Annotated in this window: 200 protein-coding genes, 7 tRNA genes, 1 other RNA gene, 1 pseudogene and 1 riboswitch (2 of these 210 running past the window's edge); of the genes and pseudogenes, 75 read left to right on the top strand and 134 right to left on the bottom strand. The window is 61.3% G+C overall.

Features of this window, described 5'->3' with window-relative positions; all coding sequences use genetic code 11:
- Positions 1 to 924, top strand: partial view of a PrsW family intramembrane metalloprotease gene (locus ACSSVG_RS20410; RefSeq protein ID WP_231340025.1) — the 3' portion only. It extends 369 nt beyond the left edge of the window; only the last 924 of its 1,293 coding nucleotides appear in the window; its start codon lies beyond the left edge, outside the window; the stop codon is at positions 922 to 924.
- 70 nt (positions 925 to 994) lie between these two features.
- Here ACSSVG_RS20410 and nusB read toward each other — a convergent pair whose 3' ends face one another.
- From nusB to ACSSVG_RS20340, 14 genes are all read right to left on the bottom strand, one after another.
- Complete coding sequence (nusB, locus tag ACSSVG_RS20405) at positions 995 to 1,405, bottom strand: transcription antitermination factor NusB (protein WP_011774956.1); 411 nt, start codon at positions 1,403 to 1,405, stop codon at positions 995 to 997.
- The gene (gene efp / locus ACSSVG_RS20400; RefSeq protein ID WP_159699223.1) at positions 1,405 to 1,968 is read right to left on the bottom strand and encodes an elongation factor P; all 564 of its coding nucleotides are present in this window, start codon (positions 1,966 to 1,968) and stop codon (positions 1,405 to 1,407) included. The genes nusB and efp overlap by 1 nt, the downstream gene beginning before the upstream one ends.
- Positions 1,969 to 2,124: 156 nt before the next feature.
- Entirely contained in the window at positions 2,125 to 2,646 is a 522-nt protein-coding gene (locus ACSSVG_RS20395; protein WP_253468297.1) for a tetratricopeptide repeat protein, read from the bottom strand.
- On the bottom strand, positions 2,643 to 3,734 hold the full coding sequence (gene aroB, locus ACSSVG_RS20390) for a 3-dehydroquinate synthase (protein ID WP_231340027.1): 1,092 nt from the start codon (positions 3,732 to 3,734) through the stop codon (positions 2,643 to 2,645). The genes ACSSVG_RS20395 and aroB overlap by 4 nt, the downstream gene beginning before the upstream one ends.
- Complete coding sequence (locus ACSSVG_RS20385) at positions 3,731 to 4,240, bottom strand: shikimate kinase (protein WP_492416008.1); 510 nt, start codon at positions 4,238 to 4,240, stop codon at positions 3,731 to 3,733. The genes aroB and ACSSVG_RS20385 overlap by 4 nt, the downstream gene beginning before the upstream one ends.
- A 56-nt stretch (positions 4,241 to 4,296) precedes the next feature.
- Positions 4,297 to 5,496, bottom strand: a complete 1,200-nt coding sequence (gene aroC / locus ACSSVG_RS20380) for a chorismate synthase (RefSeq protein WP_231340029.1) — start codon at positions 5,494 to 5,496, stop codon at positions 4,297 to 4,299.
- Between the two features lie 26 nt (positions 5,497 to 5,522).
- Positions 5,523 to 6,377, bottom strand: a complete 855-nt coding sequence (locus ACSSVG_RS20375; RefSeq protein WP_492416006.1) for a shikimate dehydrogenase — start codon at positions 6,375 to 6,377, stop codon at positions 5,523 to 5,525.
- Positions 6,374 to 8,062 carry an endolytic transglycosylase MltG gene (mltG, locus tag ACSSVG_RS20370; protein WP_492416005.1) on the bottom strand — a complete coding sequence of 563 codons (1,689 nt, stop codon included), beginning with the start codon at positions 8,060 to 8,062 and terminating at the stop codon, positions 6,374 to 6,376. Before mltG ends, ACSSVG_RS20375 begins: the two co-directional genes overlap by 4 nt.
- Positions 8,059 to 8,649: a Holliday junction resolvase RuvX gene (gene ruvX / locus ACSSVG_RS20365; RefSeq protein ID WP_231340032.1), complete on the bottom strand. Its 591-nt coding sequence runs from the start codon at positions 8,647 to 8,649 to the stop codon at positions 8,059 to 8,061. Before ruvX ends, mltG begins: the two co-directional genes overlap by 4 nt.
- Before the next feature lie 2 nt (positions 8,650 to 8,651).
- On the bottom strand, positions 8,652 to 11,330 hold the full coding sequence (gene alaS, locus ACSSVG_RS20360; protein WP_231340033.1) for an alanine--tRNA ligase: 2,679 nt from the start codon (positions 11,328 to 11,330) through the stop codon (positions 8,652 to 8,654).
- Between the two features lie 115 nt (positions 11,331 to 11,445).
- A complete protein-coding gene (locus tag ACSSVG_RS20355) occupies positions 11,446 to 11,676 on the bottom strand; it encodes a hypothetical protein (RefSeq protein WP_492416003.1) in 231 nt (76 codons plus the stop codon).
- 39 nt (positions 11,677 to 11,715) lie between these two features.
- Positions 11,716 to 12,090: a DUF948 domain-containing protein gene (locus ACSSVG_RS20350; RefSeq protein WP_231340035.1), complete on the bottom strand. Its 375-nt coding sequence runs from the start codon at positions 12,088 to 12,090 to the stop codon at positions 11,716 to 11,718.
- Positions 12,091 to 12,247: 157 nt separating this feature from the next.
- The gene (rpsD, locus tag ACSSVG_RS20345; RefSeq protein ID WP_011774968.1) at positions 12,248 to 12,868 is read right to left on the bottom strand and encodes a 30S ribosomal protein S4; all 621 of its coding nucleotides are present in this window, start codon (positions 12,866 to 12,868) and stop codon (positions 12,248 to 12,250) included.
- Between the two features lie 214 nt (positions 12,869 to 13,082).
- Complete coding sequence (locus tag ACSSVG_RS20340) at positions 13,083 to 14,588, bottom strand: replication-associated recombination protein A (protein ID WP_492416000.1); 1,506 nt, start codon at positions 14,586 to 14,588, stop codon at positions 13,083 to 13,085.
- Between the two features lie 41 nt (positions 14,589 to 14,629).
- On the opposite strand from ACSSVG_RS20340, the gene ACSSVG_RS20335 reads away from it, so the two are divergent.
- Positions 14,630 to 15,238 carry a Vms1/Ankzf1 family peptidyl-tRNA hydrolase gene (locus tag ACSSVG_RS20335; protein WP_492415998.1) on the top strand — a complete coding sequence of 203 codons (609 nt, stop codon included), beginning with the start codon at positions 14,630 to 14,632 and terminating at the stop codon, positions 15,236 to 15,238.
- On the opposite strand, the gene ACSSVG_RS20330 is transcribed toward ACSSVG_RS20335, so the two are convergent.
- The 3 genes from ACSSVG_RS20330 to hisS all read right to left on the bottom strand — a co-directional run bounded on the left by ACSSVG_RS20330 (position 15,235) and on the right by hisS (position 19,359).
- Entirely contained in the window at positions 15,235 to 16,038 is an 804-nt protein-coding gene (locus ACSSVG_RS20330) for a GNAT family N-acetyltransferase (RefSeq protein ID WP_492415997.1), read from the bottom strand. The two genes, ACSSVG_RS20335 and ACSSVG_RS20330, sit on opposite strands and share 4 nt — an antisense overlap.
- 70 nt (positions 16,039 to 16,108) lie before the next feature.
- Positions 16,109 to 17,902, bottom strand: coding sequence for an aspartate--tRNA ligase (gene aspS / locus ACSSVG_RS20325; RefSeq protein WP_492415995.1), 1,794 nt, complete (start codon positions 17,900 to 17,902; stop codon positions 16,109 to 16,111).
- Positions 17,903 to 18,012: 110 nt separating this feature from the next.
- Complete coding sequence (gene hisS, locus ACSSVG_RS20320; RefSeq protein WP_492415993.1) at positions 18,013 to 19,359, bottom strand: histidine--tRNA ligase; 1,347 nt, start codon at positions 19,357 to 19,359, stop codon at positions 18,013 to 18,015.
- Between the two features lie 208 nt (positions 19,360 to 19,567).
- Between hisS and ACSSVG_RS20315 the strand changes: the two genes are divergently transcribed.
- The 3 genes from ACSSVG_RS20315 to ACSSVG_RS20305 all read left to right on the top strand — a co-directional run bounded on the left by ACSSVG_RS20315 (position 19,568) and on the right by ACSSVG_RS20305 (position 22,713).
- The gene (locus ACSSVG_RS20315; protein WP_231340041.1) at positions 19,568 to 20,368 is read left to right on the top strand and encodes a peptidylprolyl isomerase; all 801 of its coding nucleotides are present in this window, start codon (positions 19,568 to 19,570) and stop codon (positions 20,366 to 20,368) included.
- 66 nt (positions 20,369 to 20,434) lie between these two features.
- Positions 20,435 to 22,012, top strand: a complete 1,578-nt coding sequence (locus ACSSVG_RS20310; protein ID WP_492415991.1) for a DUF349 domain-containing protein — start codon at positions 20,435 to 20,437, stop codon at positions 22,010 to 22,012.
- Between the two features lie 101 nt (positions 22,013 to 22,113).
- Entirely contained in the window at positions 22,114 to 22,713 is a 600-nt protein-coding gene (locus tag ACSSVG_RS20305) for a hypothetical protein (RefSeq protein ID WP_231340043.1), read from the top strand.
- Position 22,714: 1 nt separating this feature from the next.
- On the opposite strand, the gene ACSSVG_RS20300 is transcribed toward ACSSVG_RS20305, so the two are convergent.
- The 9 genes from ACSSVG_RS20300 to pdxT form a co-directional block, all read right to left on the bottom strand.
- A complete protein-coding gene (locus ACSSVG_RS20300) occupies positions 22,715 to 25,108 on the bottom strand; it encodes a RelA/SpoT family protein (RefSeq protein ID WP_308102710.1) in 2,394 nt (797 codons plus the stop codon).
- A gap of 151 nt (positions 25,109 to 25,259) precedes the next feature.
- A complete protein-coding gene (gene secF, locus ACSSVG_RS20295) occupies positions 25,260 to 26,249 on the bottom strand; it encodes a protein translocase subunit SecF (RefSeq protein ID WP_492415988.1) in 990 nt (329 codons plus the stop codon).
- Positions 26,249 to 28,000 carry a protein translocase subunit SecD gene (secD, locus tag ACSSVG_RS20290; RefSeq protein ID WP_231340045.1) on the bottom strand — a complete coding sequence of 584 codons (1,752 nt, stop codon included), beginning with the start codon at positions 27,998 to 28,000 and terminating at the stop codon, positions 26,249 to 26,251. Before secD ends, secF begins: the two co-directional genes overlap by 1 nt.
- A gap of 114 nt (positions 28,001 to 28,114) precedes the next feature.
- Positions 28,115 to 28,498 (bottom strand): preprotein translocase subunit YajC, encoded by a 384-nt coding sequence (gene yajC, locus ACSSVG_RS20285; RefSeq protein ID WP_231338576.1) that lies wholly within the window; start codon positions 28,496 to 28,498, stop codon positions 28,115 to 28,117.
- 145 nt (positions 28,499 to 28,643) lie between these two features.
- A complete protein-coding gene (gene ruvB, locus ACSSVG_RS20280) occupies positions 28,644 to 29,720 on the bottom strand; it encodes a Holliday junction branch migration DNA helicase RuvB (RefSeq protein WP_231338577.1) in 1,077 nt (358 codons plus the stop codon).
- Positions 29,713 to 30,357: a Holliday junction branch migration protein RuvA gene (ruvA, locus tag ACSSVG_RS20275; RefSeq protein ID WP_231338578.1), complete on the bottom strand. Its 645-nt coding sequence runs from the start codon at positions 30,355 to 30,357 to the stop codon at positions 29,713 to 29,715. The genes ruvB and ruvA overlap by 8 nt, the downstream gene beginning before the upstream one ends.
- A 96-nt stretch (positions 30,358 to 30,453) precedes the next feature.
- Positions 30,454 to 31,032, bottom strand: a complete 579-nt coding sequence (ruvC, locus tag ACSSVG_RS20270; RefSeq protein WP_231338579.1) for a crossover junction endodeoxyribonuclease RuvC — start codon at positions 31,030 to 31,032, stop codon at positions 30,454 to 30,456.
- A gap of 45 nt (positions 31,033 to 31,077) precedes the next feature.
- Entirely contained in the window at positions 31,078 to 31,833 is a 756-nt protein-coding gene (locus tag ACSSVG_RS20265) for a YebC/PmpR family DNA-binding transcriptional regulator (protein ID WP_159699151.1), read from the bottom strand.
- A gap of 3 nt (positions 31,834 to 31,836) precedes the next feature.
- The gene (gene pdxT / locus ACSSVG_RS20260) at positions 31,837 to 32,538 is read right to left on the bottom strand and encodes a pyridoxal 5'-phosphate synthase glutaminase subunit PdxT (RefSeq protein ID WP_231338580.1); all 702 of its coding nucleotides are present in this window, start codon (positions 32,536 to 32,538) and stop codon (positions 31,837 to 31,839) included.
- A gap of 102 nt (positions 32,539 to 32,640) precedes the next feature.
- Here pdxT and ACSSVG_RS20255 point away from each other — a divergent pair, with 102 nt between their 5' ends.
- Both ACSSVG_RS20255 and ACSSVG_RS20250 read left to right on the top strand, forming a co-directional pair.
- On the top strand, positions 32,641 to 33,972 hold the full coding sequence (locus ACSSVG_RS20255) for a Mur ligase family protein (RefSeq protein WP_231338581.1): 1,332 nt from the start codon (positions 32,641 to 32,643) through the stop codon (positions 33,970 to 33,972).
- Positions 33,969 to 34,727: a type 1 glutamine amidotransferase gene (locus ACSSVG_RS20250; protein ID WP_231338582.1), complete on the top strand. Its 759-nt coding sequence runs from the start codon at positions 33,969 to 33,971 to the stop codon at positions 34,725 to 34,727. Before ACSSVG_RS20255 ends, ACSSVG_RS20250 begins: the two co-directional genes overlap by 4 nt.
- A 3-nt stretch (positions 34,728 to 34,730) precedes the next feature.
- Here the strand turns inward: ACSSVG_RS20250 and ACSSVG_RS20245 are convergent, their stop codons facing one another.
- Complete coding sequence (locus ACSSVG_RS20245; RefSeq protein WP_231338583.1) at positions 34,731 to 35,996, bottom strand: CapA family protein; 1,266 nt, start codon at positions 35,994 to 35,996, stop codon at positions 34,731 to 34,733.
- 73 nt (positions 35,997 to 36,069) lie between these two features.
- Here ACSSVG_RS20245 and ACSSVG_RS20240 point away from each other — a divergent pair, with 73 nt between their 5' ends.
- Positions 36,070 to 38,082, top strand: a complete 2,013-nt coding sequence (locus ACSSVG_RS20240; protein WP_492415983.1) for a M3 family metallopeptidase — start codon at positions 36,070 to 36,072, stop codon at positions 38,080 to 38,082.
- Between the two features lie 59 nt (positions 38,083 to 38,141).
- Here the strand turns inward: ACSSVG_RS20240 and pdxS are convergent, their stop codons facing one another.
- The 7 genes from pdxS to ACSSVG_RS20205 all read right to left on the bottom strand — a co-directional run bounded on the left by pdxS (position 38,142) and on the right by ACSSVG_RS20205 (position 47,695).
- Complete coding sequence (gene pdxS / locus ACSSVG_RS20235; protein WP_017197521.1) at positions 38,142 to 39,068, bottom strand: pyridoxal 5'-phosphate synthase lyase subunit PdxS; 927 nt, start codon at positions 39,066 to 39,068, stop codon at positions 38,142 to 38,144.
- A gap of 255 nt (positions 39,069 to 39,323) precedes the next feature.
- Positions 39,324 to 39,953 (bottom strand): phosphatidylinositol phosphate synthase, encoded by a 630-nt coding sequence (gene pgsA / locus ACSSVG_RS20230; RefSeq protein ID WP_231338585.1) that lies wholly within the window; start codon positions 39,951 to 39,953, stop codon positions 39,324 to 39,326.
- Positions 39,943 to 40,536 (bottom strand): HIT family protein, encoded by a 594-nt coding sequence (locus tag ACSSVG_RS20225; protein WP_159703044.1) that lies wholly within the window; start codon positions 40,534 to 40,536, stop codon positions 39,943 to 39,945. The genes pgsA and ACSSVG_RS20225 overlap by 11 nt, the downstream gene beginning before the upstream one ends.
- A gap of 19 nt (positions 40,537 to 40,555) precedes the next feature.
- On the bottom strand, positions 40,556 to 42,565 hold the full coding sequence (thrS, locus tag ACSSVG_RS20220) for a threonine--tRNA ligase (RefSeq protein ID WP_253468305.1): 2,010 nt from the start codon (positions 42,563 to 42,565) through the stop codon (positions 40,556 to 40,558).
- Between the two features lie 131 nt (positions 42,566 to 42,696).
- The gene (locus tag ACSSVG_RS20215; protein WP_492415981.1) at positions 42,697 to 46,197 is read right to left on the bottom strand and encodes a DNA polymerase III subunit alpha; all 3,501 of its coding nucleotides are present in this window, start codon (positions 46,195 to 46,197) and stop codon (positions 42,697 to 42,699) included.
- Between the two features lie 3 nt (positions 46,198 to 46,200).
- On the bottom strand, positions 46,201 to 46,551 hold the full coding sequence (locus tag ACSSVG_RS20210) for a DUF6504 family protein (protein WP_492415979.1): 351 nt from the start codon (positions 46,549 to 46,551) through the stop codon (positions 46,201 to 46,203).
- 82 nt (positions 46,552 to 46,633) lie between these two features.
- Positions 46,634 to 47,695 carry an FAD-dependent monooxygenase gene (locus ACSSVG_RS20205; RefSeq protein WP_492415978.1) on the bottom strand — a complete coding sequence of 354 codons (1,062 nt, stop codon included), beginning with the start codon at positions 47,693 to 47,695 and terminating at the stop codon, positions 46,634 to 46,636.
- Between the two features lie 53 nt (positions 47,696 to 47,748).
- On the opposite strand from ACSSVG_RS20205, the gene ACSSVG_RS20200 reads away from it, so the two are divergent.
- Positions 47,749 to 48,285, top strand: a complete 537-nt coding sequence (locus ACSSVG_RS20200) for a TetR/AcrR family transcriptional regulator (RefSeq protein WP_253468308.1) — start codon at positions 47,749 to 47,751, stop codon at positions 48,283 to 48,285.
- 45 nt (positions 48,286 to 48,330) lie between these two features.
- Positions 48,331 to 48,720, top strand: a complete 390-nt coding sequence (locus ACSSVG_RS20195; protein ID WP_014921999.1) for a hypothetical protein — start codon at positions 48,331 to 48,333, stop codon at positions 48,718 to 48,720.
- Positions 48,721 to 48,723: 3 nt separating this feature from the next.
- On the opposite strand, the gene ACSSVG_RS20190 is transcribed toward ACSSVG_RS20195, so the two are convergent.
- Positions 48,724 to 49,470, bottom strand: coding sequence for an SOS response-associated peptidase (locus ACSSVG_RS20190; protein WP_253469246.1), 747 nt, complete (start codon positions 49,468 to 49,470; stop codon positions 48,724 to 48,726).
- Positions 49,471 to 49,639: 169 nt separating this feature from the next.
- Here ACSSVG_RS20190 and ACSSVG_RS20185 point away from each other — a divergent pair, with 169 nt between their 5' ends.
- The 3 genes from ACSSVG_RS20185 (at position 49,640) to ACSSVG_RS20175 (ending at position 51,753) form a co-directional block, all read left to right on the top strand.
- Positions 49,640 to 49,897 carry a mycoredoxin gene (locus ACSSVG_RS20185; protein WP_492415976.1) on the top strand — a complete coding sequence of 86 codons (258 nt, stop codon included), beginning with the start codon at positions 49,640 to 49,642 and terminating at the stop codon, positions 49,895 to 49,897.
- A 141-nt stretch (positions 49,898 to 50,038) separates the two neighbouring features.
- On the top strand, positions 50,039 to 51,124 hold the full coding sequence (locus tag ACSSVG_RS20180; RefSeq protein ID WP_159703023.1) for an S-(hydroxymethyl)mycothiol dehydrogenase: 1,086 nt from the start codon (positions 50,039 to 50,041) through the stop codon (positions 51,122 to 51,124).
- Positions 51,121 to 51,753 (top strand): MBL fold metallo-hydrolase, encoded by a 633-nt coding sequence (locus ACSSVG_RS20175; protein ID WP_231338591.1) that lies wholly within the window; start codon positions 51,121 to 51,123, stop codon positions 51,751 to 51,753. The genes ACSSVG_RS20180 and ACSSVG_RS20175 overlap by 4 nt, the downstream gene beginning before the upstream one ends.
- A gap of 162 nt (positions 51,754 to 51,915) precedes the next feature.
- Here ACSSVG_RS20175 and ACSSVG_RS20170 read toward each other — a convergent pair whose 3' ends face one another.
- Genes ACSSVG_RS20170 through ACSSVG_RS20160 form a run of 3 tightly spaced genes read right to left on the bottom strand, consistent with a single transcriptional unit; the run spans position 51,916 to position 53,983 of the window.
- The gene (locus ACSSVG_RS20170; RefSeq protein WP_231338592.1) at positions 51,916 to 52,659 is read right to left on the bottom strand and encodes a lipoate--protein ligase family protein; all 744 of its coding nucleotides are present in this window, start codon (positions 52,657 to 52,659) and stop codon (positions 51,916 to 51,918) included.
- Positions 52,659 to 53,462 carry a thioesterase family protein gene (locus tag ACSSVG_RS20165; RefSeq protein ID WP_231338593.1) on the bottom strand — a complete coding sequence of 268 codons (804 nt, stop codon included), beginning with the start codon at positions 53,460 to 53,462 and terminating at the stop codon, positions 52,659 to 52,661. Before ACSSVG_RS20165 ends, ACSSVG_RS20170 begins: the two co-directional genes overlap by 1 nt.
- Before the next feature lie 32 nt (positions 53,463 to 53,494).
- Positions 53,495 to 53,983 carry a DedA family protein gene (locus ACSSVG_RS20160; RefSeq protein ID WP_231338594.1) on the bottom strand — a complete coding sequence of 163 codons (489 nt, stop codon included), beginning with the start codon at positions 53,981 to 53,983 and terminating at the stop codon, positions 53,495 to 53,497.
- A gap of 79 nt (positions 53,984 to 54,062) precedes the next feature.
- On the opposite strand from ACSSVG_RS20160, the gene ACSSVG_RS20155 reads away from it, so the two are divergent.
- Positions 54,063 to 55,040: a hypothetical protein gene (locus tag ACSSVG_RS20155; RefSeq protein ID WP_231338595.1), complete on the top strand. Its 978-nt coding sequence runs from the start codon at positions 54,063 to 54,065 to the stop codon at positions 55,038 to 55,040.
- Here the strand turns inward: ACSSVG_RS20155 and ACSSVG_RS20150 are convergent.
- Complete coding sequence (locus tag ACSSVG_RS20150; protein WP_231338596.1) at positions 55,037 to 56,554, bottom strand: FAD-dependent oxidoreductase; 1,518 nt, start codon at positions 56,552 to 56,554, stop codon at positions 55,037 to 55,039. The genes ACSSVG_RS20155 and ACSSVG_RS20150 overlap by 4 nt on opposite strands.
- A gap of 67 nt (positions 56,555 to 56,621) precedes the next feature.
- Positions 56,622 to 57,113: a DNA alkylation repair protein gene (locus tag ACSSVG_RS20145; RefSeq protein ID WP_231338597.1), complete on the bottom strand. Its 492-nt coding sequence runs from the start codon at positions 57,111 to 57,113 to the stop codon at positions 56,622 to 56,624.
- Positions 57,114 to 57,173: 60 nt separating this feature from the next.
- On the opposite strand from ACSSVG_RS20145, the gene ACSSVG_RS20140 reads away from it, so the two are divergent.
- Positions 57,174 to 58,262, top strand: coding sequence for a PDDEXK nuclease domain-containing protein (locus ACSSVG_RS20140; protein WP_231338598.1), 1,089 nt, complete (start codon positions 57,174 to 57,176; stop codon positions 58,260 to 58,262).
- Positions 58,263 to 58,273: 11 nt separating this feature from the next.
- Here the strand turns inward: ACSSVG_RS20140 and ACSSVG_RS20135 are convergent, their stop codons facing one another.
- Positions 58,274 to 59,248 (bottom strand): dienelactone hydrolase family protein, encoded by a 975-nt coding sequence (locus ACSSVG_RS20135; RefSeq protein WP_492415971.1) that lies wholly within the window; start codon positions 59,246 to 59,248, stop codon positions 58,274 to 58,276.
- Positions 59,249 to 59,393: 145 nt separating this feature from the next.
- Here ACSSVG_RS20135 and ACSSVG_RS20130 point away from each other — a divergent pair, with 145 nt between their 5' ends.
- Both ACSSVG_RS20130 and ACSSVG_RS20125 read left to right on the top strand, forming a co-directional pair.
- Positions 59,394 to 60,761 (top strand): HNH endonuclease, encoded by a 1,368-nt coding sequence (locus tag ACSSVG_RS20130; protein ID WP_231338600.1) that lies wholly within the window; start codon positions 59,394 to 59,396, stop codon positions 60,759 to 60,761.
- 322 nt (positions 60,762 to 61,083) lie between these two features.
- Entirely contained in the window at positions 61,084 to 61,923 is an 840-nt protein-coding gene (locus ACSSVG_RS20125) for a DUF2971 domain-containing protein (RefSeq protein ID WP_231338601.1), read from the top strand.
- 42 nt (positions 61,924 to 61,965) lie between these two features.
- Here the strand turns inward: ACSSVG_RS20125 and ACSSVG_RS20120 are convergent, their stop codons facing one another.
- The gene (locus ACSSVG_RS20120; RefSeq protein WP_231338602.1) at positions 61,966 to 62,952 is read right to left on the bottom strand and encodes a hypothetical protein; all 987 of its coding nucleotides are present in this window, start codon (positions 62,950 to 62,952) and stop codon (positions 61,966 to 61,968) included.
- Between the two features lie 931 nt (positions 62,953 to 63,883).
- The gene (locus tag ACSSVG_RS20115; RefSeq protein ID WP_269215551.1) at positions 63,884 to 64,018 is read right to left on the bottom strand and encodes a hypothetical protein; all 135 of its coding nucleotides are present in this window, start codon (positions 64,016 to 64,018) and stop codon (positions 63,884 to 63,886) included.
- Between the two features lie 245 nt (positions 64,019 to 64,263).
- Here ACSSVG_RS20115 and ACSSVG_RS20110 point away from each other — a divergent pair, with 245 nt between their 5' ends.
- Both ACSSVG_RS20110 and ACSSVG_RS20105 read left to right on the top strand, forming a co-directional pair.
- Positions 64,264 to 67,089 carry an NACHT domain-containing protein gene (locus ACSSVG_RS20110; RefSeq protein WP_231338603.1) on the top strand — a complete coding sequence of 942 codons (2,826 nt, stop codon included), beginning with the start codon at positions 64,264 to 64,266 and terminating at the stop codon, positions 67,087 to 67,089.
- An 893-nt stretch (positions 67,090 to 67,982) separates the two neighbouring features.
- Positions 67,983 to 69,038: a hypothetical protein gene (locus ACSSVG_RS20105; RefSeq protein WP_231338604.1), complete on the top strand. Its 1,056-nt coding sequence runs from the start codon at positions 67,983 to 67,985 to the stop codon at positions 69,036 to 69,038.
- Between the two features lie 504 nt (positions 69,039 to 69,542).
- Here ACSSVG_RS20105 and ACSSVG_RS20100 read toward each other — a convergent pair.
- Both ACSSVG_RS20100 and ACSSVG_RS20095 read right to left on the bottom strand, forming a co-directional pair.
- Positions 69,543 to 69,911 carry a putative endonuclease domain-containing protein gene (locus ACSSVG_RS20100; protein WP_492419287.1) on the bottom strand — a complete coding sequence of 123 codons (369 nt, stop codon included), beginning with the start codon at positions 69,909 to 69,911 and terminating at the stop codon, positions 69,543 to 69,545.
- Positions 69,912 to 69,995: 84 nt separating this feature from the next.
- A pseudogene (locus ACSSVG_RS20095) lies at positions 69,996 to 71,096 on the bottom strand (zinc-ribbon domain-containing protein); the annotation flags it as partial.
- Positions 71,097 to 71,852: 756 nt separating this feature from the next.
- Here ACSSVG_RS20095 and ACSSVG_RS20090 point away from each other — a divergent pair.
- A complete protein-coding gene (locus ACSSVG_RS20090; RefSeq protein WP_231338606.1) occupies positions 71,853 to 72,632 on the top strand; it encodes a metallophosphoesterase in 780 nt (259 codons plus the stop codon).
- A 340-nt stretch (positions 72,633 to 72,972) separates the two neighbouring features.
- Here ACSSVG_RS20090 and ACSSVG_RS20085 read toward each other — a convergent pair whose 3' ends face one another.
- Positions 72,973 to 75,333 carry a hypothetical protein gene (locus ACSSVG_RS20085; RefSeq protein WP_492415968.1) on the bottom strand — a complete coding sequence of 787 codons (2,361 nt, stop codon included), beginning with the start codon at positions 75,331 to 75,333 and terminating at the stop codon, positions 72,973 to 72,975.
- Positions 75,334 to 76,063: 730 nt separating this feature from the next.
- Between ACSSVG_RS20085 and ACSSVG_RS20080 the strand changes: the two genes are divergently transcribed.
- Positions 76,064 to 77,065, top strand: coding sequence for a ScbA/BarX family gamma-butyrolactone biosynthesis protein (locus ACSSVG_RS20080; protein ID WP_374202206.1), 1,002 nt, complete (start codon positions 76,064 to 76,066; stop codon positions 77,063 to 77,065).
- On the opposite strand, the gene ACSSVG_RS20075 is transcribed toward ACSSVG_RS20080, so the two are convergent.
- On the bottom strand, positions 76,968 to 77,639 hold the full coding sequence (locus ACSSVG_RS20075) for a ScbR family autoregulator-binding transcription factor (protein ID WP_231338608.1): 672 nt from the start codon (positions 77,637 to 77,639) through the stop codon (positions 76,968 to 76,970). The two genes, ACSSVG_RS20080 and ACSSVG_RS20075, sit on opposite strands and share 98 nt — an antisense overlap.
- Before the next feature lie 2 nt (positions 77,640 to 77,641).
- Here ACSSVG_RS20075 and ACSSVG_RS20070 point away from each other — a divergent pair, with 2 nt between their 5' ends.
- The 5 genes from ACSSVG_RS20070 to ACSSVG_RS20050 all read left to right on the top strand — a co-directional run bounded on the left by ACSSVG_RS20070 (position 77,642) and on the right by ACSSVG_RS20050 (position 83,385).
- A complete protein-coding gene (locus ACSSVG_RS20070) occupies positions 77,642 to 78,625 on the top strand; it encodes an NAD-dependent epimerase/dehydratase family protein (RefSeq protein WP_231338609.1) in 984 nt (327 codons plus the stop codon).
- 190 nt (positions 78,626 to 78,815) lie between these two features.
- On the top strand, positions 78,816 to 79,118 hold the full coding sequence (locus tag ACSSVG_RS20065; protein WP_231338610.1) for a lactococcin 972 family bacteriocin: 303 nt from the start codon (positions 78,816 to 78,818) through the stop codon (positions 79,116 to 79,118).
- A 159-nt stretch (positions 79,119 to 79,277) separates the two neighbouring features.
- Complete coding sequence (locus ACSSVG_RS20060) at positions 79,278 to 81,551, top strand: bacteriocin-associated integral membrane family protein (RefSeq protein ID WP_231338611.1); 2,274 nt, start codon at positions 79,278 to 79,280, stop codon at positions 81,549 to 81,551.
- The gene (locus ACSSVG_RS20055; RefSeq protein WP_231338612.1) at positions 81,551 to 82,246 is read left to right on the top strand and encodes an ABC transporter ATP-binding protein; all 696 of its coding nucleotides are present in this window, start codon (positions 81,551 to 81,553) and stop codon (positions 82,244 to 82,246) included. The genes ACSSVG_RS20060 and ACSSVG_RS20055 overlap by 1 nt, the downstream gene beginning before the upstream one ends.
- Positions 82,247 to 82,278: 32 nt before the next feature.
- Positions 82,279 to 83,385, top strand: a complete 1,107-nt coding sequence (locus ACSSVG_RS20050; protein ID WP_231338613.1) for a beta family protein — start codon at positions 82,279 to 82,281, stop codon at positions 83,383 to 83,385.
- A 369-nt stretch (positions 83,386 to 83,754) separates the two neighbouring features.
- Here the strand turns inward: ACSSVG_RS20050 and ACSSVG_RS20045 are convergent, their stop codons facing one another.
- The 3 genes from ACSSVG_RS20045 to ACSSVG_RS20035 form a co-directional block, all read right to left on the bottom strand.
- Positions 83,755 to 84,978: a DUF8462 domain-containing protein gene (locus ACSSVG_RS20045; protein WP_231338614.1), complete on the bottom strand. Its 1,224-nt coding sequence runs from the start codon at positions 84,976 to 84,978 to the stop codon at positions 83,755 to 83,757.
- Positions 84,979 to 85,620: 642 nt separating this feature from the next.
- Positions 85,621 to 86,175, bottom strand: coding sequence for a sce7726 family protein (locus ACSSVG_RS20040; RefSeq protein WP_231338615.1), 555 nt, complete (start codon positions 86,173 to 86,175; stop codon positions 85,621 to 85,623).
- A 1,768-nt stretch (positions 86,176 to 87,943) separates the two neighbouring features.
- Entirely contained in the window at positions 87,944 to 89,209 is a 1,266-nt protein-coding gene (locus ACSSVG_RS20035) for a hypothetical protein (RefSeq protein ID WP_231338616.1), read from the bottom strand.
- A gap of 272 nt (positions 89,210 to 89,481) precedes the next feature.
- On the opposite strand from ACSSVG_RS20035, the gene ACSSVG_RS20030 reads away from it, so the two are divergent.
- On the top strand, positions 89,482 to 90,258 hold the full coding sequence (locus tag ACSSVG_RS20030; protein ID WP_231338617.1) for an HIRAN domain-containing protein: 777 nt from the start codon (positions 89,482 to 89,484) through the stop codon (positions 90,256 to 90,258).
- 28 nt (positions 90,259 to 90,286) lie between these two features.
- A complete protein-coding gene (locus ACSSVG_RS20025) occupies positions 90,287 to 91,402 on the top strand; it encodes a DUF4238 domain-containing protein (protein WP_492415964.1) in 1,116 nt (371 codons plus the stop codon).
- Between the two features lie 108 nt (positions 91,403 to 91,510).
- On the opposite strand, the gene ACSSVG_RS20020 is transcribed toward ACSSVG_RS20025, so the two are convergent.
- The 4 genes from ACSSVG_RS20020 to ACSSVG_RS20005 all read right to left on the bottom strand — a co-directional run bounded on the left by ACSSVG_RS20020 (position 91,511) and on the right by ACSSVG_RS20005 (position 94,508).
- Positions 91,511 to 92,209, bottom strand: coding sequence for a hypothetical protein (locus tag ACSSVG_RS20020; protein ID WP_231338619.1), 699 nt, complete (start codon positions 92,207 to 92,209; stop codon positions 91,511 to 91,513).
- Positions 92,209 to 93,318, bottom strand: coding sequence for a hypothetical protein (locus ACSSVG_RS20015; RefSeq protein ID WP_492415962.1), 1,110 nt, complete (start codon positions 93,316 to 93,318; stop codon positions 92,209 to 92,211). The genes ACSSVG_RS20020 and ACSSVG_RS20015 overlap by 1 nt, the downstream gene beginning before the upstream one ends.
- A gap of 50 nt (positions 93,319 to 93,368) precedes the next feature.
- On the bottom strand, positions 93,369 to 93,599 hold the full coding sequence (locus ACSSVG_RS20010; RefSeq protein WP_231338621.1) for a helix-turn-helix domain-containing protein: 231 nt from the start codon (positions 93,597 to 93,599) through the stop codon (positions 93,369 to 93,371).
- A gap of 138 nt (positions 93,600 to 93,737) precedes the next feature.
- Positions 93,738 to 94,508, bottom strand: a complete 771-nt coding sequence (locus tag ACSSVG_RS20005; RefSeq protein WP_231338622.1) for an IclR family transcriptional regulator — start codon at positions 94,506 to 94,508, stop codon at positions 93,738 to 93,740.
- Between the two features lie 164 nt (positions 94,509 to 94,672).
- Between ACSSVG_RS20005 and ACSSVG_RS20000 the strand changes: the two genes are divergently transcribed.
- Genes ACSSVG_RS20000 through ACSSVG_RS19965 form a run of 8 tightly spaced genes read left to right on the top strand, consistent with a single transcriptional unit; the run spans position 94,673 to position 101,468 of the window.
- A complete protein-coding gene (locus ACSSVG_RS20000; protein WP_231338623.1) occupies positions 94,673 to 95,428 on the top strand; it encodes an MIP/aquaporin family protein in 756 nt (251 codons plus the stop codon).
- Entirely contained in the window at positions 95,425 to 96,417 is a 993-nt protein-coding gene (gene dhaK, locus ACSSVG_RS19995; protein ID WP_231338624.1) for a dihydroxyacetone kinase subunit DhaK, read from the top strand. Before ACSSVG_RS20000 ends, dhaK begins: the two co-directional genes overlap by 4 nt.
- A 1-nt stretch (position 96,418) precedes the next feature.
- Positions 96,419 to 97,069, top strand: coding sequence for a dihydroxyacetone kinase subunit DhaL (dhaL, locus tag ACSSVG_RS19990; RefSeq protein WP_231338625.1), 651 nt, complete (start codon positions 96,419 to 96,421; stop codon positions 97,067 to 97,069).
- Positions 97,066 to 97,779 (top strand): HPr family phosphocarrier protein, encoded by a 714-nt coding sequence (locus ACSSVG_RS19985; protein WP_231338626.1) that lies wholly within the window; start codon positions 97,066 to 97,068, stop codon positions 97,777 to 97,779. The genes dhaL (ACSSVG_RS19990) and ACSSVG_RS19985 overlap by 4 nt, the downstream gene beginning before the upstream one ends.
- Positions 97,780 to 97,829: 50 nt before the next feature.
- Positions 97,830 to 98,837, top strand: a complete 1,008-nt coding sequence (locus tag ACSSVG_RS19980) for a dihydroxyacetone kinase subunit DhaK (protein WP_231338627.1) — start codon at positions 97,830 to 97,832, stop codon at positions 98,835 to 98,837.
- Between the two features lie 26 nt (positions 98,838 to 98,863).
- Positions 98,864 to 99,529, top strand: coding sequence for a dihydroxyacetone kinase subunit DhaL (gene dhaL / locus ACSSVG_RS19975; RefSeq protein ID WP_231338628.1), 666 nt, complete (start codon positions 98,864 to 98,866; stop codon positions 99,527 to 99,529).
- A 35-nt stretch (positions 99,530 to 99,564) separates the two neighbouring features.
- Entirely contained in the window at positions 99,565 to 100,533 is a 969-nt protein-coding gene (gene glpX, locus ACSSVG_RS19970; RefSeq protein WP_231338665.1) for a class II fructose-bisphosphatase, read from the top strand.
- Positions 100,530 to 101,468: an aldo/keto reductase gene (locus ACSSVG_RS19965; protein ID WP_231338629.1), complete on the top strand. Its 939-nt coding sequence runs from the start codon at positions 100,530 to 100,532 to the stop codon at positions 101,466 to 101,468. The genes glpX and ACSSVG_RS19965 overlap by 4 nt, the downstream gene beginning before the upstream one ends.
- Positions 101,469 to 101,961: 493 nt before the next feature.
- On the opposite strand, the gene ACSSVG_RS19960 is transcribed toward ACSSVG_RS19965, so the two are convergent.
- From ACSSVG_RS19960 to ACSSVG_RS19945, 4 genes are all read right to left on the bottom strand, one after another.
- A complete protein-coding gene (locus tag ACSSVG_RS19960) occupies positions 101,962 to 103,614 on the bottom strand; it encodes a hypothetical protein (protein WP_231338630.1) in 1,653 nt (550 codons plus the stop codon).
- 243 nt (positions 103,615 to 103,857) lie between these two features.
- Positions 103,858 to 105,384: a deoxyguanosinetriphosphate triphosphohydrolase family protein gene (locus ACSSVG_RS19955; protein ID WP_231338631.1), complete on the bottom strand. Its 1,527-nt coding sequence runs from the start codon at positions 105,382 to 105,384 to the stop codon at positions 103,858 to 103,860.
- 11 nt (positions 105,385 to 105,395) lie between these two features.
- The gene (locus ACSSVG_RS19950) at positions 105,396 to 105,641 is read right to left on the bottom strand and encodes a hypothetical protein (protein WP_231338632.1); all 246 of its coding nucleotides are present in this window, start codon (positions 105,639 to 105,641) and stop codon (positions 105,396 to 105,398) included.
- A gap of 223 nt (positions 105,642 to 105,864) precedes the next feature.
- The gene (locus ACSSVG_RS19945) at positions 105,865 to 107,088 is read right to left on the bottom strand and encodes an ATP-binding protein (RefSeq protein WP_492415956.1); all 1,224 of its coding nucleotides are present in this window, start codon (positions 107,086 to 107,088) and stop codon (positions 105,865 to 105,867) included.
- Between the two features lie 269 nt (positions 107,089 to 107,357).
- Between ACSSVG_RS19945 and ACSSVG_RS19940 the strand changes: the two genes are divergently transcribed.
- Together ACSSVG_RS19940 and ACSSVG_RS19935 are read left to right on the top strand one after the other, a co-directional pair.
- Positions 107,358 to 110,963, top strand: a complete 3,606-nt coding sequence (locus ACSSVG_RS19940) for an NACHT domain-containing protein (protein ID WP_492415954.1) — start codon at positions 107,358 to 107,360, stop codon at positions 110,961 to 110,963.
- 464 nt (positions 110,964 to 111,427) lie between these two features.
- Complete coding sequence (locus tag ACSSVG_RS19935; protein ID WP_231338635.1) at positions 111,428 to 112,081, top strand: hypothetical protein; 654 nt, start codon at positions 111,428 to 111,430, stop codon at positions 112,079 to 112,081.
- Between the two features lie 962 nt (positions 112,082 to 113,043).
- On the opposite strand, the gene ACSSVG_RS19930 is transcribed toward ACSSVG_RS19935, so the two are convergent.
- The 5 genes from ACSSVG_RS19930 to ACSSVG_RS19910 all read right to left on the bottom strand — a co-directional run bounded on the left by ACSSVG_RS19930 (position 113,044) and on the right by ACSSVG_RS19910 (position 122,055).
- Positions 113,044 to 114,864, bottom strand: a complete 1,821-nt coding sequence (locus tag ACSSVG_RS19930; protein ID WP_492415952.1) for a zinc-ribbon domain-containing protein — start codon at positions 114,862 to 114,864, stop codon at positions 113,044 to 113,046.
- Positions 114,865 to 115,036: 172 nt separating this feature from the next.
- The gene (locus ACSSVG_RS19925) at positions 115,037 to 116,122 is read right to left on the bottom strand and encodes an ATP-binding protein (RefSeq protein WP_231338637.1); all 1,086 of its coding nucleotides are present in this window, start codon (positions 116,120 to 116,122) and stop codon (positions 115,037 to 115,039) included.
- Positions 116,123 to 118,138: a transposase gene (locus tag ACSSVG_RS19920; RefSeq protein WP_492415950.1), complete on the bottom strand. Its 2,016-nt coding sequence runs from the start codon at positions 118,136 to 118,138 to the stop codon at positions 116,123 to 116,125.
- Entirely contained in the window at positions 118,131 to 118,895 is a 765-nt protein-coding gene (locus ACSSVG_RS19915) for a TnsA-like heteromeric transposase endonuclease subunit (protein ID WP_492415948.1), read from the bottom strand. Before ACSSVG_RS19915 ends, ACSSVG_RS19920 begins: the two co-directional genes overlap by 8 nt.
- Before the next feature lie 910 nt (positions 118,896 to 119,805).
- Positions 119,806 to 122,055 (bottom strand): hypothetical protein, encoded by a 2,250-nt coding sequence (locus ACSSVG_RS19910; protein WP_231338641.1) that lies wholly within the window; start codon positions 122,053 to 122,055, stop codon positions 119,806 to 119,808.
- Between the two features lie 146 nt (positions 122,056 to 122,201).
- Between ACSSVG_RS19910 and ACSSVG_RS19905 the strand changes: the two genes are divergently transcribed.
- On the top strand, positions 122,202 to 122,525 hold the full coding sequence (locus tag ACSSVG_RS19905; protein ID WP_231338642.1) for a hypothetical protein: 324 nt from the start codon (positions 122,202 to 122,204) through the stop codon (positions 122,523 to 122,525).
- A gap of 121 nt (positions 122,526 to 122,646) precedes the next feature.
- Here the strand turns inward: ACSSVG_RS19905 and ACSSVG_RS19900 are convergent, their stop codons facing one another.
- The 8 genes from ACSSVG_RS19900 to nrdH all read right to left on the bottom strand — a co-directional run bounded on the left by ACSSVG_RS19900 (position 122,647) and on the right by nrdH (position 133,894).
- Positions 122,647 to 123,240: a hypothetical protein gene (locus ACSSVG_RS19900; protein ID WP_231338643.1), complete on the bottom strand. Its 594-nt coding sequence runs from the start codon at positions 123,238 to 123,240 to the stop codon at positions 122,647 to 122,649.
- Positions 123,237 to 124,736, bottom strand: coding sequence for a hypothetical protein (locus tag ACSSVG_RS19895; protein WP_231338644.1), 1,500 nt, complete (start codon positions 124,734 to 124,736; stop codon positions 123,237 to 123,239). Before ACSSVG_RS19895 ends, ACSSVG_RS19900 begins: the two co-directional genes overlap by 4 nt.
- Positions 124,736 to 126,205, bottom strand: coding sequence for a hypothetical protein (locus ACSSVG_RS19890; protein ID WP_231338645.1), 1,470 nt, complete (start codon positions 126,203 to 126,205; stop codon positions 124,736 to 124,738). Before ACSSVG_RS19890 ends, ACSSVG_RS19895 begins: the two co-directional genes overlap by 1 nt.
- A gap of 317 nt (positions 126,206 to 126,522) precedes the next feature.
- Positions 126,523 to 129,294 (bottom strand): DEAD/DEAH box helicase, encoded by a 2,772-nt coding sequence (locus ACSSVG_RS19885; protein ID WP_231338646.1) that lies wholly within the window; start codon positions 129,292 to 129,294, stop codon positions 126,523 to 126,525.
- 575 nt (positions 129,295 to 129,869) lie between these two features.
- Entirely contained in the window at positions 129,870 to 130,844 is a 975-nt protein-coding gene (nrdF, locus tag ACSSVG_RS19880; protein ID WP_011775019.1) for a class 1b ribonucleoside-diphosphate reductase subunit beta, read from the bottom strand.
- A 121-nt stretch (positions 130,845 to 130,965) separates the two neighbouring features.
- Positions 130,966 to 133,086, bottom strand: coding sequence for a class 1b ribonucleoside-diphosphate reductase subunit alpha (nrdE, locus tag ACSSVG_RS19875; RefSeq protein WP_231338666.1), 2,121 nt, complete (start codon positions 133,084 to 133,086; stop codon positions 130,966 to 130,968).
- Positions 133,087 to 133,118: 32 nt separating this feature from the next.
- A complete protein-coding gene (gene nrdI / locus ACSSVG_RS19870) occupies positions 133,119 to 133,589 on the bottom strand; it encodes a class Ib ribonucleoside-diphosphate reductase assembly flavoprotein NrdI (protein ID WP_231338647.1) in 471 nt (156 codons plus the stop codon).
- Between the two features lie 62 nt (positions 133,590 to 133,651).
- A complete protein-coding gene (gene nrdH / locus ACSSVG_RS19865) occupies positions 133,652 to 133,894 on the bottom strand; it encodes a glutaredoxin-like protein NrdH (protein ID WP_011775022.1) in 243 nt (80 codons plus the stop codon).
- A 396-nt stretch (positions 133,895 to 134,290) separates the two neighbouring features.
- Here nrdH and ACSSVG_RS19860 point away from each other — a divergent pair, with 396 nt between their 5' ends.
- Together ACSSVG_RS19860 and ACSSVG_RS19855 are read left to right on the top strand one after the other, a co-directional pair.
- Positions 134,291 to 135,256, top strand: coding sequence for a LysR family transcriptional regulator (locus ACSSVG_RS19860; RefSeq protein ID WP_231338648.1), 966 nt, complete (start codon positions 134,291 to 134,293; stop codon positions 135,254 to 135,256).
- Positions 135,257 to 135,306: 50 nt separating this feature from the next.
- Positions 135,307 to 135,813, top strand: a complete 507-nt coding sequence (locus ACSSVG_RS19855; RefSeq protein WP_159702905.1) for a DUF2004 domain-containing protein — start codon at positions 135,307 to 135,309, stop codon at positions 135,811 to 135,813.
- 32 nt (positions 135,814 to 135,845) lie between these two features.
- Here ACSSVG_RS19855 and ACSSVG_RS19850 read toward each other — a convergent pair whose 3' ends face one another.
- Genes ACSSVG_RS19850 through ACSSVG_RS19825 form a run of 6 tightly spaced genes read right to left on the bottom strand, consistent with a single transcriptional unit; the run spans position 135,846 to position 140,928 of the window.
- A complete protein-coding gene (locus ACSSVG_RS19850) occupies positions 135,846 to 136,553 on the bottom strand; it encodes a tetratricopeptide repeat protein (protein ID WP_492415943.1) in 708 nt (235 codons plus the stop codon).
- Positions 136,550 to 137,566: a vWA domain-containing protein gene (locus ACSSVG_RS19845; RefSeq protein ID WP_492415941.1), complete on the bottom strand. Its 1,017-nt coding sequence runs from the start codon at positions 137,564 to 137,566 to the stop codon at positions 136,550 to 136,552. Before ACSSVG_RS19845 ends, ACSSVG_RS19850 begins: the two co-directional genes overlap by 4 nt.
- Complete coding sequence (locus tag ACSSVG_RS19840; RefSeq protein ID WP_492415939.1) at positions 137,563 to 138,537, bottom strand: vWA domain-containing protein; 975 nt, start codon at positions 138,535 to 138,537, stop codon at positions 137,563 to 137,565. The genes ACSSVG_RS19845 and ACSSVG_RS19840 overlap by 4 nt, the downstream gene beginning before the upstream one ends.
- On the bottom strand, positions 138,528 to 138,989 hold the full coding sequence (locus ACSSVG_RS19835; protein WP_231338652.1) for a hypothetical protein: 462 nt from the start codon (positions 138,987 to 138,989) through the stop codon (positions 138,528 to 138,530). The genes ACSSVG_RS19840 and ACSSVG_RS19835 overlap by 10 nt, the downstream gene beginning before the upstream one ends.
- Complete coding sequence (locus ACSSVG_RS19830) at positions 138,979 to 139,908, bottom strand: DUF58 domain-containing protein (protein WP_492415937.1); 930 nt, start codon at positions 139,906 to 139,908, stop codon at positions 138,979 to 138,981. The genes ACSSVG_RS19835 and ACSSVG_RS19830 overlap by 11 nt, the downstream gene beginning before the upstream one ends.
- 12 nt (positions 139,909 to 139,920) lie before the next feature.
- Complete coding sequence (locus tag ACSSVG_RS19825; protein WP_492415935.1) at positions 139,921 to 140,928, bottom strand: AAA family ATPase; 1,008 nt, start codon at positions 140,926 to 140,928, stop codon at positions 139,921 to 139,923.
- 134 nt (positions 140,929 to 141,062) lie between these two features.
- Here ACSSVG_RS19825 and ACSSVG_RS19820 point away from each other — a divergent pair, with 134 nt between their 5' ends.
- Positions 141,063 to 141,296 (top strand): hypothetical protein, encoded by a 234-nt coding sequence (locus ACSSVG_RS19820; protein WP_231338655.1) that lies wholly within the window; start codon positions 141,063 to 141,065, stop codon positions 141,294 to 141,296.
- A gap of 27 nt (positions 141,297 to 141,323) precedes the next feature.
- Here ACSSVG_RS19820 and ACSSVG_RS19815 read toward each other — a convergent pair whose 3' ends face one another.
- The 6 genes from ACSSVG_RS19815 to ACSSVG_RS19790 form a co-directional block, all read right to left on the bottom strand.
- On the bottom strand, positions 141,324 to 142,169 hold the full coding sequence (locus ACSSVG_RS19815) for a carbohydrate ABC transporter permease (RefSeq protein ID WP_231338667.1): 846 nt from the start codon (positions 142,167 to 142,169) through the stop codon (positions 141,324 to 141,326).
- Between the two features lie 29 nt (positions 142,170 to 142,198).
- A complete protein-coding gene (locus tag ACSSVG_RS19810; protein ID WP_492415933.1) occupies positions 142,199 to 143,059 on the bottom strand; it encodes a carbohydrate ABC transporter permease in 861 nt (286 codons plus the stop codon).
- Positions 143,056 to 144,456, bottom strand: coding sequence for an extracellular solute-binding protein (locus tag ACSSVG_RS19805; protein ID WP_492415931.1), 1,401 nt, complete (start codon positions 144,454 to 144,456; stop codon positions 143,056 to 143,058). Before ACSSVG_RS19805 ends, ACSSVG_RS19810 begins: the two co-directional genes overlap by 4 nt.
- Before the next feature lie 47 nt (positions 144,457 to 144,503).
- Positions 144,504 to 145,703: an ROK family protein gene (locus ACSSVG_RS19800; RefSeq protein ID WP_231338657.1), complete on the bottom strand. Its 1,200-nt coding sequence runs from the start codon at positions 145,701 to 145,703 to the stop codon at positions 144,504 to 144,506.
- A gap of 223 nt (positions 145,704 to 145,926) precedes the next feature.
- Positions 145,927 to 147,078 (bottom strand): class I SAM-dependent methyltransferase, encoded by a 1,152-nt coding sequence (locus ACSSVG_RS19795; protein ID WP_492415928.1) that lies wholly within the window; start codon positions 147,076 to 147,078, stop codon positions 145,927 to 145,929.
- 428 nt (positions 147,079 to 147,506) lie between these two features.
- Positions 147,507 to 147,579: transfer RNA gene (locus ACSSVG_RS19790), tRNA-Ala, on the bottom strand.
- A gap of 339 nt (positions 147,580 to 147,918) precedes the next feature.
- On the opposite strand from ACSSVG_RS19790, the gene ACSSVG_RS19785 reads away from it, so the two are divergent.
- Positions 147,919 to 148,509, top strand: a complete 591-nt coding sequence (locus ACSSVG_RS19785; RefSeq protein WP_253468325.1) for a ScbR family autoregulator-binding transcription factor — start codon at positions 147,919 to 147,921, stop codon at positions 148,507 to 148,509.
- Positions 148,510 to 148,580: 71 nt separating this feature from the next.
- Here the strand turns inward: ACSSVG_RS19785 and ACSSVG_RS19780 are convergent.
- The 12 genes from ACSSVG_RS19780 to ACSSVG_RS19725 form a co-directional block, all read right to left on the bottom strand.
- Positions 148,581 to 148,656, bottom strand: a tRNA-Ala gene (locus ACSSVG_RS19780).
- A 116-nt stretch (positions 148,657 to 148,772) separates the two neighbouring features.
- Complete coding sequence (gene rsfS, locus ACSSVG_RS19775; RefSeq protein ID WP_091553904.1) at positions 148,773 to 149,177, bottom strand: ribosome silencing factor; 405 nt, start codon at positions 149,175 to 149,177, stop codon at positions 148,773 to 148,775.
- Positions 149,178 to 149,236: 59 nt separating this feature from the next.
- Complete coding sequence (locus tag ACSSVG_RS19770; protein WP_492415926.1) at positions 149,237 to 150,472, bottom strand: hypothetical protein; 1,236 nt, start codon at positions 150,470 to 150,472, stop codon at positions 149,237 to 149,239.
- Positions 150,473 to 150,479: 7 nt separating this feature from the next.
- Positions 150,480 to 151,103: a nicotinate-nucleotide adenylyltransferase gene (gene nadD / locus ACSSVG_RS19765; protein ID WP_231338661.1), complete on the bottom strand. Its 624-nt coding sequence runs from the start codon at positions 151,101 to 151,103 to the stop codon at positions 150,480 to 150,482.
- Positions 151,104 to 151,158: 55 nt separating this feature from the next.
- Positions 151,159 to 151,398, bottom strand: coding sequence for a hypothetical protein (locus ACSSVG_RS19760; protein WP_144651516.1), 240 nt, complete (start codon positions 151,396 to 151,398; stop codon positions 151,159 to 151,161).
- A gap of 82 nt (positions 151,399 to 151,480) precedes the next feature.
- Positions 151,481 to 152,845 carry a glutamate-5-semialdehyde dehydrogenase gene (locus tag ACSSVG_RS19755; protein ID WP_231338662.1) on the bottom strand — a complete coding sequence of 455 codons (1,365 nt, stop codon included), beginning with the start codon at positions 152,843 to 152,845 and terminating at the stop codon, positions 151,481 to 151,483.
- Positions 152,842 to 154,023, bottom strand: a complete 1,182-nt coding sequence (proB, locus tag ACSSVG_RS19750) for a glutamate 5-kinase (protein ID WP_231338663.1) — start codon at positions 154,021 to 154,023, stop codon at positions 152,842 to 152,844. Before proB ends, ACSSVG_RS19755 begins: the two co-directional genes overlap by 4 nt.
- Entirely contained in the window at positions 154,013 to 155,599 is a 1,587-nt protein-coding gene (gene obgE, locus ACSSVG_RS19745; RefSeq protein WP_159702855.1) for a GTPase ObgE, read from the bottom strand. Before obgE ends, proB begins: the two co-directional genes overlap by 11 nt.
- A 155-nt stretch (positions 155,600 to 155,754) precedes the next feature.
- Entirely contained in the window at positions 155,755 to 156,018 is a 264-nt protein-coding gene (gene rpmA / locus ACSSVG_RS19740) for a 50S ribosomal protein L27 (protein WP_003803426.1), read from the bottom strand.
- A 62-nt stretch (positions 156,019 to 156,080) separates the two neighbouring features.
- Entirely contained in the window at positions 156,081 to 156,389 is a 309-nt protein-coding gene (gene rplU, locus ACSSVG_RS19735) for a 50S ribosomal protein L21 (protein WP_018777818.1), read from the bottom strand.
- Positions 156,390 to 156,765: 376 nt separating this feature from the next.
- Complete coding sequence (gene thiD / locus ACSSVG_RS19730; RefSeq protein ID WP_492415923.1) at positions 156,766 to 158,283, bottom strand: bifunctional hydroxymethylpyrimidine kinase/phosphomethylpyrimidine kinase; 1,518 nt, start codon at positions 158,281 to 158,283, stop codon at positions 156,766 to 156,768.
- Positions 158,274 to 158,372: riboswitch (TPP riboswitch) on the bottom strand. It overlaps the preceding gene by 10 nt.
- 190 nt (positions 158,373 to 158,562) lie before the next feature.
- The gene (locus ACSSVG_RS19725; RefSeq protein ID WP_492415922.1) at positions 158,563 to 161,661 is read right to left on the bottom strand and encodes an Rne/Rng family ribonuclease; all 3,099 of its coding nucleotides are present in this window, start codon (positions 161,659 to 161,661) and stop codon (positions 158,563 to 158,565) included.
- Between the two features lie 488 nt (positions 161,662 to 162,149).
- Between ACSSVG_RS19725 and ACSSVG_RS19720 the strand changes: the two genes are divergently transcribed.
- Positions 162,150 to 162,830, top strand: a complete 681-nt coding sequence (locus ACSSVG_RS19720) for a vitamin K epoxide reductase family protein (protein WP_492415921.1) — start codon at positions 162,150 to 162,152, stop codon at positions 162,828 to 162,830.
- An 81-nt stretch (positions 162,831 to 162,911) separates the two neighbouring features.
- Here the strand turns inward: ACSSVG_RS19720 and ndk are convergent, their stop codons facing one another.
- Genes ndk through ileS form a run of 4 tightly spaced genes read right to left on the bottom strand, consistent with a single transcriptional unit; the run spans position 162,912 to position 168,491 of the window.
- Positions 162,912 to 163,331 carry a nucleoside-diphosphate kinase gene (gene ndk, locus ACSSVG_RS19715; protein WP_231343106.1) on the bottom strand — a complete coding sequence of 140 codons (420 nt, stop codon included), beginning with the start codon at positions 163,329 to 163,331 and terminating at the stop codon, positions 162,912 to 162,914.
- Between the two features lie 41 nt (positions 163,332 to 163,372).
- Positions 163,373 to 163,825 carry a DUF4233 domain-containing protein gene (locus ACSSVG_RS19710; protein WP_231343108.1) on the bottom strand — a complete coding sequence of 151 codons (453 nt, stop codon included), beginning with the start codon at positions 163,823 to 163,825 and terminating at the stop codon, positions 163,373 to 163,375.
- A 1-nt stretch (position 163,826) separates the two neighbouring features.
- Positions 163,827 to 165,188 (bottom strand): bifunctional folylpolyglutamate synthase/dihydrofolate synthase, encoded by a 1,362-nt coding sequence (locus tag ACSSVG_RS19705; protein ID WP_231343110.1) that lies wholly within the window; start codon positions 165,186 to 165,188, stop codon positions 163,827 to 163,829.
- Between the two features lie 3 nt (positions 165,189 to 165,191).
- A complete protein-coding gene (ileS, locus tag ACSSVG_RS19700; RefSeq protein ID WP_492415920.1) occupies positions 165,192 to 168,491 on the bottom strand; it encodes an isoleucine--tRNA ligase in 3,300 nt (1,099 codons plus the stop codon).
- 388 nt (positions 168,492 to 168,879) lie between these two features.
- Between ileS and ACSSVG_RS19695 the strand changes: the two genes are divergently transcribed.
- Together ACSSVG_RS19695 and ACSSVG_RS19690 are read left to right on the top strand one after the other, a co-directional pair.
- Complete coding sequence (locus ACSSVG_RS19695; RefSeq protein WP_492415919.1) at positions 168,880 to 170,115, top strand: integrase catalytic domain-containing protein; 1,236 nt, start codon at positions 168,880 to 168,882, stop codon at positions 170,113 to 170,115.
- 74 nt (positions 170,116 to 170,189) lie between these two features.
- Entirely contained in the window at positions 170,190 to 171,239 is a 1,050-nt protein-coding gene (locus ACSSVG_RS19690) for an endonuclease/exonuclease/phosphatase family protein (protein ID WP_492415918.1), read from the top strand.
- A gap of 9 nt (positions 171,240 to 171,248) precedes the next feature.
- Here the strand turns inward: ACSSVG_RS19690 and ACSSVG_RS19685 are convergent, their stop codons facing one another.
- Positions 171,249 to 172,028, bottom strand: coding sequence for an SDR family oxidoreductase (locus ACSSVG_RS19685; protein WP_492415917.1), 780 nt, complete (start codon positions 172,026 to 172,028; stop codon positions 171,249 to 171,251).
- Positions 172,029 to 172,100: 72 nt separating this feature from the next.
- On the opposite strand from ACSSVG_RS19685, the gene valS reads away from it, so the two are divergent.
- Both valS and ACSSVG_RS19675 read left to right on the top strand, forming a co-directional pair.
- Positions 172,101 to 174,722, top strand: coding sequence for a valine--tRNA ligase (gene valS / locus ACSSVG_RS19680; protein ID WP_492415916.1), 2,622 nt, complete (start codon positions 172,101 to 172,103; stop codon positions 174,720 to 174,722).
- 355 nt (positions 174,723 to 175,077) lie between these two features.
- Positions 175,078 to 175,953 (top strand): Fpg/Nei family DNA glycosylase, encoded by an 876-nt coding sequence (locus ACSSVG_RS19675; RefSeq protein ID WP_231343318.1) that lies wholly within the window; start codon positions 175,078 to 175,080, stop codon positions 175,951 to 175,953.
- 8 nt (positions 175,954 to 175,961) lie between these two features.
- Here the strand turns inward: ACSSVG_RS19675 and ACSSVG_RS19670 are convergent, their stop codons facing one another.
- The 6 genes from ACSSVG_RS19670 to ACSSVG_RS19645 all read right to left on the bottom strand — a co-directional run bounded on the left by ACSSVG_RS19670 (position 175,962) and on the right by ACSSVG_RS19645 (position 181,214).
- On the bottom strand, positions 175,962 to 176,591 hold the full coding sequence (locus tag ACSSVG_RS19670) for a mycothiol-dependent nitroreductase Rv2466c family protein (protein ID WP_308102754.1): 630 nt from the start codon (positions 176,589 to 176,591) through the stop codon (positions 175,962 to 175,964).
- Between the two features lie 80 nt (positions 176,592 to 176,671).
- Entirely contained in the window at positions 176,672 to 177,961 is a 1,290-nt protein-coding gene (gene clpX / locus ACSSVG_RS19665) for an ATP-dependent Clp protease ATP-binding subunit ClpX (protein WP_144651484.1), read from the bottom strand.
- Positions 177,962 to 178,143: 182 nt separating this feature from the next.
- Entirely contained in the window at positions 178,144 to 178,803 is a 660-nt protein-coding gene (locus ACSSVG_RS19660) for an ATP-dependent Clp protease proteolytic subunit (RefSeq protein ID WP_026542391.1), read from the bottom strand.
- Between the two features lie 39 nt (positions 178,804 to 178,842).
- Positions 178,843 to 179,466, bottom strand: coding sequence for an ATP-dependent Clp protease proteolytic subunit (locus tag ACSSVG_RS19655; protein ID WP_305884648.1), 624 nt, complete (start codon positions 179,464 to 179,466; stop codon positions 178,843 to 178,845).
- A gap of 221 nt (positions 179,467 to 179,687) precedes the next feature.
- The gene (gene tig / locus ACSSVG_RS19650) at positions 179,688 to 181,070 is read right to left on the bottom strand and encodes a trigger factor (protein ID WP_231343276.1); all 1,383 of its coding nucleotides are present in this window, start codon (positions 181,068 to 181,070) and stop codon (positions 179,688 to 179,690) included.
- A 69-nt stretch (positions 181,071 to 181,139) separates the two neighbouring features.
- Positions 181,140 to 181,214 (bottom strand) — tRNA-Pro (locus ACSSVG_RS19645).
- A gap of 128 nt (positions 181,215 to 181,342) precedes the next feature.
- Here ACSSVG_RS19645 and ACSSVG_RS19640 point away from each other — a divergent pair.
- Positions 181,343 to 181,416, top strand: a tRNA-Gly gene (locus tag ACSSVG_RS19640).
- Between the two features lie 66 nt (positions 181,417 to 181,482).
- On the opposite strand, the gene ACSSVG_RS19635 is transcribed toward ACSSVG_RS19640, so the two are convergent.
- From ACSSVG_RS19635 to ACSSVG_RS19625, 3 genes are all read right to left on the bottom strand, one after another.
- Positions 181,483 to 182,370 (bottom strand): Fpg/Nei family DNA glycosylase, encoded by an 888-nt coding sequence (locus ACSSVG_RS19635; RefSeq protein WP_492415915.1) that lies wholly within the window; start codon positions 182,368 to 182,370, stop codon positions 181,483 to 181,485.
- Positions 182,370 to 182,810 carry a ribose-5-phosphate isomerase gene (locus ACSSVG_RS19630; protein ID WP_231343286.1) on the bottom strand — a complete coding sequence of 147 codons (441 nt, stop codon included), beginning with the start codon at positions 182,808 to 182,810 and terminating at the stop codon, positions 182,370 to 182,372. The genes ACSSVG_RS19635 and ACSSVG_RS19630 overlap by 1 nt, the downstream gene beginning before the upstream one ends.
- Positions 182,811 to 182,940: 130 nt before the next feature.
- Positions 182,941 to 183,936: a hypothetical protein gene (locus ACSSVG_RS19625; protein ID WP_231343278.1), complete on the bottom strand. Its 996-nt coding sequence runs from the start codon at positions 183,934 to 183,936 to the stop codon at positions 182,941 to 182,943.
- 133 nt (positions 183,937 to 184,069) lie between these two features.
- On the opposite strand from ACSSVG_RS19625, the gene pepN reads away from it, so the two are divergent.
- Positions 184,070 to 186,631, top strand: coding sequence for an aminopeptidase N (gene pepN / locus ACSSVG_RS19620; protein WP_492415914.1), 2,562 nt, complete (start codon positions 184,070 to 184,072; stop codon positions 186,629 to 186,631).
- Between the two features lie 58 nt (positions 186,632 to 186,689).
- Positions 186,690 to 187,169: an OsmC family protein gene (locus ACSSVG_RS19615; protein WP_231343280.1), complete on the top strand. Its 480-nt coding sequence runs from the start codon at positions 186,690 to 186,692 to the stop codon at positions 187,167 to 187,169.
- Here ACSSVG_RS19615 and ACSSVG_RS19610 read toward each other — a convergent pair.
- Positions 187,166 to 188,164 (bottom strand): NAD-dependent epimerase/dehydratase family protein, encoded by a 999-nt coding sequence (locus ACSSVG_RS19610; protein WP_492415913.1) that lies wholly within the window; start codon positions 188,162 to 188,164, stop codon positions 187,166 to 187,168. The genes ACSSVG_RS19615 and ACSSVG_RS19610 overlap by 4 nt on opposite strands.
- A gap of 87 nt (positions 188,165 to 188,251) precedes the next feature.
- On the opposite strand from ACSSVG_RS19610, the gene ACSSVG_RS19605 reads away from it, so the two are divergent.
- Together ACSSVG_RS19605 and ACSSVG_RS19600 are read left to right on the top strand one after the other, a co-directional pair.
- Entirely contained in the window at positions 188,252 to 188,947 is a 696-nt protein-coding gene (locus ACSSVG_RS19605; protein ID WP_231343282.1) for a mechanosensitive ion channel family protein, read from the top strand.
- The gene (locus ACSSVG_RS19600) at positions 188,940 to 189,416 is read left to right on the top strand and encodes a globin (protein ID WP_269215891.1); all 477 of its coding nucleotides are present in this window, start codon (positions 188,940 to 188,942) and stop codon (positions 189,414 to 189,416) included. Before ACSSVG_RS19605 ends, ACSSVG_RS19600 begins: the two co-directional genes overlap by 8 nt.
- Positions 189,417 to 189,419: 3 nt before the next feature.
- Here ACSSVG_RS19600 and ACSSVG_RS19595 read toward each other — a convergent pair whose 3' ends face one another.
- Positions 189,420 to 190,091 carry a DUF8185 domain-containing protein gene (locus tag ACSSVG_RS19595; protein WP_492415912.1) on the bottom strand — a complete coding sequence of 224 codons (672 nt, stop codon included), beginning with the start codon at positions 190,089 to 190,091 and terminating at the stop codon, positions 189,420 to 189,422.
- A gap of 63 nt (positions 190,092 to 190,154) precedes the next feature.
- Between ACSSVG_RS19595 and ACSSVG_RS19590 the strand changes: the two genes are divergently transcribed.
- Positions 190,155 to 191,060, top strand: a complete 906-nt coding sequence (locus ACSSVG_RS19590) for an acyl-CoA thioesterase (RefSeq protein ID WP_231343284.1) — start codon at positions 190,155 to 190,157, stop codon at positions 191,058 to 191,060.
- A gap of 79 nt (positions 191,061 to 191,139) precedes the next feature.
- On the opposite strand, the gene ettA is transcribed toward ACSSVG_RS19590, so the two are convergent.
- On the bottom strand, positions 191,140 to 192,822 hold the full coding sequence (ettA, locus tag ACSSVG_RS19585) for an energy-dependent translational throttle protein EttA (RefSeq protein WP_492415911.1): 1,683 nt from the start codon (positions 192,820 to 192,822) through the stop codon (positions 191,140 to 191,142).
- A 56-nt stretch (positions 192,823 to 192,878) separates the two neighbouring features.
- A complete protein-coding gene (locus ACSSVG_RS19580) occupies positions 192,879 to 193,367 on the bottom strand; it encodes a DUF6993 domain-containing protein (RefSeq protein ID WP_492415910.1) in 489 nt (162 codons plus the stop codon).
- Between the two features lie 96 nt (positions 193,368 to 193,463).
- Here ACSSVG_RS19580 and ACSSVG_RS19575 point away from each other — a divergent pair, with 96 nt between their 5' ends.
- The gene (locus ACSSVG_RS19575) at positions 193,464 to 193,901 is read left to right on the top strand and encodes an SRPBCC family protein (protein ID WP_492415909.1); all 438 of its coding nucleotides are present in this window, start codon (positions 193,464 to 193,466) and stop codon (positions 193,899 to 193,901) included.
- 44 nt (positions 193,902 to 193,945) lie between these two features.
- Here the strand turns inward: ACSSVG_RS19575 and ACSSVG_RS19570 are convergent.
- A tRNA-Arg gene (locus ACSSVG_RS19570) sits at positions 193,946 to 194,018 on the bottom strand.
- A 220-nt stretch (positions 194,019 to 194,238) separates the two neighbouring features.
- Here ACSSVG_RS19570 and ssb point away from each other — a divergent pair.
- Positions 194,239 to 194,808: a single-stranded DNA-binding protein gene (ssb, locus tag ACSSVG_RS19565; protein ID WP_492415908.1), complete on the top strand. Its 570-nt coding sequence runs from the start codon at positions 194,239 to 194,241 to the stop codon at positions 194,806 to 194,808.
- A 63-nt stretch (positions 194,809 to 194,871) separates the two neighbouring features.
- The gene (locus tag ACSSVG_RS19560) at positions 194,872 to 195,477 is read left to right on the top strand and encodes a GNAT family N-acetyltransferase (protein ID WP_492415907.1); all 606 of its coding nucleotides are present in this window, start codon (positions 194,872 to 194,874) and stop codon (positions 195,475 to 195,477) included.
- Here ACSSVG_RS19560 and map read toward each other — a convergent pair.
- Complete coding sequence (gene map / locus ACSSVG_RS19555) at positions 195,474 to 196,241, bottom strand: type I methionyl aminopeptidase (RefSeq protein WP_492415906.1); 768 nt, start codon at positions 196,239 to 196,241, stop codon at positions 195,474 to 195,476. The genes ACSSVG_RS19560 and map overlap by 4 nt on opposite strands.
- 158 nt (positions 196,242 to 196,399) lie before the next feature.
- Between map and ACSSVG_RS19550 the strand changes: the two genes are divergently transcribed.
- The gene (locus tag ACSSVG_RS19550; RefSeq protein WP_492415905.1) at positions 196,400 to 197,083 is read left to right on the top strand and encodes a DNA alkylation repair protein; all 684 of its coding nucleotides are present in this window, start codon (positions 196,400 to 196,402) and stop codon (positions 197,081 to 197,083) included.
- 6 nt (positions 197,084 to 197,089) lie between these two features.
- On the opposite strand, the gene mptB is transcribed toward ACSSVG_RS19550, so the two are convergent.
- Positions 197,090 to 198,646, bottom strand: coding sequence for a polyprenol phosphomannose-dependent alpha 1,6 mannosyltransferase MptB (gene mptB / locus ACSSVG_RS19545; RefSeq protein ID WP_492415904.1), 1,557 nt, complete (start codon positions 198,644 to 198,646; stop codon positions 197,090 to 197,092).
- Positions 198,647 to 198,835: 189 nt separating this feature from the next.
- Here mptB and orn point away from each other — a divergent pair, with 189 nt between their 5' ends.
- The 4 genes from orn (at position 198,836) to ACSSVG_RS19525 (ending at position 201,177) form a co-directional block, all read left to right on the top strand.
- The gene (gene orn, locus ACSSVG_RS19540; RefSeq protein WP_492419260.1) at positions 198,836 to 199,429 is read left to right on the top strand and encodes an oligoribonuclease; all 594 of its coding nucleotides are present in this window, start codon (positions 198,836 to 198,838) and stop codon (positions 199,427 to 199,429) included.
- 131 nt (positions 199,430 to 199,560) lie between these two features.
- Positions 199,561 to 199,636: transfer RNA gene (locus ACSSVG_RS19535), tRNA-His, on the top strand.
- Positions 199,637 to 199,762: 126 nt separating this feature from the next.
- The gene (def, locus tag ACSSVG_RS19530; RefSeq protein WP_492415903.1) at positions 199,763 to 200,335 is read left to right on the top strand and encodes a peptide deformylase; all 573 of its coding nucleotides are present in this window, start codon (positions 199,763 to 199,765) and stop codon (positions 200,333 to 200,335) included.
- 2 nt (positions 200,336 to 200,337) lie between these two features.
- The gene (locus tag ACSSVG_RS19525; RefSeq protein WP_492415902.1) at positions 200,338 to 201,177 is read left to right on the top strand and encodes an acyltransferase domain-containing protein; all 840 of its coding nucleotides are present in this window, start codon (positions 200,338 to 200,340) and stop codon (positions 201,175 to 201,177) included.
- Here ACSSVG_RS19525 and ACSSVG_RS19520 read toward each other — a convergent pair.
- From ACSSVG_RS19520 to rnpB, 4 genes are all read right to left on the bottom strand, one after another.
- Positions 201,162 to 201,962, bottom strand: coding sequence for an HNH endonuclease family protein (locus ACSSVG_RS19520; protein ID WP_253468415.1), 801 nt, complete (start codon positions 201,960 to 201,962; stop codon positions 201,162 to 201,164). The two genes, ACSSVG_RS19525 and ACSSVG_RS19520, sit on opposite strands and share 16 nt — an antisense overlap.
- A 120-nt stretch (positions 201,963 to 202,082) precedes the next feature.
- On the bottom strand, positions 202,083 to 202,292 hold the full coding sequence (locus ACSSVG_RS19515) for a hypothetical protein (protein ID WP_159708846.1): 210 nt from the start codon (positions 202,290 to 202,292) through the stop codon (positions 202,083 to 202,085).
- 73 nt (positions 202,293 to 202,365) lie between these two features.
- Complete coding sequence (locus ACSSVG_RS19510; RefSeq protein WP_492419258.1) at positions 202,366 to 203,817, bottom strand: glyceraldehyde-3-phosphate dehydrogenase; 1,452 nt, start codon at positions 203,815 to 203,817, stop codon at positions 202,366 to 202,368.
- A gap of 300 nt (positions 203,818 to 204,117) precedes the next feature.
- Positions 204,118 to 204,509, bottom strand: an RNA gene (rnpB, locus tag ACSSVG_RS19505) — RNase P RNA component class A.
- A 57-nt stretch (positions 204,510 to 204,566) separates the two neighbouring features.
- On the opposite strand from rnpB, the gene ACSSVG_RS19500 reads away from it, so the two are divergent.
- Positions 204,567 to 205,331, top strand: a complete 765-nt coding sequence (locus tag ACSSVG_RS19500) for a YaaA family protein (protein ID WP_492415901.1) — start codon at positions 204,567 to 204,569, stop codon at positions 205,329 to 205,331.
- A gap of 12 nt (positions 205,332 to 205,343) precedes the next feature.
- Here ACSSVG_RS19500 and ACSSVG_RS19495 read toward each other — a convergent pair whose 3' ends face one another.
- Together ACSSVG_RS19495 and ACSSVG_RS19490 are read right to left on the bottom strand one after the other, a co-directional pair.
- A complete protein-coding gene (locus ACSSVG_RS19495; protein ID WP_253468417.1) occupies positions 205,344 to 206,081 on the bottom strand; it encodes a zinc ribbon domain-containing protein in 738 nt (245 codons plus the stop codon).
- 89 nt (positions 206,082 to 206,170) lie between these two features.
- Positions 206,171 to 207,082, bottom strand: coding sequence for a Nif3-like dinuclear metal center hexameric protein (locus ACSSVG_RS19490; protein ID WP_231342751.1), 912 nt, complete (start codon positions 207,080 to 207,082; stop codon positions 206,171 to 206,173).
- Positions 207,083 to 207,197: 115 nt separating this feature from the next.
- Between ACSSVG_RS19490 and msrA the strand changes: the two genes are divergently transcribed.
- From msrA to epsC, 3 genes are all read left to right on the top strand, one after another.
- Entirely contained in the window at positions 207,198 to 207,722 is a 525-nt protein-coding gene (msrA, locus tag ACSSVG_RS19485; RefSeq protein ID WP_492415900.1) for a peptide-methionine (S)-S-oxide reductase MsrA, read from the top strand.
- Positions 207,723 to 207,788: 66 nt separating this feature from the next.
- Entirely contained in the window at positions 207,789 to 208,724 is a 936-nt protein-coding gene (gene cysK / locus ACSSVG_RS19480) for a cysteine synthase A (protein ID WP_231342759.1), read from the top strand.
- 40 nt (positions 208,725 to 208,764) lie between these two features.
- Positions 208,765 to 209,349, top strand: a complete 585-nt coding sequence (epsC, locus tag ACSSVG_RS19475) for a serine O-acetyltransferase EpsC (RefSeq protein WP_231342761.1) — start codon at positions 208,765 to 208,767, stop codon at positions 209,347 to 209,349.
- Here epsC and ACSSVG_RS19470 read toward each other — a convergent pair.
- Together ACSSVG_RS19470 and gnd are read right to left on the bottom strand one after the other, a co-directional pair.
- Entirely contained in the window at positions 209,346 to 210,185 is an 840-nt protein-coding gene (locus ACSSVG_RS19470) for an oxidoreductase (RefSeq protein ID WP_492415899.1), read from the bottom strand. The two genes, epsC and ACSSVG_RS19470, sit on opposite strands and share 4 nt — an antisense overlap.
- Before the next feature lie 106 nt (positions 210,186 to 210,291).
- A complete protein-coding gene (gene gnd / locus ACSSVG_RS19465) occupies positions 210,292 to 211,728 on the bottom strand; it encodes an NADP-dependent phosphogluconate dehydrogenase (protein WP_492415898.1) in 1,437 nt (478 codons plus the stop codon).
- Between the two features lie 253 nt (positions 211,729 to 211,981).
- Here gnd and ACSSVG_RS19460 point away from each other — a divergent pair, with 253 nt between their 5' ends.
- Entirely contained in the window at positions 211,982 to 212,710 is a 729-nt protein-coding gene (locus ACSSVG_RS19460) for a FadR/GntR family transcriptional regulator (protein ID WP_231342765.1), read from the top strand.
- Positions 212,711 to 212,713: 3 nt separating this feature from the next.
- Here the strand turns inward: ACSSVG_RS19460 and ACSSVG_RS19455 are convergent, their stop codons facing one another.
- The 3 genes from ACSSVG_RS19455 to ACSSVG_RS19445 are packed head-to-tail and all read right to left on the bottom strand — an operon-like array spanning position 212,714 to position 215,477.
- Positions 212,714 to 213,760: an L-idonate 5-dehydrogenase gene (locus tag ACSSVG_RS19455; RefSeq protein ID WP_253468421.1), complete on the bottom strand. Its 1,047-nt coding sequence runs from the start codon at positions 213,758 to 213,760 to the stop codon at positions 212,714 to 212,716.
- Positions 213,760 to 214,530 (bottom strand): SDR family oxidoreductase, encoded by a 771-nt coding sequence (locus ACSSVG_RS19450; RefSeq protein WP_231342768.1) that lies wholly within the window; start codon positions 214,528 to 214,530, stop codon positions 213,760 to 213,762. The genes ACSSVG_RS19455 and ACSSVG_RS19450 overlap by 1 nt, the downstream gene beginning before the upstream one ends.
- A gap of 35 nt (positions 214,531 to 214,565) precedes the next feature.
- A complete protein-coding gene (locus ACSSVG_RS19445; RefSeq protein WP_492415897.1) occupies positions 214,566 to 215,477 on the bottom strand; it encodes an NAD(P)-dependent oxidoreductase in 912 nt (303 codons plus the stop codon).
- A gap of 70 nt (positions 215,478 to 215,547) precedes the next feature.
- Between ACSSVG_RS19445 and ACSSVG_RS19440 the strand changes: the two genes are divergently transcribed.
- Together ACSSVG_RS19440 and ACSSVG_RS19435 are read left to right on the top strand one after the other, a co-directional pair.
- Positions 215,548 to 216,615 (top strand): D-2-hydroxyacid dehydrogenase, encoded by a 1,068-nt coding sequence (locus ACSSVG_RS19440; protein ID WP_492415896.1) that lies wholly within the window; start codon positions 215,548 to 215,550, stop codon positions 216,613 to 216,615.
- Positions 216,616 to 216,709: 94 nt separating this feature from the next.
- On the top strand, positions 216,710 to 217,213 hold the full coding sequence (locus ACSSVG_RS19435) for an immunity protein CdiI family protein (protein WP_253468425.1): 504 nt from the start codon (positions 216,710 to 216,712) through the stop codon (positions 217,211 to 217,213).
- Positions 217,214 to 217,312: 99 nt separating this feature from the next.
- Here the strand turns inward: ACSSVG_RS19435 and ACSSVG_RS19430 are convergent, their stop codons facing one another.
- The 7 genes from ACSSVG_RS19430 to ACSSVG_RS19400 form a co-directional block, all read right to left on the bottom strand.
- Positions 217,313 to 218,671 (bottom strand): MFS transporter, encoded by a 1,359-nt coding sequence (locus ACSSVG_RS19430; RefSeq protein ID WP_492415895.1) that lies wholly within the window; start codon positions 218,669 to 218,671, stop codon positions 217,313 to 217,315.
- Positions 218,672 to 218,829: 158 nt separating this feature from the next.
- A complete protein-coding gene (locus ACSSVG_RS19425) occupies positions 218,830 to 219,624 on the bottom strand; it encodes an IclR family transcriptional regulator (RefSeq protein WP_231343456.1) in 795 nt (264 codons plus the stop codon).
- Between the two features lie 232 nt (positions 219,625 to 219,856).
- Complete coding sequence (locus tag ACSSVG_RS19420; protein WP_231343457.1) at positions 219,857 to 220,147, bottom strand: hypothetical protein; 291 nt, start codon at positions 220,145 to 220,147, stop codon at positions 219,857 to 219,859.
- Positions 220,148 to 220,264: 117 nt separating this feature from the next.
- Positions 220,265 to 220,340, bottom strand: a tRNA-Val gene (locus tag ACSSVG_RS19415).
- Positions 220,341 to 220,392: 52 nt separating this feature from the next.
- Positions 220,393 to 221,352 carry a Sir2 family NAD-dependent protein deacetylase gene (locus tag ACSSVG_RS19410; RefSeq protein WP_492415894.1) on the bottom strand — a complete coding sequence of 320 codons (960 nt, stop codon included), beginning with the start codon at positions 221,350 to 221,352 and terminating at the stop codon, positions 220,393 to 220,395.
- 2 nt (positions 221,353 to 221,354) lie between these two features.
- Entirely contained in the window at positions 221,355 to 221,852 is a 498-nt protein-coding gene (locus ACSSVG_RS19405) for a peroxiredoxin (protein WP_253468430.1), read from the bottom strand.
- On the bottom strand, positions 221,849 to 222,268 hold the full coding sequence (locus ACSSVG_RS19400) for a DUF3052 domain-containing protein (RefSeq protein WP_026542347.1): 420 nt from the start codon (positions 222,266 to 222,268) through the stop codon (positions 221,849 to 221,851). The genes ACSSVG_RS19405 and ACSSVG_RS19400 overlap by 4 nt, the downstream gene beginning before the upstream one ends.
- Before the next feature lie 381 nt (positions 222,269 to 222,649).
- Here ACSSVG_RS19400 and aceE point away from each other — a divergent pair, with 381 nt between their 5' ends.
- The 6 genes from aceE to ACSSVG_RS19370 form a co-directional block, all read left to right on the top strand.
- Positions 222,650 to 225,451 carry a pyruvate dehydrogenase (acetyl-transferring), homodimeric type gene (aceE, locus tag ACSSVG_RS19395; protein ID WP_492415893.1) on the top strand — a complete coding sequence of 934 codons (2,802 nt, stop codon included), beginning with the start codon at positions 222,650 to 222,652 and terminating at the stop codon, positions 225,449 to 225,451.
- Positions 225,452 to 225,647: 196 nt separating this feature from the next.
- Positions 225,648 to 226,892, top strand: coding sequence for a PucR family transcriptional regulator (locus tag ACSSVG_RS19390; RefSeq protein ID WP_231343251.1), 1,245 nt, complete (start codon positions 225,648 to 225,650; stop codon positions 226,890 to 226,892).
- Between the two features lie 88 nt (positions 226,893 to 226,980).
- Positions 226,981 to 227,910 carry an ACP S-malonyltransferase gene (locus tag ACSSVG_RS19385; RefSeq protein ID WP_492415892.1) on the top strand — a complete coding sequence of 310 codons (930 nt, stop codon included), beginning with the start codon at positions 226,981 to 226,983 and terminating at the stop codon, positions 227,908 to 227,910.
- The gene (locus tag ACSSVG_RS19380; protein ID WP_231343255.1) at positions 227,907 to 228,968 is read left to right on the top strand and encodes a beta-ketoacyl-ACP synthase III; all 1,062 of its coding nucleotides are present in this window, start codon (positions 227,907 to 227,909) and stop codon (positions 228,966 to 228,968) included. The genes ACSSVG_RS19385 and ACSSVG_RS19380 overlap by 4 nt, the downstream gene beginning before the upstream one ends.
- Before the next feature lie 115 nt (positions 228,969 to 229,083).
- Positions 229,084 to 229,329 carry an acyl carrier protein gene (locus ACSSVG_RS19375; RefSeq protein ID WP_011692310.1) on the top strand — a complete coding sequence of 82 codons (246 nt, stop codon included), beginning with the start codon at positions 229,084 to 229,086 and terminating at the stop codon, positions 229,327 to 229,329.
- Positions 229,330 to 229,463: 134 nt separating this feature from the next.
- A protein-coding gene (locus ACSSVG_RS19370) for a beta-ketoacyl-[acyl-carrier-protein] synthase family protein (protein ID WP_231343257.1) crosses the window boundary here: on the top strand, positions 229,464 to 230,686 show its 5' portion. Its footprint extends 13 nt past the window's final position; 1,223 of the gene's 1,236 nt are visible here — the first part of the coding sequence; it begins with the start codon at positions 229,464 to 229,466; the stop codon falls past the right edge of the window.

The following is a 230,686-nucleotide window of genomic DNA, read 5'->3' as shown; positions in this document are numbered from 1 at the left end:
GTTCTGCTGACAGTCCGCCTCATTGACCGTTGGGAGCCTGAACCGAAAAGGCTCCTGTGGTTCGCTTTCACGTGGGGTGCCGCTGTTTCCATCGCCGGGACGCTGCTCATCCAACCGCTCTTCGCCCTGGCCGCGCCAACCAGCAGCGAAGAAGCGTTCACCTACTTCATGGCAACCGTCCAAGCGCCCATCGTGGAGGAATTCACCAAGTCTCTGGGGTTGCTGGTCTTGATCCTGGCCGCACGGAAGTACTTCGACGGTCCGGTTGACGGTGTGGTGTTCGCGTTCACGATTGCCGCCGGTTTCGCCTTCACAGAGAACATCCTCTACTTCGGACGCGAAATTGCCTCGTCAACGGATCCTGGCACTGACCTGGTACGTATCTTCATCCTCCGCGGCGTCATGTCGCCCTTTGCTCATGCGGTCTTCACGGGAACAACCGGCTTGATCATGGGCTTCGCAGCCCGGAAATGGCACCCGGGTTATGCCGTTTTGGCGTTCTTCATCGGCTTGCTGCCCGCAATGTTCCTGCACAACCGCTGGAACAGCATGGGCCAGGACTTCCTGGTGGAGTACTTCGTAGTCCAGGTGCCGATTTTCCTGGTTGCCGCTGTGGGCATCATCCTTCTCCGTGTCGCCGAAGGAAAACTCACACGGCAACGGCTCATGGAGTATGCCCGGGCAGGGTGGTTCACCCCGGCCGAAGTGGAAATGCTGGCCACCGCGAAGGGTCGCAAACATGCCGTTCGCTGGGCATCCTCCCGCGGACGTGGGCCTCAGATGAAAGCCTTCATCAAAGGAGCCACCGCGTTGGCGTTCACCCGCCAACGGATACTTAGCGGCCGTGACGTCCATCTTCACCAGCACGATGAGCTTGAACATCTGCGCAGCATCCCTGGCCTCAGGGCCGCAGTTCTCCAGTAACGCAAAAAAGGACCCGCTTCCACAGTTTCCTGTGAAGCGGGTCCTTGTGCGTTCAAACCAGGCGATGTACCTACGCGAGAAGTGACGGCTTGAGCTTCTGCAGTCGGCCAAGGAGGCCATTGATGAACGCCGGGGACTCGTCCGTGGACATCGTCTTGGCGAGGGCAACGGCTTCGCTGACCGCCACGCCATCCGGAACCTCATCGTTGTAGAGGAGCTCCCAAGCGCCGATCCGAAGAATGATGCGGTCCACTGACGGCATGCGCTCCAACGTCCATCCCTGGGCGTACGTCTGCAGGAACTCATCGATGGTTGCCTGCATGGAAACAACGCCCTCAACGATTTCCACCGTGTAGGGGTTGATGACCAAGTCGGTTTTCTCCCGGCGCGCGGTCATGGCGTCGAAAGCCGAAACGGAGCGCTGCTCCGCCTCGAAGAGTACTTCAAGAGCCCTGCTACGGGCTTTACCGCGTGCGCTCACTAGTCGTTGACCCGACCCAGGTAGCTGCCATCGCGGGTGTCGACCTTGACCTTGGTGCCCTGCTCAACGAACAGCGGAACCTGGATCTCGTAGCCGGTTTCAACAGTGGCCGGCTTGGTGCCTGCCGAGGAGCGGTCGCCCTGAAGGCCCGGCTCCGTGTAGGTAATTTCGAGGACGACGCTCGGGGGCAGTTCGATGTACAGCGGGTTGCCCTCGTGGATGGCAATGTTGACCATCTGGTTTTCGAGCATGAAGTTGGTGGCGTCGCCGACAGTTGCACCGGTGACGGTGATCTGGTCGAAGTCCTGGGTGTCCATGAAGACGAAGTCTTCGCCATCCTGGTACAGGTACTGGTAGTCACGGCGGTCAACCGTTGCGGTTTCGATCTTCAGGCCGGCGTTGAAGGTCTTGTCGACCACCTTGCCGGACATGACGTTGCGCATCTTGGTACGGACGAACGCGCCGCCCTTGCCCGGCTTGACGTGCTGGAACTCGATGATGTTCCAGAGCTGGCCCTCGAGCTTCAGTACGGTCCCGTTCTTGATGTCGTTTGTGGTTGCCACTCGTATCCTCAGGTTTCTCTCACTGGTTCAAGCTGCCAGTTCGTCTATGCCAGGCAGGCATGCCAAACGGCCCGCCAGCGCGTATTTATCAAAAATCCAAGAACCATTCTACCGGCAAATGGGCCGTAGGCCTGCGAACGGGGATTTGACCAGCTTTCAGCAGGCAACTTCGAGTACGTTGCGGGCCCGCTGCAGGGCCACGGCTGATGAATAGATCAGCGCCGCATCGGCAGCCATGGATACCCTCAGGTCCAGCGCCCTGGAGAACTCCTCGGACGCTGCAAGGGCGTTGCCACTCACGAAATAAGCACGGCCCAGATACTGATGGACGATCGCTTCCTTGGAACTGCCCTGGACTTCGTGAAGCAACTGACGGAACAACTGCACAGCCCGGTCAAGGCGGTTGGTGGCCCGGTGGACCTCGGCCTCGAAGATCCTTAGGCGGAATGACTCAGGATCCTTGTAGCGGGCCTCAGCCAGCAGCTCGGCGGCTTCCTTCGGCTGGTTTTCAAGCAGCAAGGCCATGATGCGGTCAGCGGGATCTTCTGAAGCCGCAAGCGCAGACTCCATGACTTCCTCGTTGACGATCACGGGCAGCAGCGTATCCGGGTTCATTCGGACGCCCGGGAAGCCGGCGGTCGGCCAATCGCTGACGCCCTCACGGACTGCAGCGCTCATGATGCGATCTCCTGGTAGGCCGCAAACAGGAGTGAGGTGTCGGGAACCTCCAGGATGCCCGGCTTGGCCACGCCGTCGAGGACAACGAAGCGGAGAAGGTCGCCACGGGATTTCTTGTCCCGGCGCATGCCGTCCAGCAGGCCCTGCCAACGGTCCCGACGGTAGGTAGTAGGCAGCCCCAGGCTTTCCAGGATGGTGCGGTGACGATCTGCGTCGGTATCGGACAACCGGCCCACGCTGCGCGACAATTCCGCAGCGAACATCATGCCCACCGATACAGCGGCACCATGGCGCCATGAGTAGCGTTCCACCAACTCAATGGCGTGTCCCAAGGTGTGACCATAGTTCAGGATTTCCCGGAGGCCGGATTCCTTGAGGTCCTGGGAGACCACCTCCGCCTTCACCGAGATGGCACGTTCAATAAGTTCGCGGACGACATCCGAGCCGGCGTCCAGCACGGCGTCGGTGTTCTTTTCGACCAAGTCAAGGATCGCGGGATCGGCGATGAAGCCACACTTGATGACTTCCGCCATGCCCGAAATGAGCTCGTTCTTAGGCAATGTCTGGAGGGTGTCCAGATCCGCCAGGACGGCTGCGGGAGGGTGGAAGGAGCCGACCAGGTTCTTGCCCTCTGCAGTGTTGATGCCGGTCTTTCCGCCAACCGAAGCATCCACCATACCGAGCAGGCTGGTGGGCATGTGGATGACCTTGACGCCGCGAAGCCACGTAGCGGCCACGAAGCCGGCGAGGTCGGTGACAGCGCCACCACCGACAGCCACGATGGCATCGGAGCGCGTGAAATCATTCTGGCCGAGTACTTGCCAGCAGAAGGCAGCAACCTGAATGTGCTTGCCTTCCTCCGCATCCGGGATTTCGGCCGTGAGCGCGGTAAACCCGGCTGCTTCGAGCTCGTCGCGAACAGTATCCCCCGTCAGGCGAAGGGCGCGTGGGTGGATGACAAGAACCCGCCGGACCCGCTCACCAAGTTTCCCCGGCAGGGTCGCCAGGAGGCCGCGTCCCACCACGACATCGTAGTTTTCATTGACGGACTGGCCAGTCACCTTGATGACAGTTGCTTCGTTGCTCAATTTTCAACTTCCTCTTTCAAGGCTGCATGCTGGCGCAGCCGCTCCTCCACATGGAGGCCGATTTCCGCCACGGATCCGGAACGGACGTCCATGACGATGTCCGCGAGACGCTCGTAGACAGGACGCCTCGTGGCAAACAAGGCCTCCCACCGTGTCATCGCATCACCCTGCAGCAAAGGCCTGCCCGTGTTCCGCGCGATCCGGTCAGCAACTGTTTCCGCGTCACACTCCAGGTAGACCACTGTGCACTCCCCCAGTAATTGCTGGGTGCCGGAGTCAAGGACTGCACCCCCGCCCAGGGAAATGATGGCTGGTTGAACTTTGGCATTCTCAATGGACTTCGCCACCGCTCGCGCTTCTATCTCGCGGAAGGCGTGTTCACCGCGTCCAGCGAAAATATCGGCGATGCTGCCGTGGGCGGCAACCACCACCGCGTCAGTGTCCACAAACGGGAGGCCGAGCTGCTGGGCCAGCTGCTGGCCGATGGCCGACTTGCCGACAGCCATGGGCCCTACCAGGACAACGGGACGGCCGGGACAGCCATCCAGAACAGGGCGGACCACTACCGGCCGACCGAGTCCAGGGTGGCCGGGATGCTGTCGAGGTAGCTCTGCAGGTTTCGCTGTGTCTCGGCAACGGAGTCGCCACCGAATTTCTCGGCGACAGCCTCAGCCAGGACCAAGGCCACCATAGCCTCTGCGACGACGCCGGCCGCGGGCACCGCACAAACGTCCGAACGCTGGTGGTGGGCCTTGGCGGGCTCTCCCGTGCTGACATCAATGGTGCGCAGAGCGCGCGGAACGGTTGCGATCGGCTTCATGGCAGCGCGGACCCTCAGGACCTCACCGATGCTCATGCCGCCTTCAATACCACCAGCCCGGTTTGTCTGGCGGACGATCCTGCCGTTCTCGTCCTTAAGGATTTCATCGTGTGCGGCGGAACCACGGCGGGCAGCGGTAAGGAAACCGTCGCCGACCTCCACGCCCTTGATGGCCTGGATGCCCATCAGTGCTGCGGCAAGGCGCGAATCAAGGCGGCGGTCCCAGTGCACGTAGCTGCCCAGTCCCGGCGGCAGGCCGTAGGCGAGAACCTCAACCACTCCACCGAGGGTTTCGCCCTCTTTGTGAGCGGCATCCACCTCGGCTACCATCGCGTCCGAGGTTTCGCGGTCGAAGCAGCGCAGGGGATCTGCGTCAAGCGCCAGAACGTCCTGCGGCAACGGCAGCGGACGGCCTTCGGGCACGGCTACGCTGGCAATCGAAACAGTGTGGCTGACCAGCCCGATGCCCAGCTGCTTCAGGAATTGGGCGGCAACGGTACCCAGAGCCACGCGGGTGGCCGTTTCACGGGCGCTGGCGCGCTCAAGGACCGGACGGGCTTCGTCGAAGCCGTACTTCTGCATCCCCGTGAAGTCGGCGTGGCCCGGGCGCGGCCGGGTCAGTGGTGCATTGCGGGCTTGGTCGGCAAGGATTTCGGGGTCCACGGGATCCGCAGACATGATCTGCTCCCACTTGGGCCATTCGGTGTTGCCAACCTGGATGGCTACAGGACCACCCTGGGTCAGGCCATGACGGACGCCGCCCATGATGGTGACCTCGTCCTGCTCAAACTTCATGCGGGCACCACGTCCATACCCCAGGCGGCGACGCGCCAGGGCGTCACGAATCTGCGCGCTGGTGAGTTCAACACCGGCGGGCACGCCTTCAACAATTCCGATCAGAGCCGGACCATGGGATTCACCGGCAGTCAACCAACGCAACATATAACCAATCCTGCCATGTAAGGCCTCTAGAACACTCGCCGGGGAAGCCCGACTGAGTCGCACATCACATCTATGACGGCGGCATCCACGTCACAGCCGCTGAAGCGACTGATCTGTTCTGCCGCCTGATACAACAGCATCTCCAAACCCGGAACCACGGCTCCCCCATGGCCGTGCCATACCTGCGCAAGCTTGCTGGGCCAGGGATCATAAGCGACGTCCAGCAGAACACCGGCGCCCGTTCCCGGCAACGCTGCGAGCTCCTGCGCCAAAGAGTCTGCGGCTCGCGGTGGGAAGGTCGAAATCACCAGATCCGCGCCCGCAACGGCAGTGGCCGCTTCAGTCAAAGGCCGGATACTGACGGAGATTCCGACGGCGGCGGCCGCGGCTTCCGCGTCGCCGGCACGTCCTGGGTCGCGGACAAAAACGTCGACGTGGCTGCCACCCAGTTCCTTGACGGCGGCAACTGCGGCAGCCGAAGTGCCACCACCACCAAGGATTGCGGCTTGGGGAGTCGAAGCAACCCCCGCATACCGGACCGCTTCAACGATTCCGGCAACATCGGTGTTGTAGCCCACTCGACGTACCAACCCGCCGTCGTATTCGAAAACCACCGTGTTGATGACACCCAAGTGGGCGCCGGCACCGCGGACCTCGTCCACCTCTCCGACCATTGCTGACTTCAACGGCATGGTGACCGACAGGCCGCACCATGAGTCGTCACCACGGAGCGAGTCCATGAAGGACGGGAGGGCATCGACGGTGACGTCAATCGCCGAGTAGCCGATGTCCGCGCCGAGCTTGGCGTAGGCAGCCGTGTGCAATGCCGGGGATTTCGAATGCGAGATCGGATGCCCCAGGACGGCGGCCCGACGACTCACACACACCGTCCAGCGTTGGCCTGGCACCAGGCGTTGTACTGCTCAACGTAGGTGTTGTGCTCAGCCAAGGTCTTGGAGAACTTGGTCTCCTTGGTGTCCAGGTTGATGGTCACCCAGTAGAGGTAGTCATTCTGCGTGGGCTTGGCCGCAGCATCGATGGCGGTCTTGCCCGGCGAGCCGATCGGTCCAGCCGGAAGGCCGACGTTGGCATACGTGTTGTACGTATTGGACTTATCGGCCTTCTCTTCCTCAGTGAGGTGGAAGGACTTCTTGCCCAGGCCGTAGGTCACCGTGGCATCGGACTGGATCAGGCCGCTGGTTTCCACGTTGTTTGGCTTCAGCCGGTTATAGATGGCGCCGGCCACATTTCCGTAGTCGGCCTGCCCGCCCTCAGCCTGCACGATGCTGGCGATGGTCACGGCGTCATACTGCTTCGCTGGATCCGTGATTCCTTGGGACTTAAGTTCATCCAACGTAGTGGTGACCAGCTTCTGGATGATGTCCTTGGCCGGTGTGCCTAGCTCAAAGCGATACTCACCAGGGGCGAGGAAGCCTTCCAGGTTCTTGGCCTTGGAGGGGACGCCGAACTGTGCCGGCGCCTGGTTGAACCCGCTGAGTTCCTGCATTGAAATACCCGAGCCCTTGGAAATGGCTTCGAGGGACTCATTGATGCGGAGGCCGGCACTCAAGGCAAAATACATCACCTTCGAAGCGTCCTTGTTGACCAGGACGTCCACTGCATCTGAATTCTTCATCTCAGTACGGAAAGTGAACTCGCCCGGGGACAGCTCACCGCCGTCGTTAAGGAATTCCTTGACGAAAGCATCGGCGTCTGCCACCACTTTCTTCTCGACAAGTTCAACGCCCACTGCTTTCGGTCCGGAGCCCTCCGGAACCGTAATGGTGACCGATCCCGTTCCCGGACCCGGGTAGTCAGTGACCTTGTCCATGCCCAGCAAAGGCTTGAGGAACTGGGCGCCAATGGCAATTGCGGCTACGAAGACACCGAGCGTGATCAGGAGTGCGACGACTCGACGACGACGCCGGGCCTTCTTCGCGGCTGCTTTGGATGATGCAGTTTGCTCGACGGGCGCAATGAGGTCATGGTGATGCTCGTCGTGAAGGTGATCATCGGCATGGTGGTCGCCATGGTAATCGTCATGGGCTTCGAAGCCGTGGTGGGCATCGTGCTCAGCGAAGCCATGCAGGTGACCAGCGTCAACGGGGACCGGCTCGAGGTGTTCTGGATCTACGTGTTCTGGATCTACATGTTCAGTTTCTACATGTTCAGGGTCATGATGCCCGGCGATATCCTGTGAAGCTTCGCTTTCCTGGTGGACAACGTCCTGCGCCGGTTCAACATCCTGCACCGGTTCAACGTCATGTTCCGGTTCAGTGGGGTTCGACTCGACAGGCGCTGGAGCAGCAGGCTTGGCCACGGGTACTGGTGGAGCCACGGGCACCGGTGGAGCAACCGGTGCGGGAGGCACTGCGGGAACAGGACGGGGCAGCTCAGGCTCAACGTCCGATGGCGCGGAGGTCTCCCCCGGCGTCGCTTCGGGAACGGGTACGACGTTGTGGTTCTGCGTGGCGAGGAATCGTTCCCGCGCCCGCAGCTCTTTGCGGGTCAGCGGCATACCGCCGCCGGCGGTACCGCTGGAGGGGTCGTTGTTGACCGGGCTCACAGTTGCAGTCCCCTCGTAGAAGAATCGGGTTCATTGCCGGAGGCAGCCCGCAGCGTTGGGGCACTGCTGGGTTTTTCGGATTGCGCCGGTGCCTGCACTCGGCGGCCAACATCCGATCCTCTGGCTTTTTGCATGTCGATTGCGTGCTGAAGTATTCCAGCAGCGGCAACCTGATCAACCACTTTACGGTGGTTCTTGCTGCTCATGCCAGCTTGGTGGAGGTTGCGGTGTGCCGTCACAGTTGAAAGCCGCTCGTCCACGAGGTTCACGGGGATGTCCAAACCGGCCCGCACAAGCTCGTTTGCGAGGAGTTCGGCGTAGCCGCTGGCCATCTCAGCCGACGCTCGTTCCTCACCCTTCATGGTGCGTGGAAGGCCCACAAAGATCTGCACGGCGGGCAATTCCGCGGCAAGCCTGGCCACGACACGGACGTCGGAGTTCTTCTTGGCGTCCCGCGCGAGGGTTTTGAATGGTGTGGCTAATATTCCGTCGGGATCGCACTGGGACAGGCCCACCCGGACGGTACCGACGTCTACCCCCAGCTTGATGCCTTGGGGGTAGACGTCCTCGTGAGTACTTGCAGCCACCGTCAGCGCTTGGCTATCGCATCCACCACCGCTGTGAGGGCCTCAGAGACCTTCCCAGCGTCGGCGCCGCCGCCCTGGGCGACGTCATCCTTGCCGCCACCGCCGCCGCCAAGGATGCCTGCGGCCAGTCGGACCAGCGCTCCGGCCTTCACGCCGGCTTCGCGGGCCGCCTCATTGGTGGCGATGAGGATCACGGGACGGTCATTGCTGATGCCGGCCACGGCCACGGTGGCAGCTTCGGAGCCCAACCGGCTGCGAAGGTCCAAAGCGAGGTTCCGGAGATCGTCCGCTCCGCCAACCTGACCGGCGTCGTGGGCTACGACCCGTACGCCTGCGGCATCCTTGGCGGTGCCCACCAAAGTGGCCGCCGCAGCGGTCAACTGCTCCTTGCGAAGTCGGTCGAGTTCCTTCTCCGTGGCCTTCAACTTGCTCAGGGTGCTGGAGATGCGGTCCGCAAGCTGACCGGAAGGGACTTTCAAGAGCTCCGTGAGCTCTGTGACCAGTGCCCGCTCAGCGGCGAGGTGACGGAAGGCATCCAGGCCAACGAAGGCCTCAACGCGCCGGTTTCCCGAGCCAACAGACTGCTCGCCCAGCAGCGAAAGGCTACCGATCAGGGAGGTGTTGGAAACGTGCGTGCCACCACACAACTCACGGGACCAGGCGCCGTCGATCTCCACGACACGAACTTCGCTGCCGTAGTTTTCACCGAACAGCGCCATGGCACCCAGTGCCTTGGCTTCAGCGAGCCCCATCACCTTGGTGTCCACCCGGAAGTTATTCCGAATGGCAATGTTGGAGACCTCTTCGATTTCGGAGCGCGTGGCAGTGCTGAGGCCCTCCCCCCAGGCGAAGTCGAAGCGAAGGTATCCGGCCTTGTTGTAGGAACCGCGCTGGGTGGCTTCCGGGCCGAGGATCTGGTGCAGGGCGGCGTGCACGATGTGCGTTCCTGTGTGAGCCTGCTCGGCCGCATGCCGGCGTTCACGGTCGACGGCGGCGCGCACCAGCGCGTCAGAGGCAATCTCACCTTCCCGGACAATCGCCTTATGGACGCTGAGGCCCTTGATGGGACGCTGGACGTCCAAAACTTCCACCACGAAACCGTCGCCGGTGATGAGGCCGGTGTCAGCGGACTGGCCACCGGCTTCGGCGTAGAACGGGGTTTCGTTGAGGACCAGCTCAATCTCGTCGCCCGTGGAGGCATGCGCTACCGGCCGGCCACCGCTGACGATTCCACGGACCTTGGACTCGCCCTCAAGTTCTTCATAGCCCGTAAAGACGGTCTCGCCCTTGCCGAGGAGCTCCTGGTAGGCGCTGAGGTCGGCATGGCCACCCTTCTTGCCCTTGGCGTCGGCCTGCGCACGCTGGCGCTGCTCGAGCATGAGCGCGCGGAAGCCTGCCTCATCGACCTTGAGCCCGGCTTCTTCCGCCATTTCGAGGGTCAGGTCAATGGGGAAACCATAAGTGTCGTGAAGCGCGAAGGCGTCGGCACCGGACAACGGAACCCCGGCGGCCTTCGATTCGGCAACGGCATCCTCCAGGCGGGCCGTACCGGAAGCAATGGTGCGCAGGAACGCCTTTTCTTCGGCATAGGCGATGCGGCTGATGCGGGCGAAATCGGTCTCCACCACCGGGTACACGCCCTTCATTGCGTCACGTGAGGCGGGAAGAAGGTCCGGCAGGCAGGCTTTTTCGACGCCGAGCAGGCGCATGGCACGTACGGCACGGCGGATCAGGCGGCGCAACACATAGCCGCGGCCTTCGTTGGACGGTGAAACTCCATCAGCGATCAGCATCAGGGCAGATCGGATATGGTCACCCACGACGCGCATGCGGACATCGTCCGTGTGGTGCGGGTCTTCCGGGGACTCAGCCGAGGTGTACTCGCGGCCGGACAGTTCAGCGGCCTTGTCGATGACCGGACGAACCTGGTCGGTCTCATACATGTTCTCGACGCCCTGGAGGATCATCGCGAGGCGTTCCATGCCCAGGCCGGTGTCGATATTCTTCTGAGGCAGTTCCCCGACGATGTCGAAGTCAACCTTGGAGCGGACGTTCTCGATCTGGTACTGCATGAACACGAGGTTCCAGATCTCGATGTACCGGGTTTCGTCGGCCAAAGGGCCGCCTTCGATTCCGTAGGCTGGGCCACGGTCGTAGTAGATCTCGGAGCAGGGGCCCGCCGGGCCAGGCTGGCCGGTGGACCAGTAATTGTCTGCTTTGCCCATGCGCTGGATTCGCTCAGCAGGGATCCCGGTGTTCTTGAGCCACAGTTCTTTGGCTTCGTCGTCTTCTTCGTAGACGGTCACCCAAAGGCGCTCGGCGGGCAGGCCATAGCCGCCGTCGTCAACGCTCGTGGTGAGCAGCTCGAAGGCGAACTTGATGGCGTCTTCCTTGAAGTAGTCGCCAAAGGAGAAGTTTCCGCACATCTGGAAGAAAGTGCCGTGGCGGGCCGTCTTTCCCACTTCCTCGATGTCGCCGGTGCGGATGCACTTCTGGACGCTCGTGGCACGGCTGTAGGGGGGCTCTTCGCGCGCAGTCAGGTACGGAATGAACGGCACCATTCCGGCCACAGTGAAGAGAAGGGACGGGTCGCTGGAAACGAGCGACGCGGAGGGAACGGCGGTGTGACCCTTGCTGACAAAAAAGTCCACCCAGCGTTTGGTGATCTCCTGCGACTTCATTAGCTGATTTCTTACCCTTCTCAATTCACTGCACATAATGTGCGCGGTACCGGCTGGTGCCGTTCCGCAGTTTTCCATTCTGCCCTGTTGAGGGCGCGGGAGCGAACCGCTCCCGCTAGCGGCGGCCTGTTCCGGCGTCGTCAATACCCAACGCCGCACGCAGGTCCTCTTCGCGCTGGTGCATGCCCGTCCGCACGGCGTCGGCAAAATCGAACAAACCATCAGCCATCCGGCCCACGGCACGATTCAGGCCATCGGGACCGATGTTGGCCTGGGCTTCGGTGATCTTCCGGAAGGCTATGACGCCAATGACGACGCCTATGCCCATCCACGCAATTCTTTTCATGGGTTTCTGCTCTCCCGTATAGTTCAGCGGCTACTGAGTTCAGCGGCTGCGGCGGCCGGAGGTAGGTGATCGGCGCCCAGCAAATGCCGAGCGTACGCCGTAGCTGAACGCGGCCACCTTGATTAAGGGAGAACCAACCGTGGCAGCCACGAGCGAGGACAACGCGGAGATATTGGCCGAGGCGTCCGAGACGTTGGAGGCGATGCCGTCAACCTTCTTCAGCTGCTGGTTGGTGGTGGAGACCGTAGCGGTCACTTCATCCATCAGGGGCGTCGCGCCATCGCTGATGGACCGGATCGAAGTGCGGACCTCGTCAAAAACGCCGCCCAGCTTCAAGATTGGCACAGCCAACAACAACACAAGGAGCGCGAAGACTCCTGCTGCGATGAGGCCGGCGATGTCGCCACCAGACATAGAACTCTTCTCCTAGGGTCGTTGCGCTGCCCTGCACCAGCCGTATATCGGCTTTGGACAAGGCCTCCCCAGTACCTTACCTACTTTGGACCGGTACCTTACATACAAAGAAGCCCGCGGCATGTGCCACGGGCTTCTTTGTATGCGCTGCTGGAATTTAGCGAGCGTAGAATTCGACGACGAGCTGCTCTTCGCAGATCACGGGGACCTCGGAGCGCTTCGGGCGACGAACCAGGCGTGCCTGCAGGGCGTCGATCTTGACGTCCAGGTATGCCGGCACGTTGTTCAGAACGTGTGCGCCTGCAGCTGCCACCTGGAACGGGGGCATGACCTCGGAGCGGCTGTGAACGTGGATGAGCTGGCCTTCGCCAACGCGGAAGGACGGGCGGTCCACGCGGATGCCGTCAACCATGATGTGGCGGTGCACAACCAGCTGGCGGGCCTGTGCGATGGTGCGGGCGAAGCCTGCACGGAGCACGAGGGCGTCCAGACGCATTTCGAGCAGTTCAACCAGGTTTTCACCGGTCAGGCCCTTGGTGCGGCGTGCTTCTTCGAAGGCACGGGTCATCTGGGCTTCGCGGATGCCGTACTGGGCGCGCAGACGCTGCTTTTCGCGCAGACGTACGGCGTAGTCGGAGTCCTGCTTCTTGCGGGCACGGCCATGCTCACCGGGGCCGTACGGGCGGCGCTCCATGTACTTGGCGGCCTTGGGGGTCAGAGCAATACCGAGGGCACGCGAAAGGCGTGCGGTACGGCGAGCACGAGTGTTGTTAGCCACTTGTGTCCTTCCAATTACTGCGGTGTGTCAGTGTTACTGGCCTCCATCAGGGAGAGCATCGGCCAACCGCTGCCTCTTGCTACTAGCCCGGGCGCACAGCACTGTTGAAGGAATCTTCAGTGGGATTGTGCGTCAGGCCATGCCAGACAAGGATCAATCTTACCATGGGCAAGTCCGCTGCCCTGCGGCCCAGCCTTGAGGCACGGGTCCGCGGCTACTCCCCACGCACGATCTTGCGGAGCCGCTCCAACCTGGCCGCAATATCCCTTTCGGCTCCGTTATTGGTGGGCTCGTAATAGTCTTTGCCCACCAAATCGTCCGGCGGATACTGCTGCGTGGCCACACCGTGGGGTTCGTCGTGCGCGTACTTGTAGCTCTTGCCATGTCCCAGTTGCTTGGCTCCCGGGTAGTGCGCATCCCGCAAATGCATGGGAATGCCGCCGCCGAAACCTGCACGGACATCGGCCACCGCTTTGTTCAAACCCATGTACGCGGCATTGGACTTGGGCGCGGTAGCCAGATGGACCACGGCTTCAGCGAGAACGATCCGCCCCTCCGGCATGCCGATCAGCTGCACTGCCTGAGCCGCCGCTACCGCCGTCTGCAGTGCTGTCGGGTCAGCCATTCCGATGTCTTCGGCCGCGGAAATCACGATGCGCCTCGCAACGAACCGCGGGTCCTCCCCGGCCTCGAGCATCCGCGCCAGGTAGTGCAGAGCGGCATCCACATCAGAGCCACGGATGGACTTGATGAATGCACTGGCCACGTCATAGTGCTGGTCCCCTGCCCGGTCGTAACGAACTGCTGCCGCATCCAAGGCCCTCTCGGTGTGGCGTAGTTCCACCAGTACCGGGGCGTCAGGTGCGCCGTCGTTGGCGAGCCCCGGTTCGCCGTCGTCAGTCTCCCCATCCGGCCCGGGCCCGCCTCCATCCGCCCCGGCAGCGTCGGAAGTCCCGACGGCGGTGGTGTCACCGAACGCGACACCGGCGGCGGCCTCCAGGGCTGTCAGTGCCCTGCGGGCATCGCCTCCGGAGAGACGAACGAGGTGGTCCAAGGCTTCGGGACTGAGTTCCACGCGTCCGGCAAGGCCGCGGGCATCTGCGACGGCCCGCTGAAGCAGTCCTGAAATGTCGTCATCGGTGAGCGGCTTCAGCGTCAGCAGGAGCGACCTCGACAACAGCGGCGACACCACCGAGAACGACGGATTCTCCGTCGTGGCCGCCACCAGCACCACCCAGCGGTTCTCCACGCCCGGCAGCAGGGCATCCTGTTGTGCCTTATTGAAGCGGTGGATCTCGTCGAGGAAAAGGACGGTGGTCTTCTTATTAAGATCGCGCGCAGTCAGTGCTTCGTCCATGACACGGCGGACATCCTTGACTCCCGCGGTGATGGCGGATAATTCAACGAACTTCCTGCCGGGGCCCCGTGCGATCACATGGGCAAGCGTGGTCTTACCGGTTCCAGGCGGCCCCCACAAGATCACGGAGCTCGGGCCGGCGGGGCCGGCAGCCTCGGCACCGGCCGCCAGCTGCCGAAGCGGGGAACCTTGCCCCAGCAAATGCTGCTGCCCCACAACGTCATCCAACGTACGGGGGCGCATCCGGACTGCCAACGGACTGCGCTGGGAGGCCATCCAATTGGCGTCGGAAGGTCCCCCGGCGGCAGGCAGGTCCTCCGACTCGTCGTCGTTGACTGCACCGGCACCAAAGAGATCTTCCACATGGATAGGCTACTCATAGTTCCAGCAAAGGAGACATCGACGTGGACCGCCCCCCATCCACCCCACCGCCGAAGCAACCAAATACCGTCTCACGCACCGCACTGGTACCGCCTCAGCGGATCCATGGGTGGGTGGACAGGTTCACCGCCGGCCATGGGCCCCTGGTTGAAGACTTCGACGACGCCGGACTGCTCCTGCATGCCGCTGACGGTGCCACCGCTCTGCTGAGGCCGCCTTGGCCCGCAGATGGAAGACCAGGCCGCGGAACCACTGGGCTTGAGCGCCTTGCATCACTCGCCGCCCAGGAACGCGCCCTCGGCCTGCTGCTGGTTCGCCGCGGCGGCTACGCCCTGGCCTCGGCCAGCGGAACCACCGTCCTTGCTTCAAAGAGCGGCAACCGCTTCATCGACGCCAAGACCACAGCGGAGCACGCGGCAAAAGTCTTTGCCGGACAACACATCGAATACATCGTTCCCGGCGGTGACAGGGCCCTGGTGGAACAGGTCCTTGCGCAACCCGCCCTTAAAGCCTTGGGGGGACGCACACGCCTGGCCTTCCTTGATGTTCAGGCGGCCAAATCCGCGACCCTTCCCAAAGCGGCCGCCGACGCTTGCTCTATCCGGATCACCGTGACGGATCCCCCTGGTTAGCAGCCGCTGACCGAACGTTTCAGGGGAGCCTGCCGGTACAAGTAGCTGCCATGCTCCGTGAAACCTGCTTGGGCGTACATGGCCTGGGCGCCATGATTGGCGGCTGTGACCAGGAGCCAAAAACCCTCAAGGCCCCGCTGTGCACCGGCCTCCAGCAACCCGTTCAGCACGCGCGTGCCGTAGCCCTTCCTCCGGTGTTCCACAGATGTCGCCATGCTGTAAATGCCACCCCAGCCATCCACCAAAGCGAGGCGTCCGACGGCGGCTGGAACGCCGTCGTCGTCCCTCACCAACGCGTACGCGGCCGGGCAACCGGAGAGAATCTTTTGCGCGACCGAAAGTTCGGGGTCGCCGCCACGACCGTCGACAGACCACCACACACTGAGCCATTCCGCCGAGGGAACATCGCTGAGTTCCACGTCCGGCCCTGGAAGGTTGGCCGGCACACCGTCGCGGCCGCGGACCATGATCTTCGTTTCGGACTGCCGGGTGAAGCGCTGCTGGTCCAGGACGCCGTTGAGGGCAGCGCTTCGGGAGTCATCGAACACCTGAAAGATCAGGGGAAGCCGGCGACGCCTGTACCACTCCGAGGCGGTGCGGACGGATCGCATAAGGCGAACGTCCGAGTCAGCGGCAGCAGTGAATGCCGGCGCCATCGGCCACACAGAATTGGCGCGCTGCGTTACGCCCTCCGAGGCCCGCAGCACCCACTTCACCGTGCTTTCGCACTCAAGGTCTTCCCGCTCGATGGCAGGCCACGCCTTGTCCATGAGTGTTTCGATGGTCGCTTGGTCAACCACAGTCCCGTCTCCTTTGCTGGCAGAAACACCAAAGGCTCCCCACCGCAGTGGGGAGCCTATGGGCGTTGTTCTATTCGGACGTCGATTCTGCCTTGGCGGCAGGCTTGGCCTCGGGCTTGAAGTCGACGCCGGCCTCTTTGCGCTGCTGCGGCGTGATCGGCGCAGGTGCCGCCGTCAGTGGGTCGTAGCCGTTACCCGACTTCGGGAACGCAATGACGTCGCGTATGGACTCCACGCCGGCAAGCAAGGCAACAACACGGTCCCAGCCAAGGGCCATGCCGCCGTGCGGAGGAGCGCCGTACTTGAAACCCTCCAGCAGGAAGCCGAACTTGGTCTCGGCGTCTTCCTTGTCCAGCCCCATGAGCTGGAAGACGCGTTCCTGCACTTCGCGCTCGTGGATACGGATGGAGCCGCCACCGATCTCGTTGCCGTTGCAAACGATGTCGTAGGCGTACGAGAGTGCGGACTCCGGATCCTTATCGAAGGTGTCCAGGAACTCAGGCTTGGGCGAAGTGAACGCATGGTGCACTGCCGTCCACTGGCCTCCTCCGACAGCTACGTCACCGGAAGCCACGGCCGCGGCGGCGGGCTCGAACATGGGAGCGTCCACGATCCAGACGAACGCCCAGTCCTTGGGATCGATCAAACCGGTGCGGTGACCGATTTCAACCCGGGCAGCACCGAGGAGGGCGCGCGCTGCGGACTTCTCACCTGCGGCGAAGAAGATGCAGTCACCGGGCTTGGCACCTACGGCATCGGCCAAGCCGGCGCGCTCTTCGTCCGTGAGGTTCTTGGCGACGGGACCGGCGAGCTCGCCGTCTTCCTTGAAGAGGACATAGGCCAGGCCCTTGTGTCCGCGCTGCTTGGCGAATTCCTGCCAACCGTCCAGGGTTCGGCGGGGCTGCGAAGCGCCACCGGGCATGACCACGGCGCCGACGTACGGTGCCTTGAAGACGCCGAAATTGGTGTCCTTGAAGAACTCCGTGAGTTCCGTCAGTTCCACGCCGAAACGCAGGTCCGGCTTGTCCGAGCCGTACTTGGCCATGGCGTCCAGGTACGTCATGCGGCGGATAGGAGTGGGGATTTCAACGTCAATCAGCTGCCACAGGGCCTTGACGATCGCCTCCCCAAGCTCGATGACATCGTCCTGGTCCACGAAGCTGGCTTCGATGTCCAACTGCGTGAATTCGGGCTGGCGGTCAGCGCGGAAGTCCTCATCACGGTAGCAACGGGCAATCTGGTAGTACTTCTCAAAGCCGCCTACTTGGAGGAGCTGCTTGAAAAGCTGGGGCGACTGCGGAAGGGCGTACCAGGAACCCGGGGCCAAGCGGGCCGGAACGACGAAGTCGCGGGCGCCTTCCGGCGTCGAACGCGTCAGCGTGGGGGTCTCGATTTCGATGTAGCCGCGCTGGTGCAGCAGTTCACGTGCTACCCGGTTGGCTTCAGAACGAAGGCGCATGTTGCGGGCAGGGCCGGGACGGCGAAGGTCCAGGTAGCGGTGCTTGAGCCGGGCTTCCTCGCCAACTTCCACGTGCTCGTCTATCTGGAACGGGAGTGGCTCGGACGTGTTGAGGATAACAACCTGATCGGCGATAACCTCGATTTCGCCTGTCGCCAGTGCCGGGTTCTCGTTGCCTTCAGGACGCTTGTTGACGGTGCCCGTCACCTGCAGCACGTACTCGTTTCGCAGGCCGTGGAAGACTTCTTCCTCACGGACTACCACCTGGGCGACACCGGAGGCGTCACGCAGGTCAACGAATGCAACGCCACCGTGATCACGGCGGCGGCCCACCCAGCCGGCCAGGGTAACGGTTTGTCCAATGTGCTCGGAGCGAAGTGATCCGAGGTCATGTGTGCGCAGCACAGCATTCCTTTCAGCATGAAATTTAGAGGGACCACTGCGAAGCGGTCCCGTCCGAGTTTACCCGCCCCGGCCACGGCTCCTGCCATAAGGCAGGACAAGCATTGTGTGTCTCAGGCAGTGGTGACGCGGACGTGCAGGTCCTCTTCTGCAGGCGTCCATTCCGCGGGGTCGGCGTCTACCTGCTCACCGGTGCGGATGTCCTTGACCTGGTGCTTGCCGTCGTCGTCGGTGAACCACACGAAGGGGATACCGCGTCGATCAGCGAACTTAATCTGCTTGCCGAACTTCTCAGCCTTCGCCGCGACTTCGGTAGAGATGCCCCGGCCACGCAATTGCGCGGCAATGTCCTGGGCCGCAGACCAGCTGTCGTCAGTATTCAGGGCGACCAGTACCGCAGTGGGCACGGCCCTTGAGGCCGTTGCCAGTTCCTGGCTGAGGATGCGCGAAACGAGCCGCGTGACACCGATGGAAAGGCCGACGCCGGGGAACTTGCGGTTGCCCTTGCTCGCCAGGGCGTCGTAGCGGCCGCCGGAGCAAATGGAACCCAGCTGCTCGTGCCCCACCAGTACGGTTTCAACGACGGTCCCTGTGTAGTAGTCCAGGCCGCGGGCGATGCTCAAGTCAGCAACAACCTTGCCGGGGGCGCGCAGGACGGCCGCCTGGATGACCTGTTCCAGTTCGTTGAGACCTTCTTCGAGAAGCTCGTCAGTGACACCCAGGGCGCGCACCTGCTGGACGAACGAAGTATCTTCCGTGCGGATACCCGCCAGTTGCAAGGCAAGGCCTGCTTGCTCATCCGTCGCGCCGAGCTCACTCTTCAAGAGCTCAGCGACCTTGGCCGCACCGATCTTCTCCAGTTTGTCGATACTGCGCAGGACACCTGCAGTGTCCGTCAGGCCGATGCCGCGGTAGAAGCCTTCGGCCAACTTCCGGTTGTTGATCCGGAGCCGGAAATCCGGAATCGGCAGGGCGCTCAAGGCCTCGGCAATGACCAAGGCGATCTCGACGTCGTAGCGGAATGGGAGCTCTCCGTCGCCCACGACGTCGATGTCTGCCTGCGTAAACTCGCGGGCGCGGCCTTCCTGGGGGCGCTCACCACGCCAGACCTTCTGGATCTGGTAGCGGCGGAACGGAAACGCCAAATAGCCGGCGTTCTCCACCACGTAACGGGCGAAGGGAACTGTCAGATCGAAGTGCAGTGCCAGGGCATTGGGGTCAGCCTTATCCGACTTGGCCGCCTCACCTTCATCGTCCTGAAGCCGGCTCAGGCCGTAAACCTCTTTGTCGATCTCGCCTTTACGGAGCAACTGCCCGACCGTTTCAACCGCCCGGGTCTCGATGGAGGAGAATCCATGCAGCTCGAACGTCTTCCGGAGCGTGTCCAGCACATGCAGCTCCACCAACCGCTCCTGGGGAAGCCACTCGGGGAATCCGGACAGGGAGGCGGTACGAGCCATGGTGGAAAAGTCTCCTCGAAGAAAGTTGACGCCGACGCCGGCCCGGCAGCTTTAAACGCCCGTTCGGCGTTTACAGGGCGGGCGTCCAGCCGGTCATGCATAAACTATGTGCGGCAGCCAGTTTATGCTTTCCGCGCGTGCACATCTAATGCAGCATGCCCGGGTTCCTGTCGGCAGCCTCGGAAAGTGGACACAATCAGGAGGACTCTTGGCAACAAGGTCGCGGGATGACCGCGAAGCGAAACGTCGCATTCGGCAGATGGAAGCCAAGCGTGCCCTGCGGCAGGAACAGGGCAAGCGGCGCAAACGCGACAACACCATCGCCGTCGGCGCGGGTGCAGCGGCCGTGGTCCTCGCCGTCGTGCTTCAACTGACGGCCTTCAGCTCCAACCCCACCGAGGCCGAGTTTGCCGCGGCCGAGGCCGGCCTCAGTTCCCCCTCAGCATCGCCGTCGGCTTCTGCGTCGAACAGCCCCGACGTTCCCAGCCCTGACACGGCAGCGGGAAAGACCTTTACCGGTGAGCTCGCATTGAACGGCGGAGTTGTCGGAATCGAGTTGAACGGCACAGCGGCACCACAGGCAGCCGCGGTCTTCAAGTCCCTGAGCGACGCTGGCTACTACAACGGGAAGTTCTGCCACCGCCTGACAACGTCCGAAACATTCGGGCTCCTGCAGTGCGGCGCCACCGACGAAAACGGGGCAGACGACCCCAACTACCGATGGGGTCCACTGGAAAACGCGCCCGCAGACAACAAGTACCCTGCGGGGACCATTGCCGTGGCGCGCACCGGGAACGACGCATACGGCAACGGCCACCAGTTCTTCGTCGTCTATAAAGACACCACCATCCCGGCAGACGCCGCGGGCGGGTACACCATCGTGGGCAAGGTAACCAGCGGGTTGGACGTGGTCACCAACATCGCCGCCGCAGGCCTGAAAACCGGCGAAAACGCCAGCGACGGCGCCCCTGTGGCACCTGTCACGATAGACTCGTTTTCTCTGAAGTAACCAGCTCCAGGCCCCGGCCCGGGGTGCATTACCTTAGCAGTCCCTCCAAGCGAAAGACTTTTAGCGGTGACAGACAGTCAGAAATCCGACGAAACAGCAGTAGTGGCCAACGAAGAAGCAGTCGAGGCAAACGGCACCAACAGTTCTGAGACCCCCGACGCAACGGCACCAGCTGCGGAGCCAACCCAGGCTGAGTCCGCAGCATCCGAGGCCGGGGAACCAGCTACCGATGCCGAGGCTGCAACCGAACCGGCCGCAGCCGCCCCGGCCGCAGCCGCCCCGGCCGCACCGCGCCCGGTCCCGTCCGCAGCTCCTTCCCCAGCGGCATTTGCAGCACGTCCCAAGGCTCCCGCCGCCGTCGTTCCTGCCGCCCCGGCTGTGTCCGCTGCCTCACTCGCCGAGGCCGCCAAGTGGGGTCGGGCTGAAGGTGACGGCCACGTCTTCCTGACGCTCGACGGCGAAGAAATCGCCGTTGGCCAATACCCCGGCGTCAGCCCTGACGAAGCTTTGGGTTACTTCGCCCGGAAGTTCGACGACATCATCGCCCAAGTGGTCCTTTTGGAACACCGCGTGGAGTCCAAGGCACCCGCAACGGACATGCAGAAGACCGTCACCCATCTTCGAGAGCAGCTGGGTGAGCGCAACATGGTGGGCGACATCCGTTCCGCCGAGGCTCGCCTGGACGCCCTTTCCACCCAGGTCGTGGAACTGGAAAAGTCCGAGAAAGCTGCCCATGACGCCGTGCGCGCCACTGAACTTGCAGCCCGGGAAGCGATCGTGGCCGAAGCAGAATCCATCGCCGGCCAGGACCCCGCGCAGATCCAGTGGAAGACCTCCAGCGCCCGCATGAACGAGTTGTTCGAGACCTGGAAGGCCGCGCAGAAGAGCGGCGTCCGGCTTGGTCGGAGCAACGAAGATGCCCTCTGGAAGCGGTTCCGTTCTGCTCGAACAGTGTTCGACCGTCACCGCCGTGCCTACTTCTCGCAACTGGACAGCAACAATTCCGCTGCAAAGTCCGCCAAGGAAGCTTTGATCGCCGAGGCCGAGGCCCTCTCGTCGTCCACCGACTGGGGATTCGCTGCCGGCGAGTACCGCAGGCTGATGGACCAGTGGAAGGCAACTCCACGTGCCAGCCGCAAGGACGATGACGCACTGTGGGGCCGCTTCCGCGCCGCCCAGGATGTCTTCTTCAGCAACCGCCAGGCCGCGAATGACCAGATCGACCAGGAATACACGGCCAACCTGGTGGTCAAGGAGCAATTGGTAGCCGAAGCGCAGGCGCTGCTGCCCATCAACGACCTCAACGCTGCCAAGAAGGCCCTTCAGTCCATCCGTGACCGTTGGGAAGACGCAGGTAAGGTTCCCCGGGGGGATATGGGCCGAATTGAGGCAGGACTGCGGAAGGTTGAAGACGCAGTCCGGGAGGCCGAGGAAGAGAAATGGCGCCGGAGCAACCCCGAGACAAAGGCCCGCACCAACAGTGCGCTCTCACAGCTCGAAGCCGCCATTGCCGGCCTCACAGACGACCTTGAAAAGGCGGAGAAGGCCGGCGACCAGCGACGCATCAAGGCTGCACGCGAGGCATTGGAAGCCCGTCAGGCATGGCTGGACCAGATCCAGCGTTCGGCGAGCGACCTCGCCTAGCTTCTCCTGACGATTCGGTATTCTGCAGGCTCTGTTCCGGTTATCCACATAACCGGGGCGGAGCCTGTACTCGTAGGTCGCGGGCACGGAATGATCGGTGGATGGTCCCCGCTGCTGCCCCGTCCCTCTTGGAGCCTGTCATCCCCGAGCTCTACTCCCCCAGTCTCATCTTTTCGTGGAACGAGCTCCAGAGCATGGCCTTTGACGGCATTCTCCTGCCCCTCTACGGCAAAAGTTATGCCTCCCCGGGCATCGCTGTCACGCATCGTCTCAGGGCCCGCGCAGCAGCCCTCACGGTTCCGGAACGGATCCGGACAAAGGTAGTTGCCGGCCGACTCACCGCAGCCTGGATCTACGGGTGCGCAAAGCCGCCCGAACACCTGTCCCTGTTGGTTGACGCGAAGCACCGCATCTCAAGCCTGCGGGGAAGCACTGCGTGCAGTCTCCATGAGGTGAGGCTGGGCCAGATGGACGTGGTGAGCCTCGGTGGAATGCTGGTGAGCAGCCCTCTTCGTACCGCGGCAGACATCGCCTTGCACGTCGAAAGCGATCGCGCCTTGCCTGCTCTTCGACGCCTCCTGGACAAGGAAGATCTGGGTGTCCGGCTGCGGCTGCTCACCTTGGCCGTCGAAGCAGTCCCACGGGTACCCCACAAGCGGCGTGCCCTGGAAACCTTGTCACAGCTGGCTTCCCAGTCCTGAACTAGCTGCGGCGCCTGTTGCCAGTAGTGCGGTAGACGTCAAAGACACCGTCGATGCGCCGCACTGCGTTCAGTACGTGGTGCAGGTACTTTGGATCGCCCATCTCGAAAGCGAACTTCGAGATCGCCACCCTGTCACTCGAGGTGTGAACCGAGGCGGCGAGGATGTTGACGTGGTTCTCGGACAGGATGCGGGTCACATCGGACAGCAAGGACTTACGGTCCAGTGCCTCCACTTGGATTTCCACGAGGAAGACACTTGACTGTGTCGGAGCCCATTCCACTTCGACGATTCTGTCCGGCTGGTCCCGGAGCCCGGAGACGTTGGTGCAGTCTGTCCTGTGGACGGATACTCCTGAGCCGCGCGTAACGAAGCCGAGGATGGGGTCCGGTGGCACCGGGGTACAGCAACGGGCCAGCTTGACCCAGACATCGCCCACGCCGCGGACTATGACGCCGGAGTCCGAGAACTTGGACTTGGCAACCTGCGTGGGAATGCTGACTTCGTCGAGGTCTTCGTCCGGGGTTTCATGGCCGCCCAAGTGCTCGACGAGCTTTTCCATGACGGACTGGGCGGACGTATGCCCGTCGCCGACGCCCGCGTAGAGCCCGGAGATGTCGACGTAGTGGAAGTCTTCGGCGACAGTTGACAGTGCGTCATGGGTCATGAGGCGTTGCAATGGGAGGTTCTGCTTACGCATTGCCCGTGTCAGCATGTCCTTGCCCCGGTCGATCGCTTCTTCGCGACGTTCCTTCGTGAACCACTGCCGGATCTTGTTGCGTGCACGCGCAGACTTGACGAAGTGTTGCCAGTCCTGGCTGGGGCCGGCTCCTTCGGCCTTGGAAGTGAAGATCTCCACCCAATCGCCGTGGTTGAGCTCACTGTTCAGCGGGACCAGCTTGCCGTTGACACGGGCACCGATGGTCCTGTGACCCACCTCGGTATGGACGGCATAGGCGAAGTCCACAGGAGTGGAACCCGCCGGAAGGGCCATGACCTCGCCTTTGGGTGTGAAGACGAAAACTTCCCGTGCGTTGATTTCGTATCGCAGGGAGTCCAGGAACTCGCCGGGATCAGACGTTTCCTGCTGCCAGTCGACCAGCGACCTCAGCCAGCCCATGTCGCCATCACGAGGACTGCCAGGGCCTTGCGCGGTCCGGTTGGGTTGGTCCTTGTACTTCCAGTGCGCTGCCACACCGTATTCTGCCCGGCGGTGCATCTCATGGGTACGGATCTGGATCTCAACAGGCTTGCCGCCCGGGCCAATCACTGTGGTGTGCAGAGATTGGTACATGTTGAATTTGGGCATGGCGATGTAATCCTTGAAACGCCCCGGCAGGGGGTTCCAGCGCGAATGCAAGGTACCCAGGGCTGCGTAACAGTCCCGGACGGAGTCCACTAGGACGCGCACGCCCATGAGGTCGTTGATGTCGTCGAAGTCCTTATCCCTGACGATCATCTTTTGGTAAATGGAGTAGTAGTGCTTGGGCCGGCCAGTGATGGTCGCCTTGATCCGCGCGGTCCGAAGATCATCCGCTATCTGGTTGCGGATGACGCTGAGGCTCTTTTCGCGCTCCGGCGTACGGTCGCCCACCATGCGCACGATTTCTTCGTACACCTTGGGGTACAGGGCGGCGAAGGACAGGTCTTCGAGCTCCCATTTGATGGTGTTCATGCCTAGGCGGTGGGCCAGGGGCGCGAAGATTTCCAAGGTTTCGCGGGCCTTGCGCGAGGAGGACTCAGCAGAGACGAAGCGCCATGTGCGTGCGTTGTGAAGACGGTCGGCCAACTTGATCATCAGGACGCGGATGTCTTTGGCCATGGCCACGACCATCTTGCGGACGGTTTCCGATTGAGCGGCCTCGCCAAAGCTGACCTTGTCCAGTTTGGTCACACCGTCCACCAGCATGGCAACCTCGGGACCGAAATCCCGTGTCAGGTCAGCGAGGGTGTAGGGGGTGTCCTCCACGGTGTCGTGAAGCAACGCCGCCGCCAACGTGGTACCCGTCATGCCGAGCTCAGCCAGGATGGTGGCCACCGCCACAGGATGGGTGATGTAGGGATCACCGCTCTTGCGCTTCTGGCCCTGGTGGCTTCGCTCCGCAACGGCGAAGGCCCGCTGGATCAGGTCAAAATCTTCTTTGGGGTTGTTGGCCCGCACCGTCCGCAGCAAGGGTTCCAGGATCGGAGAGTACGGAGCGACACCGCGGCCAGTCAGCCGGGCAAGCCGGGAACGTGTGCGCTCCCGCCGCCCGGGGAAGGTGGGACGCACGCCAGGGGTATCGACCGGAACCGCGCCTGCAGTCCGTCCAGCCACGCTTGTTGCCGGAACCGCCACAGCATTGTGGCCGTCTTCCCCGCCCGCCGGTGGTGCCGACGTCGCACGTTCTTCCACAGAAGTACCCCTCACAACCGATTTAATTCTCCCAGTCTATTCCCGCATGTGAATGCTTCTGCAACTGGGCAGCACATGACGAACGGACGGGCAAGTCAAAGAGCCGGCCCCCGCATAGGCGCGGGGACCGGCTCACAATCAAACTACAGCCTTAAACAGTGGCTTCAGCCCTTCGGTGGCTGACCTTCTTGGCCTGCTTCACAAGGTCAGGCTCACCTTGTCGCAACCATGCATACAGGGGTGCCGCAATGAAGATCGTCGCCGCCGTACCGATCAGGATGCCGACGAACAATGCCAGCGAAAGGTCGCGCAGCGTTCCCGCACCGAGAAGCCCGGCACCGATGAAGAGGATCGCTGCCACCGGGAGTACAGCCACCATCATGGTGTTGATGGAGCGGACCAGCGTTTGGTTGACGGCCAGGTTGACCTCTTCGCCAAAGGTGCGGCGCGTTGAGGTGGAAATGTCGGCAGTGTTTTCGCGAATCTTGTCGAAGACCACCACAGTGTCGTAAAGCGAGTAGCTGAGGACGGTCAGGAAGCCAATGATGGCCGACGGCGTGACTTCAAAGTCACTCAGGGCGTACACGCCCGCTGTGGTGAACATCGTGACGAGCATGCCAACAAGGGCCGACAACGACATCTTCCAGGTCCTGAAGTACAGCGCCATGAGGACAGCCGCCAAACCAACAAACACCACCAGGCCGATGAGGGCCTGCCTGGTGACATCCTGTCCCCAGGTCGGGCCCACGAAGTTGGATGTCACTTCGTTCTCAGTGACGCCGTAAGCGCTGGTGAGGGCATCCTTGATGCGGTTCGTCTCGTCGTCGGTCAACTGGTCCGTCTGGATCCGCATGGTGTTGCCCGCCACGTTTGCGACACGGGGGATGGCGCCCGGTACGACGTCGTGCACGGCCTTTTCGCCGAGGCTCGCATCGGTGGTGCTCACGTTGGAGACGGTGAACTCCGAGCCGCCGCGGAACTCGATGCCAAGGTTGAAGCCGCCCTTGGCCACCGGGATAAGGATGGAGAGGGCCACGGCAACAGCCGCGATAATGAACCAGACCTTCTTCGAATTGACGAAGTTGTAGGAGCGCTTGCCCGTGTACAGCTCATGGCCGAAGGTTGCGAAGCTCGTAGTCATTACTTCTCCTCCTTGGTTGCCTTGGAGGAACCAGTCAGCTGGCCCTTCTCGGCAAGACGCCGTTCGGCGATGGTCATGCGACGTTCGGCTTCGGCAACAGCACCGGTATTGCGCGCACGCACGGGTGTGGGCTTCTCATCGGGCGTACGGAGCCGCCCCGCGCCACGGTACAGCGGAATTGCACCAAGACGGTCCGGGGAAAGGCCCGAGAAACGGTGTCCTTCTCCGAAGAACTTGGTACGGGCCAAGACCTGCAGCATGGGGTGCGTGAACATGAACACGACCAGGAGGTCGGCAAGGGCCGTCAGGCCCAACGTGAAGGCGAAGCCGCGCACGTTGCCAACCGCGACGAAGTAGAGGACAAGTGCGGCCAGGAGGTTGACAGCCTTGGATGCCAGCACCGTCCGCTTTGCCCGCTTCCAGCCGTTTTCGACGGCAGATACCAGTCCACGGCCTTCGCGGAGCTCATCGCGGATGCGCTCGAAGTAAACGATGAATGAGTCCGCGGTCTGTCCGATAGCCACGATCAAACCGGCCACACCGGCAAGGGAGAGTCGATAATTCTCGGTCCACCCGAGGATCGCAATGGCCAAATAGGTCAGGACACCGGCCACCACGAGGGAGGCGATGGTTACCAGGCCAAGGGCCCGGTATTGGAAGAGGGAGTAAACCACCACCAGGAACAAGCCGATCATGCCAGCCAGCAACCCGAGGCGAAGCTGGTCGCCACCAAGAGTGGCCGAGATCTGCTCCTGCGACTGGATCTCAAAGCTGATCGGAAGCGCGCCGTAGCGAAGCTGGTCGGAAAGCGCTTTGGCACTCGCCTGGGTGAAGTTGCCAGTGATCTGCGGGCGTCCGTCAGTAATCACTGCCAGGGAACGGGGCGCGGAAATGACCTTGTCGTCCAGGACAATGGCGAACTGCGACTTGGGATCGTCGGTTCCTTGGGCCTGCGCCGCTACGTAGTACTGGTTGAGCCGCTCGGTGACGGCCTTGAACTTCTCTGTGGCATCGGCGTTAAAGACAATGTTCACGCCCCAGGAGTTGGTGACCGAACCCTGCGCGCCCTGCACCTGGGAGAAGGTGGAGTCGCTGATGTCCTGGCCCCGGACTTCTACCGGCCCAAGGATGTACTTGATGGCGGGCGTCGTGGACGTGGCAGCTTCGCAGGTCACAAGGGGCTTGGCCGGATCGGAGCGTTCACGCCTTTCAGTCGAAGGATTGACGCAGTCGAGAGCTTCGAATTCCTTCTGGACTTCGGGGGTAATCCAGTTGACATCACTCGCGTTGGCCGGCTCGGCCGTCGGCTTGTTCAACTGGTCATCCGGTGTGCGCGATTCCACGGGAACGGCGGCGGGATCGCCATAGGTGATCACCGGGCGGAAGTTCATGTCGGCCGAAGCCTGTATCAAGTCGCGGGTTTCCTTGGACGGAGTTCCCGGAAGGCTGACCACAACATTGCGGCCGGACTGGGTGCTGATTTCGGCTTCAGCAACGCCGGAGCCATCCACACGCTGCCGGATGATGGCAACAGCCTGGTTGAGCTGCTCCTCATTAATCTCGCTGGATCCCTCAACCCTGGGCGCCAGGATCATCTGGGTTCCGCCTTCGAGGTCCAAAGCCAGCTTGGGAGCCCAACTGGCGTTGCCAGTTACCACTCCGCCAGCCAGGACAGCGGTGAGTACAACGAATATTGCTCCAAGCCAGGTCAGCACCCTGCGGGCTGAATTTTTGGGGCCGGTCCGTGCCATTATCGATCTTCCTGTTATCGCCGGACAGCCGCCGGCTGACGCTGGTGAGCGTCTGCCGGCGGCTTTCCGATGCCGTAGAAGTTGCCTTGCGCGGTGTTGCCGCGACTGACGATCCTAGTTGTCCTTCTTGTCCTCTTTGTTGAGGCGCGCAATGGTTTCTTCCGGGGTCTCAACTGCGGCAGAAGCTTCAGCCTCTGCGGCGGTCAGGGAGGAAGCATCGTCCGGGACAACCGGGGCTTCCTCGGCAGGCGTTTCCACTACCTTGGTGACGGCCTGGCGGTGAACCGTTGCTTCGTTACCCGGGGAAAGTTCGATGACGACCTTGTTCTCGGCCTCGTCGATGGAGACGATGCGGCCAAAAAGACCGAAGCTGGTCATGACGTTGACGCCCGGAGCGAACTTGGACTGCATCTCAGCCTGTTGCTGCTGGGTCTTCTTGTTGCGGCGGAACATCATGAAGACAAAGAGTCCAAGCATGACGAACAGCAATATGGTCATTGGATCCACAGGGAAGTTCCGTTCTGTACTTACGTTTTGGTCCACGGCAACGTCCCTGGCGGATCCGCGAGGCGGACGCATGGATCAAGGACTCGAACGTGCCGAGCGTCATACCAGTCTAGAGGGAAAAGCTGAACACGGCGTGTTAACCGATGGTATCTACGCTTTCGGCGTGGTTTTCATCGTCGCCGAAGAGAGCCAGGGCCTCCTGTCCGAACACCCCGGCCGGCACAGCATAACCAAGATGCGTCCAGGCCGATGCCATGGCGATGCGGCCCCGCGGCGTGCGCCCCAGCAGTCCCTCGCGCACCAGGAACGGCTCGGCCACCGTTTCCACCGTTTCCGGCTCCTCACCTACAGCAATGGCCAAAGTGGACAGGCCAACAGGACCACCATTGAACTTGGTGATCAAGGCTTCAAGCACGGAGCGGTCCAACCGGTCCAATCCCCGGGCATCCACTTCATACATATCCAAAGCCGCCGACGCCGACCTGGCGTCAATTTGTTCGATGCCGTGAACCAGGGCCCAGTCGCGGACGCGGCGAAGGAGGCGGTTCGCGATACGGGGAGTGCCACGGGACCGGCCGGCGATCTCCGTAAACCCTGCAGAGTTCACCTTCAAATCCAGAAGACCGGCCGAACGGCGAAGGACCAGTTCCAGCTCCGCAACCGAGTAGAACTCGAGGTGCCCGGTAAAGCCGAACCGGTCGCGCAAGGGACCTGGCAGGAGGCCGGCGCGGGTAGTTGCCCCTACCAACGTGAAGGGCGGAAGTTCAAGGGGTATGGCGGTAGCGCCTGCTCCCTTGCCCACCACGATGTCCACACGGAAGTCCTCCATGGCCATGTAGAGCATTTCCTCGGCCGGACGGGACATCCTGTGGATTTCGTCGAGGAACAGGACCTCCCCTTCGGACAAAGAAGAGAGGATGGCGGCGAGGTCTCCGGCGTGTTGGATGGCCGGACCGCTGCTGATGCGCAGCGGCGCGTTCATTTCCGCGGCGATGATCATGGCCAGCGTGGTCTTGCCGAGTCCGGGCGGACCGGACATCAAGACATGGTCGGCGCTGCGTCCCCGCATTTTTGACGCTTCAAGGACGAGCGCCAGTTGTTTACGGACGCGGTGCTGCCCAACGAAATCGTGCAGGTTCTTAGGGCGGAGGGCGGCTTCAATAACCCGCTCTTCCGGCTCCTCTCCCCCGCTGACGAGAGACTGCTCAGCCACGGCTGCCTACGCGGTTGCCGGCGCGGGCGCCGTCCTGGCCCAGCCAACGCAGCGTAGCGCGGAGGATTTGAGCCACGTTTCCTGCATCCACCAGCTCCGGCGAATCGGCCATGGCTTTGTCGATGCTTCCTGTGGCATCTTTTTCGGACCAGCCCAGGCTGGTCATCGCAGCGACTACCTGCGGCTTCCATTCGGCCTTGATGGCGGCCTCAGGGGCCGAGGTTGTGCCTGTCCCGTGCGGGACCAACTTACCCGCCAGTTCCAGGACAATCCGGCCGGCGACTTTGGGGCCAATTCCCGGTACCTTGGTGAATGCCTTGCCGTCGCCGGTGTGCGCTGCCACCCGGATTGCTTCGGGCTCGTGCACAGCCAGGACGGCCAGCGCCAACCTCGGTCCCACTCCGCTGACGCTGAGCAGGACATCGAACACTTCGCGTTCGTCGTCGTCCGAGAACCCGAACAACGTCAGTGAATCTTCCCGGACGATCATGGAAGTGAAGAGTTTGGCTTCGGTTCCAACTTTGAGGTGGCTCAGGGTCTGCGGCGTGGCGTAGACGCTCATACCCGCACCGTTGAGGTCAATGACGGCAGTGGACAACCCCACGTGGGCTACGGTTCCACGGAGAAAACTAATCAAGACCCGGCTCCTGAATTAATACGGCCCAAAGCTGTTAGGGCCCGATGCGGACTATCCGAACATATCTACGAATACCCTAGCAAGGACGGCGCACAATCACCGTCCACGGCGCGCTTTTGCTTCGGCTTCGGCCCATGCCTTTTGCGCCGGAGTCAGCGAACCGGCACCCACAGCGCCACCCGCCGCCCCCATTCCGCTGCCAGCACGCCACGCGTGAGTGAGGGCGAGGGCCAGGGCGTCAGCGGCATCTGCAGGCTTGGGTGGAGCATCCAAGCGCAGGATCTTGGTCACCAACTTGGTCACGGCGTCCTTGTTGGCCGTCCCGCTACCGGTCACCGCGGCCTTGACTTCGGACGGTGTGTGCAACGCGACCGGGATGCCCCGGCGGGCGGCCGCCGCAATCACTACGCCGGAGGCCTGGGCGACACCCATCACGGTACTGACGTTCATCTGGGAGAAAACACGTTCGACGGCGACGACATCGGGCTCGTGCCGGTCGAGCCATTCATCGATGGCTTCGGCGATCACCAGCAAGCGCTTGTCCAAGGTCAAGTCCGCCGAGGTTCCAACAACCCCCACGGCCACCATGGTGGCGCGGCGGTTCCGTTCGATGTCCACCACGCCAATGCCGCAACGGGTAAGGCCCGGATCGACTCCCAATACGCGAAGAGTCAAGTCCGGGCCTTCCTGTTTGATATCAAAATTGTGTGCTGCCCCGGCCTACTCGGCGTCGAGGGCAGCCTGCACTTCCTCGCTGAAGTCCGCATTGCTGTAGACGTTCTGGACATCGTCCAGGTCTTCCAGTGCATCGACGAGCTTCATGAACTTCTTGGCACCGTCAACATCGAGTTCAACCTGCATGGACGGTACGAACTCGGCCTCATCGGTTTCGTAGTCGATGCCGGCATCCTTGAGGGCGTCACGGATGGCTTGAAGGTCGGAAGGCTCGGAATGGATCTCCCAGTTCTCGCCACTGTCCTTGACTTCTTCGGCTCCGGCTTCCAGGACGGCCATCAGGATGTCATCCTCGCTGAGGCCGTTCTTCGGCAGAACCACGACGCCCTTGCGGGCAAACAGGTAGCTGACCGAACCGGGATCGGCGATGGTGCCGCCGTTGCGTGAAATGGCGAGGCGCACCTCTGAAGCTGCCCGGTTCTTATTATCGGTCAGACATTCGATCAGCAGGGCCGAACCCTGCGGACCGCGGGCTTCGTACATGATTTCGGTGTAGTCGACTACCTCGCCGGTGAGGCCCGCTCCACGCTTGATGGCGCGGTCGATGTTGTCATTGGGAACCGAGGTCTTCTTTGCCTTGGTGACAGCGAGTTCCAAGCCCGGGTTACCGGCAAGATCCGGGCCACCCATGCGGGCAGCAACTTCGATGTTCTTGATCAGTTTTGCGAACGACTTTGCACGCCGGCTATCGATGATGGCTTTCTTGTGCTTGGTGGTCGCCCATTTGGAGTGGCCTGACATGCTTTACGCTTCTCCTCTGATCATTCGAATAAAGAGTTCATGCACGCGCTTCTCCCCAGTCACTTCCGGATGGAAGGAGGTGGCCAACAGGTGGCCGGAGCGCACTGCAACAATTCTAGCCACTCCGTGCAAAGTAGCCGTGTGGCTGGCATGGTCCGGATCAACCTGCGCCAGGATTTCAACGTCCGGTCCTACCCGTTCAACCCACGGTCCACGGATAAATACAGCGTGGACGGGATCCACGCCGGACTCCCCGGCGCTGAAGTCCAGGCCCTTGAAATCAAGATCCGTTTCGAAGGATTCGCGCTGGCGTCCAAAAGCGTTCCGGCGAACCGTGATGTCCAGGCCGCCGAAGGTCTGCTGCGGATTACCGTCAAGATCCTTTGCGGGGTCGGCAATTTCTTCGGCGAGCAGGATCATTCCAGCGCAGGAGCCGTAGACCGGAAGGCCGTCCCCTATCCGCTTTCGGATCGGATCGCGAAGTTCGAAAATCCGGGACAGTTTGTCGATGGTGGTGGATTCGCCGCCGGGGATAATCAGGCCGTCAATGTCTTCCAGCTCGGACGGCCGGCGGATGCCCACGCCGGTGGCTCCAGCGGCCTCCACTGCGTGGATGTGCTCGCGGAAGTCGCCTTGGAGTGCCAGAACGCCGATCCTGAGTCCTGAACCCACGCGCGATGAAGCGTCGGAAAGGGGGTTGGTCATTGATCCATCATAGTGCGGCATAGCTGCCGCCACGTCTTCTGCGACCTCCGTGGACGGCCCGCGGGCCGGGTTCCATGCCCTGACTGGGATATATTACAGAGCATGCTTTCCTTCAGCGTCCCCCTCGGCAAGCTGGTCCGCACACTGTCCCGGCTTCGGGGTGGAGGATCAGCTTTTCCCGGCCTCGTGGTCGAGAAAATCGACCCCGGCTTCATGCAGCGAACGCTGGCCTCCCTTCCCCACGGCGTTGCCGTAGTCAGTGGCACCAACGGCAAAACCACCACCACCAAGATGGTGGTGGAGCTCCTCGAAAGCCAGGGCCTGAGGGTCTTCACCAACCGCACCGGCAGCAACTTCACCCGCGGCGTGGCCGCTTCACTCCTCGGTGAGGTGGATTGGCGCGGAAGGCTTGACGCCGACATCGCCATTCTTGAACTCGATGAAGCCCATGCGGTGCACTTCGTCAACAAGGTCCAGCCCCGCTTCAGCCTCCTGCTGAATGTCCTCCGCGACCAGTTGGACCGCTTTGGCGAAATCGACAAAACCGCCCGGTTGCTGGAGCACATCGCGTCCAAAACAACGGACACCGTGGTCCTGAACCGCGAGGATCCACGTGTTGCGCGCATCGCCAACATCCTCCAGGCCGCTGACGCGCTGCACCACCCCAATGTCAGGTATTTCGGTCTCGATGAATCATTGCGGAGCACCTTTCCCAACGACGACGACATGCGCACTTCCGGCTCGGGCCCGTCGCCATCGGGCACTTCGGTTGCCGCGGCGGTTGGTGAGGTGGTCGATTTACCGGCGGCCGACGTCGTACTCCGCCGGGTTGGGGCGCAAGACGCTGACTTTGAGTTCGACGGCCGGACAGTCAGCACGGAAATGAAGCTGCGTGGCGTCTACAACATCTTCAATGCAGCTGCCGCCCTGTCACTGGCGCGCGCCGTCCTTGGCACCGGCCCTGTTGACACTCCCAAGCTCGTCAAGGCCCTGGCCGATGTAGCTCCCGCGTTCGGTCGTGGCGAAAGCCTTACCGTGGATGGACAGCCCCTGGAACTTGTCCTCGTGAAGAACCCCAGCGGGTTCAGACTCGGGCTCAAGTCCTTCCCCGCCGGTGGTTACGCAACGATGATCGCCATCAACGACAACTACGCGGACGGCAGGGACATGTCCTGGCTCTGGGACGTCGAATTCGAGTCTCTGCGGGCAGATGGCGTGGAAGTCCTCACCGGTGTCCGCGCCTATGACATGGCGCTGCGGCTGCAGTACGACGACGTCCCCTTCGGCGCCGTGGAACCGGATATCACCGCCGCCTTGCGCCTCTTCATCAACGGCTCCCGCGGCAAGCCCAAGCGGATCTTCTGTACCTACACCTCCATGCTCGCCATTCGCCGCGAACTCGCCAAAATCACCATAGTTGAGGTGGTCTCATGACCTCGGAAGCACAATCCACCCCAGAGGCGGAGCAAAGCAAAGGAAGACTTCGTATCCTCCAGCTCTACCCGCGGGAAATGAACATTTACGGTGACTGGGGCAATGCACTTGTCCTGAAGCAGCGCATCAAATGGCACGGCTACACTCCGGAGCTGCTGGAATACAACGTGGGTGACGAATTTCCCGACGACGTCGACATCGTGGTCGGTGGAGGCGGACAGGACAGCGGACAGGTGGTCATTCAGGATGACCTCCAGTCGCGGGCCGATCACCTCCGGGAACTTGCCGATGCCGGGGCACCCATGTTGGTGATCTGCGGTCTCTATCAGCTTTTTGGCAAGTTCTTCAAGACCAGCGCCGGACCCGTCATTCCCGGCATCGGCATCCTGGACGTCGAAACCCACGGGACCGATGAGCGGCTCATCGGAAACGTGATCATGAAGTCAACCGAGTTCGGAGACATCATGGGCTACGAAAACCACAGCGGGCAGACCACCCTGGGTCCCGGCGTCGAGCCTCTCGGAACCGTCACCAAGGGTGCAGGGAACAACAGCAAAGATGGACACGAGGGCGCACGCTACAACAATGTCGTAGCCAGCTACCTGCACGGCTCCTTGCTGCCGAAGAACCCGGCGATTGCCGATTTCCTCATCCGGACAGCGGCCGAGCGTAAGTACGGCACCTTCGTCCCGGGAGCGCCCGACGACGACTACGCCCGCCTCGCGCGCGAACACGCTGCCCGGCGGCCGCGCTAGGGCCTACTTTTCCTTGGTGATCAACAGTTCGTGGGCGCCGGCAGTTGCTGCGCCCATGGACTCGACCACCGCTTTGGTTCGCTGGTGGGTCGCAGCGTCCGCGGCGGGCGTTGCGCAGACTCCCTGTGGAGCATCGCTGGCCACCGAGCACCACCGGTAGGGATCCCGGACGATCACGGAAGGCGCCCATGCAAGGTCCGATGCGGTCCAGGCACCTGCGGCGTTCTGGCTGAACTGTGCCCTGACCAGCAGTCCTTCGTTATTGACCACATACCAAGGCGACAATTCCGTGATGCCGTTTCCCAATCCGTACACAATCCACGTTCCCTTGTAATTCTCGATCGGCAGCACAGAGTGGGTGTGGTGACCGTAGATCATGGTGAACTGGCCGCTGTCCACCAACGCGTGCGCAACATCCTGCTGCTGGGTATTTGCTTCGCTTGCGTACTCGTCACCGGCATGCATGACTCCCAGCACGATGTCCGCCCCCAGCGCCTTGGCCTGCGTTGCTTTTGCGATCATTGCTGCGGGATCAAGCTCATCGACCAACCACGGGTACTCGGGAATTTGTCCGTTGTGGCCGTAGGTCCCGATGATGACTGCCACCTTTGCGGCGTCCGTTTCAAGCATGAGTATTTCCTTGGACGCGGCCTCCGTCCGGTAGGAACCCGTGTGCTTGAGTCCGGCCGCGTCGAGTGCATCGAGTGTCCGCAGAAGCCCATCGGTCCCACGGTCAATGGTGTGGTTGCTCGCCGTGGTGCACGCCTGGTAGCCAACATCCTTGGAGGCTGTGATGATCTGCGGTGGAACGTTGAACGAAGGGTAGGCCGAGAAAGGCCCCTCCGGCGTGGCCACCGGTGTCTCCTGATGGCAGATTGCGAGGTCGCTGTTGCGGATATAGCGCCGTTGACCTTCGAGGAGGGGGACAAAGGTGTAGCCGGGCAACCCCGCCGCAGCGGCGTCGGCCTTCGCTTGTTGCCAGAGCTGGGTATGGACCAGCATGTCGCCCGTCACCGTAATGGAGGTGCAACGCAGTTCCGGGCACGCAGGGCCTTTGCCGGGGGTTGGGTTCGGAGCGGGAGTGCGCGTCGGCGCCGGCGTCTGCGGGGCTGGAGCCGATGCGGCATTACTGCGGTTCTGGTCCTCGTTTTCGGCAATGACACCGCAGGCACCCAGAGACAGGGCAAGAGCCGCAGTCATCAGCACGATTGCCGGCTTTGGAGGACGGATCCACGCCACTGTAGATGTGATTTTGCCCATGGTTTTCATCCTAGGGCGGAAGGCCGGTGGAACCGGGCGCGCCGCTCTTGAGGACACGATTCTTACGTGAAAGAGTCACTTCATGACCAATCCCCTCTTGACTCCCAGCACCCTGCCGTACGGCCTGCCGCCCTTCGCCGGCATCACCCCCGGGCATTATGCCGAGGCTGTCGACGCCGGGCTGGCCGGGCACCTGCAGGAAATCCAGCTGATCACCGGCAACCCCGAACCCGCGACCTTCGAGAACACGGCCGTGGCCATGGAACGGTCGGGACTTCTCCTGAACAGGGCGGCAGCAGCGTTCTTCACGCTGGTCGCAGCAGACGCCTCCGATGCCATCCGAGAGCTTGAGACGAAGCTATCACCCAGGTTCTCGGCGCATCAGGATGCCGTGTACATGAACCGGGAACTCTACGAACGGTTCGCCGCCATCGACACCGGAGATCTCGACGCCGAGTCTGCGCGTTTGGTCGAGGAGTACCTCAAGGAGTTCCGGCAGTCCGGCATCCAGCTTGACGATGCGGGCCAGTCACGGCTGCGCGAAGTCAACGCGGAACTCTCACGGTTGGGCACCGAATTCGGCCAGCGTGTCAAGGAGGCCATGAAGTCCGCGGCGCTGGTGCTCGATGACGCTGGAGACCTCGCTGGCCTGCCGGCCGAGGACATCGCCGGCGCAGCCGAAGCCGCGAAGGCCGCCGGACATGACGGGAAGTACTTGCTGACGCTGATTCAACCCAGCAACCAGCCAGCCCTGGCATCGTTGGAGAACCGGTCCATCCGCCGTCGTCTGCATGAAGCGTCCCTGGCGCGCGGAATCGATGGCGGGGACTTGGATGTGCGGGACCTCGTTACAGCAACGGTCCAGCTGCGCGCGGAGAAGGCTTCGCTCCTGGGATTTACGAACTTTGCCGAACTGGTGGTGGACCAGCAGACAGCACCTGGCTTCGGCGACGTCCAGGCGATGCTGCACCGGATGTCAGCTGCGGCCATCCGCAACGCCCAGGCAGAGGCCGACGCCCTGGCGGAATCAGCGGGGCATGATCTGGAACCGTGGGATTGGGCCTACTATTCGGCCCGGGTCCGCAAAGACAAGTTCGAGGTGGACGAGCAGGCGCTGCGCCCCTACTTCAGCCTCGAGACCGTTCTCACCGACGGCATATTCCATGCGGCCACGGAGCTTTACGGCATCACGTTCCACGAACGAGCCGACCTTGTGGGCTACCACCCTGACGTACGCGTGTGGGAGATCCGCGACCGGGACGGCAGCGGACTTGGCCTGTTCCTCGGCGACTACTACACGCGGGAGTCCAAGCGCGGAGGAGCCTGGATGAACTCCCTCGTGGAGCAATCCCGGCTGCTGGGCACAAAGTCCGTGGTGATCAATAACCTCAACATCACCAAACCTGCCCCCGGCGAGCCGGCGCTGCTGTCCCTGGATGAGGTCCGGACCGTCTTCCACGAATTTGGGCACGCACTGCATGGCCTGTTCTCGGATGTCACGTACCCGCGCTTCTCTGGAACATCCGTTCCCCGGGACTTTGTGGAGTATCCGTCGCAGATCAACGAGATGTGGATCATGTGGCCCGAGGTCCTGGCCAAGTATGCCCGCCACTACTCCACGGGCGAAGTCCTCCCCCAGTCCACCGTGGACAAGCTCAATGACTCACTGCTGTGGGGCGAAGGATTCGCGACCACCGAGTACCTTGGAGCTGCGCTCCTGGACCTCGCGTGGCATGTCCTCCCGGAAGCAGGCGTCCCGGACGATGTCCTCGCCTTCGAGGCCAAAGCCCTTGCCGACGCCGGCATCGCACACCCCCTGATTCCACCCCGGTACAGAACCGGCTACTTCCAGCACATCTTTGCCGGCGCAGGCTACGCAGCGGGCTATTACTCTTACATCTGGAGCGAGGTACTGGATGCAGACACCGTGGAATGGTTTAAGGAAAACGGCGGCCTGACAAGGGCGAACGGCGATCACTTTCGCTCAGAGTTGCTATCACGGGGTAACAGCCGGGACCCGCTGGTTTCATTCCGGGCATTCCGTGGCCGCGACGCAGAGCTGGAACCCCTCCTGAAACGCCGCGGACTGGAATAAAAACGACGGCGGCCGGTCACCTCGGAAGGTGACCGGCCGCCGTCGTACTGCTTTGCTTGCTACCAGCCGCGCTCTGCGAGGCGGTGGGGCTGCGGGATGTCGTCGACGTTGATGCCCACCATGGCTTCCCCGAGGCCGCGGGAGACCTTGGCAATGACATCGGGGTCGTCGTGGAAGGTGGTGGCCTTGACGACGGCGGCGGCACGCTCGGCCGGGTTGCCGGACTTGAAGATACCGGAGCCAACGAACACACCATCGGCGCCGAGCTGCATCATCATCGCAGCATCAGCCGGGGTCGCGATGCCACCGGCGGTGAACAACACCACGGGAAGCTTGCCGGTCGCGGCAACTTCCTTGACCAGCTCGTACGGGGCCTGCAACTCCTTGGCCGCAACGTAGAGCTCGTCCTCGGGAAGTGCTGCGAGCTTGGCGATCTCCGAACGGATCTTGCGCATGTGCCCGGTCGCGTTGGAAACATCACCAGTACCGGCTTCGCCCTTGGACCGGATCATCGCCGCACCCTCGTTGATGCGGCGCAAAGCCTCACCAAGGTTGGTGGCACCACAGACGAACGGAACGGTGAAGTTCCACTTGTCGATGTGGTTGATGTAATCCGCCGGGGTCAGGACCTCGGACTCGTCGATGTAGTCAACACCGAGGGACTGCAGGACCTGGGCTTCGACGAAGTGGCCGATGCGGGCCTTGGCCATGACCGGGATGGACACGGCGGCGATGATCGCATCGATCATGTCCGGATCCGACATGCGGGACACGCCACCCTGGGCGCGGATATCGGCCGGGACACGCTCGAGCGCCATGACAGCGACGGCACCGGCGTCTTCGGCGATGCGGGCCTGCTCGACGTTAACGACGTCCATGATGACGCCGCCCTTGAGCATCTCCGCCATGCCCCGCTTAACGCGGCTGCTGCCCGTGACGCTGTTCGCGGACGAACCGGCTTCGTTGCTTACATCTGGTGTAGACACAAAAACCCCTATGGGTAGATAAACGACCTTCTTGCCGGAGGCACGCGCAGCCACACGACCGCAATCAGCGCACACCGGGTTTCAGGTCAAGGTGACCAAGTACTAGTAATAGTAGTCGCACGTTGCATGGTGGCAGTACATTCATTACTGCCTTCACGGGCAACAAAGGGGGCTGTGATAGGACAGCTGCACAACCGCCGGGGACAGAATCTGGTCGGATGCCAGTTCCCATGGGAAGGGTGGCGGCGTAGGCCTTCAGCCAGCTGGCGGTCCATCAGCCTCGGCCATGGCCTGCCGGCGCACAGTAGCCATCCGCTGAATGATGGTCACGACGCTGGCCAGTGCCAGCAGGATCAAGGTCCCGAACAACACAACGGGCGGAAGCCCCAACCCCGTCAGCCCTGCTATGAGCAGCACCGATGCCAAACGCTCGGCACGCTCGGCGATCCCTACGCTCGCTTGGTACCCCAGGGACTCTGCTTTGGCCCTGGCATAGGAGACAACCATTCCAAGGACAAGGCAGACGACGGCGGCAGTACCGATCGCTGAATCCCCGCCGTGGGTGAAGAACCAGATGGCGAGGCCGGCAAAGATTGCCCCATCTGCCAAACGGTCCAGGGTGGAATCCAGGAAATTGCCCCAGCCACCGCTTCTGCCCTGGAGACGCGCCATGATGCCGTCCACCACATCCGAGAACGCGAAGAAAGCCACGACGACCGAACCCCACCACAGCTGGCCCAGCGGATAGAGCACAAGGCCGCCGAGGATAACGCCGGCCGTACCTGCCATGGTCACAGCGTCAGGAGACACGCCGATCTTGAGGAGCCAGCGCGCAAGGGGGGTGAATAGTGAAGTGAAGAAGCCGCGCGCATGCCTATTGAGCATTCGACTCCCCCGGCCAGGCTTCGGCCACTAGCTTGCGCACCTCGTCAAGTGTTTGGGTGATGGCCTTGGTCTGGGCGATGATCGGGAAGAAGTTTCCATCCCCGCCCCAGCGCGGAACCACATGTTGATGAAGATGCGCAGCAATGCCCGCGCCGCCGGTGACACCCTGGTTCATGCCCAGGTTGAAGCCACTGGGATTCGAAACCTTCCGGAGCACCCGCATGGCGGTCTGCGTTAATTCGGCGAACTCGGCCGTCTCCTCCACCGTGATGTCCGTGTAGTCAGGCACATGGCGATAGGGACAGATCAACAAGTGCCCCGGGTTGTATGGGAAAAGGTTGAGGACCACGTAGCAGGTCCTCCCCCGGTAGACGATCAAGGATTCCTCGTCGGAGCGCGTGGGCCCTACACAGAACGGGCAGTCATCCTTGTTCTTGAATTGATCCTGCCCGCCCTTGATGTAGGCCATGCGGTGCGGAGTCCACAGGCGCTGAAACGCGTCCGGTACGCCCGCCAATCCGAAGTCATCGGTTACGTCGGCGTCACCTGGTAGGTCAGCTGCCGCGCCTGTGTTCTCCTGCACCGTCTTTGTGTCCGTTCCGTCAGCTCTCGCGGTTCTTGACGGCGTCCACGATCCTGCGGACGGCCTCGGCCACCGGCACGCCGTTGTCCTGGCTGCCATCGCGGAAGCGGAACGAGACCGCGCCGGCCTCAGCATCCTCACCGCCGGCAATCAGAACGAAGGGGATTTTGTCCTTGCTTGCAGTGCGGATCTTCTTGGGGAAGCGGTCCGACGAGATGTCCACTTCGGCACGGATGCCCGCCGCCTTGAGCTGGCCCACGACGTCGAACATGTAGTCGTTGAATGTCTCGGCCACAGGGATGCCAACTACCTGCACTGGTGAGAGCCATGCGGGGAACGCCCCGGCGTAGTGCTCGGTCAGGACACCCATGAAGCGTTCAACGGATCCGAAGAGGGCCCGGTGGATCATTACCGGGCGCTGGCGCGTGCCATCCGCTGCCTGATACTCCAGTTCGAATCGTTCCGGAAGGTTGAAGTCCAACTGGATGGTGGACATCTGCCAGGTCCTGCCCAGGGCGTCTTTCGCCTGGACCGAGATCTTGGGACCGTAGAAGGCAGCTCCACCCGGATCCGGCACCAGCTCCAGGCCCGAAGCAGCGGCAACCTCGGACAAAGTGCGGGTAGCTTCCTCCCAGGCGGCGTCGTCGCCAACGAATTTTTCTTCGTTCTTCGTGGAGAGCTCCAGGTAGAAGTCATCCAGGCCGTAGTCCTTGAGGAGGCCCAGGACGAAGTTCAGCGTGGTGGTGAGCTCTTCCTTCATCTGCTCGCGGGTGCAGTAGATGTGGGCATCGTCCTGTGTCATGCCACGGACGCGTGTCAGGCCGTGCACAACGCCGGACTTCTCATAGCGGTACACCGAACCGAATTCGAAGAGGCGCAGCGGAAGTTCGCGGTATGACCGGCCGCGGGAGCGGAAGATCAGGTTATGCATGGGGCAGTTCATCGGCTTCAGGTAGTAGTCCTGGGCCGGCTTGCGTACGGTGCCGTCGTCGTTGTACTCGGCATCCACCTGCATCGCCGGGAACATGCCGTCCTTGTACCAGTCCAGGTGCCCCGAAACCTCGTAGAGGTGTCCCTTGGTGATGTGGGGGGTGTACACGAACTCGTAGCCGGCATCCACGTGGCGTTGGCGGGAGTAGTCCTCCATGGCCTTGCGGATGATGCCGCCCTTGGGGTGGAACACCGGGAGGCCGGAGCCCAGCTCGTCCGGGAAGGAGAAGAGGTCAAGTTCGACGCCGAGCTTGCGGTGGTCGCGGCGCTCGGCTTCAGCGATGCGTTCCTGGTAGGCCTTGAGGGCTTCCTTGGTAGGCCAGGCTGTGCCGTAGATACGCTGCAGCTGCTGGTTGTTCTGGTTACCCAGCCAGTAGGCGGCGGACGAGCGAGTCAACGCGAACGCATTGGAAATGATCTTGGTGTTGGGCAGGTGCGGGCCGCGGCAAAGATCGCACCAGACACTCTCGCCGCTCTTCCTGTCCACGTTGTCGTAGATCGTGATGTCGCCGGCGCCGACCTCGACGTTGACGCCCTCAGCGGCGTCGCTTGCGTCATTCTTCTTGCCCAGCAGTTCCAGCTTGTAAGGTTCGTGGGCCATAGCCTCGCGGGCTTCATCCTCGTTGACCACACGGCGCACGAACTTCTGGTTCTGGTTGATGATCTTTTGCATCATCTTTTCCAGCGTGCGCAGGTCTTCCGGGGTGAAGGGTTCAGCGACATCGAAATCGAAGTAGAAGCCGTCAGTGATGTAAGGGCCAATGCCGAGCTTTGCATCGGGGCGCAACTGCTGAACTGCCTGGGCCATGACGTGGGCAGTGGAGTGGCGGAGCACATTGAGTCCGTCGGGTGATTCGATGGTGACGCCCTCGACGTTAGTGCCTTCGGCGAGAACCTGGTCAAGGTCCGTCAGCACACCATTGACTCGGGCTACAACGACGTCGCGGCGCTCGAAGAAGAGTTCCGCGCCGGTAGTCCCTTCCGTCACCTTGGTCTCTTCGCCATCGACGATGAGGGTGATCTGTTGGGCATCTGACACGGGTGTCTCCTATTCATAGTTAAGGCTTCATAGCTTGTGGCGTACGGGGACCACAGCCAGCCACCGTCAATCGTATCTGCTTCGGCTGGGGCGGCCAAAGCAGCGCGCCGACGCCGGATTCAGAGGCCGGATCAGCTTCCAAGGCCAGTGATGGCAAGGTTCCTGGAGATGCCGTGCAGGGGCCCTCTGTGCGTGTATTCATCAGGCAGGCCACCTCCGGCAGGGCGAAGCTCTGGGTATGGCAACGTTTCAGGCTGGCCGAGGTCCCAGGCTTTGGTGGCGCTCAGGCTGATTCCCTTGGGACCGGTGCGCCTTGTGGTTCCACGGATCAACAGAAGGCGCGTACCAAACAGCAAGGGTCCGGATTCTTCCTGGGCTTCATGGAAAAAGACCGAATCCACGCAACCAGTGCCGTCATCGATGCTGATGAAGACCACGCGCCTTCCACCACGCATAGGCGGAGTTTGCGTTGCTACCCGCACCCCTGCCACCAGCACTTCTGTCCCATTCCGAAGCCCGAGGAGTTTATCGGCAGTGGTGACTCCCAGCTTGTCCAGGAGGGGCCGGTGACTGTCCATAAGGTGCTCACTGACATCGACGGCCATCAGGTCCAGCTCCGCCCTGACGTTGTCCACCATGGACGGCTCGGGAAGCTTTGCAGCCAGGTTCCTCAACTCAACATCGCCAAGAGCAAAGGACAGCTGTCCATCGATAACGTCAGTGGTCTTTTTGCTGGGGCTGCTTTGGAGGGCCTGCAGGTGCTGCACAAGATCCGCCCGGTTCGCCTTGCCACCTGAGTCCTTGTGAAGGGCATCAAAAGCCCCAAGTTGGGCAAGCCTCTTAATGTTCGGCTTGCTGACTCTTGCGCGTGCCCTCAGGTCTGCGAGGGAATCGTAGGGCTGTCCTGCCACGATCCTCTTCAATTCAGCGCCCGATAACCCATAGATTCCAGTGAAGCTCAAACGAATACCAAGCTTGCCCTGATCATTGCCCTGCTGGATTTTCTCCACCCGGTATTCGGCATGGCTCCGGTTGATGTCCAGGGGAAGGATGGGTATGCCCAGCCGACGCGCTTCGGCGACCAGAAGGCGTTTGGGGTACATTCCAGGATCGTGCTCCCACAATCCTGCCAGGAACGCCTCCGGATGATGGGTTTTCAGCCAGGCAGATTGGTAGGTGGGCACGGCAAAAGCGGCTCCGTGGGCTTTGCAGAATCCGAAGCTGCCAAAGGCCTTCAAGGTTCCCCAGACTTTGTCCACTACCTCCGGGGAGTACTTCTTGATCGCTTCCCGCCGGAAGAATGCCTCAACCCCCGGTTCATGGATTTCATCGCCCAAAGCCCGCCGGAATTCATCCGCCCTTGCCAGTCCACAGCCGGTCATGACCTGGAAGGTCTTCAGGATCTGCTCATGGAAGACAGTAACCCCATGGGTCTCTTGCAAAACCGGTTTCAAATCCGGATGAGGGTAGACCTCCGGGGCAAATCCGTGCCTGTGCTCAAGGAAGGGCCGCACCATGTCCGATTTCATGGGGCCGGGCCGGAACAGCGAGATATCGATAATGAGGTCGTTGAATTCCCTGGGAGCCATCTTTCCTATGAGTTCACGCTGGCCTGGGGACTCGATCTGAAAACAGCCGAGCGTGTGGGTGCTGCGGATCAGTTCATAGGTGGGCTCGTCGTCGAACGGTACGGCGTTAAGGTTGATCCTGCCGTCTGCGGCGATGAAGTCCGGCCCTGTCCCGCCCGGCTCAACAGGATGCTTACCTGCGGCCACAACTTCTGCTTTGGACGGGTGAAGGCGAATGACTTCACGCACGGCAAAGGCCATGGCACTTTGCATCCTCACGCCAAGGACGTCCAGCTTGAGCATTCCCATGGGGTCCATGTCGTGTTTATCGAACTGACTCATGGGCAGTCCCAGTCCGCTGGGTTGAACCGGAGTCCGGTCCAACAGCGTGGCGTCGCCCAAAATCACCCCGCATGGATGCATTGAGATGTGCCGGGGAAGGCGGTCCAGCCTTTCGGTAAGGTCCACCAGGAGATCGAGTTGCTGGTTCTCCTCCAACCCACCTTGTTCCACCCGCCCGGCAAAATCACGGAGCTCCGGCTTCTCCACCAATGCTTCGCGGAATTTGCGGGCGGAGAACCTCCAGAGTTGCTTTGCGATCTCGCCTATCTCGCCGTCGTCCATCCCGAGTGCCAGTCCTGCGTCCCGGACAGCTCCTCGAGCCCTGTAGCCGTTCTGCATGCTCATGAGGGTGACGCGCTCGGATCCGAAACGCTCAAATATCTTTCGATAAACATTGTGCCGTTCAGCACTTTCGACATCGATGTCGATGTCGGGAAGCGTTGACCGGCGGCCTGACAGGAAACGTTCAAAAATGAGGTCGTGGCGGATCGGATCCACCTGGCTGATATCGATCAGGTAGTTCACAAGGCTTGATGCGCCCGATCCCCTGGCGGCAACCCTGACGCCCATATCAAGGATCATCCGGGATACCTCCGCCACGGTGAGGAAGTATGAGGCAAAACCCAACCGGGCGATGATTCCGAGCTCATGGTCCAACCGCGAGCGCAACTGCTTTTCGGCTTCTCCCTTGATGCCTGGGAATCTTCTGGTGATTCCTGCCTTGCAACGTTGCGTCAGTTCGACCATGGGGTCGCAGTCAATGCCGATAATGGTGGACTCCGGAACCACTGGTTTCTTCCACCCCATGTCCAGGACGGGGTCTATGCGGCATTTGTCTGCGAGCGCCTCAGTGTTGGCGAGCAGTTTGTGGAGGTCGGCTCTTCCCTGGCCTGCCGCGGTCATGATTTCTTTTCCGAGTTGGAGCATTTGCTGGGGTGTTTTCAGCCAGCCCTGCCCTGTTGGTTGCAGCAGGGGTTCCGTTGAGAGTTCAGGGAGGGATTTGAGGGTGCGTGCAGAGTCAAGGACGTCTGCGGTGGCGGCGCCGTCCTGGGCGCAAAAGCGCACGGCGTTGGTGAGGATGGCGGGGACGTTGTGCTCGAGGGCGAGTTTGAGCATCCGCACGGCATGTGCCGTACTGAGCGGTTCGCCAGGTGCGCTGAGGTGGGAGACGGTTTCGGTGACGATGGTCCCGGGCGGCATGGCGTCGATCCATTGCTTGAAGAGGGTCCTTGGACGCAAGTACTTGCGTCCACCCATGGCCCTGCCTACATCTGAGTTGGGGCCGATCAGGACTGTTAGAACCTGTTTGAGGGTTTTGGGGTCCAGTGTTCTTGAAGCGAGTTCACCTCTGGTGACTGCGACGGGGATTGCTCCGCCGGCTTTACCTGAGGTGCGTGCGTGGGCGTCGGATATGAGGCGGCAAAGAGCCCTGTATCCGGCGCCGTTGTTGTTGCCGTGGGCGAGGACGACGACGCGGCCCGCCACTTGGGTGCGTTGGTCGCCGTCGTCGTCGAATACCGCCAGGTCCACCCCCACGATGGGGTCGATGCCTGCATCCATGCATGCTTTGAGGTGCTTGACGGTGCCATACAGTCCGTCCCGGTCTGTGCAGGCGAGCGCGGTTGCGCCGTCTGCTGCGGCTGCTTGGGCCAGTTCATCCGGCCAGGAGACGCCGTAGTGTGCACTGAAGGCTGTGGAGACGTGCAGGTGGGTGAAGCTCAAGGGTCACGCTGCTTCGTCTGGCTCTACGGCCTGTGCCGGTGCTGCGTCATGGATGCGAAGGACCCTCCAGCGTCCGCTGCCAACGTGACGGACCAGGTCAAGTGTGATGGTGTCGGCGGTTGGTGTTCCTTCCTCCAGTTGCTGAAGCTGAAGCTGAACACGCCAGATCTCGTGGTCTACCAGTCCGGCACCGCTGCCCAGGGGTGCGCGGCTTTCTTCCAGCCACCATTGGCGTCTCTCAAACCATCGGACCGGTTCGTTGGAGACTGTGTACCGTGCCCCTTTCCATTGGACTTCCTGGGGCTGGCCCGTTTCCGCGCAGATGACGCCGACGGACTCACTGAACAGCCCCATTTCCACACCTCGTTTGCGTCGGAGATCCTTATTCGAATGTATGTTCGAATAAATTCAGTTTACGCCGACGCCGCGACAAAACCTACTTCGAAGTTCCAGCCCCATCCCGGGCTCTTGATACCCTCCTGCCCACCTGTTTCAGCAAGGCGTCGCGCCAGGGTTGCATGCCTTGGGCAAGGGCGATGCTCCCCATCAAGGAGGAGGCCATCCGTAGTTGCTGGGTGCGCAGTACGCGCTTCCTGCCATAGGCGGCGAGCGCGTCCTTCAATGGCAGGTCGTTGAGGAGCCCACCCAAGGTCACGGCATCGATCAGTGCTTCGCAGGCGCCCCTGCCCAGGTTGGGCGTCATGGCGTGGGCGGCATCCCCGACCAAGACCACATTGCCCCGCGCATAGCGGCCCAGTGGCGGGGTTGTCCAGATGCGTTGGGCCAGGGAATTGTCCGGAGTTGCCCGGTGAAGTACCTCCAGCACGGCCGGCGAGTAGTTGGCATAGCGGTTTCGCGTCAACTCCAGCGCTTCTGCGACATTTACCCTGTCCGGGCCCAGTTCTGAGCGGAAGGAGGCGTACCAGTTGGCTCCACCCCCTGCAGGTGCCAAGCCGAAGATCTCTCCGCAGCCCCAGTACTCGCCGACGTCCTCAGGGGAAGGGGTTCCAGGAACCACTCCGCGGACAGCCAGGAACGGCGTGGGTTTAGCTGCACTCCGATCACCCCAGGCGTCCCGCCGAACAACGCTGCGGACGCCATCTGCACCAACGGTCAACCACGCATCGCCGGGCAGGTGTTCCACCCTCCCCGTCACCCGACGCACGGTTTCAGGCACGGCAGAATCCAGCAACGCCAGCAGTTCAGGTCGGGAAAGCCCCATCAGCCCCTCCCCCTCCATTGACAGCATGGGTTCCCCTGAAGGGCTGCGGAGCGCACCGGCCTTGATGGTGGCTCCCCGGCTACGCGCTGCACCTAGAAGGCCCAGCACCGACAGTGCCTGCTGGGCTTCGGTCCACATGGCCAGGGTTGTTCCCACAGGGGGCAGTTCCGGCCGCTGTTCGTAAACCGTGACGTCGAACATCCCGGGATCGAGCCGGCTTGCGAGCGCCAGGCCGGCTATTCCGCCGCCGATGATCTCCACTTTTTTCATGCCCACACTGTACTACTACATTTGTAGTGCCGGTAGTGGTTTGCCGCTAGACTTTCGCCATGCCTGACCGACGAACACAGTTAGCCGATGCTGCGCTCGCAGTCGTCTCGGCGCAGGGCCTCAAGGGCCTGACGCACCGGGCGGTGGACGCCCAAGCCGGCGTCGCCGTCGGAACTACCTCGAACTATTTCCGCAACCGGGCCGCACTAGTGGGTGCCGCCGTCGACCGCGTTGAAGAACTGGACAGCCTCCTGCTGCAGGAAGGGAGGCTGGAATTGCCGACGTCGGCAGCGTCCCTGGCGGAGCAAATCGCCGGAGCGGTCATGGGACTCGCCGGGGAAAACGCCGAACTGACCCGGGCCCGTTTCGTTTTCGCGCTGGACCAGCCCGAAGTCGTCGCCGACGGGCACGAACGTTTGGTAGCGGCCTTGGCGCAACTGCTCGAAGCCATGGAGATCCCTGAAGCCCGGGCACGGGCCGAAGCAGTCTCCGATTACAGCGACGGCCTCGCGTTGCACCTGCTGACCGCCCGCAAGGGGCAAGTCAAGGACAGATCCGAGGTCGCCCGCACCATCGAGCGCCTGTTGGAAGGATGAGTCAAAGGGGTGGACGCCGGCGGGTCCACAGAGCAGGATTGTGGCATGAGCACCAATGACGCACTCCTGAAGCAGGTCAACATCTCCGCCGAAGACGACAACCTTGTGGCAAGGTTCGAAATCGATGGCAACATACCAGGCTCCGGCGCTTACGTCGTGGGCCTTGTTGCTGCCAGCGAGGACTATTCCTCACAGCGCAGGCTCGGTATCGAATTCATGAATGGCGAGGCGATCTCGTTCTATTCCTTCAACCATTCCCTCAGTGCCGAGGAAAACTATGACATCAAAGGCGTGGAGCACTCGGGCAACGTCATCACGGGGAACTTTCCGATGTCGGCCATCCATGGGCTGAGCAAGGGCCACGTCATGACGGGCTTCAGCGAGGCGGACGGCCGGGAGTTCCAGTCCGGCGTGCCGGTGACAGAGGCTCTCTGACCGCTAGAAGAGGCCTTCCACCGGCTCGATGAGTTCCGGGGAGTTGTTCCGGACGTTCCCCACGGCACTGCCCACAGGATCCAGCGTCCAGCCAGCAGCGGCATCGTGGGCCCTGGAACGGACCAGTTCCACCAGCCCTCCGGCGTCCTTCTCCCGCGGATCCAGCCAGGCTTCCATCGTCTCTGTGCTCATGGGCAATGGAACACGGTCATGGAGCGCTGTCAGTTCGTCAAAGACCGAGGCGCTGCGCCGCGTCCGGGCCACATCTGCCGTGGGAGTGTCCGCGGTTAGAATGGACATGGACAACAACCAGCGGCCCGGGTCGTCATCAGATGCCGACTGATCCCGCCACCACTCATACAAGCCCGCAAAGACCAGGCCTTGGCCATCTCCCGGGTGCACGTAATAGGGCTGCTTGTTCTTCCCCTCGCCCTTTTTCCATTCGTAGTAGCCGTCAGCGGGAACCGCGCAACGACGTGCAACAGCGGCCTTCTTGAAGGAAGGCTTCTCCAGAAGGGTCTCGCTGCGTGCGTTGATAAGGCGCGCACCCCCCTTGGGATCCTTCGCCCATGAGGGCACCAGGCCCCACTTGGCAACATGGAGCTGCCGCTTCGGGTTGTCATCGACGAGTCTTTCCAACACGATGGGAACAGCGTCGGTTGGTGCTACGTTCCACGACTTCCCAAGGGCAATTTCGTTCTCAAGTTCGGCGTCGAAATCGGCAAGCAGGTCCCCCACCGCACGGGCCATGACATAACGTCCACACATGCGACCAGTCTGCCCTTTCCTGAATGAACGCACCAGCGCAAGGGTGTGACGTCACCCCGCTACCCGGCCGCACGGGAATTATTCGGTCCCGGGTTACCGTTGTTACGAACGAACCACCACCGTGAAAACGACCACTACTGAGGAGAGCTCTGTGGACTTCACTCCCGACTCCGGCACCATCACCATGTTCTCGACCACCTGGTGCGGCTACTGCAACCGCCTGAAGAAGCAGCTGGACGCCAAGGGCATCGGCTACACCGAGATCAACATCGAAGAAGTAGATGGCACGGCCGAACTCGTCGAGAAGCTCAACGGTGGCAACCGCACCGTCCCCACTGTGCTGTTCCCCGACGGAACCGCGGCCACCAACCCCTCCGCCTCCGAAGTTGAGAACCGCCTCGCAGCATAGGCGCCATCAGCCGGCCGAGGTTGGGCCCGCACGGAACAATCCACATACTGTCTGCCACGTGTGATAGACAGATTGGGAATCCGTAGCGGGCCCTGCTGCATTTAAGGGCCCTCTCTCCGCGAGCCCGAAGGGAACATCTCCATGGTCCACGCTGTCAAAGGTGTCGTCGTCCGCTCCAAAGGCGCACCCGCAACCCTCGAAACCATCCTGGTTCCCGAACCTGGCCCCGGCGAAGCCCTGGTGGACATCCTCACCAGCGGCGTCTGCCATACAGACCTCCACTACAAACTCGGTGGCATCAGCGACGACTTCCCGTTCCTGCTCGGCCACGAAGCCACCGGCGTGGTCAGCGCAGTAGGACCCGACGTCACCGATGTCGCCCCCGGCGACCGCGTGGTCCTCAACTGGCGCGCCGTCTGCGGCAACTGCCGCGCCTGCAACCGCGGCCAGGCCCAGTACTGCTTCAACACACACAACGCGACCCAGAAAATGACCCTCGAAGACGGCACTGAGCTCTCTCCCGCGCTGGGCATTGGCGCCTTCATCGAAAAGACCTTGGTCGCTGCCGGCCAATGCACCAAGGTAGACCCCGACGCCGATGCCGCCGCCGTCGGCCTGCTCGGCTGCGGTGTCATGGCAGGTTTGGGCGCAGCGCTCAACACCGGCGGAGTCAAGCGCGGCGACTCGGTTGCCGTCATTGGTTGCGGAGGCGTAGGCGTTGCAGCCATTGCAGGAGCCGCGCTCGCAGGCGCCACCACCATCATCGCCGTGGACATCGATGCCAAGAAGCTCGAACGCGCCAAGGAACTGGGCGCCACGCATACCGTCGACTCCTCCGCAGGCGACCCCGTGGAGGAAATCCGTGCCCTCACCGGTGGCTTCGGAGCAGACGTGGTGATTGACGCCGTCGGACGTCCCGAAACCTACAAGCAGGCCTTCTACGCCCGCGACCTCGCCGGAACAGTGGTCCTGGTGGGCGTCCCCACCCCGGAGATGACCCTGGAATTGCCGCTGCTGGACGTCTTTGGCCGAGGCGGGTCACTCAAGTCTTCATGGTACGGAGATTGCCTGCCCTCCCGGGACTTCCCCATGCTCGTGGACCTGTACAAGCAAGGCAAGCTTGACCTGGATGCGTTCGTCACCGAGCGCATCACCATCAACCAGGTCGAAGAAGCGTTCGACAAAATGCACCAAGGCGCCGTCCTCCGATCGGTGGTCGAACTGTGAACACCCTCCAGATTGATCACGTTGTCACGTCCGGCACTTTCTCGCTCGACGGCGGTACCTGGGACGTTGACAACAACGTCTGGATCGTCGGCGACGACTCAGAATGCATAGTGATCGACCCCGCGCACAATCCTGACGCTGTCCTGCAGGCTGTCAACGGCCGCACGGTCAAAGCCATCCTGCTGACCCATGGCCACGACGACCATATTCGCTCAGCCGGTGAATTCAGGGAACTTGCCAAGGCCCCCATCCTCCTGCACCAGGACGACTGGATGCTGTGGCGTGCGGTGTTCCCCGAGGTTGACCCCGACGCAGCGATCGCTGACGGAGAGGAGTTCACCGTTGCCGGCGCCACCTTGAAGGCCGTTCACACCCCGGGGCACTCACCGGGGTCCGTGTCCTTCCACCTCGCGGGCGAAGGAACGCTTTTCAGCGGGGACACCCTCTTCCAGGGCGGGCCGGGCGCCACGGGACGCTCCTACAGCGACTTCCCCACCATCATCGAATCCATCCGGACCAAGCTTCTTAGCCTTCCGGATGAAACGGTGGTCCGCACAGGGCACGGGGACTCCACCACCATCGGAGCGGAAAAGCCGCACCTGGACGAATGGATCGCCCGCGGGCACTGACCCCAGGGCCGCTGGTCGGCTGCCGTCCCATAAACCGGTGCGGCAGCCGGCTCAAGCCGGGGTATTGCTTTCCGCCGCCGTCGAATCCGGCGGCACCAGCACGTTGGCCTGCGGATAGTAGGCAGCGGCGCAGCCCCGCGCAGTGAAACGACGCACGTGCCCCTAGCCCACAAGGCTGCGGAAGTCGCCGTCGACGACGTCCGCATAACCGCGGTAGGCCTCAATGACTGCGTCCTCGACAGTCTTCACGTCCAAGTGCGGCAGCAGGTCGTTGGCCGCACCGGCGGTTGCGGGATCCCACTCGAGGCCCAGGGCAGCGTAGCTCGCCGTCAGGACATCGCGAATGGGTTGGGAGTTCTCCACCACTATCACTGAACTGAACAACCAACCACCGGAAACTACGCGTTGGGCGGTGCCTATCAGTTTGATGCTGTGGGCTGGAAAGTCCGGATCCTCGCCGTGGACGCTGAACTCACCGGGGCAGTATTCTCCCGGGATTTCGCCGACGGCGGCATGGACACCGACGCTTCGGAGCGCACCAGCCAGCAACTCACCGAACTCGGAAAAGCGGGCCTTGGCCCGAACGATTGCGTCTGGATGCGGCTCAATGTGGTCAATCACCAAGGTGCCCTGGTGATATGCGGCCGCCCGTCCTCCGGCTTTCCGTATCAGGGGTTCGAAACCAAGCTCCCGACAGGCTTCCTCCGCAGCAGGGAAACCAGGAAGGTTCGCGTCCCGCTGCCCGAACGCTACCGTGGGCAGCGGACGGTACAGGCGAAGAGAAGGACCCAACTGTCCGCTGCGGGCACGCTTCAACAGTTCCAGGGCGAAATCGAGGTCCTCCGCCGCACCCATCGATTCCAATTGGCGATACGCCGTGAGCTGGCTCCGCGCCTCGGCCGACATCAGCTCTTCCTCAACGTCAGGATTTGCTCGGCCCTGCCAAACGGTCCGTTGACGTCGTGGAGCACGGTGGACGTCAGGCCGATGCCGTCGCTTCCGAAGGAGACTTTGTTGTCCAGTCCCAGCCATTCACCGGACGGCGCCCGGTACATGTGGATCTGCAAGTCAACGTTGGGGAAGATGTAGCTGTTCTCCCCCGGAGGAACCCGGGCGGCGATCCCGTTGGCGGTGTCCACCAGGCCCATCAGCCGAGCAAGATCCGTGCTGTCCTGCTGGTCCGTCAAGGGGTGGGAGGTGCGGATCCACACCTTGCCGGATCCCGGACGGTGACCTTCAGCCAAGCGCATCTCCAGCGACCGGATGTAGCCACCGGGCCACACGCTGGCTCCGTCCCATGGCTTGCATGCGCCCGGGGCGGGCATGGACTCGTCTTCCACCGCGGCTACCGCACTGGTGTCGCTGGTGACCATACGCCAAGCCGCGGCGCGGATTGCCACCCTGCCTCCGGCCGAGAGTTCGGCTTGGATGAGCTCAATCGTCCGTCCCGGCCTCACCGTTGAGGTGGTGATGTGGAACTCGCCGCCTGGTATCAGCCCGAGGATTTCGTAACTGATCCGCGCCAGGCGGACATCGTCCCTGGGCTCATGCCTGACAAGGGCCTCGGCAAGGATGCCGGAGGCTGGAGCCATGTGTTGTTCATGGGGATTCCAGGCGCCCTGGGCATGGATCGTGGAACGGTAGCGTCCCTCGCCCAACGATTCGTAATAGGAATCGCCATCCGCCAGTTCCGGTAATGCAGTAGTCAACCCCGAGCCTTTCGCCGATCCAGCAGTAGAACTCAGACCACTGTATCCGCTGATTTGGCCGCGGAACGACGCCTGCGAGCCACCACCACCCAGGCAATGACGGCAGCCAGCGCCACAACTCCCACCCCAGCCCCAACGGGCGACGCCGCTGCGACCGCCAGCCATGCCTCCAGGGCGGCAAGTCCGATGGTCGCGTAAAGAAACGCCCACATGACAGACCCGGCGATGGCGGCCGGCAGGTAGCGTCGCAGCGGCATTCGAGCCGCACCGGCCGCAAGATTAATGGCCGTCTGGAGGCCGATGGTCAGGAAGGAAAGCACGACGGCGTACGGACCCCATCGCTTGATCAGGGCTTGGGCACGGGCTACTTTGGGACGCTCCAAGGACTTCCCAAAACGGGTGTGGGCGAACCCGGCCACGGCGCCCCGGCCAATCCAGTACGTAACATTGACGCGGATCATGACAATCGCGAAGAGCGCCGCGAGGGCGACACCGAAGGGCAAGCTCATGATCTGATCCACCCGACTTAGGCTACCCTAAGCATCGCCGGAACGCGGATTCGGTCGCAGGGGCCGCCACGATGAACCCTAGGATGAGTTCATGGACCTCCGCGACGCCGCCCAGGAGTTGTACGCCGTAGTGCCCCGTGACTTCACAGCTGAGCGAACTGCCTTGGTCCGCAAAGCCAAGGACGACGGCGCTAAGGACCTTGCGAAAGAGATCGGCAGCCTCCCCAAGCCTGCCGCCGGCGCCTGGGCCATCAACATGCTGGCCGTTCACAAACCTGAGGTGATTGACGGCGTCGTACGTTTTGGCGTTTCCCTCCGAAACGCCCAAGAGGAGGGCGACGCGGAGTCCTTTCGCGAGCTGGGTCAGCAGCGGCAAGGACATCTGGCCGCGGCAGTACATGCAGCAAAAGACCTCGCCGGCGAACTGGGTGCACCGTTGAGTGCCGCCGCAGTTACCGATATGGAGCAGACCCTGAGGGCGGCGATGGCTGATGCCGGCGCCGCCGCCGCCGTTGCGACGGGCCGGCTGGTACGCGGCCTGAGCGGCAGCGGCTTCGAGTCCGTGGACCTCACCGGTGCGGTTGCTGCGGTTGGCCCCGGGGACCAGGCTGCGCCCGGACAAGAGAACACGGCGAAGCCGGTGGCCAGGAGCGACGCCAGGAATGCTGGTACTAAGGCCTCACAATCGCCGTCCAAAGAAACGCCTGGGGCAGAGAAGGCACCGCAAGAGCAGGCGACATCCCTGGCGGATCGCCGCGCAGCCAAACAACAGGCAGCGCTGAAGGAAGCACGGAGCGAATTCGAAGACGCCAACAAAGAAGCTCGGATTGCCGAAGAAGCTGCGTCCGAAGCGTGGGACCTTGTCAATGAGCTGTCAGCCCGCAGAACAAGCCTCAAATCCGACATCGAAGAGGCCAGGAAACGCCTGGCCTCCTTGGAAGCGGAACTGATTGGACTCACCAGGGACGCCGATGCCGCGGAATCAAAGAAGAAACTCACAGTCCGGGAAGCCACGCAAAAACGCCGGACCGCGGACCAGGCCCAGCGTCGCGTCGCTCGACTCAGCTAGTCCTTTTTCCTGCCGTCTGAATTTTTTCCGACGGAGGTCTGCAGGTGATGCGTTGCTGGCCCTTCGAGGTACTTGCCCTCGGGCGTGAAACGAGAGCCATGCAAGGGACAATCCCAGGACTTCTCCGCGTCGTTCCAGCTCAGCAGGCCACCCAAGTGTGCGCAACTGGCGGATACCAGGCAGACCTTGCCCTCCACAGTGGACACGGCCGCTGGTTCACCGTTGTAGAGGCCGACGACGCCAGTCCCCTCCGGCGGGCGGGTCTCGTCGGTGATTTCGGGGTTCTTCCGGGCACTGGCCCTGTCCTCGATCATCCGGCGGGCAATGTCTGCGTTGTGGCGGATGGCCTCCGCCGCGCCCTTGGGCGAGGTGACGCGATGATGAATGACGGTGGCCCAATCGGACTGGCCACCCAGGATGTCCGAGGTGATGGAAAGGGCGGCCGCCACCCCGTTGCTCATCCCCCACTTGTTGAAGCCGGTACCAAAGAAGATCCGGCCGTGTCCCCGCGGCAGCTTCCCGAAGAACGGCACAAGGTTGGTCGCTTGGTAGTCCTGCGCCGACCACGTGTGGGTGACCTCCGCGCCCGGGTAGTGCTTGTTGGCCCATCCCAGCAACTCGTCAAGATGTGACTGCGTCGACGCAGCCCGGCCGCCCGGATGTCCATAACCGCCCACCAAGAGCAATTCGCCGTCAGCGGTGGGCTGTGTCCGCTGGGACCGGGTGGGCGCGTCGATGGACAGGTACATACTTTGTGGAATGTCGCCCGGCACCCGCAGGGCCGCTGCATAGGAACGGTGCGGTTCGAGCTTGGCGAAGTACAGGCCACGGTCCAGGATCGGCGTCCCGGTGGCGAGCACTACGGTGTCGGCAGTGAAGCTGCCCCTGCGGGTGGTCACGTCCAGGGGCAGCCCTGATCCCACATCCTGGACCTGGACACCCTCAACAATGAGCCCGCCATGCGCCCGGATATCCTTCGCGAGGGTCGCCAGCACGTCCATGGGGTGAATTTGTGCCTGGCCTTCCAATTCCAACGCTTCCACTACGGGAAACGGCAACCCCGCGTCACGGCTGAAATGGACGTCAAGACCGGCGTCCCGCGAAACCGCAGCTTCCTTGCGGAGCCGCTGCCCGCCGTCGTCGGTGGTTGCAAAGGTGACCGCGGTCCGGCGCTGGAATGGGACGCCTTGCTGTTCCATGTACTGCGCGAGCCAGGCCTGTCCGGACTTGTTGGCCTCTACGTAGGCCCGGACCACTTTAAGGGAGTACTGGCTGCGTAGGGCGGAGAGCACACCACCTTGCAGGAGGCTTAGCTTGCCGGTGGTGTTTCCCGTTGTGACGGCGCCGAGTGTCCTGGCCTCGAAGACCATCACGCGCTGGCCGGACCGGGATAAGAGCAGCGCTGTGACCATTCCCGTGAGGCCTGCGCCCACCACGATCGTGTCGAAATGCTTTTCGTCAGGAATTTCGTCGGAGGTGAAAGGCGATTCGCGATCCAACCACAGCGATTTCATCAAACAACCTGCCTCTCAAGTCACTGGCATGTGTTGAGGGAAACGCTAGGCCGGTCATTGGTGCTTATCAAGGGGTGGGGCCGCCTGTGGCGAGGGCCGCGGCATGGCGCAATTCAGGGTCCGTGCCGGTCGCCCAACGATCCAGAACGCGCTCAGCGCGGTCTTTCGCCGGCCCTTCGAGTCGGGCCAGCAATGGCCTGACAACGTCTTTGGCCAGCGGATCCACCAGTTCCCGCGTCCCGGCGTCCCTGATGAAACCTTCGATGCGGGTGAGGTCCGTGTTGACGAGGAGCGACACTTTGCTTTGCAACAGAACCACCGCTGCGAGACGCCTTTCGAAGACCGGCTCCTCCCAAAGTTCCGAGCTCAAGGCGGTGATGTCGTCATGGTTGAGGTTCTTGTACCGCTTCAGCGTATCCCGGATTGTTCCGCGAACTGCGCCCACAGACGCGCCATATACCTTCAAGGCTTCGCCTAGGCGTTCACTGGCCTCATCGGCCTTTTCCCATGACGACTCACGCTGCAGCGTGTAGTCCACAAATTCGGCGGCTTCACTCACCCACCTATTTTGTCAGTGCCTCCCCATAGCGTGATGCCAACAGTAAACGACAGGAGCACCATGCCGTCCCAAGAGCTCGCTACCGAGGCATCCTTCCCGGGTGTCCCTGCTGCTTCGTCCATGCCCGATTGGTACCCCACCTTGCTCCATACCGTGGCCCAGGAAGTACGCGTTGGCAGGACCCGGGCGCTGGCAGCCGCCAATAGCGAGTTGTTGAACTCCTACTGGAGCATCGGCCGGAAATTGGCGGAGCGGGAATCCGAGCAGGGTTGGGGCGCCAAGGTTGTGACACGGTTGTCTGCCGACATCCGGACACGGTTCCCGGAGGCAAAGGGCTTCTCCCCCAGGAACCTCCGTTACATGAAGAGCTTCGCGCAGGCCTGGCCGGACTTCCCAATGTTGCAAGCGCCGCTTGCAACATTGCCCTGGTACCACCAGATCGCCCTTCTGGAGAAACTCGACGACGCCGCCACGCGGCTTTGGTACGCGGCGGCGGCGGCTCAGCACGGCTGGTCCCGCAACGTCCTGACACATCAGATCTCAACCCGGTTGCACGAGCGTTCCGGCCAAGCGATCACCAACTTCAAGTCCACCATGGTGCCCGCTGACTCCGACCTGGCGCAGCAGGCCACCAAGGATCCCTACGTTTTTGATTTCCTGGCCATGAGTGACCGGCACAATGAGCGGGACCTGGAGCTGCAGTTGGTGAAGCACGTGGAGAAATTCCTGTTGGAGCTGGGACAGGGCTTCGCCTTTGTTGGAGAACAAGTGCGGCTCGAAATAGCCGGCGACGAGTTCTTTGCGGATCTACTCTTCTACCATTTGAAGCTGCGCTGCTACATGGTGATCGAACTCAAGGCCGTGAAGTTCGAACCCGGATTCCTCGGACAGCTTGGAATGTACATGGCAGCCGTGGACGATCTCATGGCGCACCCTGACGACAAGCCGACCATCGGTTTGCTGCTCTGCAAGGAGAAGAACAGCGTGGTGGCCGAATACGCATTGCGCGGTTTCAACGCGCCCGTGGGCATCGCTGAGTGGCGCACGTCCGTTGCCGACTCGTTGCCTGATGAATTGGTAGCGAGCCTGCCGAGCATCGAGACGTTGGAAGCCGAGCTGGCAAGTGAGGCTGCTCGGCTGAACGGGTGACGCCTGGCTGTTTAGACGTTGTCCTTGAACCACGTCAGGGTGTCGTTCCATGCCGCCGTCGCCTGGGCCTCGACGTAGCGTTCACCGGTGTCGTTGTGGAACGCGTGGTCCACGCCCGGGTAGACCTTGAGCTCATGCTTGACCGTTGATGCGTCCAAGGCTTCCTGGAATTGGGGCATCGCGCCAGTGATGCGTGCGTCATTCTCCGCATAGACACCCAACACAGCCGGCTTGATAGTGGGCACCTTGACCAGGTCCGGCGCTGGACCGTAGAAGGCAGATGTTGCTTTGAGCCCACTGATTTCCGTAGATGCCTGCCACGTGATGCCGCCGCCGAAGCAGAAGCCGATCATGGCGATGCGGCCCTGCTCCACGAAATCCTGGCCGTTAAGGTAGTCGAAGGCCGCTTTGAAGTCGGAGACGTGGCGTGCCGCACCAGCTTGGGTCAGCGCCCCTGGAACGGCGTCCGGATCCATCGACGCCGTACCGCCTTCCCGGCTCAGCAGATCCAGCGCCAGTGCTGCATAGCCTTCTTTGGCGAAGCGGCGGGCAACATCCTGGATATGCGGCGTAAGGCCTCGATTCTCGTGACAGATCAGAACCCCGGGGCCTTCTTGGCCTCCGTCGGGCCGGGCCAGATACCCGCTGATTTCTGTCCCGCCGGAGTCGAATTTCACCGTGGCCGTCGTGAGTCCGGCTGCACCCTCCGGAACCGACAACGGGCTCTTGGCGTTGGGAACCGCGGTGGTGGGGCCTGCCGCTGATGTGGCCGACGACGTGGGCGATGGCGTTGGCATTGGGTCCGTGGTCCGCGGAACCTCGTCCGGCGTGCAGCCCACAAGGGCCATGGCCGCCGCAGCCGCGGTCATGCTTCCCATGATGAATGCCACCCGCCTGGTGAATGTCTTGTGCGACATCTCGCCCGACCGGTAGTCGTCGTAGAACTCTTCAATCAAGTACTTTTCGAACTTCTCAAGCTGCACCATGCTGAACCTTCCGAAGATGGCATTTATCCTCCCCTGATGTCTAGACGCGGGCAAGGGCGGGACGGTTCACTGCCCTCGAAAGCCGCATGGCCGGGCCGGTTGACGAACAGCTAATAATGTCGGAGCCGTCTGGGAGAGCAAGGACATGGAGCAGGTTCGGGAAAGGCAGGCAGGCGCTGAGGTGTCGGCTGCGCTGGTTCGTGTTACTGCTCAAGGTCAGGCGCCGGACGTTGACGCTCTGCCTCAGACCCGCACGGTAAGCCGTGATCTGATCAATCAATTGCGCGCTCTAGAAGACATGAAATCGGCCATCACCGGCTTGCAGGCGAGGATCGCGGTGGCGTTGGATCTGGCACAACGGCAAGAGCAGGCCGAGGCTGGCGTGCCCGTGTCCGAGCGGGGTAAGGGTGTTGGGGCGCAGGTGGCGTTGGCTCGGCGGGAGTCCCCGAATCGTGGCTCCCGGTTGTTGGGGTTGGCGAAGGCGTTGGTGGTGGAGATGCCGAGGACTCTGGCGGCGCTGGAGTCAGGGGAGTTGAATGAGTGGCGGGCTACGCTGCTGGTCAGGGAAACGGCGTGCTTGTCTGTGGAGGACAGGTGCGCGGTGGATGAGGAACTCGCCGCGGACACCGGAACTTTCGACGGCGCTGGGGATCAAGCGATCATTGCCGCGGCGAAAGCGGCCGCGTACCGGCGTGATCCGCGGTCGGTGGTGAAGCGTGCCTCCCACGCTTTCACCGAGCGGACCGTGAGTCTTCGTCCGGCGCCGGACACCATGACGTACCTGACCGCGTTGCTGCCGGTCGCGCAAGGGGTCGCGGTCTATGCCGCGCTCACGCGTCGGGCTGATTCTGCCCGTGCGGCCGGTGATCCCCGGAACCGGGGCCAGGTCATGGCCGACACCCTCGTCGAGCGCATCACCGGTACGCCGGGCGGGATCTCAGGGATCAACCTGGACCTCGTCATGACCGACCGAACCCTCTTCCAGGGCGATGCCGAACCCGCACGCGTGAAGGGCTACGGAATCGTCCCAGCAGGGTGGGCCCGGAAACTGGTCGGTGCAGGCGGTGCAGGCAGGGAGATTCCAGTCGTCCAGGATCCCTCGGCTGGCAGCGACTCCGGTCCTCCGCGGGATCCTGAGTTCCAGGTCTGGGTCCGCCGGCTCTACACTGCACCGGCCACAGGAGATCTCCTGACAACGGATTCCAAAGCCAGGCTCTTTCCACCGCGGCTCAGACGCTTCATTGAAACCCGCGATGACACCTGCCGCACACCCTACTGCGACGCGCCCATCAGGCACATCGACCACATCGTGCCCTGGCACGCCGGCGGCACCACCACCCTGAGCAACGGTGCCGGACTCTGCGAAGCCTGCAACCACACCAAAGAAAACCCGGGCTGGAGCGCCAACACCAGGCCCGGGGAAAGACACACCCTGGAAATACGCACGCCCACCGGACACAGCTACCGTTCCCAAGCGCCTCCGTTGCCTGGGCATCGGCCCTCCAGAACGTAATTACCGCCGTTCAAACCTGCCCACAGCGGCATCCGGTTCGTCGCAATGCAAGCTACCGGCACAGGACGATACTTTGTTCGTGGCTGTCCAGGCTCAAGATGTTCAGACACAAGAAAGGCGGACAGCGATTACTCGCCGTCCGCCTTTCCAAAGAGGTAATGACTGTGAGATGCCAAGCTAGTTGGCCAGTGGCCAACTATTTGTCCCCTGTGTTTCCGGGAATTTGCGTCTACGTGCAAGGGGCCCGATGTGCCAACTTAGTTGTCATCGTTTCGGAGGCCACATGCCAGCACCGCATCGCTTGGGAGCGGACAATGGGCACATGTCTTCCGCACCTGAAGTTCTTTACCACTACACATCAGCCGCAGGCCTTCTCGGGATTCTTAGCTCCAGTTCATTGTGGATCTCGAATGCACTGTTCATGAACGATGCTGAGGAGCTTATTCACGCTTCCCAAGCGGTTTCCACTGCCATGAACGCCAGGGCGGACGAACTAAGAGCTCGCTTAGCCAGAAACGAACCTGAGTTCCCAAATCGACCACTGCTTGCCGTATTCGAAGACATGATCGGCCAGTTAGAGGACCTGCACGACCGGGGGCCGTCCTGGGGTGATGTTTATCTTGCGTGTTTCTGTGAGGACGGCGATCTACTCAGCCAGTGGCGTGGCTACGCCGGATCGGGCGGGTACGCCCTTGGCCTTGATCCATTGAAACTACAGCTTAGTGACCCGACGGCCTATATGGGCTCCAGCCTGGCCCGAGTTAGGTATGGATTGCCCGAGGCCATTGACGACGTTACAAGCCTAGTAGAGAGCATCGATCCAGGCTCTGGGAATCATCCCGGGTCATTGGCTGCCCATGAATTCCTTACGGTCGTACGGCTCCTTGCTCAGGTCAAGAACCCAGGCTTCCGCGAAGAGCGTGAGTGGCGGTTGGTCAACATCTCCGATGACAGCAGAGATCTGCATTTCCGGGAGGGCTATTCCGCGCTCATACCCTACAAGACTCATCCATTTCCTTCGGACGCCATCCTGAGCATCACCATAGGGCCGGGAGGAAACAGGCCCTTGAGGGAACGCTCAGTGCGTCAAATGGTCGAGAAGTTCTATCCAGACAGAAGGTGGGACATAAAGGTCACCGCGTCACAGGTCCCTCTACGCTAGAAGTCGCATCGATGCCAGTGGCTGCGCTAAGAGCGGCTGATCTTACGACTTCTTACGCAGGACTCTGAAAAGCCCGCCTCTTGTCGCCGGAGCCAATACCCACGCTGTTAAAGTCTCGGCCAGATCCCTGAGAGTTACGTCCACAAGGCCCTCCAGGACGTCCCTGTCACGGCCGGAGTAGGCCCTAATCATGGAGTCGAAAGTCCAGTCACCCTCGACGCGGTCCTTCAAATCAGCGAAACCCAAGTGAACGAGGCCGTTCCTGAGTTGCCGGTACCTGCGTTCGGCTAGCATCTCCGCTGCGAACGGCGCTTCAAGGGCGGTGGTCAGGTATTGCCTGGCAATGGGACCCAAGGCAACTGTCGAAGCATTGAGGGAGTCGAGGGACTTGAGGATTTGGTAGAGCAGGACGAATCTGTGTTTGAGGGCGGCCGACTCACAGTCTGTGCAGCAGCGCGTGCGGGCATATTGCTCCGTTATCACGCAGGTACCTTGGATCGTGATGAGAGCGGCGGACATCGCAGGGTCAAACTCCCCTGCAAGGATATTTGGGAAGCACTTCTTTGACTTGCCATCCCACCATGAAATCTCTGGGCCGTTCAGAATATTGGAGTGTTGATGTATTTCCTCAGCTCCGACGAATCTGCTTGCCATGTTTCCAATGCCTCTGGCGAGCAGGAAAGCCTGTTCACCCGCCGACTCCCAGGATGCTACGTGGTCGGCGGTCATCCCCATCAGGTAGTGACCGCCTATGTTGGTTAGCAGTGGCACGCGTCCTTGAGTAGCTACGGCAAGGTCATCGCGCAGTAAGTCCAACCACGGCGCTCTTCTGTCTCGTGGGAAAAACGTGCCGTGATTCGACTCGATCAAGTCCTCGAAGTGTCCTGCGACTCCCTGGATGAGCCTTCGGTTGTCCTCAAAGAACTTCCCGCTGGTCCGGGAGGCTGCAGCCACATCGTCATCCCACGTGACCGCCAGATTCCACCCTTCAGTCCGCTCGAAGTGTGTTTTGGCCTCGTACGCCACCATCGCCCCATATTGGACAAAGGGCCACTGTCGGATTGATCCCTTGCCCTGAGCCGAATCCAACAGGACGGACGAAACGTAGGAAAGGTCCGCCTTGGCTATTGATAGGGCCAGCTGCTCGTAATCCGCTGCTTGCGAATCCAGTTCAAGCCCCTGATTCCTTACTGGCAACTCGCTCCCTCAATCACGCCATCCGCTTCGTTTGCCATGGGATCTCTCGCAGGGTGAGTTAGTCGGCCCTCAGAATGATTGGCACTTCAGGACAACATTACCCATAAGCATCGTTGGGCCCGAAGAAACTCCCTTATCGGCGGGCTCTCCCGCTCGCAATCTCATCCCATACGGAGTCTGGCTTGCTCTCGGTCGGGCACAGCGCTGACGCGGTTGATGTCTACTGGACTTTGGGCGTTGAGATCATCGACATGTGGGAGGCGTGAGTGCCCATTCCGCAGCGCGGAAATCTTCTAGCGCCAGTCGGACGAGGACCCAGTGCCTGACCGCCCTCCGTTGCGCTATACCTGCGGGGCCTCGCGGCCAGCCGACGGAACCCACAGGACCTGCATGGTCGCCGACTACGGCTCCGAGAACGACCGCTCCTTCCTCGTCACCGATGGCCGTCGCGAGTACCTCGTAGATGGTGTCAGCAGAACCTGAGATGCTGACAGCGAATTTATTTTGATGCTAGAGCCAGGTGGGCTTAGCGTTGAACTGGAAGCCCACCGATCCCCCATCGGCGGGCTTCCTTAGCGTTGCGGCCGTAGCTCTCCTAGGCATGGTCCCAGCGCGTAATACAAGCCACTGTCCCTCCGGCGTGCACATAATTGGAGCGTCGGACAAAGTTCGGCATCGGCAATGGGGAAGCATGAAGAAAACGCTGATGATCGGGGCACTCGTTGCCGTTCTCGGACTGGTATCGGCAATCCTGGCTTCGAAGTTAAGTCGATCCCTTTGTCTGCCCCCCCGGATTGGTCAGCTGGGCATCGGTGAATCCCCAGGCCCGCATCCAGTCCCGGGCGTTCAGCTCCGGGTCCTGCCACGTTGCGACCTGCCGTGGTGTGGGTCCGGTCATCAACGACCTCCTTGCTTGGGGACTCGCTGCCGCAGGTATGCGTCTGCGCGGCAGGTAATGCAGGCAAATAGCACAGCACGAATCAAAGGCTTTGCCTAGATGGACCCGCCGACAACGCGCCAAAAGAGCCTGATGAGCTGGCGCGTTGAGACGTCGCGGTCGATCTTTGGCCGCATAGACTTGCTGGGTCGCTTGGACAAGTCTGCGACGACGTCGGAAAGTGGCAACGAATCGAGAGGGGCCTCGTGGCGGACGACTATCCGTTGGAAAACCTCAGCGACCGAGCCTTCGAGCAACTGACCGTTGCGTTGTCTCTGAAGGTTCTTGGTGCCGGCGTTCAGGCCTTCGGGGCCGGCAAGGACGGCGGGCGTGAGGCAACGTACAACGGGCCGGTGAATTGGTCGGCGACCACGGACATGGGGTCCGATTCATGGAACGGCTACGTGGTCATACAGGCCAAACAGAAAGTCTTCTCGGATGCGGATCCAATGAAGAACGCGGCCTGGCTGCGCGGCCAAATCAAGGACGAGCTGGACAGGTGGGAGCATCCGGACAGCAAGCGCGGAAAGATTCCTGAGTATCTGATATTTGTCACCAACGTTCGGCTTTCCAGCGTCCCCGTCAGTGGAGGCATCGACAAGCTCGACAAGTACATTTCCGAGCGAACAGCTAAGTCGTTGGGTGAGCAAGGCTTCAAAGGGTGGAAGATCTGGCATCGAGATCAGATCAATGGGCTCCTGACGGTTCACGGCTCCATAAGGCATGCCTTTCCCGCCATGCTCACCGTAGGCGACGTGCTTGAACGCCTGGGCAGTCTTTCGGCGAGACTGCCCAAGATTGATGAACTGCGGGAAGTTCTTGTCGACCATGCCAGAACAGCCCTCGCTGGAGAGCGCTGGGTGAACTTTTCTGAGGCCGGAGGTGAAAGCCGCGACTCGGTCGAGAACGTCATCATTGACCTGCCCGCCCAGATGCAGGAGGGCGCACACGGATTTGCGCTCCGGACGCTGTTGCAACAAGGCGAGTACGTACTCCGCGAATCCATGCAGGACAAGCACCGTCCGCGGCACGTCGTGCTGACTGGAGCCCCGGGAAACGGGAAAAGCACACTCAGTAAATTCCTCGTCCAGGTCTACAGGGCCGCCTTCGTTGAACTGGATCCGGTTCTTCGATCAAGTCACGAAATCGTCGAAGGGACCCACAGCGCCCAACGCCGGCTGAGGCTCGAAACCCCCAAAAACAAACGCTGGCCGGTGAAAGTTAACCTCGCCGAGTTCGCAGACGCCATCGGCCCAAACGGCAGCACAACCCTCATGCGTTGGATCAGCGAGCTAGTCACCAAGCGCTCCAACTTCAATATCGATCCGGCAATGCTGGGCAGCTGGCTCCGGGTCTGGCCGTGGCTCTTGGTGCTGGACGGTTTGGATGAAGTAACCTCCCCAGAGGTACGGCGGCGGGTTCTCGACGAAATTGATCACTTTGTTGAACGCGCCGACGCCGAAGGTGCCGATCTTCTCGTTGTCGTCACAACCCGCCCCACCGGATATACCGAGCGGGTTTCTCCCCGCAACTTCGTCCAGCTGGACTTGGGATACCTGGAATCGTCCAAGGCAGTAGAGTACGGAACTGTCGTGATCAACCGGCGGCTCGCCGACGACCACGAACGCTTGGACAGCGCTCTGTCCCAGTTCAATAAGGCAGTCCTTGACCCAAATGCCGAACGGCTCCTCAAGACACCCCTTCAGGTCCTCATCCTCACCTTCATTCTAGACCGCCTTGGTTCCTTGCCGGCCGACCGTTACCACCTTTTCTGGCGCTACTACGAGACGCTGTATGACCGCGAAGCGTCCAAAGCGACCTCGCTCAGGTCCCTTTTCGCACAACACCGTGACGACATCACAGAGCTGCATGAGCGCGTCGGTATCCTGCTACAAATGCAGGCTGAGACCCTAGGGGAGGCAAAGTCCCGCATGCCGATGTCGGTGTTGCGTACCCTGGCCACGGAGCGGATGATCGAAGTTGGGCATGATGCAGGCACGGAAGCCAAGAAGATAGCCCAGCGCATCGTTCAGGCGGCAACTCATCGGCTCGTCCTCTTGGTTCCCGGAGAGGAAGATACAGTCAGCTTTGAGGTGCGCAGCCTGCAGGAGCTCATGGCTGCCCGCGCGATCAGCTCAGGATCCGATGACGATGTCCGACACCGGTTGGAGGTCACCGCCCCCAGCCCCCACTGGCGCAACACATGGGTCTTCGTCGCAGGAAAATTGTTTACCGACGGAAGCGACCACCAGCGTGACCTACTGACCAGCATCGTCTCGGCTGTGGACGAAAGCACTGCCTTCCCCAGCTGGTTGTGCCCGGTAGCACCTGAACTCGCGGCCGACATCCTCGACGACGGGCTGGCGGCAAGCAAACCCAAATGGCAGCGCCGATTCGTGGACATTAGCTTGAAAGCTCTTCAAGGCTGGGTCCCCCGTGACCCCCGCGGCCTGGCGCTGGGCCTTACTGCCGCAGCAGAAAACCAACCCCTGCGCGTTCACATACGAGGGGCGCTCAAGACCGCCTTGGCAGGTGCCCCTAAAAGCCTCGCCGTCGCCTGCATCACGATAGGTGACAGCAAAATCGGCGGCGCCGCCCCGATGCTCCCCAAATCCGTTTCAGGGTACCGGGCGATGTGGGACGGATCGCCGCCTGAGAATCACACCGGAGTCATCGGACTCGGAACCCTGCTTGCCGGCGGCACGCGGAGTGAGTTGGATCCGGAATCGGCAAAGTTGGTAGACGCATGCTTGGTCGAACTTGACCGCGTCCGGCTCTACGAAACGACCGCAATGGGTCTCTGGCCAAAGCTGCCGGAAGCCATCGAGACGTTCCCGGCAACCGCAGCCGCCCTCAAAGACGAGGAAGCGTCAACGGCCATCGAACTTCTCTGCGATCAGCTCGAACCCAACCAATGGCTGGCCCAAGCACTACTGGCTCGCATCATGTGGCCACCATTAACAAGACAACCAGTCGGTTCCCGCATCCAGATGAGCTTCCGCAATCCATGGATCGAAACACTGCACCGCTGACAACGGTGGCCCGGGTCGACAATCTAATCGGCCCAGGCGAGTATAGCTGGGTGACTGACGAGATGCCCGATATAGCGACCACTACTCCACCTGGGTCGTGGATGGAAACCACCGCGAGTGTACTTCCTGTACCTTTCAGAGCGCCCTTGCCTTACACATTGGGGGAAGCGGTCACTGAATTGGGGCACTGGGCGCGACTCGCCCGGAAAGAATCTTGGGACAATACCAAGAACCGAGACTCCTTATACGGTGACATTCACCATCTCCGAGCGATGGTCGGGCCACGTCTGAGGCATGTGATGCAGGCTCGGACCGAGGAACTTCTAGCTGCCACATCGCGCGATGAAATAGTGGACTGCGCGGGCCGGTTCTTCGATCTCTGGCAACAGCCGGAGAGTACTTCTGCAGCATTTCGGGACTTGTGCCAGGCGACGAGCGTGACTGGGGTTACAAGCTGGGACGTACGGCCGCTGTCTGACATTCTGGCATCCCAGCATGGTCCCTCAGCTGTGGGTCCATGGAGCCGATTGGAGAACGCGGCGACAGCTCTGGATGGGGAACCCCACCCGTTGCAGTTGGAAGCCTGGTTTGAGGGGGCTCCTGTCCCCGAGCCCCTCACGGCCTTTGATCGTCTTCGACTCGCAGAGCGACTAATTGTTGCGCGCCCGACGAGCGGCGAAGTGGTTGTTTGGCTTGCTTATCACCGCGCGATGGTCGCTACACGCACAGTAGCTGGCCCGATCACTTTCCTTCGTCCAGAGTGGGCCATACCCAACGCCAGGCAAAAGGACGGGCCTCCCTTTCCAGAGCGGGACGAACTCCTCACTCTTCTTCGAGAGAGCACATGGATCAAGGAGGTAGAGAAAGCAGTCAATGATCCAGAGAACGAAAGCATGCTCGTGCTCGCAAGGGTGGCGATGGGCAACCGGGAAGCGGCAGGAGCTGTTGATGACGCTGAGCGGACCATCGAAGCAGTCTTGAGCATCGCTGTCGGGGCGGGCGGTGTCTCGTGGCAAAAATCTGGAAGCTCGGCAACCCTCCTTGACGGCCGGACTGCCAGCAACTCAATGGGCGCACATCTTGGGAGTCGTCCTCACTTTGAAGATAAGTACGGAATCCGGGCCACACACTCCGTGCTTGCTGACGTCTCGGAAAGACTGAATGCTGCCATGAACGACACGCCCATGCCGGACTACCTCGTAGAAGCTCTCCTCGCACTCCGCGAGGCAGGCATGGCCAATCACCGTGACGTGCATTTCTACGGAGCACGCGCCGTCACGCCACGGTTTTCTATGGCACTCCAAGATCACGCCATGGAATTGATCGCGTCCTTCGGGTCGATTGGAGCTGCCCAGCTCGCAACTGCCTTGGAGAAAGACGAGACCGACTGGGTCTTCATGCAACGCTTGCTTACGGGAGTAATGGCACCGTTCGACGCCTCCCAGGACGGGCTAAGTGATCCTGGTGAACGTCAAGTTTTGGAACGGACCATCAGCAGATTCGACGGCGAATCGAGGGTTGTTTCTCTTCACAAGGCCGTTGACCTCCGGGAAGAGATCCTGGGCCTTCCGATGACAGCTCTGGCGAGGGCCGACCTCACAGCCGCCATGGAAGTGTTATCGAGACCTCGCAAGGAAGCACAGCTCCTCGGCTCCATCCGCGACGACGTCAGGAGGATTCGTGAACGCCATCGCCGGGTACGGAATGCAGTTAACCACGGCAATCCGCTCACGACTGCTGCTCTTGAGAGTGTCCGTGGCTTCGCGGAACGGACGTCCCGGGCTGCGTTGAACATGGCCTTGAACTCGTACGCGTCCAAGAAATCACTCCCAACTCTGATCGACGCCGGAGAGTCAGCTCGACGTGCCCAGGAACAGGGACGCACAAACGGCCAAAGCTTCATCGCTCGCAACCCCCCGGTCGACGGCACCAACAGCGGAGAAAGATAAAAATGCGGCCAGCTGCCGTGGAGGGGTGGCCGACTTCCGGAAGAAGATCCTGGGACCGGAAGGCCCGTCGCATGCCTGCAACCAGTACTAACAGCGACGAGCTCTCCCCTGCTTCGGGCTTGTTCGGACCCTGACCGACTCGAAAGTGGACTGACCATCGTCGCGAACACTTCCGACCCGGACTGGTTCGCCGAAGACCCGTCCCTGGCCAGACAACGCTGCATTACCGTCTCCCATAGCCGGCCACCACCGGCTATGGGCAACCGCACATCCCTACCCTCGGGTGAATGCGATGCTTGGTCCACCGTCCGCGTCATGCCGTCACTGCAGGAATCGAAAAGAAACTAAGGCTGGAATGACGGCGGGACGGGTGGAGTAGCGCAGGGCAAGAAAACCCTGACCAAGGACGCGGCAGAAGATTATTCCTAGGTCAAGCTGAACGCCTTCATCGAACCTCGCCGAAGCACCCTTCACCTTCAGGGTGCTTTTCGACGTGTGGCGTCACTATATGAGTTTCGCGAGCCATTCTTGGACCTCGGCTATTGTTTCCTGCGGTCGTGCAGCTGCGGAGTACACACGTATCTCGTGGTAGTTGGCGTGGTCCACTGACAGGCTTGGCAGGTCATCTTCGCGCAGTCGCACCACTAGGTGTCCGGCGGCCAGAAGATCCAGGGTTTTGCGTTCGTCGGTCAGGACTTTTGCCGGTGCTGAGTGCCAGTAGGCTCCGTCATATTCGATGACCAGGGTTCTCCCGTCCAGCTCTGCGCTGATGTCGGCGGTCCAAGATCGGCGGGTCGTGAAGAGTTCGTCACGAAGCACGCGTCCCGAGTGCACCCCTGTGAAGGCTTTCTTTGCCGCAGCCAGATGGGCCAATTCAACTTTTGACTTGCCCGCTACTTTGCACTCCGGGCATTCGGCCCCATTGGACCTACCCGGTAGAGGACTCTCCCAAATGTGTAGGGGGTTTGTTGCGCAGATCCATTTGGGCAGATAGGAGGTCTGGGCATAGGGCCGGACCTGCCACGCGGTCTGTGGATTCTCGGGACTCCATTCAGCTGCCAGTCCGGGGTCCGTCCACGCCAGTGATCCCAGAATGGTTTGGCATCTCGGGCAGCGGAGTCGTTCGAATTTGTCACGGAATCTTGGTGAGGCTTCCCACTCGTGGCCGCAGCAGTCAGCCCGCCATATCATGGGACGTTGCGAATCCCATACGACCGTCTGTGGGGTGTACTTTCCATTGAGGCTCGGGTGGAACTGCGAAGCGATTTCCGGGAGCGTGTCGGCAAGCCAGTTCTTTTGGGATTTCCGGGTTGCCGCCGCACGGCAGCTGGAGCACCCCGACACCAAGAAGGTCGTGGCCTGAAGACGCGGGTGATGGCCGGCGGGGCATTTGAAGCGACGAAGTATCCATGAGTCCTCTCCGTTGACCATGACGGTTCGTGGGTCGTCCTCATCTGCCCATGCCGCTGCGAGTTCGGGTACGTCAGCGATGGGGGTCGTCCTCCAGCGCTCGAGCTGCTGCTTCCATTGGGCTAGCGCGATTTCACTGCAGTCAGGACACGACTGACGTCCAGCAGTCATGTCCAATACTCTCTCCGGAAATGAAAGGCCGCATTCCGGGCACAACCAGTGACAGGTCCTCGTAGCGCGAAGGGTCACGGTACGGAATGTTTTTTCATCGTTTCGCTCGTGGTCCCACCATGCCAGGGCTGGATCGTCGGAGTCCACGAGCAGGTTTTTACGCGCCTTTGGGCCGGCAGGACTCGATGAACCGCCTGTGCTGGAGGCGTAGGCGGACTTCGCAGAGACCGGGTTGCTGGAGCGGACGTTGCGGCTGCATGAGCACCCCCAGCTGATGTCATCAAGACGTTCGGCAGATAGCCTTCCGCATGACCTGCAGCGTGCCACGATGGGATCGTTGCCATCATTGAAATCAACGAGGGTGGCGATCAGGTCATAGCCGTTCTTCTCAAGGTGGATGGTGATTTCCTCGACGGAGTACCCGGCATTTGGTGTAGGCGTTCCGGATGTTTCCCGGACGAATTTTGTCCACTCCATCCAATGGCATGCCCGGCATGTCTTTTCCTGCTGTGAGTTCTTTTCCAGGGTGTAGACAAACCTGTAATGGGTCTGGACTCCGCAGTCCAAACAGGTCGTCAACCGCCATTCCTGAGGTCCGGTAAAAGGTTCGTCCGCCCGGAGTCCACCCTCACGCAGAATGTCGTCTATACAGTCCGTGCACCACGCCGGCTTGCTTCTCGTCTTGAATGCGGCCGGCTTGTTGCACCGCTCTGACGAGCAAAGCTGATTGGTGGTGGTTGCGCTCATGGGTCCTCGTGTTTCGTATGCTGCGCCCGTCGTTGTGCATGGACGGGAGATATGACCATATCCGGCAACGACGGATCAGAAAAGGAACGACACAACGCAACTATCCGGTCCGGGCATTCCGGAGGTCAACGCCATCCTTGAAAAGGACGAGGTGGCGCCGTGATCTAAGTTGCCATGCCCAACTGAGTGCCGCCGATCGCCTCGATCCGACAGCACGATGACGCGCGGCTTCAGAACGCCGGACCATTGCAACCTGCCAGGGCACTGGGACTGGGACCTCTCCCTACAAAGGCAAGGGCCATCTGAGGTGATAAGAAGGAGTTCGCAGGGAGGTGGCGGAAACCGAGCGGGATGGCAGGTGATCGCGGCCCGGTTTGCTGCAAGCGTCTGTCCAGGACCCCGGCGGATTCGCCGATGCCCGGGTTGGCTACTCACCAGCGCAGAGAGCCGGAGGCTCATCAAGTCGGATCTCCGTATGCTTGACGGATGCATGACCATGATTACAGACCCATTGCCATATTCGGGGATTGGCATGGCAACGCTGGCTGGGCACTGACGTCCGTGCGGTCAGCTGCACGTGCTGGAGTACGTACTGCACTTCATGTAGGTGACTTCGGATTGGATTGGCCGGGGGCGAAACGCGGACGGTACGAATCCAAGCTGAACAAATACCTCGTAGATCTCGGAATCACGCTGATCGTGTCCGGAGGCAATCACGACAATTGGGACACGCTTGGAAAGATGGTCGTTGAGGATGATGGCTTGGCCACGCTGCGGTCACATATCCGAGTGCTTCCTAGAGGAGGACGCACCGTGGTGGAGGGTCTGGTCGTCGGTGGCTTGGGAGGTGCCTTTAGCGTGGATCTCCGCCACAGAACCGAAGGCAAAGACTGGTGGTCGAATGAAGAACCCACAGTGGAGGAAGCCGAGCGACTCGTCGCGGGCGGCCCCGTCAACCTACTCATTACCCATGACGCACCCGCAGGCGTACCGCTTGTCGGTGACTTCAAGCTGTCCCCCGAAGTTGCGGAGCGCGCCAGCCGCACCAGGATGTTGTTGAGACAAGTCGTCGATTCCCTCGCAGTTCCGCATGTTTTTTGTGGACACTGGCATCAACGACGGACTTTCGAACTGGCGCGCCCTGGTGGAGCCCTCACCCGGGTCGATGTGCTCAACATGGAGAACTCGAGGCTGGGGAATGGCGTGCTTGTATGGCCCGGGGAGCGGCCGCTTCGCATTGAACCGCTCGATATACGCGGAAACTAGCTGGGTTCGTAGAAGGAGACGGAGCAGACATTAGCTGACTACCGCAATGATGGTGGGAGCCTATTCGTGGCGTCGGCAGTTCAATCCCAGTGCAAGAGACAACGTTAGACAAGCTTCGCCACCAGTACTGGGGTCGAAGCCGTTCAGCCTCGGAGGCCGACGAGGGTCATCGTTGTCGAATTACGGTTCCGACAACAGCAAAAAATGGCACCACCCAAACCGGCGGTATACCCGTTCATCATCTGGAAACTGTGGGAACTGTAGCATTTCGATACAGGTGGTACTGGCGTAGTCTCCAGCTGAAGAACCAAGTTGCCCTGTTGCGGCAGAGTCATCACGTCTAGGTTTGCTCCCGGCGCCGAAGCATCGAGTAGGCGAGCCAGTCTGTGTCCGATTCCTTAGCCCGCGTGGTGAGAAACGCCACGAACTTCTTTTCTCGCGCGGCGATTTCTTCTGCGGTCAGAGTGGTCAGGGCAAATGGGTCGCCTCCTAAAGCCCATGTGGGTTGGGGGTCCAGCATGAGGTCGTACGTCAATGCCACCCGTCGGTGCGTCCCGTCAGCGTTGCGTACGACCAATGAATCCATCAGGTCCCCGGTGTCCTGGGAGTACTGGCACGCGGCGACACCGCTCCAGGATGATTCCAATGCTGAAGCTAAGATGTCCAGTTTCGAGACCTCACGCTCAGTGAGGCCAGATGCCGTCCGCTTGACTTCGATCGGGATGAACTCGCCGCGCCGAGTCAGCATGAGCAGGTCAGCTTCACCGATTTCCCTGTTCCCGTCAGCAGGAAAAACGCTCATCCCGGGGTGCATGCCAATCAGATCACTCTGAGTGGCGCGGCCAAAGAGCATTTCGAAGAATCGAGCAACAAGAATGTGTCCCATGGCATCGACCTCGTAAACACGCCGAGCCTGTTCGCTGAGCCGGTACTTGAAATCGATCGTGTGCCGGTCGCCGAACGGGAATTCGATTGCCTTTGCACACCCGCGACAGGTTACAGGTGGCTTGAAGTTCCCGATGGGAATCCATTGCTTGGCACCGCACTTGGGGCACTGGAGGGGGAAGCCCTTTATGACCACGCTGGATCGTTCGGCCCATGCGAGCCAGTACTTGGTCGCGACTTCACTGTTGCTGAGGGCGCGTTTGAAATCATGGAATGACTTCTCAGGTAGCTCGTCAATTGATGAGCCAACGGATTCGCCTGGGTTTGCTTGGATCCCTGCCTGCCTAAGCCGCTCCTTGTACCAGTTGAAGCCTTGCCTAGCGGCCATTGATTCGAGCAATTCAAGGAGGGGCGCGTGGCAGAGTAAGGACGCGTCGCTGAGACCGCCCAACATCTCCACCATGATCCTCGCGGCAATCCCGGGGGCGGACTCGCGCAGCTTGAGGTTTCGGATCGATGCAAGGCTACTGGCGACGAGTTCACGGGAAGGCCATTCGATCGTGGATATTTTGTCACCATGACTCAGAGAAGACCATCTGGTGTGGGCGCCGTTGTAGAACGCACCGTTGTAGTGGTCGACGCGGTAGTCGTCACTGAACGGAAGAGGTGCGTCTTCGACCGAGATGTCATATTGCATGACGAGTAGTCTGTTGATGTTGCGCTGATGCAGGACCTCCTGATGGCGAGCTGAGTCCAAGGACATATAAGCTGCTTGACCCTCCTTCCAGATTAGGACTTCATCACGACTCAACCCCAGAACAGATCCGAACATCAGCATTTCCTCGGGCGGGCGCACGCTCACATGTCTCAGGCCTGTGAGCGCTTCGGACAACTCGTCTGTTGTTACGCTGCAACTGGTCACATAGAGAACGGTTGCTGCCATGCCGTTAAGCGCGATACCTGGCGAGGAAGTCAGCCTCGTTAGGGCATCGGCCGAAAATTCGGCATGCGGGATCCCGATGGGCGTGGCATAAAAGTCACCATGGGCCGCCCTAAGATTCCAGAGCAGGGCAAGGTCTTCCAATGAACCGGGAGAACAGACAACCAGGATGTTAGGACCCGCGTCATAACGCGCGAACCAGGGTTGCGGGAGGACCGGTCGATCCAGTCGGATCGAGGTACTAGCTGTCGCCGCATATGACAGGTTGTGCATCGAGAGCTGACGAGGTGTGAGAACATGTTCCTCCGGCCAGAGCCGAGCACGCAGATCGCTCAGCGATCCAGTCGCCGTTACACGACGGATGTCCACAAAGTCACTGAAGTCGATGTCGGGCAGCCATTGCCCCGCTTGGACAATGTTTGGGTCGACCTTCTCCGGCAATTTCCCGAGGCAGGTGAGATATATCCCGTGCCAAGGGTCCTCAGTGTCCAGGGTAACCACCTCGTGGGTCACTTTGTTTTTGGTAGCCCTGAACGGTAATAACCCTGCGGCTAGCTGTGCCCGGTCAACGCTTCTGGTCTCAGTGAGGTTGATCTTGTCGTTCAGTGCCATTTCCGGGTCATAGCCAGAACCGTGCACGTCGTCGATTTGGGAACCCGGCAGGATCCGACGGTAAAGGTCAGGGATGTGGCCGCTGCTCGTGATGGGCAGGATGATGTTGGCTGCCCCTCCCCATAATTGGCACTCCAGTTCGACGGCATCTTCGAGACTTCGTGGGCCTCCGACCGCCAGCGGGAGCGCAACCCTTCGCGGTCGGGCACTGATCCGCGCGACGTGAGGTCCGTTGAGGCGTTCATTGTCGAGAAATAGCGTCATGCAGTGATGATCCCATGGGAGGCTACACGGGCTGCGGCGGCCCACGCAGGTGATCGGCCCCAACATGATGAGGTATCAGCATTGCCCTCCCGCCCTACATCGCTGCTGCTGTCCTGAGGCGGTCGCGGCCTGTGATGCAACATGGCTCTTGGCCGTCCAAGGTCCGGTTTCATGAGATGCCCCCGGCACACTGGTAGAGGCGAATGCACTGACCTCAGGCTGACCTGGCTGTTGGTGCCAAGAACGTTGAAGGTGTGATGTTCCGGCGGAATCCCAACTCACAGCTAGCGAAGTGATGGCTATGACGACGGTGTTGCAATGCGCGATGGCCGAAAAGATCTCCTGGAAGAAGCAACGGCAACACCGCACACAATCTCTGCCTCCATGGAAGCAAGAAGCGCACTCGAACACAGGGCCTTCTGGTCCTTCCGTGTTACATGTCCGGATCGCGAATCACCGCTCCGAATCCACTCAAAGTGAGGAGAAGCCTCAATTGTCGAGTCTTCAGAAGACGCTCTGTGAATGACGTCGCAGATTCCGCAGAGTGACTTCCAAAATAACGAAGACAAAAGCAACATCAGGGCAGCGGCGCAGTTTTCTGCTGTTCTCCGAGGCCATAACGCGGGCACATTTTGGGGAACAAAACGACACGCACGGTTCGTGACGGGCACTGCCTCTTACCAAACGGTACGCCCGGTATGCTTTGGGCATTCGAAATTGGGGGCAGCACGTGACGCAAAATATATCGACTACGGCCGATTGGCGGGATCCGCAGTTCAGGTCGACGGTCAGCAGGGAGCTCGTCCATCGACGCTCGGTTTCGGAGGTTTTTCCAACCGCAATTACGAAGGCATCCGAGACAGAGTTCACTGTCTGTGCGCAGTGGCCTCGATGGCATGTCTTTTACGCCCCGCCCAACAGCAGCTTCGACTCAGCGTTGGTCGTGGAGACGTTGCGCCAACTTACCGTCCTGATTGCCCACACTTACCTCAGGGTTCCGCTTGGAAGTCCTTTCCTGATGCCCCAAATTGGGGTCGTCATGGAAGCAAACTGTTCCCGAGACGCCTCCCGCCCCGTCGAAGTCACGGCCAAGGTTCAGGTGACCAATCAGCGCACGAGTCGCCATGGCGTCGCAACCTTCGGCACGGCCGCCGTGTTTGTAGTGGACGGTCAGGAAATCGCGAGAGGCGATGCAACGGCCAGGATCGTAGATCCTGCGATTTACAGCCGCTTGAGAAACGCCCATGTGCCGTCGTCCACGGCTGGGCTCGTTCAACCGGCATCAGCCGGGGACGTTGGACATCTCTCTGATTGGAATGTCGTGGTGGGTCGCCCTACGGAACAACGACGGTGGCCGCTGCGGGTGGACACAACCAACCCGATTTTGTTTGACCATCCTCTCGACCACATTCCGGGCGTTCTGCTCATAGAGGCCGTGCGGCAGGCGCTGCGGCTGGAATTTGAGGATCCTGGCTTGGATTTCGCCGCCTTCGAGTCACAATTCCTCGCCGTGGCCGAATTGGGGGCAGAGCACGATGTGGTCCTCGAATCCCTGACAGATGACCATGGCACCCTTCTCGCCGTGGCCGGCGTTCACGCGGGAGATGACGTCCTGATGCGCACTGTCGCTCGGATCAGGCGCCAGCCCCCACAGCCCTTCGCGCTACGACCGTCGTCTCGGCTACCAAGGCAGCAAGTGCTTCCGGATCCAGGCCAGAACTCTCATGGATGATTCCCGGAAGAAGTATTTCCCACATCTGTCGTATTCGCTCGATAACGTCTTCGCGACCGGTCAGAACATTGGAGACCATTTGGACCCCGGTGAACGAGGCAACGATGTACCGCGACAGGAACTCCGGATCAACGGAAGAACGGACGTGTCCTTCTACGATGGCTTGCTCAGCGAGACGGCCCATGGTGGCCATCCAGTCTTCGTAGGGCCTGCGAACGTCCTGGTCGAATGCCGACGCTTCAAGCGTGAGCCTGATACCAGCCCGCACAACTCCATCGGCCGCCAACAGCTCGCCAAAGGCGCCGCAGAGCCGGATCATGGTTTCCAGCGCCGGAGACTTCTCAGCAAGTATGCGCTCTCCTGCCGCCATGGTAACTGCGTGTTGTTCTTCCAACACCGCGCGGGCAAGTTCGTCTTTGGACTTGAAGTGGAAATACATGGCCCCCTTCGTAACCTTGGCAGCCTCAGCGACGAGCGAAATGCTCGCGGTCCCGAAGCCATGCTCTTCGAAGACCAGGGCAGCTCCGGCGATGATCGCCTCCCGAGTTGCCTTTGCGCGATCTTGAAGGACCAACGATGAACCTCAGCTCTAGTCGAAAAACGTATGAGTTGCTTCCAAAGCTCCACCAGGACGGTGAGTCGAAGCGGGTGCTGCTGGTGGGGGCAACCGGATTTATCGGAAGCCACATCTTGCGTGCTTTAAACTCACAAAGCGATACCACCGTATCGATCCTATCAAGAGGGCATTACAACGGCGTCGGATCCTATGACAACTCCGTCATACCGGGCGATGTCACCGATTTTTCCAGCCTGTCCTTGGCCTTGGAAGGTATCGATGTCGTGATCAACGCAGCCTCATATGTGGGCTCGCACGCAGCAACAGCCATAAGTGTGAATCTGGAGGGCACGCTGAACATACTTCGCGCCTGCGAGCAATCCTCAGTTAGCAGAGTCATCCAACTCAGCACCACCGCCGTCTACGGATCCGGACCCCACCGGGGTCCGAAACCCTCAGCGCCCGGCTACCATCCGGAGTCCATCGCCAGCCAGAGCCGCGCAACTGCGGATCAGGAGGTGCTGGCCGCCGGTGGGATCGTCATCCGCCCCAACCTGGTCTACGGCAGCGGTGACCGCTGGGTCATACCTGGAATTGTGCGGATGTTCAGCACTTTAGAGGCGACAATCGACAACGGTGATGCGCTGGTGTCCCTCATCGACGTCGAAGCCCTGGGCAGATTATCCGCAAGTCTGGCCAGGACGCCATTGCCCCTGTCGGGGGCGCTGCACGCCGCCGGCACAGAACCGGTGAGCGTCAGTAACCTGCTGACCCACATTTCTGAGCAGATCCAGAAGCTGGACATCAAGCGGGACTGCTCACTGCATGAGGCTGTTCGCCTACTGGAACCGGCGGGATTTCGCCCCCATCAGGTCAGCATGCTTGGCGCCGATCATTATTACGAGTCCTCCGAGCTCTGGGAGATTGCCGGGCTGCCGGAACCCGCATTTCGCATCTCACCAGATGCTTCGCTCTGGTACCGGCGCTTCCTGACACGACACTGATTCGTCCATAAACATCTGCCCCTCTGCACGGCTTCCCAACAGCCCGCAACCACGACACGCAGGAAATATTTCCAACAACTTGACTCTTTTAAGAAAACCGGACGTAAGGTTTGTTTTGCAGCGATCTCGCACCTTCACTCACGGAGTCGCTGGGACAACAAGATCAACAGTATGAGACAGGAGAAATGTCATGAAACGACCGATACAGATCGGTTTGCTGGTTCTTGGTTTGGGGGTTGCCTCGGCGACACCGGCGTTGGCGGGAACCATCGTCAACGTCGGTGGCGGCACATGGAGCTACGGAACCTCATTCCAGGCTCCATGGTTCAAGAACGTCTGGTCCCACTATGTGAATCCGACGCAGTACCACTCTGCGACGGCCATCGGTGGTCCCAACAACGTCAAGATTTACGCCAACGCAGGGTCGTGGGCCAACGCCGGCACCCAGTGCGGGTCGGGAGAAAACGCAGCGCAGTACTGGAATAACTACTAGGGATTCCAGCCACGTGGGTGACCGCCGACCACGTGGAGCTATCGGCGAACATCGCCACAGACCAGGCCTGGGAGCAGGAACAGTCGGAGCCGCTCCCAGGCTTGGTCTCCGGCGGTCACCATATTTCCGCACCACCGCCCCGGAAGGGTGTCTCCATTCATGAAGTGGGTTCTCGTTGCTTTTCTCCTCCTTTTGTCAGCGGCCGGGGCGGGGGTTTCCTTCGTAGAGGCCGACAACGCCGAGCGGACCAGCATGCAGCAGGCTGCAGCGTCCGTCGGCCGCCCCTTTGATGTACCAAGCGACGCAGCGCTGGCGGACCCGGTAGTGGCTCTTGAAGCCCTCGGGAAAGCGGCGGATTCGGCCAAGGTCAACGTGTTCCGAACCTCCATCGGCTACAACAGCGATGATCAGCCTCAGATGACCCACTACGCCCTGCTGGCCGGTGACACGACCACATTCTGGGATTCCTTCCGGCTGCACAGCGGCCGTCTGCTGACTCCATCCGACACCAGGGAAGCCGGTCCAGTGCTCGCCTCGTTGGCAACACAAGAGGCCCAACAGGTGGGTGTTCTGGAGGATCTAGGCGGCAATGACCGCGTCTTCATCAGGAGCCTGCGATCAGCATTCGATTCGCTCCCGGCAGCCGGGGCCTACTACGTCGAATGCAGCACGACGGCCGCATGTGACCAGTTCACAGCAAGCCTGGCTCAGAACTTCAATGACATACTGGGGACAACCAGATGGACCGCCGCCGACTTCACAACGGCCGCGGCCCCATTCGGAGGACTGCAAACAAACACCGCTGCGCTGCTGACCGTCCTCGTTTACGGTCTGGTCTTCTTTGTCGTCGTACTCCTCGTTTACCGCCAACTCTACGAAGCAAAGCGCTCCGGAGTGCTGAAACTTCATGGATACAGCACCTTGGCTATCTGGTTCCGGGTCTCAGGATCACTCATTGCCATCACCTCGGCGGCCTCCGGAATTGCCATCCTGTCAGCCTGCCTCCTGATACCGGGCCACACTCCGCAGTTCCTTGCTGCCGTAGCCTTCAGCCTCATCAAACTCGCAGCCATTGCCCTGCTGGCCTCGTTGCTGACGTGCATGTACATCCGACGACTGGAGATCTCTGCTGCCATCAAGAACCGCAAAGAAACGGGACTCCTTTTCGTCACAAGCACCGTTCTCAAAGCGGCATTTACGATGCTGCTGGTCGTAACATCGGCCGGTCTTTGGAGCCAATACACCGAAATCCAGCACCAAAGCGCACTGCTTAAGAACTGGCAGTCGACGTCCAAGTACGGCATCTACTACCCCACCAGTGTTGGCAACGACCTCATCGACCTCCAGACGGGACGCTCCGGCCCCACCGAAGCCCAGGTCTACGGGCTCTATCCTTCACTGAACGCCATGGGCTCCGTGTTCATCGACTCCACAAACTTTGAGCCAGCCGCCCTGGCCAACCCAGTCGAGCCGGGCGGGTTCCGCTCCATGCTGGTCAACCCCAACTACCTCAATGAATTCCCCATCAAAGGCACGGACGGGAACCCTGTGTCAGTGCAGGAGAATGACAGCAACTGGGTGGTATTGGTCCCGGAATCCTATCGGGACCATGGCCAAGAAATTCTGGCCTACTTCACGGCGTCACGCACCGGAGGACCAAATCGTCAAGGGGTGGCACAAGCCGAAAAAGTTGTCTTCGGACGGGATGTTCCTCCCGAGGTGAAAACCCAGCAGGTGCGCATCATCTGGACCGCGAACGATCAACGCGTTTTCAGTTTCAACCCCGCTGTTGCACCCGAAGACGGAAACGTCGTTACAAACCCCATCGTTCAAGTCATGACCGACTCGAACAGTGCAGGAATTGACCGCAGCAACATGATCACAGGCGCCGCAGGAACAGGCCTGAAGATCAAGCTCACAGACTCCAGCACATCGGCAACCCAGGCCGAGCTCGGGCCCTTGCTGAAAAGTCTCAAACTCGAAGACAACCTTCTGCACCTTGTCACCATGAACGACTACGCGCTCGGCCAAGTGGAATACCTGCAGCAAGGCATCAGAAACATCGCCATTACTGCCGCCGGGCTGCTCCTGACAATGCTTGCCCTGGCGTTCCAGTGCCTGACATTGACCTTCGAGCGGTTCTCCCGCCGCATCGTCGTTCGGAGGCTGTTCGGAACGCCCTTCATCAGCCGGTACCAGGAATTCCTCACGGTGTTCACCCTCGTCTGGGGCATCCAACTGGCCGGGGCCTTACTGCTCAATGCCGCCGGGGTTTCGCCCTTCGCCACAGCCACAAGCTCCGGCACGGCCAACGGATCCGTCGTGCTGGCCACCGCGGGCACTGTCCTGGTATTGGAGCTGGTCTTCTCAGCCTTTGCCTTGGCACTCATCGAGACCAAACGAACAACAGACGTACTGAAAGGCGAGTTCTAATGAATACCGAACCCGTATGCGAGCTCATCAACGTGAGCAAATCCTTCCGCGGCCGTAAAGTCATCGACAACCTGAGTCTGACCATCACCCGAGGAGAAATGATTGCACTCACCGGCCGAAGCGGCACGGGAAAATCCACGGTATTGAACATGATCGGCCTCCTGGAATCCTACGACTCAGGGGAAGTTTCCCTCTTCGGCGGAACTGCTCCGAGGGTCAAATCCAAACAGGCCGAAAAAGTGCTCCGGCATCGGCTCGGCTACCTGTTTCAGAACTACGCCTTGATCGACGGCGAGACCGCCGAATACAACCTTAAGGTCGCCCAAAAGTATGTAAGGACTCCCCGCAGCGAACAGGCCCACCGTCGCGCGGAAGCACTCCACCGCACCGGTCTGGAAGGCTTCGCCGACAGGAAGGTTTACGAGCTTTCCGGCGGTGAGCAGCAGCGGCTCGCGCTGGCACGGCTCATGCTCAAGCCCTGCGAGCTCGTCCTTGCCGATGAACCAACCGGCTCCCTGGACACCGAGAACAGGGCCCACATCCTCGAGATTTTGCGAGGCATGCGCGACGCAGGGAAGACCATCGTCATCGTCACCCATGACAGCGTGGTCGCTGACGCATGTGACCGGGTCCTCAGCCTCGAAGGCACACCCTTGGCCGCGCGGGCCCCGCAGCCAGCTCACGACATCGCGTGACCACTGGACCAACCAACACCCGAAGGAACTTCATGACTGAATCAGCAGCGTCCCCACAGCCCCTTCCGGCGACGCCTCCCATCTACCGGCCATTTACCATTGCCAGGGCCGGCGAATTGGCAGCCTACAAAGATCTGACGGCGGCTTCCCACGCACAGATCACGCCGGTCTTCATCGTCGCTGCCCGTGACTGGGACTACGACAACGAAGTCTTCGCAAAGAGCCCGACAGCCCATCTGGCCGATCTGCCCAAGAAGCTTCACGCCGCCCGCGGCGACCGCCTGGCGTATATCGATTTGTCGTTACTGGACGACGAAGGGTTGGTCCACGGCCAGCACCCTCTGCATTGGCTTGTCACCGAAGCCCAGAAACTGGGGCTCCTCCTGATGCCATTGGCCACCCCGCAAAGTTCTGCCGCGTTCCTTGCCGCCGCCAAATCACTCCATGCAGCCAACGGACGCGGAATAGGCATTCGCCTGACAACAAACGACTGGCCCGGCATCAACGCCGCGGCTGCCACGACGGTGATGTCCGCTGTCGGTGCCGGACATTCAGACGTCGACCTTTTTCTGGATTTTGAGGCCAAAGTCGACGCTCTGGTCGTCGCGGCAATTCAGAACGAAATGCATGCTGCATCCAGTACAGGATGGCGCCATATCACCACGGGCGGCCACAGCTGGCCCAAGGATCTGCCGACCGGCCAAGGCACGTTCGTCCTCCGTCGGGCGGAACTGGCCCAGTACACCGCCAGTTACTTGGGCTTGAAAGGAATCAGCGCACTCCTGCCTGACTTTTTTGACCATCTGGTGGCAAACCCTGAGGTCACCCTTGATATTGACCCCAAGCTTCTGACCATCAGCGCCACCCTCCGGTATGCGGCAGAAGCCCAGTGGGTCTTTGTCCGCGGCGGTCTTTATAAGGCCTCCGGCGGCAAAGGCAAAGGTGGCGCATCGGTAGCGCCGGCACTGCAGGCCCTCATTGGGCACACCCTGTACGGGACCCCGGTCCGCACGAAAGCGGAAACCTGGATCGAAGCCGCCGCGGCAGGGGGCCCGTCAGGCAACCCCATGACCTGGCGGCGATGGGCGACGTACCGGCACATCGAGGTCACGCTGCATTCTCTCGCCAATTCACTCTGACTCCACCTGGTCGCGGACAGCGACGTGCATCCACCAGCCGCGCCGTATGTTCATGGCGCGGCTGGTCGCGCACAGCCAACCGCCGGCCCACCACAAGCGGCGTATCCCCGCTACCAGACCCGAATCTCGAGGCCACAGGGACGAGCTGGTCCAGAGAGGTGATGTTCGCTGTGCCAGCTCGCTGGCCTCGGGCAGCTACCGGTATCGAAAAACAAGTAGACACACCTGCTGGGTCGCGGCGCCATCGGCTCTCGCAGGGCGGGCATGCGGGGAACATGCTGTAGCCAATCCAGACTGAACATCAGCGTCCTCGGGCAGTGCACGAACCGCCACCCACACGGCTTGCGCCGCAGATCGGAGCCGATCTTGTCAGGCGGAATGCCGCCCTCTCCGGTGCCGCAGCTCCGGGACCATGAGTACAGGAACCGCTCGAAGCATGAACTGATCGAAATGCGGCACAGTGAAGGCTGCATATCCGTGGTTCGGCGTGTAGAGCAATCCCTTGTCAATCAACTGAGACCGCGTCGGACCCACCTGCTGGGACGTGCGATTCAGCAGTGTCGCCACATCGTTGGCCAGTTGGGGTTCAGGGCCCAGTTCGGCCATGGCGCGAAGATAGGCTTGTTCAAGCTCCGTCGTTCGATCCAGACGGACCCTGAAGAAACTGCCATCAAGTTTCTCCTCAACGTACCGGTGAGCGTCGTTGACGTCCCGCGTCGTGATCTTGTTGTCCTCGGCCAGGTTCCACACCGCTGATCCCATTTCCTGCAGAAAATAGGGGTAACCTCCGGTGAGGTGCACAGCCTGGTTGGCGGCGGCCTCATCGAAAACAACGCCGCTGTCCAGAGCCGGTCGACTAATTGCCTCGATGGCATCGACATCCTTGAGCGTTCCGATCTTCGGGAACTTGAACAGTCGCTCGGAGTAGGATTTCGCCTCGCCCGCCAACTCGGCTATCTGTGGAAGGCCCGCGCCGACCATGGTTATGGGCAGTTCCCGCTGAACAGTCTTGTGCAGGGCAGCGATCAGTGACTCCAGCTGGGCCTTGGAAAGGAACTGCACCTCGTCGAAGAGCAGAACAAGGCCGGTCTTATGGTCCTGGGCTGCCTCTCCAACGGCCAGAAAAAGGTCGGTAAGGTCAACGCCGAGCTGGCCGCTGTCAGCTTGGCCTTCGACGGCCTCGACGTCAAAGCCGGCAGTAAACTTGCCTTCCGGATCAACAGAGACCGTGAACGAGCGCAGCACACCGGCCGCTCGCCTTGCACGATCCGTCCACTTGGCGCGTGGGGAGATTTCCAGCAGAGCTTTCCGGAACTCCACCGCCAGCTGGCGCCGGAAGTCCCTGTCATCGTGCTTGCTCACCTCAATGTCTATGACAGCCCATTCAGCGGATATGGCTTCCTTCCGGAAGGCACCCAGTAGCACCGTTTTCCCTACCCCACGGAGCCCGGTGATGATCATTGACTGTTCGCTGCGTCCGCGCGCCAGCCTGGCCAACAGGAGCTTGAAGGAGGCAAGCTCGTCGGTTCGGCCGACGAGCACCGGCGGATTCGCGCCAGCGTTGGGTGTGTACGGATTCTCAAGGGGGTCCATAGCAAGAATTTTAGCGGTTTATTAAACATTTATAAAACGTGCATAAGCTAGAAACACCCCACACAGGTGTCGCCGTGTCGGGACTACGTGGACCCGCATGGCAACCCGTGCGCCGGGGTGGTGAGGCCAATAATCCACTACGTCAGACCGGGGCCGAAGCGGCGCCCGGGAAGGACTCGCCGCGATGCTGTCGAGGTAATAAAGAGACGGGGCAGCGACCGAAGAGGCACCCGAGAGATCTGCACCAGTGGCGATGAAGCCTTGAACCGCTACTCCTCGAGGACAAATCGAGCCTTAATGGGAGCGCGCTTGCCGGACCTCGTCGACCATCCGGTGGCAACTCGGGAAGCGACCCTGGACATCGGCCCTAAACTGTTGACGATTCGCGCCGAATTCCGCTGCGCGACCGAAGCCCGATGGGCTTTCGTTCGGTGAAGTCTGTGCGAGGCCTCCGTCGGCAAAAGCCAAAGGTGGCCCACCGTAGCGCCGGCACAGCAGGCCCTCATTAGACGCGCCCTCCTCGAAACCCCGATCCGAATGAAAACGGCGAAACCGGAAGTCTGGATCGAAGGGGCCGCAGCCTGTTGGCCTCAGGAAACGCCGTACCGTGGCGGCGCAGGGCAACCTAGCGTCAAATCGAGGTCACGCTGCACTCTCCCGCCAATTCACTCTGACCTTCAACTGCTCGCGGACAAGAACCCGCATTTGGTCGACGTCAAGGTGCTCCACGAGCCGTGTCATGAGCACATGTCGCGGCTTGGAGCGCACTCCCCTGTCGATGCCGCGCTGTTCCAAAGCATCCAGAAGTTCCTCCCGCCACAGCAGCGTGGCGAGAAACGACGAATCGATGCCCGGGTTGTACTGCGCTTCCCGGAGCTGTGTAAGGACCAGACCCTCATCCGGGGAGATGGCGGCGGTCATGACACCCCACCACTCCGGAAGCAACGGCAGGGCATGGGCGAGGTGTTTGTCCGCGACCACCAACGTCATGTGGTCGAGCATTTTTGAGTACACCTCGACCTGCTTCGGAAGGCGGCGCAACGTATCCTGGGCACTCTTGATTTCATAGCCGGAAAAAGCGCCGTTGAGGACAGCGACGTCAACACGCACTTCTCCAGCCAAGCTCAGTTCATCAACGAACCGGGTGTCCGCGCGCTCATGACTGTGCTGGCGCTCCAAGGCGGCGTGTAACGCCATACGAACATCCCGATCCCACATACAGCCAGATTAACATTTTGCTCCATCGATTAACAGTTCAGCCAGCGCTACGAGCCAGCCGACGACCTTTTACGGCCTTGTCGTGCACGTCGCATGGGGAATGATCTTCGCCGGCAAGAAGCTGCTGCGGCAGGTCAACGGTGGAATTGGTTGCGACGGCCCATTCGGAATCGGTCAACTCCCTGGATCCGCCACAGCTCAGAACGGCTGTAGACGGCACGTCCGTCCAACCAGATGAATTGCCTTGCATAACGTCTTAGTTGGGCCTACAAAGCTCCGCCTCCCAGCGAGGGTGCAGCAATCTGTTCTTTGAAGGCTTCAAATTCCTCTTGGAGACATTCAGGCTGCTGATCCCGCACTCGGACACCCCAGAAAGACCCATCTCTGTAAATGACGCGAATCGATCCGGAGTGAACAATGGTCGCGACGCACCAGTCCGAGTCATCCTCATCATGGCTGCCATTCATTGCCGTACCGTCGTTATGCTCCTCGTGTGCTGACCGAAAAGGTTCCAACTGACTTAGGTTATGTGTGCGCCGGAGAACGAGTTCAATTATCGGAAAGTCTCTCCGTGCGAGTGCTAGCCCTATTTCGCTCATCTGGTGATGCTACACGCCACTTGCAATTGTCCGTTGGAGGCTCCCAGCTGTCTTTGGTTCTGAATGTCCCTGAGTTTCGCTGAATGCAAATTTCAGGAACACACCCGAACTCGGCCGCATTGTGACGTGATACGATGAGCTGTATTTTCGGCCGTCCGCTCAGCGCCGGGGCAATCCGCGGGCTCATTCCGGGCTTCAAGTCCAAACAGATGCGACTCTTGCCGCACCGCTGCACCGGTGGACTGCCGGCACGGAACCGTCTTTGTTTCGCCAACGCGCAAAGAGTCTCGATGCGTTCTCAATGCTCGCCAAGGCCTACAGGGACTGCGTTGGTGCCAGGTCTTCTCAGGATCTTCCGCCACCAAGTCAAACGCCGGGTCTTCTTAGGATCTTCCGACAAAACCCACAATACCTGAGAGCCGGGTCTTCATTGTTTCCGTTTTCCCGGATGCGCTGGGGATCAATGGGTGAACTCCGCGGCGTGCGAAGGACGAATCGAATGGGACGATTCGTGGCTCGACCGGGCACTCGTCCGAAACGACCACCACTCGACCAGCTGGTCGAGTGGGAAATCCCTTGCAAACAAAGGGAAGGAGGCCCCTCTACTACTACTACTCTACTTAAACGACCAGAAATATAGATATATATAAGGGGGCCAGTGTTCTTTCACCAGGGGACACCTTTCTTCTAGAAAGAAAGCAATCTCCCTAGAGAGGCATGTGCCCCACATGGTCGTTTTGGTCGAGTGGGGGTCATTTTGGACCCAAATTCCCCGCCAGCACTGGGATGCAGGGCCGTCAAGCCACTCGACCGGCGGTCGATTCCCGAACGAATTGGCCGCTTATGGTGGTCGAGCGTGAGAGACCGGCATTTTAATGCATGTGATAACCTGAGGAACGAACCTCCTCCTCCAGAGACGAGGGTTATCACATGGCCCCCAATTTGGGGGCATCCGCATTTTTGGGCCGGCATTCATAACCTCTTCAAAGCCACCGAAAATCCGCATTCCATTACTTGTCGATGGCACATCTGGATAGAAATTTGCTGCGACCTCGAGCCTTGGCCACTGCACGACGAAGGCCATCGGACGTCTGTCCTGCACCCACCCGTCTCCGGCGCGGCAACCCAGGGACCTGACCGTGACGGCATCAGAAGGTCCAAGTACCCGGACGGGGAGATGGACTGATCGTGTTCGCAATCTCCCACTCGTACTTCACTTCGTTAGCGAGGTTGTACTTGGTCCACGTCGAGTCATCTACGAAAAGACTGTGGGAGAACCACGCATCCTTGCCTTTCCAATGCGGCAATATGCGCCTGTGGGGAAGCTGGTGCTGGCCAAAATTCAATGAGCTTTGATTACGCAGGCCATCTGCGAGCATGACCAGGTCTGCCCGTGAACGCATGAGGAGGACTCTGGTGACGTTAGGCCTGATGGCATTCCATTCATCTTCGGAGCGGGGCAAGACGGGAGTGTGGAGAAGGACCAGAAGCTTGACTTTCTCCCCGGCAGCTATGCGATTGAGCGCAACGTTTCCGCCGTGGCTGTGGGCGTAGAGGGTATCGATGGATTTGACGCCCTGGGCCCGCTTCCACAGCGGAAAATCATCCGAGCCGCTTCTGCGTTCTTGTTCGCTGTAACCGCCGGACCATCTGAAGTACTCGGGGTTTGAGAACAGATTGCTGTTGACCTCGCTGCGGATATGGGAATGCAACGTCGACCCCGGCGCATACCACCGCTGTTCGGCCAGCCGGGCCCACGTCCCATGAATGGTCAGGCTTGTTTCCGGTTCCGGAGCCGAGCGGCTGCCCTCCACCTCAGTGTCCCTAACCGTCGATCGGCGCGCGTTCTCCCCAAGGGCTGCCTCTGCTATCTCGGCCGCGAGGGGGTCCCGGGACGCCAGCGCTCGTTCCAACACATGGACCGCAACGGCGTACGTACCGGTCGTGAGGCTGTGGACGGCAGCCGATGCGGCGACCTGTTGGATCTCGCTTTCGCTCCATACGGACAAGCTAATGAGGGCCACAGCGGAGAGTGCGCGACGGGTCAGTTCAACATCCCGCCACAAAGCCAATTGCTCCTCAGGTCGACACGGAATTCCCGGACGCCATTCCAAAGATTCACGCGCGACTCCGTGATCCTGCATGGCCATCCTCGTGAGGGACTCGAGCGAATCCGGATTTTTCCAGCTTTCGAGTGAACCATCGAAGCTTTCGACGTACGGCACGGACAGATCATCAGCGTCAGGTTGCGCGGCAATTATCTGGTCAGTTGAGCCGAGCAGATAGGTCCCCAGAAGAAGGAGCTGGGCGGCCGAACTGAGCTGGCCGGCGCGGCTTGCATCCATGAACGCGCGGCCGCCCGTGGGTGGTCGCCCGTCGGATTCCTGCGAGCCGGAAAAGTCGTCGTTGACCATGGTCCCTCCCCTTTTCGCAGAATCTATCCTGTCGCGCGGACAGGAGGAAGAGGCCGCCACTGGCCTGTGATAGCCCGGCCAGTTGTTTGACACCAGCCCTTGTCCCCCGGTTGATAGAGTCATCAACGCGGCGTTGCCGCTGATCGTGACTTCTTCAGGGGGAACCAGTGGGGATTGGCAAATGGGTTCGGCAGCTAGTCGGAGGAGCGACGGTCACGCCGCCAATAGCGGAGATCAAGAAACCACGAACAACCGAACAGCCGGCTTTTCGTATGGTTCTGTCCTTCAACCCCTGCGTTGAAGTTGCCGGCACAACCACTTTCGCCCGTGAGGCAGTAGCGGCACTGGCTGACCGTGAAGCCTTCGGCACCGGTGGCTACTACGAGGGCGCGGCCCAGCTGCAGCGCGAACCGGAAAACCCCGCAGACCCGCAGGCAGTGGCCGTTCTGGTGGGCGGCGAGAGAGTCGGATACCTGCCCTCCTTTATTGCGCAGAAGATCGCGCTGCCTGAAGGCGTCAGCCACCCTGCACGGTACCAACTTCATGTTCAGCGCGAGCAGAAGCTGCTTGCGAAGGCCTACGTTTGGCTTGGCGAAGGCGAGCCGGAATGGGCTTACGCACCCGAGGACCCGCCAGCACTCACGGCCCACGACCGAACCAACAAAGCCCACACCGATGCTGCTGCGATGGTGCAGGAGGCGTTGGCGGAGGGCGGTGAACGCGCAGCCCAGTTCAAACGGGGCATGGTCGATGGAGTCCACTACCTGGAATTGGTTGAGCCGATCAAGCAACTGAAGCGTGAGGGCCGCAACGAAGAGGCACTCGTCCTTTGTTACAAAGCCATCCAGGCCGCTGAGGGCGACGCAGGACGGCGGGAACCGGCACCTTGGTACACGGAGCAGGCCGCAATCGTCCACCGAAAGCTCGGGCAGAAAAGCGAAGAAATCGCCGTCCTCAAAAGGTGGATGGACCGCTGCCCGAAGGCGCGCCGTGACGGAAGCCGCATCGGAGAACGACTTGCCAAGCTGGAGAAAGGATCTGAATCATAAGGAGCGGTGAAAGACATATTGTGGATCAATGACTCTCTTGACTTCCCCGGGTGAATGGCAGCTCCAGAAGGTCATCCCAAATCCTTGGGGCGCAATCCCGCTGACGGGCGGCGGCGACTTCCTGAACCAGCAAGCGAAGCAATATTACAAACGTCTCCATGACTCCGCCGAAGCATCAGACACGAAGGCCCGCCGCCACCATTATGTGCCGAAGACGCATTTGAAGCGCTGGTCCGCTGATGGGAAGCGGGTATGGACGTTAAACACCGAGACCGGGAGCGTTAAGCAACTGGGTGTCAACGACGTCTGCGTCACCGAGAATTTCTACCGGGTTGTCGGGATGGACGGCGAAGCCCACAACCGCGTGGAATTGATGTTCGGAGCCGTGGATGAAGAGGTCCGTCGGATCCAATACATTCTGCTCACACTCGATCAGGGAAGCGACCTCAGCTTCGAAGACTTCATGGCCGCCGGAGTCACGGCAGCTCTTCAACGGATGCGGACCTCTCAGAGCCGCCGGCTTATGCAACAGCAGGATCTGTGGTGGGGCGAGCAGCAGGCAGACGGGTTCACCAGCCCGATAACTGATCATGACCCACTGCGTCTGAACAACATCCACACCGAAATCTTGTTCCGCACCATGTGGAAGGCGGCTGACGTCATGACGACCCGTCAGCTGGAAATTTGGGTTGATCCGAAAGGACGTTTCATAACTTCCGACGCTCCGGTCCAGAATCCGTTCGTGGGCGGCGTGCGTCCTGGTTTGGACGAAGCCAGGACCATCTGGTGGCCAATCAGCCCATCCCGGGCTGTCGCCTGGAGCAATGAGCTCACCGGCGAAAAGGTCACGTTCAAACGGGCCACCACGTCGTTGACGGACAAAGTCCGGGCCATCATGCTTCAGGGGCGGGACCGATTCATCATCGCTACAGAGGACCAACTGCGGACATTGCCGGTAGGTAAAGGAATTCCACGGCGGGCACAGATGCGTCTGCGATGTTCTCAGCGCAAGCCCAACGGCGAGTACGTCGAACCGCCAGGTTGTGTGGTGGAGACCAAGGAATGCTACAGCAACGGCCCGGACGTTCTGTTGTGCGACAGCGGCCTTCACCGCCATGTTCCGACGCTAGCCGAACACCGCTAACAGCGACTGTGTCCCCTAAGCCCGCGAGAAAATGCCGGCTCTGCCACAGACGGCCAGCGGTCCCGGACGCTGTGCGTTCAGAGCAATTCCGTCAAGCAATCTGGGCTTTTAGCGAAGACCTCTCCGACGACTTCTCGAGGTGCGCAGGCGCTTCAGTGATCTGGCAAAACGCCACCAATCTCTCATGGGGCGCGGCCGCAACAGCCCCAGGTCGGGGATGGGTTTATAGTAGTCGCGACTGTGGGGACCGAAAGGGACCGGTATTGCCTCACGGTACGTATAAGAGTCGTAAGGCTCCCGGCCAGGGGACCCGTGACGCACGAAAAAGATCGCTGAGCCGTCGAACTCGTCACCGTTGGGTGAAATGTCTTCAATCCACCGCCACGGAATGTGCCCGCAGCGAAGCACCGGCGGAGCGGCGGTTGGAGACTTTTTCAACGTCCGCCTTCCAGAGTCGTCGTAGAAGCTTTCAACGACTCCGGCGATGACCACCACTCCCGCGTGGTCAACGTCAATCATCTCCGGTCCTGTGTACATCCACCCCCGCCACGTCAACTCATTGCTTCCGTCGTATCCGCGCTTGTAACGGTCAACGTTCATGACGATGATTTTGCTGTTGAGCCCTTCCACCCTGATGGGCCCAAGCACGCCCCAAGCTTTTCCCTCCAGCTCCGTTATGCGTTCACGCTGTTGCCGGAAAGACAGACGCCGACCCAAGTGGAAGATCGCAACTGTAACCACGAGGGAAGCCACACCTACGGCCAACGAGACCAGGTCCGCCCATGAAACGTCGTTGGTTAACGACATCAAACAACACCGTTCATCGCGGGGTCGGCAACAAGACGCTTGCACACGAAAACTCTGGATTTGTTGCTCATCACACGCTCGTCCCCCGATATGTCGTCGTAGATTTCATTGACCCCTTCAGCTTTCCCTACCGCTTTGCAGTGAGTGCCGTCCAGCTCCGTTTGCATCAGGTAGGTCAGGTCGCACGCGCATCGCGCCACAAAGGCGTAGAACCTTCCTCGATTCGCCTCGCGGAGCAGGGTTACCGGGTAGTGGAGGACATGCTTTCCGCATACCGCCGGGACTTGAACCCGGTCCCCAACAATGATGCTCCGGGCCACGTTGGTTGCCGGGGTCCAAGGATGAAGTTCAAGATGCTTCAAGGCTGGGCTCAACATTTTTCCATCGGCGAACTGGAGAAATCCCGTTCTGTCACAAGGCTGTCCTGCGGGCCAGGTAAGGTTTCCGCGGGAGGGCCACACCTGTGGCATCCCGAGATCGCTCTTGACGGGAAAATCCCTATCCGGTGCGGTTACTCTCAGGGCCTGCAGGATGAGGTGACCGAGCACGATGGTCATGACATATCCATGGGGAAAGTCGGGTTCCGGAAACGCAGACATGCGCATCGTGACCGGAGTAACCCGCACGGCCCAAAATCCATCCGTTCCTACATAACGCCCAACCCAGAAACGGCTCGCATCCAAAGGCCGCATCTGATCCCGGCGCGCATACAACTCGGAGTACTCGGACGACGGCAGGCCGTACCCTTCGTCACGTTGTTGGTCACTGGAGATAAGCATCGCAGTGAGGGCTGTCTTGTGGATCCACATGGCAATCGCGGGTTGGTCTTCGAAGTCGATGGTTCCTGGTTCACCAAGGATCAAGGGTGTCAGAACCCTTTGGGCGGTGCCCTCCAGGTCGCTCATCCAGCCGTTGTTGCACGATGCACAGAAATTCTTTACGGTCTGGCGGTATGGGGGTTGACGGCCCATGTCGCGCGGGAGTCCGTTCAGTGGGCCTGCTTTGTGCTGTACGGGGCTTAGGTCAAGGCCGATTTTACTGACCCATTGGCCGAAGACGTGTTCGCGGGTCATTTGCTGCGTGGAGCCGCAGAAAGCGCAGGAAGGCATGTGTTGATTATGCGGGCGTCGGGGACAGTGGACGGAATTAGCGCACTCTCTCAGTCCGGGAGGTCACCCACCGCGATGTGCTCAGCGGTGCGCTTGTACGCTTCGGCGATGTACTCTTCGACGTCGTTGGCTCCGATGCGCCACACGTTCCTCCCGCCGACCTGGAGCCCGCGCAACTCACCTGTCTTCAGCAGTGCCCGCACCTGGGATACGGAGACGTTCAGTTCTTCGGCGACCTGTTCAATGGTCAGGAACCTGTGTTTCTTCTTCTCATCCGACACCGCTCCATCCTAGAGGGGGCCCGGGCATCTCCCCGTGATTACCTACCTGCGTGATTACCTACCTGCGTGATTACCTACCTGCCGGTAATTCGTGCAGAGCCGGACGAAAGACATACTTCGTTCGTCAGTTGAGGCAGCCTACCGATTGCCTTGGGATGACCGGCCTGGTGCGCCGAGTTCGCGGGAGATGGTCCGGGCAGCGTCCCGCAGTTGACGGACGGTCGCTTCATCTGCTGGCCACTCACTTGTCGGGAGTACGACGGAGAGCGCTGCGACCACTGCCCCGCTTTCACCGTAGACGGGAACCGCCACGGACGCTTCACCGATGACAGCTTCTTCATATTCGAAGGCGGTTCCGGTTTTTCGTACTTCCGAGAGCTGCTCGTGAAGCTGTGCCGGATCAGTCAACGTATCACCGGTCAGCTCTACCAGTGGCTTATTGAGGACTTCCTTTTCAAGTTCAGAGCTGTAGGCAAGCAACACTTTGCCCAAAGCCGAGGCATGGGCGGGCAGATTGAGCCCCGTTTCTGGCATCTGTTCGGTGCCATCGGGGCGCCGGTCATGATGAATGATGAGGACCTCGTCCAAAACAGTCACCCCCAACCTTGTCGCGCAACCGGTCCGCCACGACAGCTCGTGCATCCAACGCATTGAACGCGCCCGGACATCAAGCGTGTCGAGGTAAACGCTGGAAAGTTTGAGTAGTGCAGGCCCGAGCACGTAGCGGTTGCCTGATATTTCCTGGGCGACCAAGCCGTGTTCCTGAAGTGACTTCACGAGGCCATGGACCGTCGATGGCGGAAGGCTCAGTGCCGAAGCCAGCTCCGAGATGCCCAGACGGCGGGCGCCCTGGAGGAGTCCGAGGATCTTGGCTGCGCGGTCAATCGACTGGATCACAGGTCTCAGCACCCACTTTCATATCATCCGTTGCCTACACGTTCAACAAGCAAATTTAGCCCCTTGACAGGCTCGAAGCCCAACCGGCATGATTCGATAATAGCAAATGGCATTCGATAATGTCGAATGCTTGCTTCGCCTCACTTCACCCCACTTGTTCAAAGGAGAACTTCGTAATGGACGAAAACCGCACCTGGCAAAAGCTGGCCGCTGAATTCCTGGGCACAGCGTTCCTCGTGTTCGTGGGCGTCGGATCCGTACCTGCCCTCGCTATGGCGCGAGGGACCGAACCGTTCACCGGTTCGGAACTCGGATTCATCTCGCTCTCCTTCGGAGCCGTTGTCATCGGCACCGTGTACGTGTTCGGTTACATTTCCGGAAACCACATCAACCCCGCGGTGACTGTCGCCCTCGCCGCCACCGGGAAGTTCCCATGGCGGGACGTCCCCGGCTATCTGGCCGCACAGGTGCTTGGCGCCGTCGCAGGTTCCCTCGCGATCATCGCAGTCCTTGGTCAGAAAGCCAGCGAGCTTGGTCTGGGCGTTGCGGCCTACGGCGACATCCCCGTATGGCAGGCATTTTCGGCCGAATTCATCGGTACGTTCCTTCTGGTCTTCACCGTTTTCGGCGTCATCCACCGCAAGGCCGCACCAGGATTCGCCGGTATTGTCATCGGCTTCATCGTCTTCGCCGCGATCATTCCCGTCGCACCGGCCACCGGCGCTTCCATCAACCCGGCCAGAACCACCGGACCGATGCTCATCCAACAGCTGATGGGCGGCACCGTTGCCTGGGAGCAGTGGCCGGTCTACGTCATTGCTGAACTGGCCGCCGGTATCGCCGCAGGCCTGCTGTTCGGGGTTATCTCCCGCACCCAGGCCGACCGCACCACCCTCACCGAAGCGCTGACCGAAGAGGAGTCCCGCGCATGAAGAAATTGATCAACTCACCGCAAACGTTGCTGGCTGACGCACTGCGTGGCGTCGCCGCAGCACATACCGATCTCGCCGTTGATTTCGCGAACAGGATCGTTTTCAGCACCGCACCCCGGGAAGGACGCGTCGCACTGGTTTCCGGCGGCGGTTCCGGACACGAACCCCTCCACAGCGGTTTCGTCGGCGCCGGAATGTTGGATGCGGCCTGTGCCGGTGAAATCTTCACCTCTCCAACTCCCGACCAGATCCTTGCAGCTGCAAGCGGAGTGGACTCTGGCTCCGGCGTCCTCTTTGTTGTCAAGAACTACACAGGGGACCTGCTCAACTTCGAGATGGCGGCCGAACTCGCCCGTGAACAGGGCATCGAAATTGCCACGGTCATCGTTGCCGACGACGTCGCAGTCGAAGACTCAACCTGGACCGCCGGGCGCCGCGGCGTCGGCACCACGTTGATCCTGGAAAAGGTCGCCGGCGCTGCAGCAGCTCAAGGCTGGCCGCTGGAAAAAGTACAGGTCCTAGCCGAACGGGTCGCCCACGCAGGGCGCTCCATGGGGGCAGCACTGACAAGCTGCACGGTGCCGGCCGTCGGCAGGCCCAGCTTCGATCTTCCCGAAGGGGAAATGGAACTTGGTGTGGGCATCCACGGCGAACCTGGACGTAAACGCGTGCCCGTCATGTCCGCTGCCGAACTAGCCGAAGAACTGGTCGAATCGATCACCACCGACTACGCCTTCACCGGTAAACCCGTCATCGCGTTGCTGACCGGCCTCGGCGGAACCCCGCTGATCGAGCTGTACGGCATGTTCGCCGAAGTGGCCGACCGGCTCAAGGAACGCAACATCACGCTCGCACGATCACTGGTCGGAGACTACGTCACCAGCCTGGACATGGCCGGCTGCTCCTTGACTCTCGTTGAAGCCGATGAGGAAATCCTTCACCTCTGGGACGCACCCGTCGACACCCCTGCCTTGCGCTGGAAGGCCTGACATGACCGAAGCACTCACCGTCGAAGCCCTTCATGCCTGGCTGCAGCGCTTCGCCGCGGACATCACTTCCCAAGCGGACTGGCTCACCGAACTGGATTCAGCCATCGGGGACGCTGACCACGGCACCAACATGGTCCGCGGCACCGCCGCTGTCATCGACAAACTCGACGCCGTCACCCCCGCCACCGTGCAGGAACTGCTCAAAACCGTCGGCATGACACTCGTTTCCACCGTCGGCGGGGCCAGCGGCTCCCTCTACGGCACCTTCTTCCTCGAAATGGGCCGCAACAGCCCTGCAACACGGCAGTTGAAAGCCACAGAGTTCGAAGAAGCTGTCCGCGCCGGCGTGGACGGGGTCATCGCCCGGGGCCACGCCGGGATCGGCGACAAAACCATGATCGATGCCCTTGAACCCGCCACGACGGTTTTGTCGAAATCACTGGCGAGCGGTACTGACCTGCGCGGCTCCATCGCCACCGCCTCAGCCGCGGCGTCCAAAGGCAGGGACTCCACCAAGCCCCTTGTCGCCCGGAAAGGTAGGGCTTCGTACCTGGGTGAGCGCAGCGCCGGGCACATCGATCCCGGAGCCGCATCCGCAGCGATCCTGGTCGCAGCCTTGGCCGCCAGCGTCGAGGAAGGACCTACCCGATGATCGGTATCGTCCTCGTCTCACACAGTGAAGCACTGGCTCATGCTGCCAGGGACCTCGCCCTGCAAATGGTCCATGAGACCCGACCAGCGATCCGGATCGCCGCGGGAGCGGCAGGAGGCTTCGGCACCGACGCGACTGCCATCGCATCGGCGATCGATGAGCTGACCGACACAGACGGTGTTCTGGTCATCACCGACCTGGGGTCTGCTGTTCTCAGCTCATCCCTGGCCCTGGACCTGCGCGAAAGCACCCACCCCGTCATCATCAGTGACGGACCATTCGTGGAGGCGACAACAGCGGCTGTCGTTGGCGCCGCCGCGGGCGCCACCCTGAAGGTCATCGCTGTGGACGCCAGCAACGCCCTCGATGCGAAAAAGTCACAACCCGGCACCGGGCCAACAGACATGCCACCGGCGTCTGCTCTAAACGATCACGAAGCCAGTGCCGAGGAACGCCTCGTCAATCCCATGGGTCTGCACGCGCGGCCTGCAGCACTGCTGGTCAAGACCGCCGGCGAGTTCAGTGCCGAGATCGAACTGACCAACACCACGGCCGGGCGCGGACCAGTGGACGCTTCCAGTGTCATCGGGATCCTGTCCCTCGCCGCGAGCAAGAACGACCAGATCCGCATCGATGCCAACGGCCCCGACGCACCACAGGCGGTCAACGCGGTCAAACAACTCGTCCTCCAAGGATTCGGCGAGCTCTAACACCTCTCGTCCGACTTACATCAACCCACCATAAGAACCGGAGTAAACCCATGCCCACAACCGTGCGCCGCCACATCGTCAACAACCCCCACCACGTCATCGACGAAGCCCTCGACGGATTTGCCCTCACCTATCCCGAACTGGTGACGTTCAACAACGAAAACAACCTCATCTCCCGCAAAAACCTGACACCCGGAAAAGTCGGGCTGGTCTCCGGCGGCGGCTCCGGGCACGAACCTCTCCACGCCGGATTCGTTGGCAGTGGCATGCTCGATGTAGCCGTCTGCGGTGCTGTCTTCGCCAGCCCCACCGCCGATCAGGTCCACGCCGGCACCCAGCTGGCCAACACCGGCGCCGGGGTAGTACAGATCGTGAAGAACTACACCGGAGACGTCCTGAACTTCCAGATCGCCGCCGCCTTGGCAGACGAGGACGGCTTTGCCGTGGAACAGGTCCTGGTCGACGACGACCTCGCCTCCGATAACGGCAGCGACGGCCCCGGACGCCGGGGAACCGCGGCAGTGGTCACCGTCGAAAAGGTCTGCGGCGCCCTGGCCGAACGCGGCGCCGACGCCGGCACCATCGCGGCCCTTGGCCGCGGTGTGGTAGCCCGCTCCCGCAGCCTCGCCATCGCCTTGGACGCCGGCGCCCACCCGGGAGAATCTGCAGCAGCCTTCGAACTCGAACCCCACGAAGTTGAATTCGGTGTTGGAATCCACGGCGAACGCGGCACCGGGCGAATCCCGTACGCACCGGCCGACGACCTGGTCGAACAACTCGTCTCCCCCCTTGCGGCCAGCCTTGACCTCAAACGCGGACAGTCGGTCATCGCGATTGTCAATGGCCTCGGGGGTGCCTACCCGTTGGAACTGTCCATCGCCGCCCGCCACGTCCACAACCTCCTGAACAGCCGCGGCATCACTGTTGCCCGCTCGCTGGCAGGAACCTACGTGTCGTCCCTGAACATGCATGGCCTGTCGGTCACTCTAACGGTGGCCGACGAGGAACTGCTCAGCCTCTGGGACGACACCGTCCGCACCCCTGCCCTTACCTGGTAAACGAAACAACAACTAAAGGAAATACCATGAACAACCTCATCGACGGCGCCGCTGCACTGACGTGGATCACCTCATTCAGCGAACGGTTCGGCTCAACCCAGGCCTACCTGACTGAGTTGGACCGGCTCGCCGGTGATGGCGATTTCGGCACGAACATCGCCTCCGCCTTGGAACGCACCCATGCGGGCCTGCCCGCCGCTGCCGAAGCCACTTGCATCAGTGTCTTCCAGGCCGCCAGCCGCGGCTTCATGGCCACCGGCGGCACCAGCGGCCCGTTGTTCGGTATGTGGTTCCGTGACATCGCCAAAAGCACGAAGAATGATGCCGCAGCTGTCCATGAAATCGCCCAAGGCATCGCCTCAGGCCTGGCCACCATCCAGAAGCTCGGTGGAGCCAAAGTCGGCGACAACACCATGATCGACGCACTGGAACCGGCGTCCGTGGCGCTCACCGCAGCAGCAGAACGTGGCAGCACGTTGGCGGAAGCCCTTCTCGAGGCGGCGCTGGCGGCCCGCGCAGGCGCCGAATCGACCACTGACCTCATCGCCGCCCGTGGCAGGGCAACCTACGTGGGAGAGCTCGCCCGCGGCGTCCTGGACCCGGGTGCGGTGACCATCGCTCTGTTCTTCGAAGCGGGTGCCGACGCCGCCGGAAACTCCCGGGTGTGGCAGCCCCTGGGTGCATCCGCGTAGTGAGTGCCTCAACGACGCGCCTCAAGCCAGAACCGGTGGTGCCCGGAGGCGCGGGCAACGATCTGCTGGACCGCTACGTTGCGCTCGAGCTTGTACACGCCACCGAAGCTGCAGCGATCAGCGCCCAACGATGGATCGGCGGCGGGGACAAGAACTCCGCGGATGCAGCCGCTGTGGATGCCATGCGGGAGTATCTGTCCACCGTCGACATCGCGGGAAGGGTCGTGATCGGGGAAGGAGAGAAAGACGCCGCCCCCATGCTCTTTAACGGTGAACTCGTCGGCACCGGCCGGGGGCCGGCGTTGGACATCGCCGTGGACCCCATCGACGGGACCACCCTGACAGCGGCCGGCAGGCCCAATGCCCTGTGCGTGATCGCTGTTTCCGGGAGGGACACTATGCTGGACGCCTCCGCGACGTTCTATATGGACAAGATCGTCACCGACGCGGCCGGGCGCGGAGTGGTCCACATGGACAACACCGTCGCGGCCAATGTACAAGCCCTGGCTAACGCGAAAGGGAAACCGGTCAACCAGATCCAGGTCGCCGTCCTGGATCGACCCCGGCACAAGGCCCTGATCGATGAGATCAGGTCATCCGGTGCCATCACACTGCTCATCCCCGACGGCGACGTCGCAGCCGGCATCAACGCCGCCCGCGAGGGCTCCGCAGTCGACATGGCCCTCGGGGTCGGTGGCAGCCCCGAAGGAGTGCTGACGGCCTGCGCTGTGAAAGCCCTCGGAGGTTACATGCAGGTCCGGCTTCACCGACCAGATCCGCTGGACGGGGAAGCCGCCGGGCTATCACGCATCTGGGAGGCAGAGGATCTCGTGCAAGGACCGAACGCGTTGTTCATCGCTACGGGCCTGACCGATGGTGACCTGCTGCGGGGTGTGCAACGAAGAGGCGACCGGGTCCGCACGGAAAGCCTGATCCTCAGCAGCGGAACCCGGACCATGCGCAGAGTGCAGTCCGACCACACAACCGGCAGGCCCTCTACATGACAGGGAGAAAACACGGGCATATCGGGTTGGGTTTGGCGGCCATCGGTCGTCCCGCCTACATCACCGCAGGACGTGACAATGACCTGGGCGATTCAGCCGAACGTACGCCAGCGCACCTGCGCAACCGGGCCCATCAGCTGCTCGATGCCGCATGGGATGCCGGGGTAAGGTACTTCGACGCTGCCCGCTCCTACGGGTACGCCGAAGAGTTTCTCGGATCCTGGCTGGCCGGATACCCAGGGCGGCGTCCGGATCTTGTCATCGGTTCCAAGTGGGGGTACGAGTACGTCGGCAACTGGACGATGGACGCGGACGTGCATGAACGCAAAGAGCACTCCCCTGCCATGTTCGAACGCCAGTGGCCCCAAACTGTTCAGGCGCTGGGCACCCCACCGGATTTGTACTTGATCCATTCGGTAACCCCGGACAGCCCTGCACTTTCGGACACTCGTCTGCTCGAACAGCTCAGACAATTGAGCCATGCCGGGGTACGGGTTGGAATTTCCACCAGCGGTCCAGCTCAAGGCGAAGTGATCGATCGGGCCCGCTCACTGCCAGGCTCACCCTTTCAGGTCGTCCAGGCCACGTGGAACGTGTTGGAGCAATCAGCGGCACCGGCACTGGCGAGAGCCCACGAGGCGGGGTGGTTCGTGGTGGTCAAAGAAGCACTGGCCAATGGACGGCTCACCGATGGTGGTCCCGTCGAGTCTGTGAATGATCTGGCTTGCTGGGACGGGCAAACGACGGACGCGTTCGCGCTCGGTGCCGCTTTGGCGCAGCCGTGGGCCGACGTCGTCCTTAGCGGCGCGGTTACCCCCGCCCAACTGTCGGCGAACTTGGCCGCCCGAACTCCAACGGACGATCGGGAACTCGCCCCGTTGGCCGTGGACCCAAACCGCTACTGGTCTGAGCGGGCAGTTCAGGCCTGGCAATAAGTCCGTCAGCCCGGGTTTGCTCGATCAAAGCAACCCCGGGCTGACCGCACCATAGATATGACCGGGTCCGCAGCACCGCTTCGTGGGTGATGAACGATTCTATTGAGTCCCTAAAACGGGTCACGTTTGTTCCACGATCATTCGCGAACGCGGAATACGAAAACGTGAGTTACGCCCAGGATCCCGGAACCTGGGCACGCTCCTGCCCGGCGAAAGGCCACCAAAACCTTCACCTATATAGCGTCACCCCAGCCGATGTCGCTCACCGCGGTGAACTCTGCAGCGCCGTGGGAGCCTGACTACGAACCGGGCAGACCGAGGCTTGGTGGGATGAATGTGACGCTGCGGGGCTACTGCACACCCCTTGTTTGCAAACTTTAAGGGTGCCTCATGCCCCCGGTGTCGCAGCGTCCGAGAAGTCGCTGTGTAAAGCCCTGCTTACTTCGCGAGCCATACCGGCAGGCCTGGAATTCACATAGGACCGCCGCTGCAGCTATATCTCGGCGACTTCTTTGCCACCGTCCACAGTGGCAAGCTCAAACCACCGTCGCAACATCAGTGTAGATCTCCGGTGGAGGTCCCTGACCAGTTCCTTCTTCGACATCCCTGCGAGTTTGCTTGCGATGAACTTGTCGTAGTCCGAGCCCTTCGTATGGGCGGCCACCCGTGAACGGAGCTCCTGTATTTCTCTGAGCAACGAAAGGTCCTCATCGCCTTGGTCGTAGCCGACCTTCTCGAAGAAGCGTTGAAGCTTTCCCAGGCTTCTTTCGTTCTCGGGTCCCTTACCAACAACCTTGCCAATCCCTTTGTCGTTCAGGAAATCAACAAGAAGTTTCGCCAGGATCATCAGCTGGTCTTCGAACTCGGTCTGGGTTTCATTGAGGGGAACATGCAACCTATCCAAGATCCCTTCGTCGATCTTGTGAGGATTCCGATGGAGCTGCCATCCATGGACCTGGAGCCACCGGGACTGAAGGTCCTTGTAAGCCCGTTTCAATTGATGGTCAGGCTGCTCCGCGTCGGCCCACTGTCCCAAAAACGAACGACGGACATATGTGCCGCTCATTTCCCCTGAAGGCGCCACGTTGAATGCTCGCCAGTACTGACGCTCGGACTCCGGAAGGTCCCCGCCCAAATCCCCTAGGAAGACGGCCACGTGATCGCCGTGGTCGTTGTCCAGCCTCAGGTGCCAGCGGCCTTTGCAGGATACGGAACCTTCCGTAACCGTGTACAGCTCGGGGTTGTTGTAGTACTTCTGCAAAACTTCGCTACGGAAGAAGACAGGCGTGAGGTAGTTGGGTGCGTCAGGGTTCTTCCCAAAATAGTCGCCCAGTTTATCTATTTCACAGGTGAACTTGATGGTCCGACCGACTTCATCTTCCCCGATGATGAAGTCCTCGTATGTCTCGTCCCGAGCCTCGTACTGCCACAAGTTACAGTGTTCGATCGGTGCCGGACCAAGGTACTTTTTGGCCCGGAAGAGTGCGGCCGGGTAATCGAGGCGGAGGCTTACATGGTTGAGCCCGGCAGAATCGGCGTTCTTCCATTTTGTGTTGAATTGCTCGAAGTTACCATCCTGGCTCAGGGCAGGGAAATGAGTGATCGTTTCGGTGTAGAGCCACAAGTCGAGCTGTTTGAGGGCTCGGAAGCGAGCGAGGAAGGAAGTCCTGATACGGACATTTCGTCCCGACACCTCGACAACGACTGTCTCAGTGCCATCCTTTTCAACACTGACGAAGTTTCCTGAAGCCTTGTCTTCGAACAAGTCGAAGACCAGCCGGAACTCCTGGTTCAGGATTACCTCGGCCTCACGGGTGCCTGCTCTGTCGGTGACGATGACAAGCGGTTCCCAGCCGTCGTCGTTGCCGAATTTTAAGTATGACGTTTGACGCGTCTCGCCGAAGGATGTGATGATTCCGGGTCGACCCCAGCCAATAAGGACATCCCAGCCCTCTTCGTCCAGGAATTCGGCTCTTAACGCCGGAGGAGCAAGTACAGAGTAGGCGACTGTCGAGACCGGCCTGGTGGCCACTCCCTCACCGGCGTAGACCACGGTCCATGGCTCTGTGCCGGCCCGCATGAAGTCGTCCATCAGCTTTTCGCCACGCAGCGCCTGCAGCTCCGAAGTGCTGAAAACGTCAGTCAAAGTCCTCATCCTCGCTTCACGAGTCCGTCATCTTGTCCAAAGTCACTGACACCAAGGAAAACTCCGGAGCTTTTGTCCGCGAACCTGAACAAAGCGGGCAGAGCGGGAACAGAATCTTCGCAACAGCCTCAACCTCGAACGCGAAAATCCGTGCAACGTCGGGTCCAGCCCCACGTCGCCTTCTACGCGTAGCAGATGCTTAGAGTAGGCAGGTTACGGATTTCACAGCCATGCCATGTCGGATCAGCGCGCAAGAGCCAATCCGGGGACTTCAACGCCCCTTATCCAACTCGACCGTGCATAGCATTCCTGATCTGACAGACTGCAGATATAGTCGGCGATGGCCCGGAAGTGGTCCGGCGAAAGAGTACCCGGCACCTTACCAGACGCGCCGGGAGAGGCATCTTTCAAATAGTCTGCCAGTGGCTGCGGCAACTCAGCAAACATGGGCTCTGACCCCACCCATTCACAGAGGCCCTCAAACAACTCTGTGAGCACCTTCCGCTGCGCACGCTGGATGAGGCCGATCTTTGGGGTGTCGACGACATACCGCCGGGTGATCGTTTTCAAGCACTGCATCATATGCCATGCATGCGGCTCCAGGTAGACGCTGGGCCCGCCCTTCCACTGTGGATCGGCACTGACCCGGACGGCCCCGAAGAACTCCTCGATGGTCACGCCCATCTTCGACTGTATCCGGCTGGCCTGCAGCCGGCTGCCACTGTGCCGACTGGCAAGGCCGCCAGTCTCAAGCATGTCCTCAGTCCTCGTGAGTTTGGCGACGTAGCGGTCTTTATTGAAGTACTCGGGGTAGTCCTCATTCAGCTTGAGGGCAGCCTGCACAAACGGGTTCCGGTCCGCGCGGTCTATGTCTTTCAGCTGAGTCTCGCCCAGTTTCTTGTGGGCTCGTCTGAGATCAGCGCGCACCTCGTCAAAGTCGATGGCATCTTCCTGGTGGAAATCTTCCAGGTCGTGGATGGCGTATGTAATATCGTCTGCCAAGTCCATGATTGATGCTTCCAGCGATTGCCGATCGCCGCGGACATCGGAGGCCGTATGCTTCATGACCCGTTCAAATTCGTTCTTGTCCGAGACATAGGCGCCAAACTTGGGTGGTACCGATGCTGCCTTAAGTTCATCGCTGCCCTTGAGCATCTGTTCGGGTGGACACATGAACGGATACTTCAAGATTGCGGCTAACGTGACCGCCGTAAGATTCAATCCGGTTCCCAAGGCGTCAATGCGCCGCGAGTCCAAGCGTGTGACAATACGAAACGACTGGGCGTTACCTTCGAAGCCATCCGCGACGCCTTTGCGTCTTAAGAGCTCGTTGAGAACAACTTCTCCGACATGCCCGAAGGGCGGATGCCCGAGATCGTGCGCCAACCCCGCTGCTTCGGTTGCGGACACGTCCAAGCCGCCGAAGCCTTTGATGACCTTGGCGAGATCTGCATCCACCGCCGCCTGTCGGGTTATCTGCTCGGCGATTTCGCGTGAGACCAAGCCAACTTTCTGCGAATGCGATTCACGGGAATGAAGTCGCGGAGTGCCGAGGTCCGGTGATACGACCTGTGTAACCCCAGAAAGGCGCCGCAGAAAACCCGAATAATTTATCCGGCCACGGTCCTTTTCGGTCTCCGTGCGCAAGTCGTGCTCGCCCGGGCTACCGGCAAGACGTCGATTATGGCGACTTGTTTTTTGGTTCTCCACGACCAGAGACCCGTCGGGCAATTTTTCCAGTTCTTCACCCAATGGGTCCCCAATCGTCATGGCGAAGTAGCTTAAGCGATGGCCGTAAGGAAGCCGGCGCTGTCCGCCATGCTGAACCTGTGGGTGGCTTCCCCATAGACCACGCCGTAATCGACTTCATCAACCGTCGTCTTAAGCTTTTCTGCAGCTTGTTCCCGAGACGCCTTGAGCGACATCGTCCCGCCTTCGGCCACGAGCAGGTCCGAAATCGTATCGGACATCAACTTCATGCGCTTGACCTGCTCATCAGCAGCCAGGTCTTCCAACCTTTCGGTCATTGCTCTCCTCAGTACGCCGGCGGCGCGGCTACCTCCGCTAGGTCGCGAATGATGCGTCTGCACGCCGAGTGGTGAATGCTATGCAGTAATCATAGTCACCATCGGCAGTATCCCTGAGACCGCTGCGGCGTTTCGCGGCCGCCTCTGCGAACGTGGATACAGGGACGAGGTTGTGAGAATACTGCCGGCTCCAACCCCGGCCCGCGGCACGGAAGACGGCATTTCAAAACATGCCTTGGTCAACCGCTCCCTCTGTGGTTCGTTTGATGAACTCACTCAGCAACGGCACAGCAAAGGAGTACTTGCCGAAACGGTTCTTGTAGATCAACCCCTGATCACTGAGGCTGCCCAGTATCTGGTTGACGTGGCTGGGCGTGAAGCCTTTATGCAGAACTGCCTTGGATGCTTCCACCAACTCTTGGATCGTGAACTCATCGTCACCGCGGTTGAGCGAAGTGGCGGCAAAGAGGAGTTGACGCTGCCTGTCAGTTACCTTCGCCCACCGCCCCGCGAAGAAGTCGGCGTCCAATTTCCGCTGGATGGCGTCCACCGGCACGGGCTGCATCTCGCCGCGCGCCGCATGTTGAATGATGACGTCAAATACTTCCCTGCACATGAACTGGATGAAGTAGGGGTATCCCCCGGACTCCCGGATCAACGTTTGCACGGACGCCTCGTCAAACAGCACAGGGCAGTCCGCGACGTCCAAAGGCTTCAGTATCGCCTCTTTACTTTCGTCTTTGCTGAGCCGGCCAAGCGACAGAACACGAAACATCCGCTCTGCGTAGGTTCTGGATTCGACCAGTTTAGGAAAGAGCGTCGGCAGCCCAGTCAGCAGGAGCAGGAAGGGTATCCCTTCCCGCTGCACCGATTGGAAGGCGTCCAACAGCACTGAGAGGGGAAACTCATTTCTGGCAGAGTTGTCCGCCAGGTTTTGTGCTTCATCGTAGGCAAAGACCACCTTGGGCGTCCCGATGGAGGCCAGACACTCATGGGCAAACCGAAGAACGGCCTTAACCTTGTCAAGAGGGAGACCCGGGGTGTTCTCGTAGAGTTTCATCAGTATCTGATAGGTCACGGGCACTCGTACGCGGGAAGGTGCCTTCGCACTGAACCCCGTGGGAACGTCCACGCCCTGCTCCACCGACACCGAAGAGGTTGCCACTGCCAGATCCGTGATGAGTCTGGTAGCCATGGTGGCCTCGGTAACACTGGCAGATTCCGATAGATCAGTGCCGACCCACACCCACCCCGAAGCAATGGCACGAGGACGGAATGTCTCCATGAGTACTGTTTTACCGACGCCCCTAAGCCCTGTCAGGATCAGATTGTCCACGACCCTGTCCTGCTCCAATAGGCGTTGGAAGTCGCGATACTCGCTCTCTCGGCCGGCCAAATGGGGCGGCATGTGTCCAGCTCCAGGGCGGTACGGGTTGGCGAAAGTCATGGCCTGCATGGTTTCTCTTTCATACGCGTTTAGTCCTACGGCTAAATTTAGTCGGAAGGCTAATTGTGGGTCAATTCTCCTGACGATGAGCACCGAGATCGCCCGACCGAGCCCCCGTCGAGGCGCGTCCCCGTCGGCTGCTCGCGCAATGAGGGAAACTGCTCACCTCACGAAAACGCCGCTTTGATTCGTTCGCCTATATTTGGATGAGCCCCTCACGCGTGCGATTATTGGCCACTGTCGGCGGGTATAGCTGTAAGGGGTCCGCATTGGTGAATCAGGGTGCGATCGGAGGAGCCGCGGGAGAAAGCGGCTCCAACCATCGGAGCATAGCTGCGGCACTCATCGCCGCCTGCGGGCTGAACGGCAAGAGCGTTCCCTGGCTGGGACCGGATGCATGGCCTGAAAGAATCTCACTGGAAACGGACAATGAGGTCGACGACATTGAAGTCGTACTCAGCGATGGCAATACGATCCACATACAAGCTAAGAACTCATGTGGTCTGGGTAAAGAGTACAAAAAGTCCGTCGCGCAGTGGGTGGCCGCGGAGTTCAACGGCACGGCAGCGGCGGTAGACAGGTTCATTCTTCTGGTGGCCACGGCCTCCGGGTCACTCACGAAGCTCGGTAAAGCGCTGGAACACCAGCGGGCCAACACATCGCTCTCGTCGGGTGAAAACACGGCGATCGAAGATGCGATCCGCCTTTTGACCGAGCACCACCACCTAGGCAAATCCACTGCGCAATCATTGCTGGGAAAAGTACACATAGTCATTCTCGACACCTCCCCCCAGGGACAGGCAGTCCAACTTGGGAGTGCCTTATTGGACTCTTCAGTTGTGGCCCCGGGAAGTGGAAACGCCGCCTTTGCAATCCTGGAAAGCTCATTTCACGATCAGAGCCGCCAGCGTGCGGGTAGCGACATTGCCGGTTGGCGAGCCGTCCTTCGTCACGCACACATACCTGTCCTTGCCGACCCTATGGGCGCTCTCGCCGCCCGCCAACAGGCACAGGACGACGAACTAGCCATATTTCGGTGCGATCTCGCTGCCCAAAAAGACTTGGTCCACTTCCCATCCACTGAAATCCATCTAGAAGCCTTCACAAGACCTGAATGTTCACAGGCACTGAGGGTACGACTGAATCGACCGGCTAAGTCCGAGGAACCCAGGAGCAAATCCCGCGACGAGTTCTCCCTGCTAGATGTGACCCGGAGACAAGGCCGATACCTTCTGGTGGGCGGGCCAGGGACTGGGAAGTCGTTTTCGCTGACCCAGATCGCAGCAAACTTCGCGGCAAATGAAGCCGCACCTCTCCCGTTGCCCTTCCGCCTTCGTGAACTCGCCAAAGCCATGGAGGTCCGTTCCACGGTTCAATGGGGTCTGCGAGACTTGGCCCAATTCCTTGCCAGTGGGAATCAAGTTCTGGAAAGCGCCTTTCTTGCGGCCATGACGGAGGGCTTCGTCATTTACCTGTTTGACGGCCTGGACGAGGTCTCCACTCACCGTTCCTTGGTGGCGGGTTGGCTCAACAAGTTCCTGAGGGGGCTCCAGGGCCACACGGACTTGGTTGTCTCGAGCCGCTACCCGGCGGCGGCAGATAGCGGCATCCGTCTGCCCCACGTCGAACTTCTACCGCCTAAAGATCTGTCGTCCTTGGATGATGACCTCCTCGTCAGGTTCTCTGAGACGGTAAAAAAGAAGACGGACCGCGCCGAATGGTTGCAAATCCGACGCGCCTTCGTCGGGTCATCCCGGCGTCAAGATGGTGATCTTTGGGCAGTGCCGTTGCTGGCGATGCTGATGATTTCGGTTCTTGTCGCCCACGGACCCGCAAGTGTCCCACGCTCCCGCTCCGGGTTGCTCCGGGCCGCACTGGACTCCAGCGTTAAACGTTGGGAGATGGCGCGAATAGACAGCATCGCTCCGGGCCTGGCGCTTGATTATCAGGCTCATATCGTCTTAGACACTTTTGCTGACATTGCGGGGGTTGTGGCTGGCGACGGGGAATGGACGACGGCGCTGGAGGCCGTAGAACGTCGTCTCCAAAAGGCATGGAACATCCCTGGCCCAGCCACTTACGACTATGCAAGAGCCATCCTGAGCTTTTGGGACACTACTGCGGCAGTCTTCGTCACTTCCACAGAAGAAGGACTGCTACGTGCACGTTCCAGGCTCTTCGCAGAAATCGGCGTTGCCATGCTTCTCGCCCGTGACATCGATGTCATGAAGGCCTGGGTGCTTGCCAACAAGTCCGATCCGGAGTCTTTCGTAACGGTGCGCCTACTGTGTGGGCTCAAAGCTGAAGCAATGGAATGGATCGCCACCATCGCGGCCGACGGCGAGGTGGAGTTCTTGGATGTCGTACTCGACGCAGTTGATGAAGGGGCCAAACTCAGCGACGCAACTTTTGCCCGGGTGCTGGATGCGCAAACGCAAAGGCTTCCATTCATGCCCCGCGGCACGGATTCTAACAATGATTCGTCCGGAATCGACGCCCTGAAATTTCTAAGCGGCCCCGAGGATTCTGCCTATCGGTTGGCTGTCAGGCTCGCTGGCTTGCCCCTGTCCAGCAAGCAGAAGCAGCAGCTGCGCGATTTTGCGGACTTCCAGTTGGAGAACCGGCAAAAGGCCGTCCTCTTGGCTCTGCTGGCAATAGGCAACTCTCAAAACACTCAGACGGAGGAACCCTGGCAGCTTATCGAAGCAGCGCTGCCTCCCGTACCGGATAAGGCCTGGTCTGACGGCTACGTAACGGCCTGGCAGGACATCGATGTCTCGGGTATAGAGGTGGTTGCCGAACACGCTGCGGAGATCATTGACCCATCCCAAAGCCGGCTGGCGTCCCGAGTGCTTGCTGGCTCCTTGATCGGCCCGACCGAAAGTTTCGACCATGTCCGGAAACTGCTCAGGGCAAAGGGATTTCATGACGAAGTCGCGTTCCACGACAGCGGTCTGGAAGGGGACTTTCTTGCTGCCTTCCCTGAGTCATTCAGCAAAACCTCGCAGCCCGACGAATTGATGAGAGATGCCCTAGGGGAGCCTGAAGCGTGCTCAGCCGCTGACCTCTGGCATTTGGATGCTGCATCGGCTGCTTACACTTTGCTTCGCATCAACGATTTGCCGTTCGGACAGCTCTACTGGGCGGCGGAGAAGCATCACGCGCTGGCGTGCCAAACAATCCGAAGGCTTGTAGACGACTCCTCCCTCCCCACAGGCCAAGTCGCAGCCCAGATAAGGGCGGTGCTTGCGGTAGGGCCCGATGAGGGACTAAGGCTTACCGTCCCATCGCCAAGAACACCAAAAGCCACACTGTCCCCTTCTGCCGGGTGGGAAGACGACGCCCTGTCAGCTTGGCGGTCGCGAAACAATTGGCTTGGCCGTTTGGCCTTCACCTTGTTTCTGGCCGCTACGGAGGTCTCAGATTCAGCCATTAAAGAGCTGGAGCATCTTGTGGCGGCGGTAACGCCCCAGGCAAAGAAGGAACTCGGCATCGTTACCGAATGGCATCGCCCCGGCATGAAGTGGGTCGATGAAGACGCGCTATGCCGAAGCGGGGCCAGACGGGTTCAAACCATTCGTGCTTGGGAGAAGAAGGACTATCCAACGTTGATACAGAACTTCCAGGACAGTGATCTTGAAATCAGGAATGAATCTCTCCCGGTCCCTGAGTGGCCGAAGGAACTGATCGACCAACTTCCGACCGTCATCCAGGAAGCAACGTCCTGGACATGCTGGCAGTGCGGACAGCCCATGGCTCTTACTGATGATGTTTGTACGCAGAGCCATCCCCGGCCCAAGGATAAAGTGGCCGCACGGCTGGCACAACTGGGCAACCGGGATTCCTCCGCGAAGAAAGGCGAGATTCAGCGGTAACCGGGCGGACTGCCCAGCACGGGACCACCTCCAAGCATTCGCGACCCGCCCGTACCGGAGTGCCCTGCTCCGGCACCCGGGGGCCTGGACATGCTCAGATGAGCTCGCCGTCGACAACCTGAGTAACGACCACCCGCCATACAGGAACTGTCCAGCCGTGCACTGTCCACTTCCCATGGCGCCACAAGCCGAACAAGCCTGTTCGCCACCACGGGAACCTGGTGAGCTCTGGTCGCTGTGCCACTTGCGGCCATCACGCATGACGAGATCACAGACGGAGCATCCAAATGTGGGTGCACGATAGTCGGCAAGGGACAATAGGCAACGTGACTCTCCTGGATCAGCAAACCAAAGCGCAAGCGTTCAAATCGACCCTCCAGCAGCACGCTGGCCTGCTACTGTCGAGCGCGCTCATTGTGCTTTGTGTTACTCGCATCTTGATGTTCTCGCGAGGAGACTCTTCCATGGCGCTGGCCATTCTGAGCGTCGGCCAGCAGTTCACAATTCTGACGTCAACTCTATTTACGGCCTTACCCATTGCAGCGGTGCTGGCATACTTTCTTCCCAGCATCAGTCGGTACCTGTCCCCGGAAACCAACCCTAAGAGGTCATGGAAGGTCGCCGGCACTCAAGGAGCCTTGTTAGCTCTCTGCGTGCCGCTGATCTTCATGGCAGTTCCCACGCTTTTCATTGTGGTAGCTTTCGCAGGGCTCATACTTTTCATTCTGATCTCATTGATCCAGCTTGTGCTGCGGAAGATGAACAAGGAACCGAAGAGACTCCCAAAGATACTCAGGAACCTCTTCTTGTGGGGAGTCACGCTGAGCGTACTAAGTATGGTCATTTTCATCACGTGGAGGCCTTGGGTTCCATCCGAGAAGATAGCCGTCAAAAGTGGAGCAGAAACCAGGACGGTTTACGGCTATGTCATCGGTACGCAAGGAAAGCAAACCATGGTTGTAAATATGAAACAGACTGACATCACATGGATCGGAGAAGATGACTTGGGAGAACGGACGATTTGCACGGCACCTACTGGTCTGCGGGAGTGGTACTGGCAGCCACCTTTCGCATTTTTCGCCACGGAGAAGGCAGCGCGTCAGGAGTGCGGGGTCTAAATTCCAGGAAACACGGGTGCTGTACACCGGTGCATGGCCGCCGGGCGCCGCGGCCATGCCTTGGTCCGGCTAGGACATTCCCCCAGTCCTTCAAGATCTTCCACGCTTTCTCGGCAAGGTAGCCAACAGAAGTCAGCAGGTAAGCCCAGTCCTTGGGAGTCCACTTTGCCAACCCGGGTCTGGGTTTGGAATGTCTGCCCATCGCACACCTCGTTTCCGAGGCCAACCGACCAGAAACACGGCCACTTGGTTGTTGCCCGTCGGCGAACAGCCTGCGTACCATGAAGCCAGCAGCGGACCTCTATCTACTGCTCTTTGGCCGGGCACCCCTTCCCTTGTCGCCAAACTTGTTGGGGGTGCTCGGCCCGGTAAGAATCACGCTAAACCTGCGCACATTCATTTCCGCAATCACCTGTCGGCAAGTCGCATGTCCGGATCGTTAAATTCCTCGGAACCGCGAGTAGTCACCTGCGCCGGTCACCTCAGCAGCTCATGCAGGATGAGGGCCAGGAGGGTGCGGGCCAGGCACACCATGCCATCCGGTCGTCATGAATTCAATGTCAACGAGCTGTGGCAGCTGCAGGCGCAGCGGCGGCGCGCTTCCGCTTCAAGGCGCCGCACCGTGACTTCTTCCCAGCCCTGCCCCAGGACGGGTTCCCCTGACTCCCTGGCCAAATCGAGCGCTGATGTCGGGGTCGCTCGGTTGAGTCTCGCATCCAGGGTGACCCGGAGCTTCGCGGCGGCACGCTCGACACGGCGCCACCCGTTCGCTTCGGCAGCAAGCTCGGCACGGGATATTGCCTGAGGGGCTTTGCGGCCGCAGAGACAAAGGTCATGTTCACTATAGGTGTGAAGCTCCCCGGTATCGACGGATCCTCTCGTATGCCTGCCAGCCATCACCCGCAGCCTTTCTCCAGGACTGATTCGTCTTCGCCTGTCCTCTTCATAAGAGTCCTGCGGCACTACCTGGGAGTCAAGGCTGGATCGGCCGGTTCGGTCTCGGCTGATCGCCTCCGATCCGGTGGGCAGGCTGTACACCCCCCGGCGCGAAGCCTGTTGCGGAACATCATGTGCTGATCATGGCCGTAACTGCATGTCCACCACCAAAGTCTGCTGCCCGGTAGGACATCCTCCGCCGAAAGGCCCCCGTTCCGTGCACTGTTCCAATCTTTGGCGAGGGCCGGATACTGGGTTGCGAGGTCGTTGAAGCCTACGAGCAGCTTCCTTTTCGAGCAGTACGGGCACCCTGCTTTCTTGTATCCGGTCCTGTTCACGGGGAAGGCGTCGTACGAGTGCCCCCGGGGGCACCTCCAATACACGCTCTTTTCACTTCCTGCCGATACTGCCTCTGGTGTGAGTTCTCCGTTGAGTTCCTTATCCCACTGGGCTGCCAGCTTCGGATGGGTGGTGGCCAGGTCGTTGATCCCAGGCATCACTGTACGTCCACTGCAGACCGGGCATCCTTGGCCGGACTTTCGTTTGCTGATTGGCTTGTAGTACGTGTGCCCCTCCGGGCACAACCAGGCAAACCTGCCTTTCTGGCCCCCTATGAACTGGTCCGGCGTCAGCCCATTGTTCAGCTCGGGATGCCATTCCGCTGCTAACCCGGGATGCGTGGTTGCTAAGTCGTTGACCCCAGGCTGTAGGAGGAAGTTGGCGCAGACAGGGCATCCGGACCCATTTCGTGTCCGGTTGACGATGATAGCCACAAACCTATGGCCTACAGGGCACATCCATGCGGCACGCTTGTTGCTGCCGGGGATCACGGTTTCGGGTCCTCGGCCTTCGTTGCCGGGGGTGTCCCACTGAAGTGCAAGGTATGGGTGTGTGTCGGCCAAAGTGTTGTACCCAGGCAAAGGCGTCTGACCGCTGCAGATCGAGCAGAGCGCACCGCCGGAACTTATGGACTGAACAATCTTGCCTCGGGAACGCTCGATGACGTGCCCTTCTTTGCAGATGATGAGAGTTGCCGTTCCCTTGGGGAGGTCACCTGATTTCGCAGCCCTATTGCCCGGTACAGCATAAGTTTCGACCCAGGATTCCAGTTCGTTTTGTCGTGCACCCTGTCGGAGATACCGGCCGAAGGGTTCCAAGGGGCGGATCACCTGGCTGGCGAGGGCTGGGTCGCAGCTCGGGGAGATGATGGGTGCGAACTCATTTCCGGGGAAGGCCCCCAGCATAGAATCCCGTACGGCTAGGAACGTCGGTCGGAGCAGCAGCCAGACTCCGTCTACCGTGGCCGGTCGTACCTGAGGGATCAGCGTGGTGATCGACTCAGTCAGCTGGCGGTATGCCTCCGCGAAGGTTTGTCGTGGATCCAGTAGCGGTTCCAGAGCGGTATTGTCCGTGAGGAATTGCAGGAGCTTAACGACCTCAGTGTAGTTCGACGGAGTGACGATGTGCTCGGTGGCCCTTCCATGCGAGGTGTCCACGATGCCGATGATCGCTATGATCAAAGTGAGGTTGGTCCGGCCTTGGCTCACCAGATCGCGATATGTGCCCTCAGACGTGAGGATTTCTTTACTTATAGATACAGATGACCATCGACCAGGAGCCATGGGTACTTTCCGCTGGCCGGCCAGCGGCCCCGGTTCCGGGCCCGTCCATTTATGGTGGACAAGGCAGCAGTTTCTCTGCATATGGGGAAGCGTTTCGACCAGTTCGTGGTTGGCACAGTCCGCGCACAGCAGTCGAATGCCCGTACCGGGTATGGCGTATAAACGTTCTTCAGCAGCGAACCACCCGTTCTCAATACCGCATAGTTGAGCGGCTATGAGAGTCACTGCGTCAATATCGTCATGGTTGGGCCGGGTCGCCTGGGACCGGGCTGCGGTCGAGCCCGCAACTGAGTGCAGGCCGCCGTTCCCCAATCCCAAGGCACCCTCCAGGCGCCTGCTGAAACTGCGTGAGGTTTCCAATGGGTAGGGGCTAAGCCGCATGGGCCCTGGCAGCTGCCTATGCTGCATGAGGTTTCCTTGATGAGAGTTTAGCCCTGGCTTTGGCGGCCGCGCGGGTGCGCAAAAGTGTTGCCTCTCCCGCTTCGGCCCGCAGATCCCGCAGGGCTTCACTCATCAGTTCGCGGCTCAAGCGTTCGTTCTCCGGATCATCAGCATCGATCACCCTGAACGCTGACTGCACAAGGATGCTCTGAAGCGTGCCGATATTGCCGCCGCTTCGCTCGTGCAACCATTCGGCCTCCACCAGGAGCGACTTCGGTTCGTGATTGAACAGTGGGAGTGCTTTGGAGAAGCCCATGACCACGCTTCTCCATGACCTACGTTGCTCCGGCGTCGCGTAACCATAAACCTGCATGGAGACCCTGCTGAAACGTCGGGAAACTTGATCGCCCCGTTCACCGGCAAGCAAACCGCCGCGGTCCAGATGGATTCCGGCATATACGAAGGTAGCCGGGCAGTCGTTGGACAGGTCTTTGAGCGTGTCTACGCTTTGCCCGTTCACTTGACTGATTCTGGAAAGGTTGTGGAGTTCGTCCACGACGATCACTTGTGTTCTGCATTGCCTGACGGCCGAAACCACCATTTTCCGCAGTGCGTTCAGTGAGGTGCGTTCGGCGTAAGGGAGTGCATAGAAGTCGGCGAACCGTTGCATGACGCCCTTCGGGGTTGAACTCGGTGGCACTTCGACGTAGGCGACTGGGATTGCCCCGTCAGCAACATACTCCGGGCATTGGCGATTGAATTCCGCGTAGACGTACCTCATCAACGCTATGCAGGCGGTTGTCTTGCCTACCGACGAAGGCCCGGTGACCATGACACCACGCCGGCCTGCAGGGGCGGCGTGATTCTGTGCCATGGCCATTTCGGTGGCTCGGATCAGATCGTCCAGTTGCGGTGTCTCGATGGTGATTTCTCCGCTGAGAAGACGTTTACGGCGTGCGTTGAAGGACCCAATGCCGATGGTGTCCAGAACCCGATACTCTTCGATGTCGGGCATCTGGAAAGGCTCATAGTCCGCGGAAACCAACCGGGTCAGGGCCTCCCAGGTGTTCAAAGTAACTGTGGTGTTGTCTGTGAACTGCATTTACCTGCTGCCCTTCATAGGGTTGAATACGCTGTACTCTTCATACGATTCGTCATCGAGGATGTCGACGTCGGGGACAACTACCAAAGGAGTCGTCGCCCGCGGAAATTGTTTGCTCGATCGTTCAGCCAACACTTGTTCCATGGCTTCTGCCGCGTCACGCCGGGCCTTGCCGATCTTTGCGTTCTGCGTTTGGGCGATCATCTCGACGGTGGCCTCAGTGCTTTCCTGGTCTCCCAAGACCCCGAATGCTTCGGTAATTTGCCGGGCAGAACGTCGGATGGAGGCTGAGAAGGGCTTCTCGAAGGCGTCCTTGTTCATCCATCGGCATTCCATCCACTCCCCCGTCTCGGGGTGGCGGACCCACACCGCGGCCGGGTTGTGGGGGTTGTAATGGATCACCCATTTTCCTCCGGTGTCGGAACGTCCCGACGGTTGCAGCCGGTAAGGACCCAGTTCGGGCGAGTCGTAGCGTCTGTAGTCGACGTTGATCCCGTCCGCCTGGATAGTCCGTTCCAGAGTGGGAAGCAGGGCAATGTAGTCCTCCGGCGAGAGGGGCACCGGCACGAAACCTGTCATATCAAACATCGCCATGTACATGCTGTTGGGTGAATGAATGACCCTCGGATCCAACGGATCCCTGAGCGCCTCATGGGTCATGTTTTGCCAGACCACGCTGACCCAGCGATCAAAAAGTTCCGCCAAGGTGTAGATGTCCAGAAGGTCTTCCTTTTCGACTGCCGCGCCGCGTCGGTCAACGCTGCCGCCCGTGTTTCCCGGCAGGTACTGAACGAACTTCGTTTTGATCGTGTGGAACGCCCGTTCGACGTTTGGTTTGTCTGTAGGTGTATGGATGGCGGAGCGGGTGATGTCCACGCCAAAGGTTTCACAGGCGGACATGAACGTACTTGAGAGATAATCCTTGCCGTTGTCCGTCATGATGCGTTGCGGCTTGATGAAGGGACGGGTCAGGTCATAAGCGGCCACCTCATCAAGGCTGAGGTGCCTGGCCCACGGCATGGCCTTCAGTTCGGTCTCGTTGGGCAACGCTCCACCACCAGGGCGGGCGGGCCTGGGAACCAGGCATTGGGCCAACATGAAGGCAAGGTCGACACCTTTCACGCCTCGCACGTTGACGCTGGTCGCGATGATGCTTTGCGTTGCCTTGCACAGCATGATCGTGAGTTTTGCCCTCACTGGCCTGCCGTCGATGCCCCGTGCCAGTACATCGAATGGCGAGGAATCGATCTGGACTTCGTGGCCGGGACTGATAGCCGGCCGGGCGCTGAACATGCGCTTGGGTGCGTTGTCGGCACTCCTGCGGTTCGCCGCGCTACCGGCGGTGTATTTGCCTTTGGTGAGAACGCCTATGTGGCGCCGCAGGGACCTGTCCGAGGGGATCGGAATTTCCTCTCCCGGATATTTGCGCAAAAGCTCAGCCTTCGCCTCGTGGATGAGCCGAATACCGGTGCCCGTGGAGCGGTTGGTGGCTTTGGTGATTGCTGCAACCAAGGCATCCCGGACCCGGATGTCCAAGTTCCCAAGAGGTACATCCTTTCGTGATTGTCGTCCGTCGACCAAGCCTGCCGGCCCGGATTGCCGGTATAGATCCACCCACCGCCGGATGGTTCTCTCCGAAACCGGATGGCCGAGGCGGGACAGTTCTACCGCTTTGCGCCGCTGGCGCTCCAACAAGCCGACGTGCTCAGGGTCATACTCCTCCCGGCAGGTCTCTTCCCCATGGGGCTTACCGTAGATGACCTCCTCGATATGTCGGGCCATGGTTCTGGTGCCTTCGGCCACCTCCGCAGGCAGGGAATCGAAACTTCTGGGGCCTGGACGGTCAGGCCCCAGCACGGGCGGCAGCGCCAGCAGGCGCGGCACCGCGGAGACGTGGATCATGTTCAGTTCCTGACTGCGCAGGTTTCGCAGGCGCAGCGTTCCACCTGCCATGGACTCAACCAGATAGTCTCCATCGGCAAGTTCAAGGGTGTCGCCGATGCGGAAATCAGCCACTTTGGTACCTTCTTAGTTCTGTGCCCCACGACAATGGGACGGTGTTGTCGTAGGCGATCTCGCGCGCCCACAGGAGATGAAAAATCGCCGGCATGCCCTTCGAGGGCTCACCGGGATTCAGCAGAGCACTGACGTCGTCCAAGGACCGGGGCTGGATCAGTATCTCGTGTATGCGCTCTGATATGTCCTCGCTGGGCCGGACCCACGGGTGACGGTATCCGGCAATCCATTCGAGATTGTGCCGTTGGACGCCCTCGAGCCCATGCAATATTTCGTAGCCCCACCCAACCCGTTCACAGAGTTGGGCTGTCTTCTGGAACTGTCCGACCGTCGTTTCATCAACCAACGACAATGGCCGCACGTCATACATCACTCTCACTCCCGAGTCATGGAGAGCGAAGTAGTCCGGGTAGTGCCGCGTACCGTCAGCGAACTGAATCAGTGCTGGCTGTGCCGCGATGGCAACCAGGCTGCTCTGATGATCCAGGTTCATGAGGGCGCTGTACTCGGACATGGACTCGTACCAGACGTGCGACCGGGTACCGGCGCACCAGTAAAGGCCGTGATAGTTCCTTTGATGCCTGTAACGATGTCCGACCCTGGCCGGCATCGCCAGATGCAAGTCCATTGGCGTACAGGCACCGGAGGCCTTTCTGCTGCGGATCTCCCCGGAAGAATCAATCCAGGAGATCACGTCCTCCCCGTTTTCGAACCCCAGAGTGCTCAAAGCCTCGTGATTCGTGGCTTTCTTGTTCATGTACCGTTCCTCCTTCACGGATTCCTATGCGGTTCCGGAATTCACGGGTGGCGCCGTTTGGCGGACGGCCGGGATTAGCTCAATTGGTGGTTCTGAGGCACGGGAAATATCCGTGGGGCTTCCGGCTCGTGACCGGGCACCTGGGCGGCGCGGCACGCCGGAGAGCGGGCAGGGAATCAGGGCAGCAAACAGCACGCCGAAGTTGCTGCATCCTTGAACAAGTTCATGAGACCAAGAACTTGAAGAGGACGCAGGCGTTGAGGCGTTCATCCCCCGGGGCCGGTGCAGTTTCCTTCGAACTGGTCGAATGCATCCCGAATTTAGGGTCGCATCTTCCGCTTACGACACCGGAGGAGATACGTCCTGTGCCGTGCGGGACTTAGGCAACCTTGAGAGAAGTGCCATCGTGTGATTCCTTTCGCCGCAAGGCACAGGAAAGTTTGGACACGATTGAAGGTTTGCTCATGAGTGTTAGATGGGCTTACTGCGCCGTTGTCCGAGCTCCTGGTCCCTGGTTCCTGTCATGAGACCGGTTCTAAAGCCGAAGGATCTGCAAATCCACTAATCCGGCCGGGCCGGTCCGGGAAAACTTACCCCGTCCCTCCAGAGTGATCCAAGGCGCGGGGCACGTCAACGGTCTTGTCAATTTCCTTGACGTTCGAGCCGTGGCCGCCTACTCTGGCCGGGTCGGAGCGCATGTAGATCATGCATCCCGCGTCGGCATCCTGTTATGAACAGTTGCTGTGGCTGCAACCACGCAACAGCGATAGAAGGGCCACGGTAAAATCGTGGCCCTTTGTCCACCCCCAGGATGGCGGATCGTTGTGCGGTGGACGGCGCGGGTTGGGTATACAGCCATGGTTGTGCCGCTGATATGCTCTGCAGACCTCGACCATGCACCCCGGGCGCTTCAGCACATGCCGACCTGCACCAAGGTTTCGTATTCGCGATCCTCGATCAGAGTGTGTCCGTTCTCCAGACTTTTCATCCGCACCTGGCCGCCTTTCGTCACTGTGTCGACATGGAAGGTCGAGATGGTGCGGCACAGTGGACAGTCTCTAACGACCAGGTATGGACGCAGCAGGTGCCAGTGGCCCTCCGGATCAACGACGTAGAGGCTGTCACGCTCGATCTCATTGGAAGCCACCGATGTCGTCTGGGACTTGACGACCCAATGATCGCCTACCATTTCCCGGAAGGTTATGATCGCCTCACGGGCATAGGAGTCCCAGGACGTACCTGTCACGTGCAGCAGTGGCATGTCCACCAAGAACCTCGCCGCATGGGCCAGGGTGCGCAGGTCCCCGAGAGCGGTCTGTATCTCGTCGCGTACTTCGACGGCCTCAACCCTGCGGTTGTGTGCTTCATCATTCCTTCGTGCGTTCAGTCTCACGCGAGCGGCTTCAACCCCGGGTAGACGGAACATGCCTCGGATTTCTGCAAGGGCACCCTGCGATTGAGCAAAATGCTTCGACGTAGTCTCCTGAAGTACTGCCGCCCAATCCCCCATGCCTGGACCGGACCCTGCCTTGAACTTGCGCTGGATCGCGGCCTTCGCCTTCACCTCAATGTTCGACGCTTGAGCCAGAACCAGCGTCAGTTGGGCTAGGAGCGCCAGTAAGGATTCTGTGGTGTCCAGGATCGAGGTGTACCCCTCCTGAGGTGTTGCCGCGCCAGAAAGGGCCGCTTCCATGACCCTCCATCTGTGCGCTACCGGGTAAGGAAATGCACGGCGGACAGCGAAGTCGGGGTCATCAAGGTTGCGGGCTTCACGACTTCGCGAGCGGACGCTGCGCCCAGCTTCGATGATGCGGGGTCTCGCTTTTTCGACGGATGGATAATCGAAGATCGAATCGATGACCGCCCCGGCTTCGTCGGCCCACTCAAGAAAGTTACTTTGGGCATCCCGAAGATTTTGCAAGGCAGCCAAAATCTCCTCATCAGCGACCGGCACAACCATTTCATCAAAGCCCCTGCCGAGCCGGATTTCAGGGTTCATTTTCAGGTACACACGTCTGGCTGCCGGAGATCGAAGGTACCGCAGGGAGAAATCAATGATTTCGGGGGCAACGGATTCACGCGGCCGGAGAACGACCATGGTAGGCCCGGCAACGGCTGGCCCATCGCAAGGCGAGTGGGCGACCACGGTGAAGCCCTTGCCGTTGGATCTGGGCGTAAAGCCGGGGGTGAGGAAGTCTCCCGGTTCCAGCAACTGCCCCGGGTCCACGGTTGCCCATTGTGGGCGATCCCGATCCGATTGCAATGGGCTTTCCGTAATGTCGCGGCTCCAAATGATGCGCGCTGCTCCTGGAGTATCCGCCCGACAAAAATCTTGATCCCGGAATCTTATGCGACGGATCTCAAAGAGGTCCTTCAGCGCGACAGTCCGTCCGAAGTTGGCAAGGTCAGTCCGCGTCGCCTGCAGCTTCGGGTCCCGCAACCCATGGGTGAGAATATCTCCGGCCTCAAACCCTCCCCTGAGAACGTAGCCGAAATCCGTGTAGCCACCGGCCATACGCTGCAGTCGGGCAAAATCGGCGATGACGCTGGAGGGGTCAGTGTCATTCGGGTGGCCGGGTTCGAAGAACCGCGTGCTCCCGTCGGCGAAGGCTTCCGGCCTGAGCCCAAGGAGGACACATTCAAATCGCGCGGCGACGCCGGGGATCGCGCCCTGCAGCACAACAACGTCGGTGATGCTCCATTTCGCCATAAGCCCGGCCCGGAAGGCGCGGTATCGTTCGGTCCTCACCGCGACGACCGGCAGCAACACAAACAAGTGCACGTCCGACTGCGGAACGGATACTGCCAAAGGAATTTGTTCTTCCCAGCCCGGAGGTTCGGGTTCCACCGGCGCCCCGTCACGAATGAGAACCCTTCTGCGTTTGGACCCGGGCGGCAGCCCCCAGGGCGGCACCATCAAAACGAGATGTCGGTCGCTGAGCAAGTCTTGTGTAATCGCTGGCATGGCCGCAGGGTCAACGAGCTGATGATCCCAGGATTGGGGCATCCCCGAAGCCGATGCCGTTACTGGAGGTGCCGACTCGGAACGTACAGCCACGACCTCACGGGCCGCTTGCTTTGGTCCGGCGGCAAGCATATTCACCAGAGCCACAACGAGTCCATCATCGTTCAAGCAGGCCTGCGCATCATCAGCGCCCATATCCTCTGCATCCCTCCTGTCCCGCCGTCAGGGCATAACCAACTAAGTTTATGTGGCGCGCACAAGCAGACAGGACCGCGGGGGACGACAAAGCCGGCTTCGTCGCTGCGATGCTTTTGCCTTGTAATGACCGCTAAGCTCAAGGCATGACTCAGGAGCTGAGCAATGATGACTTGGGCCGATTCCTGATAAGCACAGCAACGGGCAGCCAATACGTTCTTGACCTGACGGGCAGGACAATGGAAAGGCACGGCTCCGTCAACGCCCCAATTCCGGAGTTCCAGGTCGTGGAACTGACGCAATTGCGGCGCGATGGCGACGTGCTCGACCTGCTCATGGTTGTATCCTGCATCGTTGGCGAGTCAGCTCAGTTCTGGATACAAATCCGTGAAGATCACGTGCCAACTCTGCGAACGACTTCGCCTGTAGTCAGCATCGAGGCCTTGCCGCCAGTGACAAGCGAGGACTAACTTACGCTCCCGTCCGGCTGTGGATCTGGGTCCATCACCGGGGCTGAACTAACGCGCATTAGTCATTCTTCTGTTCCACGGCTGGGCGACGATGCACCCCGGTTCAGGCTGAGCAACCAGTTCATTCCAGAGTGATCCGGATCCAGGCAGTATCGCGGCGAGGTCGGATGTCGTTCCCGCCGGCGTTGTCGAGCTTCCCTGCCTCGATGAGCCGCTCCGTGAAGGCCAAATAGTCACCGTAGTTGAGCCGGTCCCTAACGACTGGCTCAAGTCGGTTGTAGAGCACTTCGGGATGCAAAGCGAACCCTTCGAGCCCGGCAGCGGCCTTTTGAAGGGGAATGAAGAGTTCCCGGTCCTGTCGGTTCAAGCGCACCTGTTTAAGGTCCACCAGAAGGGGTAGGACCGCGGGAAGAAGCTCCAGCGGTATCTGATCGGCCCCAGCAACGAACAGGCCGGCACCCACGACAGCTGATGTGACGAACGTACGCACGACGGACGTGCCAAGATTTATCCGCCAGCCTCCGGGTCGCATGTGGAGTTCCCCGGCGCTGTTGTCGGCAGCGCCTACCAGGATGTCTTCGCAAATGTCCGCCATGTAGTTGTCGGCTTTGATGCCGAGCGGCGCGAGCACATCTGAGCTAAGCCATTCGCGGCCGAACTCTTCAGGAATGTCCCGTTCCGAGAAATAGTCATACAGGTTAACGGTGGTCGTCATCGGGTGTCTCCTGCGGCGAAGGAAAAGAGTCGTTCTTCAAGAAGGATATGGGCAGCAGAGAATCGGACCAGCGGCAGGTCCCCTAGCGTGTCGTCATGCCGGGCCCTCCCCACCGTGCTCTGGGATTCGTTGAGCCACAGCAACAGTCCGGAACTGTACAGCCGGCTCACCGGAGAGATGTAAATGCGCGATGAGCTGGCGCCGTCTTCGATCTGGAACACCAGCAGACGAACCATCCCGACCCTGGTCTCGATCCCAACCATCGCATATCTCACCGTCAAGGCAGTCTCCCGCAACCACCCCTGCAGGTTCACGGACGGGCGTAGATCGCACAGAACGGAGGCCTGTTCTCGTCCGAGGAGCGGCTTCCAGTACTGCTGGATGGTCTCCTGGGCCAGGGAGGACATGGCAATGCTGACAACCACGGCCCCGGCGCCGGAAATCGCGGCTGGGCTCTGGTCCGTCACGTCGAGGATTTCGACGGTGCCATCTTCACGTACGCGGCGCAGAACAGCCACGTGGGGTGCCTCGCTGAGGGAACCACCGTTCAGCTGATACTGCACGAGCAGGCGCTGCCGGGGGCGGATAGCGAGAAAAAGGTGCCTGCGGTCACCGTCCCCGGCGAGAAGTTCAGCGGGCGGTGTGCCCGCGGGCAGAACAACTGCAGGCAGTGGGTCCTCAAGGACCAGCGTCTCCGATTCGACGGACATCAACGCAATCAACGAAGACGGCACGTCGGCAGGGTTCTCAGGAAGCCCTATAGCCTCGCGAAGCGAATCCACGTGTGGAAGGTGCCCATCGTAAGGCAGCGTCGGGCAACCCGAAGACTCAAGGAGCGCGCGGCACCATTCATAGGCTGCCCGGTTGAGCTCACCCCACCCCGGGTCGCTCTCATCTGCGAAACGCTCCGGGCTCATGTCGACAGCATCGCCGACCCAGCCCTCCAATGGTCCCCAGCCATGCTGGGAAAGCGCACGCTCCAGGCGTTGCAGTCTGACATCTGGCCGCATGGTGTGATCAAGCATGCCCGCCGTGAGCGTCGAAGGGTCCTCAGCAGCAAGAAGTCCAGTAAGGGCGGCCGGTTGCATACAAGCGCGGGCGACCGCTTGAGTAGCGTGCATGGCCAGATATGGGCCATGCAGGGCTTGCACGCGCCTTTGAGAACGGACCAGGTGCAGTGCATAGATGGGAAACGCTTGCCTCAGAGTTTCGACTCCCCATCCGGCAGGAATCGTGGACATCCAGGTGGCGTATTCTTCATGTACTCGGGCGGAACCGCGCTGCAGCGCCATGGCCTGCGCGAGAGCCTGCTCCTTTTGATCTCGTGTTGCCCGTTCCTGGAGCAGAGCCACTGTGCAGCCGTAAATAGTCGTCATTTGAAGCCTGTCGTGCATCGCTTCGTGCATTGAAGCAACGAGTACGTCCGCTGCCTCTGCGTCGTCACCGACCTCGATGCGCCAGCCGCGGTGATGGTACAGACCGGAAACCTGTCGCATCAGGTGGACGCCGTGCCGTTGAAGCGCAGCGATGACTCCGTGCCGAGCACTGAAGCGGATACAGCGGACAGTACCGACATCCACTCGGACCAGTCGGCGTCGTCCATGATGAGGCGCTCACCGAGAAGGTCCGCGAGCTGTCCGGCAAGAAGTTGGATGGTGAGGTCGTCGGCGATGGCCAGGATGACGTGGGGGTGGCCGTCCACGTGGAGAATGAGGGCTTTTACGGTGGGGTCGGCGACCCCCATGTATGCCCCATAGACCCTCTCGTCAGCACCGAGCAAACGGCCGGCACCGATAGTTCCCAGGAATCCTGTGTCCAGCAGCACCACCGTTGGACGGGGGTTCAGTACGGGCAACCACACTTTCTGCCACCCGCCCTGGGCGAAACAGCTGGCTGTGATGCAGTTCGCGATGAGGTATTCTTCCGGCCAAGCCTCTGCCAGTTCTCGGTAGGCATTCGTGCTTGGAATCGTCGCATTCAGTATGAGGTCCTGCCCAGCGTGATCTACGAGCAAGCGCACCGCAAAGATCGGCGTCCGTTGGTCCTCGTGGTCGACAGGGTCGGCAGCCAAGAACGTGAACGCTTCGGATAGCTGCACCGGCATACGCCCATGAATCAGCAAGAACGCTACCGGACCTGCTGCGCTCAGACCCATCACATCAGCACTGTCCACGTCAGTGCCGACCTCGGCAAGAGCCGATGACCACGGCTCCTCGCGAAGTCGCAGCTCCGTCGCACTGAGGATACGCTGCACAGATTCGGCATCACTGAGCGCCTGCTCACCCGCGTCCTGGGTGAGAGACATGGGGATGCCGCGACTGGTAGCCGCGTGAACAAGTTGCCCAACCCCGGCCAGGTGGTCGTTGGCCGGGACGTGGGCCAAATCGCGCAGCCGGGGGGTTGAGGATACGACGCTGTTGATAAACGTTTCCTCCCAGGTTTTCCACGCAGCCTCGAGCAGGTCATCGCTCGCCTCGAGAGTCAGCGCATCGATTGGTTGTCCATAGGTGCGGAGAAATCCTGCGTCTGCCGCGTTCACCGCGTCAATGATGGTTTCCGGGCGAACACAGCCGAAGCGGCGAAAGCGCTGGTCGGGGTGCCACGCGGATGGGATGTCAGCCAGCCTCACTCTGCGAGGGTACAGATCAGATACGAGCGCCAGCACCGGAGGGCTCATGCAGAATCGGGCGACGGCAGTGGCGGCTATCTCTTTCCGGTGCCCTTGGGGTACATGCGTGAGGAGTCGCTCCATGCGCACCATCAAGGGACGGTAGATGGGATACGCTTCTAAAACCTCTTCGACGTTCTCGTGGCGTAGCCCGGCATATGAGGCTGACATGAAGCTGGCGAATGCTTCATGGATGACGCTGCAGCTTCCCACGAGCTGCGCGAGAAGGGCAGTGTCCCAACCGGGGTGTTCGGCGGTGAAATGGATGAGTGATCCCCACGCCGTGTCGTCGTTCAATCCTTTGTGGTGGATCTCATGAAGGACCGTAAGGTGATGCTGTGCGGTGACGCTTCCTTTCAGACTCAGCGTGTAGCCGCCCGGGAGATACCGCCCGGACGACTCCCCGTTCGTGCCCTGAAACAGCAGACAACAATTCGCATCATCAGCGCTGATGGGCCCGGAATCGGCCGCCCCAAATTCGTCCTCAGGCAATGGAGCTAATTCGCTGACAACCGGTTGGTCTGGAGGCTGGGTGTGATCCACGGCATCATTTTCGCACGCGAGCAGCTTAGAACGGGCTCTCAATCACTGTGGTGGATTCCTGGAGAGTCGACTTACTTGTTCGGCGGAGAATCTTGCGGGCTGGTTGCTGGCGCCTTGGGATCTGCGCTGGGACTTGCGCCGGCCTTTTTCTTGTGGATGCCCTTTTCACTTCCGGACTCGGCCTTAGCCTCGGCGGGAGTCGACTCTTGGACGTTGTCCGGAGTCACTTCCGCCTTCGTCCCACCTGAGACCGACTCCATCGAAAAATACTTGAGAGGATGCCTCATGTAGTGCGCAATCCACTGACTCGGTAGGCACCCTTCTTGCTTTAGAGCTTGCAACACTGTCAGGACTTCTACTCCGTCACCCATCGCCCGGGCAGTGGTCCACGCCTTTTCCAACCGGGCCAGCAGAGTTGAAGGCTCATGGAGCGGCAACATGAATACGTCCTCGCCCGCGACGGCCATGGCGCCCGCATCGGCACTCGTTTGAGGGGTGACGTAGCAGATGAAGGACGACTCGGGGGCCTCTTCCGTACGTTTGGTGGCGGTAAAGGTCAGATGAGAACTAGCCTCCCGGGAGTAGCGGGCGGGAACCTTTCCTCCCGGCTTTGCTTCGCTCTTCGCCTCCCAGGCTACCCACAGCAGGTCCCCGAAGATCCATACAGCATCGGGTGCTGCTTGCTCTCCATTGTTGCCGAACGACTCGCTTGCACCGGCCAGCATTCCCAAGGTGACTAGACCGCCCTCGAAAGGCTTGTAGCTGTTTTGGTTGAGCCCCCGCACGGCCTGGTCCAGCTGATCCCGGGTTTCTCGCCCCCACGTCTTCGCCTTGATCCTGTCTACAATCTGGGCGGCGGCGAAGCGGTCCAGTTCGTCGTAGGATTCGACGGACACCCCGTCCTGGTCTTCCGGGTCGAGGTGCCTGAACCAAGTTGTCCCGCGGGCGTGCTCCCGCACGTTGGCGAAATGCTTAACCGCGGCCCGATGCAGTGAGCGTTCAGAGTCTCCTCGCTGATCGGCCAGCATCTGAGTCCAACTGCAGGCCAGCAGGAACCATAGCGCAGCGTAGCGTCCGGTTTTCGGGTTACGGGCCAGTTCATCCAGCACCGCGCGTGCCTGCCGCAGCGCGCTCTCAAGATCCCCTGACCACAAGGCGTCCATTGCCTGCACTTCGTAGGAGGCGGCACTGGCCAATTCAGCAGTTCCGTGGGGACTGACACGTTTCTTCATCAGGCGGTCAGTCGCGATTTGAGCGTTGACGGCGGACCAGGCTTCGCTCTGTGCCAGGAAGGCAGCCATGTTCTCGTTGACGTCTGCGATGTCACGGCCAAGGCTCTCCTCGCGGCCAAACTCTATTTCAGCCTGGATTTCTTCCCGGAACGCCTGCAAGACCTCAGGGCGGTACATGAAGTTCGTCAACTCAGTGCCGAGAACGACTACGGTAGAAAAATCGTGTTGATTCCTCGTGGCCCGGCCCATGCCCTGCACCAGCCGGGTCCTGATCCGTTCCTGAAGGACGTTCTGGGCGCCGAGTGAGTTGTATTGGAACTTCTCCTGCAAATCGCTTTGAGTGGGGAGGCCGGACAAAATGACCAGCCGGCATGCTTCGTTGGGGAGATCGACCCCGTCGTAGCGGTTTGCGAGATCAAGGATCGACTTCTCATCGTTCGTGAAGATTGCCATGTCATTCTCGACGGTGTGCCCGCTCAGACGTGTAAAACCTTCAGGAATTGATTTTTCGAGCACGTTTGAAGATTCAGTTGCGCTGGGAGTAAGAAGTGCCGTACGGCCATGGACTTCGACAGTCTGCTTCACCCACGGAGCGAGAAGGTCTGGGTCATCATTCAACTCATTGGTGACAGCCGGGAACACAAAGAACCTTCGGCCCGTGCCTTCTTTGTCCCAACCCCGCGGGATGGGCATCCTGGCGATGTCCGGGACTCCGAAAGAACGCTCAAGCTCGCCCCCCTCCCCCAATGTTGCGCTCATGAAGATCCGGCGCTGGGGCGAACTGAAAGCATCGTGTGTTGCTGTGGGGCAGATAAGAGGTCGAATCTCCAACTTTGAGTGGGATGCGTAGACCATGCAAAGTCCAAGGTTGCCCCCGATCATGGACGTTCTGTATCCGCGGTCCTTGTTCCCATCCGCCGCGATGGCAGCCTGCAGCTGGGGCTGAGCCGCGAGGACAGCTCGGGGTGAGACCAGGTAGACGCTGCCGTCGTTCCGGAGGCTGGATCCGTCGTCGCGGAGGCTTTCGACCGTCGCGGAGTCCAGACCGGCAGAGAGCGCAGTCAGTAAGGTGAAGTAAAGGGATTCTGACCGCGGAACTGAGACGGTCCAGGCGGACGAGACATAGCTGGCGCCGGCGTGGGCGTCATCGAAAATCAACGTGCCGGTGTCCCGGATTTTCGGGTATGCGTTGAAGACGTGGCTATAGGTGGCGACCGCAACAGACTGGGCACTGGTGAACTTTGCCCGGTCCGCCGGCGGCCAGCCCGACGATTTTCCGGTCAGGTCTACGGCGGAGATACCGTAGGACACCAGTTTCTCGTGGGCTTGCTTGGCCAATTGCCGGGTTGGGCAAAGATATGCCACCGGCTTATGCTCTTCCCGCCTGATCCACTCCGCGATCAAGCCGCCCACCAAGGTCTTCCCAGCACCGGTGGGAAGCTCCAGAGCAACATTTTCGTGGCCCCGGAAGTGTTCGTGCCAGCCGAGGAGAAGTTCCTGCTGATGTCCCCAAAGATAGGCCGGACCTGCATTGGTCTTGGCGATCTGCCTGTAGAGAGCCTCCGGGTCGGCTGCCGCTACTGACTGAATTTTCGTAGTCCTAAAAGCCACGGTCCTGTCCCCCTGCTAAGAGCCGCCGACTGACCTAGCAGGAGAGCATCTTCCGTGACCCCGGAAGCCTAGACTCTAGGCGCGCGCATCTGTCAGCGCGACGGACAAAATTTGATGATAAAGGGACACCAACGCATCTGTTGTCCCCGGTGCTTCTACACGCAATGCCGGCTTGACTGCGGAACGCAAACCAACCCCTGCAGGCCGCGGAGTTCCACGCCGACCTATACGGATGAACGTGGAACCAACAGCTGTAGCACCCTGGAACATGTCACGTGGCCGAGCAACCTCTAGGAGCCAACCCTGAACGCCGCACACACAGCGCACCGCACGGGGCCATGCTCCATCATTTCCTCAGCCCTCATGTTCCAACACCAGTCGGGGTGCCCCCGTCAGAGAGTGACAGGGGCACCAAAACATACGGACCGATCGACGGGAGCTTAGGAGAAATGGCCAACTAAATTGTCCATAGGACTCGAAAGCGGCCAAATAGCCTGTCCGTTGGCCACCTTGTCTGGCCATTGGCCACCTAAGTTGTCATAATGGCCAACTAGCCTGTCATCTCACAATGACTACTAGAACTCCCAGTCCTCATCTTCCGTGTTGACAGCCTTGCCAATCACGTAGGAGGAGCCCGAACCGGAGAAGAAGTCGTGGTTCTCGTCGGCGTTCGGGGACAGAGCCGACAGGATGGCCGGGTTTACGTCGGTGACGGACGCCGGGAACATGGCCTCGTAGCCGAGGTTCATGAGGGCCTTGTTGGCGTTGTAGTGCAGGAACTTCTTGACGTCCTCGGCCAGGCCTACTCCGTCGTAGAGGTCGTGCGTGTATTGGACTTCGTTTTCGTACAGCTCGAAGAGCAGCTCGAACGTGTAGTCCTTGATTTCCTGCTTGCGGGCCTCGGAAACCTTCTCCAAGCCCTTCTGGAACTTGTAGCCGATGTAGTAGCCGTGCACTGCCTCGTCGCGGATGATGAGGCGAATGAGGTCAGCCGTGTTCGTGAGCTTGGCGCGGGAAGACCAGTACATGGGCAGGTAGAAGCCCGAGTAGAACAGGAAGCTTTCCAGCAAGGTGGAGGCAACCTTGCGCTTCAGGGGATCGTCGCCCTGGTAGTAATCCATGACGATCTGGGCTTTCTTCTGCAGGTTCTCGTTCTCGAGGGACCAGCGGAAGGCGTCGTCAATCTCCTTGGTGGAGCACAGGGTGGAGAAGATGGACGAGTAGGACTTGGCGTGCACCGACTCCATGAAGGCGATGTTGGTGTACACAGCTTCTTCGTGCGGGGTAATCGCGTCCGGGATCAACGAAACGGCGCCGACGGTGCCCTGGATGGTGTCCAGCAGGGTGAGGCCGGTGAAAACGCGCATGGTGAGCTGCTGCTCATCAGGCGTCAGCGTGTGCCACGACTGGACGTCGTTGGACAGCGGCACCTTCTCCGGGAGCCAGAAGTTGTTGACCAGCCGGTTCCAGACTTCCACGTCCTTGTCGTCCTGGATCTTGTTCCAGTTGATGGCCTCGACGTGTGTCAGCAGCTTGACCTTTTCGGTCATTTCATCCCCTTAAGCGATGGTTTTCTTGAGATAAGCCTACGACGGCGGGTGGAAACCCGCCGTCGTGCTCTTTAGTTTTGAGTACGGCCGGGGCCGCAATTAATCAACCAATAGAGGCTGATTACAACATGCAACTGACGCAGCCTTCCACCTCCGTGCCCTCCAGCGCGAGCTGGCGGAGACGGATGTAGTAGAGAGTCTTGATGCCCTTGCGCCATGCGTAGATCTGCGCCTTGTTGATGTCGCGCGTGGTGGCGGTGTCTTTGAAGAACAGCGTCAGGGACAGGCCCTGGTCCACGTGCTGCGTGGCAGCGGCGTAGGTGTCGATGATCTTCTCGTAGCCGATTTCGTAGGCATCCTGGTAGTACTCCAGGTTGTCGTTGGTCAGGTACGGAGCCGGGTAGTAGACGCGGCCGATCTTGCCTTCCTTGCGGATTTCGATCTTGGCGGCCACCGGGTGGATGGAAGACGTGGAGTTGTTGATGTAGCTGATGGAACCGGTGGGCGGTACGGCCTGCAGGTTCTGGTTGTAGATGCCGTGCTCCATGACCGAAGCCTTCAGCTCGCGCCAGTCATCCTGGGTGGGGATGTGGTGGCCGGCGAAGAGCTCCTGAACGCGCTCCGTTTCCGGAACCCATTCCTGCTCGGTGTACTTGTCGAAGAACTCGCCGGAAGCGTAGGTGGACTTCTCGAAGCCGCCGAACGTCTGGCCGGTCTCGATAGCGAGGCGGTTGGAGGCGCGCAGCGCGTGGAACAGCACCGTGTAGAAGTAGATGTTGGTGAAGTCCAGGCCCTCTTCGGAACCGTAGTGGACGTGCTCGCGGGCAAGGTAACCGTGGAGGTTCATCTGGCCGAGGCCGATCGCGTGGCTCTGGGCGTTGCCCTGGGCGATGGACGGCACCGAGTTGATGTAGGACATGTCGGATACAGCGCTGAGGGCGCGGATGGACGTCTCAATGGAGCGACCAAAGTCTGGCGAATCCATGGTCTTGGCAATGTTCATGGAACCGAGGTTGCAGGAAATGTCCTTACCCACGGTCTCGTAGCTGAGGTCTTCCGCGTAGATGGACGGCGAGGAGACCTGCAGGATCTCAGAGCAAAGGTTGCTCATGGTGATCTTGCCGTCGATCGGGTTGGCTCGGTTCACGGTGTCCTCGAACATGATGTACGGGTAACCGGACTCGAACTGGATCTCCGCAAGGGTCTGGAAGAACTCGCGGGCACTGATCTTGGTCTTCTTGATCCGGGAATCGTCAACCATCTCGTAGTACTTCTCGGTCACCGAAATATCGGAGAACGGAACACCGTAGACCTTCTCGACGTCGTACGGGGAGAAGAGGTACATGTCCTCGTTCTTCTTGGCGAGTTCGAACGTGATGTCCGGGACCACAACGCCCAAGGAGAGGGTCTTGATACGGATCTTCTCGTCGGCGTTCTCGCGCTTGGTGTCCAGGAAGCGGTGGATGTCCGGGTGGTGGGCGTGCAGGTATACGGCGCCTGCACCCTGGCGGGCACCGAGCTGGTTGGCGTAGGAGAAGCTGTCTTCGAGGAGCTTCATGACGGGGATGACGCCGGAGGACTGGTTCTCGATCTGCTTGATCGGGGCGCCGTGCTCACGGATGTTGGTGAGCGAAAGGGCCACACCGCCGCCGCGCTTTGAGAGCTGCAGCGCGGAGTTGATGGCGCGGGCAATCGACTCCATGTTGTCCTCGATGCGGAGCAGGAAGCAGGAGACGAGTTCGCCACGCTGTGCCTTGCCGGCGTTGAGGAACGTAGGGGTTGCCGGCTGGAATCGGCCATCGATGATTTCGTCGACCAAACGGTTGGCAAGGTCTTCGTTGCCACGGGCAAGGTGGAGGGCAACCATGCAGACGCGGTCTTCGTACCGCTCCAGGAAGCGCTTGCCATCAAAAGTCTTCAGCGTGTAGGACGTGTAGAACTTGAAGGCGCCGAGGAAGGTCTCAAAACGGAACTTCTTCTTGTACGCGCGGTTGAAGAGGTCGCGGATGAAGTTCATCGTGTACTGGTCAAGGGTTTCGCGCTCGTAGTACTGGTTCTTCACCAGGTAGTCGAGCTTCTCTTCCAGGTCGTGGAAGAACACCGTGTTGTTGTTCACGTGCTGCAGGAAGTACTGGTGCGCAGCTTCACGGTCAGCTTCGAACTGGATCTCGCCGTTGGGTCCGTACAGGTTCAGCATGGCGTTGAGCTCGTGATAGCCCAGGCCCTTGAAAGCCTCAGGCAGCGGCTTCTTGACCGTGTCCACAGCGCCCCCGGTTACTTCTGTTTCTGCGACAGTTGTGTCCAAAACTTTTCCAGCCCTTCGTTGACCCGCTGAACGTCTTCCGGCGTCCCCATGAGTTCAAATTTGTAAAGATGCGGCACCTTGCACTTGACGGAGATGATGTCCCCCGCTGCGCAGTAGTTGTCCGCGAAATTGGTATTCCCCGCTCCGATAACACCGCGGATCAGTTCCCTGTTCCCGGGATCGTTGAGAAATCTGATGACTTGCTTCGGCACGGAACCTTCGCCGTTTGTTCCACCGTAGGTAGGCAGTACAAGGACGAAAGGTTCGAGGGCTTGAAGCGGAGCATCCTGGGCGTAGAGCGGGATGCGTGCTGCATCCGTACCCAGTTTCTGGACGAATCGTTTGGTGTTTTCGGAGGTCGAGGAAAAGTAGATGAGGTGACTCCTCGTGGTCACAGCTTCCGCAGCATCGCGTACGGGTGCCGCTGCCAGCGGTGCCATGGGAGTCACCTCGACTACATAGGAATTCTTAGTGTGTTGTGGTGGCGAAGTTTGAATGAAACTTAGGCCACGGAGGAAACGGCCTGGGCCAGTTCCTCGATCTTGTCCGGGCGGAAACCAGACCAGTGGTCCTGCTCGGTGACGACAACCGGAGCCTGCATGTAACCCAGCGCCTTGAGGCGCTCAAGGGCCTCGGCATCCTGGGAGATGTCGACACTCTGGTAGGCAATGCCCTTCTTGTCGAGTGCCCGGTAGGTTGCGTTGCACTGAACACAGGCCGGCTTCGTGTAAACCGTTACGGTCATGATCCCTGTCCCCTTAGTTGAAGTCTGTCGCTCTTCGTATCTGGCGGGCTCAACCGGAACTAGCTACTGAATCCGATACCGGCCCGCGGGCTGCCGTGACAGCCAACACGCTCTGATTTTGTCTTGTGCTGGTTTCCCGCTCAATCCGTAAATCGATACTACATGTAGTGCAAGCGCCGAACTGGAACCCCAAGATGATGTATTACAAGTATGTCATTCAATCCACTGCTCGTCCACAGGCGAGGGCCCTCAAAATGTCCGTGATTCCGCCAAATTGAGAGATGTCATCCACACCCTGTGGACTACTTAGCCACATTTAATCTCCAGCGTGTCGCCGGGATACGGCGTGTCGTGGCACTTTGAAAATGTGGCGTGGCGAACAGCTAAAATCTGCTGATGGTCAATCTCCTCCACCTCCGGACGCTGATGGAAGTAACCCGTTTGGGTTCCTTTGCTGCTGCCGCCGCCCAGCTTGGCTACACAGCCTCGGCAGTCTCCCAACAGATGGCCGCGCTGGAGCGTGATACCGGCGTCGAGCTCTTCCAGCGGTCGGCCCGCAGTGTCGTCCCTACCGAAGCTGCCGTGACCATGACCCGACATGCGTCCAAAGTGCTGACGGATGTAGAGGCCCTCATGGCGGCGGCGTCGAGGACGAACGACTCCCCCGCCCAGGAACTCCGGCTGGGCATCTTTCCGAGCCTGGCCACCTACGTTCTGCCGGACATCCTGCGAAATGAGCGTTGGAACGGGCTGGGCATCGAACTTCGTGTCTCCGTTGCTGAACCCGCCCAAACCATCCAGGGCTTGCGCAGCGGCGGCGAACTGGACGTGGCATTGGTCTACCAGGTGGGGCAATCCGGTTTGGCGTGGCCGCATTCGTTGGAGAGGCAGTGGATCGGCGACGACGACTTCCGCGTGGTGCTGCCGGCCTCATGGAAGATCCGCGAGGATGCCGAGATTGAAGCGGCCCATCTTTCGGACATGCCCTGGATCGTCCACCACCCCGGCACCAGCGATGCGTTGGTGATTGAGCGCCTCTTTGCCAGCTGCAACCTCCACCCCCGCGTGGTGGCCTACAGCGACGACTTTCACGCGAGCCTGGAGATGACCGCCGCCGGCCTGGGTGCCTCGCTGGTTCCGGAACTGGCGCTGCGGAACCGGCCACCCGGCGTCGTGGTCCTTGACGTACCGGACATCCGGCTGGCGCGAAACGTGTTCGCGCTGCTCATCAATGAAAAGCGAACAGCCCAAGTGCAGTTGTTCACGCAACTGCTTGCCGACACCCTCAGGGACACGTCGGGAAAGAGCGGTCTCCACCCCCTGAAACCCGCGCCTGTCAAGGGTCCGCAGCGACGCAGGTGAATTATCCCCAAGTGCTGGAACCCGCCGGTTGATGGGGTTAGATTGATCACATGGGCAAGGTAGCGAGCAAACATTTTGGGGAGATCGAGCTCAACCACGGGCGTGAGCATTGCTTCGTCGCCAGACATGAGCTGGCCGGCAACCAGCTGGAATTGGACCTCAACGTCACCGCGCACGATCACTTTGACGAGGCCGCCATGCGCAAGGTGGACTACCGGCTGCGCTTCCTGCCGGAGCTCGTGGACCAAGTCCGGGAAATGATCGCCGATGAGCTTGACCAGGACGGCACCAACCCCCAACAGTTCCTGCATTTCCACAGTTCACAGCTCAAGGAAGAGCAGCTTGAATCGGTCTTCGGTGTCCGCGACAAGGGCCAGCTCACCAACGACGTCTTCCTGAAGGCCCTCAAACTCGGCCACGTGGCCATCTACCCCGGCCAGCCCGAGCGGTACTTTGTGTTGGATTTCACCCTGGGATCGCATTTCACGGACGAGCTCCTGGTCGTCGCCGCAGACGAAGACGGCGTGGTGGACGACGAAATCCTGTGGGAGTCGTAAACAGGCTTTACGAACTTTGTTCGCCGAAAGTGTCACCATGGCCTGTCAACGCGTGGCCCATCGTCAGGGCTGCGCAGGTATTCTCCCCGTTCCTGCCCCTCGGAGCGCTCCCGCTGGGCCTGTTGGGCGCTTTCCTCCAGGTGCTTGAGTTGGTCCTCTTGCGGGGCGGCCGGAGTTTCCTGGCCGGGCTGCTCTTCATCACCACTTTGGGATGCGCCTTCGGAGATTTTCCCGCTGAGCCGTTCACCGGCAGCGTTCAGCGTGTCCCCTTCCCCGGCTGCGTTCGCCGGACCGGCTACATGGCATTGAGATGGCGCGGCCTCCGCCGTGCTAAGAGCCTCCCGGAACAGCAGGGCCGCAGCATCCCGGTCCCCTGTTGAGTCCCCCAGCTTCTCGATGCTCAGCACGAGGTTGACGCGGACTTTGCAGTCGTCGACGCCGGGCCCGGCTTGGAGCGCTGCTTCGAAGTACCTCCGGGCGTCGTCGAACTCCCCCGCCATCGCATGCGCATCTCCGGCGGCAAACAACGCTTTGTGGGGCTCCACAACGTTCGCGATCTGAAGCCACGTGGCAACTCCGGCCAGCTTGCCCTGCTCCTTGGCGGAAAATGTCTCAGCTGCTGCACCACCCAAGGCACCCACGCTCAGGAGTTTGGCCGCTACTGCGAGCGCCACAAGGGCCGGAGGTGCGGACCACAGCGCACGCCGGAGTCGCCGTCGTCGTGCGGTGTTGCTTGTCATGGGGAGGGCTCCTTTCGTGCTGGAGTGCGGAGATTGATGAGCGCGGCAAGGTGGCGAAGGGGCTCGTGCAATGCCAGCAGGAAGGCGACCATGGCGAGCAACCAGTACAGCTCAATACGTCCAGGGGTGTCGCCGTCGGTGATGGTGAGGGCACCGGGTTGGGCTTTGCCGAGCATGTCGGACGTTGCCCCGGTGCCGTTCCGAAGTGTGTACGGGACGTGGAGTTGGTCGGCGATAGTGCGAAGTTGCCCTTCGTCGATTCGTGAAACGGCGTCGCGCGCGCTATCTGAGCTGCGGTCCTTGAGGTAACCGGCGTCAGTGTCCGAGGTTTCCTTCATGCGCCCGCCCTGTATGGTGCCGTATCCGAGGACTGCTCCCCCGGCCACGTTGGCGGCATCCATGGCCGAGGGCCGTTCGGCGCTGGTGTTTTCGCCATCGCCGGCGTAGAAGACCAGCGCGGGGCGTCCAGGGTGCTGCTCCGTGGCTGCCGCGAGCTTTTCCTTCAGGAGTTGGCTGGCGCCGGTCACGCTGCTGCCCGTGGCATAGCGCGCGTTTTGGGGCTGGAGCGTGGTCATGGCTGCCTGCAACGCTGTGGCGTCACGGGTGAGGGGCATCCGGAGGTTGGCTTTGTTGTCGAAAGTGATCAGGGCGAACTTGGCGCCGGCAAGCTCTTTGGCTATCGCCATGACGTCCTGTGTGGCACCGGCCAGCCGCGTCTGGGTGCCGTTGTAGTCTTCCGCAGCCATGCTGGTGCTGGTGTCCACTACAAAAAACACGTCCATGTCCGACGCCGCAGTTTGCGCTTGGCCACCGGCCCAGCCAGGTCGCATGGCGGCCAGAAGCAGAAGGACGACGGCGGCACATCGGAACGCTGCCGGCCTCATGGACCGTTGTGGTTGGCTTCGTCCCCTTCGCAAGGGACCCCACGGCGTGAAGGCCAATACGGTGAGGGCCAGCACTGCGACGATGGCCAACACCAGCAGGGGCCACGGAATAATGGGGGCGAAGGTCATAGCTCCATCCGCCATCCGAGCACCAGCATTCCTGTACCGGCCATCAATGCGATCCCGAGGGGCCAGGCGGGAGCGTCCGTTATCACCGCTTGGGGTGCTGCATGGTAACCAGTGGCCTCTGATTCCTGGACGTTACCGACGATGCCAGGAACGGCCTCGGCGCTGTCCACGGTGAAGTAAGCGCCCCCGGTCCGCTCTGCGGCGGCCCTGAGACGGGCACCCGGCTCATCGGGGCGGTCTCCGTAGTCCATGTCGCCGGGGTTCAAGGCATAGACCTTGATGTTTTTGGCGGCCGCCAGTGTTCCGGCTTCATCCAGGGTGAAGATCGGCTCGCCGGAAAGGAAGTTGTCAGTGGCCAAGACCACGGACCGCGAGCGCTTGGGGTCCCTGTCGTCAGGGAAGCTCTGCACGCAGGACGCCAGGCCGTCGCCGATCAGTGAGGAGCCTTCACCGTTCCACGTGCCGTCGAAAAAGGATCCCGCGCCGCTGTCCAGGGCTTCCTTGGCTTCGGCGAGTTGTTCCACGACGTAGTGGTAGTCGTCCGTGAGGGGAAAGAGCTGCACGCTGCTGCTGTCGAAGATGACCATGCCGATGCGTTCGCCGTCGAATTCCTTGGCGAGTTCCTGGAACACGGTGGCTATGGCGGCGTCGGTGCTGGTCATGGAGCCGGAGACGTCGAGGCAAAGCACGATGTCCCTGTTCCGGATTTCCGGTTCCTCCGTGGTGCGCAGGATGGGCCTGGCAGCGGCTGTCGCGGTGGCGGCGAGGAACACTGCCCCGAGCACGACGGCGAGCGCCAGTCTTCTGCGGTGCCGGCGCAGCGCCCCGTGATATTCAGGCAGGTCGGTGAGCCGGTCACCGTGCGCTACGGGTCGGGTTTGTTGCGGACGACGACGGCGGCGGTACAGCCAGGCGCTGAGCACCACCGCTGCTGCGGCGAAAGGAAGGACCCACCAGTAACTTAGTTCCATTCGAGCACCACCTGGCGCGCCGTCTCTGCCGAGTGCTGCACGGAGTGGACGGGCACGGGGGCGAATTCGTTGGGATAGAGTCCGGCGATTCCTTTGGTGAGTCCCTCGAGTCCTTGGTGCCGGAGCTCCTCAAGTGTCATGGACGTCACCGGTAGCCCTGTCGCTGCCCCGGCGAATTCCCGCACCAGGAAGCTGAGTCTTTGGTGGGCATCGCGCACGGGGAGGCGTCCGGCGTCGGCCTCCTCTGCTGTGGCGTTGATGGCAGTGAGGCAAGCGGAGCGCAGCGCGTCAAGGTCCGGTGTGGGCGCTCCTTGGGCGGCAGGTTCCTTGCTGCGTGTGGGGCGGAAGATCCAGGCATACCAGCCGGCAATGGCCAGCAGGATCACCAGCCCCAGCCATAGCCAGTAGGGCTGGTAGGCAAGCGGCGCGTAGAAGCCGGCGTCATCCTGCACGTGTGCCGCCTTTGGTGGCGCTCCGGGCGGTCAGCGCGCCGGAACGGTGCTTCTCCAGAAGGGCGAAGACTGCGGACAGGACGTCCAGGCTCCCGACGGTGTGCTCCTCGGCTATGCCCCCGCGCCGAAAAATGCCGCTGCGGTGTTCGCCTCGTTCGACCATGGCAGCCGCATACGCCGCCCGGACCTTGCTGTCGGAGCTCAGCGGCGCTGGAATTCCCTGCCCCGTTGCCACGTCGGTACTGTCCGGGTAAGGGCCGCCTGCCCCTGGAGCGAGCTCCGCATCCTTGATGGTGAGCCACAGTACTTCATGCCGGGCCCGAAGCCTGCGCATCAGGTCCTCCGTGCGGGCGTCCGGCATGAATTCGTCGGCAACAGCAACGATGAGAAGCCGCCCTTTGATGTACTTCAGGACGTAGTCGAGTTGCTCTGCGAGGGAGCTGGGTGGCCCATCCGAGGCTACGCTCGAATCCACCACCCGCAGCAACCGTTCCAGGTGCTCTTCGCCGCCACGGGGTGGGACGTACTGTGATGCGTCCGCGTTCCCGTGCAGAAGGCCAACGTCGTCACCGTGACGGCACGCCAAATATCCCAGAACCCCGGCTGCGTGCACGGCAATGTCCTTCTTCGGCTCACCTGACAGGGTCTCGGCGGCCATGTTCCGTCCGGTATCCACCAGCAGCAGGACAGAGTGGCGGCGTACTGCCACATAGCGCTTGACCAAGGGCGATCCGTGCCGTGCTGTAGCCTTCCAGTCGATGTCCCTGACCTCATCGCCTGGGACATACGCACGGAGTTCGTCAAAGTCCAGGCTGCGGCCTGCGAAGACCGAACCGTATTCGCCGTCGAGCAGGGCGAGGGTCCTCCGGTGGGCGAAGATGAACATCTTCGACTTAACCCGGCGAAGCAAGCTTGGCACGCGGTGTCCCCGCTACGGTGTCTGGACAGATGCCACGACGGCATCGATGACGGATTCCACCGGAATGCCTTCAACCACAGCATCGAAACCCAGGATGATGCGGTGGCGAAGAATACGGTGCGCGAGGCTTTTGACGTCCTCGGGAATGACATGGTCCCGACCCTGGATCAAAGCCAGCGCCCTTGCTGCCTGGCTGAAGGCGATGCTGGCCCGCGGGCTGGCACCGAACTCCACGAGGTTGGCAAGCTTGGGCTCCAAGTACTGCGAAGCATTGCGGGTGACATAGGCCAGACCCACGATGTATCTGACGATGGCCGGATCGATATAGACCCGCCGCACGAGTTCCTGCACCTGCACCACTGCGTTGAGCGAAGCAGCGGCGGGTGGCTTCTGATCGGCGCTGAACACACCGGCGTCGATCCTGCGGATGACCTCCGCTTCTTCAGCCGGACTGGGGTAATCCAACACGTCCTTGAGCATGAAACGGTCCATTTGCGCTTCGGGAAGGCGATACGTTCCCTCCTGCTCGATGGGATTCTGCGTGGCCAGCACGAGGAACGGTTGCGGCAAGGGGAAGGTCTCTCCACCAATGGAGGTCTGCCGTTCCTGCATGGCCTCGAGCATGGCGCTCTGTGTTTTGGCGCTTGACCTGTTGATCTCGTCCAGCAACACGATATTGGCGTGGACCGGACCCAACTGGGTGACAAACGTACCCTTGGCGGCGTCGAAAATCTGTGTGCCTGCAATGTCGCTGGGCAGCAGGTCCGGGGTGCACTGGATCCGGCGGAACTCCGCACTGACCGACTCCGCGATTGCCTGGGCGGCTGTGGTCTTGGCAAGGCCGGGAACACTTTCCAGCAGCACGTGGCCGCCTGTCAACAACCCGATCACCAAGGTCTCACGCAACCTGGCCTGGCCCACCACTTTGTTCTCGAAGCTGCGAATGATGCTGCCGACGAGTTGCTGGGCACGGGCCATATCCGGTGCATCGATTCCGGCCGTGGCTGTTCTCTGTTGCACTCGTGGTCCCCTCGCTGGCGTCTTGGTCTCCCGGCAGGCAGCCGGCACGGGTGCCTGGCACAAAGTGCTTCCGCCTGCAGAGGCCACTCTATCCAAGCCCTCCCTGCTCAAGCCCGCAATGGGGACCCCTCCCCATGCAGCCGTCCGAGGTCTATCCTTTTGCCATGCATCAGCTACCAGCCGCCTACCAGAACTACCTCGCCGCCCAGGACCAGCACGTCATCGACGCTGTACGGCCCATTCTCCTGCAATCAGCCGCCGACCAACGCCACGGGGTCAGGATCACCTTCAACAGGGGACCAACCGGTCATCAAGCCCACCTCGACGAGTCCATCCCTTACGGCGAGATCATCGAAGACATCGACTAAGGTTCCACGGCCCCCTCACGGCTCCAGCTATCCCTTCATGGCCCCGGACAGGGCAAACGAGTTCCCCATGCCGCGGGAGACCAGGGCGTAGAGCACCAGCACCGGCACGGAGTACAGGATGGAGAATGCAGCCAGCTGGCCGTAGGCAATGGCGCCATGCTGGCCGAAGAAACTAAAAATTGACACCGCAGCCGGTTGCTTGTCCGGTGACAGCAACAGGATGAAGGGAACAAAGAAGTTTCCCCATGCCTGGATGAAGACAAAGATGAACACCACACCGAGCCCCCGTCGCATCAAAGGCAGGACGATTCTCCGCAGCGCCGCCATTGCCGACGCCCCATCCATCCAAGCCGCCTCCTCCAGCTCCAGGGGCACCGAGTCCATGAAGTTCTTGGTCATCCATATCGCCATGGGCAAAGTAGTGGTTGCCATGAAGAAGATGGTGGCCGCCATGGAATCCAGCATCTGCAGTTGGACGAACAATCCGTAGACGGGCACCATGATTGCCGTCACCGGCAACGACGTACCGAACAGGACCGTGTACATGAATGGTTTGTTGAACCGGGACTGGTACCTGGACAGGGGGTAAGCGGCGAGCACCGCAGCAATCAGGTTCACCGCGGCCGTGCCGGCGGACAATAAGAAACTGTTGGCCAACGGCTGGAACAACAGCTCCGGTGTCAGCACGGCGCTGAAGTTCGCCAGCGACGGCGCCGACGGCACCTTGGTCTGGTAGCCGGCCTGGGGATCGACGGCGGCCAGCAGCAACCACAGCAAAGGCGCCAGGAAGCAGATTCCGATCACCGCAAGGGCGATATCCGCACCCAGCTTGGCCCTGAAGCGCGAGCGGCCACCCGCCGTCGCGCCTTCCATCCTGTCCTGCGCTCGCAGGCTGCTGGTGGTCATGGGCGCTGCTCCCGCAGGAGCCGTACATAGACAGCGCCGAAAACCATGCCCAACAGGATCAGCACGGAGGCCACCGCCGTACCGTATCCGATGTCGCCGAACTTGAATGCCTCCTGGTACGCCAACACAGGCAGCGTAGTGCTGGCGCCCGCCGGTCCGCCTGCCGTCATCACCCAGATCAGGGTGAATACGGCCAGCGTCTGGAGCGTGATCAGCATCAGGTTCGTAGCGATGCTGCTGCGGATCAACGGCAGGGTAATGAACGCGAGCCTCTGCCAGCCCCGGGCTCCGTCCATGAGTGCGGCTTCCGCGATGTCCCGGGGGACTTCCGCCAGTGCAGCCCTGTACACCAACATGGAGAAAGCGGTCCCCCGCCAGGTATTGGCAAGGATGATGGCCACGAGGGGGAACGAATACAGCCAGTCCAGGCCCTGGCCTCCGAGGAGGCCCACCACCTGGTTCAGTGTGCCATCCCGGTTGAAGTAGGCGTAGGCGGCGAACGCTGCCACGATTTCCGGAAGTACCCAAGCGGCAACCACGGCCGTGCCCACCAAGGCCGAGACCGCGTTCCGGGACCGCGTCATCAGAAGCGCGATCAGCAAGCCGAGGACGTTCTGGCCAATCACCGCCGAGGCCACCACGAACACCACCGTCAGCCAGGCAGCCAGCGGGAAGGAGTCGTCGCTGAACATCCGCACATAGTTGTCCGCACCCACCCATTGCGGATCCCTGGCAGCCTTGCCGGATAGGGCTGCGTCGGTGAAGGACGCGTAAAAGGACCAGGCCACCGGGGCCAGCAGGAAAAGGAGGAGCAGCAGAATGGAGGGGACTACCGGCAGGAAGCGGCGGATGGTCATTTCTCCAGGACCCTGTCCTCCCCCACAATCTTCCGGACGGTGGCGTCGTATTCCGCAGCAGCATCTTCAGGACTTTGCTTGCCGGTGATCACTGATTCAGTGGCCACCTGGACAGCAGTGGAAATCCTCGGGTAGTCAGCGGTGGCGGGCCTGTAATGCGTCACTGCCACCAAGTCCGAAACATCCTTCACGAACGGGTTGGCTGCCAGGTATTCAGCTTCGGAGGCTACATCCGTACGGACGGCGATCTGCGAGTTATTAATGTCATAAGACAACGCGTTCTTCTTGTTCAGTGCTGTGCTGAGGAACTGGAAGGCAAGGTCCGGATTCTTGCTTTTGGCCCCCACTGCCAGCGTCCAGCCGCCTGACATGCTGACGCCACCGGGATCCTGGCCATTCCGGGTCGGGAACATCGCGACCCCCATGTCCTGCTCATAGCCGGCCCATTCGTACGCGCCGCCTTTCTGCCAGAACGACGGCGTGTAGGAACCTTCCACTGTGGCCGCCAGCTTGCCTTGGGGGAACCACTCGCCAAAGACTTTCTTCCATACGTTCGCGTCCAGCGCCTCGGCAGGACTGACAGAGAGCTTCTCGTCGTAAAGGGTCTTAAGGAAGGCCAGCGAATCCGTGAAACCTTGGGAGCCGACCACCCATTTCTTGGCTGACTCGTCATACAAAGTGCTGTCTGTCCCATAGAGGAGCTCGTAGAACCCCTGCATGACGGTGCCTTCGCCGGTACCCTTGCCCGCGTACATGTTGAATGCGATCACGTTGGGATCCGATGCTTTCACGGCACGGGCCGTTGTCAGGATGTCCTCCCAGGTCCTGGGCTGCCACGGAACGGGAATGCCAGCCTTCTGAAGGACAGCCTTGTTGTACCAGATGGCCCGAGTATCGGTACCCAACGGCACCGCATAGATACTGCCGTCATCTGCCCGGCCGGCGGCCTTGGCTGCGTCATTGAAGTTGGACCAGTCATCCCAGTTCGCAAGGTAACTGTCCAGTTTCAGGAGGTAGCCGGCGTCGACATCCGAGCGCACCTTGAACGTGTCCTCGTAGAAAACATCCGGCGCTGTGTCCGCTGAACGCTGCGCCAACGCGAGTTTGGTCCCGTAGTCATCATCATTGGCCTGAATGGGCTGAAGCTCCACGGTTACCCCGGAGTTGGCGGCTTCGACTTCTTTCTTGGCCTCCTGCATCACGGCATCAAGGGCCGTGGACGCATCCGTTTTCTGATAGACGATCTTGAGCGTCTTATTCTCCGCGGCCTCAGGAGTGGGCGAACAGGAAGTCGCTGCCACCAGGACGGCAGCGACGGAAACCATGGCAGCAAACTTCGCTGCGGCCGGCTTCACTGCGGCACACGTCAAACCGGCTAGCTTCATTGGGCGGCCCATGGTGCTCCAATCCTTCAAAGGTGCTGCTTGCTTAGCGCTCCAGTTAATTAGCCCTCCAGCAGGAGCCGCTGTGCCCGCGGAGCCAGCATGTGCTCCAGGACGAGGCATGCCGCACCGATGGCGCCGACGTCTTCGCCTACTCCGGTCCCTACTACTTCGAGGTCGTGGATCATACGGGCGGCGTTGTTCCTGTCCAGGAGTTCCGGAACACGTTCCAGGAAGTACGGTGACATCCGCGCCCAGAACGGACCGCCGAAGACAACCCGCTCCACATCCAAAGTGTTGGTCACCACGGAGACTGCGCGAGCGACGAGCGTTGCCGACCTATCCAGGATGGCAATAGCCTTCCGGTCGCCGGCATCAGCTTTGTCGCACAACTCCGCAAAACGTTCCTGGACTTCGGGACCGTCTGCCCCTCCCCGGTGACCGTCAAGGACACCGGCGGCTTCGGCCTCTGCCACCACTACCTGTGGGATGCAGGAGGACTTAACGCATCCGTGCAGTCCGCAATCACACAGTGGACCGCCGGGGTCAACCACGATGTGGCCGATTTCGCCCGCGTTCCCGGACGTTCCCCGCACCACTTCGTCATTGAGCACAATGCCGCAGCCGATGCCTGTACCCATATACATGAAGACAAAGCTGCCGGCACCGCTGGCGCCGCCTGCCCATGTCTCGGCCACCGCTGCGCTGGTTACATCCTTGTCCACAAGGGTTTCCAGCCCGGTGGCCTCGCTCAATGCCTCGCGGATACGCACCCGGTTCCACCGCGTCAGCAGTGGCGGTTCCACCACGGAGCCCTCGTCAAGGTCAATCGGGCCGGGAACAGCAACGCCGAGCCCGGCGATCTTGGACGCATCCACGCCCGACTCTTCGATGAGGACCTTGATTTGCGCAGCGATGCTGGTGATCACTCCGGCCGGGTCTCCCCCTGGAGTTGCCATCCGAGAATGCCGGACGACGTCGCCTAGAAGGTCAAGGACCACGAAAGTAATGACAGCAGGGTCCAGATGGACGCCTACCGCATACATACCTGCGGGATTGAGGCGCAGGATGGTTCTCGGTTTGCCTGGGCCGGAGCCTTCTTTACCGGCCTCGACGATCAGCTGCTGGTCCAGGAGCCGGCGGGAAATATTGGAAATCGTCTGTGGGGAAAGTCCAACGATCTGTGCCAGTTCGACGCGGCTCAGCCCGAGCGACGAGCGACGGATCGCCTCCAGAATGACGGTCAGATTGAAGTCCCCCATACGGGGTAGATTCGTTCCGCGCCTAGGTGTCGGCTGCCGGATCTCAGTCACTGATGCCCCTCGTCATTCGGAAAAACTTCGTCGAATTTAGTCTGTGTCTGCATCGTACGATACCCACGCCCCTACGGGTACGAGCACACGCTGGCGTCGGAGTCAGGGGTTGGTAACGATGACACTGAATTCTATGCGACGGCCATTCAGACCGTGCGTTGATGACGCCAGATCAGGATTTGATGCTGCGTGTCACCGTGAACTTCGGGTTGCGGCCTTCTTCCGACGTTGACCCGATGAGCCGTTCAAGCACAGCCCGATACTGCAGGTGACTGTTGTACACAGTCCAGAGCTCCCCTCCCGGAGCAAGGACCCGCGCGGCGGCTTTAAACATCTTCAGTGCCGCGCCGGCGTGGACAGTGGCGCCCAAGTGGAAGGGCGGGTTCAGGAGGATGAGGTCTGCGCTGCCTGGTTCCAGTGTTGACATGGCGTCGTCGTGAACCACCGCAACCCGCCCTCCCAAGCCATTTGCCTCCGCAGTACCACGGGCAGAGGCTACAGCAGCTATGGACTGGTCTGTCGCAATCACTGTTGCCCCATCATGGCGTCGCGCATACATCGTGGCCAGAATCCCAGTACCACATCCAAGGTCGACTACGCGGTGGGCGGCGGGCATGCGGTCCAGGAATGTCAGCAGGAAACGCGTACCGATATCGAGGCGCGTACCGGAGAAGACAGCGCCATGGGCACTTACCGCAATCCCCAGTTCCGGCACGGGTTCGACCACCGGGAACGGCGGCGTGCCGTGAACGGTTTTGGGGTCCCTGGCTATGAGAACCCTGGACTTCTGCCGGGCAAGCTGGGGTTGGACCGAGGAGAAATACTTGTCCAGGACCGTGTTCATGCCCATCGTCATGTGCTTGACGCGGCCGCCCGCCAGCATCACCGCATCCGGCGCCGCGAACCGGGCAAGGGCGTCGGCAATTTCCTCCAGTTCAGCCAGCGACTTTGGCAACTGAACAAGTACCAGGGCCGCGCTGCCCAACAACTCCTGGCCGATTTCATGCTGGGTGAAGCGGCCCTCAAGACCAGCTGCCTTGGCGTTGCGCGCCAATGCGAGGCGACCAGTGAAGAGGTCCTGGTGGACGCGCACCTGCCCGACGCCAAGCCAGGACAACGCGCCCAGCGTCAAGGCGCCGTACCGGTCTCCGACGACAACCACCGAAGCGCCCGGGTCAACAAAACCCGCGGCTGTTTCCAGCAGAAGGCGATCAGTAGCGTCGTATGCCTGCAGGTTGTCTGCTTCGACGTCGGGAAGCCTGGACAATGAGCTGAACAGGGCCTCAAGCTCCAATGCCGTCACGGTTAATGGTCTCGCTTTCATTGCGTATTTGTCTCGACTTTGGTGGCGCCTTGGAGGAACCCTGGGGGTGCACCATACAAACACCTGTTTGTCTCGTTGGAGACTGCAACTATCCCGGCAGCGCAGGCACACGTCACGGCGAATCCTCGGAGCCAGGCACCGGGACTACCTATCATTCGGCTCCCCTCCCCTGCGAGAAGCCATGAGTGTCAATGTTGTCACGAACCTCGAAGTAAAGTCCCACAACTCTCCCGATGAAACACGCCGACCGGGCAAATCCGTGCTGGACCTCGTCACCGGGTCACAACGCCAGGGTGGTAGCCGATCAACCGTTCCAAGGCGTTGAGTTCGTCAGCGGCGCCGAATTTGCGCGACCTCCGGGTTGGCAGACTCCGGGTGAGGGGCAAACAAAAGGACCCCGCTCGAATGAGCGGGGTCCTTTTCCGAAGTGGAGCTGAGGGGACTCGAACCCCTGACCCCCTGCATGCCATGCAGGTGCGCTACCAGCTGCGCCACAGCCCCGGATTTGCTGACTTAGCGGGGAAGTATTTCCCTTCCCGGCGAAGCAACTCGTCAATAGTAACCACAATCCACCGAGAAGCGAAATCGCCCGAAGGTGAAGTGCATCACGCACTCGGCAGCCGAGGTGCGTTGGACGAATCCACCGCACCTCCCCCCAAACCGGCTGCCGGGGAGTCAGCGCTCGAATACTGCTGCTCCAGTTGAAGTCTAGAATCCGTGGGCCAATAAACCAAACCGTTCAGCCGGTTTATTCATGTCCGCTGGATGATAGCGTTGTGGGGTCTCAGCGGCGGCCCGAGCGCCGCGCGTCCGGCACCACCCGAGAGGTTCCATCCACCCATGCAGCAACGTGCGAAAGAAACCCGGCTTGCCGTCATTGAAGGTGCTGCGCGGGTCTTCGCGGAGATTGGGTATGGGAACGCCAGTTTGGCCGACATTACCAAGCGCGCCGCCGTGACGAAGGGCGCCCTGTACTTCCACTTCACGTCCAAGCGCGAACTCGCCTTGGCCGTGATCGAAGAACAGCACGCAATAGTATTGGCGGCCGGGTCACAGATAGCCGCATCGGACATTCCCGCCCTGGAGAAAATCGTCCGGCTTTGCAGAATGTTCGGCCAGCAACTGCTGGACGAACCGATCGTCCAAGGCGGGATCCGCCTCACCTTTGAAGCATCCGCATTTCAAGCTGACGTATCCGGTCCATACCAAGACTGGATCAATACTGCGGAGCAACTGCTGATCCAAGCCCAAACGGATGGCGCCGTGAGGCCTGACCTCGATCCGGCAGCGTTCGCCCGCTTTCTGATTGCATCCTTCACCGGCGTCCAGATGGTTTCCGAGGTCTTGAGTTCACGTGAAGACGTCATGCTACGGATCGAACAAATGTGGGCATTCATGCTGCCGGCCCTGATATCCCGCCCGGTCAGCTAAGACCGCATCGGTTGCCACACCCCGGATACGGGAAAAGGTCCTGCTTTCCGTGAGGAAAGCAGGACCTTCTTTGGTGGAGCTGAGGGGACTCGAACCCCTGACCCCCTGCATGCCATGCAGGTGCGCTACCAGCTGCGCCACAGCCCCATATTTTCGCTGCTTCGCGTTCAGCATTTCCAGCTATCCGCGCCGAAGCAACTCAAATATCTTAGAACAGCATTTCCGAAAATTCCAAATCGGGCATATTCGGTCGCCGTCCGTTGCTAGTGCTCGGAATCCTCTGCTGAAACAGCCTTGGCAGAAGCGTCATCCCCCAACTCGAGGTCCACCACCGGGCAGTCCTTCCACAGGCGCTCCAGGGCGTAGAACACCCGATCCTCGGCGTGCTGGACGTGGATCACGATGTCGGCGTAGTCCAGCAGGACCCAGCGGCCTTCAGAGCGTCCCTCACGGCGAACGGGACGGAGGTCCTGCTTCAGCAGTTCTTCCTCGATGCCATCGACGATTGCGTTGACCTGGCGCTCGGTGGGAGCCGAAGCAATCAGGAAGATGTCAGTAAGGGCCAAACGCTCGCTGACATCCAGGGCAACGATATCCTCGGCGAGTTTGTCCGCCGCTGCACGCGCGGCGTGACGGGCGAGGGTGATGGATTGTTCATGTGCAGACACGGGGACTCCTTGTTGTGGCCTGTGGCCGATGTGTGGCGTGAGCCGTAAATTGAGCGGAACTAGCCGCTGGTGATCATGATGATGCCGACAATGAGCGCAACCAAGCCCAATGCCAGAACGCCGAACTGCAGCAGCCTGTTGCGTTGCGCTCTGGCCAGTCCTGCCGTGTTGACGTCCAAAGGGTCCAGCCCATAGGCCGCACTGGCAGAGACCGGCGGCCTCTGCTCTTCCTCGCCTGGTTCAGCCAGTGCAACGGGCTTCTTCCTGGCGGACCTGGCAACCGCTTCCGCCCGGGCAAGAACCCCGGCCCGCCCTCGTGAGCCCGGCTTCTTTCCCTGAGGCTGCCCGCCGTCAAGCTTGGGGCCGGCGGAGGTGATCAACGGAACGAAGGTGGTACTGGGTCGCTTCATTACCGGCCGTTCAACACCCGGAACCTTGACGAACTCCAAAGGAGTCACCATCGCCAGGTTGTTGGCTGTGGAAGGACCTGCGGTGGCGGCTGGAGATTTACCGTTATCGGCCGGCTTGGCCTCCGTGGACGCCTTGCCCTGCTCAGCTTGGTTTTGCTCGGCAAGTTTTTGCTTGGCGGCTGCACGCTTGTTCAACACTGCCGCGCGTTCTGCCAGGGCGATCTGTTCCGCCAGCACCGCCGGATCAACGGCCAACGGATCCTGCTCGGCAATATGTTCCAGCTTGGCGGTCTGGTTTTGAACCTGGGCCGCTATCAACTCCCGGACCGCCAGCGCCTGCTCCACCGACATTTCGGACTCCGCAGGGCCGCCGGGAACTTTGTCCGTTGCGGCGATCTTGTCCTTGGAAGAGTCCTTGGCGGCCTCGGACTTGGAAGAGTCCTTGGCGGCCTCGGACTTGGAGGCATCCTTGGCGGCCTCGGACTGTGAAGCGTCCGGGGTGGCACCGGCCGCTGGAACGATCGGGTTCATGGACGTGGCAACTTCAGCCTGGAGTTGCTGCAGACGAAGTTGTCGACGAGTGGGGGGCCCACCTCCGGAGAGTTGCTCTTCCTTGTCTGCAAGCTCCTTGATGGTCCGCAGCGCAGCACGATCGCGGGCCCTGACCTGCGAGGATCTCTCCTGCGCGGCGGTTCCTACGGCGTCTACCGGTCCATCCGCGACCCGACGGTTACGGCCTGTGGGACGGTCCGTTTCACCGGCAGTTTCGGCATTTGCGGGCGCGTCCGGTTCCACCTTGGCGTCCGGCTGCGCGTCGGGGTGCTCTTCCCGGGCACGGCGAAGCTCGCGCCTGCTGCGGATGGGTCGCTGTTCCTGGCTGCTCATTCAAAACTCATTCAGTACGTGCTTGGTCGTCTGATCCGGACAGTGCGGGCGTCAGCTCTCCTGCCACAGGATGCGCCGCGTACAGTCCATATTTCGCGATGTATTGCACCACTCCATCAGGCACCAGGTACCAGACGGGGTTCCCTGCACCTACGCGGGTCCGGCAATCCGTGGAGGAAATCGCCATGGCAGGGACCTCCAGCAAACTGACGTCATCGGTCCGTCCAAGATCATTGAGTTCATGTCCAGGGCGGGTCACGCCGACGAAATGCGCCAAGGACCATAGCTCGTCCACGTCCTTCCAGGACAGGATCTGCGCCAAGGCGTCCGCGCCGGTGATGAAGAAGAGGTCTGCGTCGGGCCGCTGCGCCCGGAGATCGCGGAGCGTGTCGATGGTAAAGGTGGGCCCTGGCCGGTCAACGTCCACCCGGCTGACGGTGAACCTTGGATTCGAAGCCGTGGCAATCACCGTCATCAGGTACCGATGCTCCGGCTCGCTGACCAGCTTGTGCGACTTCTGCCAAGGTTGGCCCGTGGGCACGAATACCACTTCGTCGAGGCCGAACTTGGCTGCGACTTCGCTTGCAGCCACAAGGTGGCCATGATGGATTGGATCAAAGGTTCCACCCATCACGCCCAGCCGAAGCCTGCGCCCCGACTCCCCACGCGGTGTTGCGGCGATAATGTTAGTGGCCCTGCCCGTGGGTGTGCTTGTTGGGGTGCTGGCGGTGCGGATCGGAGTGCTCTTCAACGGCCTCGTGGCGGTTACCCAGGTTGGTGTAGGAGAGGGTGACGAACATGAGGACAAGCAGGAAAGCGAACATCACGATGCCGAAGACCCACGGCTCAGCCCACAGCGGCGCGAGTTCCTCGTGTCCGCCTTCCGTTTGGGCGGCAATGGACGTGGCGATCTGCTGAAACAGCATCTTCTCCCCTAGTTGGTTCTGAAATGTTTTGCACGGCAGGACTCCCCACCGTTCCGGACTTCTGTTCTATGTTACAGCGTTGCTAGCTGCGGACTTGGCCTTCACCCTGGACGATCCACTTGGTGGTGGTCAGCTCCGTCAGCCCCATGGGACCTCGTGCGTGCAGCTTCTGCGTCGAAATACCCACTTCGGCGCCGAGGCCCAGTTCACCGCCGTCGGTAAACCGTGTGGACGCGTTGACGATCACCGCGGCGGAATCAATCTCGGCAATGAACTTCTCGGCGTTGGCCAGGTTGTTCGTAAGGATCGCCTCCGTGTGCCCGGTGGTCCACGTCCGGATGTGCTTAACGGCATCATCCAGGGTGTCCACCATGGCCACCGCAAGGTCAAGGTCCATGTATTCGGTGGCCCAGTCCTCATCATCTGCCGGAACGGTGTCCACGTCATTGCCCAAGGCGGCAGCGATCCTTTCATCCACGTGGAGGGTGACCCCGGCCGCCCGCAACGCGGCGGCAACGGCCGGCAGCACTGTGGAGCCGGAATGAACCAAAAGCGTCTCGACTGTGTTGCAGACGCTCGGACGCTGGGTCTTGGCGTTGAGGAGAATCTCAACTGCCATCTCTTCGCCCGCGGACTCGTCAATGAAGATATGGACGTTTCCTTCGCCAGTCTCGATGACAGGGACAGACGAGCTGGTCACCACAGTCTGGATGAGGTCGCGTCCGCCACGGGGAATGAGGACATCCACGCGTCCCCGGGCGCGCATCAGGACGTTTGCGCCTTCGCGGCCGTACTGATCCACTGTCTGAACAGCGTCGGCAGGCAGGCCGACGGAATCGAGCGCTTCGCGAAGGATCTGCACCAATGCCTCGTTGGTGTTGGCCGCGGCAGACCCACCGCGGAGGATCACGGCATTGCCACTCTTCAGGGCCAGGCCGGCGATGTCCACCGTGACGTTCGGGCGGGCTTCATAGATTGCCGCCACTACACCCATGGGCACATTGACCTGGCGCAGGCGAAGACCATTGGGGAGGGTTTGCCCCCGGACGACGTTTCCCACGGGGTCAGGCAGGCCTGCCAGGTTCTCCAACGCTGCAACAAGGCCGTCGATGCGGGCGGGAGTCAGTGTGAGGCGGTCAAGAAGCGCCGCAGAGGTGCCATTGGCGCGTCCTACGGCCACGTCCTTGGAGTTGGCCTCAAGTATGTGCTTCCGGTTCTCGACCAAGGCTGTTCCGATGGCGCGCAGTGCACGGTCCTTCCATGCACGGTTTGCCTGTCCCATGCGGCGGGCAGCTTTGCGGGAACGGTCGGCAATGGCATGAACCGCAGCTTCGACATCCTCAGCGGACAGTGGAACGCCGCCTGCCGCAGGGTTCTCCGGCGCCTGGCCGGGGGCACCGGACACGTCGGAGATCACAGGGGCGTCAGGAGTCAGCGCTTCAGTCATGCTCCAAGTTTAGATGAGCGGGACGACCGCAGGAGTACCAGATCGTCAACATGAACAACTTCGCGGTCATAGCCCCTGCCCAGTGCCTGGCCGAGCTCCTGGGTAGTGCGGCCCAGCATGCGCGGGAGTTCGTCCGAAGAGTAGTTCACCAACCCACGCGCCACAACGGTTCCGTCGTGGGCAATCATCTCAACGGGATCGCCGGCTTCGAAGTCACCGCTGACATCCGAAATACCTGCAGGAAGGAGTGACCTGTGCCGGTCGCGCACGGCTTTCACCGCGCCGTCGTCGAGCATCAACCGTCCGTGAACCGTTGCCAGGTGAGCCAGCCACAACAGGCGGACAGGCTTGCGGTTGCCGTTCACGGCGAACCAGGTGCCCACGTCCTCCCCCGCCAGGGCAGCGGCAGCGTTGGCAGTTGACGTGACCAAGGCGTGAATACCCGAGCCGGCGGCGATGGATGCCGCTTCCACCTTGGTCATCATGCCACCGGTTCCGACGCCGGCCTTGCCGGCCTTGCCGATGGTCACGTCCTCAAGGTCCTGCGGACCGCGGACCAACGGTATGCGCTTGGCACCCTGGGACGGCGGGCCGTCATAGAGGGCGTCGACGTCGGAGAGCAGCACGAGCGCATCGGCGCGGACCAAGTGTGCCACCAAGGCAGCGAGCCGGTCGTTGTCGCCGAAGCGGATCTCGTGCGTTGCCACGGTGTCGTTCTCATTGACCACCGGCACCACACCGAGATTGAGCAGCCGGTCCAAGGCACGGAAGGCGTTGGTGTGCTGCGTGCGCCGCATGAGGTCATCGGCAGTCAGCAGGACCTGGCTGACCGTGACGCCGTGGGCACTGAACGCCTGGGTATAACGCGCCATGAGGAGTCCCTGGCCAACGCTTGCTGCGGCCTGCTGGGTTGCAAGGTCCTTGGGCCGTTTTGCCAGGCCCAGCGGAGCCAAGCCTGCAGCGATGGCACCGGAGGACACCAGAATGATTTCGGTGCCGGCATTCCGCTTGTCGGCGAGGGCATCCACCAGTCCGGCAAGGGACTTCTCGGAGATGCCACCTTTGATGCTGGTCAGCGAGGAAGACCCCACCTTGACCACAATCCGCTTTGCGGTGGCGAGGGCCTGGCGTTCCAGGCCCTCAGCCGTTGTCGGAGCGTTGATGGTCCTAGTCGTCATCACCGGAGTCCAGGGTGCTTTCCCTCACGGTCTGCGCACGGCGGCCGCTGACGGATTCAGTCCAGATGCCCGCCTTGCGTTCGGCTTCGAGCTCGGCGCGCGCGGCTGCCTTGGCTTCGCGGCGCTCGATCTGTTCGTCACGCTTTTGCGAACGCGTCGGACGGTCACCGATGTCCGCAACACGGATGTCGGTGCCTCGCGGTGTCGCCAGAAGTTCAGCACCGGCCATCATGGTGGGCTCCCAGTCGAAGACCACGCCGTCGTCTTCGCCGATGACAACGGTATCTCCGGGCTTGGCGCCAACCTTGAAGAGCTCGGTTTCGACACCCAGCTTGGCCAGGCGGTCGGCGAGGTAGCCAATGGCTTCCTCGTTGGTGAAGTCCGTCTGCTTGACCCATCGGACAGGCTTTTCGCCCAGAACGCGGAACAGCGGCTCAAGGTTCTTTTCCTCGCGGCGGATCTTGAAACCGGACTCGTTGACTGCCCTCGGACGCAGGACGGGCGCGGCAACCTTCGGAGGAGCAATCGCTACTGCGTCGCGCGCTGCCTTGACGATCTCCGCCATGGCAAAGCCCAGCTGACGCAGGCCCTCATGGCTGGTGGCTGACACTTCGAAGACCCGGTATCCGCGTGCTTCCAGGTCCGGACGAACGAATTCGGCCATGTCCTTGCCATCGGGGAGATCCACCTTGTTAAGGACAACAAGCTTGGGACGTTCGTTCAGCGGAACAACCTCACCGTCAACACCGGCGTAGCTCATGTCAACCGCGTATTTCTCCAGTTCGGCCTCAATGATGGCGAGGTCGGACAGGGGGTCGCGGTCAGATTCGAGCGTTCCGCAGTCCAGGACGTGCACCAGCGCGGCGCAGCGCTCAACGTGGCGGAGGAAGTTGTGGCCAAGGCCCTTGCCTTCACTGGCGCCCTCGATCAGGCCCGGGACGTCGGCAATAGTGAAGCGGACTTCGCCGGCCTGAACCACACCAAGGTTGGGGATGAGGGTGGTGAAAGGGTAATCGGCGATCTTCGGCCGGGCGGCAGACATGGCAGCGATGAGGCTGGATTTACCGGCAGAGGGGAAACCAACCAACGCAATATCTGCGATGGACTTAAGTTCCAGGACAATGTCGCTGGATTCACCTTCGATGCCCAGCAGGGCAAAGCCCGGGGCGCGGCGCTTTTGCGATGAAAGGGAAGCATTGCCCAAGCCGCCCTGGCCACCGGCGGCTGCGATGAATTCGGTACCCTCGCCAACGAGGTCGGCCAGGACTTCGCCGTCCTTGGTCTTCACTACTGTGCCGTCAGGGACCGGAAGAATCAGTGTCTCGCCGTTCTTGCCACCACGCCAGTCGCCCATGCCCGGGCCACCGTTGGTGGCGTGGCGGTGGGGAGCGTGGTGGTAGTCCAGCAGCGTTGTGGTCTGGGCAGATACCCGCAGGATGACATCGCCACCGTTACCGCCGTTACCCCCATCGGGGCCGCCAAGCGGCTTGAACTTTTCCCGCTTTACGGAGACACAGCCGTGGCCGCCGGTTCCGCCGGATACGTGCAGGACTACCCGGTCTACAAAGCTCGCCACGTGGATCTCCTCAGTTGCTGTCTTACAGCGTTTGTTGCTGTTGCCAGCGCTGTTGCAAAACCAGCGCGCCTGTGGGCGCCCCAGTCGATTGTAATGCGGTTAAAAGAACGGTGGAGCGGGCCGATTGGCCCGCTCCACCGGTTCAGAACTTGTTGTTACTCTGCAGCTGCAGCAGCAACGATGTTCACTACGCGACGTCCGCGGCGAGTACCAAACTCAACCGCACCGGCCTGCAGGGCGAACAGGGTGTCGTCGCCACCGCGACCGACGCCTGCACCCGGGTGGAAGTGGGTTCCACGCTGGCGAACGATGATTTCGCCTGCGGAAACTACCTGACCACCGAAGCGCTTTACGCCCAGGTACTGAGCGTTGGAGTCACGACCGTTGCGAGTGGAACTCGCGCCTTTTTTGTGTGCCATGTGAAATGCCTGCCTCTAAATTTCTGGGGAAACTGAAAAACCTGAACAGCGGGTAACGAAAGTTACGCGATGCTGGTGATCTTGATCTTGGTCAGTTCCTGACGGTGACCCTGACGCTTCCGGTAGCCGGTCTTGTTCTTGAACTTCTGGATGACGATCTTCGGACCACGGAGGTCCTCGAGGATCTCAGCCGTGACCTTGACGTTGGCCAGTTCCGCAGCTGCGGAGGTGACCTTGTCGCCGTCAACCAGGAGCAAGGCGGGCAGCTCAAGCGTGCTGCCGGCTCCACCGGGGACGCGGTTAAGCGTTACGTAGTCTCCAACGGAAACTTTTTCTTGGCGGCCGCCTGCGCGGACAATCGCGTACACCACTTGGGTACTCACTTCTCTCGACGTTTATAACTAAATTTGCGTGCGGAACCTTGAACCGGAATCAGGCCTGGTTCGCGCTGTGCCTCAACGCCGTGGACTTCTGATCGAAGTCCGCGAGTCATCCCATGAACAATTCCAAGGGGCATAACCCAAGTGTTGGCGTAAGCACCGAAGATCAAGATTACGCTAGTTTGACCTTCAGCTGCAAATGAGGCCGGGTCCGGAGGCTACCGCGTGACTTGCGTCACCAGTTGTAACGGACTCTCCCGGCACCGTGCCCATACAGCCTACAGGGTTTGGGCACAATTAACGCGATTAAGCCCGCGACGCGCGGTAGTGCCGGCTTATCCGGACGCTGAAAGATCCAGGAATCGGGCTACGCGTGAAGCCGTGGAGCATCGAAAAACGCTGTTTCATAGCGGCAGGACTGGGCGAAGGCCTCCACCATGGCGGCCCTTTCCCTCTCGGAAGCTGCCATCGCAGCGCCATCAGTGAAGTTGATCGCATTCCTGGTAGCGGCAGCGAAATCCTCGTCCGCGTACGTCGTGAGCCACGCCGCATAAGGGTGCTCCGTTGGAGCCCCTGCTTCCACGTACGCTGCATGGAGCTGCTGGCCCACTTCTGCGTACAGCCAGTAGCAAGGCAAAATTGCCGCGAGCACCACCGCATAACTACCGGAAGCCGAAGACGCCAGCAGATGGTCCACGTACGACTTCGTGACGGGACCGGTGGCCGTTGACGCCTCCCGGGTGCTCAACCAGTTCCGGTGAAGCTCCGATTCGACCTCAAGGCACTGCTGTGACGCTTTGGCCCAGAACAGCTGTTCCTTCTCGCTGGGAGCAAGGGCGCCGGCGCGGGCCAGGACCCTGGAGTACCCATTGAGGTAAATGGCGTCTTGGGCAAGGTAGTAGTTGAAGGCGGCTTCCGGAAGGCTGCCGGATTGCAAGCCGTCAATGAAGCTGAGCTTGTAGATTGCTTCAAGCTCCGGGGTCGCTTCCTTCCATAGCACCGACGCGAAATCTCCCGGCCTCGGGCCCGCATGGTGGTGGAAGTGGTGCACTGGTCCGCTTCCGTGGCCTACTTCGAGAATGTCGGAATGCGTCAACGCCTCGATCAACCATGGCTTCACCTGACGCAATGACGCCTCCCAGTCACCGGTACGGGCCTGCGCAGTGGCCAGGGCCGAGGACAGGGAACAGCCCGTGCCGTGACTGTTTGCCGTCTCCACCCGCGGACCGGGCACCTCGATGACGTCCTGCCGCAACAACCCGCTGGTGTTCACCAGCGCATCAGGGCATTCGGAACCGGCCAGATGGCCACCCTTGACCAGCACGGTGTTGCCGCACTCAGCGGCCAGCCGCTTGCCCTGATCCAACGCCGAGGGCCAGTCAGCGGCCTCCGGCTCCCCCAGCAGCATGGCAAGTTCGGGCAGGTTAGGCGTGATCAGGTCTGCCAGCGGCAGGAGCTGGCGCAGGGCCTTCCCGGCGGACTCCCGCAGGAGGCGGTCACCGCTGGTGGCGACCATCACCGGGTCAAGGACCACGACGGCGGGACGCACCGCTTCGAGCCAGCCGCGGACTTCGTGGATCACGGCCGCGTCACCAAGCATCCCGATTTTGACTGCATCGATGGCAATATCATTGCTGATTGCCTCCAGTTGCTGGCGCAGGAACTCCACCGGAGGAACATGGACAGCACGGACTCCCACAGTGTTCTGCGCAGTCAGGGCGGTGATGGCTGCCATGCCGTAACCGCCATGGGCTGCGATGCTCTTCAGATCAGCCTGGATACCTGCGCCGCCGGATGGGTCCGAGCCTGCGATGCTCAGTACCCGCGGTATTTGCCGGCCGGAAACGGCCAACGGGTAGACGGGAGAATACGACGTTGAAGTCATGGGGACATCCCTTCGCCGGTGCTAACCGGACAGGTTCAACGGGTCTGGATCTCAGCCTGGCCCAACGCCCGGCACCCCGTGTCAGTCCCCAAGCGTAGCCGGGAAGGGCTCGGTCCCGGGAACCGTGCCACGCCAATGGCCGGATATGACTGTCAATGCCTTCATCCACCTGACCAACGCATTCGCGAAGCCGGGCTTGCAGTGGACAGCAAAGGGCCCTGCACCACCCGCCTGTGGCGGATCGTGCAGGGCCCTCATGCTTGGGTTTCCTTGCCCGTGCTAGAGCTCGGAAGCCGGTACCCCAACCCCCAGGATAATGGGCTCCTCGGACGCTGCCTTCTTGGCCGGTTCCATGGGTGCTTTGGCCTCGTGTGCCGTTCCTTGACCAACCGAGGCAGTCACCTCATGGTGCTCGACGCTTGTTTCGTTAGCCGCACCTTGCGCCCTGCTCGCGCTGCGGTTGCGGCGGCCACGGCGGGCCCGCGAGGCGGGAACAGCTTCGGGATCCGCTTCGACGGCCTTCGGAGCAAACAGCGCTTCGGGCTTTTCCTCAGGAGCTGCGCCAAGGTGGGAGAACGCTTCAGCCAGGAGATCAAGGCTCATGGCAGGCTTTGCGGCCGGCGGTTCTTCGTGGTGTTCACCGAACGGCAAAGCAACTTCCTCCCCACCGAAACGCAGGACCGGCGTGGACCTGCCTTCGCGAACTGCGGCTTCCTCTGCCTCGGCGGGCGCCACGGACTGAGCGGCAGACTCCTGCTGTCCAGCTGCCCGTGCCTGTTCTTCTGCACGGTGGACTTCGTCGTCGTGCAGGTGCGCGGCATGGGCGGCAGCGGCAATCGTGGCCAAAGCAGCCCTGGTCGCCTCGGCCTTGGCCTGCTTCGCCGGATCCTGGGGCTCAGCGGGAGCAGCCGGCGCAGCCGGCGTCGACGTGGTGGTGTGGACCTGCGCGGACGCTTCGGCAACGGGCTGTCCCCCGCCCTTGCCCCGGCGACGCTTGCGTTCCGTGCGGCCAGCAGGCTGCTGGGTCTCCGTGTGGGGGCGGTGGTGTTCGGCGGCCACGACGTTGGCGCGGCGGTGCTCCACAGGTTCATCGTGCGTCACGACGCCCCGGCCGGCACAATGCTCGCACTGCTCACCGAAGACCTCCAAGAGGCCGGTGCCCATGCGCTTACGGGTCATCTGGACGAGGCCCAGCGACGTCACTTCGGCCACTTGGTGCTTGGTGCGGTCGCGGCCAAGGCATTCCACCATGCGCCGGAGGACGAGGTCGCGGTTTGATTCAAGGACCATGTCGATGAAGTCGATGACGATGATGCCACCGATATCACGCAGCCGGAGCTGGCGAACTACTTCCTCGGCCGCTTCAAGGTTGTTCTTGGTGACCGTCTCCTCAAGGTTTCCGCCACTGCCGGTGAACTTGCCGGTGTTAACGTCCACTACGGTCATGGCTTCGGTGCGGTCGATGACCAACGAGCCACCTGACGGGAGGAAGACCTTCCGTTCCAGCGCCTTGTGGATCTGCTCGTCGATGCGCCACGCAGAGAAGATGTCCTGGTCCTTGGTCCACTTTTCAAGGCGGCCCACCAGATCTGGGGCGACGTAGGTCACGTAGGCTTCAATGGTGTCCCAGGCGTCGTCGCCGGAGACGATCAGCTTGGAGAAGTCCTCGTTGAAGACATCGCGGACAACCTTGATGGTCAGGTCCGGTTCGCCGTACAGCAGTTCCGGAGCCAGCACCTTGGTCGAGGAAGCCTGCCCCTCGATGCCTTCCCACTGCGCGCGGAGGCGGTTGATATCGTGCGTCAGCTCTTCCTCCGACGCTCCTTCTGCGGCCGTGCGGACAATGACACCGGCGTTTTCCGGCAAACGATCCTTCAGGATCCGCTTGAGGCGGTTACGTTCGACGTCCGGCAACTTGCGGGAGATGCCGGTCATGGAACCGCCCGGCACGTACACAAGGTAGCGGCCCGGCAGGGAAATCTGGCTGGTGAGGCGGGCACCCTTGTGACCCACGGGGTCCTTGGTGACCTGGACCAGGACGGAGTCGCCGGACTTCAGGGCGTTCTCGATCCGGCGCGGCTGGCCTTCGAGGTTGACCGCGTCCCAGTTGACTTCACCGGCGTACAACACTGCGTTTCGGCCGCGTCCGATGTCCACGAACGCCGCCTCCATGGACGGAAGGACGTTCTGGACTTTGCCCAGGTAAACGTTGCCGATCAAGGAGTCCTGCTGGGTCTTGGAAACGAAGTGCTCAGCCAGCACACCGTCTTCCAGGACACCAATCTGTATTCTGTCGTCGCGCTGGCGGACGATCATCTGGCGGTCCACCGACTCGCGGCGGGCCAGGAACTCGGCCTCGGTGATGACTTGGCGGCGGCGTCCGGTCTCGCGGGATTCCCGACGACGCTGCTTCTTGGCCTCAAGCCTGGTGGAGCCCTTGACGCTGGTTACGCGGTTGGACGGGGCTGTCTCCGTCACAGGGCGGGGAGCACGGACGCGGGTCACCGTGTTGGGCGGATCGTCGTCCGACCCTCCGGTCAATTCAAGATCCTGGTCGCCACGGCGGCGGCGACGGCGACGGCGTGACGTCACGCCTTCATCGAGGGCTTCGGTCGCTGGAGCTTCCTCGTCCTCGGATTCGCTGCCATCTTCGGCTTCGTTCTCTTCGCGCTCGGTTCCACGACGTCCCCGGCGGCCACGGCTCCGACGACGACGCCGGCTGCCGGCATCGTCCAACTCACCTTCAGCGCCGGATTCGGTTTCCGCTTCCGGTTCCTCGTCTTTTTCTTCGACGGCGGCAACGCGCGGGACCGTGGTGAGGTCCGGGGCCTGGAAAATCATGGATGTGATGGAAACAGGCTCCATGAACAGGGACGTGGACGCAGCGGGAGCAGCGTCGTCCTCCGCCCCTTCGGCCTCCGCTTCTTCGGACGCGGGCTCTTCAGCGGCTACCGCAGCAACAGGGGCCACGGGCTGGGTGGGTGCATCCGGCGTCGTGGTTTCTGCGGCGGCAGGCTCTTCTACCGGCTCGGCCTTGGGCTTGGCAGCACGACGACGGCGGACCGGCTTTTCAGGGGCAGGCTCGGCTGCAGCTTCGGGCTGGCTCTCCACGGCAGCTTCAGGCGCCGCAGTGGCGTCGTCACCCAAACCGGGCAGCGGCTCAGCAGGCTCTGCCTTCTTGCGGGACCGGGTACGGCGCACTGGTGCTGCTGGGGCTTCGGTTGTTTCAACAGCGGACGCTTCTGCGGCAGGCGACTCTACCTCTGCGGCAACCTTGGGCGCAGCCTTGCGCCGGGTCCGGGTGGCTTTCTTTGGCGCTTCCGCGGTTTCCGCGGGAGCTGCCTCGTCATTAACGGCTACAACTTGGTCATTATCCATATGTGGCAACACTCCTGCCCCAGCGACACCGCCACATCCGGCGCCCAGTGGGGCAAATATTGTCAAAACCCGCAGGCGTTGACAGAAGTCGGTAGTATGCCTTCCGGTTCGCACCATCATTGGGGTGCGGCAGCCCTGGAAGGCCGGCGGCTTTATTCTGAAACCCGTTGTTCTGCTGCCACAACCAGGTGCCGTCCATTGTCATGGCGGGCCTACCGGGGATCACGTGATCCAGGCATGCCCAGCTCATACTGGCGGTCTTGGGAACAAAGTCACCGGACCGGATTCCGAATGTGGATCGGCTTCCAGCCATGTTCATTCTCTCACACCCCTGAACATTCCCAAGGTAAGCCGCTGTGTCGTGCAGTGCCCGGGAGGACCGGAGCTAACGAGAAGCTGGGGGCAGCGCCCAGCCTCCGGCGTTACAATCCTCCCAAGAGCCGTTACCGGCAAGGCCGGGCCACTTGTTGAAAAGGACTACATCCGCGATGCCGAGCACAGCCAAGGGAAACCTGGCCAACCAAGCCACAAACCGCGTGGAGGATCTGCCCACCCAACCAGGTACCCGGCAGGATTCCCTTCCAATGACGGTCCGGGACAAACCTTTCGCCTGGATCCTGCTGATCACCGGTGTCATCGGGTGGCTGGCGTCCGGCGCACTGGTCCTTGAGAAACTTGAGGTCCTCAAGGATCCCAACCACGTGACCGTGTGTGATGTGAACCCCTGGGTTTCCTGTGGTGCCGTGATGCAGACACCGCAAAGTTCCGTGTTCGGGTTCCCCAATATGTTCATTGGCATCGTTGCCTTTGCCGTCATCATCACAACGGCCATGGGCATTCTTGCGGGCGCCAAGTTCTCAAGGGGCTACTGGTTGGGCCTCCAGGGAGGCGTAACCCTCGGCTTCGCCTTCGTGGTCTGGCTGTGGTCCCAAGCCCTCTACGCCATCCACGTACTGTGCCCGTTCTGCATGGTGGTGTGGGCAGCCATGATCCCGTTGTTCGTATGGGTGGCCATCCGCAACATCACCCAGGGAGTCATCAAGGCACCACCGGCCCTGGCCAAGCTGCTGGGCGAGTCCGGCTGGATCATCGTGGCTCTGCTGTACGTTGCCGTCATCGCCACCATCTTCTTCTCGTTCATGCACATCTTCGTGGGTTCCTCCGCTTAGGAACAACCCCTCCCGGGATAACAGGAAAGGCCAATGTTCGTGATGAACATTGGCCTTTCCTGTAGTTTCGGTGCAGCGTTATCAGCCAGCGAACCAGATGTTGATCTCACGCTCAGCGGATTCAACGGAATCCGAGCCGTGAACCAGGTTCTGCTGGACTGCCAGGCCCCAGTCCCGGCCGAAGTCGCCGCGGATGGTGCCCGGTGCCGCCGTCGTGGGATCGGTGGTTCCGGCCAGTGAACGGAAGCCCTCGATCACGCGGTGGCCCTCGAAGACTGCCGCGATGACCGGTCCGCTCAGCATGAACTCAACCAAGGGCTCGTAGAACGGCTTGCCCACGTGTTCCTCGTAGTGCTGCTCCAGCAGTTCGCGGGTGGCGTTGACCTTCTTCAGCTCCGCCAGGGTGTATCCCTTGGCCTCGATCCGGGCGAGGATGCTGCCGCTCAGGTTGCGGGCGACGCCGTCGGGCTTGACCAGGACAAGGGTCCGTTCAATGCTCACAGTTGCTCCAATGTGGTTGGTCGGTGGTTTTCCCAGCCAGTTTACGGGGTTTGCGGCTCTGCTTCGTCACCGTGTGCTGCATCCCATTCCGCCTGTTCACGGTCGCGCTGGGCAACTTCGCGGTCGATCCTCATACCCGCCCTGATCCCGTACCACCAGCAGATGGCAAACAGGATGCCCACGATGAACATCGTCGGCTCGGCGAAGCCAGTCAGGATCAGCACCAACTGCAAACCCCAGCCGACCGCGATGCCCCACGGCTTGGACAAGACGGCACAGGCCAAAACAAGCACCACGGTCAGGGCGATACCGACCCCCAGGATGATGGCCGGGTCCACCTGGCCACGCTTCAAACCGAAGACCGCGAGGGTGCCGAAGAACGCGACGAAGGCTTCGAGCAGGAGCACTGTGGAAGCAAACATCACCTTCGTCGACCGACGCTTCTTGGGCATTCCCGGCCGCCATTCGCGCTGCGCCTTAGTCATTTTCGCCATACTAGGCACTCGCCTTTCCGAGCAGGATCCGAGCCTCGGCCACTACCGTAATGGAGCCTGTCACCAGGACGCCGCCCGCGAGGTCGTCGTTGGATTCCGCGCGCTCCACGGCCCACTCAAGGGCGTCATCAAGCTTCTCCGCGATGTGCACGTTATCCTCGCCAAAGCCGAGATCCACAGCCAGCTCTGCGAGTTCTCCTGCGGGAACGGCACGGGCAGAGTTGGATTGCGTAAAGCAGAATTCGCCGGCAAGGCCGCCAAGGGACTCCTTGAGCGTCTTCAGGATTTCCTCAGCGTCCTTCTCCCGCAGGACGCCCACCACCACGACGAGTTTGCTGAAGCTGAAGGCCTCCTGGATCGCCTCGGACGAAACTCTGATGCCGTCGGGATTGTGCGCAGCGTCCACCACGACCGTGGGGGCCGTGCGGACCACTTCCAACCGTCCCGGCGACGTCACAGAACCGAACGCTTCCTTGAGTACCTCGGCGTCGAGCTCCTTCTCTCCCCCGCCAAAGAAGGCTTCCAAGGCAGCAACGGCGACCGCGGCATTCTCAGCCTGGTGGGCGCCATGCAGCGGCAACAGCAGGTCCTCATACCGGCCGGCGAGACCCTGGATGGTGATCATCTGTCCCCCCACAGCGACAGCGCGGGACTCAACACCGAACTCAACGCCCTCAAAACGGAAGGGTACATCTACTTCGCGGGCCTTCTCCAACAGAACCTGGGCCGCATCCACCGGCTGGGCGGCGCTCACCAGGAAACCTCCGGGCTTGATGATGCCCGCCTTCTCGTAGGCGATGTCCTCGGTGGTGTCGCCCAGAAGATCCGTGTGGTCCAAGGAGATAGGCGTGATGACGGAGACCTGGCCGTCGCCAACGTTGGTCGCATCGGTGATGCCACCCAGGCCAACCTCCATCACGGCAACGTCGACAGGCTGGTCGGCAAACACCGCAAAGCCCAGGATGGTCAGGCATTCGAAGTACGTCAGGCGTGGCTGGTCATCGGCAACAAGTTCGCTGTCCACGATTTCCAGGTAGGGACGGATTTCGTCCCAGATCCGCACGAAGGTAGCGTCCGGCACCGGTTCGCCATCAATGCTGATGCGCTCAGTCACCTTGGACAGGTGCGGGCTGGTGTAACGGCCGGTGCTGAGGCCATGGGCACGCAGCCCGGACTCAATCATGCGGGCTGTCGAAGTCTTTCCATTGGTACCTGTGATGTGGATGATCGGGAAGGCCTTGTTCGGCTCCCCCAGGACGTCCATGGCACGGAACAGCGGAGCCAGGCGCGGCTCCATCTTGTTTTCCGGGGCACGGCCCAGGAGTTCGGCATAGACGCTCTCAACTGAAAATTCGTCAGTCATGGTTCAGGCTCCTGCCTTTGCAACGGTGACCTGGGGTTCCTCGACGCTGGCCAACAGAACCTCAAGTTCCAGGGTCAGCGTCTCGGTCCGGACCAGTTCCGAGTTGGCTTCCAAGGCGTCGACGACGTCCTGCGCTGCCTCCACCGTCGTACGGATCCGGTCGCTGACGTTCAGTCCTGCGTCCTTGCGTGCCTGCTGGATGGCGCGGACCATGTCCCGGGCCAGGCCCTCGGCGGCAAGCTCCGGAGTAACTTCGGTGTTCAGGACCACGAATCCGCCTCCCGGCAGAACGGCAACTGCCGAGCTTCCGCCGTCGGCCGCTTCTGCCACCACTGTCTCCAGTGTGTATTCGTGCGGCTCGAGCTCCAAGCCACCGGCAACCACCACACCAGCATCGTTGACGGACCAGTCGCCGGACTTGGAGCCCTTGATGGCCTGCTGGACGTTCTTGCCGAGGCGCGGCCCCGCGGCACGGGCGTTGACCACGAGCTTCTGCTCGATGCCGAACTCCTCCGGCGAAGCAGTAGCGGCATCGAGCAAACGGACCGACCGCAGGTTCAGCTCATCAGCGACGACGGCGGCAAAGCCTTCCAGCGCATCGGCACCGGGTGCCACCACAGTCAGTTCCTGCAGCGGCAGTCGAACGCGCAGGTTCGCGGCCTTGCGCAGGCTGGAACCGGTGGAGCAGATCTGCTGGACACGGTCCATGGCTTCCACCAATGCCGGGTTGGACGGGAACAGCGAAGCGTCAGGCCAGTCAGCCAGATGGACCGAACGGCCACCGGTCAGTCCGCGCCAGATCTCTTCCGAAACAAGGGGCAGCAAGGACGCCGACACCCGGCACACTGCCTCGAGGGCCGTGTACAGCGCGTCGAAGGCGTCAACGTTCTCATCAAAGAAGCGCTGGCGGCTGCGGCGGACGTACCAGTTGGTGAGCATGTCCAGGTAGCTGCGCAGTGCATCGCAAGCTCCGGAGATGTCATAGCTGTCCAGGCTGGCGGTGACGTTACGGACCAAATCGCCGGTGTTCGCCAGGAGGTACTGGTCCAGCGTGTCAGCGTAGCCGTCATAGCGGAGCTGTGCATCGTAGCCGGACGTTGTCCCATCCACTGCGTTGGCAGCGTTGGTGTACAGCGTGAAGAAGCTGTACACGTTCCACAGCGGCAGGATGACCTGGCGGACACCATCACGGATGCCCTGTTCGGTCACCACCAGGTTGCCACCGCGCAGGATGGGGCTGGACATGAGGAACCAGCGCATGGCGTCGGAACCGTCGCGATCCAGGACTTCGGACACATCCGGGTAGTTCCGCAGGCTCTTGGACATCTTCTGGCCGTCCGAGCCCAGCACGATGCCATGGCTGATGACATTACGGAACGCGGGGCGGTCGAACAGCGCCGTCGACAGGATGTGGAGCATGTAGAACCAACCACGTGTCTGGCCGATGTACTCCACGATGAAGTCCGCGGGGTTGTGGGTGTCGAACCATTCCTCGTTCTGGAACGGGTAGTGCACCTGTCCGTAAGGCATGGATCCGGAGTCGAACCAGACGTCCAGGACGTCCTCGACGCGGCGCATGGTCGACTTACCCGTGGGGTCGTCCGGGTTCGGCCGGGTCAGGTCGTCAATGAACGGGCGGTGCAGGTCCACTTGCCCGTCGTTGTTGACCGGGAGGCGGCCAAAGTCGGCTTCCATCTCGGCCAACGATCCGTAGACGTCAGTACGCGGGTACTCGGGGTCGTCCGACTGCCACACCGGGATGGGCGAACCCCAGTAGCGGTTACGGCTGATGGACCAGTCGCGGGCGTTTTCAAGCCACTTGCCGAACTGGCCGTCCTTAACGTTCCCGGGGATCCAGTTGATCTCCTGGTTCAGCTCGGACATGCGGTCCTTGAACTTGGTGACCTCCACGTACCAGGAGGACACGGCACGGTAGATCAGCGGGTTCCGGCAGCGCCAGCAGTGCGGGTAGCTGTGTTCGTAGCTGGCCTGGCGGACAAGACGGCCATCGGCCCGGAGCACCTGGGTGATGGGCTTGTTCGCATCGAAGACCTGCAGGCCAACGATGGAGGCCAGCTCACCGTGCGCGAACAGAGGCAGGAACTTGGCGCCCTCGTCCACGGAGAGGACCACGGGGATACCGGCGTCCTCACAGACCTTCTGGTCATCCTCACCGTAGGCCGGAGCCTGGTGGACGATGCCCGTACCGTCGGTGGTGGTGACGTAGTCGGCCACCAGGAAGCGCCAGGCATTCTGCGTCCCGTACTTCTCAGCATCGGCAAAGTCGTTCCACAACGGCGTGTACTCAAGGCCGGCCAGCTCGGCGCCTGTGTGAGTGGAGACAACGGCGGCCGTTGCGGCAGCTGCGTCGTCGTACCCCAGGTCCTTGGCGTAGGACCCCAGCAGGTCAGCCGCGAGCAGGAAGCTGCCCGTGACCGGCGCTTCGGCGGAAGCGGCCTTGACTCCGTTAGGTCCTGCAGGCAGGACAGCGTAGGAGATCTCAGGCCCGACGGCGAGCGCCAGGTTGGTGGGCAGCGTCCAGGGCGTGGTGGTCCAGGCGAGCGCCTGCACACCGTCGAGGGCCTGGGAGAGCTCGGACGCACCCGCCTTGATGGGGAACGTCACCGTCACCGTCTGGTCCTGGCGGTTCTTGTAGACGTCGTCGTCCATCCGGAGTTCGTGGTTGGACAGGGGCGTCTCGTCCTTCCAGCAATACGGAAGGACGCGGTAGCCGTTGTAGGTGAGGCCCTTCTCGTGCAGCTGCTTGAAGGCCCAGAGGACCGACTCCATGTACTCGACGTTGAGCGTCTTGTAGTCGTTCTCGAAGTCCACCCAACGGGCCTGGCGGGTGACGTAGGCCTTCCACTCGTTGGCGTACTTCATCACGGAGGCGCGGCAGGCGTCGTTGAACTTGTCGATGCCCATGGCTTCGATCTGGGTCTTGTCCGTCATGCCGAGCTGCTTCATGGCCTCGAGCTCTGCCGGCAGGCCGTGGGTGTCCCAGCCGAAGCGGCGCTCCACGCGCTTACCGCGCTGGGTCTGGTAGCGGCCTACGAGGTCTTTGGCGTAGCCCGTGAGCAGGTGGCCGTAGTGTGGCAGGCCGTTGGCGAAGGGAGGGCCATCGTAGAAGACGAATTCGTTGCTTCCGTCCGTGCCGGCATCACGCTGGTCGATGCTGGCTTGGAAGGTACCGTCTTCATCCCAGTATTTGAGGATGCGCTCTTCGATTTCCGGGAACTTCACGGAGGCGGACACGCCGTGCGCGCCGGACGAAGACGCTGAGGCCTTGGGGTAGTGGGTCATCTCATATCCTGTGATAGCTGGTTGACTGTCAGGATGCGAGGACGGCTACGGTATTGACCTGCGTCAACACCGGTACCGCGGTACCACCTCACTTACCGGAACACGTGGTTCCGGCCTCTCATTACTGCTGTGACGGGCTTACCCGTCCGGTTCTAGTGGGCCATGGCCGCCGAATAGGCGATCAGTGCTGTTCTTCCGGAAGCTCACCGGTGATGGCCGGTTCAAAGCTGGTCCTCCAAGTCTAGCGCCAGCGCGCCGTCCGGCTCTACCCGGCGACGAGACTCATGAATAGTGCTCGCGAAACGGGGTGCATGCCTCATTTGAGAAACGCTCGCGAAATCATGGGCCGCTGCGGGCACGGCGGTGACGATGAGGGATGGACCTGTCGATGGCAACGCGTAGGGAAATCACGAAGAAGTACGCAGCCGATTATGCGAAGTCGTCGAAGAATGCCAAGGGATTGGTTCTGGACGAGCTGGTCGCCGTCACGGGCTGGTCCAGGGCCAATGCCCGGCGGGCGCTTTCCACAGCGCGCAAGCGCAAGGGCCCTGCGAGGGTGGCGGTACGGAAGCCTCGGGGACGAACCTATGGCTATGACACGCTTAAAGTCCTGATCGGTGTGTGGCGGCTGGCGGGGATGCCCTCGGGCAAATATCTGGCCGCGACCATGGACCTATGGCTACCGAAGCTCGAAGCGTTTGGTGAACTCGACACCAAGAGACTGACACCGGCTGTCAGAGTGCAGTTGATGCAGGTCTCCGGGGCCACGATCGACCGGCTCCTCAAACCCACCAAGGACGCGGACAAACCCAAAGGGCTCTCCGCGACGAAGGCCGGGCCACTGCTGCGTAATTCGATCACGGTCCGTAAGGCCGGCGACGAGCACGAACAGCTCCCGGGTTTCATCGAGGCGGACCTGGTCGTCCATTGCGGCCCCACCCTGACTGGGGAATTCGCACGAACCCTGACCGCCACGGACGTGTTCACCGGCTGGACCGAGAACGTGGCCGTCCGAAACGGGGCGCACGTCTGGGTCCTTGCGGCCATGGATGAGGTCGTGGCACGACTACCGTTTCCCTTGGTGGGGCTTGATACCGACAACGGCGGGGAATTCATCAACTACGCCATGATCGAGTGGGCCGGGAAGAAGGACATCTACTTCACCCGTGCACGGCCGTATAAGTCCAACGACAATGCTCACGTCGAGCAGAAAAACGGTGACGTCGTGCGCCGGCACGCCTTCCACTACAGGTACGACACGGCGGCCGAACTGAAGCTCCTCAACGCCCTCTACGCCTTGGTCCGGATCCGCCTCAACCTCTTTACCGCGACCACCAAAGCCATCGGCTGGCGCTCAAACAAACACGGCAAAAAGACCCGGATCTATGACAAACCACGGACCCCATACCACCGCGTCATCGACTCCGGGATCCTCACCGAGGCCAAAGCGACCGAACTTGCCGAACTAATGGAGACCACCAACCCGGCCGAACTCACCCGCGGCATCACCAGAATCCAAACCCAGCTCATCGCCCTCGCCGCCGCGAAAACACAGGCTCTGGAAGCCTCAATCACGCGAGCAGAAATAACTGAGGCACGCACAACACTTTCGCGAGCATCTTGACATGAGTCATCACGCCCGGGAGTTCATCCTCCGGATGGAGTCCGGACCGGCGCGGGATGCATAGACTCGACCCCATGACGCACCCCGCTCCGGCCATCCCTGACGCCCGCCCTCCGAGGCGACGGGCATCCTTGGCGTGGTCTGTGCTCGCCTTGTTGGTTGTGTTGCCAGTTGCGGGGGTATCGATGTTCCGGGCAATCCCAGCGGAGTGGCCCCTGATCGTGGTGCAACTTTTGTCCTTCACGCCCTGGATGGTGGTGCCTGCGGCTTTGGCAGTGATTCTGGCGGCCCTGGGTCGTCGCCTGTGGGTGATCATCACGACGGCGGCCCTGCTGGCTGTGCAGCTGTACTGGCTGTTTCCGCTGGACACCGGACGCGTGCAGCCATTGCCTCCAGGGACTGCCTCCGTCTCCGTGAAGGTCATGAGCCTCAACACCGAGTATGGCGAGGCGGACGCTGCCACCATAGTGGGGCTTGTCCGTGACAACGGCGTTCAACTGCTGACCCTTCAGGAACACACTGAGGGGCTGGAGGACCGCCTTCGTTCGGAGGGCTTGGAAAAAATTCTGCCCAACCTGGTGAGCGAACCCCATGATGACGCGTCCGGGGGTGCGGTCTATTCCGTATTTCCGCTGGAAGCGGCGGGGCTCTTGCCTGATACGCCGTTCCGAATGGATGTCACGCGCGTACTGTTGGCGGACTCCGGGACTGGTTCCAAGGCCACGCTGAGTCTTACCAATGTCCACACGCTTCCGCCGGTTGACGAGCGGATCGCCCAGTGGCGCAGCGATCTCATGAAGGTGGCCCGCCAGGCTTCACGTCCCGGGAACCAACTCCTGGTGGGCGACTACAACTCGACGTTTGATCACTCCGAGTTCAGGGAATTGTTGGACTCCGGACTGGCGGGCGCACCACAGGGTGGATCGAAACTCGTGGATGTCGGGACGGCCTCCAACGGACGGTTCTCCGCCACGTGGCCCATGGAGGGGCCGCCGCTGCCGGGAATCGTCATCGACCATATGGTCACGACGCCCCGGATCAGCAACAGCAACTACTCCGTTCACGAGGTGCCTGGCAGCGATCACGCAGCCATCATGGCGACACTGGGCATCCCCGCCAACTAACTGCCGTCCTTAGCCCTCCTTGCGAACCAACTTGTGGTTGGCTGCCTGGGCGACCGGTCGGACCACGATTTCATCAAGGTTGATGTGATGCGGCAGGGAGACGGCGTACTTCACGACGTCCGCGACGTCTGCGGCAGTCAAAGGCTTCTCAACGCCTGCATAGACCTTCGCGGCAGCGTCCTTGTCACCCAGCCGGTTGAGGGCGAATTCCTCGGTGTGCACGAGCCCGGGAGCCACCTCAATGACCCGGATGTTGTTGCCCACCTCTTCCAGGCGCAGGGCATTGGTCATGGCGTGCTGGGCGAATTTGGCCGCGTTGTAGCCGGCACCTCCCTCGTAGGCCGAGAGCCCGGCCGTTGATGTGAGGTTCAGGACCGTACCTTCACCGTGCTGCCGGAGCATGGGCAGGAAAGCGCGGGTAATCTTCATGGTGCCCAGGACATTGACCTGGTACATCCACTCCCAGTCGTCTGTGTCTGCGTTCGCGATGGTGTCCGCGCCCCGTGCGCCGCCGGCGATGTTGATCAGCGTGTCAGCACCCCCGGCTTTGGTGACGGCCGCGAGCAACGCTGCAACGTCGTCGTCGTCCGTGATGTCTGCCGGGAACGGAACCGCACCGGTTTCGGCACCCAAGGCACCGAGCCTTTCAGCCCTTCGGGCAACGGCAAAGACCGTCCATCCGGTTGAGACCAAAGCCCTCACGGTCGCTTCGCCTATCCCGGTGCTGGCACCGGTAACGACGGCCGTCTTGTTCTGTCCTGCGGGGGTGTTCTGCGCTGCCAAAGTCATGGCACCACCTTATCGGGGGCGTGGAGTCCTCCCGCGGCGGGCTGTAACGCCAGGCCATGAAACAATTGGTCCATGGCTGAATCAACGCAGGGTACAGACACGCCCGCCACCGCCCCCATCAACGTTCCCGACAAGCCGGCCCTTGAAGGCCTTGAGGCTGCCCTGACGCAGCGCTGGCTGGAAGAAGGAACCTACAAGTTCAACCCGGACACCACCCGGGAGCAGGTCTACTCGATCGACACTCCCCCGCCTACGGCATCCGGCTCGCTCCACGTGGGCCACATGTTCTCCTTCACCCAGACCGACGTCCAGGCCCGCTACATGCGCATGACGGGCAAGAATGTCTTCTACCCGATGGGCTGGGACGACAACGGCTTGCCCACCGAGCGCCGGGTCCAGAACTACTACGGTGTCCGCTGCGATCCCGCCATCCCCTACAAGGCCGATTACGCTCCGCCTGCACAGCCCGCCAAGAACCAGCGCGATTTCGACGTCGTTTCGCGCCAGAACTTCATCGAACTGTGCGAGGAACTCGCCGTTGAGGACGAGAAAGTCTTCGAGAACCTGTTCCAGACCCTTGGCTTGTCCGTGGACTGGGACCTGACGTACCGCACCATCGACGACACCTCCCGCGCAGTGTCCCAGCGGGCCTTCCTGGCCAACCTGTCTGCCGGCGATGCATACATGGCTGAAGCACCCACCCTGTGGGATGTCACGTTCCGCACTGCTGTAGCGCAGGCTGAGCTTGAGGACCGCGAAGTTGCCGGCGCCTACTACCGCTACCCGTTCTTCACCGAAGACGGGGAAAAGATCTTCATCGAGACCACTCGTCCGGAACTGCTCGCCGCTTGTGCAGCCCTGGTAGCCAACCCCGACGACGAGCGGTACCAGCCGCTGTTCGGCAAGACTGTGAAGTCCCCGCTGTTCGATGTGGAGCTCGAGGTCAAGGCCCACCCGCTCGCCAAGGCTGACAAGGGCTCCGGCATCGCCATGGTGTGTACGTTCGGTGACCTGACCGACGTCACCTGGTGGCGTGAACTGCAGCTGCCCACGCGCGCCATCATGGGCCGCGACGGCCGCATCATCGCTGAGACCCCTGACTGGATCACCACCGACGCCGGCAAGGAAGCCTACGCCGCGATCGCCGGCAAGACCGCTTTCTCCGCAAAGGAAGCCGTGGTTGAACTGCTCAAGGCAGCGGAGCTGTTGGATGGCGAACCGAAGAAGATCATGCACCCGGTGAACTTCTTCGAGAAGGGCGACAAGCCCCTCGAAGTAGTTACCTCCCGTCAGTGGTACATCCGCAACGGTGGCCGCGACGAAGAACGCCGTGAACGCCTGATCGGCCGTGGACAGGAAATCACCTTCCACCCGGCATTCATGCGCTCCCGCTACGAGAACTGGATTGCCGGCCTGAACGGCGACTGGCTTGTATCCCGCCAGCGCTTCTTCGGCGTGCCCATCCCCGTCTGGTATCCCTTGGATGCCCAAGGCAATCCGGACTACGACAACCCCATCCTGCCGTCGGACGAAATGCTGCCTGTGGACCCTGCCGCGGATGCCGCACCAGGGTTCGAGGAATCCCAGCGTGACCAGGCCAACGGCTTCACGGGCGATGCCGACGTCCTTGATACCTGGGCCACCTCCTCGCTGACTCCCCAGATTGTCGGTGGCTGGAGCCGTGACGAAGACCTGTTCTCCAAGGTCTACCCCTTCGACCTCCGTCCCCAGGGCCACGACATCATCCGCACCTGGCTGTTCTCCTCGGCCGTCCGGGCCGACGCCTTGCAGAAGAATGCTCCGTGGAAGCACGCTGCCATCTCCGGCTGGATCCTGGATCCTGACCGCAAGAAGATGTCCAAATCCAAGGGCAACGTTGTGGTGCCGACCGATGTGCTCAACGAGTACGGTTCAGACGCTGTCCGCTATTGGGCAGCATCGGCCAAGCTCGGCGCTGACACAGCGTACGAGATCGCCCAGATGAAGATTGGCCGCCGTCTAGCGATCAAACTGTTGAACGCCTCCAAGTTCGTGCTGAACCTTGGCGCCACCGAGAACTCTGTCGTGTCCGGCGACCTCTCGGTGCTGACCAATCCGCTGGACCGTGCGTTGCTCGCGCAACTGTCCGACGTCGTCGCCCAGTCCACCAAGGCGTTCGAAAACTACGACTACGCCCGCGCGCTCCAGATCACCGAGTCGTTCTTCTGGCAGTTCACAGACGACTATGTTGAGCTGATCAAGGACCGTGCCTACGGTGCCGCAGGCGAGACCGAGCAGGCTTCCGTTCTGGCAGCGCTGGCAACAACCCTCGACTCGCTCCTGCGCCTGTTCGCCCCGTTCCTGCCCTTCGCCACTGAAGAGGTCTGGGGCTGGTGGCGCACAGGCTCCGTCCACCGTGCAGAGTGGCCCGCCGCCCTGGAAATCACCGACGGCGACACCACCATGCTGGGCACTGTGGGCACTGCGCTCAGCGGTATCCGCAAAGCAAAGTCAGAGGCCAAGGTCAAGCAGCGCACAGAGGTCCTGTCTGCATCCATCACCGCCTCGGAGGTCCTGGTCGCCCAGTTGAAGGCCGGCCTCGGTGACTTGAAGGCTGCCGCCAACGCGCAGGAGATCACGCTCCAGTCCGGCGAAGGCGAGCTGACAGTCAGCGATGTTGTCCTGGCACCGGCCGAGGAAACGCCCGCGTCCTAGCCTTCCGGCGGCCGGAGTTCAAGAGCCCAACAGTTTTTGGGCAAAGGGGAAGCCCCATCAGCGTTTTGCCGTTGGTGGGGCTTCGACTTTTCGGCTGTCTGGTGACGTCTTGACAGTCTGGCGGAATCCTTGGAATTTCAGGTCTTCCTACCTCGTCACTGGTAGCTTGCTTCCAACTTTGCCAAAGGCTGCGTTGGTTGCATATCACTGAATCTTTGGTTTCCGTGTCCCTCTTCTTTCGAAGTGGGTAAGAACCATTGTTGTCCTGCCGACGGAGATGCACAAGGCTTCCGGACGAACTACAGTCCTGTAGTTCTCCTGCGGCCCAGGTCCTACCTGTGGCAAAGTATTGTCCATGCCGGAACTCCCAGAAGTGCACGGCCTGTGCATGTATTTGGACACCCAACTCCATGGAGCTGTGCTGACCGAGGTCCGTATCAATTCCTTCTCAGCACTCAAGACTGCGGATCCTCCCTATTCCGCCCTGGAAGGCCGGACTGTTCAAGGTGTCCGACGCATCGGGAAGTTCGTCTGCGTTGACGTCGACGGCCTGTTTTTCGTGTTCCACCTGGCGAAGGCAGGGTGGGTCCGCTACACGGAACATCCCTCCTCGGCCGGCTTGCGAATGGGGAAAAGCAACATCTCAGCACGGCTCCTACTCCACCGACCCGCGGATGATGCCCACATCGGTGTCGACCTGACGGAGGCCGGAACCAAGAAGAGTTTGGCAATCTACGTGGTGCGTGATCCCCAGGACGTCCCGGGGATAGCAACCTTGGGCCCGGAGCCACTCAGTCCCGACTTCGACCTTGATGCCCTGGCGACGATCCTTGGATCCAGTTCACAGCAGATCAAGGGATTGCTTCGGAGCCAGGGCGTCATTGCCGGCATAGGCAACGCCTACAGTGACGAAATCCTGCACGCCGCAAAAATCTCTCCCTTCGCCAGCGCCAAGTCGCTGGACCAACAGACAGTCGCACGGCTCTACGCGGCCATGCAGGAGGTTCTGGTAGGAGCCGTCAACGCAGCCGCGGGCAAGCCGTCCAGCGAACTGAAGGACACCAAGCGCAGCAACTTCCGGGTGCATGCCCGGACCGGGCTTCCATGCCCGGTGTGTGGTGACACAGTAAGGGAGGTGTCCTTTGCGGACACCTCCCTGCAATACTGCGCCACTTGCCAGACCAACGGGAAGATACTGGCCGACCGCCGGACTTCGCGTTTCCTGAAGTAGCGTTTGGGTTAGTTGAATTCCGGGCCTTCGCTGCGGCTGCGCTTCAACTCAAAGAAATGCGGGTATCCGGCCAGAGTGACGGTGGCGTCCCAGATGTTTCCTGCTTCTTCGCCGCGCGGAATACGCGTCAGGACGGGACCGAAGAACGCCGTTCCATTGAAGGCCACAACGGGGGTGCCTACGTCCTGCCCCACCAAAGAGATCCCCGCCTCGTGGCTTGTGCGCAAGTGAGCGTCGTACTCATCCGAGTCCGCAAAGCGTGCCAGGTCGGCGGGCAGGCCGACCTCGGCAAGGGCCTTCTGGATCACCGAAGCACGGTCCTTGTTGCCCTCATGGTGGATCTGCTCCCCCATGGCGTCATACAGCGGCTTGACGTACGTGCTGCCATGCAATTCCTGGGCGGCAATAATCACGCGGACCGGACCCCAGCTGTCATCCATCATCGCCCTGTAATCGGCCGGAAGGTCGCGGCCCTCGTTCAGGACGGAAAGGCTCATGACATGCCACTCGGTCTGGATCCCCCGGACCTGCTCCACTTCGCCGATCCAGCGCGAGGTGATCCAAGCAAACGGGCAGACAGGATCAAACCAGAAATCGGCTTTGTTGACGGTTTCTTCGGACACGATCTGATCGGGCACAGGGAACTCCTCGGAAGGGTGGGAAACGTGGCAAGCAGGCGGTCCCAGCGGAACCGCTCCTTGCTTAGGCCAACAGAAGGCTAGGCCGACTTATTCCGGCGCTTGGCTACGACGTCATGGGCGATCATGGTCGGCTGCGCCTTCTTCGCTACGACGTCGGCCGTAATGACCACGGTGGCGATGTCATCCCTGCTGGGGAGATCGAACATGACCGGCAGCAGCACTTCTTCCATGATGGCCCGGAGGCCACGGGCGCCGGTACCGCGCTCAAGCGCCTGATCCGCGATGGAATCCAAGGCGTCGTCGTCGAACTGCAGGTCAACGCCATCCAACTGGAACATCTTCTGGTATTGCTTCACCAATGCGTTCTTGGGAGTGGACAGAATCTGGATCAGGGCAGGCCGGTCCAGGTTGGACACCGTAGTGATGACAGGGAGGCGGCCGATGAACTCTGGGATGAGGCCGAACTTCAGCAAGTCCTCAGGCATTACTTCGCCGTAGGTGTCCACATTGTCACGGGCTTCGTTGAGCGGCGCGCCGAATCCAATACCCTTGCGCCCGGACCGTGAACCAATGATGTCCTCGAGGCCTGCAAAGGCGCCGGCAACGATGAAGAGGACATTGGTGGTATCGATCTGGATGAACTCCTGATGCGGGTGCTTACGGCCTCCCTGAGGGGGCACTGACGCAACGGTTCCCTCAAGAATCTTCAGGAGTGCCTGCTGCACACCTTCGCCGGACACATCACGGGTAATCGACGGGTTTTCGCTCTTCCGGGAGATCTTGTCGATCTCATCAATGTAGATGATGCCCTGCTCGGCCTTCTTGACGTCGTAGTCAGCGGCCTGGATGAGCTTAAGCAGGATGTTCTCGACGTCTTCACCGACATAACCGGCCTCTGTCAGGGCGGTCGCATCGGCTACGGCGAAGGGGACGTTAAGGCGCCGGGCCAGCGTCTGGGCCAAATAGGTCTTACCGCAACCCGTGGGGCCAATCAGGAGGATGTTGGACTTTGCGATCTCCACGTCCTCGTGGTGTGATCCCTCACCGAGGCTCCCGGTCTTGGGTGCGTGGCCTGCCTGGATGCGCTTGTAATGGTTATAGACCGCCACCGCCAACGACCGCTTGGCCGGTTCTTGACCGATGACGTATTCCTGCAGGAAGTCGAAGATTTCACGGGGCTTGGGCAGTTCGAAACTGCCGAGATCGGAAACTTCAGCGAGTTCCTCTTCGATGATCTCGTTGCACAGCTCGATGCATTCATCGCAGATGTAGACACCGGGCCCGGCAATCAGCTTCCGTACCTGCTTTTGGCTCTTTCCGCAGAAAGAACACTTCAGCAGATCCGTGCTCTCGCCAATCCGAGCCATGTGGGAATCCCTTCGTTGCATGCGGGTGATGCGGCTCCGCGCCGTCATCAAGTGTGCGGCCAAGCCGCGGCTGGCACCACCGTGACAACATCCACTCTAGGTCACAATGGGCTGCTTGGGTGGAAACAGAACGCCGGTGCGGTCCATATTTCGCGAACCGCACCGGCGTCGAATTCCGTGTGCTACCGGGAGATTGCCTGGGGCTTGATCTTGCGGGAGTCCAGAACCTGGTCAATGAGACCGTAGCTCAGGGCGTCCGCCGCCGTGAGGATCTTGTCGCGCTCGATGTCATTGTTGACCTGCTCGGAAGTACGGCCCGAGTGGTGCGCCAGAGTGTCCTCAAGCCAGGTGCGCATGCGCATGACTTCAGCCGCCTGGATTTCAAGGTCGGAGGCCTGCCCACCTTGGCCACCGGACAGAGCCGGCTGGTGGATCAGTACACGTGCGTTCGGAAGCGCCAGTCGCTTACCCGGGGTACCCGCAGCGAGCAGAACTGCAGCTGCACTGGCGGCCTGGCCCAGGCATACCGTCTGGATCTCCGGACGGATGTACTGCATGGTGTCGTAGATGGCCGTCATGGCCGTGAATGAGCCGCCTGGCGAGTTGATGTACAAGGTGATGTCGCGGTCCGGGTCCGTTGACTCAAGGACCAGCAACTGGGCCATGATGTCGTCGGCGGAGGCGTCGTCAACCTGGACACCGAGGAAGATGATGCGGTCCTCGAACAGCTTGGTGTACGGGTCCTGGCGCTTGAAGCCGTAAGGTGTGCGTTCCTCGAACTGGGGCAGGACGTAACGGCTGGACGGGAGATTACCGGCAGACCATCCGAAGTTGTAGTTCATGTTCTTTACTCCTGGGGTTTCAGTGGTTCTTGGTGCCGGTTAGTTTTCGGAGTTCGACTCTGCGCCCGACTGGTTGGCCGTACCGCCACCACCGGCAACAGAACCGGCGTGCGCCGAGATCTTGTCGAAGAAGCCGTATTCCAACGCCTCGGGGGCCGTGAACCACTTGTCGCGGTCATTGTCCTTGAGGATGGTCTCTACGGACTGACCGGTCTGCTCAGCCGTAAGTTCCGCCATGACCTTCTTCATGTGCAGGATCAATTCAGCCTGGATCTTGATGTCCGAGGCCGTGCCGCCGATGCCGCCGGAGGGCTGGTGCATCAGGATGCGGGCGTTGGGCGTGGCGTAACGCTTGCCCTTGGTGCCGGACGACAGGAGGAACTGGCCCATGGAGGCAGCCAAGCCCGTTGCGACTGTGACGACGTCGTTCGGAATGAACTGCATGGTGTCGTAGATGGCCATGCCGGCCGTCACGGACCCACCCGGGGAGTTAATGTACAGGTAGATGTCCTTCTCCGGGTCTTCGGCCGAGAGGAGGAGGAGCTGGGAGCAAATGGCGTTGGCATTCTCGTCACGGACTTCAGAGCCGAGCCAAATAATGCGCTCTTTCAGCAGGCGGTTGTAGATGTAGTTGTCCTGGGCTGCGGGATCGACAGTTGCCATCCGGGGAGCCTCTGATTGCTGTGACATAAGTACTTACCTCTCGCTGGTGCCAGTGACCTCACTGAACTTCACTACTTGGACACTAACCGTTTTCCGGGGTGATTTGTTCGCCGGAATCGCGCTGTTCGCTGACGGCGCACGTCTACGCTCGGCAGCAATGTTCAGCCTTAAAAGCAAACCGGCCCCGGATCAGGAGATCCGGGGCCGGTCGAAGTCGTTGACTAGAACTTCACTGCTGCGGGGTCGTCGCTTGCTGCAGCGTCGGCTTCCTCAGATGCCTCGACAGCTGCGGCCTCTTCGGCTGCTGCTTCACCGGCAGGACGAACGAAGTCGGTGAGGTCAACCTTGTTGCCCTCGGAGTCGACAACCTCTGCCTGGCCCAGCACAACTGCCAGCGCCTTGCGGCGGCGGACCTCGGAAACCATCATGGGAACCTGGCCGCTCTGGTCAATGATCTGAGCGAACTGGTTGGGGTCCATGCCGTACTGGCTCGCGGTGGTGACGATGTAGTCGATCAGCTCGTTCTGGCTGACATCTACTTCTTCCTTGTCCGCGATGGCGTCAAGGATGATCTCGTTCTGGAACGCACGCTCGGTGTTGGCCTTGACCTCGGCACGGTGCTCCTCGGTGTCGTGGTCACCTTCGCCGTGGGCGTTCTCCGGGTTGAAGTGCGCTTCGATCTGCTCTTCGACCACGGAATCCGGAACCGGAACCTCAACGAGCTCAACGAGCTTGTCCAGGACCTTGTCGCGTGCTTCTACGCCTTGCTCAACAACCTTGGAGTCGGCAGCCTGCTTGGCGAGGTCCTCACGGAGCTCGGCAAGGGTGTCGAATTCGGAGGCAAGCTGGGCGAAGTCGTCGTTTGCTTCAGGAAGTTCGCGCTCCTTGACAGCCTTGACAACAACCTTCACCTGAGCGGACTCGCCGGCGTGGTCACCGCCTACCAGCGTGGTGTCGAAGATGGCTTCTTCGTCCGCAGAGAGGCCGGTCACGGCTTCATCGAGGCCTTCAAGCATGGTGCCGGCGCCAACCTGGTAGGACAGGCCCGACGCCGAATCGATCTCTTCGCCGTCAATGGTGGCGGTGATGTCGATGGTCAGGAAGTCGTCGTTCTTCGCGGGGCGCTCCACGGACTTGAGCGTGCCGAAACGGCCGCGCAGTTCGTCGAGGGACTTATCGATGTCAGCGTCGGAGGACTCAGCTGCAGCGACCTCAACCTTGATACCGGCGTAGTCCGGCAGTTCGATCTCGGGGCGGACATCGATCTCAACCTGGAACTTGAGCTCGCCATCGGTGGACGTGGGGTCCGGAACCTCGGTGATCTCAACCTCGGGGCGGCTCAGGGGGCGTACGCCCGTTTCCTGAACTGCGGCCTGGTACCAACCGTTGAGGCCATCGTTGATGGCCGTCTCCAGGACGTAGCCACGGCCAACACGCTGGTCGATCAGCTTGGTGGGAACTTTGCCCTTGCGGAATCCGGGAACCTGGATCTGCGAAGCAACGGTCTTGTACGCGGCATCGATACTCGGCTTCAGTTCCTCAAAGGGAACCTCAACGTTGAGCTTGACCCGCGTTGCGGTGAGGTTCTCGACAGCGCTCTTCACAGTCTAAGTACTCCTGATTTTGTGGGTATGGGGTTCTGTCGCGTCCCAAAGGCGGACACAAACACAGAGTCGGGGTGACAGGATTTGAACCTGCGACTTCCTGCTCCCAAAGCAGGCGCTCTAGCCAAGCTGAGCTACACCCCGAACGCACAGGACAGTCTACGGGCAAGCGAGCCAGGAATGCACATTTGACACTGCCGCCGGAATTAGGTTTAGTTGTACCCGGCTTCAACAGCCACCGGGAAGATGTCCAGAACGAGGATATCCGTCCTGGGGACGTAGCTTAATGGTAAAGCCTCAGTCTTCCAAACTGATTACGCGGGTTCGATTCCCGTCGTCCCCTCCAGCAAAAGCGCCCCGATCCACGGATCGGGGCGCTTTTTTGTTGCTGCCAAACCTGTTTCCGCTGCTGCTACACCTGGCAGCCGGGACACCAATAAAGCTTGCGGGCGCCAATTTCCGCCATGCCCACGATCGTCCCGCAGGCCCGGCAGGGCATTCCGTCCCGCTTGTAGACGAAGTGGGCATCGGCGTCGGGCGCTATCGCAGCGCCACCGGTCCACAGCGTGGGAGGCGTCGTAACAATCCGTCCGTCACGGACTCCGTCGGACATGGTGTCCACAGTGTCGTCCCACAGATGACCGGCGGACTCCGCGTCGATACTGCTTCCCGGGGTCCAAGGATCCATGGCCTGCCGGAACAGCACTTCGGCGCGATAAATGTTCCCTACGCCGGCCAAAACCGATTGGTCCATCAGCAAGAGGGCAACCGCTGTCTTGCGGCGGCGGAGGCGGCGGATGAATTCCTCGCGGTCCCCTCCCCTGTTGTGCAACGGATCAGGGCCCAAGCGATCCAGCACGGCTTGGGCCTGAGCCGAGGTGACGGCAGCACAGGTCGTGGCACCGCGGAGGTCGGCCCAGCCGTGGTCGGACACCAAACGGACGCGGACGGCACCCACAGGAGGAGGCGGTCCGGCGTATCCAGTGTCATCGGCCGCGGGCCCGGTCTCCTTTTCTCCGATGCGACGGGGAGCACCAATACTGGAGGCTCCCGTAAAGGTGCTGTCACCACCAAAGTTCCACGCACCGTACAGTCCAAGGTGGACGTGGAGGAACAGTTCGTGGTCGAACCTGAGGAACAACTGCTTCCCATGGGCCATGGCCTCAACCATGGTGTGCCCGGTCAGCAGCTGGGCTCCGGCGGAAAACCGTCCTTGCGGACTGGAGACGTCCAGGCGCCGGCCGCCAAAAACATCCTGGAATTGGCGGGCCAGGCGGTGGACCGAGTGCCCTTCAGGCACTACTCGACGATTTCGCCGGTGGTTTCGTACACGGCAATTTTGCCGATGCGGCGCACATGGCGTTCGTCGTTGCTGAATGGTTCCTGCAGGAACGCTTCGATGAGCTCGGTGGCTTCTTCAACGGAGTGCTGGCGGCCGCCAACGGCAATAACGTTGGCATCGTTGTGCTCGCGGGCAAGCTTTGCGGTGGAAAGGTTCCATGCCAGCGCAGCGCGAACACCCTTGACCTTGTTGGCGGCGATTTGTTCGCCGTTGCCGGAGCCGCCCAGCACGATGCCCAGAGCGTGGACACCGGCTTCCTGGTCCGCAACGACAGCAACACCGGCATTGATGCAGAACGAGGGATAGTCGTCCAGTGCGTCGTACTCCTTGGGACCGTGGTCCACCACGTCATAGCCCTTGGCGGTGAGGTGGCTGACCAGGTGGGCACTGAGCTCCATGCCGGCGTGGTCGGTGGCGATGTGGACGCGGGGTGTAGTCACAGGAAGTCCATTCTTTCTGGCGCGCGGCTACGGCCTATGGCCGGGCGCGGCGATGAGGGATGCGCTACCTAGGGTACCGCTACCCGCATTATGGGGCCTGCCCGTCCTCATGTGCCCGGTGGGCGGCCCTGTTCAGAACTCCCGCAAGGTTGTCGGCTGAGGCCTTTGTGCCGGCGCTGAGCGCCACCCGGCCTCCGTTGAGTTTCCGGACGACGACGGCGGGGCCACTGCTGACGAGCATCGCCGTGGCGTCGTCGTGGTGCCGCCAGCCCCAGCCGCCGTAATCGGCAGCCTTCACCTCGGTGGGTGCTGCCGCTGCGATATCGACGGCGGGAACCGTCAGGACACGCACGATGCCACCGGCAAATACCTGCAATCCCCCACGGTCGGCACGTACTCGCGCGAACAGGAACCCGGCGCCACCCAGAGCAGCCACCGCCACCAACGCCCCCAGCCATGGGACTGCGATCGCTATTAAGGCAGCCGGGAACAGTGCGGAGACAATGATCATGACGAATACCGAACTCCGGGCATGCACCCACAGCCTGAGCGAGTCACGCGCCAGGTCCGGATCTTCGAGAAGGCTCAGTTCCTCCTGCAGCGCAACGTCGTCCTCCCGCGTCCACCGCGGGTCGGGCTTGAACGCGAACATCATGACGACGCCCAGGGCAACCGCCGCCCCACTGCCCATGGCCAGGATGATCGGGTCCACGTGGGACTGTCGGGCATCAGCCAACCCTGACTGGCCGACCAGTCCGGCGGCCAGCACCGTGGTGATGAAGAGGCTGACCATGAGGCCCACGCCCATCATGACGCGCCGCATAACTACCGGCCGGGTAATGGATACCGCTTGGAGGAACACCGCCCACCCGCAGAAGGTGATGAGCGCTGCGCCGCCCGCGACGTAAGCTCCGAACGGCGCGAAAGAACTGCCGCCGTCGGAGTTCCACATGACGGCAACGGGGTTCGGGAGGTCGTTGCGCAGCATTTGGGCGCACACTGCGAAGCCCACGGCGAGGAGCAACGGAAAGGCGACCGCAAACCTCAGTGCGCGGAAATCGAGAGTGTCCCGGAACGATCCCATGATCCAACGCTACTCCGTGGGGCGACACTGTGGTGTTCGCTCCTTGCCTTCCCGGCCCGGAGTGAAAGAATGGCTTCACACCAGGGTCCGGCCGCGATCGGCCGGCCATCCCAAAAACTTCCGGAGGCACCACTTGCCAGGCCTGAACCTTACGCGCGATGAAGCCGCGATCCGCGCCCAACTGCTCAACGTCGAGTCGTACCACGTCACCTTGGACCTGACCCAAGGCAACGAGACCTTCGGCTCCACCACCGTGGTCACGTTTTCTGCGACGCCGGGATCCTCGACGTTCATCGATGCCATCACCGATGCAGTACACAGCGTGACGCTCAACGGCACGGAACTCGATCCCGCCGAGGTCTCGGACGGCGTCCGCATCCAACTCCCCGGCCTCGCCGCCCGGAACGAACTTGTTGTCGTGGCAGACGCCCCGTACATGAACACCGGCGAGGGCCTCCACCGCTTCGTTGACCCCGTTGATGGCGAGGTGTACCTGTACACGCAGTTCGAAGTTCCGGACTCGCGGCGCATGTTCGCTGTCTTCGAGCAGCCCGACTTGAAAGCAAGCTTCACGTTTGCCGTCACCGCGCCCTCGCACTGGGACGTCATTTCCAACTCCCCCACCCCGGTTCCCGTTGAAGCGCCGGCTGCCGGCGATGGCGGCGCCCGCTCAGTGTGGGAGTTCGCGCCCACCCCGCGCCTGTCCTCCTACGTCACCGCTTTGATAGCCGGCCCGTACCAGTCGGTCCGTTCCGAGGTCACCAGCTCCGACGGCCGCGTCATCCCGCTGGGAGTCTTTGCCCGGAAGTCGCTCATGCAGTACCTCGACGCGGACAACATCTTTGAACTGACACGACAGGGTTTTGAGTTTTTCGAGGCACAGTTCGGCTGCCCCTACCCGTTCGAAAAGTACGATCAGTTGTTCGTCCCGGAATTCAACGCCGGGGCAATGGAAAACGCCGGGGCCGTCACCATTCTTGAAGGCTATGTCTTCCGCGGCAAAGTAACCGGCGCGCAAATTGAGCGCCGCGCCATCACCGTCCTGCACGAACTCGCACACATGTGGTTCGGGGACCTGGTGACCATGCGCTGGTGGAACGACCTGTGGCTCAACGAGTCCTTCGCCGAGTACATGTCCCACCTGGCCGCCGTGGAGAACACCGAGTTCGACCGGGCCTGGACCACGTTCGCGTCCGTGGAGAAGTCCTGGGCCTATAAGCAGGACCAGCTTCCCACCACGCACCCGATTTTTGCCGAGATCAACAACCTCGAAGACGTGGAGGTGAACTTCGACGGCATCACCTACGCCAAGGGCGCTTCGGTTCTGCGCCAGTTGGTGGCCTGGGTGGGCCCGGAACAGTTCATGGCCGGGGTCCGTACGTACTTCGCCAAGCACGCCTGGAAGAACACCGAACTCGCCGACCTGATGGTGGAACTCGAAGCCGCGTCCGGCCGCGACCTGGACGTGTGGGGCAAACTGTGGCTGGAAACGGCCGGCGTCAACACGCTGGCGCCCGAGCTGAGCGTCGACGCCGATGGCACCATCACCGGCTTCGCGATCCTGCAGACCGCCATCGCCGAACGGCCCACCCTCCGCCCGCACCGCCTCGCCGTCGGCTTCTACACGCTCTCCGGTGACGGCAGGCTGGAGCGCACCCACCGCGAGGAGCTGGACGTCGACGGGCCCCGCACCGAGGTACCCGCCTTGGTGGGGCTCACCCGCCCGGACCTGATCCTGCTCAACGACGATGACCTCGCCTACGCCAAGGTCCGCCTCGACGAGCATTCCCTCGCCACAGCCAAGGCCCACCTCAAGGACTTCGCAGCCAGCCTGCCCCGCACCCTGGTCTGGGGATCGGCATGGGATGCAGCCCGCGACGGCGAAACCCCTGCCCGCGGCTATGTGGACCTGATCCTGGCCAACATCGCCCACGAAACGGATTCCTCGGTGATCCTGGTCCAGCTGCGCCAGCTCGCCACCACCCTGACCTACTACGTAGCGGCCGAACACAAGCTGGACACCGCCATCGCGGCCGCCGATAAACTCCGGGAGCTCGCAACCTCGGTTGAAGCCGGCTCAGATGCCCAGTTGCAGTTCGCCAAGTCTTTTGCGCAGCTCGCGCGCAGCGGCGGCCAACTGGACCACGTCCAGGCACTCCTGGACGGGACGGAAACCCTGGAAGGCCTCACCATCGACCAGGACATGCGCTGGGAGCTCCTGACGGCCCTCGTGGCCGGCGGACGGCAAGGCCAGGAACGCATCGACGCCGAACTTGCCCGCGACAACACGTCCAACGGCCAAAATGCCGCCGCCCAGGCAAAGGCAGCCATCCCTACCGCTGACGCCAAGGCAGCAGCCTGGGAGTCGATCGTGGTCAAGGGAGAGCTCTCCAACGCCTTGCAGGCATCCGCTGTGGCCGGCTTTATGCGCGTCCAGGATGCTGCCTTGTTGGAGCCTTTCGCTGCTAAATACTTCGACGCCGTGCCCGGGATCGTCAAGGACCGCACACACGCTCTCGCCCAGCAGATCGTGGTGGGTCTCTACCCGGCGCAGCTCACCACCCAGGCCACAGTGGACCGCACGGACGAGTTCCTGGCCGGACTTCCCGAAGAAAGTGCGGCCTTGCGCCGCATGATGCTCGAAAACCGCGACGGCGTGGCCCGCGCCCTCCGCGCACGGGCAGCAGACGTCTAGCCCCGGCACCACATGAGGCTCGTGCGGACAGTTGGTGCCCCATAGCTAAACTGTCCGCATGGGCCTCAATGAACACCACTACGCGCTGACCGTCCGCTGGACCGGAAACCTGGGCGAGGGCACGGTCAGCTACAGGGGATATTCCCGGGACCATGATGTCGACATCCCAGGCCTTCCCACCTTGCAGGGTTCTGCGGATCCGACCTTCCACGGAGACCGGACACGCTATAACCCGGAGCAACTGCTGCTCGCGGCCTTGTCTCAGTGCCACATGTTGTCTTTCCTGCACGTTGCCGTCAAGCACGGCGTGGTGGTCACCGGCTACGAGGACAACGCAGAAGGCCTCATGAAACTCAACCGGGACGGCAGCGGGCAATTCGAGAGCGTGACGCTCAAACCACACGTCACCATTGCCGATCCCGGCCACGCCGGCTTGATGCCACAGTTACACCACGAAGCCAACCAGGTCTGCTTCATCGCCCGCAGCGTCAATTTCCCGGTACGGCACGAGCCAAGCACGACGGCGGCGGCGGCCTAACGCTGTTCAGCCCGCCATTGCGCCACGAGCCGTTGTTCGGTTTCCCGGCTCAGCCCCGCTTTGCGGTCCCTGTTCAGGCCCTTGTGCCTCTCATCCTCAAGTGTCGCTGCCAGCGTCTCCTGCCACGGCCGCAGGAGCATCCCCCGCTCCCGTGCAGCACGGTTGGTCCGCGCCTGGAATCCGTCATGATCCGCCGGCAACCATAACGGCAGTGAGTCCGGCCCCGCCCAGAAGTCCACCCCTTGCTCCACCAGCCACGCTTCGTCAGCCCGGACAATGTTTCCAGCCGGAGCCCCGGCTGCATGTTGGGACTCGGCGATGAAGTCATCAAACCCCACAACGTCCCCCAGCGCGTTGTAGACGCCAGCCAGTCCTTGTTCGGCCGCACGCAGGATCCACGAGGCCAGGTCCCGCACATCGATGATCTGGGTGGCGGCGTCCGGGACATCGGGCACCAGCACCGGATCATGGTTGGCCGCGAAACGGGCAGGCCAGTAACCGTAGCGATCCGTACCGTCACCTGGGCCTCCGATGAGCCCCGCCCGGACGATGTGGGCCTGGTCCCCCACCGTGGTCAGCGTCATCTGCTCAATTGCCGACTTGGACTCGCCGTAGGTTTCCGGAGTGCCCGCTTGGCCAGCCGGCAAGGGTTCCAGAAGTTCCGCGCTTTCATCGGCGCCGGGGACCGAGTGGTCCGCGTAGACCGAACAGCTTGAGACAAAGGTCCAATGGCCTGCTGCCGGGCCCAGCACCTCCAAGGCCTGGCCGGCCTGGACGGGATCGCGGGACACCTCAATAACCGAGTCCCAGCCTCCGTCGAGGTCTGCCAAGGCCGCAGCACCCAAGGAACGGTCCCCCCGTACCCAGGTGGCGCCGTCGGGCGGATTCGCTGAAGTACCGCGGGCAAAACAGGTGACGTCGTGCCCGGCGGCAACTGCCTGCCGTGCGATTTCTGCTGACAGGAAGGCTGTGCCACCGAGGACCAGGATGCGCATACCGTCACGCTACGGCGATAGGGTTGTAGGTGGACAGAGTGTTCCGCGCCCGGCGAACACGGGCCGACGACAAGGAGCTATTCCACCTTGACCTCCATCCCCCTGGCAGAAATTGTCACTTTGGAACCCGAAAAGATCGATCTCGTATCCATCCTCATCACCGTTGGCGTGGGCCTGGGTGTGTGGATCGTGGCGAGATTCGTTATTTTGCGCATCACCCGAAGAGTGTCCGCGGGAAGTTCCTTCTTCAAGAAAGCCCACTTCAAGTGGGTGCAACCAGCCATCCGCGCGCTGGACCACGAACGCCGCTCGCAGCGCGCCGAAACCATCGGCACGCTGCTGACGAGCCTTGTAAGCGTCGTGGTGGTGGTGATTGTGATCATCTACGTCCTCAAGTACATGAACGTGGACGTCGCGCCGCTGTTGACCAGCGTCGGCATCCTGGGTGTCGCCATCGGTTTCGGTGCCCAACAGTTGATCCGTGACTTCCTCGCGGGAATCTTCATCACCATCGAAGACCAATACGGAATCGGCGACGTCATCGTCACCAGCGAAGTGGTTGGTACCGTTGAATCCGTGGGCCTGCGCATTACACGGGTCCGCGCTGAGGACGGGGCGATCTGGTACCTGCGGAACGGTGAAATCCTGCGGGTGGGCAACCGCTCCCAAGGTGATTACGTTCCGCTCGAGACACCTGAAACGAACGAACCCGGCGCTGCGGCTGCACCCGTAACTGCAGGCGCACCCCGCGTGACCAAGGCCGAGGAGAAGTCCAATGAGTAACAACGCCGGCGCACAACCGCCAGCACCACAGGTGGGCCCCCGACGCCAACTGATGCAGAACGATCCCTTCAGCCAGCCCGCCTACACGGACAGCTTCTACGCCGCAGTTGGCGGCCACGAAACGTTCGTCAAGCTCATCGACGTCTTCTATGACGGCGTGGCCACGGACCCGTTGCTGCGTCCGATGTACCCCGAAGAGGACCTGGGCCCGGCAAAGCGCCGCTTCCTCATGTTCCTGGAGCAGTATTGGGGTGGTCCCACGACCTACGGTGAAGAGCGCGGCCATCCCCGGCTACGCATGCGCCACATGCCGTTCAGGGTGACCCCGGAAGCCAAAGACCGATGGTTGTTCCACATGCGGACGGCCGTGGATTCCTTGGAGCTCTCGCCGTTGCATGAAGGCACGCTGTGGGACTACATGGAGCGGGCCGCGCTGACAATGATCAACAGCCCGTCGGCTGGCGCCTGATCCCTAGAACCCGAGTCCCAGACCTGCGCCGGTGCGAACCAGCACATGGCCGCGGGGGCCGCTCAGGCGGAACCAGCGGCCGTTACGGAACACGTGCTGCTCGGCGTCGCCCAGGAAGCCCAGGGCGAAAGCGGCGAACGCCGCCCCGGCGGGAAGGCCGGTAGCGCCGGGAAGTTCACGGCCCCAAACAGCTGCCCGGGCGCTGTTTACCACTGCGGCTCCCGCCAAGGCAGGAATCACGCCGGCCACCTCCGCGATGCCGGCCTCCGCTGCCGACTTGAGGTCGGCGTCGTGCATTGTGCCCTGGGCCTCCCAGCCGCTTCGGGGGGCGCCAACGCCCGCCCAGGACTCAGAAACGGTCGACGGCGGGATGGGCAGTTCCACATCCTCGGCGGCCGAGCGGGCCAACCGGTCCATGACGGAGGCAAGGGTGACGGTGACATCTGCTTGCGCCGGCTCGGCCAGGGCCATGGTCCGCAGGCCAAGGATGGTGGGGGTGGACTCCCCCAGGATTCGCGGCCTCAGGACACACACATAGGCAGCCAGGACGCTGCCCGCGGCCTGGAGGCGGATGGCTCCGTCGTCGATGCTTTTTGCCCGGGTAACGAAGGTCCGCAGGTCTGCGAGGTCACGGGGATCGGCGAAGCGGAAGGACTGGGTCAGGACGTCTGTCACATCATCGACTCTACCGGCATGTCCCCGGTTGAGAGGGGTCGGGGCGGCGTCTAAAGTCGAACCATGACTGAGACGAACGCTGGCCTCGAGGTGGAAGCACCCGTAGAAGACCCCATGGAAGTGCTGATAGGCCTGCTGGATCTTGGCGACTTCGACGGTGCCAGGACCAACGAGGACATCTTCCTGGGCCCGTCGCAAAAGCAGCCACGGCATCGTGTCTTTGGCGGTCAGGTTTTGGCGCAGTCAATGATGGCCGGGATGCGGACAGTCGAGCCGGACCGGGCGGCGCACTCCATGCACGGCTATTTCCTGCGGCCAGGTGACGCCAACAAGCCCATCACGTTCGGTGTCGAGAGGCTGCGGGACGGGCGTTCGTTCTCGGCCCGCCGCGTGCACGCATACCAGGACGGTGTGCCGATTCTTTCGATGATCGCCTCGTTCCAGGTGGAAGACAGCGGCCTGGACCATCAAGCAACCATGCCCGAAGGCATCCCCGATCCCGAATCACTACCCAGTACCGCAGAACTTCTCTCCCACTACGACCACCCCATGGCGCGGCACATGTCCTCGGAGCGTCCTTTCGACGTCCGCCATATCGACCCCGCGCTGTATGTCTCCCCGCCAACGGAGCACGTAGCCACCAACGCGGTGTGGATGAAAACAATGGGTCCCCTGCCGGATGATCCCAATCTGCACCGGGCAGCTTTGGCTTACGCAAGCGATTACACACTGCTGGAGTCCATTCTCCGAAAACACGGCCTTGCCTGGATGACGCCTGGCATGAGTGTCGCCAGCCTCGACCACGCCATGTGGTGGCACCGGCCCGTCCGCGTCGACGAGTGGATGCTGTACGTCCAGGAATCCCCCAGCGCCCAAGGCGCCCGGGGGCTTGCCACGGGCCGGATCTTCAACCGCGACGGGCAGCATGTTGCCACCGTAGCGCAGGAAGGCATGGTCCGGATTCCGTAGCACGGATTCCGTTCCTACGGATGTACACGCAGAAAGGCCGGTCCCAAGGGACCGGCCTTTCGATGTTTCTGGCCTGCTGTTAGTCGCGGGTCAGGCGGCGGTGCGTGACGCGGTGCGGCTTGGCAGCATCGGGGCCCAGGCGCTCAACCTTGTTCTCCTCGTAGGAGTCGAAGTTGCCCTCGAACCAGTACCACTTGGAGGGGTTCTCGTCGTCACCTTCGTAGGCGAGGATGTGGGTCGCTACCCGGTCGAGGAACCAGCGATCGTGCGAGACCACCACGGCACAACCCGGGAATTCGAGAAGGGCGTTTTCAAGGCTGCCCAGGGTTTCGACGTCGAGGTCGTTGGTAGGTTCGTCAAGCAGCAACAAGTTGCCACCCTGCTTGAGCGTCAAGGCAAGGTTGAGGCGGTTGCGCTCACCACCGGAGAGGACACCGGCCTTCTTCTGCTGGTCCGGTCCTTTGAAGCCGAACGCCGAAACGTAGGCACGCGAAGGCATTTCGACATGACCGACCTGGAGGAAGTCATGGCCTTCCGAAACAACTTCCCAGAGGGATTTGTTGGGATCGATGCCGCCACGGGACTGGTCAACGTAAGAGATCTTCACGGACTCGCCGATCTTGAGCTCACCATCGTCCAGGGGCTCCATACCGACGATCGTCTTGAACAGCGTGGACTTACCCACACCGTTGGGTCCGATGACGCCAACGATGCCGTTGCGGGGCAGCGAGAAGGAGAGGCCATCGATCAGGACGCGGTCGTCGAAGCCCTTCTTCAGGTTCTTGGCCTCGATGACCAGGGAACCCAGGCGCGGTCCCGGCGGGATCTGAATCTCTTCGAAGTCCAGCTTGCGGGTGCGATCGGCCTCCGCAGCCATTTCCTCGTAGCGGGCCAGACGGGCCTTGGACTTGGTCTGGCGGCCCTTGGCGTTGGAGCGCACCCACTCAAGTTCCTCGGTCAGGCGCTTGGAAAGCTTTGCGTCTTTCTTGCCCTGGACCTCAAGGCGGGCCTTCTTCTTCTCCAGGTAGGTGGAGTAGTTGCCCTCGTACGGGTAGAGGTGACCACGGTCAACTTCAGCGATCCACTCAGCCACGTGGTCAAGGAAGTAACGATCGTGGGTCACGGCAAGGACAGCGCCAGGGTACTGGGAGAGGTGCTGTTCCAGCCACAGCACGCTTTCGGCGTCCAAGTGGTTGGTGGGCTCATCGAGCAGCAACAGGTCAGGCTTCTGGAGAAGAAGCTTGCAGAGGGCTACGCGGCGGCGCTCACCACCGGAAAGGACGGTGACGTCGGCGTCGGCCGGCGGGCAGCGCAGTGCGTCCATCGCCTGTTCGAGCTGGGAGTCGATATCCCAGGCATCGGCAGCGTCGATGGCTTCCTGCAGCTTGCCCATCTCGTCTAGGAGCGTGTCATAGTCCGCATCCGGGTTGGCCATTTCCTCGGAGATCTCGTTGAATCGCTGGATCTTGCCGTAGATCTCGCCAACGCCTTCCTGGACGTTGCCCAGGACGGTCTTTTCCTCGTTCAGTGGCGGTTCCTGCAGGAGGATGCCCACGGTGTAACCGGGGCTGAGGCGGGCCTCGCCGTTTGAAGGGGTGTCCAGTCCGGCCATGATCTTCAGGATGGTGGACTTACCAGCACCGTTCGGTCCCACGACGCCGATCTTCGCGCCAGGGTAGAACGACATGCTGACATCGTCCAGAATAAGTTTGTCGCCAACGGCCTTGCGAGCCTTGGTCATCGTGTAAATGAATTCCGCCATGCCCTTAAATCTAATGGCTAGGCGTACTTAACTCACATTCGAGGAGCCCGGCGCAGCTAGCGGGCGTCTCCGATGAAGCATTTTCCAGTGGCCAGCACCGGCAGCACTGTTACAACGACTCCACCGTCGCGGATCTGCCCCATGACGCAACTCCCGCCAGTCAAGGCCGCGGCTTGCATGGCGTCGACGTCAAGACCTGTGGGCGTGCGGCTGACAGAGACCTCGACGTTGGCTTTCGGAATGCCGGCCGAGACCAAGGCCGTCCGTAAGGCCTCCCGGTCTGGTTTTGGGTTGCCGGCAACAAGGTTTTTCAGCGTCTTTTCGACTGCGGTGGTCGTCGCGGCAACGGCGGGATCCACGGTGGCCGTGACCTCGGAGTCGGTGGAAGGTGCCGGCGTAGCGACCTTCTGGCCTTCGGTCGAAACGGGGGAAGCCGTGCAGCCCGCGATCGTCAATGCCGCAGCAATGACTAAAGTCAGTCCGGCGACACGGACGTTCGCTGCATCTGCTGCCCTGCCGAAAATCCGGGCGGTTCTCGTGCTCATCACCTAGCCATTGTGCCATTCACACGGAGCCCCCAAGGGCGTAGCGTTTCTCCCGGATGGTTTCGCCGTCCGGGTTGAGGAATGGAGAGCAGCATTATGAGCGGACAGGCACCTGATGCCGTCGCATCGACAACCGTCCCTGCCCGGCCCGAAAGAGTATGGGAGGCCCTGACTGATCCCGAACTCATCAAGCAGTACTTCCTCGGAACCAACGTCGCGACCACCTGGCAGGTAGGCGATCCGATTACTTACTCCGGGGAGTACAACGGCAAGCCCTACGAGGACAAAGGGACGATCCTCGCCTTCGATCCCCCGGAGCTGTTGAAGACCACTCACTACAGCCCAACCTCGGGGCTTCCTGACGCTCCGGAAAATTACCACACTGTGGAGTACAGGGTGGCCGAAGCAGCTGACGGAACAACTGTGACGATTAGCCAGGGCAACAATTCCAGTGATGAAGAGGTGGAGCAGTCGACTGCCACGTGGCAATTGGTGCTGCAGAATCTCAAGGAATTTCTTGAGTCGAGGCCCTAAGGGTCATCCCCCTTGGACGCTTGTTCCAAGGGGGATGCATTTTGTGCCCCAGGAGGGAATCGAACCCCCGACCGGCGGATTAGAAGGCCGCTGCTCTATCCCCTGAGCTACTGGGGCGCACTGGCGCCATCACCGACGTGGGTCGCTGGCGCCACAAAGAGTTTACAGTGCCGCGCGCCGGATGCTTGCCATCCCCCCGCCGGTTCTCTCTACTCCTCCACAGCGGCCATTAATCGGGTTTTATTCACATAGCCGGATGCGACACTCCCTTCCCTGTCTCCGCTGGATGAAGCTGAAGGAGCCGGACAGGCACTTCCCTACATCGAGAAGGACCACAATGAATGACATGATCACCGTCCGGGGCTTCGTGGCCTCGGAGGTCAAGAGTTCCACAACTACGCGGGGTACGGCCACAGCTTCCTTTCGCTTGGGAACCACGGAGCGCCGCTATGACCGCGCCACCAACACCTGGGTGGATGGCAACACCAATTGGTATACGGTGCAGTCATTCCGCTATCTTGCCGGGCACGTGGGATGCAGCGTGAAAAAGGGACAGCGCGTCCTGGTCGCCGGAAAGCTCAGATTGCGGCAGTGGGAGCATGAAGGCCGCGTTTATCACGTAGCGGAAATCGATGCCGAATCCGTCGGCCATGACCTCATGTGGGGGTCCGCCAACTTCACCCGTATGAACGCCGCCTCGGCTCCTGCCGACTCTGTCTCCGGAGATGCGGCTCCGGCCCATGAGGCGCCCGGCAATCCTGGTGGCAGCAGCCAATGGGATGCCGACGACGAGGAGCAAGCTCCCCCGGAAGACCAGTCTGTAGCATCCGGGGTGGATGACCCTGAGGGTAATGGCCCGTTGATGGTGAACACCACAACGGGAGAACTGGTGGGTGCCGGCGTTTGAACCCTGAGCCAGGTTCCCCGGGCACGCAGGACCAGCCCTGCGTGTGAGGCCTATTGTGGGTCCATGGCACAGTACGATGCAGCCTCCACGCTTGATACCGCTCCTGCCTCATGGGCAGCTGTTGAGGAATTGTTCGGAACCAAGGGCGAGCCATCACGGTGTTGGTGCCGCTGGTTCGCCCTTTCCGGCAAGGAGTGGACAACCACGACTCCAGACGATCGCAAGGAATTACTGAAATCGGCCTTCCATGCAGGTCCTGCGCCGGGCGTCCTGGCGTTCAGGGATGGTCATCCAGTTGGCTGGTGCGCCGTGGAACCCCGGGCACGTTACCCGCGGCTGAAGCGGTCACGTGTCCTCGGGACAGAACGTCAGGAGTGCCCGGGCGACCACGGCCTTTGGGCGGTTGGTTGTTTCGTCGTCGCGCCGGGCCATCGGCGTACGGGAGTGTCCTCAGCCTTGTTGGCAGCAGCCGTAAGCCACGCCTTCAACCACGGCGCGGAAGTCATCGAGGCCTACCCCGTCGATACAGAATTGAGGACCAGGGCAACGGCATCGGATCTTTTTCACGGCACTCTTTCCCTTTTCGTTGCTGCCGGATTCAGCCCGGTGTCCGAGTCCGTTCCAGGCCGGCCAGTGGTGCAGCTCAAGAAGGGTCACACTCCCGACTAGGGCAACGTCAGAACCATGGGACCTTCTGCCGTGATCGCAACGGTGTGCTCGCTATGGGCAGCCCTGCGCCCGTTCGCCGAACGAAGGGTCCACTCGTCCTCATCGTGGTAGTAGTCGTCTTTGCCGCCAAGAATCAACATGGGTTCTATGGCGATGACCAAACCCTCGTCGAGTTTCATACCCCGCCCTGGCCGTCCGATGTTGGGGACAGGTGGTTCTGCGTGCATGGTCCTGCCAATGCCGTGCCCGCCATGGTCGGCCAGCAAACCGTAGCCAGTACGTTTCGCCTCACCGCCGATAGCGTAGGCGAGGTCACCCATTTTGTTGCCCGTACGCGCAGCCTCGATCCCCCGGGCCAACGCGGCTTCCGTCGCGGCGATGAGTTCCAGGTCCAACGCATCGCCCTCCCCCACAACGAAGCTGATGGCCGCGTCGCCGCACCAGCCTTCCAGGAAGGCGCCACAGTCAACGCTGAGGAGGTCGCCGTCTTCAAGGACGTACCCGTTCGGGATTCCGTGCACCACGGCATCGTTGACGCTGGTACAGATCACGCCTGGAAACGGCACGGCCGCCCAGCGCGGGTGATAGTCAAGGAAGGCGGGCTTTGCACCGGCGTCGGAAATCACTGCCGCTGCGACGTCGTCCAGCTCTTTCAGCGAGACGCCCACAGCAGCGCGTTCCTTGACGGCTTCCAGTGCGTTGGCCACCACCCGGCCGGCCTCCCGCATGATTGCAATTTGAGCCGGGGATTTCAGCATTGACATCAGGGGTCCTCCGTTGGACTCGCGTTCAGGGGCGGCGTTGAGCTGGCGCAAGGAAATGCCGCCACCCTGCCCACTCTACGACGCCCCATCGACGCGTGGGAGGGCGTTTCGGCGACTCCTGTATCCCAGCTGCCAAGCAGCGGCCCTAAAGTTGTGGCATGCCCCAGGATCTCGTGCAGTCAATCCGTTCCACGCTCCGCTCGGCGGGGGACGCTGAAAGGGCCAAGGGCGCCCAGGCCTACATGAAGTCCGAGATGCCTTCACTCGGTGTCCGGGTTCCGGAGGTGCGCAGAATCGTCAAAGCCGCAGCAAAAGAGTTCCCGGTTTCATCTCCGGAGGAATTGCGGTATGCCGTCCTCGAGCTATGGCGACAGGCAGAGGCACGGGAGGAGCGATACGCAGCCATTGACTTGACGGGCTTGCGGTTGGTCAAGGAGGATCTGGACATGCTGCCCGTTTACGAGGAAATTATCCGCACGGGCGCGTGGTGGGACCTGGTTGACGGTGTCTCCCACCGGATCTGTGCGCTGTTGCTGGCGCACAGGACCATCATGACCCCCCTGCTGCTTCAGTGGGCCGAGGACAACGACATGTGGGTCCGGCGGGCTGCCATCACTGCCCAGCTTGGTGCTAAGTCCATGACCGACCGCAGTTTGCTGGCAGCTGTCATCAAGCCCAACCTGCCGGATAAGGAATTCTTCATCCGCAAGGCCATCGGTTGGGCGCTGCGCGAATTCAGCAAGGCAGACCCTGAATGGGTCCGTTCTTATGCTGCCGACAATGCGACAGCACTTAGTCCGTTGTCCACACGTGAGGCGACACGATTGTTATCGTCCCCCTGATGCAGCTCAGATGATGGGGCGAAGGCCGGGTTCGTCTCGCTTGCGGAACAAGCTCTTGGTCTTGGGATCGACGAAGATCAGGTACACGGCGAAGAGCAGGGCGATGATCGCGGCCGCATTCCGGGCCAGTGTGAGCGCGAGGCCCAGGTCTTCACTCTGAAGGTAGGGGAAGACATCCAGCTGGTCCGAGATCGCGTAGACCATGAAGAAAGAGACGACGAAGTAGACGGCCTTGACTTGCCAGTCATTGCGGATGCCTGTCACCGCAAAGAGCGGTATCAGCCACACCACGTACCAGGACTGGATCATCGGCGCCAGCAGGACAATGGCCGCAAACGCCAGGGTGAGGCGGCGCATCAGGCGGTCGTAATCGCCCCGGAAGACCTGCCAGGCGATGGCACCCACCATGAGGACCTTACCGGCGTCGTAAACCCACTTGGCCATGCCCCAGCCGTCCAGGCCAAAGACATTGAAAATGGAGGCCACAACCAGGCCGATCAGGCCGATGGGTGCGTACCAGATCCACACACTCCCGGGGGCGGACAGGCCGTTGATCCAACCGAACCCGAAGCCATTGACCATACCCATGGCATACAGCAGTCCAAAACTCAGCCCGGCCGTCAGGAACCAGAAGACGAACTTCCGGGGCCAGGAAGCTCCCTTGCCTGCCCACAAGAGTCCGATGAACGGAAGGAAAACGACAGTGATGGGCTTGACGGAGATGGACAGGGTCACCAAAACAATTCCCAGGATCACACGCCTCGTTGCACAGTAGTACAAGCCTGCAAGGGCCAGCCCGATCATGAGTGCGTCATTGTGGACGCTGGCAATGAAGTTGGTCAGGAAGAGCGGGTTTGCAGCTGTCAGCCATAGGGCCCGGTGCGGATTGACTCCGTGAAGTTCCGCCAGCTTCGGCACGTAGATGATGCAGAGAACAATGCCCACGAGGGCTACCAGCCGGAAAAGCATGATGCTTGCTTCGGGTTGAACGTTCGTGACCCAGACGACGAACTGCTCAATCCACAGGAACAGCTGACCGTAGGGCACCGGCGCTTCGGTCCACATCTTGTCTGCGCCCAGTTGGAAGTAGTTGGGAAGTGCAGAGATCCCGTTCTCATAGGGATTGATGCCTTCGACCATTAATCGGCCCTGACCGATGTAGGCGTAAACATCCCTGCTGAAGAGGGGAACCGTGAACATCATGGGCAGCCCCCAAGCCACCACCGCCTGAAGCGTTGCCTTGCGTGCTTCCAGTCCCCACACCCGGACACGCTGGCCCAGGCGGAGCCAGGCCCGGACAAGCAACATGCCCCCGACGGCCAGCAGGACAATCGATACTGCGACGCCGACGCCTTCGGTACGCATCCAGATGAAGAGGGGCAGCCGCCGAAGTTCGGAAACCGGGGCGAGCCAGCCGACACCCAAAGAGCCGAACATCATGAACATTGATCCGATGAAACCGGCGATCAATGGCGAACGTGCGTTATCTACCTCGCTGGCTGCAGCATCCGCCGTCGGCGCTGCTGTCCCTGCCTTCTGGGCGGCGGGTACTGGCACCGTCATGTGGTCGTCATCCAATCGTTCGCCCGGGTGTGTTCGGGACAAATTCAGCGTCTTTGGGGCTTTCCGCAGCAGGAAGAAACGACACTGCCGCGCTCAAAAATCGTACCATCGGAGTACTTGGAAGCGCCTGAAGGATAGGCTGGGCGCGTGCCTATTACTAATGAACGCATCGTGTGGATCGACTGCGAAATGACCGGCTTGGACCTCAAGAACGACGCCCTCATCGAGGTTGCGGCGCTGGTGACGGATTCCGAGCTCAACATCCTGGGTGACGGAGTCGACGTCGTCATCAAGCCGGACGATGCCGCACTGGAACAAATGAACGACTTTGTGCGGGACATGCATACTCGCTCCAAGCTCCTTGACGAACTTCCCCGTGGGAAGACCATGGCCGAGGCAGAAGCCCAGGTCCTTGAGTACATCGAGAAGTGGGTGCCGGATCCCCGCAAGGCTCCCCTGGGCGGCAACTCAGTGGGAACGGACCGGATGTTCCTTGCCAGGGACATGCCCAACATCGTCGAGCACCTCCACTACCGCGTGATAGACGTCAGCACCATCAAGGAACTCTCACGCCGCTGGTTCCCGCGCGCCTACTTCCAGTCGCCGGCCAAGCACGGCGGCCACCGCGCCCTGGGCGACATCAAGGACTCGATCGACGAACTTCGCTACTACCGGGAAGCTGTCTTCGTTGCCGCCCCCGGGCCGGACACCGCAACAGCACAGCGCATTTCCAAGGACATCATTGCCACCGCCGAGACCTTGGGATCCAACGAAAAGGTGTGATCTGCACCATTTTTCAAGGTTTTTTCGCCAAAACCGGCAAAAGTGGACTTTGCACCCCAAAACAGCAGGTAAGCTATTTGTCGTTGCCTTGAAGGAAAGCCGGTCAAACGGTTCAGCCCCAAAGGCACATGGTGGGCTTAGCTCAGTTGGCAGAGCGCCTGGTTGTGGTCCAGGAGGTCGCGGGTTCAACCCCCGTAGCTCACCCCACCGAGATTGGCTCCAGAGCCGGTTTCCACAAAGGCCGCACCGGTTACCCGGTGCGGCCTTTGCTTTTAACCCGAATGCGGACCAACGCCGCTCCGGACTTCAGCGATCGACAAAGGAAGAACTGACATGACCGTCCTGCCAGTCACCATTTGGGGCGAACCTGTTTTGCACCGTCGGGCAAGTGAAGTCGAGGCTTTCGACGACGAACTCCGCACCCTGATCGCGGATATGTTCGAGACCAACGAGGCCGCGAACGGGGTGGGGCTCGCCGCCCCCCAGATCGGTGTGGGCAAGCGGCTCTTCGTCTACAAGTACGCCAATGATGACGACGTCCCGGAGCAGGGTGTCGTGGTCAACCCGGTCCTGACTCTCTCCAAAGTCTCAGGAGCACTCCCGGACCCTGACGAGCATGTGGAAGGGTGCCTTTCCTTCCCTGGCGAGTACTACCCCTTGCAGCGGGCTGAATGGACCCGGGTTCAAGGCTTCGATGGCAATGGCAACCCAGTGGACTTTGAAGCGACCGGTTGGTTCGCCAGGATCCTGCAGCATGAGTTCGACCACCTGGATGGCAAGCTTTACGTCAACCGGCTCGTGGACAGGTATTCAAAGAAGGCACTCAAGCAAGCCAAGAAAAACGGTTGGGGTGTGCCCGGCCTGACCTGGATGCCCGGCGTCGACCCCGATCCTTTCGGACACTAAGCATGTCCGCGAGCACGCACAGCGAACTTTTCGGGCTCTTGGACATCACTGGCGCCGATGCGGATGAATGCGCCCGCCTTCTGGCTACGCCGCCCGATGAATCCGTGCTGCGGTCCATGGCAGCCCTGCAGCAACGCCTCGGAACCTTTCCGCTGGAGAGCATCAGGGAAGACAACGCCAGCGAGACCGTATGGATCGAAGCACTGCTCCGCTTCGCCCCAGCCGTTTACTCCCACCATCTGGAACGTGGAATCAGTCCGGAGGTATCCGCGGCGTCCTTGGCCGACATGGGCCTGCAGCTCCGGATCAACCGCCGGGTCCACGGACGTTTTGGCCTTGATACCTGGGGTTGGCTGACCCTACACATGGCAGGGAATCTGTTCAGGCTGGGCCGGTTGCAGTTCCATCTGGTCCGCAGCCCGGAGGAAACCGCTCAAGCCGGTACTCCAGCGGAGAACCAGCGCTGGGTACTCGGCGTTCATATTCCCGAAGATGGCGGGCTCTCCCCCGCCTTGGTGGATGCCAGCCTGGCCGAGGCCCGCCTGTTCTTCGCCCGCTATTTCCCGGATAAACCAGCAGCTGTTGCCACCTGTGATTCATGGATGCTGGATCCCTACCTCGCGGACCGGCTCCCGGACAGCAATATTGCTTCCTTTGCCCGGCGCTTCACGCTGGATCGCTGCACGGACGCCCCAACTGATGCCGTGTACTTCACGTTCCGGCAACGCGGGCTACAGGACTTGGACAGGCTCCCCCGGGACACCTCACTCCAGCGTGTGGTCTTGGAGAGGATCGACGACGGCGGCACCTGGCAATTGGGGCACGGTCACCTGGCACTGTAGATAGTCTGCTGCTCCGGGCAGGAGGACAGGACGCCCTTCATGGCGTCCTTCTCTGCTGGTGTCACCCACAGCTTGTAGGCAGCCTTCACCGAAATCTGCCGGGCGACATAGTGGCAGCGGAAGTTCTTATTAGCCGGCAGCCAGGTCGCGGCGTCTCCTGCGCCCTTTTTAACGTTCGCGGGGCCATCAGCGGCGATCAGGTTCAGGGGATCGTTTGCGAACATCTGCCGCTGCTGGACAGTAAGCTGCTGTGCACCTTTCTGCCATGCGTCTGCCAAGGCAACCACGTGATCGATTTGAACGGCTGAGCTGGTGTCCTGGCCTCTCCGGAAGGATACCTGCGCTCCGGTGTAGGGTTCGTGAAGGCTGCCGCCTGCTACCTTGCACGATGAGCCTTCCGTGAACTCGACGGCTTTGAGATCCCGACGCAGGATATCGTTCCGGGTATCGCACCCGTTCCTGTCGGCATCGGCCCAGGCCTGCCCGAAGGCAGCCCTGTCATAGTCCGTTTTCGCAGCCCTGCCCTTTACCTGCAGCCTATCCAAGGCCTCGGCCGCTTTTTCGGCAGCCACGGGAGCAGCGCCGCGGAGCGGCTTCATCCAGGCAGGGTCGAAAACAGGGGCTTCGCTTGGTCCCACGACCCACGAATCGGCAGCAGTGAATTGGCCTGTGGTGAAAAACCACGAAAGCCCAGCCACGAGGGTTGCGGCGGCCAGGCCAAGAATTGTCCATGCTTGTCGGGATCTGCGCCGAGCGCGTTTATAGGCAGACCAGGTGATGCTCAAGGGACTCCATCCAGTGGGGGCAGGCTTGTCCTACGAGCGTAGGACAAGGCCCCGACAGTCAGAGCCGGTATCCACAGTGTGGAGGAGAAGTCACACCGTGGAGAAGGTCAATCTGCGAGGTTATTGCTCGCGCATCACGCGCTGGAGGTCCTCCGCTGCTACCGCGAGGAGCCCCCGCAGTTGCTCCACCCGTTGGTCAGTGACGTCGCCAGCGGAGTTGGCCGCAACGGCTTGATCCAAGAGCTTTTGAGCTTGCTTATGATTGGCGCGGGCCACGTCCAGCGCGTGTTCCAGCGTGGTCTCGTGTTCAAGCGTTGATTCATTTTCCATGAACCCATTTTGGTCAGGTTTCCCGGCTGATACCAGTGACACAGCCGGGAAACCCGAGAATACTTCCGGGTGCCTAGGCTCCGGCCGTTTCAAGCACTGCGATAGGAGCCACGACGTCCCGGGCCGGGAACGACGGCGGGTTGACGCCGGCCATTTCCTCCATGACGCGGACTACCTGGCAGGAGTAACCGAACTCGTTGTCGTACCAGACGTACAGTACGAGGTTCTTGTCATTGGAGATCGTGGCGAGGCCATCAACAATGCCCGCACGGCGTGAGCCAACGAAGTCTGTGGAAACAACATCGGGAGAATCGATGTAGTCGATCTGCTTGCGAAGATCCGAGTGCAGGGACATTTCGCGGAGGAAGTCGTTGACCTCATCCCGGGTAGTGCCCTTTTCAAGGTTGAGGTTCAGGATGGCCATGGAAACATCCGGCGTCGGAACGCGGATGGCGTTGCCGGTCAGCTTGCCCTGCAGTTCCGGGAGCGCCTTGGCTACGGCCTTTGCGGCGCCTGTCTCGGTGATGACCATATTCAACGCTGCGGAGCGGCCGCGGCGATCGCCCTTGTGGAAGTTGTCGATCAGGTTCTGGTCGTTCGTGAACGAGTGCACCGTTTCAACATGGCCGTGGATGATGCCGAACTTGTCGTTGATGGCCTTCAACACGGGTGTGATGGCATTGGTGGTGCAGGACGCGGCGGTGACGATCTTGTCCTCATCCGCGATGTCCTTGTGGTTGATGCCGTGAACGATGTTCTTGAGGTCGCCCTTGCCCGGCGCGGTGAGCAGGACGCGGGAAGCGCCCTTGCTCAGCAGGTGCTGGGAGAGGCCTTCGGCATCGCGCCAGCGGCCTGTGTTGTCCACGACCAGGGCATCCTTGATGCCGTAGGCCGTGTAGTCCACCGTGGCGGGGTTGTCCGAGTAGATGACCTGGACCTGCACGCCGTTGGCGGTGATGGTGTTGGCTTCCTCGTCCACGCGGATGGTGCCCTCGAAGGAACCATGCACGGAGTCGCGGCGCAGCAGGCTGGCACGCTTCACAAGATCGTTCTCAGCGCCCTTGCGCACCACGATGGCGCGGAGTCGCAGGCCGTGGCCACCGCCGGCCTTCTCAATGAGGATGCGGGCCAGGAGACGACCGATGCGGCCAAAGCCGTAAAGAACGACGTCGGTGCTGGTGCGGTCGTCAGCGCCGCGCTTTCCCACGATCTCAGCGAGCTCTGCTCGCAGGTACTCATCCAAGGAGGCGCCATTGCCTTCAGCCCGGAACTTCTCGGTCAAGCGTGCAATATCAATGGCTGCTGCGCCGAGTTCCAGCTCCGACAGGGCGTTCAGCAGGGGTGCGGTCTCTTCGAGCAGGAGCTCGTGGTTGCTCATCCGGCGGGCAAAGCGGTGCGCCTTAAGGATGTTCATGGTGGACTTGTTGATCAGGCTGCGGCCGTGGATGCTGGTGACCACGTTGTTTTCCCGGTACAACCGGCCGATCACCGGAATCATGGCCTCGGCGAGAGCCTCCCGGCCCATCCACTTATCAAGACAAGAATCTGACGTCTGGCTCACAGAACTACCTTCCTTGGGTCAACCACATACGTCCTCGTATGCAGATGGCAGCGGCCGCCCGGAGTAGTCCTGCGGCACATGCGCCAGCGGGCTTCGGTCCACCCACAGCGCCTTGAACGAGAGCAAAGAAAAATCCGCCGGCTGCGAACGCAGTCCCGGCGGCAGAACATCTACGTTCAGTAACCATTCTAAGGCGGAAGGAAGGAGCATAGGCCGCGCGAAGGCGTGAAATCACTCACACGCCGGTTTTGCGGCAGTCATAAATGGATGGGTCGACCGATACGCCGGGTTCTGTCATCCCCTGCCGTTACCGGCAGAGGAGTGGCGGCCATCCATCTACGAACGCCGTTGCCGACGCCCTCCAGCAGCCTACCCGGACACTCGGGCGAGCAGCCCTCGAACGTGTCCTGTCTGGCCTTGCTCCGGGTGGGGTTTACCTAGCCTCCCCGGTCACCCAGGGAGCTGGTGGTCTCTTACACCACCGTTTCACCCTTACCTGCTGCCGCGTGATGCAAACACCATGCGGCGCAGGCGGTCTGTTCTCTGTGGCACTGGCCTGCGGGTTACCCCGAGTGGGCGTTACCCACCACCCTGCCCTGCGGAGCCCGGACGTTCCTCGAGCCACTTTCATGACGCGCGACCGCCTGGTCGACCCATCCGCCGTCCAGTCTACCGGCGTTGGGACCGGCCAAAGTCCCCGGTAATATCGACTGGTGCTGATTCTGCTGCCGCCTTCCGAAGGCAAGACCCCCGCTCCCAAAGGTCCCGCCATCGATTGGGAGTCGCTCAGCTTTCCGGAACTGAATCCATATCGGGCAAAGGTGCTGGAAGCTTTGGGTAGCGTGAGCGCGCACGAGGACGCACTCGCGTTGCTGGGCGTCGGCGCCTCGCTGCGCGACGACGTCGAACGCAATACCCGACTCCATGCGGAACCGGCAGCGCCGGCACACCAGGTCTATTCCGGGGTTCTCTACGATGCCCTGGGCTACAACACCATGACGCCAACACAGCGCCGTAAGGCGACCGAGTCGATCCTCGTGGTCTCCGCCCTCTGGGGCGCCATCGGCTTTGGTGACCATGTACCCGCCTACCGGCTGTCCATGGGAACTGCCCTGCCCGACGTCGGACGCCTCGCCTCCTATTGGAAGCCGCAACTTAGCGCAGCCCTCGCCTCACGTGCCGAGGGCCATCTCCTGGTGGATTGCCGCTCCAGCACCTACGCCGCAGCATGGGCTCCCCCTACGGCGCAGACCGTCAACGTCAACGTGTTCAATGAAGCAAACGGCAAACGGACCGTAGTGAGCCACTTCGCCAAGCACACGCGTGGTGAGCTGGCGCGGCACTTGCTGACAAGGCGCGGCAAAGCTCCAGCAACTCCGGATCAGCTCCTGAAGGCCGCCGGCGAAGTCTGGACTGCGGAGCTTGTTGAGGGCACGGCCCGGAAGCCGCACGCGCTCAACATCATCCTGTCCAGCTGATGTAGGGGCCGGTCAGTTCCACTCGGCCGAACGGACCAGGATGACACCGGAATCCGGGCAGAAGACGATGTCGTCTTCAGCAGCGGCCTTGACTTCGGCCAAGTCGCCAGGGCTGAGCATCATGCCCGACCCCTCGGACTTCCCATGGAACAGCCGGGCGGCACCGACGCCACGCTTGGCGATGGTCTTCTCGTAGACGGCGAGCACTCCCCCGTCCAGGGAATCGGCGAACGCTGCCCGCTGTCCACGAACCACGGTTTCTTCAGCCGCGATTTCAGCAATGGCTTCATCGAGTTCGGCACGGATGCTGCCGAAGGAGCCTTGGATATCGTCAACGATCGCCTGCTGGGCTGCTTGCCGCTCACGCAGCGTGTCCAGTCGCTCCAGGATTTCGAGCTCAACATCCTCAAGGTCCGAGCGGCGTTTGTTGAGCGATGCAATGTCATTCTGCAACGCCACCAGGTCCTTGGACAGGCCGGTGCCGCTGTTGAGCCTGGTCTCGTCGCGTTCAATGCGGGTGGCAACCTGCTCCACGTCAGCTTCCGCCCGGCGAAGTTCGGACTCGGCATCGTGTACGGCGACCTTGGCGGCTCCCAGCTCACCATTGGCGACGCTAAGGGCATCTGTGAGGTCCGTGATGCGGGGGTCCGTTTCCAAAACCTTCCGGCGGCCTGCCAACGACTTCAGCTTGGCGTCCAGCCCCTGCAGTTCAAGCAATTTCAATTGTTCTGCCGGTGCTGCTTTCGCCACGCTTACCTCCGCTTGTCGCCGCCGGAACCGGGTATCAGTCACGGCCGGACGGCCTCTATCTGTTGAGGCTGTCCATGTCCTTCTAGACTCTAGTCCCCGCCGGGAGTGAGTATGAAGTCCCAAGGATCACTGTTGGTGCTGCTGACACGGATTTCGACGTCGTAGCCTTGGTCCGCAAGCACGTTGCCCAGTGCTTCGGAGGCGGCAGGCAGCCACAACCATTCGCTGGCAAAATGTGAAACGTCAATCAGGTAAGGCCGGCCGTTGCTGGCACCTTCGCGGGCTTCGGATGCCGGATGGTGGCGCATGTCTGCTGTGACGTACACATCGGCATGGCTGGCCCGGACGGCGTCGAACAAGCTATCTCCGGCACCACCACAGACGGCGACGCGCCGCACCAATCCATCTTTGTCGCCGGCCACACGGACTCCACCGGCCACCGCGGGCAACATTTCAAAGACGCGCGCCGCGAAATCACCAAGCGTGACCAGGTCAGGTAGGTCACCGACCCGGCCGATGCCCTCTTCCGGCAAGCCGTTGGCTGCAGCAGTGAGGGGAACCACGTTGTCCAAGCCGAAGGCGTCGGCGAGAACGTCGGACACTCCTCCGACGGCTGAGTCGCCGTTGGTGTGAACGGTCAGGAGGCCAGTACCAGACTCAATCAAACGGTGGACGGCAAGGCCCTTGGCCGACGTCGCGGCGACGGAATTCACGCCTTTGAGGAGCAAAGGATGGTGGGTAATCAGCAGTTCAGCGCCCCACTCAATGGCTTCGTCAATCACGGCCAACGTGGGATCTACGGCAAAGAGCACCTTGGTGATCGGAGCATTGGGCCTACCGACAACAAGGCCAACTTCGTCCCAGTCCTCGGCCAAGGACTCCGGCCAGAGTTCCTCGACAGCCAACAACACCTGACCCAGCGTTGGATCGCCGCCGGCTTCAACTGTTTCGTCCTCTTCGACGGAATCCGCATCAGAAATGTCAGTGTTTACTGCTTCCATATCCTTATTCTTCCCTACGGCGCTGGATCAGGCTGATTCTGCACATGCCAGTCCCCGTAATTCTCCCGTAAGGTGAAGCGGGAATCATCGAGCCCTCCGATCCATTGAAGAGAACATGAAAACTTTCGTACTTGGCGGTGGCTGCTTCTGGTGCCTGGACGCCGTTTACCAGAAAACCCGCGGCGTCAGCTCCGTAGTCTCCGGCTACACCGGCGGCCACGTCCGCAATCCTGATTACTACGAGGTCTGCTCAGGAACCACAGGTCATGCGGAAGTCGTTGCCGTGACCTTCGACGAAACCGTTGTACCGGAGACGGTCATCCTGGACATGTTCTTCGCCCTTCACGACCCCACTACCTTGAACCGGCAGGGTTACGACGTCGGCACCCAGTACCGGTCATCGATGTTTTATACAACCACGGATGAAAAAGTGCTGTTCGAGGAAGCCATCGAACGCGCCCAGGCCCTGTGGTCCGATCCGATTGTGACCGAGGTCAGCCGCCTTCCGGAGTTCCATGAGGCCGAGGAAGTACACCAGAATTACTATGCCAAGTTCCCCTACCAGGGGTATTGCCAGGTGATCATTAATCCGAAACTGGCCAAGGCCCGGAAATATTACTCTGCATGGCTTACTGCTTAGCAGGGTTTCGATCCGGCTGGTTAGGCTGACCTCAGCATTCCCTCTTCAGAGATAGGCGTAATTTTCATGGCAAGGATCTACGACGACGTCACGCAGCTGGTTGGCCGCACTCCACTGGTTCGTTTGAACCGGCTGACAGAAGGCCTCGACGCCACCGTTGCAGTCAAGCTCGAGTTCTACAACCCGGCCAACAGCGTAAAAGACCGCATCGGCGTGGCGATCATCGATGCCGCTGAGAAGTCCGGCGCTTTGCAGCCGGGCGGAACCATCGTCGAAGGTACCTCCGGCAACACAGGCATCGCCTTGGCACTGGTGGGCGCAGCCCGCGGCTACAAGGTCATCCTGACGATGCCTGAGACCATGTCCACCGAACGTCGCGTCATGTTGCGCGCTTACGGTGCCGAGATTGTCCTGACGCCCGGTTCCGAAGGCATGCGCGGTGCCGTCGAGAAGGCCCAGGAAATCGTCGCCAACACTGAGAACTCCATCTGGGCCCAGCAGTTCGCCAATGAGGCCAACCCTGCGATCCACCGCGCCACTACTGCCGAGGAAGTCTGGGATGACACCGACGGCGAAGTCGACATCTTTGTTGCAGGCGTGGGTACCGGCGGCACCATCACCGGCGTTGGCCAGGTCCTCAAGGAACGCAAGCCGGGCGTGCAGATCGTAGCTGTCGAGCCCAAGGACTCCGCAATCCTCAACGGTGGAGCCCCGGGCCCCCACAAGATCCAGGGAATCGGCGCCAACTTTGTTCCGGAAATCCTGGACACCAACGTTTACGACGAAGTCCTGGATGCCACGCTGGAAGATTCAGTCCGCGTTGCCCGTGAACTCGGTGCCCGCGAAGGCATCCTCGGCGGCATTTCCTCCGGCGCCATCGTTTGGGCGGCCCTTGAGCTGGCCAAGCGCCCCGAGAATGCAGGCAAGCTGATCGTTGCCGTCGTCTGTGACTTTGGAGAGCGTTACATCTCCACTGTGCTGTTCGACGACATCCGCGGCTAAGACTTGGCCCGCACGCCTTCATTTCTGTAGAAAGGTCTTTGTGAGCTTCTTCGCAAGGCTTAAGGAAGACCTCGACGCCGCCCGGTCGCATGACCCGGCGGCTCGAGGCTCTTTTGAGAACTTTTTCGCATACTCCGGCCTGCACGCCATCTGGGCGCATCGTCTGACGCACCGGCTGTGGCAGAACCCGGCGCTCCGTTTTCCGGCGCGCCTGATCTCACAGCTGGCCAGGTTCCTGACGGGCATCGAGATCCATCCCGGCGCCACCATTGGCCGCCGTTTCTTCATCGACCATGGCATGGGTGTGGTGATCGGCGAGACCTCCGAGATCGGCGAGGACGTGATGATCTATCACGGCGTGACGCTCGGAGGCCGCTCTTTGGCCAAGGTCAAGCGGCACCCGACCATCGGTGACCGCGTCACAATCGGTGCTGGCGCCAAAGTCCTGGGGCCCATCACCATCGGCGCGGACAGCGCCGTCGGCGCCAACGCCGTGGTGGTCAAGGACGCTCCACCGGAATCGATCATCACAGGAATTCCCGCAACGTGGCGTCATCGCGATGCGAGGTCCGAAACCAAGCCCGCAGTGGATCCGGCAGAGTATTACATCGAGTACCGGATCTAGCCCGCGAGTCTTTTGTAGAAATTCCAGAAGACCGCGTCGAAGGCGCGGTCCGGAAGAATTCTTCGCATTGCCAGGACGCTCCAGGCCCCCCTACCCACCGGGTAGCGGGTCCTGGGGCGTCTTGCTGTTGCAGCTCGAACTATGGCTTTTGCAACGACCCTGGCCGGAGTGGACAGCACGTGACCGGCTCCGGAAGTGGATGCCAGTGCGGCAGCGACGACATGGGCCTGTTCGCTGTAGGGCCCGCCACCGGAGGCGACCAACAAACCCTCGCCAGCTATGGTGCCCCATTCCGTGTTTGTCCCTGACGGCTCAATAATGACGACGTCGATGCCGTGCGGTTTCAACTCCAGGCGCAGGGAATCGCTCATCCCCTCCACTGCGAATTTTGTGCCGTGGTACCAGGCACCCAGGGGCTCGTAAATTTTTCCGCCGATGGACGTGACGTTGATGATCCGGCCTGAGCGTGCAGCCCGCATCCCGGGAATGACGAGTTGCGTCATCCTGGCCAGGCCCATGACATTGACTTCGAACTGGCGCCGGCCCTCGGCCAACGGAACTTCCTCAAGGGATCCGTACGAACCGTAGCCGGCATTGTTGACAAGGACATCGATGTGTCCGTGGGCCGCTTCCACCAGAGCCACTGCAGACGCCATGGATTCCTCCGACGTGACATCCAAGGACATGACCGTGATGCCGTGACGCTTCAGGGGCTCCATCTTCTCCCGACGGCGTGCACCGGCATATACAGTGAACCCTGCCGCCTTGAGGGCGATGGCCGTGTCGAAGCCGATTCCCGTGGAAGCCCCGGTGACAAGCGCGATGCGGGATGCCATGGCAGTTCTCCTTCATTTCAGGTACGGCAAGTTCACTTCAGGTACGGCAAAGGCCGGCCCTCCCCAGCGTAACTGGGAGGGACCGGCCTCTTGCGGGAAGCTGACGCTAGTGGGTGTCGACTGCCGAGATCTCGGACTTGTCTTCGCCCCACAGGGTGTGGAACGTACCCTCGGTGTCGACGCGACCATAGGTGTGTGCACCGAAGAGGTCGCGCTGGCCCTGGATCAGGGCAGCGGCAACGCGCTTGCGGCGCAGGCCGTCGTAGTACGCCAAGGAGGAGGAGAACACCGGTACCGGGATGCCCAGCTGAACAGCGGTTGCCACAACGCGGCGCCAGGCCGGGAGTGACTCGGCGATGGCCTTGGTGAAGGCAGGCGCGAACAGCAGGTTGGCGGGCTTTTCTTCGGCGGCGTAGGCCTTGGTGATGTCCTTGAGCAGTTCTGCACGGATAATGCAGCCTGCACGCCACAGGGAAGCGATCTCGTCCAGCTTGAGGTCCCAGCCGTACTCCTTCGCGGCCGAGGTCAGCATGTCAAGGCCCTGGGCGTAGGAGACCAGCTTGGAGGCGTAGAGAGCCTGGCGGACGTCCTCGACGAAGGTCTCGGGGATTTCCACGGAGGCTTCTTCGCCGGCCAACAGTTCCTGGCCAAGCTTGCGCTGCTCGGTCTGGGAGGACAGCGCGCGGGCGAAAACGGATTCGGCGATGCCGGAGACCGGCGAGCCGAGTTCCAGGGCGGAGATGACCGTCCAGCGGCCCGTGCCCTTCTGTCCTGCGGCATCGACCACGACGTCCACGAACGGTTTGCCCGTCTTGGCGTCAACGTGTCCCAGGACCTCAGCAGAGATCTCGATCAGGAAGGAGGACAGATCGCCCTTGTTCCACTCAGCGAAGATCTTGGACTGCTCAGCGGGTTCGATGCCGGCGCCGGAGCGGAGGAGGTCGAATGCTTCACCGATGACCTGCATGTCGGCGTACTCGATGCCGTTGTGGACCATCTTGACGAAGTGGCCCGCACCATCGGTGCCTACCCAAGCGCAGCAGGGCTCGCCGTCCACCTTTGCGGAAATCTTCTCCAGCAACGGGCCAAGGGCGTCGTAGGATTCCTTGGAACCACCGGGCATGATGGACGGACCGTTGAGCGCGCCCTCTTCGCCACCGGAAACACCGACGCCGACGAAGTGCAGGTCTTTCTTGGCCAAGGCCGCTTCGCGGCGGCGGGTGTCCTCGTAGTGCGAGTTACCGGCGTCGATGATGATGTCGCCGGCCTCGAGCAGCGGTTCGAGCTGCTCGATCACGTTGTCAACGGGAGCGCCTGCCTTGACCATGATCAGGACGCGGCGGGGCTTTTCGAGGGAGTCGACGAGTTCCTGCAGCGTTTCCGTGCGGATGAAGTCGCCGTCCGTGCCGTGCTTTTCGAGCAGGGCGTCAGTCTTTTCCACGGAGCGGTTGTGGAGAGCCACGGTGAAGCCGTTGCGGGCGAGGTTGCGGGCCAGGTTGGCGCCCATCACCGCAAGGCCGGTGACACCGATGTGTGCTGACATCAAAACTCCAATTCGTTCGTGTACAAACAGTCCCGACGTACCCATAGGGGATACGCAGGAAGCGATTTCAAAACCAGGGGCTGCAATAAACCATACGTATTAAAACCTTGGGCGGGAAAGCGGTGCCCACGTTTTGGAAGGGGCCCGCGTCATAAACAGTCTATGATGGGCGCCCGGTTCCACTGACGCGCTGCCAGGCATGTGATACCGGGTCCGGCACGCAGGCGTCCTCTGCGCCACTATGCTTACCTCTATGTCAACCAGCCTCCACCACCGCGCCGTTGAGCATTTGGGAACCCGGATTGTGGGCGGCGCCCTCCCTACAGGCCATGTCATGTTGGCGGAGCACCTGGAAGACGAACTCAACGTATCCCGCTCCGTGGTCCGCGAGGCCGTTCGCGTTCTGCAATCGCTGGGCCTCGTCGAGACCATCAAGCGGGTAGGCATCCGTGTCCTTCCTGCGCACCGCTGGAATCCGTTCGATCCTTTGGTCATTCGTTGGCGGCTTGCCGGCGAGGGACGGGGCGCCCAGCTGAGGTCGCTCGCTGAGCTGCGTTCCGCCGTCGAGCCCGTGGCCGCCGAACTTGCCGCAGGCAATGCCCCGGAAAGCCTCAGGCAAGAGCTGGTGGGCATTTCCCTCGCCATGAAGGAGGCCGGCGATGCCGGAGACATGGCCAGGTTCCTTGACCTTGATATCCGGTTCCACGCACTGGTGTTGTCCGGATCGGGCAACGAAATGTTCGCCAACCTCATTGGTCAGGTCACCGAGACCCTCACCGGTCGTACCGTGCACGGGCTCATGCCGGAGCACCCCCAAAAGCAGGCACTCCAGTGGCATATGGACGTCGCTCACGCCATCGACGCCGGGGATGGTTCCCTCGCGCGTGACGCGGCAGCGAAGATCATGCGGCAGACCATCGCGGAGCTGGCGCCCAGTTGGGACGACCAGCCCCGCGTGTTCGTCCCCGTGTCCAGGAACTAGCTACTACCGGAAGTTCAACAGAACCTTTCCGGACTCCGCCGAATTCCTGGCCACCTCAAAGGCCTCCAAACCATGGGCGAGGTCGAATTCATGGGTCACAACCGGGTCAACAAACAGCGAGCCGTCAGCCAGCGCTGCGATGACATCGTCGATTTCGTTGTTGAAGCGGAAGGACCCCAGCAGTTCCAGTTCGCGCGTGATGGCCAGGGAGATGAAGACCGGCTGCGGCCCTGACGGCAGAAGTCCCACCATCACTACTTTGCCGCCGCGGGTGGCACCCTTGATGGCCGATGCGAGGCCGTAGTGGCTGCCTGAGGATTCAATGACTACATCGGCGTCCACTGCAGCTATTGCATCCGCTTCATCGCCCTTGAGGACTTCATCCGCGCCAACGGCGCGGGCGATTTCCAGCGGCTTGTCATGCATGTCGACGGCGACAATCCTGGCCGCGCCGGCACGCTTCAGGACGGCGACGGCGAGCGCACCGATAGGACCGCTGCCGATGACAAGGGCCGTCTTTCCTCTGACATCGCCGGCCCGGGCAACGGCGTGCCAGGCAACACTGGCCGGTTCTACAAGCGCAGCCGTGCGAAGGTCCAGGCTTTCCGGCAGTGGTCGCAGCATCCTGGATGGAAGGTTGGCGTAACGGCTGAAAGCACCGTCTGTGTGCGGGTGCCGGGCAGCACTGCCCAGATAAGTGCATCCCGGGGAGAGATTCGGCCGGTCCTGCGGGAATCGGACATCACCGGGAGCAGGAGTGGCTGGATGGACAGCAACGGGCGTTCCAACCACGGGGCCACTGCCGTCAGCAGCCTGCTGGGCCACGACGCCTACAATCTCGTGGCCGAGGACCATTGGCTCCTTGAGGATTGACTCCCCTGCCGCGCCGTGCAACCAGTAGTGAAGGTCGGAACCACAGATCCCGCCGTACGCTATCTCCACAATCGCCTCATCGGACGCGGGAGCGGTCAGTGGGATGTCTTCAATCCGGAGATCGCCCTTTCCATGGGCAACCACTGCGGGGCCGGAAACAGGAAGGGTGATACCCATCAGACCACCACCGTCATTCCGCCGTCGACGAAGATTGTCTGGCCGTTGACGAAGTTGGACGCCTGCGACGAAAGCCACACCACGGGCCCTGCGAGATCGGCTACGGTCCCCCACCGGTTGGCCGGGGTGCGGCCAAGGATCCAGGAGTTGAAGTCAGCGTCGTCCACCAGGTTCTGGGTCATTTCCGTGTGGATGTACCCGGGGGCGATTCCGTTGATCTGCAAGCCTGACGCGGCCCACTCTGCCGTCATGGCCCGGGTCAGGTTGCGGAGTCCGCCCTTCGCTGCCACATAGGGTGCGATGGTGGGGCGGGCAAGGTCTGTCTGGACCGAACAGATGTTGATGATCTTGCCCTGGCCCCGCGGGATCATGTGCCTGGCTGCTTCCCTCCCTACCAGGAAAGCGCTGGTCAGGTCCGTGGTGATCACGCGGTCCCAATCCTTGACGTCCAGGTCCAGCATGGGCACACGGTGTTGGATCCCGGCATTGTTCACCAGGATGTCCAGCGGTCCGACGTTCTGCTCGACCCAGGCCACCCCTTCTGCGGCGGACGTGGCATCGGTAACGTCGAAGGCGCGACTGTGCACCCGCCCGTCCGGGTAGTCAGCTGCCATGGCCTGATGGGCTGCCTGGAGCCGGTCCGCGTTGATGCCGTTGAGCACTACCGTTGCTCCGGCATCGGCGAGGCCCCTGGCGAGGGCGTTGCCGATCCCCCTGCTTGAACCTGTAACCAAGGCAACCCGCCCGGCCAGATCGAAAAGTCCACTCATAGTTTGTTCTTCATTCCTTCTACGGTTGCGCCGGTTCAGTTGCTGTTCGTCGAAGCAGCGTGCGTCCGGCTCAGGTTGGCGATGGTTTGACGGACCACGGCGAGGTCTTGATCGCCGAGTCCTTGTCGTTTCAGTTCTGCGTAAAGGTCAAGGGCCGCCGAGGCCATGGGTACGGCCGAGCCGGCAGCTTCAGCACTGGCAAGGACGAAGCCCAGGTCCTTATGCATGAACTTGGCAGGACCGGTGGGCGCATAATCCTTCGTGGCCAGACGAGGGCCGACATTGTCCAACACACGGCTTCCCGCCAGCCCTCCGGAAAGAACTTCGAAGAGGGCTGCCACGTCCATGCCGGAGCGTTCGGCGAGTTCGGCCGCTTCGGCGAGTGCCGCCGTCGTGGTTCCGACAATCAGTTGATTGCACGCTTTGGCGAGGGAGCCGGATCCCAGTGGCCCCAACCGCCGCACGGTGGTCCCCATGGAGCCCAGAAGCGGTTTCAGGTCGTCGAATTGGGATTCGGTGGCGCCGACCATAATGGCCAGCGTTCCGCCCTGCGCACCTGCCGTCCCGCCACTGACTGGCGCGTCCACCACACAGGCGTTGCCATTGCTCGCCTGGTGGACAGTTTCGCCGAACTGCCGTACCGCTGTTGGCGAGACGCTGCTCATAATCACGACGGCGGTACCCGGCTTTGGTGGTGCGCTCCGCCAGGATTCGAGCAAACCCGAGGCAGCTTCTTCGATGAACGGCAGATCCGGAAGCATGAAGATGATGGCGTCCTCGTCCCGCAGTCCGGCGACGCTGGCTGCCCGCTGGACACCGGGGAGGCCATCGAAGGCGGCATCGGAACGGTTCCAGGCGGTGATGGCCCACCCGGTTTTCGCGATATTTGCGGCCATGGGTGCGCCCATGAGGCCCAGGCCCACGAAGCCCACACGTTGATTGGTCACGGCAGGTAACTCCTCACTTCGTTGTGGTCATCTTCAGGAATACTGTTCAATATCCTAGCCTCCATTCAGTATGATGAACACTATGACGACTGATGAACTTACCATCGCCATCGCTGTACCGCTCGAAGCAGAGCATGTAGAGCTGATCCGCGCTGTAGATCCTTCCGTAACGGTTCTCTACGATCCCGAGCTGCTGCCCCCCGAGCGGTTCCCCGCCGACCATGCCGGCGACCCCGGCTTCAAGCGGACGCCAGAGCAGGAGGAACGATACTGGGCCATGCTGAACCGGGCGCAGGTTCTCTACGGCTTCCCCAACGAGAGCCCGGCAGGACTGGCACGCATCGCCGCCAGCAACCCCCACCTGCAGTGGATCCATGCCATGGCCGCCGGCGCCGGCGGAGCAGTCAAGGCCTCCGGCCTGGACACCGAAACCTTGCAGAAGTTCCGCGTCACAACCTCGGCAGGCGTTCACGCCTTGCCACTGGCAGAGTTTTCCGCCTTCGGAATCCTCAACGGCTTCAAGCGCAGTGCGGAGATGGCGCAGGACCAGGCCGCCAAGCTCTGGCCCGAACTCCGCACCCCCACCAAGTTGGCCAACGGATCCAAGGTGGTCATCGCCGGCCTTGGTGAGATCGGCATGGAAACGGCCCGCATTGCACGCGCCCTTGGCATGAAGGTCAGCGGCACCAAGCGCAACGTCGAAGCCATCGAGGGCATCGAGGAGGTCACCGGCAATGACGGCCTCCCCGGATTGCTCGCCGATGCCGACGCCGTGGTCAACACACTTCCGGGCACGCCATATACGGAGAAGCTGTTCAACAAAGAAGTCTTCGGTGCCATGAAGCCCGGGACTGTGTTCGTCAACGTGGGACGCGGAACCGTTGTCGATGAAGAAGCCTTGCTCGAAGCCCTGGACAACGGCCAGGTCTCCTACGCCTGCCTGGACGTCTTCGCCGTGGAACCGCTTCCCCAGGACAGCCCCTTGTGGAGTCACCCCCGGGTGCTCGTATCCCCGCATACCTCCGCCCTGAGCTCGGCTGAGAACCGACTCATCGCCGAGCGGTTCTGCAGCAACCTGCGCACCTTCATGGCCGGCGGCGAACTGCCCCACTTGGTGGATCCAGTGCACTTCTACTAAGCCACCTTCTCAATAGCAGGTCCATGCAAGGGGCGCGGCCAGGGACAGACCCTGGCCGCGCCCCTTGCCGTGTTGCCTGCAGTAGCATCGGCACATGAACCGTTCAGAGGGCCCGCAGCGAAGCGTCGTCCGCCTATTTCCGGACTACGCGGATAGTGTGCTCTGGCTCGATGTTCCCATCAGCTATGAACTCACGGGGTTGACCGAAGGCCTGGTGCATGAGCTCCGGGACTGGGAGCAGTTCTACTACGAGTCCCTGACGCGTGATTTCACTTGGAAGTCAGCGGACCGGGCAGCCAACTACACAACTGAAGGTCATCGACTGGCGCAGCGAGTTGCTGATGAACTCGGCGACGGATACGAAGTCGAGTTCAGATCTTACGAAGAGAACGCCCGGACGCACCGGTTCCGCGGCACAAACGGCCCCAACCCCCGGGCCGTTGCTGCTTTCGATGTCCTTGTAGCTGTGGCGCGCGCGGAAAAGGACAGAATCACCCGCGCCCTGAAAGCCAGCCCGTCCGGAGAAGGTACTGGATGGTTCGCCACCTCGCCGATTTCGGGAAGCGTGTTCAAGCCGCCGCGGGAAGTGCAGGAATAGTCCGTCCGCACCCTTCAACAGCCTGGCCTCTGACAACAGCAGCGCGGCACCCTCCGCATGGAGAGTGCCGCGCTGGCGTGTTTGCGGTTAGCGCGAGAGTTACTTTGCGTCTTCCGTGCTGACGAGGTCTCGTCCGGCCGTCTCCGGCGTGAAGAAGGTGGTCACGAAGGAGATGAGGGCCAGGACCAGCGAGTAGATGGCCAAAACCAGCCACGAGTGGTTGGTGGCCGCCAGCATGAGAGCACCCAGCAGCGGAGCGAGTCCGCCGGCAAGGACGGCTGAGATTTCCCGGCTCATGGCAACGCCGGTGAAGCGGTACTGGGATCCGAACAATTCCGGCAGCAGCGGGCACTGGGGGCCCAGCATCGACTGGACGCCGATGGCGATGCCGACAGCCATGACAACCCACACGAGGGTGACGTTCCCCAAGGTGACCAGGTAGAAGGCAGGAACGGCAATGATCGCCTGGAACAATGCGCCGTAGCGGTACACGGGAACGCGGCCATATTTATCGGAGAGAGCGCCGAATGTCACCACCAGGACGGCAGCGAATCCTGCGGCGATCAGCAGGCCTACTGGTCCGATCGAGTTGTTTCCAGCAAAGACGCCCGCAGGCATGCTCATGAACGAGACCAGCAGCGCTGAGTAGATCGACGAGTTGCCGTTTTCGCCCATACGGAGACCGATACCCAGGAGCACGTTCTTCTTGGAGTGCTTCCACAGGGCACCAATGGGGTTCTTGACCACGTTCTTGTGCTTCTCAAGCTCCTGGAACGCAGGGGTTTCCTTCAGCTTGAGCCGGATGAAGATGGCCACCGCGATCAGGATAAAGCTGGCCAGGAACGGTACGCGCCACAGCCAGCCCTGCAGGACGGACTTGTCGGCCATGGCGATCAGGGCGAAGGTGCCTGCACCGAGGAGCGTACCCAACTGGATGCCGACGAACGGCAGTGATGCGTAGAAACCACGACGGCGGCGCGGGGCCACCTCTGAGATCAGCGTGGTGGCGCCTGCCTGCTCGGCACCGGCGCCCAAGCCCTGGATGATCCGCAAGGTCACCAGCAGGACCGCCCCGAGCATTCCGGCCTGCTCGAAGGTGGGAAGCAATCCGATGGCAAAGCTTGCCGTTCCCATCAAGGCGATGGTGAGGATCAGGACCATTTTGCGGCCGAACCTGTCGCCGATGTAGCCAAAGATCAAACCGCCAAAGGGTCGGGCGGCGAAACCGACGCCATACGTGGCGAAGGAGGCGATCAAAGCACCGTCCGGGCCCAATGGGGAAAAGAACAATGGGCCAAAGATCAGCGCGGAAGCCAATCCATAGATGTAGAAATCGTAGTACTCCAAGGCTGAGCCCACGGAGCTTGCCAGTGTTGCCCGGCGTAGCTGTTCCGGCTCAACAACAGCGTCGTCAGCCTCAGCTGCGAGCCGTGCATTAGTACGAGTTATCACAAGCACTCCCTCAAAATCACCCCAGGCCCCCGTTGGCCCGGCGAGATAGCGATGGCATCACCGCCAAGATCACTATAATGAACAGCGTACAGCTTGTTGAACTCACTGCCAAGGTTGTAATCAGATTTATTCCGCGAGGTGTGAATGTGACGCCCGCCATCCCCTTAACCCATGGGGTTGCCGAGGGATCGTGCCAACTCCTTAAGTTCCTTGACCATAAGCGCGCCCTGCTCTTCCGAGTAGGTTGCCTTCAGGGCGGTCACAGAGAGGCCCAGGCTTGGGCCGTGGGCGCCATGAGTGGGTACGGGCACGGCAAGGCAAACGACACCAACCGTTGACTCTTCGTCCTCGAAGGCGAATCCCTGCTTGCGGATGGCCACCACCTGGGCCTTGAGTTCTTCAGCTGTGCGGAGGGAGTTGGCGGTCATCACAGGGAGTTCCATGCCGTCCGGGAACATGGACTCGATGTCGTGATCGTGCAGTTGCGCCAACAGCGCCTTACCGACGCTGCACAGCGAAACCGGCATCTTGTCGCCAATATTGGACGTCAGCCGCACTGCGGGATGCCCCTCGTAGCGGGCCAGGTAGATAACGTGATCGCCGTCGAGCATGGCAATGCGCACGGTCTCACCAGAGAGCGTTGGGGCCTGCTCGCAATATTTGTAGAACTCCTGCACCTCATCGAGGCGGCTGAGGTAGGCGGCACCAAGTTCCACCAGCTTCCTGCCCAGCGCAAAGTCCGCACCCTGCCTGGTGATGAGGCGTGCTTCCTCCAGCGCCAGCAACAAGTTCGACGTGGACGACTTGGGAATACCCAGTTCCCGCGAAAGATCACTCAGAGTGAGGCGGCCTGACGGAGATCCAGCAAGTGCCTCAAGAACTGCCGCCGCGCGGGTCACTGCAGGTGCAGGCGACGAAGCGCCCAGCCCTTCGGAACGGGTGGTGCGGGAATCGGCCATGATTCTCCTTCGTCGATACATTCTGCTTGTTCATTCAGCTGAACACTTCCCATCATAGTGGCAAGCGCTTAGCCCTATCGGGAGGTGATTCGACGCATTTCCGACATGTGGCAGGACCGAGGCTGGCTCCGCTTTTCAAAACCCAAGAGTTCGCTGTATATTCATCTTCGAGCTCTCCACCGCGGCATCCCCCAATAGTCGTGGTGGAGAGCTCATCCATTTCCCGGGAATTTCAGGCCGCAACGACTTCTTCGCCCCTGAGGCACCAGCCCCCGCCAATACCGTCCCGCACCAGCTCCCACGTCGCGATGCCGGACCGGTCATTGTTTCCCAAGCGAACCTGGACCTGCCAGACCTCCACGTCCACGCGGCCCTGTCCCCGGGGCATGCGCCGGGAATGCTCCCACCAGGAAACCCGCTCAAACCAGCGGACAGGGTCCACCACAATCTGCCACTCGCGGCTGCCCCTGACGACGGCGACCGGCGAGCCTTGCAGGCTGGTCCGGATGTAAATGTGCTCCATGGAGGAGACCCTACGAGCGGGCCCCGACAATTTGGGGCCGCCTCAAAAGTCCGACGCGTGGACAACAAAAAACCCCGCCGCTCCGAGCCACAAGGCTTGGAGTGACGGGGTTTTGCTTGGTGGGTCCTACCGGGATCGAACCGATGACATCCACGGTGTAAACGTGGCGCTCTACCAGCTGAGCTAAAGACCCAAGTCGCAGTTTCAGTGCCTCAGCGCTTCAACCAACGAACAATGACTCTACATCATGATTCGAGAGAAACACCAATCGAGGCTTCAGGCCCGGAAAGATCAGGGAGATTTCGGGACAGATAGTCCAGCGCGCCACTGACGCCGAGCTCTAATTTCAGTTCGGCAAACCCGTCTCCACGCGTGGGTCCCCTGTTGATGATGATCACGGGTTTTGCGGCTTTCGCGGCGTGACGTACGAACCGAAGTCCGCTCTGCACCGTCAGGGACGAGCCTGCAACCAGGAGCGCACCCGCCTCATCAACCATGGCGTACGCGCGCTCGACCCGGTCCTTGGGTACGTTCTCGCCAAAATAGACAAAGTCAGGCTTGAGCGTCCCACCGCAGATGGGACAAACAGCCATAACGAATGAGGTAATGAGTTCTGGATCCTCAACTGTGGCATCAGCATCCGGGGCCATTTCCACCACTCCGGACTCCAGCGCATCAGCAAGGAACCCTGGATTGATTTCCTCAAGGATCGCCGCGATCAACCGCCGGCTGAAGATATGGCCGTTTTCCAGGCAGATCACCTGGTCAAATCGCCCGTGGAGATCCACCACGTTGACGCTGCCGGCATCCTCGTGGAGCCGGTCCACATTTTGGGTGATGAGGCCCGATAGTAGCCCCCTGCGCTCCATCAGCGCGACGGCGGCATGCCCGGCGTTGGGGTCGGCGTGCCTCAGGTGGGACCATCCCAAGTGATTCCGGGCCCAATAGCGGCGCCGGTTGGCCTCACTGCCAATGAACTCCTGGAAGGTCATTGGGTTACGGGGCGCAGAACCTGGCCCCCGGTAGTCGGGAATACCGGAATCTGTACTCAGCCCCGCTCCCGTAAGTACGGCCAGGCGCTTGCCGCTCAAGACTCCGAGTGCCTGTCCAACAGCGTCAAGCTCGTGGTGGTCAAGTTGCGGTGCGGGAGCCGGAGCCATGCTGGCAAAACCAGTCATGCCTACTCCGGGCCGGCCCTGGCTCATGACTACTGTTGCCCCAACGCCGTGAGCGCGCGACGATATTCAGTAAAGTCACGTGCCTGGCCGCGCGGATTGACCACGACGTACCGCACAACTCCAGAGGCATCGATGATGAAGGTTCCCCGCAATGCCATGCCGCTGACGTCGTCAAAAACACCGTAGGCCCGGGCTACCGCACCATGCGGCCAGAAATCGGCCAGCAGGTCAAAGCCGTAGCCTTCCTGTTGGGAGTAGGCCCTCAGTGTGAATTTGCTGTCCACAGAGACTGCAAGCACCACAGCGTCCGATTCCTCGAAAGCCGCGATATTGTCGCGAATCTCACACAACTCTCCAGTGCAAATACCGGAGAACGCAAAGGGATAGAACACGACCACCACATTGCGGCCCCGATAGTCGGAGAGGCGAACGGGTTCGCCAAACTGGTTCACCAACTCAAAGTCCGGCGCAGGCTGCCCCGGCTGCGGAACCACGCCGGGGGCCGGCGCCAGCCGAACATCGGTCACTTGTTCTTCTTCGGCACCAGTCGGGTGGCACTCCAGTCCTTCGATACCCCGGCAGAGGTAGTGAGGTGCAGCCCGGATGTAGGGGCCGCGTCCTGGATATCGGCGGGGGAAACGTAGTTATCGCGGCCGGACTTGGGCGTCAGAACCCAGACAACTCCGCCTTCCTTCAGCGTGGTGAGCGAATCCATGAGGGCATCAACAAGATCGCCGTCGCCATCCCGCCACCAAAAGACAACGGCATCTACTACGTCGTGGTCGTCTTCATCCAGCAGCTCAGAGCCTGTGACATCTTCAATGTCATCACGCAAGTCGAAGTCGACGTCGTCGTCGTAGCCGCGCTCCTGAATCAGATCCCCATCTTTGAAACCCATTCGTTCCGCCACATTTACCGATGTGGCGGCGTCGGCCTCGCTCACGTTTCCTCCTTTTGAAGTGACTTCCATTACTAACAGCCAACACCCTTTGGGCGTGTGCTTCAAGCCATTGTCCCTGCCACGGGCCACATTCCGCATTCCCCGGGGTGTTTCGAGGCTGTGACAGTCACGTGCTTTCCGTCACGCAGGCCAGCCAGGTGTGACATACAACGCCCCTCAGGGCCCACGGCTACGCATCGCAGCGCCGTGAAAGCTAGAGTGGCCATGAGCGCTCTGGCTGCAGGGCGATCGCCCCGCAGAATTCTACTGGGCAGCCAAGCGCTCACAAGACCTGCCCGGCGCATCCGACCGGGCTGTTGAAACCGAGATGTCGCACACGACGCGTTCACGACGGGCAGTTACCCTGCCAGACCTGAGGCGCCGATGCATGCGCCTAAAGGAAGGTTGGACGTGGCTGCAGGAGAAGAGACCTCACACATCCTCAGCGGGTTGACTGCCCAGCTGCCTGATCGTGATCCGGAAGAGACCGCGGAGTGGATTGAGTCCCTTGATGCGTTGATCGCGGAGCAGGGTACCGAGCGTGCCCAGTACATTATGCGTTCGTTGTTGCAGCGTGCTGGTGCCCGGTCGGTGGGTGTGCCGATGGTGACGACCACTGATTATGTGAACACGATCCCGGTGGACCAGGAAGCGCCGTTCCCGGGGAACGAGGAGTTCGAGCGCCGGTATCGTGCGTACATGCGGTGGAACGCCGCGGTGATGGTGCATCGTGCGCAGCGTTCCGATATTGGGGTGGGCGGGCATATTTCCACGTATGCCGGTGCCGCGACCCTGTACGAGGTGGGCTTCAACCACTTCTTCCGCGGTAAGGACCACCCCTCCGGTGGAGACCAGGTGTTCTTCCAGGGCCATGCCTCCCCGGGTATGTACGCCAGGGCGTTCATGGAAGGCCGCCTGACGGAGGAGGATTTGGACGGGTTCCGTCAGGAGAAGTCCAAAGAGGGCCACGCCCTGTCCTCGTACCCGCACCCGCGCCTGATGCCGGACTTCTGGGAATTCCCGACCGTGTCGATGGGTATCGGCCCGATGAACGCGATCTACCAGGCCCAGTCCAACCGGTACCTGCAGAACCGTGGCATCAAGGACACCTCCGACCAGCAGGTCTGGGCGTTCCTGGGTGACGGGGAAATGGACGAGCCCGAGTCCCGTGGCCTGCTCCAGCTCGCCGCGAACGAGAACCTGGACAACCTGAACTTCGTGATCAACTGCAACCTCCAGCGCCTGGACGGACCGGTCCGCGGCAACGGCAAGATCATGCAGGAACTCGAGGCGTTCTTCCGCGGTGCGGGCTGGAACGTGATCAAGGTCGTCTGGGGCCGGGAATGGGACACCCTCCTGGAGAACGACGCCGACGGGGCGTTGGTGAAGATCATGAACGAAACCCCCGATGGTGACTACCAGACCTACAAGGCCGAGTCCGGCGGGTTCGTCCGTGAACACTTCTTCGGTAAGTCCCCGCAGACCAAGGACATGGTCGCGGATTTGGACGACGAGCAGATCTGGGGCCTCAAACGCGGCGGGCACGACTACCGCAAGGTCTACGCCGCGTACAAGGCAGCGACCGAATTCAAGGGCAAACCCACGGTCATCCTGGCCAAAACGGTCAAGGGCTACGGCCTGGGCCCGCACTTCGAGGGCCGCAACGCGACCCACCAGATGAAGAAACTGACCATGGAAGACCTCAAAGCCTTCCGTGACCACCTGCGCATCCCCATCAGCGATGACCAACTCGACGCGGACCTCTACCGGCCCCCGTACTACCACCCCGGCATGGACGCCCCGGAAATCAAATACCTCATGGACCGCCGGGCAGAACTGGGCGGGTTCGTCCCCGAACGCCGCCGCAAACACACCGACGTGGTCCTCCCGGACGCGAAGTCCTACGACGTCGCCAAACGCGGGTCCGGGAAACAACAAGCCGCGACCACCATGGCCTTCGTCCGTTTGTTGAAGGACCTCATGCGGGACAAAAACTTCGGCGCCCGCTTCGTGCCCGTCGTCCCGGACGAATCCCGCACCTTCGGCATGGACGCGTTCTTCCCGACCGCGAAAATCTACAACCCCAAAGGCCAGAACTACCTCTCCGTGGACCGCGACCTCGTCCTGGCCTACAAAGAATCACCCGCAGGCCAACTGATCCACCCCGGCATCAACGAAGCCGGCGCCGTCGCAGCGTTCACCGCCGCCGGCACCGCCTACGCCACCCACGGCGAACCCCTGGTCCCGATCTACGTGTTCTACTCCATGTTCGGCTTCCAACGCACCGGGGACTCCTTCTGGGCCGCCGCGGACCAAATGACCCGCGGCTTCATCATCGGCGCCACCGCAGGACGGACCACCCTCACCGGCGAAGGACTCCAACACGCCGACGGACACTCCCCCATCCTGGCCTCCACCAACCCCGCCGTGAAAACCTACGACCCCGCCTACGGCTACGAAATCGGCCACATCATCCGCCACGGCCTCGAACAAATGTACGGACCCGACGCTGACGCGCAAGGAACCAGAACTGCGTCAGATAAAAACGTGATGTACTACCTCACCGTCTACAACGAACCCATCACCCAACCCGCCGAACCCGAAAACCTCGACATCAACGGACTCCTCAAAGGCATCTACCGCCTCGCCGAAGCCCCCACAGGAGACCCGAACCGCCCGACAGCGAACATCCTCGCCTCCGGCGTGTCCGTCCCCTGGGCCCTCGAAGCCGCCCGGATCCTCAACGACGACTGGAACGTCGCCGCCGATATCTGGTCCGTGACCTCCTGGAACGAACTCCGACGCGACGGACTCGCCGCCGAAGAACACGCCTTCCTCAACCCCGGCCAACCCGCCCGCACCCCGTTCATCACCGAACAACTCGCAGGCACCACCGGACCCGTCATCGCCGTGTCCGACTACATGAAAGCCGTCCCCGACCAAATCCGCCAATTCATCCCCAACGACTTCGCCTCCCTCGGAGCAGACGGCTTCGGCTTCTCCGACACCCGCCAAGCCGCCCGCCGCTACTTCAAAAACGACACCCACTCCATCGTCGCCAAAACCCTCCAACTTCTCGCCGCCAAGGGAGAAGTTGAAGAAGGCGCCCTGGAGAAGGCCATCGATAAGTACCGGCTTCTGGATGTGAACGCCGGCACCACAGGCGGCGCAGGCGGCGACGCCTAAGTATTGGTTGCCGGACGCTGTCCGGCAACGGAGCTAAGCCAGCGGTAAACGCGACGGCGGCTTCCACCGAAAGGTGGGGGCCGCCGTCGTGGTTTAACCAAGCGGGATGCCGCGTCCGACCATGTGACCAGCGACAACGCAAGTTGTAGCCTTCTCACAAATGGAGCTTGCGCGGGATGGCCCGTATGCTCATTCCATGGCAGAGCCAAGCAAAACAACTTCCAAGCGCAAGGCAGCAACCCAGGCGTTGTCGCCTGAAAAGGCCGAAACTCTGCGGCAGCTCCGCGCCAACGTGGGCCAGCTGTCCACCAGCACCATGCGCCAACTCGAGAAGTCGCTGCCCTGGTACAGCCGTCTCAGCTCCGATGAGCGCTCCGCGCTGGGACTGGTAGCGCAGAATGGTATCGCCGCATTTGTGACGTGGTACGAACGGCCAAGTTCGCCGTCATGGATCCTGACTGACGTCTTCGGAAACGCCCCCACCGAGCTGACGCGCTCCATCAGCCTGCAAAAGGCCCTCCAGTTGATCCGGATCGTGGTGGAAGTCGTCGAGGACCAGGTTCCTGTCATCGCGCCGGAATCAGACCAACCTTCGTTGCGGGAGGCCGTCCTGCGCTATTCGCGTGAAGTGGCTTTCGCAGCTGCCGACGTATACGCCAGGGCCGCCGAATCCCGCGGTTCCTGGGACACCCGCCTTGAAGCGCTGATCGTTGACGCCATCCTGCGCGGCGAGAACACGGACGCGCTCAGGTCACGGATCGCCGCCCTCGGCTGGAAGGCACAGGAGCGCTTCACAGTAATGGTGGGCAATTCGCCGTCGGAGCCCAGCGCCAGCTACGTCAGCGAACTGCGCCGAACCGCCGGGCGTTTCGCTGAGGATGCCTTGGTGGGAATCCAAGGCGACCGGCTGATCCTGATCCTTGGTGGTGTGCAGGACCGCGACACCGCGTACGTCAAGCTCAGTGAGCTTTTCGCCCCCGGTGCCGTTGTTTACGGGCCGGAGGCGGGGTCGCTCCTTGAAGCGAGCAGTTCCGCGCAGGCGGCATTCGCTGGGCTCACGGCGGCCCGTGCGTGGCCCTCGGCACCGCGGCCCGTTGCAGCCGATGACCTACTTCCTGAGCGGGTTGTCTCCGGAGACGATGCTGCACGCAGGTCGCTGATCAAGAACATCTACCGGCCACTGTTGGCCGCCTCGAATGGCTTGGTGGAGACCCTTGGCACCTATCTCGAACTGGGCCACTCCCTGGAAGCCACAGCCCGTGAACTGTTCGTCCATGCCAATACTGTGCGCTACCGTTTGAAGCGTGTCTGCGACGTCACAGGCTGGGATCCGCTTCTTCCAAGGGAGGCTTTTGTGCTGCAAACCGCCTTGGTAGTCGGCAGGCTTTCGGCCCAACCAAAAGCCGCCCCCGAACGTCACGCGTCGCGTTCACAGAACTGAACCGTTGTAGACTTCCTACAAACTGACCCAGTGAGCTTGGTGTACCAAAACACCAGTGGATCACGTGGCAATTTGGAAAGCTGGATACGTGCTTGCAATCGTCTGCCCTGGACAGGGCTCCCAGACCCCCGGATTTTTAGCCCCTTGGCTGGAACTCCCTTCCGTCGAAGGCCAATTGGCCTCCCTGAGCGAGATCGCAGGCATTGACCTCAAGGCCCACGGAACCACCTCGGACGAAGAGACCATCAAAGACACTGCGGTGGCTCAGCCGCTGATTGTTGCAGCCGGCCTCGTAGCCGCCAAGTCTTTGTTCGACGTCGAACTCAGCACCCTTCCTGTCATCCTCGCCGGGCACTCCGTTGGCGAGATCACGGCTTCGGCCCTGGCAGGCGTCCTCACCGAGGCCGAAGCCATGACCTTCGTCCGGGAACGCGCCAACAGCATGGCCGCGGCAGCCGCAGTGACCCCCACCGGGATGAGCGCTGTCGTCGGAGGCGACCCCGCCGAGGTCCTGGCGGCCATCGAGGCATCCGGCGCAACTCCAGCGAACGTCAACGGCGCAGGCCAGACAGTTGCCGCCGGTACCTTCGACCAGCTCAAAGTCCTCGCAGACAACCCCCCGGCGAAGGCACGCGTGATCCCCCTCAAGGTCGCAGGCGCATTCCACACCTCGCACATGGCTCCGGCCGTCAGCGCGCTCGAATCCCTCAAGCCGTCGCTGTCGCCTCAGAATCCGGTTGTACCGCTGCTGTCGAACTACGACGGCCAGGAAGTCACCGCAGGACCTGCCGCTGTAGACAGCCTGATCGCCCAGGTCTCCCGCCCTGTCCGTTGGGACAAGTGCATGGAAACGCTGGTTGCGCGCGGCGTCACCGGGGTCATCGAACTTGCCCCCGCCGGCACCCTCGCCGGCTTGGCCAAGCGCGGAATGCCCGGCGTCAAGACAGTTGCCGTCAAGACCCCGGATGACCTGTCCGCGGCCCTCGCACTCTTCGCCGAATTGGAGGGACAAGCATGAGCACTCCCGTATTGAACAAGGCTGCCGTCAACGAGAACGCCCGCATCCTGGGTATCGGCGCCTACCGCCCCGACGTCATCGTCACCAACGACGACGTCTGCCAGTGGATCGACTCTTCGGACGAATGGATCCGCCAACGCACCGGAATCATCACACGCCACCGCGCAGCAGCTGACGTCAGCGTCATCGACATGGCCGAAGGCGCCGCACGCGAGGCGCTCCAGCAGGCGGGTATCGAAGCATCCCAACTCGGCGCCGTGATTGTGTCCACTGTGACGCACCCGTACGCGACGCCGTCAGCTGCCGCTGCACTCACTGATCGTTTGGGCGCGACGCCGGCACCCGCCTACGACATCTCGGCCGCCTGCGCAGGGTATTGCTATGGCGTGGCCCAGGCCGACGCCCTGGTCCGTTCCGGCGCAGCCGAGTACGTTTTGGTCGTGGGCGCGGAGAAACTCTCCGATGTCATCGACAACCACGAACGTACCATTTCCTTCCTCCTCGGCGACGGCGCCGGCGCTGTCGTAGTGGGCCCATCCGACACCCCTGGAATCGGGCCTTCGGTGTGGGGCTCGGACGGCAGCAAGTGGGACGCCATTGGCATGACCCACTCCCTTGAAGACGTCAAGAAGCTGGGCGAATCGGCCCGCCACTCCGACGAAATCGACGACCCCGCCATTCTCTCGGCAACCCAGGACGTCTGGCCGACACTGCGCCAGGACGGCCAGACTGTGTTCCGCTGGGCAGTTTGGGAAATGGCAAAGGTAGCCCAGCAGGCCTTGGACGCCGCCGGCATCGAGGCCACCGATCTCGCCGCGTTTGTACCGCATCAGGCAAACATGCGAATCATCGACGAGATGGTCAAGAAGCTCAAGCTTCCCGAATCCGTTGTCATCGGCCGCGACATCGCCCAGGCGGGCAATACGTCCGCGGCTTCCATCCCGCTGGCAACGCACCGCTTGCTTCAGGAAAACCCTGAGTTGAGCGGCGGCCTGGCCCTGCAGATCGGGTTCGGCGCCGGACTGGTCTTCGGCGCCCAGGTAGTAGTTCTGCCGTAGACCTGGATTGGCCTGCAGCCTCCAGCCAACTGAATACGACTTACAAACCCAAACCGCAACCCGCGGTTTGCCCCCTTTCCGGCAGTAGCCGGTACAACAAGAAAAGGAGCCAACAATGGCTAGCAACGAAGAAATCCTGGCCGGCCTGGCTGAAATCGTCAACGAAGAGACGGGCCTCGCCACCGAAGCCGTGGAGCTGGACAAGTCCTTCACCGAGGACCTGGACATCGACTCCATCTCCATGATGACGATCGTTGTCAACGCTGAAGAGAAGTTCGGCGTTCGCATCCCCGACGAAGAGGTCAAGAACCTCAAGACCGTCGGCGACGCCGTCAGCTTCATCGCCAACGCACAGGCCTAGTCCTGACACCAGCTGTGCCGGGCCGGGATTCCTATCCTTGCGCCCGGCACAGCCGCAGTAACGCCCAAAGATTTTGTAGCCTTCCCCTGTGAATCCCTGCAGGCGGAACGGCTGATCCGACAGAGAGTGATCGCATGGCACGCAAAGTAGTCATAACCGGTCTGGGGGCCACCACTCCCATCGGCGGCGACGTACCCACAATGTGGCAGAACGCGCTGAAAGGGGTCTCCGGCGCCCGCACGCTCGAAGACGAGTGGGTGGCCAAGTACGACCTCCCCGTCCACTTTGCTGCCCGGTGCTCGACGCCGGCCCTTGAGGTCCTGAGCCGGGTTGAGGCCAAGCGTATGGACCCATCCACCCAGTTTGGCGTCATCGCAGCACGTGAAGCCTGGGCCGACTCCGGGATCGAGGACCTCGACCACGACCGCCTGGCTGTTGCTTTTGCCACCGGCATCGGCGGCGTCTGGACCCTTCTGGATGCCTGGGACACCCTCAGGGACAGGGGCCCCCGCCGGGTCCTGCCCATGACCGTTCCCATGCTCATGCCCAATGGCGTAGCCGCGGCGGTCAGCCTCGACCTCGGCGCCCGCGCTGGAGCGCACACTCCCGTCTCAGCCTGTGCATCAGGCACGGAAGCCCTCCATCTCGGCCTGGAGCTCATCCGTTCAGGCAAGGCCGACGTCGTAGTGTGCGGTGGCGCGGAAGCTGCCATCCACCCGATGCCCTTGGCCGCTTTCTCCTCCATGCAGGCCCTCTCCCGTCGCAACGACGAGCCGGAACGCGCGTCCCGCCCTTACGACATCGACCGTGACGGCTTCGTCATGGGCGAAGGTGCCGGCGCTTTGGTTCTCGAAGCCGAAGAGCACGCAATCGCCCGTGGAGCGCGCATCTACGCCGAACTCGCTGGCACATCGGTAACTGCGGATGCCTACCACATCACGGCACCGGACCCCGAGGGCCTGGGTGCAACGCGTGCCCTGAAGGCCGCCATGTTTGATGGCCGGATCCAGGCTGAGGACGTAGTCCACGTCAACGCGCATGCCACGTCCACCCCGGTTGGCGACAAGCCCGAGTACACGGCCCTGCGTGCCGCGTTGGGGACCCATGTGGACAATGTCGCGGTCTCCGCCACCAAGTCCCAGATGGGCCACCTCCTGGGCGCTTCAGGCGCCGTTGAGGCTGTCCTGACAGTGCTGGCCGTCTATGAGCGCAAGGCACCGGTCACCATCAACCTTGAGAACCAGGATCCGGAGATCCCGCTTGACGTCGTGACATCGGTCCGGGACTTGCCTGCCGGCGATATCGTCGCGTTGAGCAACTCCTTCGGTTTCGGCGGACACAACGCCGTCATCGCGGT

The organism is Paenarthrobacter sp. E2MeOHC11, assembly GCF_058744955.1.
Note: the sequence above shows the minus strand (reverse complement) of the source record. Positions and strands in the feature narration are given on the sequence as shown.

Bases quoted from the DNA above. Each gene is read 5' to 3' on its own strand.
- ACSSVG_RS20395 (WP_253468297.1), bottom strand. From the start codon at position 2,646: ATGAGCGCTGCAGTCCGTGAGGGCGTCAGCGATTGGCCGACCGCCGGC.
- ACSSVG_RS20385 (WP_492416008.1), bottom strand. From the start codon at position 4,240: ATGGCTGTCGGCAAGTCGGCCATCGGCCAGCAGCTGGCCCAGCAGCTC.
- aroC (WP_231340029.1), bottom strand. From the start codon at position 5,496: ATGTTGCGTTGGTTGACTGCCGGTGAATCCCATGGTCCGGCTCTGATC.
- alaS (WP_231340033.1), bottom strand. From the start codon at position 11,330: ATGAAGTCGCAGGAGATCACCAAACGCTGGGTGGACTTTTTTGTCAGC.
- ACSSVG_RS20355 (WP_492416003.1), bottom strand. From the start codon at position 11,676: ATGAAAAGAATTGCGTGGATGGGCATAGGCGTCGTCATTGGCGTCATA.
- ACSSVG_RS20350 (WP_231340035.1), bottom strand. From the start codon at position 12,090: ATGTCTGGTGGCGACATCGCCGGCCTCATCGCAGCAGGAGTCTTCGCG.
- hisS (WP_492415993.1), bottom strand. From the start codon at position 19,359: ATGGCTCGTACCGCCTCCCTGTCCGGATTCCCCGAGTGGCTTCCCCAG.
- ACSSVG_RS20305 (WP_231340043.1), top strand. From the start codon at position 22,114: ATGGTCCCCGCTGCTGCCCCGTCCCTCTTGGAGCCTGTCATCCCCGAG.
- secF (WP_492415988.1), bottom strand. From the start codon at position 26,249: ATGACTACGAGCTTCGCAACCTTCGGCCATGAGCTGTACACGGGCAAG.
- secD (WP_231340045.1), bottom strand. From the start codon at position 28,000: ATGGCACGGACCGGCCCCAAAAATTCAGCCCGCAGGGTGCTGACCTGG.
- yajC (WP_231338576.1), bottom strand. From the start codon at position 28,498: ATGACCATATTGCTGTTCGTCATGCTTGGACTCTTTGTCTTCATGATG.
- ACSSVG_RS20265 (WP_159699151.1), bottom strand. From the start codon at position 31,833: ATGTCAGGCCACTCCAAATGGGCGACCACCAAGCACAAGAAAGCCATC.
- pdxT (WP_231338580.1), bottom strand. From the start codon at position 32,538: ATGACCAACCCCCTTTCCGACGCTTCATCGCGCGTGGGTTCAGGACTC.
- ACSSVG_RS20255 (WP_231338581.1), top strand. From the start codon at position 32,641: ATGCTTTCCTTCAGCGTCCCCCTCGGCAAGCTGGTCCGCACACTGTCC.
- ACSSVG_RS20250 (WP_231338582.1), top strand. From the start codon at position 33,969: ATGACCTCGGAAGCACAATCCACCCCAGAGGCGGAGCAAAGCAAAGGA.
- ACSSVG_RS20245 (WP_231338583.1), bottom strand. From the start codon at position 35,996: ATGAAAACCATGGGCAAAATCACATCTACAGTGGCGTGGATCCGTCCT.
- ACSSVG_RS20240 (WP_492415983.1), top strand. From the start codon at position 36,070: ATGACCAATCCCCTCTTGACTCCCAGCACCCTGCCGTACGGCCTGCCG.
- pgsA (WP_231338585.1), bottom strand. From the start codon at position 39,953: ATGCTCAATAGGCATGCGCGCGGCTTCTTCACTTCACTATTCACCCCC.
- ACSSVG_RS20210 (WP_492415979.1), bottom strand. From the start codon at position 46,551: ATGGGGCTGTTCAGTGAGTCCGTCGGCGTCATCTGCGCGGAAACGGGC.
- ACSSVG_RS20200 (WP_253468308.1), top strand. From the start codon at position 47,749: ATGCCTGACCGACGAACACAGTTAGCCGATGCTGCGCTCGCAGTCGTC.
- ACSSVG_RS20195 (WP_014921999.1), top strand. From the start codon at position 48,331: ATGAGCACCAATGACGCACTCCTGAAGCAGGTCAACATCTCCGCCGAA.
- ACSSVG_RS20190 (WP_253469246.1), bottom strand. From the start codon at position 49,470: ATGGCCCGTGCGGTGGGGGACCTGCTTGCCGATTTCGACGCCGAACTT.
- ACSSVG_RS20180 (WP_159703023.1), top strand. From the start codon at position 50,039: ATGGTCCACGCTGTCAAAGGTGTCGTCGTCCGCTCCAAAGGCGCACCC.
- ACSSVG_RS20170 (WP_231338592.1), bottom strand. From the start codon at position 52,659: ATGTCGGCCGAGGCGCGGAGCCAGCTCACGGCGTATCGCCAATTGGAA.
- ACSSVG_RS20155 (WP_231338595.1), top strand. From the start codon at position 54,063: ATGGACCTCCGCGACGCCGCCCAGGAGTTGTACGCCGTAGTGCCCCGT.
- ACSSVG_RS20150 (WP_231338596.1), bottom strand. From the start codon at position 56,554: ATGAAATCGCTGTGGTTGGATCGCGAATCGCCTTTCACCTCCGACGAA.
- ACSSVG_RS20140 (WP_231338598.1), top strand. From the start codon at position 57,174: ATGCCGTCCCAAGAGCTCGCTACCGAGGCATCCTTCCCGGGTGTCCCT.
- ACSSVG_RS20135 (WP_492415971.1), bottom strand. From the start codon at position 59,248: ATGGTGCAGCTTGAGAAGTTCGAAAAGTACTTGATTGAAGAGTTCTAC.
- ACSSVG_RS20130 (WP_231338600.1), top strand. From the start codon at position 59,394: ATGGAGCAGGTTCGGGAAAGGCAGGCAGGCGCTGAGGTGTCGGCTGCG.
- ACSSVG_RS20125 (WP_231338601.1), top strand. From the start codon at position 61,084: ATGTCTTCCGCACCTGAAGTTCTTTACCACTACACATCAGCCGCAGGC.
- ACSSVG_RS20120 (WP_231338602.1), bottom strand. From the start codon at position 62,952: ATGGTGGCGTACGAGGCCAAAACACACTTCGAGCGGACTGAAGGGTGG.
- ACSSVG_RS20115 (WP_269215551.1), bottom strand. From the start codon at position 64,018: ATGACCGGACCCACACCACGGCAGGTCGCAACGTGGCAGGACCCGGAG.
- ACSSVG_RS20105 (WP_231338604.1), top strand. From the start codon at position 67,983: ATGCTCGTGCTCGCAAGGGTGGCGATGGGCAACCGGGAAGCGGCAGGA.
- ACSSVG_RS20090 (WP_231338606.1), top strand. From the start codon at position 71,853: ATGCATGACCATGATTACAGACCCATTGCCATATTCGGGGATTGGCAT.
- ACSSVG_RS20085 (WP_492415968.1), bottom strand. From the start codon at position 75,333: ATGACGCTATTTCTCGACAATGAACGCCTCAACGGACCTCACGTCGCG.
- ACSSVG_RS20070 (WP_231338609.1), top strand. From the start codon at position 77,642: ATGAACCTCAGCTCTAGTCGAAAAACGTATGAGTTGCTTCCAAAGCTC.
- ACSSVG_RS20065 (WP_231338610.1), top strand. From the start codon at position 78,816: ATGAAACGACCGATACAGATCGGTTTGCTGGTTCTTGGTTTGGGGGTT.
- ACSSVG_RS20060 (WP_231338611.1), top strand. From the start codon at position 79,278: ATGAAGTGGGTTCTCGTTGCTTTTCTCCTCCTTTTGTCAGCGGCCGGG.
- ACSSVG_RS20055 (WP_231338612.1), top strand. From the start codon at position 81,551: ATGAATACCGAACCCGTATGCGAGCTCATCAACGTGAGCAAATCCTTC.
- ACSSVG_RS20050 (WP_231338613.1), top strand. From the start codon at position 82,279: ATGACTGAATCAGCAGCGTCCCCACAGCCCCTTCCGGCGACGCCTCCC.
- ACSSVG_RS20045 (WP_231338614.1), bottom strand. From the start codon at position 84,978: ATGGACCCCCTTGAGAATCCGTACACACCCAACGCTGGCGCGAATCCG.
- ACSSVG_RS20040 (WP_231338615.1), bottom strand. From the start codon at position 86,175: ATGGCGTTACACGCCGCCTTGGAGCGCCAGCACAGTCATGAGCGCGCG.
- ACSSVG_RS20035 (WP_231338616.1), bottom strand. From the start codon at position 89,209: ATGGTCAACGACGACTTTTCCGGCTCGCAGGAATCCGACGGGCGACCA.
- ACSSVG_RS20030 (WP_231338617.1), top strand. From the start codon at position 89,482: ATGGTTCTGTCCTTCAACCCCTGCGTTGAAGTTGCCGGCACAACCACT.
- ACSSVG_RS20025 (WP_492415964.1), top strand. From the start codon at position 90,287: ATGACTCTCTTGACTTCCCCGGGTGAATGGCAGCTCCAGAAGGTCATC.
- ACSSVG_RS20020 (WP_231338619.1), bottom strand. From the start codon at position 92,209: ATGTCGTTAACCAACGACGTTTCATGGGCGGACCTGGTCTCGTTGGCC.
- ACSSVG_RS20015 (WP_492415962.1), bottom strand. From the start codon at position 93,318: ATGCCTTCCTGCGCTTTCTGCGGCTCCACGCAGCAAATGACCCGCGAA.
- ACSSVG_RS20000 (WP_231338623.1), top strand. From the start codon at position 94,673: ATGGACGAAAACCGCACCTGGCAAAAGCTGGCCGCTGAATTCCTGGGC.
- dhaK (WP_231338624.1), top strand. From the start codon at position 95,425: ATGAAGAAATTGATCAACTCACCGCAAACGTTGCTGGCTGACGCACTG.
- dhaL (WP_231338625.1), top strand. From the start codon at position 96,419: ATGACCGAAGCACTCACCGTCGAAGCCCTTCATGCCTGGCTGCAGCGC.
- ACSSVG_RS19985 (WP_231338626.1), top strand. From the start codon at position 97,066: ATGATCGGTATCGTCCTCGTCTCACACAGTGAAGCACTGGCTCATGCT.
- ACSSVG_RS19980 (WP_231338627.1), top strand. From the start codon at position 97,830: ATGCCCACAACCGTGCGCCGCCACATCGTCAACAACCCCCACCACGTC.
- dhaL (WP_231338628.1), top strand. From the start codon at position 98,864: ATGAACAACCTCATCGACGGCGCCGCTGCACTGACGTGGATCACCTCA.
- ACSSVG_RS19965 (WP_231338629.1), top strand. From the start codon at position 100,530: ATGACAGGGAGAAAACACGGGCATATCGGGTTGGGTTTGGCGGCCATC.
- ACSSVG_RS19955 (WP_231338631.1), bottom strand. From the start codon at position 105,384: ATGACGATTGGGGACCCATTGGGTGAAGAACTGGAAAAATTGCCCGAC.
- ACSSVG_RS19950 (WP_231338632.1), bottom strand. From the start codon at position 105,641: ATGACCGAAAGGTTGGAAGACCTGGCTGCTGATGAGCAGGTCAAGCGC.
- ACSSVG_RS19945 (WP_492415956.1), bottom strand. From the start codon at position 107,088: ATGACTTTCGCCAACCCGTACCGCCCTGGAGCTGGACACATGCCGCCC.
- ACSSVG_RS19935 (WP_231338635.1), top strand. From the start codon at position 111,428: ATGGCGCTGGCCATTCTGAGCGTCGGCCAGCAGTTCACAATTCTGACG.
- ACSSVG_RS19925 (WP_231338637.1), bottom strand. From the start codon at position 116,122: ATGCAGTTCACAGACAACACCACAGTTACTTTGAACACCTGGGAGGCC.
- ACSSVG_RS19915 (WP_492415948.1), bottom strand. From the start codon at position 118,895: ATGAACAAGAAAGCCACGAATCACGAGGCTTTGAGCACTCTGGGGTTC.
- ACSSVG_RS19910 (WP_231338641.1), bottom strand. From the start codon at position 122,055: ATGGGCGCTGATGATGCGCAGGCCTGCTTGAACGATGATGGACTCGTT.
- ACSSVG_RS19905 (WP_231338642.1), top strand. From the start codon at position 122,202: ATGACTCAGGAGCTGAGCAATGATGACTTGGGCCGATTCCTGATAAGC.
- ACSSVG_RS19900 (WP_231338643.1), bottom strand. From the start codon at position 123,240: ATGACGACCACCGTTAACCTGTATGACTATTTCTCGGAACGGGACATT.
- ACSSVG_RS19895 (WP_231338644.1), bottom strand. From the start codon at position 124,736: ATGCGACAGGTTTCCGGTCTGTACCATCACCGCGGCTGGCGCATCGAG.
- nrdF (WP_011775019.1), bottom strand. From the start codon at position 130,844: ATGACCGAAAAGGTCAAGCTGCTGACACACGTCGAGGCCATCAACTGG.
- nrdI (WP_231338647.1), bottom strand. From the start codon at position 133,589: ATGGCACCGCTGGCAGCGGCACCCGTACGCGATGCTGCGGAAGCTGTG.
- nrdH (WP_011775022.1), bottom strand. From the start codon at position 133,894: ATGACCGTAACGGTTTACACGAAGCCGGCCTGTGTTCAGTGCAACGCA.
- ACSSVG_RS19860 (WP_231338648.1), top strand. From the start codon at position 134,291: ATGGTCAATCTCCTCCACCTCCGGACGCTGATGGAAGTAACCCGTTTG.
- ACSSVG_RS19855 (WP_159702905.1), top strand. From the start codon at position 135,307: ATGGGCAAGGTAGCGAGCAAACATTTTGGGGAGATCGAGCTCAACCAC.
- ACSSVG_RS19850 (WP_492415943.1), bottom strand. From the start codon at position 136,553: ATGACAAGCAACACCGCACGACGACGGCGACTCCGGCGTGCGCTGTGG.
- ACSSVG_RS19845 (WP_492415941.1), bottom strand. From the start codon at position 137,566: ATGACCTTCGCCCCCATTATTCCGTGGCCCCTGCTGGTGTTGGCCATC.
- ACSSVG_RS19840 (WP_492415939.1), bottom strand. From the start codon at position 138,537: ATGGAACTAAGTTACTGGTGGGTCCTTCCTTTCGCCGCAGCAGCGGTG.
- ACSSVG_RS19820 (WP_231338655.1), top strand. From the start codon at position 141,063: ATGCAGCCGTCCGAGGTCTATCCTTTTGCCATGCATCAGCTACCAGCC.
- ACSSVG_RS19815 (WP_231338667.1), bottom strand. From the start codon at position 142,169: ATGGAAGGCGCGACGGCGGGTGGCCGCTCGCGCTTCAGGGCCAAGCTG.
- ACSSVG_RS19810 (WP_492415933.1), bottom strand. From the start codon at position 143,059: ATGACCATCCGCCGCTTCCTGCCGGTAGTCCCCTCCATTCTGCTGCTC.
- ACSSVG_RS19805 (WP_492415931.1), bottom strand. From the start codon at position 144,456: ATGGGCCGCCCAATGAAGCTAGCCGGTTTGACGTGTGCCGCAGTGAAG.
- ACSSVG_RS19800 (WP_231338657.1), bottom strand. From the start codon at position 145,703: ATGGGGGACTTCAATCTGACCGTCATTCTGGAGGCGATCCGTCGCTCG.
- ACSSVG_RS19795 (WP_492415928.1), bottom strand. From the start codon at position 147,078: ATGAAAGCGAGACCATTAACCGTGACGGCATTGGAGCTTGAGGCCCTG.
- ACSSVG_RS19785 (WP_253468325.1), top strand. From the start codon at position 147,919: ATGCAGCAACGTGCGAAAGAAACCCGGCTTGCCGTCATTGAAGGTGCT.
- ACSSVG_RS19770 (WP_492415926.1), bottom strand. From the start codon at position 150,472: ATGAGCAGCCAGGAACAGCGACCCATCCGCAGCAGGCGCGAGCTTCGC.
- nadD (WP_231338661.1), bottom strand. From the start codon at position 151,103: ATGGGTGGAACCTTTGATCCAATCCATCATGGCCACCTTGTGGCTGCA.
- ACSSVG_RS19760 (WP_144651516.1), bottom strand. From the start codon at position 151,398: ATGCTGTTTCAGCAGATCGCCACGTCCATTGCCGCCCAAACGGAAGGC.
- ACSSVG_RS19755 (WP_231338662.1), bottom strand. From the start codon at position 152,845: ATGACTGAAGCGCTGACTCCTGACGCCCCTGTGATCTCCGACGTGTCC.
- proB (WP_231338663.1), bottom strand. From the start codon at position 154,023: ATGACGACTAGGACCATCAACGCTCCGACAACGGCTGAGGGCCTGGAA.
- rpmA (WP_003803426.1), bottom strand. From the start codon at position 156,018: ATGGCACACAAAAAAGGCGCGAGTTCCACTCGCAACGGTCGTGACTCC.
- thiD (WP_492415923.1), bottom strand. From the start codon at position 158,283: ATGACTTCAACGTCGTATTCTCCCGTCTACCCGTTGGCCGTTTCCGGC.
- ACSSVG_RS19725 (WP_492415922.1), bottom strand. From the start codon at position 161,661: ATGGATAATGACCAAGTTGTAGCCGTTAATGACGAGGCAGCTCCCGCG.
- ACSSVG_RS19720 (WP_492415921.1), top strand. From the start codon at position 162,150: ATGCCGAGCACAGCCAAGGGAAACCTGGCCAACCAAGCCACAAACCGC.
- ACSSVG_RS19710 (WP_231343108.1), bottom strand. From the start codon at position 163,825: ATGGCGAAAATGACTAAGGCGCAGCGCGAATGGCGGCCGGGAATGCCC.
- ACSSVG_RS19705 (WP_231343110.1), bottom strand. From the start codon at position 165,188: ATGACTGACGAATTTTCAGTTGAGAGCGTCTATGCCGAACTCCTGGGC.
- ileS (WP_492415920.1), bottom strand. From the start codon at position 168,491: ATGACCCACTACCCCAAGGCCTCAGCGTCTTCGTCCGGCGCGCACGGC.
- ACSSVG_RS19695 (WP_492415919.1), top strand. From the start codon at position 168,880: ATGGCAACGCGTAGGGAAATCACGAAGAAGTACGCAGCCGATTATGCG.
- ACSSVG_RS19690 (WP_492415918.1), top strand. From the start codon at position 170,190: ATGACGCACCCCGCTCCGGCCATCCCTGACGCCCGCCCTCCGAGGCGA.
- ACSSVG_RS19685 (WP_492415917.1), bottom strand. From the start codon at position 172,028: ATGACTTTGGCAGCGCAGAACACCCCCGCAGGACAGAACAAGACGGCC.
- valS (WP_492415916.1), top strand. From the start codon at position 172,101: ATGGCTGAATCAACGCAGGGTACAGACACGCCCGCCACCGCCCCCATC.
- ACSSVG_RS19675 (WP_231343318.1), top strand. From the start codon at position 175,078: ATGCCGGAACTCCCAGAAGTGCACGGCCTGTGCATGTATTTGGACACC.
- clpX (WP_144651484.1), bottom strand. From the start codon at position 177,961: ATGGCTCGGATTGGCGAGAGCACGGATCTGCTGAAGTGTTCTTTCTGC.
- ACSSVG_RS19660 (WP_026542391.1), bottom strand. From the start codon at position 178,803: ATGAACTACAACTTCGGATGGTCTGCCGGTAATCTCCCGTCCAGCCGT.
- ACSSVG_RS19655 (WP_305884648.1), bottom strand. From the start codon at position 179,466: ATGGCAACTGTCGATCCCGCAGCCCAGGACAACTACATCTACAACCGC.
- ACSSVG_RS19630 (WP_231343286.1), bottom strand. From the start codon at position 182,810: ATGGAGCTCAGTGCCCACCTGGTCAGCCACCTCACCGCCAAGGGCTAT.
- ACSSVG_RS19625 (WP_231343278.1), bottom strand. From the start codon at position 183,936: ATGGGATCGTTCCGGGACACTCTCGATTTCCGCGCACTGAGGTTTGCG.
- ACSSVG_RS19615 (WP_231343280.1), top strand. From the start codon at position 186,690: ATGGGCCTCAATGAACACCACTACGCGCTGACCGTCCGCTGGACCGGA.
- ACSSVG_RS19610 (WP_492415913.1), bottom strand. From the start codon at position 188,164: ATGCGCATCCTGGTCCTCGGTGGCACAGCCTTCCTGTCAGCAGAAATC.
- ACSSVG_RS19600 (WP_269215891.1), top strand. From the start codon at position 188,940: ATGAGTAACAACGCCGGCGCACAACCGCCAGCACCACAGGTGGGCCCC.
- ACSSVG_RS19590 (WP_231343284.1), top strand. From the start codon at position 190,155: ATGACTGAGACGAACGCTGGCCTCGAGGTGGAAGCACCCGTAGAAGAC.
- ettA (WP_492415911.1), bottom strand. From the start codon at position 192,822: ATGGCGGAATTCATTTACACGATGACCAAGGCTCGCAAGGCCGTTGGC.
- ACSSVG_RS19580 (WP_492415910.1), bottom strand. From the start codon at position 193,367: ATGAGCACGAGAACCGCCCGGATTTTCGGCAGGGCAGCAGATGCAGCG.
- ACSSVG_RS19575 (WP_492415909.1), top strand. From the start codon at position 193,464: ATGAGCGGACAGGCACCTGATGCCGTCGCATCGACAACCGTCCCTGCC.
- ssb (WP_492415908.1), top strand. From the start codon at position 194,239: ATGAATGACATGATCACCGTCCGGGGCTTCGTGGCCTCGGAGGTCAAG.
- ACSSVG_RS19560 (WP_492415907.1), top strand. From the start codon at position 194,872: ATGGCACAGTACGATGCAGCCTCCACGCTTGATACCGCTCCTGCCTCA.
- map (WP_492415906.1), bottom strand. From the start codon at position 196,241: ATGTCAATGCTGAAATCCCCGGCTCAAATTGCAATCATGCGGGAGGCC.
- ACSSVG_RS19550 (WP_492415905.1), top strand. From the start codon at position 196,400: ATGCCCCAGGATCTCGTGCAGTCAATCCGTTCCACGCTCCGCTCGGCG.
- mptB (WP_492415904.1), bottom strand. From the start codon at position 198,646: ATGACGGTGCCAGTACCCGCCGCCCAGAAGGCAGGGACAGCAGCGCCG.
- orn (WP_492419260.1), top strand. From the start codon at position 198,836: ATGACCGGCTTGGACCTCAAGAACGACGCCCTCATCGAGGTTGCGGCG.
- def (WP_492415903.1), top strand. From the start codon at position 199,763: ATGACCGTCCTGCCAGTCACCATTTGGGGCGAACCTGTTTTGCACCGT.
- ACSSVG_RS19525 (WP_492415902.1), top strand. From the start codon at position 200,338: ATGTCCGCGAGCACGCACAGCGAACTTTTCGGGCTCTTGGACATCACT.
- ACSSVG_RS19515 (WP_159708846.1), bottom strand. From the start codon at position 202,292: ATGGAAAATGAATCAACGCTTGAACACGAGACCACGCTGGAACACGCG.
- ACSSVG_RS19510 (WP_492419258.1), bottom strand. From the start codon at position 203,817: ATGGGCCGGGAGGCTCTCGCCGAGGCCATGATTCCGGTGATCGGCCGG.
- ACSSVG_RS19490 (WP_231342751.1), bottom strand. From the start codon at position 207,082: ATGGAAGCAGTAAACACTGACATTTCTGATGCGGATTCCGTCGAAGAG.
- msrA (WP_492415900.1), top strand. From the start codon at position 207,198: ATGAAAACTTTCGTACTTGGCGGTGGCTGCTTCTGGTGCCTGGACGCC.
- cysK (WP_231342759.1), top strand. From the start codon at position 207,789: ATGGCAAGGATCTACGACGACGTCACGCAGCTGGTTGGCCGCACTCCA.
- ACSSVG_RS19470 (WP_492415899.1), bottom strand. From the start codon at position 210,185: ATGGCATCCCGCATCGCGCTTGTCACCGGGGCTTCCACGGGAATCGGC.
- gnd (WP_492415898.1), bottom strand. From the start codon at position 211,728: ATGTCAGCACACATCGGTGTCACCGGCCTTGCGGTGATGGGCGCCAAC.
- ACSSVG_RS19460 (WP_231342765.1), top strand. From the start codon at position 211,982: ATGTCAACCAGCCTCCACCACCGCGCCGTTGAGCATTTGGGAACCCGG.
- ACSSVG_RS19455 (WP_253468421.1), bottom strand. From the start codon at position 213,760: ATGGGTATCACCCTTCCTGTTTCCGGCCCCGCAGTGGTTGCCCATGGA.
- ACSSVG_RS19450 (WP_231342768.1), bottom strand. From the start codon at position 214,530: ATGAGTGGACTTTTCGATCTGGCCGGGCGGGTTGCCTTGGTTACAGGT.
- ACSSVG_RS19440 (WP_492415896.1), top strand. From the start codon at position 215,548: ATGATGAACACTATGACGACTGATGAACTTACCATCGCCATCGCTGTA.
- ACSSVG_RS19435 (WP_253468425.1), top strand. From the start codon at position 216,710: ATGAACCGTTCAGAGGGCCCGCAGCGAAGCGTCGTCCGCCTATTTCCG.
- ACSSVG_RS19425 (WP_231343456.1), bottom strand. From the start codon at position 219,624: ATGGCCGATTCCCGCACCACCCGTTCCGAAGGGCTGGGCGCTTCGTCG.
- ACSSVG_RS19420 (WP_231343457.1), bottom strand. From the start codon at position 220,147: ATGGAGCACATTTACATCCGGACCAGCCTGCAAGGCTCGCCGGTCGCC.
- ACSSVG_RS19410 (WP_492415894.1), bottom strand. From the start codon at position 221,352: ATGAGCCAGGGCCGGCCCGGAGTAGGCATGACTGGTTTTGCCAGCATG.
- aceE (WP_492415893.1), top strand. From the start codon at position 222,650: ATGCATGCGCCTAAAGGAAGGTTGGACGTGGCTGCAGGAGAAGAGACC.
- ACSSVG_RS19390 (WP_231343251.1), top strand. From the start codon at position 225,648: ATGGCAGAGCCAAGCAAAACAACTTCCAAGCGCAAGGCAGCAACCCAG.
- ACSSVG_RS19380 (WP_231343255.1), top strand. From the start codon at position 227,907: ATGAGCACTCCCGTATTGAACAAGGCTGCCGTCAACGAGAACGCCCGC.
- ACSSVG_RS19375 (WP_011692310.1), top strand. From the start codon at position 229,084: ATGGCTAGCAACGAAGAAATCCTGGCCGGCCTGGCTGAAATCGTCAAC.